The 230,101-nt window shown below is 68.0% G+C and carries 194 protein-coding genes, 3 tRNA genes, 3 rRNA genes, 1 pseudogene and 1 riboswitch (2 of these 202 running past the window's edge); of the genes and pseudogenes, 119 read left to right on the top strand and 82 right to left on the bottom strand.

What is annotated here, in order from left to right:
• The 4 genes from FBF36_RS12745 to FBF36_RS12730 all read right to left on the bottom strand — a co-directional run.
• Nucleotides 1–313: the 5' portion of a DUF4232 domain-containing protein gene (locus tag FBF36_RS12745; RefSeq protein ID WP_009395508.1), read on the bottom strand. The gene continues 107 nt to the left of window position 1, outside the view; the window shows 313 of its 420 coding nt (coding positions 1–313); it begins with the start codon at nt 311–313; its stop codon lies beyond the left edge, outside the window.
• 10 nt (nt 314–323) lie between these two features.
• On the bottom strand, nt 324–602 hold the full coding sequence (locus FBF36_RS12740) for a hypothetical protein (RefSeq protein ID WP_009395510.1): 279 nt from the start codon (nt 600–602) through the stop codon (nt 324–326).
• A gap of 164 nt (nt 603–766) precedes the next feature.
• Complete coding sequence (locus tag FBF36_RS12735) at nt 767–2,293, bottom strand: hypothetical protein (RefSeq protein WP_009395512.1); 1,527 nt, start codon at nt 2,291–2,293, stop codon at nt 767–769.
• Between the two features lie 455 nt (nt 2,294–2,748).
• Nucleotides 2,749–4,095, bottom strand: coding sequence for a DUF4921 family protein (locus FBF36_RS12730; RefSeq protein WP_138137694.1), 1,347 nt, complete (start codon nt 4,093–4,095; stop codon nt 2,749–2,751).
• Nucleotides 4,096–4,266: 171 nt separating this feature from the next.
• Between FBF36_RS12730 and FBF36_RS12725 the strand changes: the two genes are divergently transcribed.
• Complete coding sequence (locus tag FBF36_RS12725) at nt 4,267–5,877, top strand: cation:proton antiporter (RefSeq protein WP_138137692.1); 1,611 nt, start codon at nt 4,267–4,269, stop codon at nt 5,875–5,877.
• Between the two features lie 304 nt (nt 5,878–6,181).
• Here FBF36_RS12725 and FBF36_RS12720 read toward each other — a convergent pair whose 3' ends face one another.
• Nucleotides 6,182–7,294, bottom strand: a complete 1,113-nt coding sequence (locus FBF36_RS12720) for an NAD-dependent epimerase/dehydratase family protein (RefSeq protein WP_009395036.1) — start codon at nt 7,292–7,294, stop codon at nt 6,182–6,184.
• A gap of 67 nt (nt 7,295–7,361) precedes the next feature.
• On the opposite strand from FBF36_RS12720, the gene FBF36_RS12715 reads away from it, so the two are divergent.
• A complete protein-coding gene (locus FBF36_RS12715; RefSeq protein ID WP_081379250.1) occupies nt 7,362–8,018 on the top strand; it encodes a TetR/AcrR family transcriptional regulator in 657 nt (218 codons plus the stop codon).
• Between the two features lie 139 nt (nt 8,019–8,157).
• Here FBF36_RS12715 and FBF36_RS12710 read toward each other — a convergent pair whose 3' ends face one another.
• Entirely contained in the window at nt 8,158–8,820 is a 663-nt protein-coding gene (locus FBF36_RS12710; protein ID WP_034491722.1) for a GOLPH3/VPS74 family protein, read from the bottom strand.
• Between the two features lie 273 nt (nt 8,821–9,093).
• Here FBF36_RS12710 and FBF36_RS12705 point away from each other — a divergent pair, with 273 nt between their 5' ends.
• The 4 genes from FBF36_RS12705 to FBF36_RS12685 all read left to right on the top strand — a co-directional run bounded on the left by FBF36_RS12705 (nt 9,094) and on the right by FBF36_RS12685 (nt 14,138).
• On the top strand, nt 9,094–12,801 hold the full coding sequence (locus FBF36_RS12705) for a DEAD/DEAH box helicase (RefSeq protein ID WP_138137690.1): 3,708 nt from the start codon (nt 9,094–9,096) through the stop codon (nt 12,799–12,801).
• 199 nt (nt 12,802–13,000) lie between these two features.
• Nucleotides 13,001–13,252, top strand: a complete 252-nt coding sequence (locus FBF36_RS12700) for a DUF4244 domain-containing protein (protein WP_034493593.1) — start codon at nt 13,001–13,003, stop codon at nt 13,250–13,252.
• Between the two features lie 200 nt (nt 13,253–13,452).
• Nucleotides 13,453–13,767, top strand: a complete 315-nt coding sequence (locus FBF36_RS12690) for a TadE family type IV pilus minor pilin (protein ID WP_075377247.1) — start codon at nt 13,453–13,455, stop codon at nt 13,765–13,767.
• Nucleotides 13,764–14,138: an Rv3654c family TadE-like protein gene (locus FBF36_RS12685; RefSeq protein ID WP_138137686.1), complete on the top strand. Its 375-nt coding sequence runs from the start codon at nt 13,764–13,766 to the stop codon at nt 14,136–14,138. Before FBF36_RS12690 ends, FBF36_RS12685 begins: the two co-directional genes overlap by 4 nt.
• Nucleotides 14,139–14,151: 13 nt before the next feature.
• On the opposite strand, the gene FBF36_RS12680 is transcribed toward FBF36_RS12685, so the two are convergent.
• Genes FBF36_RS12680 through FBF36_RS12670 form a run of 3 tightly spaced genes read right to left on the bottom strand, consistent with a single transcriptional unit; the run spans nt 14,152 to nt 21,058 of the window.
• Nucleotides 14,152–16,374, bottom strand: a complete 2,223-nt coding sequence (locus tag FBF36_RS12680) for an ABC transporter ATP-binding protein (protein WP_138137684.1) — start codon at nt 16,372–16,374, stop codon at nt 14,152–14,154.
• Entirely contained in the window at nt 16,371–18,104 is a 1,734-nt protein-coding gene (locus FBF36_RS12675; RefSeq protein WP_138137682.1) for an ABC transporter ATP-binding protein, read from the bottom strand. Before FBF36_RS12675 ends, FBF36_RS12680 begins: the two co-directional genes overlap by 4 nt.
• A 56-nt stretch (nt 18,105–18,160) precedes the next feature.
• Nucleotides 18,161–21,058 (bottom strand): DEAD/DEAH box helicase, encoded by a 2,898-nt coding sequence (locus FBF36_RS12670; protein ID WP_225792385.1) that lies wholly within the window; start codon nt 21,056–21,058, stop codon nt 18,161–18,163.
• A 144-nt stretch (nt 21,059–21,202) separates the two neighbouring features.
• Here FBF36_RS12670 and FBF36_RS12665 point away from each other — a divergent pair, with 144 nt between their 5' ends.
• The gene (locus tag FBF36_RS12665) at nt 21,203–24,433 is read left to right on the top strand and encodes a DEAD/DEAH box helicase (protein WP_034491079.1); all 3,231 of its coding nucleotides are present in this window, start codon (nt 21,203–21,205) and stop codon (nt 24,431–24,433) included.
• A gap of 171 nt (nt 24,434–24,604) precedes the next feature.
• Here the strand turns inward: FBF36_RS12665 and FBF36_RS12660 are convergent, their stop codons facing one another.
• The 4 genes from FBF36_RS12660 to FBF36_RS12645 all read right to left on the bottom strand — a co-directional run bounded on the left by FBF36_RS12660 (nt 24,605) and on the right by FBF36_RS12645 (nt 30,106).
• On the bottom strand, nt 24,605–25,477 hold the full coding sequence (locus tag FBF36_RS12660; RefSeq protein ID WP_412784057.1) for a zinc transporter: 873 nt from the start codon (nt 25,475–25,477) through the stop codon (nt 24,605–24,607).
• Nucleotides 25,441–26,298, bottom strand: a complete 858-nt coding sequence (locus tag FBF36_RS12655; protein WP_225792518.1) for a DUF6318 family protein — start codon at nt 26,296–26,298, stop codon at nt 25,441–25,443. Before FBF36_RS12655 ends, FBF36_RS12660 begins: the two co-directional genes overlap by 37 nt.
• 284 nt (nt 26,299–26,582) lie before the next feature.
• Nucleotides 26,583–28,367 carry a M20/M25/M40 family metallo-hydrolase gene (locus FBF36_RS12650; RefSeq protein WP_009393608.1) on the bottom strand — a complete coding sequence of 595 codons (1,785 nt, stop codon included), beginning with the start codon at nt 28,365–28,367 and terminating at the stop codon, nt 26,583–26,585.
• A gap of 146 nt (nt 28,368–28,513) precedes the next feature.
• The gene (locus FBF36_RS12645) at nt 28,514–30,106 is read right to left on the bottom strand and encodes a serine hydrolase domain-containing protein (protein ID WP_138137680.1); all 1,593 of its coding nucleotides are present in this window, start codon (nt 30,104–30,106) and stop codon (nt 28,514–28,516) included.
• Between the two features lie 244 nt (nt 30,107–30,350).
• On the opposite strand from FBF36_RS12645, the gene FBF36_RS12640 reads away from it, so the two are divergent.
• Both FBF36_RS12640 and FBF36_RS12635 read left to right on the top strand, forming a co-directional pair.
• Nucleotides 30,351–31,511: an ImmA/IrrE family metallo-endopeptidase gene (locus FBF36_RS12640; protein WP_034491150.1), complete on the top strand. Its 1,161-nt coding sequence runs from the start codon at nt 30,351–30,353 to the stop codon at nt 31,509–31,511.
• Nucleotides 31,508–32,002, top strand: coding sequence for a DUF4411 family protein (locus FBF36_RS12635; protein ID WP_198282988.1), 495 nt, complete (start codon nt 31,508–31,510; stop codon nt 32,000–32,002). Before FBF36_RS12640 ends, FBF36_RS12635 begins: the two co-directional genes overlap by 4 nt.
• 159 nt (nt 32,003–32,161) lie before the next feature.
• On the opposite strand, the gene FBF36_RS12630 is transcribed toward FBF36_RS12635, so the two are convergent.
• Nucleotides 32,162–32,875 carry a cupin domain-containing protein gene (locus FBF36_RS12630; protein WP_138137678.1) on the bottom strand — a complete coding sequence of 238 codons (714 nt, stop codon included), beginning with the start codon at nt 32,873–32,875 and terminating at the stop codon, nt 32,162–32,164.
• A 503-nt stretch (nt 32,876–33,378) separates the two neighbouring features.
• On the opposite strand from FBF36_RS12630, the gene FBF36_RS12625 reads away from it, so the two are divergent.
• The 5 genes from FBF36_RS12625 (at nt 33,379) to FBF36_RS12605 (ending at nt 37,633) form a co-directional block, all read left to right on the top strand.
• A complete protein-coding gene (locus FBF36_RS12625; protein ID WP_009393769.1) occupies nt 33,379–35,370 on the top strand; it encodes a ribonucleoside triphosphate reductase in 1,992 nt (663 codons plus the stop codon).
• 291 nt (nt 35,371–35,661) lie between these two features.
• Complete coding sequence (locus tag FBF36_RS12620; protein ID WP_138137879.1) at nt 35,662–36,372, top strand: anaerobic ribonucleoside-triphosphate reductase activating protein; 711 nt, start codon at nt 35,662–35,664, stop codon at nt 36,370–36,372.
• A 63-nt stretch (nt 36,373–36,435) separates the two neighbouring features.
• The gene (locus tag FBF36_RS12615; protein ID WP_009393121.1) at nt 36,436–36,825 is read left to right on the top strand and encodes a hypothetical protein; all 390 of its coding nucleotides are present in this window, start codon (nt 36,436–36,438) and stop codon (nt 36,823–36,825) included.
• Between the two features lie 98 nt (nt 36,826–36,923).
• On the top strand, nt 36,924–37,235 hold the full coding sequence (locus FBF36_RS12610; protein WP_009393122.1) for a type II toxin-antitoxin system Phd/YefM family antitoxin: 312 nt from the start codon (nt 36,924–36,926) through the stop codon (nt 37,233–37,235).
• Nucleotides 37,232–37,633 (top strand): PIN domain-containing protein, encoded by a 402-nt coding sequence (locus tag FBF36_RS12605; protein ID WP_009393123.1) that lies wholly within the window; start codon nt 37,232–37,234, stop codon nt 37,631–37,633. Before FBF36_RS12610 ends, FBF36_RS12605 begins: the two co-directional genes overlap by 4 nt.
• Here the strand turns inward: FBF36_RS12605 and FBF36_RS12600 are convergent.
• Both FBF36_RS12600 and FBF36_RS12595 read right to left on the bottom strand, forming a co-directional pair.
• Complete coding sequence (locus FBF36_RS12600) at nt 37,628–38,266, bottom strand: malonic semialdehyde reductase (RefSeq protein WP_009393124.1); 639 nt, start codon at nt 38,264–38,266, stop codon at nt 37,628–37,630. The two genes, FBF36_RS12605 and FBF36_RS12600, sit on opposite strands and share 6 nt — an antisense overlap.
• Nucleotides 38,267–38,799: 533 nt before the next feature.
• On the bottom strand, nt 38,800–39,063 hold the full coding sequence (locus tag FBF36_RS12595; RefSeq protein WP_034490731.1) for a hypothetical protein: 264 nt from the start codon (nt 39,061–39,063) through the stop codon (nt 38,800–38,802).
• On the opposite strand from FBF36_RS12595, the gene FBF36_RS13610 reads away from it, so the two are divergent.
• Nucleotides 38,954–39,409: an excalibur calcium-binding domain-containing protein gene (locus tag FBF36_RS13610; RefSeq protein WP_225792517.1), complete on the top strand. Its 456-nt coding sequence runs from the start codon at nt 38,954–38,956 to the stop codon at nt 39,407–39,409. The two genes, FBF36_RS12595 and FBF36_RS13610, sit on opposite strands and share 110 nt — an antisense overlap.
• A gap of 353 nt (nt 39,410–39,762) precedes the next feature.
• Here the strand turns inward: FBF36_RS13610 and FBF36_RS12585 are convergent, their stop codons facing one another.
• The 4 genes from FBF36_RS12585 to FBF36_RS13715 all read right to left on the bottom strand — a co-directional run bounded on the left by FBF36_RS12585 (nt 39,763) and on the right by FBF36_RS13715 (nt 41,504).
• Nucleotides 39,763–40,203 (bottom strand): hypothetical protein, encoded by a 441-nt coding sequence (locus FBF36_RS12585; RefSeq protein WP_034490735.1) that lies wholly within the window; start codon nt 40,201–40,203, stop codon nt 39,763–39,765.
• Between the two features lie 68 nt (nt 40,204–40,271).
• On the bottom strand, nt 40,272–40,895 hold the full coding sequence (locus tag FBF36_RS12580; protein ID WP_009393129.1) for an HNH endonuclease: 624 nt from the start codon (nt 40,893–40,895) through the stop codon (nt 40,272–40,274).
• 59 nt (nt 40,896–40,954) lie between these two features.
• Entirely contained in the window at nt 40,955–41,230 is a 276-nt protein-coding gene (locus tag FBF36_RS13605) for a hypothetical protein (protein ID WP_009393130.1), read from the bottom strand.
• A gap of 142 nt (nt 41,231–41,372) precedes the next feature.
• Nucleotides 41,373–41,504, bottom strand: a complete 132-nt coding sequence (locus FBF36_RS13715; RefSeq protein ID WP_263970025.1) for a hypothetical protein — start codon at nt 41,502–41,504, stop codon at nt 41,373–41,375.
• 165 nt (nt 41,505–41,669) lie between these two features.
• On the opposite strand from FBF36_RS13715, the gene FBF36_RS12575 reads away from it, so the two are divergent.
• A complete protein-coding gene (locus FBF36_RS12575) occupies nt 41,670–42,341 on the top strand; it encodes a sensor histidine kinase (protein WP_009393132.1) in 672 nt (223 codons plus the stop codon).
• A 356-nt stretch (nt 42,342–42,697) separates the two neighbouring features.
• Here the strand turns inward: FBF36_RS12575 and FBF36_RS12570 are convergent, their stop codons facing one another.
• Together FBF36_RS12570 and FBF36_RS12565 are read right to left on the bottom strand one after the other, a co-directional pair.
• Nucleotides 42,698–43,861: a bifunctional glycosyltransferase family 2/GtrA family protein gene (locus tag FBF36_RS12570; protein WP_138137676.1), complete on the bottom strand. Its 1,164-nt coding sequence runs from the start codon at nt 43,859–43,861 to the stop codon at nt 42,698–42,700.
• 1 nt (nt 43,862) lies between these two features.
• On the bottom strand, nt 43,863–44,891 hold the full coding sequence (locus tag FBF36_RS12565; protein ID WP_009395224.1) for a phosphodiester glycosidase family protein: 1,029 nt from the start codon (nt 44,889–44,891) through the stop codon (nt 43,863–43,865).
• 641 nt (nt 44,892–45,532) lie between these two features.
• Between FBF36_RS12565 and FBF36_RS12555 the strand changes: the two genes are divergently transcribed.
• From FBF36_RS12555 to FBF36_RS12540, 4 genes are all read left to right on the top strand, one after another.
• Nucleotides 45,533–46,699, top strand: coding sequence for an ABC transporter substrate-binding protein (locus FBF36_RS12555; protein ID WP_034491811.1), 1,167 nt, complete (start codon nt 45,533–45,535; stop codon nt 46,697–46,699).
• Nucleotides 46,699–47,874: a FecCD family ABC transporter permease gene (locus FBF36_RS12550; protein WP_138137672.1), complete on the top strand. Its 1,176-nt coding sequence runs from the start codon at nt 46,699–46,701 to the stop codon at nt 47,872–47,874. The genes FBF36_RS12555 and FBF36_RS12550 overlap by 1 nt, the downstream gene beginning before the upstream one ends.
• Nucleotides 47,871–48,629 carry an ABC transporter ATP-binding protein gene (locus tag FBF36_RS12545; protein WP_009395232.1) on the top strand — a complete coding sequence of 253 codons (759 nt, stop codon included), beginning with the start codon at nt 47,871–47,873 and terminating at the stop codon, nt 48,627–48,629. Before FBF36_RS12550 ends, FBF36_RS12545 begins: the two co-directional genes overlap by 4 nt.
• A gap of 168 nt (nt 48,630–48,797) precedes the next feature.
• Nucleotides 48,798–50,105 carry a multidrug effflux MFS transporter gene (locus FBF36_RS12540; RefSeq protein WP_009395233.1) on the top strand — a complete coding sequence of 436 codons (1,308 nt, stop codon included), beginning with the start codon at nt 48,798–48,800 and terminating at the stop codon, nt 50,103–50,105.
• Nucleotides 50,106–50,128: 23 nt separating this feature from the next.
• On the opposite strand, the gene FBF36_RS12535 is transcribed toward FBF36_RS12540, so the two are convergent.
• Nucleotides 50,129–50,542: a hypothetical protein gene (locus tag FBF36_RS12535; RefSeq protein ID WP_009395235.1), complete on the bottom strand. Its 414-nt coding sequence runs from the start codon at nt 50,540–50,542 to the stop codon at nt 50,129–50,131.
• A 661-nt stretch (nt 50,543–51,203) separates the two neighbouring features.
• On the opposite strand from FBF36_RS12535, the gene dnaK reads away from it, so the two are divergent.
• The 7 genes from dnaK to FBF36_RS12500 all read left to right on the top strand — a co-directional run bounded on the left by dnaK (nt 51,204) and on the right by FBF36_RS12500 (nt 59,336).
• Nucleotides 51,204–53,072, top strand: a complete 1,869-nt coding sequence (gene dnaK / locus FBF36_RS12530) for a molecular chaperone DnaK (RefSeq protein WP_009395236.1) — start codon at nt 51,204–51,206, stop codon at nt 53,070–53,072.
• Entirely contained in the window at nt 53,069–53,701 is a 633-nt protein-coding gene (locus FBF36_RS12525; protein ID WP_009395238.1) for a nucleotide exchange factor GrpE, read from the top strand. The genes dnaK and FBF36_RS12525 overlap by 4 nt, the downstream gene beginning before the upstream one ends.
• A 240-nt stretch (nt 53,702–53,941) precedes the next feature.
• A complete protein-coding gene (locus tag FBF36_RS12520; protein ID WP_009395239.1) occupies nt 53,942–54,976 on the top strand; it encodes a DnaJ C-terminal domain-containing protein in 1,035 nt (344 codons plus the stop codon).
• A complete protein-coding gene (locus FBF36_RS12515; RefSeq protein WP_009395241.1) occupies nt 54,973–55,467 on the top strand; it encodes a heat shock protein transcriptional repressor HspR in 495 nt (164 codons plus the stop codon). Before FBF36_RS12520 ends, FBF36_RS12515 begins: the two co-directional genes overlap by 4 nt.
• A gap of 145 nt (nt 55,468–55,612) precedes the next feature.
• Nucleotides 55,613–57,103, top strand: a complete 1,491-nt coding sequence (locus FBF36_RS12510) for a DUF418 domain-containing protein (protein WP_138137670.1) — start codon at nt 55,613–55,615, stop codon at nt 57,101–57,103.
• Between the two features lie 187 nt (nt 57,104–57,290).
• Nucleotides 57,291–58,610: a DUF418 domain-containing protein gene (locus FBF36_RS12505; protein WP_009393766.1), complete on the top strand. Its 1,320-nt coding sequence runs from the start codon at nt 57,291–57,293 to the stop codon at nt 58,608–58,610.
• Nucleotides 58,611–58,886: 276 nt separating this feature from the next.
• Entirely contained in the window at nt 58,887–59,336 is a 450-nt protein-coding gene (locus tag FBF36_RS12500) for a hypothetical protein (protein WP_009393765.1), read from the top strand.
• Between the two features lie 79 nt (nt 59,337–59,415).
• Here the strand turns inward: FBF36_RS12500 and FBF36_RS12495 are convergent, their stop codons facing one another.
• Nucleotides 59,416–60,693 carry a sensor histidine kinase gene (locus FBF36_RS12495; protein ID WP_009393764.1) on the bottom strand — a complete coding sequence of 426 codons (1,278 nt, stop codon included), beginning with the start codon at nt 60,691–60,693 and terminating at the stop codon, nt 59,416–59,418.
• Nucleotides 60,690–61,349: a response regulator transcription factor gene (locus FBF36_RS12490; protein WP_009393763.1), complete on the bottom strand. Its 660-nt coding sequence runs from the start codon at nt 61,347–61,349 to the stop codon at nt 60,690–60,692. The genes FBF36_RS12495 and FBF36_RS12490 overlap by 4 nt, the downstream gene beginning before the upstream one ends.
• Nucleotides 61,350–61,524: 175 nt before the next feature.
• On the opposite strand from FBF36_RS12490, the gene FBF36_RS12485 reads away from it, so the two are divergent.
• The 4 genes from FBF36_RS12485 to FBF36_RS12470 all read left to right on the top strand — a co-directional run bounded on the left by FBF36_RS12485 (nt 61,525) and on the right by FBF36_RS12470 (nt 65,191).
• Nucleotides 61,525–61,995 (top strand): hypothetical protein, encoded by a 471-nt coding sequence (locus FBF36_RS12485; RefSeq protein ID WP_009393762.1) that lies wholly within the window; start codon nt 61,525–61,527, stop codon nt 61,993–61,995.
• An 82-nt stretch (nt 61,996–62,077) separates the two neighbouring features.
• On the top strand, nt 62,078–63,253 hold the full coding sequence (locus FBF36_RS12480; RefSeq protein WP_009393761.1) for a peptidoglycan-binding protein: 1,176 nt from the start codon (nt 62,078–62,080) through the stop codon (nt 63,251–63,253).
• Nucleotides 63,250–63,963 carry an ABC transporter ATP-binding protein gene (locus tag FBF36_RS12475; protein WP_009393760.1) on the top strand — a complete coding sequence of 238 codons (714 nt, stop codon included), beginning with the start codon at nt 63,250–63,252 and terminating at the stop codon, nt 63,961–63,963. Before FBF36_RS12480 ends, FBF36_RS12475 begins: the two co-directional genes overlap by 4 nt.
• Complete coding sequence (locus FBF36_RS12470) at nt 63,938–65,191, top strand: ABC transporter permease (protein ID WP_009393759.1); 1,254 nt, start codon at nt 63,938–63,940, stop codon at nt 65,189–65,191. The genes FBF36_RS12475 and FBF36_RS12470 overlap by 26 nt, the downstream gene beginning before the upstream one ends.
• A gap of 224 nt (nt 65,192–65,415) precedes the next feature.
• On the opposite strand, the gene FBF36_RS12465 is transcribed toward FBF36_RS12470, so the two are convergent.
• From FBF36_RS12465 to FBF36_RS12450, 4 genes are all read right to left on the bottom strand, one after another.
• Nucleotides 65,416–65,598 carry an Rv0909 family putative TA system antitoxin gene (locus FBF36_RS12465; protein WP_009393758.1) on the bottom strand — a complete coding sequence of 61 codons (183 nt, stop codon included), beginning with the start codon at nt 65,596–65,598 and terminating at the stop codon, nt 65,416–65,418.
• 126 nt (nt 65,599–65,724) lie between these two features.
• The gene (locus FBF36_RS12460; RefSeq protein WP_075377274.1) at nt 65,725–66,198 is read right to left on the bottom strand and encodes an MmcQ/YjbR family DNA-binding protein; all 474 of its coding nucleotides are present in this window, start codon (nt 66,196–66,198) and stop codon (nt 65,725–65,727) included.
• Nucleotides 66,199–66,375: 177 nt separating this feature from the next.
• Nucleotides 66,376–67,179 (bottom strand): hypothetical protein, encoded by an 804-nt coding sequence (locus tag FBF36_RS12455; RefSeq protein WP_009393756.1) that lies wholly within the window; start codon nt 67,177–67,179, stop codon nt 66,376–66,378.
• 120 nt (nt 67,180–67,299) lie between these two features.
• The gene (locus FBF36_RS12450) at nt 67,300–67,998 is read right to left on the bottom strand and encodes a hypothetical protein (protein WP_075377276.1); all 699 of its coding nucleotides are present in this window, start codon (nt 67,996–67,998) and stop codon (nt 67,300–67,302) included.
• A gap of 245 nt (nt 67,999–68,243) precedes the next feature.
• Between FBF36_RS12450 and clpB the strand changes: the two genes are divergently transcribed.
• Entirely contained in the window at nt 68,244–70,925 is a 2,682-nt protein-coding gene (clpB, locus tag FBF36_RS12445) for an ATP-dependent chaperone ClpB (RefSeq protein WP_138137668.1), read from the top strand.
• A gap of 141 nt (nt 70,926–71,066) precedes the next feature.
• Here clpB and FBF36_RS12440 read toward each other — a convergent pair whose 3' ends face one another.
• Nucleotides 71,067–72,098: a DUF3152 domain-containing protein gene (locus FBF36_RS12440; protein WP_138137665.1), complete on the bottom strand. Its 1,032-nt coding sequence runs from the start codon at nt 72,096–72,098 to the stop codon at nt 71,067–71,069.
• A 521-nt stretch (nt 72,099–72,619) separates the two neighbouring features.
• Between FBF36_RS12440 and FBF36_RS12435 the strand changes: the two genes are divergently transcribed.
• Nucleotides 72,620–73,423 (top strand): TetR/AcrR family transcriptional regulator, encoded by an 804-nt coding sequence (locus FBF36_RS12435; RefSeq protein WP_225792382.1) that lies wholly within the window; start codon nt 72,620–72,622, stop codon nt 73,421–73,423.
• Between the two features lie 164 nt (nt 73,424–73,587).
• Here the strand turns inward: FBF36_RS12435 and FBF36_RS12430 are convergent, their stop codons facing one another.
• A complete protein-coding gene (locus tag FBF36_RS12430; protein ID WP_009397028.1) occupies nt 73,588–74,268 on the bottom strand; it encodes an HAD family hydrolase in 681 nt (226 codons plus the stop codon).
• Nucleotides 74,269–74,469: 201 nt separating this feature from the next.
• Here FBF36_RS12430 and FBF36_RS12425 point away from each other — a divergent pair, with 201 nt between their 5' ends.
• The gene (locus tag FBF36_RS12425; RefSeq protein ID WP_009397027.1) at nt 74,470–75,480 is read left to right on the top strand and encodes a LacI family DNA-binding transcriptional regulator; all 1,011 of its coding nucleotides are present in this window, start codon (nt 74,470–74,472) and stop codon (nt 75,478–75,480) included.
• A 19-nt stretch (nt 75,481–75,499) separates the two neighbouring features.
• On the opposite strand, the gene FBF36_RS12420 is transcribed toward FBF36_RS12425, so the two are convergent.
• Nucleotides 75,500–78,313 carry a GH32 C-terminal domain-containing protein gene (locus FBF36_RS12420; protein WP_225792381.1) on the bottom strand — a complete coding sequence of 938 codons (2,814 nt, stop codon included), beginning with the start codon at nt 78,311–78,313 and terminating at the stop codon, nt 75,500–75,502.
• 247 nt (nt 78,314–78,560) lie between these two features.
• On the opposite strand from FBF36_RS12420, the gene FBF36_RS12415 reads away from it, so the two are divergent.
• From FBF36_RS12415 to FBF36_RS12370, 10 genes are all read left to right on the top strand, one after another.
• Entirely contained in the window at nt 78,561–78,857 is a 297-nt protein-coding gene (locus FBF36_RS12415) for a PspC domain-containing protein (RefSeq protein ID WP_009397309.1), read from the top strand.
• Nucleotides 78,858–79,037: 180 nt separating this feature from the next.
• A complete protein-coding gene (locus FBF36_RS12410) occupies nt 79,038–81,263 on the top strand; it encodes an NAD(+) synthase (protein ID WP_075377282.1) in 2,226 nt (741 codons plus the stop codon).
• A 301-nt stretch (nt 81,264–81,564) separates the two neighbouring features.
• Nucleotides 81,565–82,005, top strand: a complete 441-nt coding sequence (locus FBF36_RS12405) for a PTS sugar transporter subunit IIA (RefSeq protein ID WP_009397312.1) — start codon at nt 81,565–81,567, stop codon at nt 82,003–82,005.
• Nucleotides 82,005–82,496, top strand: a complete 492-nt coding sequence (locus FBF36_RS12400) for a PTS system mannose/fructose/N-acetylgalactosamine-transporter subunit IIB (RefSeq protein ID WP_009397313.1) — start codon at nt 82,005–82,007, stop codon at nt 82,494–82,496. The genes FBF36_RS12405 and FBF36_RS12400 overlap by 1 nt, the downstream gene beginning before the upstream one ends.
• A 107-nt stretch (nt 82,497–82,603) precedes the next feature.
• Entirely contained in the window at nt 82,604–83,536 is a 933-nt protein-coding gene (locus FBF36_RS12395) for a PTS mannose/fructose/sorbose transporter subunit IIC (protein WP_009397314.1), read from the top strand.
• 21 nt (nt 83,537–83,557) lie between these two features.
• Nucleotides 83,558–84,412, top strand: a complete 855-nt coding sequence (locus FBF36_RS12390; protein WP_009397315.1) for a PTS system mannose/fructose/sorbose family transporter subunit IID — start codon at nt 83,558–83,560, stop codon at nt 84,410–84,412.
• A 206-nt stretch (nt 84,413–84,618) separates the two neighbouring features.
• Nucleotides 84,619–85,398, top strand: a complete 780-nt coding sequence (locus FBF36_RS12385; RefSeq protein WP_009397317.1) for an HAD family hydrolase — start codon at nt 84,619–84,621, stop codon at nt 85,396–85,398.
• Nucleotides 85,395–85,991 carry a hypothetical protein gene (locus tag FBF36_RS12380; RefSeq protein ID WP_009397318.1) on the top strand — a complete coding sequence of 199 codons (597 nt, stop codon included), beginning with the start codon at nt 85,395–85,397 and terminating at the stop codon, nt 85,989–85,991. The genes FBF36_RS12385 and FBF36_RS12380 overlap by 4 nt, the downstream gene beginning before the upstream one ends.
• Nucleotides 85,992–86,073: 82 nt before the next feature.
• A complete protein-coding gene (locus tag FBF36_RS12375; RefSeq protein WP_009397319.1) occupies nt 86,074–86,961 on the top strand; it encodes an HAD hydrolase family protein in 888 nt (295 codons plus the stop codon).
• Between the two features lie 134 nt (nt 86,962–87,095).
• Entirely contained in the window at nt 87,096–87,899 is an 804-nt protein-coding gene (locus FBF36_RS12370) for an HAD family hydrolase (protein WP_225792380.1), read from the top strand.
• Nucleotides 87,900–88,080: 181 nt separating this feature from the next.
• On the opposite strand, the gene FBF36_RS12365 is transcribed toward FBF36_RS12370, so the two are convergent.
• Nucleotides 88,081–88,527, bottom strand: a complete 447-nt coding sequence (locus FBF36_RS12365) for a GNAT family N-acetyltransferase (RefSeq protein WP_009397321.1) — start codon at nt 88,525–88,527, stop codon at nt 88,081–88,083.
• 288 nt (nt 88,528–88,815) lie between these two features.
• Here FBF36_RS12365 and FBF36_RS12360 point away from each other — a divergent pair, with 288 nt between their 5' ends.
• Nucleotides 88,816–90,180, top strand: coding sequence for a PAS domain-containing protein (locus tag FBF36_RS12360; protein ID WP_138137663.1), 1,365 nt, complete (start codon nt 88,816–88,818; stop codon nt 90,178–90,180).
• 5 nt (nt 90,181–90,185) lie between these two features.
• Here the strand turns inward: FBF36_RS12360 and FBF36_RS12355 are convergent, their stop codons facing one another.
• The 3 genes from FBF36_RS12355 to FBF36_RS12345 form a co-directional block, all read right to left on the bottom strand.
• Nucleotides 90,186–91,415: a methyltransferase domain-containing protein gene (locus FBF36_RS12355; RefSeq protein WP_138137661.1), complete on the bottom strand. Its 1,230-nt coding sequence runs from the start codon at nt 91,413–91,415 to the stop codon at nt 90,186–90,188.
• Between the two features lie 88 nt (nt 91,416–91,503).
• Nucleotides 91,504–91,579, bottom strand: a tRNA-Thr gene (locus FBF36_RS12350).
• A gap of 166 nt (nt 91,580–91,745) precedes the next feature.
• Nucleotides 91,746–92,663, bottom strand: coding sequence for a DsbA family protein (locus tag FBF36_RS12345; RefSeq protein WP_034490833.1), 918 nt, complete (start codon nt 92,661–92,663; stop codon nt 91,746–91,748).
• A gap of 241 nt (nt 92,664–92,904) precedes the next feature.
• Here FBF36_RS12345 and FBF36_RS12340 point away from each other — a divergent pair, with 241 nt between their 5' ends.
• The 8 genes from FBF36_RS12340 (at nt 92,905) to FBF36_RS13590 (ending at nt 97,456) form a co-directional block, all read left to right on the top strand.
• Nucleotides 92,905–93,360 carry a hypothetical protein gene (locus tag FBF36_RS12340; RefSeq protein ID WP_138137659.1) on the top strand — a complete coding sequence of 152 codons (456 nt, stop codon included), beginning with the start codon at nt 92,905–92,907 and terminating at the stop codon, nt 93,358–93,360.
• A gap of 90 nt (nt 93,361–93,450) precedes the next feature.
• Nucleotides 93,451–94,005 carry a hypothetical protein gene (locus FBF36_RS13600; RefSeq protein ID WP_225792379.1) on the top strand — a complete coding sequence of 185 codons (555 nt, stop codon included), beginning with the start codon at nt 93,451–93,453 and terminating at the stop codon, nt 94,003–94,005.
• A gap of 246 nt (nt 94,006–94,251) precedes the next feature.
• On the top strand, nt 94,252–94,617 hold the full coding sequence (locus tag FBF36_RS12330) for a hypothetical protein (RefSeq protein ID WP_225792378.1): 366 nt from the start codon (nt 94,252–94,254) through the stop codon (nt 94,615–94,617).
• A gap of 101 nt (nt 94,618–94,718) precedes the next feature.
• Complete coding sequence (locus FBF36_RS12325; protein WP_192574976.1) at nt 94,719–95,246, top strand: DNA/RNA non-specific endonuclease; 528 nt, start codon at nt 94,719–94,721, stop codon at nt 95,244–95,246.
• The gene (locus FBF36_RS13595; protein WP_225792377.1) at nt 95,246–95,755 is read left to right on the top strand and encodes a hypothetical protein; all 510 of its coding nucleotides are present in this window, start codon (nt 95,246–95,248) and stop codon (nt 95,753–95,755) included. Before FBF36_RS12325 ends, FBF36_RS13595 begins: the two co-directional genes overlap by 1 nt.
• A 193-nt stretch (nt 95,756–95,948) precedes the next feature.
• Nucleotides 95,949–96,278: a hypothetical protein gene (locus FBF36_RS12315; protein ID WP_138137655.1), complete on the top strand. Its 330-nt coding sequence runs from the start codon at nt 95,949–95,951 to the stop codon at nt 96,276–96,278.
• A gap of 59 nt (nt 96,279–96,337) precedes the next feature.
• Complete coding sequence (locus tag FBF36_RS12310) at nt 96,338–96,898, top strand: DNA/RNA non-specific endonuclease (RefSeq protein WP_138137653.1); 561 nt, start codon at nt 96,338–96,340, stop codon at nt 96,896–96,898.
• A 6-nt stretch (nt 96,899–96,904) separates the two neighbouring features.
• Nucleotides 96,905–97,456, top strand: a complete 552-nt coding sequence (locus tag FBF36_RS13590) for a hypothetical protein (RefSeq protein ID WP_225792376.1) — start codon at nt 96,905–96,907, stop codon at nt 97,454–97,456.
• A 579-nt stretch (nt 97,457–98,035) separates the two neighbouring features.
• Here FBF36_RS13590 and FBF36_RS12295 read toward each other — a convergent pair.
• The gene (locus tag FBF36_RS12295; RefSeq protein WP_138137649.1) at nt 98,036–100,105 is read right to left on the bottom strand and encodes a serine/threonine protein kinase; all 2,070 of its coding nucleotides are present in this window, start codon (nt 100,103–100,105) and stop codon (nt 98,036–98,038) included.
• A 451-nt stretch (nt 100,106–100,556) separates the two neighbouring features.
• Here FBF36_RS12295 and FBF36_RS12290 point away from each other — a divergent pair, with 451 nt between their 5' ends.
• From FBF36_RS12290 to FBF36_RS12280, 3 genes are all read left to right on the top strand, one after another.
• Nucleotides 100,557–101,684, top strand: coding sequence for an ABC transporter ATP-binding protein (locus FBF36_RS12290; protein WP_009396149.1), 1,128 nt, complete (start codon nt 100,557–100,559; stop codon nt 101,682–101,684).
• A gap of 183 nt (nt 101,685–101,867) precedes the next feature.
• Nucleotides 101,868–103,244 carry a DUF4032 domain-containing protein gene (locus FBF36_RS12285; RefSeq protein WP_009396147.1) on the top strand — a complete coding sequence of 459 codons (1,377 nt, stop codon included), beginning with the start codon at nt 101,868–101,870 and terminating at the stop codon, nt 103,242–103,244.
• Nucleotides 103,245–103,353: 109 nt separating this feature from the next.
• Nucleotides 103,354–103,821 (top strand): hypothetical protein, encoded by a 468-nt coding sequence (locus FBF36_RS12280; protein ID WP_009396145.1) that lies wholly within the window; start codon nt 103,354–103,356, stop codon nt 103,819–103,821.
• 33 nt (nt 103,822–103,854) lie between these two features.
• Here FBF36_RS12280 and FBF36_RS12275 read toward each other — a convergent pair whose 3' ends face one another.
• A complete protein-coding gene (locus FBF36_RS12275; RefSeq protein ID WP_034492170.1) occupies nt 103,855–104,607 on the bottom strand; it encodes an SDR family oxidoreductase in 753 nt (250 codons plus the stop codon).
• A 109-nt stretch (nt 104,608–104,716) separates the two neighbouring features.
• Here FBF36_RS12275 and FBF36_RS12270 point away from each other — a divergent pair, with 109 nt between their 5' ends.
• Nucleotides 104,717–105,286, top strand: a complete 570-nt coding sequence (locus FBF36_RS12270; protein ID WP_009396141.1) for a TetR/AcrR family transcriptional regulator — start codon at nt 104,717–104,719, stop codon at nt 105,284–105,286.
• Between the two features lie 5 nt (nt 105,287–105,291).
• Here FBF36_RS12270 and FBF36_RS12265 read toward each other — a convergent pair whose 3' ends face one another.
• The 5 genes from FBF36_RS12265 to FBF36_RS12245 all read right to left on the bottom strand — a co-directional run bounded on the left by FBF36_RS12265 (nt 105,292) and on the right by FBF36_RS12245 (nt 110,983).
• Nucleotides 105,292–106,533 carry a hypothetical protein gene (locus FBF36_RS12265; protein ID WP_075376093.1) on the bottom strand — a complete coding sequence of 414 codons (1,242 nt, stop codon included), beginning with the start codon at nt 106,531–106,533 and terminating at the stop codon, nt 105,292–105,294.
• A gap of 159 nt (nt 106,534–106,692) precedes the next feature.
• The gene (rlmB, locus tag FBF36_RS12260; RefSeq protein ID WP_138137647.1) at nt 106,693–107,691 is read right to left on the bottom strand and encodes a 23S rRNA (guanosine(2251)-2'-O)-methyltransferase RlmB; all 999 of its coding nucleotides are present in this window, start codon (nt 107,689–107,691) and stop codon (nt 106,693–106,695) included.
• 57 nt (nt 107,692–107,748) lie between these two features.
• The gene (cysS, locus tag FBF36_RS12255; RefSeq protein ID WP_138137645.1) at nt 107,749–109,374 is read right to left on the bottom strand and encodes a cysteine--tRNA ligase; all 1,626 of its coding nucleotides are present in this window, start codon (nt 109,372–109,374) and stop codon (nt 107,749–107,751) included.
• 193 nt (nt 109,375–109,567) lie between these two features.
• Complete coding sequence (ispF, locus tag FBF36_RS12250) at nt 109,568–110,221, bottom strand: 2-C-methyl-D-erythritol 2,4-cyclodiphosphate synthase (protein WP_009396944.1); 654 nt, start codon at nt 110,219–110,221, stop codon at nt 109,568–109,570.
• 84 nt (nt 110,222–110,305) lie between these two features.
• A complete protein-coding gene (locus tag FBF36_RS12245; protein ID WP_075376096.1) occupies nt 110,306–110,983 on the bottom strand; it encodes a uracil-DNA glycosylase in 678 nt (225 codons plus the stop codon).
• Between the two features lie 119 nt (nt 110,984–111,102).
• Between FBF36_RS12245 and FBF36_RS12240 the strand changes: the two genes are divergently transcribed.
• From FBF36_RS12240 to groL, 3 genes are all read left to right on the top strand, one after another.
• Complete coding sequence (locus tag FBF36_RS12240) at nt 111,103–111,735, top strand: LytR C-terminal domain-containing protein (protein ID WP_009396947.1); 633 nt, start codon at nt 111,103–111,105, stop codon at nt 111,733–111,735.
• Between the two features lie 9 nt (nt 111,736–111,744).
• Nucleotides 111,745–113,232 (top strand): glycoside hydrolase family 15, encoded by a 1,488-nt coding sequence (locus FBF36_RS12235; protein WP_138137643.1) that lies wholly within the window; start codon nt 111,745–111,747, stop codon nt 113,230–113,232.
• Between the two features lie 291 nt (nt 113,233–113,523).
• The gene (gene groL, locus FBF36_RS12230) at nt 113,524–115,146 is read left to right on the top strand and encodes a chaperonin GroEL (protein ID WP_009395009.1); all 1,623 of its coding nucleotides are present in this window, start codon (nt 113,524–113,526) and stop codon (nt 115,144–115,146) included.
• A 232-nt stretch (nt 115,147–115,378) separates the two neighbouring features.
• Here groL and FBF36_RS12225 read toward each other — a convergent pair whose 3' ends face one another.
• The 7 genes from FBF36_RS12225 to FBF36_RS12195 form a co-directional block, all read right to left on the bottom strand.
• Nucleotides 115,379–115,726, bottom strand: a complete 348-nt coding sequence (locus FBF36_RS12225) for a WXG100 family type VII secretion target (RefSeq protein WP_009395007.1) — start codon at nt 115,724–115,726, stop codon at nt 115,379–115,381.
• A gap of 207 nt (nt 115,727–115,933) precedes the next feature.
• Nucleotides 115,934–117,376, bottom strand: a complete 1,443-nt coding sequence (locus FBF36_RS12220) for a hypothetical protein (RefSeq protein WP_009395005.1) — start codon at nt 117,374–117,376, stop codon at nt 115,934–115,936.
• Nucleotides 117,377–117,517: 141 nt separating this feature from the next.
• A complete protein-coding gene (locus tag FBF36_RS12215; RefSeq protein WP_009395003.1) occupies nt 117,518–119,113 on the bottom strand; it encodes a sensor histidine kinase in 1,596 nt (531 codons plus the stop codon).
• The gene (locus FBF36_RS12210) at nt 119,113–119,850 is read right to left on the bottom strand and encodes a response regulator transcription factor (protein ID WP_034491699.1); all 738 of its coding nucleotides are present in this window, start codon (nt 119,848–119,850) and stop codon (nt 119,113–119,115) included. Before FBF36_RS12210 ends, FBF36_RS12215 begins: the two co-directional genes overlap by 1 nt.
• A 243-nt stretch (nt 119,851–120,093) precedes the next feature.
• Nucleotides 120,094–120,696 carry an NYN domain-containing protein gene (locus FBF36_RS12205; protein WP_034491705.1) on the bottom strand — a complete coding sequence of 201 codons (603 nt, stop codon included), beginning with the start codon at nt 120,694–120,696 and terminating at the stop codon, nt 120,094–120,096.
• Nucleotides 120,697–120,858: 162 nt separating this feature from the next.
• Nucleotides 120,859–121,707 carry a PspA/IM30 family protein gene (locus FBF36_RS12200; RefSeq protein ID WP_009394992.1) on the bottom strand — a complete coding sequence of 283 codons (849 nt, stop codon included), beginning with the start codon at nt 121,705–121,707 and terminating at the stop codon, nt 120,859–120,861.
• Between the two features lie 231 nt (nt 121,708–121,938).
• On the bottom strand, nt 121,939–124,146 hold the full coding sequence (locus FBF36_RS12195; RefSeq protein WP_138137641.1) for a TPM domain-containing protein: 2,208 nt from the start codon (nt 124,144–124,146) through the stop codon (nt 121,939–121,941).
• Between the two features lie 112 nt (nt 124,147–124,258).
• Here FBF36_RS12195 and FBF36_RS12190 point away from each other — a divergent pair, with 112 nt between their 5' ends.
• Nucleotides 124,259–125,167 carry a type 1 glutamine amidotransferase gene (locus FBF36_RS12190; protein ID WP_138137639.1) on the top strand — a complete coding sequence of 303 codons (909 nt, stop codon included), beginning with the start codon at nt 124,259–124,261 and terminating at the stop codon, nt 125,165–125,167.
• A gap of 25 nt (nt 125,168–125,192) precedes the next feature.
• On the opposite strand, the gene FBF36_RS12185 is transcribed toward FBF36_RS12190, so the two are convergent.
• Nucleotides 125,193–125,462: a hypothetical protein gene (locus FBF36_RS12185; RefSeq protein WP_225792375.1), complete on the bottom strand. Its 270-nt coding sequence runs from the start codon at nt 125,460–125,462 to the stop codon at nt 125,193–125,195.
• 3 nt (nt 125,463–125,465) lie between these two features.
• On the bottom strand, nt 125,466–127,148 hold the full coding sequence (locus FBF36_RS12180; protein WP_009394011.1) for a DNA repair helicase XPB: 1,683 nt from the start codon (nt 127,146–127,148) through the stop codon (nt 125,466–125,468).
• Nucleotides 127,149–127,459: 311 nt separating this feature from the next.
• On the opposite strand from FBF36_RS12180, the gene FBF36_RS12175 reads away from it, so the two are divergent.
• Entirely contained in the window at nt 127,460–127,759 is a 300-nt protein-coding gene (locus FBF36_RS12175) for a hypothetical protein (RefSeq protein WP_009394014.1), read from the top strand.
• A gap of 96 nt (nt 127,760–127,855) precedes the next feature.
• Complete coding sequence (locus FBF36_RS12170; RefSeq protein ID WP_225792374.1) at nt 127,856–130,381, top strand: helicase-associated domain-containing protein; 2,526 nt, start codon at nt 127,856–127,858, stop codon at nt 130,379–130,381.
• A 46-nt stretch (nt 130,382–130,427) separates the two neighbouring features.
• On the opposite strand, the gene FBF36_RS12165 is transcribed toward FBF36_RS12170, so the two are convergent.
• The 5 genes from FBF36_RS12165 to FBF36_RS12145 all read right to left on the bottom strand — a co-directional run bounded on the left by FBF36_RS12165 (nt 130,428) and on the right by FBF36_RS12145 (nt 132,764).
• Nucleotides 130,428–130,814 (bottom strand): DMT family transporter, encoded by a 387-nt coding sequence (locus FBF36_RS12165; protein WP_225792373.1) that lies wholly within the window; start codon nt 130,812–130,814, stop codon nt 130,428–130,430.
• A 34-nt stretch (nt 130,815–130,848) separates the two neighbouring features.
• On the bottom strand, nt 130,849–131,169 hold the full coding sequence (locus FBF36_RS12160; RefSeq protein WP_009393143.1) for a DMT family transporter: 321 nt from the start codon (nt 131,167–131,169) through the stop codon (nt 130,849–130,851).
• A gap of 20 nt (nt 131,170–131,189) precedes the next feature.
• Nucleotides 131,190–131,663, bottom strand: a complete 474-nt coding sequence (locus tag FBF36_RS12155) for a nucleoside deaminase (RefSeq protein WP_009393142.1) — start codon at nt 131,661–131,663, stop codon at nt 131,190–131,192.
• Nucleotides 131,660–132,271, bottom strand: a complete 612-nt coding sequence (locus FBF36_RS12150) for a DsbA family protein (RefSeq protein ID WP_034490751.1) — start codon at nt 132,269–132,271, stop codon at nt 131,660–131,662. Before FBF36_RS12150 ends, FBF36_RS12155 begins: the two co-directional genes overlap by 4 nt.
• Before the next feature lie 91 nt (nt 132,272–132,362).
• A complete protein-coding gene (locus FBF36_RS12145) occupies nt 132,363–132,764 on the bottom strand; it encodes a MarR family winged helix-turn-helix transcriptional regulator (protein WP_225792372.1) in 402 nt (133 codons plus the stop codon).
• Nucleotides 132,765–132,946: 182 nt separating this feature from the next.
• Here FBF36_RS12145 and FBF36_RS12140 point away from each other — a divergent pair, with 182 nt between their 5' ends.
• Complete coding sequence (locus tag FBF36_RS12140; RefSeq protein ID WP_138137633.1) at nt 132,947–134,683, top strand: DUF3027 domain-containing protein; 1,737 nt, start codon at nt 132,947–132,949, stop codon at nt 134,681–134,683.
• 23 nt (nt 134,684–134,706) lie between these two features.
• On the opposite strand, the gene FBF36_RS12135 is transcribed toward FBF36_RS12140, so the two are convergent.
• Together FBF36_RS12135 and FBF36_RS12130 are read right to left on the bottom strand one after the other, a co-directional pair.
• Entirely contained in the window at nt 134,707–135,543 is an 837-nt protein-coding gene (locus FBF36_RS12135; RefSeq protein ID WP_138137631.1) for a uracil-DNA glycosylase, read from the bottom strand.
• Between the two features lie 67 nt (nt 135,544–135,610).
• Nucleotides 135,611–140,602 carry a DEAD/DEAH box helicase gene (locus tag FBF36_RS12130; protein ID WP_192574975.1) on the bottom strand — a complete coding sequence of 1,664 codons (4,992 nt, stop codon included), beginning with the start codon at nt 140,600–140,602 and terminating at the stop codon, nt 135,611–135,613.
• 94 nt (nt 140,603–140,696) lie between these two features.
• Here FBF36_RS12130 and FBF36_RS12125 point away from each other — a divergent pair, with 94 nt between their 5' ends.
• Nucleotides 140,697–142,220: an NCS2 family permease gene (locus tag FBF36_RS12125; RefSeq protein ID WP_009394431.1), complete on the top strand. Its 1,524-nt coding sequence runs from the start codon at nt 140,697–140,699 to the stop codon at nt 142,218–142,220.
• A gap of 338 nt (nt 142,221–142,558) precedes the next feature.
• Here FBF36_RS12125 and FBF36_RS12120 read toward each other — a convergent pair whose 3' ends face one another.
• From FBF36_RS12120 to FBF36_RS12085, 8 genes and pseudogenes are all read right to left on the bottom strand, one after another.
• On the bottom strand, nt 142,559–143,182 hold the full coding sequence (locus FBF36_RS12120) for a hypothetical protein (protein ID WP_009394402.1): 624 nt from the start codon (nt 143,180–143,182) through the stop codon (nt 142,559–142,561).
• A gap of 31 nt (nt 143,183–143,213) precedes the next feature.
• Complete coding sequence (locus FBF36_RS12115) at nt 143,214–143,639, bottom strand: hypothetical protein (protein ID WP_009394399.1); 426 nt, start codon at nt 143,637–143,639, stop codon at nt 143,214–143,216.
• A gap of 413 nt (nt 143,640–144,052) precedes the next feature.
• Complete coding sequence (locus FBF36_RS12110; RefSeq protein ID WP_009394396.1) at nt 144,053–144,589, bottom strand: DUF6301 family protein; 537 nt, start codon at nt 144,587–144,589, stop codon at nt 144,053–144,055.
• Between the two features lie 132 nt (nt 144,590–144,721).
• Nucleotides 144,722–144,976: pseudogene (locus tag FBF36_RS12105) on the bottom strand (hypothetical protein); the annotation flags it as partial.
• Between the two features lie 182 nt (nt 144,977–145,158).
• Nucleotides 145,159–145,716, bottom strand: a complete 558-nt coding sequence (locus FBF36_RS12100) for a DUF6301 family protein (protein WP_138137627.1) — start codon at nt 145,714–145,716, stop codon at nt 145,159–145,161.
• A gap of 19 nt (nt 145,717–145,735) precedes the next feature.
• Complete coding sequence (locus FBF36_RS12095) at nt 145,736–146,185, bottom strand: DUF6301 family protein (protein WP_138137625.1); 450 nt, start codon at nt 146,183–146,185, stop codon at nt 145,736–145,738.
• 196 nt (nt 146,186–146,381) lie between these two features.
• Nucleotides 146,382–146,945: a DUF6301 family protein gene (locus tag FBF36_RS12090; protein ID WP_050792631.1), complete on the bottom strand. Its 564-nt coding sequence runs from the start codon at nt 146,943–146,945 to the stop codon at nt 146,382–146,384.
• An 18-nt stretch (nt 146,946–146,963) separates the two neighbouring features.
• Nucleotides 146,964–149,747 carry a PrsW family glutamic-type intramembrane protease gene (locus FBF36_RS12085; RefSeq protein WP_225792371.1) on the bottom strand — a complete coding sequence of 928 codons (2,784 nt, stop codon included), beginning with the start codon at nt 149,745–149,747 and terminating at the stop codon, nt 146,964–146,966.
• Nucleotides 149,748–150,345: 598 nt separating this feature from the next.
• Between FBF36_RS12085 and FBF36_RS12080 the strand changes: the two genes are divergently transcribed.
• From FBF36_RS12080 to FBF36_RS12050, 7 genes are all read left to right on the top strand, one after another.
• Nucleotides 150,346–151,668: an MFS transporter gene (locus FBF36_RS12080; protein ID WP_009394005.1), complete on the top strand. Its 1,323-nt coding sequence runs from the start codon at nt 150,346–150,348 to the stop codon at nt 151,666–151,668.
• A gap of 294 nt (nt 151,669–151,962) precedes the next feature.
• Nucleotides 151,963–152,634, top strand: a complete 672-nt coding sequence (locus FBF36_RS12075) for a metal-dependent transcriptional regulator (protein WP_009394004.1) — start codon at nt 151,963–151,965, stop codon at nt 152,632–152,634.
• A gap of 457 nt (nt 152,635–153,091) precedes the next feature.
• A riboswitch (cyclic di-AMP (ydaO/yuaA leader) is annotated at nt 153,092–153,247 on the top strand.
• Nucleotides 153,248–153,250: 3 nt separating this feature from the next.
• Nucleotides 153,251–154,081 carry a C40 family peptidase gene (locus FBF36_RS12070; RefSeq protein ID WP_138137623.1) on the top strand — a complete coding sequence of 277 codons (831 nt, stop codon included), beginning with the start codon at nt 153,251–153,253 and terminating at the stop codon, nt 154,079–154,081.
• Nucleotides 154,082–154,291: 210 nt separating this feature from the next.
• Nucleotides 154,292–155,230 (top strand): universal stress protein, encoded by a 939-nt coding sequence (locus FBF36_RS12065; RefSeq protein WP_075376113.1) that lies wholly within the window; start codon nt 154,292–154,294, stop codon nt 155,228–155,230.
• A gap of 101 nt (nt 155,231–155,331) precedes the next feature.
• Nucleotides 155,332–155,404 (top strand) — tRNA-Arg (locus FBF36_RS12060).
• Between the two features lie 159 nt (nt 155,405–155,563).
• Nucleotides 155,564–159,877, top strand: coding sequence for a DNA helicase (locus FBF36_RS12055; RefSeq protein ID WP_138137621.1), 4,314 nt, complete (start codon nt 155,564–155,566; stop codon nt 159,875–159,877).
• A 60-nt stretch (nt 159,878–159,937) separates the two neighbouring features.
• The gene (locus tag FBF36_RS12050) at nt 159,938–160,222 is read left to right on the top strand and encodes a hypothetical protein (RefSeq protein WP_225792370.1); all 285 of its coding nucleotides are present in this window, start codon (nt 159,938–159,940) and stop codon (nt 160,220–160,222) included.
• A 104-nt stretch (nt 160,223–160,326) separates the two neighbouring features.
• Here FBF36_RS12050 and mscL read toward each other — a convergent pair whose 3' ends face one another.
• The 3 genes from mscL to FBF36_RS12035 all read right to left on the bottom strand — a co-directional run bounded on the left by mscL (nt 160,327) and on the right by FBF36_RS12035 (nt 162,568).
• The gene (mscL, locus tag FBF36_RS12045; protein WP_009396082.1) at nt 160,327–160,728 is read right to left on the bottom strand and encodes a large conductance mechanosensitive channel protein MscL; all 402 of its coding nucleotides are present in this window, start codon (nt 160,726–160,728) and stop codon (nt 160,327–160,329) included.
• 106 nt (nt 160,729–160,834) lie between these two features.
• Nucleotides 160,835–161,620: an SAF domain-containing protein gene (locus FBF36_RS12040; RefSeq protein ID WP_075376116.1), complete on the bottom strand. Its 786-nt coding sequence runs from the start codon at nt 161,618–161,620 to the stop codon at nt 160,835–160,837.
• A 285-nt stretch (nt 161,621–161,905) separates the two neighbouring features.
• Entirely contained in the window at nt 161,906–162,568 is a 663-nt protein-coding gene (locus FBF36_RS12035; RefSeq protein WP_009396086.1) for a 5-formyltetrahydrofolate cyclo-ligase, read from the bottom strand.
• A gap of 95 nt (nt 162,569–162,663) precedes the next feature.
• Between FBF36_RS12035 and glp the strand changes: the two genes are divergently transcribed.
• From glp to FBF36_RS13855, 16 genes are all read left to right on the top strand, one after another.
• Nucleotides 162,664–163,875, top strand: a complete 1,212-nt coding sequence (gene glp / locus FBF36_RS12030) for a gephyrin-like molybdotransferase Glp (protein ID WP_009396088.1) — start codon at nt 162,664–162,666, stop codon at nt 163,873–163,875.
• Nucleotides 163,875–164,624 (top strand): GNAT family N-acetyltransferase, encoded by a 750-nt coding sequence (locus tag FBF36_RS12025; RefSeq protein ID WP_225792369.1) that lies wholly within the window; start codon nt 163,875–163,877, stop codon nt 164,622–164,624. The genes glp and FBF36_RS12025 overlap by 1 nt, the downstream gene beginning before the upstream one ends.
• 253 nt (nt 164,625–164,877) lie before the next feature.
• Complete coding sequence (locus FBF36_RS12020) at nt 164,878–166,521, top strand: hypothetical protein (RefSeq protein WP_225792368.1); 1,644 nt, start codon at nt 164,878–164,880, stop codon at nt 166,519–166,521.
• Between the two features lie 110 nt (nt 166,522–166,631).
• Nucleotides 166,632–166,707 (top strand) — tRNA-Ala (locus tag FBF36_RS12015).
• A 602-nt stretch (nt 166,708–167,309) separates the two neighbouring features.
• Nucleotides 167,310–167,546: a hypothetical protein gene (locus tag FBF36_RS13585; protein ID WP_225792367.1), complete on the top strand. Its 237-nt coding sequence runs from the start codon at nt 167,310–167,312 to the stop codon at nt 167,544–167,546.
• Entirely contained in the window at nt 167,540–167,671 is a 132-nt protein-coding gene (locus FBF36_RS13710; RefSeq protein ID WP_009396723.1) for a hypothetical protein, read from the top strand. The genes FBF36_RS13585 and FBF36_RS13710 overlap by 7 nt, the downstream gene beginning before the upstream one ends.
• Nucleotides 167,672–167,826: 155 nt before the next feature.
• Nucleotides 167,827–168,138: a transposase gene (locus FBF36_RS13580; protein WP_225792366.1), complete on the top strand. Its 312-nt coding sequence runs from the start codon at nt 167,827–167,829 to the stop codon at nt 168,136–168,138.
• Between the two features lie 48 nt (nt 168,139–168,186).
• Nucleotides 168,187–168,474, top strand: a complete 288-nt coding sequence (locus tag FBF36_RS12005; RefSeq protein ID WP_009396719.1) for a hypothetical protein — start codon at nt 168,187–168,189, stop codon at nt 168,472–168,474.
• Between the two features lie 356 nt (nt 168,475–168,830).
• Nucleotides 168,831–169,127 carry a helix-turn-helix domain-containing protein gene (locus tag FBF36_RS13860; RefSeq protein ID WP_412784056.1) on the top strand — a complete coding sequence of 99 codons (297 nt, stop codon included), beginning with the start codon at nt 168,831–168,833 and terminating at the stop codon, nt 169,125–169,127.
• Nucleotides 169,127–169,702: a DUF1643 domain-containing protein gene (locus FBF36_RS11995; protein ID WP_087944010.1), complete on the top strand. Its 576-nt coding sequence runs from the start codon at nt 169,127–169,129 to the stop codon at nt 169,700–169,702. Before FBF36_RS13860 ends, FBF36_RS11995 begins: the two co-directional genes overlap by 1 nt.
• Before the next feature lie 158 nt (nt 169,703–169,860).
• Nucleotides 169,861–171,063: a hypothetical protein gene (locus FBF36_RS11990; RefSeq protein ID WP_138137616.1), complete on the top strand. Its 1,203-nt coding sequence runs from the start codon at nt 169,861–169,863 to the stop codon at nt 171,061–171,063.
• A 65-nt stretch (nt 171,064–171,128) separates the two neighbouring features.
• Nucleotides 171,129–173,630, top strand: coding sequence for a sensor histidine kinase (locus FBF36_RS11985; RefSeq protein ID WP_192574974.1), 2,502 nt, complete (start codon nt 171,129–171,131; stop codon nt 173,628–173,630).
• A gap of 1 nt (nt 173,631) precedes the next feature.
• A complete protein-coding gene (locus tag FBF36_RS11980) occupies nt 173,632–175,467 on the top strand; it encodes a hypothetical protein (protein ID WP_009396711.1) in 1,836 nt (611 codons plus the stop codon).
• A gap of 396 nt (nt 175,468–175,863) precedes the next feature.
• A complete protein-coding gene (locus tag FBF36_RS11975) occupies nt 175,864–176,148 on the top strand; it encodes a transposase (RefSeq protein ID WP_157184121.1) in 285 nt (94 codons plus the stop codon).
• The gene (locus FBF36_RS11970) at nt 176,145–176,633 is read left to right on the top strand and encodes an IS3 family transposase (RefSeq protein WP_087944008.1); all 489 of its coding nucleotides are present in this window, start codon (nt 176,145–176,147) and stop codon (nt 176,631–176,633) included. Before FBF36_RS11975 ends, FBF36_RS11970 begins: the two co-directional genes overlap by 4 nt.
• On the top strand, nt 176,521–176,892 hold the full coding sequence (locus FBF36_RS13855; protein ID WP_225792365.1) for a DDE-type integrase/transposase/recombinase: 372 nt from the start codon (nt 176,521–176,523) through the stop codon (nt 176,890–176,892). Before FBF36_RS11970 ends, FBF36_RS13855 begins: the two co-directional genes overlap by 113 nt.
• A 334-nt stretch (nt 176,893–177,226) precedes the next feature.
• Here FBF36_RS13855 and FBF36_RS11955 read toward each other — a convergent pair whose 3' ends face one another.
• Nucleotides 177,227–177,574, bottom strand: coding sequence for an ArsR/SmtB family transcription factor (locus tag FBF36_RS11955; RefSeq protein WP_009396705.1), 348 nt, complete (start codon nt 177,572–177,574; stop codon nt 177,227–177,229).
• Nucleotides 177,575–177,686: 112 nt separating this feature from the next.
• On the opposite strand from FBF36_RS11955, the gene arsD reads away from it, so the two are divergent.
• Both arsD and arsA read left to right on the top strand, forming a co-directional pair.
• Nucleotides 177,687–178,109, top strand: a complete 423-nt coding sequence (gene arsD, locus FBF36_RS11950) for an arsenite efflux transporter metallochaperone ArsD (protein WP_138137612.1) — start codon at nt 177,687–177,689, stop codon at nt 178,107–178,109.
• A 25-nt stretch (nt 178,110–178,134) separates the two neighbouring features.
• Complete coding sequence (gene arsA / locus FBF36_RS11945; protein ID WP_009396702.1) at nt 178,135–179,895, top strand: arsenical pump-driving ATPase; 1,761 nt, start codon at nt 178,135–178,137, stop codon at nt 179,893–179,895.
• Between the two features lie 72 nt (nt 179,896–179,967).
• Here arsA and FBF36_RS13575 read toward each other — a convergent pair whose 3' ends face one another.
• Nucleotides 179,968–180,108, bottom strand: a complete 141-nt coding sequence (locus tag FBF36_RS13575; protein WP_009396701.1) for an ATP-binding protein — start codon at nt 180,106–180,108, stop codon at nt 179,968–179,970.
• Nucleotides 180,109–180,297: 189 nt separating this feature from the next.
• Nucleotides 180,298–180,450 carry a transposase gene (locus tag FBF36_RS13570; protein WP_009396700.1) on the bottom strand — a complete coding sequence of 51 codons (153 nt, stop codon included), beginning with the start codon at nt 180,448–180,450 and terminating at the stop codon, nt 180,298–180,300.
• 354 nt (nt 180,451–180,804) lie between these two features.
• Between FBF36_RS13570 and FBF36_RS11935 the strand changes: the two genes are divergently transcribed.
• Nucleotides 180,805–181,302, top strand: a complete 498-nt coding sequence (locus tag FBF36_RS11935; protein ID WP_009396698.1) for an RrF2 family transcriptional regulator — start codon at nt 180,805–180,807, stop codon at nt 181,300–181,302.
• Complete coding sequence (locus tag FBF36_RS11930; RefSeq protein WP_009396697.1) at nt 181,299–182,048, top strand: SDR family oxidoreductase; 750 nt, start codon at nt 181,299–181,301, stop codon at nt 182,046–182,048. Before FBF36_RS11935 ends, FBF36_RS11930 begins: the two co-directional genes overlap by 4 nt.
• 335 nt (nt 182,049–182,383) lie before the next feature.
• Here FBF36_RS11930 and FBF36_RS11925 read toward each other — a convergent pair whose 3' ends face one another.
• Nucleotides 182,384–183,613 carry an MFS transporter gene (locus FBF36_RS11925; RefSeq protein WP_009396695.1) on the bottom strand — a complete coding sequence of 410 codons (1,230 nt, stop codon included), beginning with the start codon at nt 183,611–183,613 and terminating at the stop codon, nt 182,384–182,386.
• 91 nt (nt 183,614–183,704) lie between these two features.
• Between FBF36_RS11925 and FBF36_RS13850 the strand changes: the two genes are divergently transcribed.
• The 3 genes from FBF36_RS13850 to FBF36_RS11910 all read left to right on the top strand — a co-directional run bounded on the left by FBF36_RS13850 (nt 183,705) and on the right by FBF36_RS11910 (nt 187,572).
• Nucleotides 183,705–184,301, top strand: coding sequence for a CGNR zinc finger domain-containing protein (locus tag FBF36_RS13850; protein ID WP_009396694.1), 597 nt, complete (start codon nt 183,705–183,707; stop codon nt 184,299–184,301).
• Nucleotides 184,302–184,732: 431 nt separating this feature from the next.
• A complete protein-coding gene (locus FBF36_RS11915) occupies nt 184,733–186,004 on the top strand; it encodes a polysaccharide deacetylase family protein (RefSeq protein WP_009396693.1) in 1,272 nt (423 codons plus the stop codon).
• A 53-nt stretch (nt 186,005–186,057) separates the two neighbouring features.
• Nucleotides 186,058–187,572: a glycosyltransferase gene (locus FBF36_RS11910; protein ID WP_009396692.1), complete on the top strand. Its 1,515-nt coding sequence runs from the start codon at nt 186,058–186,060 to the stop codon at nt 187,570–187,572.
• 59 nt (nt 187,573–187,631) lie between these two features.
• Here FBF36_RS11910 and FBF36_RS11905 read toward each other — a convergent pair whose 3' ends face one another.
• Nucleotides 187,632–187,958 carry an ArsR/SmtB family transcription factor gene (locus FBF36_RS11905; RefSeq protein ID WP_034492471.1) on the bottom strand — a complete coding sequence of 109 codons (327 nt, stop codon included), beginning with the start codon at nt 187,956–187,958 and terminating at the stop codon, nt 187,632–187,634.
• Between the two features lie 133 nt (nt 187,959–188,091).
• On the opposite strand from FBF36_RS11905, the gene FBF36_RS11900 reads away from it, so the two are divergent.
• The 10 genes from FBF36_RS11900 (at nt 188,092) to rrf (ending at nt 203,050) form a co-directional block, all read left to right on the top strand.
• Nucleotides 188,092–189,321 carry an MFS transporter gene (locus FBF36_RS11900; protein ID WP_034492469.1) on the top strand — a complete coding sequence of 410 codons (1,230 nt, stop codon included), beginning with the start codon at nt 188,092–188,094 and terminating at the stop codon, nt 189,319–189,321.
• Nucleotides 189,263–190,336: an NAD(P)-dependent oxidoreductase gene (locus FBF36_RS11895; protein WP_225792364.1), complete on the top strand. Its 1,074-nt coding sequence runs from the start codon at nt 189,263–189,265 to the stop codon at nt 190,334–190,336. Before FBF36_RS11900 ends, FBF36_RS11895 begins: the two co-directional genes overlap by 59 nt.
• A gap of 158 nt (nt 190,337–190,494) precedes the next feature.
• The gene (locus FBF36_RS11890) at nt 190,495–192,489 is read left to right on the top strand and encodes an OPT family oligopeptide transporter (RefSeq protein ID WP_009396684.1); all 1,995 of its coding nucleotides are present in this window, start codon (nt 190,495–190,497) and stop codon (nt 192,487–192,489) included.
• A gap of 118 nt (nt 192,490–192,607) precedes the next feature.
• Complete coding sequence (ppgK, locus tag FBF36_RS11885; protein ID WP_034492466.1) at nt 192,608–193,381, top strand: polyphosphate--glucose phosphotransferase; 774 nt, start codon at nt 192,608–192,610, stop codon at nt 193,379–193,381.
• A gap of 132 nt (nt 193,382–193,513) precedes the next feature.
• Nucleotides 193,514–194,791 carry a serine hydrolase domain-containing protein gene (locus FBF36_RS11880; protein WP_263970024.1) on the top strand — a complete coding sequence of 426 codons (1,278 nt, stop codon included), beginning with the start codon at nt 193,514–193,516 and terminating at the stop codon, nt 194,789–194,791.
• The gene (locus FBF36_RS11875; protein WP_009396679.1) at nt 194,791–196,239 is read left to right on the top strand and encodes a histidine kinase; all 1,449 of its coding nucleotides are present in this window, start codon (nt 194,791–194,793) and stop codon (nt 196,237–196,239) included. Before FBF36_RS11880 ends, FBF36_RS11875 begins: the two co-directional genes overlap by 1 nt.
• Nucleotides 196,236–196,976 carry a response regulator transcription factor gene (locus tag FBF36_RS11870; protein ID WP_009396677.1) on the top strand — a complete coding sequence of 247 codons (741 nt, stop codon included), beginning with the start codon at nt 196,236–196,238 and terminating at the stop codon, nt 196,974–196,976. Before FBF36_RS11875 ends, FBF36_RS11870 begins: the two co-directional genes overlap by 4 nt.
• Before the next feature lie 585 nt (nt 196,977–197,561).
• Nucleotides 197,562–199,118 (top strand): 16S ribosomal RNA (locus FBF36_RS11865).
• 411 nt (nt 199,119–199,529) lie between these two features.
• Nucleotides 199,530–202,723: ribosomal RNA gene (locus FBF36_RS11860) — 23S ribosomal RNA — on the top strand.
• 209 nt (nt 202,724–202,932) lie between these two features.
• Nucleotides 202,933–203,050 (top strand): 5S ribosomal RNA (gene rrf / locus FBF36_RS11855).
• The 16S, 23S and 5S rRNA genes sit together here, the layout of an rRNA operon.
• A 111-nt stretch (nt 203,051–203,161) precedes the next feature.
• Here the strand turns inward: rrf and FBF36_RS11850 are convergent.
• Entirely contained in the window at nt 203,162–203,773 is a 612-nt protein-coding gene (locus FBF36_RS11850; RefSeq protein WP_087943945.1) for a TetR/AcrR family transcriptional regulator, read from the bottom strand.
• Nucleotides 203,774–204,211: 438 nt separating this feature from the next.
• Complete coding sequence (locus FBF36_RS11845; RefSeq protein WP_009393448.1) at nt 204,212–205,117, bottom strand: LysR family transcriptional regulator; 906 nt, start codon at nt 205,115–205,117, stop codon at nt 204,212–204,214.
• A gap of 78 nt (nt 205,118–205,195) precedes the next feature.
• Between FBF36_RS11845 and FBF36_RS11840 the strand changes: the two genes are divergently transcribed.
• Both FBF36_RS11840 and FBF36_RS11835 read left to right on the top strand, forming a co-directional pair.
• Complete coding sequence (locus FBF36_RS11840) at nt 205,196–206,158, top strand: EamA family transporter (RefSeq protein ID WP_034491016.1); 963 nt, start codon at nt 205,196–205,198, stop codon at nt 206,156–206,158.
• A complete protein-coding gene (locus tag FBF36_RS11835) occupies nt 206,155–206,844 on the top strand; it encodes an NAD(P)-dependent oxidoreductase (RefSeq protein ID WP_009393443.1) in 690 nt (229 codons plus the stop codon). Before FBF36_RS11840 ends, FBF36_RS11835 begins: the two co-directional genes overlap by 4 nt.
• Here FBF36_RS11835 and FBF36_RS11830 read toward each other — a convergent pair.
• On the bottom strand, nt 206,797–209,136 hold the full coding sequence (locus tag FBF36_RS11830) for a dolichyl-phosphate-mannose--protein mannosyltransferase (protein WP_009393439.1): 2,340 nt from the start codon (nt 209,134–209,136) through the stop codon (nt 206,797–206,799). The genes FBF36_RS11835 and FBF36_RS11830 overlap by 48 nt on opposite strands.
• Nucleotides 209,137–209,190: 54 nt before the next feature.
• On the opposite strand from FBF36_RS11830, the gene rsmI reads away from it, so the two are divergent.
• Complete coding sequence (gene rsmI / locus FBF36_RS11825; RefSeq protein ID WP_138137610.1) at nt 209,191–210,165, top strand: 16S rRNA (cytidine(1402)-2'-O)-methyltransferase; 975 nt, start codon at nt 209,191–209,193, stop codon at nt 210,163–210,165.
• Nucleotides 210,166–210,209: 44 nt separating this feature from the next.
• Complete coding sequence (locus FBF36_RS11820; protein ID WP_009397608.1) at nt 210,210–210,812, top strand: isochorismatase family protein; 603 nt, start codon at nt 210,210–210,212, stop codon at nt 210,810–210,812.
• A 111-nt stretch (nt 210,813–210,923) separates the two neighbouring features.
• Here the strand turns inward: FBF36_RS11820 and FBF36_RS11815 are convergent, their stop codons facing one another.
• Nucleotides 210,924–211,976: a hypothetical protein gene (locus FBF36_RS11815; RefSeq protein WP_138137608.1), complete on the bottom strand. Its 1,053-nt coding sequence runs from the start codon at nt 211,974–211,976 to the stop codon at nt 210,924–210,926.
• A 260-nt stretch (nt 211,977–212,236) separates the two neighbouring features.
• On the opposite strand from FBF36_RS11815, the gene metG reads away from it, so the two are divergent.
• From metG to FBF36_RS11780, 7 genes are all read left to right on the top strand, one after another.
• Complete coding sequence (metG, locus tag FBF36_RS11810) at nt 212,237–214,084, top strand: methionine--tRNA ligase (RefSeq protein ID WP_009397614.1); 1,848 nt, start codon at nt 212,237–212,239, stop codon at nt 214,082–214,084.
• A gap of 6 nt (nt 214,085–214,090) precedes the next feature.
• Complete coding sequence (locus FBF36_RS11805; RefSeq protein ID WP_138137606.1) at nt 214,091–215,017, top strand: TatD family hydrolase; 927 nt, start codon at nt 214,091–214,093, stop codon at nt 215,015–215,017.
• Between the two features lie 310 nt (nt 215,018–215,327).
• Nucleotides 215,328–216,374, top strand: coding sequence for a G5 domain-containing protein (locus FBF36_RS11800; RefSeq protein ID WP_034491834.1), 1,047 nt, complete (start codon nt 215,328–215,330; stop codon nt 216,372–216,374).
• Nucleotides 216,375–216,572: 198 nt separating this feature from the next.
• Complete coding sequence (locus tag FBF36_RS11795) at nt 216,573–217,487, top strand: resuscitation-promoting factor (RefSeq protein WP_009395302.1); 915 nt, start codon at nt 216,573–216,575, stop codon at nt 217,485–217,487.
• Between the two features lie 120 nt (nt 217,488–217,607).
• Nucleotides 217,608–218,702 (top strand): 16S rRNA (adenine(1518)-N(6)/adenine(1519)-N(6))-dimethyltransferase RsmA, encoded by a 1,095-nt coding sequence (rsmA, locus tag FBF36_RS11790; RefSeq protein ID WP_009395301.1) that lies wholly within the window; start codon nt 217,608–217,610, stop codon nt 218,700–218,702.
• A complete protein-coding gene (locus FBF36_RS11785) occupies nt 218,699–219,724 on the top strand; it encodes a 4-(cytidine 5'-diphospho)-2-C-methyl-D-erythritol kinase (protein ID WP_075377520.1) in 1,026 nt (341 codons plus the stop codon). The genes rsmA and FBF36_RS11785 overlap by 4 nt, the downstream gene beginning before the upstream one ends.
• Nucleotides 219,724–221,634: an ABC-F family ATP-binding cassette domain-containing protein gene (locus FBF36_RS11780; RefSeq protein WP_138137604.1), complete on the top strand. Its 1,911-nt coding sequence runs from the start codon at nt 219,724–219,726 to the stop codon at nt 221,632–221,634. Before FBF36_RS11785 ends, FBF36_RS11780 begins: the two co-directional genes overlap by 1 nt.
• A 154-nt stretch (nt 221,635–221,788) precedes the next feature.
• Here the strand turns inward: FBF36_RS11780 and FBF36_RS11775 are convergent, their stop codons facing one another.
• The gene (locus tag FBF36_RS11775; protein WP_034491006.1) at nt 221,789–222,334 is read right to left on the bottom strand and encodes a hypothetical protein; all 546 of its coding nucleotides are present in this window, start codon (nt 222,332–222,334) and stop codon (nt 221,789–221,791) included.
• Between the two features lie 121 nt (nt 222,335–222,455).
• Here FBF36_RS11775 and FBF36_RS11770 point away from each other — a divergent pair, with 121 nt between their 5' ends.
• Genes FBF36_RS11770 through FBF36_RS11760 form a run of 3 tightly spaced genes read left to right on the top strand, consistent with a single transcriptional unit; the run spans nt 222,456 to nt 226,893 of the window.
• Nucleotides 222,456–223,145, top strand: coding sequence for an FHA domain-containing protein (locus FBF36_RS11770; protein WP_009393433.1), 690 nt, complete (start codon nt 222,456–222,458; stop codon nt 223,143–223,145).
• A gap of 8 nt (nt 223,146–223,153) precedes the next feature.
• Entirely contained in the window at nt 223,154–225,415 is a 2,262-nt protein-coding gene (locus FBF36_RS11765) for an FHA domain-containing protein (RefSeq protein WP_034491003.1), read from the top strand.
• Entirely contained in the window at nt 225,415–226,893 is a 1,479-nt protein-coding gene (locus FBF36_RS11760; protein WP_009393427.1) for a serine/threonine-protein kinase, read from the top strand. The genes FBF36_RS11765 and FBF36_RS11760 overlap by 1 nt, the downstream gene beginning before the upstream one ends.
• A gap of 85 nt (nt 226,894–226,978) precedes the next feature.
• Here FBF36_RS11760 and FBF36_RS11755 read toward each other — a convergent pair whose 3' ends face one another.
• Nucleotides 226,979–228,094 (bottom strand): winged helix DNA-binding domain-containing protein, encoded by a 1,116-nt coding sequence (locus FBF36_RS11755; protein WP_034491008.1) that lies wholly within the window; start codon nt 228,092–228,094, stop codon nt 226,979–226,981.
• A gap of 512 nt (nt 228,095–228,606) precedes the next feature.
• Nucleotides 228,607–230,101, bottom strand: partial view of an RDD family protein gene (locus FBF36_RS11750; protein ID WP_138137601.1) — the final stretch only. 1,661 nt of this gene lie beyond the right edge of the window; only the last 1,495 of its 3,156 coding nucleotides appear in the window; the start codon falls outside the window, past its right edge; it ends in the stop codon at nt 228,607–228,609.

Here is a 230,101-nt window from a genome sequence, read left to right as displayed (position 1 = left end):
CGCTCACCGACTCACCTGCAGCCAACTTGGCGGGCACTCGCTTTGAAGCCGAGGGGACCTCATTGGCAGGTGTTCCATCGCCCTCGCCGTAGCTGGCCGAGGTCGTGAAACCGCTCAGAGAGATCTCGGTTCCCGAACTGTTCGTCAGCGTGACTGGAACGACGATCCCGGAACCAGCCACCTCGCCGGGCCCGCCGGTGAGCTCCTCGATCCGGGGCTGTCCCAGGGAGATGGACACGCCATCAACAACATTGACCGTCTCGCCCAAAGAAACCTCACCGTACTGGTCCTTCGAGAGGTCTCCATTCTTCACGGCGTTCGGATCAATGCCCGAGGAGTCCGGTGTCGCGGCTGTTGAGGCGGTATCCTCCGGCGGCTTGGTCTCCGTCGGCTCCGGGGTCTCGGCCGGTGGGCTGCTGGGGGCGGCTGATGAGGGCGAAGGGGTAGGGGTAGGAGTAGGAGTAGGAGTAGACGAGCTGCTCGCACTCGCGCTTGCACTCGCACTCGTGCTCGCGCTCGCACTTGCCCTGGTGGATGCGGATGCAGATGGTGAGGAAGAAGGACTGGCAGCAGTGCTGCCGGTGGACTTTCCGCCGCCGCAAGCGGCCAGTCCCAGTCCCAGTACCAGGGCAGTGGGCAGGATCAGCATCCGAGCGCGTGGCGCATGTCGACGCATGCGACCTGCACCTCGACGGATGATCCGCTCATCGGTACGCGACTCCCGAACCAGGCCCGGCGAAGCGATCTCAGTCGATGTCATTGATCATCACCACCATCCGTGCTGGTTGTTGTTCCAGCCGTCATGGTCACCGTTTCTTTCGTCCCAGCCGTGCTGATCCTCCTCGTCATTCCAGTCGTCTTCAGGATCGCCCCAGTCGTTCTTGTCGTCATTCTTCCCTTTTTCTTCCTCTGGCTTTTTACCCTCGTTCTTGTCCCCCTTCTTCTCTTCCTTTTTGTCCTCCTTTTTGTCCTCCTTCTTGTCCTCCTTCTTGTCGCCTTTCAGTGAGAAGCGAACGAGACCTTGCTGAGAAATTCCGTTGACGGCTACGAACTCACCGCCGTAAATGAGGTAGTCATCATTTCCCTCAACGGTCCAGGTGGCCTGTTTGGAGGCGGTGTACTCGCCATTCGCGAAACCGGGAAGAAACTCGTTGTACTGGGTGGGGGCGGGGTGACCAGCAAAATCGGCGTAGCCGTTGGCGGTGTTGGTTCCTACTGTTCCAGTGGCATCACTGGAGAAGGCGATGGCGTGGTAGTAGACCCCTTCTTGTGCGCGATCGGGGACGCCACCGATATTGGAGCAGTCGTGGGTGTGGCTGGAGACGTAGATGACGTCGTTGGTGGGCAGCACATCGTAGCTGTCTCCGTGGCAGTCGGCCATAAGGTTGATGTCCCCGGTGCTCCAGTCTGCGCGAAACATCCCCTCGAAGAAACCCTCCATGGAGTAGGCGGTGCCATAGAGCCCCTTGGAGTCCGACTTCATGCTCATGATGCCTGACATCGAGCCCGCGTTTCTGATGTCCTTGGCGAGGTTGGTGTGCCGCAACGCCCCGTCCTTCTCCAGGATGGCCATGCCGTAGGCGTCGGAAGATCCCTCGACGGTCTTGAAAGAGCCTCCGATGGCTATTGCCGACCCGTCGGCTGCGACGGTGATGGTCCGAACCTCGGACTCGTCATCGACCCGGGGGGCGAAGCTGGTCACCTGCTGGGTCTTCAGGTCAAGAGCCGCGGCGCGTAGCCGTTCCAGGTCGTTGACCTGCGTGAAGAGTCCAGCCATGTAAAGGGTGGAGCCGTCAGGAGACAGCTCAAGATCCCGCACCGTACCGTTGGGCGATACCGCACCGCCGGGAGTGCCGCCATTCAGCGGCTTGTACTGGCCGGCGGTGTCCACCGCGGCCAGGTGGGAGGCGGGCTGGCCGTTAACCGAGGTGAACTTCCCCCCGATATACAGGGTGGAGCCGTCAGGAGACGCCTCGATCGCATTGGCTGCCGCGTTGAGCTGTGGTGCCCAGTCCAGCATCTCGCCCGTGGTGATGTCGTAGGCCATCGCGTTGGACCGTGGTGACTCGTTCTGCTTATCGGGGGATCCCGCCGGACGGGCCTGATCGAACTCGCCGACGACGTAGACGACATTGCCGACAATCGTTTGATCCCAGACGACGCCGTTGATCTGGGCGGTAGGCAGGGGCTGGGGGGAGGCGAGAGCCGTCTGCCCCTGAGCCGCGATGGCCTGAGGGGTGAGTCCCGGGGTGGCGAGCGCGCCGAGAGCAAGGGGAAGAGTGGCGAGAGCCACTCCTACACTGGAGATAGTACGGGGAAGAAGGCGCAAGAGTTCTCCGTTTCTTATGGTGTGAGGAGATGAGGCTTATTCACACGGTGAGGTGAGTGGCCCATGGCCTGGGTAAGCACAAGCAGCTGCCGTGGCTGGGGGCAGTCCTCGATGTGTGCTGCCGGTGAAACTGCGATACAAGACCTCGCTGCAAGTCGGCTTCAGCCTGCGGTGGAAGCAATATCGATCACGATGTTATTGCAGTGACAACATCTTCGCAACGGGGAAAGCTCCCCAGTTTGCGATCCTCGCAATGGGGTAGGAGCCTCAAGCCCCGCATTTTCATTTAATGCTAATCAGTGTCCGAGAATATGTGAGATTCTATTATTATTTATTGGGGCGACGTTCTTTGTTTAAGAAGGTTTCATGATGGTTGGGAGTCCCCGCGCCCCCGGCTTCCCGTGCTCGGGTGGTGCTCCCTACGGCCGGGCGGTGAGGACCGGGTTGTACAGGAGCCGGTTGGGCGTCATCGGGCACTCCTCGCCCACGGCCATCGGCGCGATGAGCCGGTCGGCCCGCAGGTCCTCCAGGCGCGCCACCACGCGGTCGCGCAGCGTCCACGGGTCGATGGTGTTGAGGTAGATCTTCGTGCCGCCCTCGAAGCCCGCCAGGGTCGACACCCGCCACTTGAGCGTGATGTGCCAGGGCATGGGCTGGTCCACGTCGAGCGGCTTGTGGTGCCACTCCTCGTTGCTGGGCACGTCCGCGCCCGTGGCCGCGTGCAGGGCGTGCACCAGGTCGGCGACGGCGTCGACCTCCTCGCGGCTCATGAGCCACGGCTCAGCAACGGCCGACGTCGAGTACACCTCCAGCGTCGGGTAGCGGTGCCCGAACCCGGCGAAGGCCACCGCGTGCTCGTTGCTCGCCACCAGTAGGCCCTGGTAGGCGGCGTAGTCCACCGCCATCTCGTTGTACAGGTTGGGGTTGGCCCGCACCTTCTGCAGCTCCAGCTGGCTGGTCACGCCGCGCTCGTCGATGCCGACCAGCTGCTTGTGCAGGTGGTCGAAGCTCGCCCCGGCCGGCCGCAACCAGTTCTGGAAGACGGCCACGTAGCGCACCCACCGGTTGGCCTCGTACAGGCTGTGCATCGCGTGGATCGACAGGCGAGTGTAGGCGCGGTGCTCGGCCGCGCTCAGCGTCCCCGAGCCGGCCAGGCCCGCGGTGTCGACGGCGTCGTCGGTGAAGTGGCGCCGACCGATGATGACGTCGTGGCCCCCGGCGAAGAATGCCGCCAGGAAGGTGCGACGGGCCCGTTCGTTCATCGAGTCCCAGGAGTCCGGGTCCGCGCCCGCGGCCGCCAGCTTGGTGCGCGCCACCCGCTCCACGTGCTCGACGCCGGCCGGCTCGGCCAGGTAGGCCTCCATGCGCTCGCGGGCGGCGTCGGGGATCTCGTAGCCGTGGTTGATGTGCCAGTAGTCGAAGGAGAGGATCTCGAAGAGGTTGGGCACCCGCCGGAACTCGGCCACCGTGTCGAACAGGGCGGAGGCGGTCACGGCGTCGAGGCGCTCAAAACCGCCGTCCTCTCGGCGCACGAGGCGCGCCTTCTCCGGGGGCGTCTCCAGGTAGCGCGCCGAGCAGAAGGCGCAGCTGTGGGTGCGGTCGGCCTCCTCCAGCGGTCGGACCTCCGCCACCGGGTGCGAGATGGGCCGGTTGGCACGTCCCGGCACGGTCCACACCTCAGTGCCGGTGAAGGGGCTGATCTGCTTGACCGTCCCGTCGGCCAGGCGCGTGAGTGGTTCGGCGGAGGGGGAGTACGGCATGAGCATGCCCCCATTGTGACGCCTTATGGCGGCCCGTGCGCCCGGCGGCCCCGACGGCGGGCCCGGACGGCCGAGGTCGGGGTAGTCTCACTGGCTCGTGCGGACCCGTGCGCCGGGCCCGGCCCTGCGCTCCGCACCTCCCGCACCCCCGCATCCGACTGGAGACAAGGAGACGATATGGTCGAGGTCTTCACCTCCCTGCTGCTCATCGTCGCGGTGGCCTTCGTGGCACCGCTGATCTCCTGGACCATTCCCAAGCGGCTCGTGCCCGAGGTCGTCCTCCTCATCCTGGGCGGAATGCTCATCGGCCCTCACGGCCTGGGACTGGCCGTCGAGGACTCCTCGATCGAGCTGCTGCGCGAGCTCGGCGTCGCCTTCCTCTTCCTCATGGCCGGCTACGAGATCGACATCAACGAACTGCGCGGGGCCGGCGGGCGCCACGCCGCCGTCGCCTGGCTGCTCTCGCTGGGACTGGCCTTCGGTGCGGTCAGCGTCATCGGGGTGACCGGAGGGGCGGCGTCGGCCAACGGCATCGCCATCGCCACCGCCATGACCTCCACGGCCATCGGCACGATCCTGCCGATCCTGCGCGACCGCGGCCTGCTGCCCACGGCGGTGGGCGCCTCGATCCTCAACCACGGCGCCGTCGGTGAGGTCGGGCCGATCCTCGTCATGGCGCTGCTGCTGGGGTCGCGCTCCACCTGGGCGAGCATGGTGATCCTGGGCGTCTTCCTCATCATCACCCTGCTCATCGTCCGCTTCACCAGCCGCGTCAAGCGCGTGGGGCGCCGCCTGGTCGAGGCCATCCACCTGGGGGCCTCGACGACGGCGCAGACCACCATCCGGGCCACCGTCCTGCTCCTGGTGGGGCTGTGCGCGATCGCCGCCATCTTCGACCTCGACGTCGTCCTGGGGGCCTTCGCCGCCGGCTTCGTCCTGCGTCACGCCCTGCCCGAGGGGGACGCCGAGTTCGAGGAGAAGCTCGACGGGCTGGCCTACGGGTTCTTCGTCCCGATCTTCTTCGTCACCTCCGGCATGGGCATTGAGGCCGGACTCGACGGCGGGGACCTGGTCAACCTGCTGGCCTTCTTCGTGCTGCTGGTGCTCGTGCGGGGAGTGCCGGTGTGGCTGGCCTCCCGGGCGGAGCGGCGCAGGGACGGCTCGTCCGCCTACTCGATGCGCCAGAGCCTCCAGATCGCCGTCTACTCGACGACGGCCCTGCCCATCATCGTGGCCGTCACCCAGGTGGCGGTCAGCGCCGAGGCCATGTCGACCTCCTTCGCCTCCACCCTCGTGCTGGCCGGGGTGCTGTCGGTGCTCGTTCTGCCTGCCGCCGGGCTGGCGCTGGGCCACCGGAGCGACCACGTTCCGGCCAACGAGGTGATGCGCGTCGTCCAGGGGCCGGCCGCCCCCGACGGACGCACCCCCGAGGAGGCCACGGTCCCGGTCGGCGAGCAGGTCTCGGAGCCGCGCCGACCGGCGTCGCCGCCTGGCGGCATCAGGCTGCCGGTGGGGGAGCGCACCCCGGCGACGGGAGTGAGGCGGCCGACGCAGCCCGCCCTGGTGGGTCTGCCCGACCTGCGCGAGCAGGCGACACCGACGATGGCGCGCCTGGCCGAGCTGGGGATGCACGCCCGGGGACTGTCGCTGGAGGAGTCGCACCGCCTGGCCGCCCGCCTGGCCGAGATCGAGCAGGATCACGCCCTGTGGCGCGAGCGCTGGCACCACCTGCGCAGACACGGCGGCACCTCCCGGGCGGCCCGACGACGTCGGCCCCGCGGCGAGTGACGGGCACAGCCCCAGCCCTCATTGACGGTCTCGCGGTGAGTGACGGCCCCAGACTCAGCCCTATTGACGGCCCCGGCCCTCTCACCCGGCCTCCCGTCCAGCCTCCTGCCCGTTCTCCCGTCCGTCCTCCCGCCGACGGTGACATCTCACGCGGTCGGGGACGTTCCGCTCCAGCCGGGGACGTCTCGCGCGTTCGGTGACAGGATTCCGGTCCCCGACGACGTCGAATGCCCCCGCACGGAAGGACACGCACCCGGCGGCGCGGAATGTCCCCGGCCGTTGGAGGGACTGAGCGAGTCGATGACTAACCCTGCCGGGCGAGCATCTGCTCGACCATCTCCTCCATGGATGCCTGGACGGGGCGGTATCGGGTGCCCAGTTCGAGGCGGCTCCGGGAGGCGTCGGAGCGGACCGCGTAACCCACGTTGCGCCGAATATAGGTGCGAGTCTGTCCGAGCCGGGGTGCTATGGCGACGACGACGGGCCGAGGCAGGGCCCGCCGCGGCAACGGGAGCGACCTGCCGAAGCGCGGAATCAGAGTGCTTGTGAGAGCGAAGATGTCGGTGTCCTCCGCGGAGGCGATGTAGCGGCCGTGAGCCTCAGGCAGGAAGGCGGCGGCAATATGCGCCTGTGCCACCTCGCGGACATCGACGACGCTGATTCCTACACGCGGCGCTCCGAGGCGAGCAGTGCCGTCGATCATCATCCGAATCGTGGAGAAGCTGTCGCTGGTGGGGGCGCTGCTCAGTGAGGGGCCGAGGATCATGGACGGGTTGACGGTCACCAGCTTCCACCGATCCTGCCCTGCGGCCAGCCGCCACGCCTCCTTCTCCGCAAGGGTCTTGGAATAGGCGTAGGGCTCGTGGGACAGGGAGGAGGTGGTGTTCCAGCAGGTCTCGGTCAGGATTCTCCCCGGGTAGCCCTCGATATCCGCGGCGTCGCCGTACATGGCGGCGATGGAGCTGGTGAGGACCACTCTCGTGACCGACGGGGTGCGCTCGACGCCGGCCAGAACGTTGCGGGTTCCTTGCAGTGCTGGGGCGACAAGGTCTCGTTGAGGATCTGCGACTGCGCGAATGAACGGCGAGGCTGTGTGGATGACGACGGCGCAGCCTTCCATGGCTTGGTTGTAGGAGCCGGGCTGGAGCAGGTCGCTGGTGAAGAGGCGCAGAGTGCCCGGCGCCTGCTCGGCCATACGGTTCAGGTGGGCGACCTTGCTCGTGTTCTGGGGATCGCGCACGGCGGCGTGGACGGTGACGCCGGCGTCGAGCAGGCCCTTGGTGACCCAGCTACCCAGGTAGCCGGTGGCGCCGGTGACCATGACAGGGCTGCTGTTGTCGATCGGGATACCGCTCAGAACGATGGCGGAGTCGAAGTTGTCAGTGTTGTCACTGGAGTGTGCTGCCGGTGATTGCATGGCCGCATCCTGACACCCCTAGGAAACGAAGTCAATCAGTTTCATTATTAGTCGGTACGATCTCCTCATGAACGCAGTGGGCTCACAAGCACCGAGGAGCAAGCGCGCCCCGGGACGGCCGGTTGATGCCGCTCTGGGGCCGGCGATCATGCTGGCCGTGCGTGACCTCCTGGCCGAGAGCGGTTACGCCGCGCTGACGACGGCAGCCGTGGCCCGGCGCGCCGGCGTCTCCACCGCCACCCTCTACCGCCGATGGCCTACCAAGCGTGAACTCGTCCTGGCTGCGACTAGGCGCATGATCGAGACCGGCGTGGCCGATGAAGCTGATGAGGCAGCGGGTTCCGGCGCTTCCGCGGCCGAGGACTTCGATACTGGTTCGTTGCAAGGTGACCTGCGGGCCTTCATCGCTCACAAGAACCGGTCACTGTCAGGGGCCACAGGTCGGGCGGTGCTGTCTCTTCTGGGCGAGCTGCCCCAGGACCAGGAGCTCAGGGAGCTGTTTCTCGGTCAGCTCCTCGCCGCCACTCGCTCTCATCTGGAGCAGGTTTGGGGCCGGGCTCGGGAACGAGGCGAGAGTGCTCCCGATCTGGATTCTCACTCCGGGGCCCGACTGGTTCTGGGGGCGGTCCTGGCCGGGGTCGCTTTTGCTGCTGGCGCTGACGGGGTCGAGCCGTTGTCCGACGTCGAGCAGGATCTGCTGCTGCGTGCCCTCGGAGACGGATGACGGTACTCGCCGACGGGGACATCCTGCGCGTGCGGGGACGTTCCGCTCCAGCCGGGGACGTCTCGCGCGTTCGGTGACAGGATTCCGGTCCCCGACGGGGTCGGGACGGGGTCGGAGATGCCTGGAGGGCCGGCCCCGATCAGCTGGACGAGGCCAGTGCCCCGGCGCTCGCGGTGCTCACGATGGCCATCGTCACGGCCTCCACGGCCCGCTGCACCGCACGCCCCACGGGGTTCTCGCCCGCGATCTCCTTGATCCGGCGCTTGAGCTCGCCGCGGCTGAGACCGGTCTCCTGCTGCGGCAGGACGACCTGCGCAACACCGAGCGCCTGCAGGATCGACAGCAGGGCGATGTCGGCGCCGGTCGGTGGCTGCACCCCGCGCAGGGCACCGTCGATGCGCGCCCGCAGCTGCCGCTCGGGGACGGGGTCGAGCGTGGGGTAGCTGGGGTTCAGCGAGCCGAACAGCCCGCCGGTGTGGATGCGCACCACCCCGGCCGCCTCCAAGGACTCGGCGATGTGACGGGTGGGGTTGAGCTTGCCCCAGGCCACCAGGGAGGAGAATCGCTTGCCGTCCTTGGTAGGCAGGATCTCCAGGGCCCGGTCCAGCACGGGGTTCCCGGTCGGCTCGGAGCTGACGATGTAGATGCGGGGGCTGCGCTCCTCGGTCAGGCTGATGCGGCCGGCCAGCAGCAGGTCGGTGAGCAGCGCGCCGGTGAGCCCGTAGACCGGGTATGTCATGCGGCTCTCCGGCTTCCCGGAGTCCTTGGTCAGCAGCAGGAACAGCTCTTCACAGATCAGCATCGCATTCATGACTCCAGTACAACCCGCCGTGATCGGAATGTGATCCCTCTGGGGTGCGAGATCCGGGTCCGACCCGGCTCCTCCTCAAGGGGGATGCGTCGGCCCTCCCGACCGTACCGCCGCCCTCCCGGCCGTGCCTCGGTCGGTCCCTCACCGGGTCCCCCACCACACTCCCGCGTGACCGGGTGCGGGACCGGGACCGTTCGCGCTGGGCGTGCGATCGGTGGCCGGATGGCGCCCGAACGTGTCGTACCCCGTGTTTAACCTGGGGCCATGGCTCGCGCGATTCGGCATGACGACTGGCCGGTGGAGCTCACTGATGACCAGATCATCAGCCGGGTCGGCCACCGGGCCTTTCAGCGCGGCCTGGACTACGCGCGCAAGGGGCGGGTGCGCGGCGTCGGCGTCGCCGGGGACGGGGACATCATCAGCGCCCAGTCCAAGGGCTCGGGCGCGCGCACCTACCAGACCATGGTCTTCCGCAAGCAGAGCGCAGGCAGCGCTCCGGCGTCCTGGGCCGGCACCTGCTCGTGCCCGGTGGGCAGCAACTGCAAGCACGTGGCCGCCCTGCTCATCACCGCGCGCACCCTGGCGCAGGCCGAGCCCGACGCCGCCGCCCCCGCCGGCCATCTCGCCCCCTGGGAGGGCCGACTGGCCGACCTGCTGCAGGTGGAGCGCGCCCCGCGCCGTCGGATGGCCCTGGAGATCATCGACGACCCCGGCAGCATGTGGGGCACCCCCGCCGGCCTGTCCATGCTGCCGCTCATCGAGGGCAAGCGCGGCTGGAACCGGCAGGGCGCCGCCTGGAGCCAGATCGCCACCGGTGGCCTCGACGACGACGTCGACCCCGACGTCATGGGCGTCCTGCGTGAGCTGGCAGGCATGGCCGGCGGCCACGGCTTCTACTACGCCGACGACCGCGTCTCCCTGACGACCGCGCCCGCCCGCGTCTGGGACGTGCTGCGCCGCGGGGTGGCGGCCGGCCTGACCCTCACCACCGCCCAGCGCCACGGCATGCCCGTCCACCTCGCCGAGGGGCTGCGCGGCGGCGTCCACCTCACCCGGGAGGAGGACGGAGGCATTGCCATCACCCCCGCCCTGGAGATCGACGACGTCGAGGAGCTGCACCGCCTGCAGGTCCCCGGACTGCGCCTGAGCTTCTCCCTCATGCCGATCGGCGACCCCGTCCACGGCTTCTACACCTGGATGCCCGGGCGCGAGCTGCTCCTCATGCCTCTCGAGCCGCGCCCCACCGAGGCCCTCTCCCGGGTGCTGCTGGGCGACGGCGAGGCCATCACCATCCCGGCAGAGGACGTCGAGCGCTTCGAGACCGAGCACCTCGATGCCCTCACCCGGGCGCTGCCGGTCCTGTCCGCCGACGCCTCCATCCACCTGCCCCGGCCCACGACGCTGCGCGCCGCGCTCGCGGTCCACGTCGATACCACCGAGCACCACCTGACCACCGAGTGGTCCGTCCGCTACGTCGGCGAGGACGGCGAGACCCGGCACAGGCATGTCCTGCCCGACCTGTCCGCGGCGGCCGAGGGCCGAATCGAGGGCGAGACCGCCGGCCGGGACCTCCAGGGGGAGACCCGCCTGGCCCGCGAGGTCCTCAACCGCCTGCTGCCCCTGGCCGGGCAGCACCCGGCCCTCTGGCAGCCCCTGGACCTGCGCGGCATGGCCACGGCCCGCTTCATGACCGAGACGCTTCCGGTCCTGCGCGAGCTGGAGGCCTTCGACGTCGAGGTCGACGACGACGTCCCCGACTACCACGAGGCCGACGCCGCCCCCGTCATCACCACCAGCGTCAGCGACGACGAGGACCGCCCCGACTGGTTCTCCCTGTCCGTGCGCGTCCACGTGGGCCAGGAGGAGATCCCCATCGGTCAGCTCATGGCGGCCGTGGCCACCGGTGAGCCCGAGGTGCTCCTGGAGTCGGGCACGTGGGCGAGCATCGACCGACCGGAGATCGAGGCCCTGGCCCGCCTCATGGAGGAGGGCCGCGAGCTGGCCGACCCGCAGACGCACGGCGAGCTGCGGGTCAGCGCCCTGCACGCCGGCTACTACGAGGTCCTGGAGTCCCTCGGCGTCATCGGGCGAGCCACGGCCCGCTGGAAGGAGCGGGTCGGGCGGCTGCTGGAGCGGGCGCGCGCCGCCGAGGCCGCGGCCGAGCACGCCGATGGGCGGTCCGCCGGAGGCGGCAACGCGGGCGGTGCCGGTGAGGGAGCCGATGGGGTGCCCGTGCCCGAGGGGATGCTGGCGACACTGCGCCCCTACCAGCTCGAGGGCTACCGGTGGCTGGACTTCCTGCGCCGGGCGGGCCTCGGCGGGGTCCTGGCCGACGACATGGGACTGGGCAAGACCGTCCAGGTGCTCGCCGCCGTCCAAGGCCTCATCGAGCAGCGCGGAGAGGCTCAGGGGCGGGGGCCGGCCGACGTCGGAACCGACTCGGGGGACGCCCCGCGGAACGGGGCGGGCGACCCGACCAGTGAGCCGACCGGCTCCAGCGACCCCGATGAGCCGGAGGGGACCGGGCCGGTGCTCGTCATCGCGCCGACCTCCGTCGTCGGCTCCTGGGTGGAGCAGGCCGAGCGCTTCTGCCCGGGGCTGCGGGTGCGGGCCGTGAGGCGGACGGCCGCCAAGCGCGAGGAGACCCTGGCGCAGATCGCGGAGGGCTGCGACGTCGTCGTCACCTCCTACACGATCGCGCGACTGTGCGAGGAGGAGTTCATCGCCCAGGACTGGGCCTGGGTGGTGTGCGACGAGGCCCAGTTCGTCAAGAACCACGCCTCGGCCACCTACAAGGCCGTGCGGCGGCTGCGGTCGCCGTCGACCATCGCGATCACGGGCACACCGCTGGAGAACTCGCTCATGGATTTGTGGGCGCTCATGAGCATCGCGGCGCCGGGGCTGCTGCCCGATCCCGAGCGCTTCGGGCAGGTCTACCGCAAGCCGATCGACCGCGGGGACGCCGAGGCGCTGGGCCGGCTGCGGCGCAGGATGCGGCCCTTCCTGCTGCGGCGCACCAAGGAGCAGGTGGCCGCGGACCTGCCCGCCAAGACCGAGCAGGTCCTGACCGTCGAGCTGGGCGCCAAGCACCGCAAGGCCTACGACCAGCGCCTGGCCCGCGAGCGGCAGAGGATCCTCGGGCTGCTGGAGGAGGACACCGCCCAGTCGCGCTTCATCGCGCTCAAGGCACTCACCACCCTGCGGCAGATGGCGCTCGACCCGGCGCTCGTCGACGGCGGGGACGGGACTGAGCCGGGGGACGCCGAGGGTGCCGCGGGCGCGGGTGCTGCCGGCGGGAAGGCCGCCTCCGGTAGGACACCGGCCCGCGGTGCGAGGGGCACGAAGGGCAAGGCAGTCGCCGCGCCGGCCAAGGGGCAGCGGGGGCCCGGTCGGCGACCGAGCCCGTCGGCCAAGATCCAGGTGCTGCTGGAGCACCTGGACCCCATCATCTCCGAGGGGCACCGCGCCCTCATCTTCTCCCAGTTCACGCGCTACCTCTCCGGCGTGCGCGAGCACCTGGAGGCCGCCGGCGTGCGAACCACCTACCTGGACGGCTCCACCCCTGACCGGCAACGGGTCATCGACGCCTTCCGGGCCGGCCAGGCCGACGTCTTCCTCATCTCCCTCAAGGCCGGCGGCTTCGGGCTCACGCTCACCGAGGCCGACTACGTCTTCCTGCTGGATCCGTGGTGGAACCCGCAGGCCGAGGAGCAGGCCGTCGACCGCACCCACCGGATCGGCCAGGACAAGCCGGTCATGGTCTACCGGCTCGTCTCGGCCGACACCATTGAGGAGAAGGTCATGGCCCTCAAGGAGAAGAAGGCCGAGCTCTTCGCCCGGGTCGTCGAGGGCGACGGTGAGGCCGAGACCGGCGGCGAGGGTGCGGCGGGGGCCGCCGGTGCCGCGGGGCCGGGCGGACTCGGTCCGGCGGCCCTGACCGCCGCCGAGATCCGCGAGCTCATCGAGAACTGAGGCTCTCAATACGGCTGGGCGGATCGGCTGAGGCGCAGGTGGTCCCCGATGCCACAGACCCGGGACTGCAGGTGGTCTCCACAGGGCTGACAAGCCCTTGAGCGCACGGGCTCGGAGCAGCCCGATGCTGGTGGTGCGGGCACGGTGCCCGCTGGGGAGCGGCGGTGCGCTGGTCCCCACCAACCAGAGGAGAACCACCATGAGGAGACCCACCAGGACCACCCTGCGCGCTCTGCGCACCGGTGTGATGCTGGTCCACCAGGGTGACGCGTCAGCGCTGCCGGCTGTCCTGCGGCGCCTGACGTCCAAGGAGGAGGGCATGGCCACCGCCGAGTACGCCATCGGGACCTTGGCGGCCGCGGCCTTCGCCGGCCTGCTGCTGGCGCTCATGCGCTCGGGCAGCCTGAGCGGGGCGTTGCAGTCCATCATCGAGTCGGCGCTCTCGGTGTGATGTGCGGCGTCATCGCAGCAGGTGGGCGCGCTCACCCCCGAGTGGCCCGGGCACCCGGCGGTGGCCGACGTCGCCGCCCGGGTCCCGCTTCCCGCCGGCCTTCCGACCGCGCGGAACCGTATCCCTCACCGTGTCGTCGGCCCCGCCGAGGCCGTGGGGTCGACGACCGGTACGGGTGCATCGGACGAGGAGAGGCAGGGATGGTGACAGCCGAGACGGCACTGTCGCTGCCCGCCGTCGTCCTCGTGCTGCTGATGGTTCTGGCGGCGGTCAGTGCCGGCGTCACCCAGCTGCGGGTGGCCGACGCCGCCCGCACCGCCGCCCGCCAGGCCGCCATCGGCCAGGCCGACTACACCGGGGCCGCCCAGCGCGTGGCCGGTGGGGTGAGCCTCGGCGTCGAGCAGGGCGAGCTCACCTGCGTCACCGCCGCCCGACCCGTCCCCGGTCCGCTGGGTGGGCTGGGCCTGACGGCGCGCGCCCGCGCCTGCGCCTACACCGAACCGAGCAACCCATGAACCGCCCCGGGTGGGACGAGCGCGGCTCGGGGACCGTCTACTCGCTCGGCGTCATCGCCGTGCTGCTGGCCGCGGCCGTCGGCATCGCGGGTCTCATCCAGGCCCAGAGCGCCACCGGTCGGGCCCGGGCCGCCGCCGACCTCGCGGCCATCTCCGGCGCCACGGTCCTGTCCTCGGTCATCGCCCCCGGTGACCCCTGTGCCATGGCGCAGCGCGTCGCCGCCGCCAACGGCGCCTCGGTGAGCGCCTGCTCCGTGGCCGGTGAGGATGTCACCGTCAGCGTCGTCGTCCCGACGACGATCCTCGGCCGGCCCCGTCAGGCCACTGCCCATGCCCGAGCCGGCCCCGTCGACGCCCCGCCCGAGCCGTGAACCGGCTCGGGCCTCAGTCCTCGACGGCGACGGTGGCGCCGCCCGCGAACTGGGCCGCGTGGAGGCGCGCGTAGGCGCCGCTCGCCGCGATGAGCTCATCGTGGCTGCCCTGCTCGACGATGTCTCCGTGCTCCATCACCAGGATGGTGTCGGCGTCACGGATCGTCGACAGTCGGTGGGCGATGATGAAGCTCGTGCGGCCCTCGCGCAGCGCGTTCATCGCCTGCTGGACCAGCAGCTCGGTGCGGGTGTCCACCGAGCTGGTGGCCTCATCGAGGATGAGCACGGCAGGGTTGGCCACGAAGGCCCGCGCGATCGTGAGCAGCTGGCGCTCGCCGGCGGAGATGTTCGCGGCGTCCTCCTCCAGGACCGTGTCGTAGCCCTGCGGCAGGGCCTTGATGATGTGGTCGACGAAGCACGCCCTCGCGGCGGCCTCGACCTCCTCATCACTGGCCCCGGGCCGCCCGTAGCGGATGTTCTCGCGGATCGTGCCGGCGAACAGCCACGGGTCCTGCAGGACCATGCCGGTGCGGCGCCGCACGTCGTGGCGCGTCATGGTGGCGATGTCGCGCCCGTCGATGAGGATGTGTCCCCCGTCGAGCTCGTAGAAGCGCATGAGCAGGTTGACCAGGGTGGTCTTGCCCGCTCCCGTGGGCCCCACGATCGCGACCGTGTGCCCGGGGTCCACCCGCAGCGACAGGTCCCGGATGAGCTCGACCTCCGGGCTGTAGGAGAAGCGCACGTGCTCCATCTCGATGACACCCGGGCCCGCCGGGCTCTTCCGTGAAGCCGCTGAGGCCCCGGCCCTGGCGGCCCGGCCGGCATCCGCGGCCTTCCCGGCATCGGCGGTCGCGGTGCCGGCAGTACCCGCGGTGCCCACGTCGCCCGTGGTACCCGCAGCCGTCGTCGCACCGGCGCCCCCCGGTGCGACGTCGTCAGGACGCTCCTCCTCGGCGTCGAGCAGCTCGAAGATCCGCTCGGCGCTCGCGGTCCCGGACTGCACGGCCGTGGCCATGCCGCCGAGCTGGCCCAGGGGCTGGGAAAACTGCTGGGAGTACTGGATGAAGGCCTGCACGTCACCCAGGCGCAGCGACCCGGAGGCCACCATGGCGCCGCCGACCACCGCGATGGCCACATAGTTGATGTTCCCGATGACCAGCATGATCGGCATCATGATCCCGGAGAGGAACTGGGCGCGCAGCGAGGCCCGGAACAGCTCCTCGTTCTCGGCGGCGAAGGCCTCGCGCACCGAGGCCGTGCGCCCGTAGACCTGCACCAGGGCGTGCCCGGAGAAGGACTCCTCCACCCGGGTGTTGATCTTGCCCGTGCGCGCCCACTGGTGGGTGAAGGCCTTCTGCGAGCGCGGCCCGATCACCCCGAAGACCACACCCATGAGCGGGAACATGATGAGCGCCACCAACGCCAGCTTCCAGGAGATGGAGAACATCATCCCCAGCACCCCCACCACCGTGAGGATCGCCGTCAGGGCGCCGGACAGCGACTGCTGGAGGGTGTTGGTGACGTTGTCGACGTCGTTGGTCAGACGACTGAGCAGCTCACCGCGCTGGACGGTGTCGAAGTAGCTCAGCGGCAGGCGGTGGACCTTGTCCTCCACCTGGGCACGCAGCCGGTAGAGGGCCTTGATGGTGATGCGGTTGATGAGCCAGCCCTCAAGCCAGTTGAGCAGGCTCGAACCCACGTACAGGCCCAGCACCACCATCAGGATCCGCCCCAGGCGGGTGTAGTCGATGCCCGCACCGGGGACGACGTCCATCGCCGAGAGCATCGTGGCGAAGTCATCCATCCCCCGCGCCCGCAGGGCCTCGATGGCCTGGGCCTTGGTGGTGCCGGCCGGCAGCATCGTGGAGACCACGCCCTCGAAGATGACGTTGGTGGCCTGACCCAGCACCTTGGGGGCCGCCACCGCCAGCACCACCGTGCCCACCGCGGCCAGGGCCACGACCACCAGGGAGACCCGGTAGGCGCCCAGCAGTCCGACCATCCGCTTGAAGGAGGGCCAGAAGGCCTCAGCCTTGCCCGGGGGCGGCCCGTCGTGCCAGTCGCCCGAGGCGGCCTGCGCCTCAGCTGCCAGCTTGAGGTCCTCCTCGCTGAGCTCATCGGGGCCGACGACGGCGCTCGCGGCGGTGCGCGTACCGCTCCCGGCCTTCTTGCGGGTGTCTCTGTCGGCGTTCCTGCCGGCCTTCTTGCCCATGTGGCTGCTCGCGTTCCTGCTCATGCTGCGGCCTCCGCCCCGAGCTGGGAGGTGACGATCTCGCGGTAGACGGCGCAGGTGGCCAGCAGCTCGGTGTGCGTGCCGCTGCCGACCAGGTGGCCGCCGTCCAGGACGAGGATCTGGTCGGCCTCGGTGATGGTGGAGACCCGCTGGGCCACGATCACCTTCGTGATGCCGGCCGTGGCCGGCCCCATGGCCTCGCGCAGCCGCGCGTCGGTGGACACATCCAGGGCCGAGAAGGAGTCGTCGAAGATGAGGATGTCGGGCCGGCACACCAGGGCCCGGGCGATGGCCAGGCGCTGACGCTGACCACCCGAGACATTCGTGCCGCCCTGGGCGATGGCCGCCTCCAGGCCCCCGTCCATCTTGGAGACGAAGTCCTTGGCCTGGGCGACCTCCAGGGCATCCCACAGCTCGTCGTCGGTGGCCTCCTCGCGCCCCAGGCGCAGGTTGGAGGCCACGGTCCCGGCGAACAGGAAGGGCTGCTGAGGCACGAGCCCCATCTGCGACCACAGCGCCTCGGGGTCGGCCTGACGCACGTCGGTGCCGCCGATGAGCACCTGCCCGCTGCTGGCCTCCAGCAGCCGGGCCAGCAGCCGCACCACCGTGGACTTGCCCGACGCCGTCGAGCCGACGATCGCCGTCGTCGTCCCGGGCTGGACCGTGAAGCTCACCTCCGCCAGGACGCGGGCGTCGGCGTCGGGGTAGACGAAGGTGACGTCCCGCATCTCGACCGTCCCGGGAGTCGGGAAGGTATCGACGGCGTCGGGGGAGGAGGTGATGGTCGGCGGCGTCGCCAGCACCTCGCTGATGCGCTCGGCGCACACGGCGGCGCGCGGGATCATGATCGTCATGAAGCTCGCCATGACGATGCCCATGAGGATCTGCATGAGATAGGACATGAAGGCGATGAGGGTGCCGACCTCCACGTCGCCGTCGCCGACCTGGTGGCCGCCGAACCAGATGACACCCACGATCGTGACATCCAGCACCAGCATCACCAGCGGGAACAGCAGGACGAAGAGCTGACCCACGCGCTCGCCGACCCGGGCGATATCGGTGTTGGCGCCCTCGAAACGCTCGGTCTCGGCCCCCTCGCGCACGAAGGCGCGGATGACCCGGATACCGGTGAGCTGCTCGCGCATCACCCGGTTGATGGCGTCGAGCCTGTCCTGGTAGGAGCGGAACAGGGGCAGCATGCGGCCCACGATGAGCCCCACCGCCACGAGCAGGATCGGAACCGACACCCCGATCAGCCACGACAGGCCCGGGGCGCGCGTGACCGCCATGAAGATGCCGCCCAGCGCCATGAACGGCGCCGTCACCAGCATCGTGGCGCTCATCATCACCAGCATCTGGACCTGCTGGACATCGTTGGTGTTGCGGGTGATGAGCGAACCCGCCCCGAAGGCGGAGATCTCCCGCTCCGAGAAGCCGCTGACCCGGTCGAAGACCTCGCCGCGCAGGTCCCGGCCCATGCTCATCGCCGCGCGCGCCGCCAGGTAGGTCGCCAGCACCGTGCACACGCCCTGGGCCAGGCTGACCCCCAGCATGAACGCGCCCATTCGCCAGATGTAGCCGGTGTCCCCGGTGGCCACACCCTTGTCGATGATGTCGGCGTTGAGGGTGGGGAGATACAGGGAGGCCATCACCTCAGCGAACTGAAGCACCAGGACGCACACCAGCAGCCCCGTATAGGGGTGCAAGTACGTGCGCAGTAGTCGAGGGAGCATGCCGGGAACATATCAGCCTCACGTAACGTGAGGGCCAGTGCCCGGTGCGGCGATCCTCAGCCGCCGAAGCCCGCCGCGTCGACGGCGTTCGGCTCGCCGGCGGCCCCGGTGCCGGCCTCGACGCCGGAGGGCTCGGGGGACGCCGTCGGCGCCGCCTCGAGCAGGAGCCGCAGCAGGACCGCGGCACCGGCCTTGTCCAGGGGCTCGTTGTTGTTGCCGCACTTGGGCGACTGCACGCACGAGGGGCAGCCGCTCGCACAGCCGCAGCCCTCGATGACGGCCAACGTCGCCTCCAGCCACTCGCGCCCGGCCCGGTAGCCGCGCTCGGCGAAGCCCGCCCCGCCGGCGTGCCCGTCATGGACGAAGACCGTGGGCGCCCCCGTCTGCGGGTGCATCGCCGTTGACAGCCCGCCGATGTCCCAGCGGTCGCAGGTGGCCAGCAGCGGCAGCATTCCGATGCTCGCGTGCTCGGCCGCGTGCAGGGCCCCGGTCAGGTCGGCGGGCTCCAGGCCCGCCGCCTCACAGACCTCCTGCGGGATTGTCCACCACACGGCGGCGGTGGGCAGCACGTGCTCGTCCATCTCCAAAGCGTGCTGGGAGACGACCTCCCCTCCCGGCAGCGCCATCCGCTGGTAGCCGGTCACCTGACTGGTGACCTCCACCGAACCGAAGGACCAGGTGATCGCCGCCGTGCCCGGGGGCTCGTGCCCGTTGCCGGGGGCTGATTCGGCCTGTCCGTCACCGGCCGGATCAGGACCGGCGCCGGAGCCGGCCTGCTCTGCGGGCTCGCGCGCCGACGGCTCATGGCAGTCGTCCGGAACCGTCTGAACCGGCCGGCCCCAGACCTGCTGCTCGCGCTCGGCGATGATGCGCACGCTCGAGCGCGACCGGGCCCGCGTGCGGTAGCCGACCGCCGCCTTCTGCCGCACGAGGGCGACGTCGTCGGCCAGCTCCTCGACCACGTAGACGCGCCCCTGATGGACGTAGACCGCGCCCTCGTGGACGGTGGAGTCGGCGGCCGCGCCGTCGACCGTGCCGATGACGACGCCCGTGTCGGCCTCCACCACCGGCACCTCGGGCGGGCCGTCGCCGCGCAGGGAGGTCAGGTCCTGGGGCCGCCCGGGCAGGTTGACGTTCCAGAACCAGCCCGTGGGCCGACGCCGCAGCGCGCCCCGCCCCTCCAGCTCGCGCAGCAGGGCGTCGTCGGCCAGGCCGAACAGGGCCAGGTCCGAGGCCCGCAAGGGCGCCTCGGAGGCGGCGGCGCACAGGTGGGGCGCGAGCACGTAGGGGTTGGCCGGGTCGAAGACCGTGGCCTCCGGGGCGGCGAAGACCGCCTCGGGGTGGTGCACCAGGTAGGCGTCCAGCGGGTTGTCGGAGGCGATGAGGACGGCGAGGCCGCGGCCACCGGCGCGTCCGGCCCGGCCCGCCTGCTGCCCCAGCGAGACGCGCGTGCCCGGCCAGCCGGCGATGAGGACCGCGTCCAGCCCGGTGACGTCGATGCCCAGCTCCAGGGCGTTGGTGGTGGCCAGGGCCCGCAGCCGGCCCGAACGCAGGTCGGCCTCCAGGGCCCGGCGCTCCTCGGGCAGGTAGCCGCCGCGGTAGGCCGACACTGTGCCGACGAGCTCGGGCAGCGAGAGCCCCAGCGTGTGGCGGGCCCGCTCGGCCACGACCTCCGCCGAACGACGCGAGCGCACGAACACCAGCGCCCGGGCGCCCACGCTCAGCAGGTCCACGAGCAGCTCGGCGGCCTCGACGACGGCGCTGCGCCGCTCCGAGGGATCCTCACCAGGATCGCCCGAGTCCGGTTCGGCGCTGCCGGGTGGGGTGACGCCACTCGTGACCGGAGGCCGGCCATGGGCGGCGGAGGCGATGGCGTCGGTGCTGGCCTTCGGTGGGGCATCTGTTCCCGACACGTGCTGTGGGGTCAACGTGGCGCTGGGGGCTGGGAGGCTGTCGCTGTCGCTGTCGGCGGCGCGTGTGGGCCGGGATACGTCGGGGCTTGGGGAGTCCTCGGGCGCCGGACTGCCCTCGCCGGGGGCCGGTAGCACCCAGGGGTCGCGCAGGGCGGGCTGCCACAGGGCCAGGGTGCGCTCCCCGGCGGGTGCGGCGTCGTCGGTGACGGCCACGACGTCGTCGGGCTCGGCGCCGATGAGGCGGGCCGCGGTGAGGGCGGGCTCGGCGGCCGTCGCCGAGGCGCACAGGACGACCGGCTGCGGGCCGTGCGGGCGCAGGCGTGACACGAGCCGCAGGAGGCGACGCAGCACGAGGGCGACGTGCGCCCCCAGGATCCCGCGGTAGGCGTGGCACTCGTCGATGACGATGTAGCTCAGTCCCCGCAGGAGACGGCTCCAGCGCTCGTGGCCCGGCAGCAGCGAGAAGTGAAGGAAGTCGGGGTTGGTCAGGACGATGTCGGCGTGGGCGCGCACCCAGTCGCGCTCGGGCAGGGGAGTGTCGCCGTCGCAGGTGCCGGCGCGCACCGTGCGCAGGGAGCCCGTGGGAGTGCCGGCCTCGCGCTGAACGGCCTCGAGCTCGCCGATGAGCCGGGCCAGGGCGGCGGCCTGGTCGGCGGCGAGCGCCTTGGTGGGGGAGAGGTAGAGGGTGGTGGGGCGCCGGCCGTGGGCGGAGATGCGCGAGTCGGCGCCGGGGGACTGGGCCGCTAGGACGTCGGAGAGTGCCGGCAGCCAGGCGGCCAGCGATTTGCCCGAGCCGGTGCCGGTGGCCAGGACCGTGTGGTGGCCGGCGTGGGCGGAGCTCGCGGCGGCGACCTGGTGCGTCCAGGGGTGCTCGACGCCGATGCGGCGGTAGGCGGCCACGAGGTCGGGGTCCGCCCACTCGGGCCAGTCGGCGTGGCGGCCAGGGCGGGCCGGGGTGCGCTGGAGGTGGACGAGCCTGCCGTCGCGCCCGCCGATGGACTCCAGAAGCCCGCTGAGGTCGCGTGCGGTCCCGTCTGCCATGGGGCACAGTGTGCACCACTGGTGGGCGCCGGCGTCTGACTGGCCTCCGGCGGTGTCCGGGGCCGAGCAAGGCGATCCCTCTTTGCTAGAAGTATCCCGTGTAAATCATCCGCACGAACCGCCTCGACCTGGCAGAATCCTTCCATGGGATTGAATGCTTCCTCTGAGACTCGTCAACAGACCCTGCAGTACTGGTGGATGCTGGAGCTGTTCAGTCCACAAAAGGTGCCTGAGCTGACCAAGCCATCGACGCGTCCGAAGGACCGCCAGGTTATCGACTGGCAGCCTCAGTTGCCCTTGCCGTGGGAAGCGTTGCGTCCACCAGCGCCGGTGAACGGAACGCCTATGAAATGGCAGCACACCGTCTACCTCGGTGTGTACGACCTCGAGGACATCTATCAGGACCTGCACGATGTCTTCGCAGAGGATCGGGATGCCTACGATGAACGTACGGCTGGACTCAGCGCCTGCGCGGCGGTCATGCTCGACGAACGTGGTGCGCTCATGGTGGACTCTGCAACCCTTTCCTCGGCGTTGTGGGCCGTTGCCCGGATCCGGAGCACCCGTGAAGTGCCAAGTCCGCACTGGGGTGGTGGATTCTCCCAGGCTGCAGAAGAGTTCACGAAAGAGGTGGATTCCTTCGAGGGAGACCGACGTGAGGCGGCTGATGCGGAAAAACCTCCTCCTCAGGATGCGGACTCGCTGCACGAGCTGTTGCGTATCGCCCACAAGGTCTCTAGGGTCGCCGGAGTCCCTAAACTGGCCAGTGAACGCATCATCATCTCGTCAGTTGCCGTCTCCAGCCGTCGTGCCGACGATACGGGCGCGGACATCGACTTTCTCAACAGCTTCTTCCTTGACGATCTCGCAACCGTCACGAGAGGGCTGTCCAATGGGGAATGCCCGCAGGCATTGTCTGAGTACCTGACCGCCGACGCTGATCTTCCTGCGGGGCAGCGGGCGGACGTTATCCGGGACAACGCCGTTGCCGACGCAGGAGTCCGAGTCGACAGGCTGCCGAAAGGTCGCTGGCCTTCCAACCCTGAACACAGCCTGGCACTGCGTCAGCAATTCGCCGTCAACCAGGCCTTGGAAGATCTGGCTGATGCGGGTGGTCTGATGGGGGTCAACGGGCCTCCTGGCACCGGAAAGACGACGATGTTGCGCGACATCCTCGCCGGTAATGTCGTCAAACGTGCGCAGCGCCTCGCCGAATTGGAAAGCCCTGACGACGCCTTCACCGCGACCACGCACTGCTGGCAGTCAGGTGATGGCTATCGACGTGAGGTTCGTCAGCTTCAATCGAAACTCACCGGATTCGAGATGGTCGTCGCTTCAGCGAACAACGCCGCCGTTGAGAACATCAGTGTTGAGATTCCCTCTCTTGGTGCAATCGATGGCAAATGGCGGGAAGACGCCGACTATTTTGCTGACATCGCCTCCGCGACTCTGATGGATTCAGATGTGGGTGGCAAGGAGCACAGGGCCTGGGGGCTGGTAGCGGCCCGACTGGGCAACAAGCGAAATCGGGGGGCCTTTCGCTCGGCCTTCTGGTTTGACGTCACGGGGCGGGACAAAAAACCCATTCCGGGAACGGCTCCGCGCATGCAGACGCGTCTGAATCAGTGGCGTGACGGAAAGATGCCATATAAGAGCTGGCCTCAGGCGCGAGAGGACTTCCGTCGGGCCGAGCGGCGTGTCGACGAGCTCCTCGCTCAGCGGGAGGCGGCTCAGTGTCGAAGAGAACGTCTCAAGGATGCCCTTAGGGAGGAACCGGAGCTCGCTGCGCAGGCTCAGCGCCTCACGATGGAGGCCACCGAGGCTGCGGATGACAGGCAGAGGTATGCGAATGTCGTCGAGCGTGCACAGGCGGAGTACTCCGAGGCCAGCAGCATACGGAACCGGCACGTGGAGGCCAGGCCCGGGGTGCTCGAGACGTTCTTCACCATGGGGCGAGCTGTTCGCGAGTGGAGGGAACGGTTGGAGCCACTCGAGGAGCAGCTGCGGACAGCGGAGCAGAACTTGCAGCAGGTGCGTCAGCATGCACAGTCCCTCGACGAGCGAGCGCGGTACATCTCTGGCGAGCTGGTAAGCGTCGAGAATCGACGTAAGCACCTCTCACAGGAAGTAGCTGATCTACACCGGCAAGTCGCTGAGGACCGCGAGCGCTACGGGCGTGGGTACCCGGAGGAGGAGCGGGGCAGAGAAGACCGCGAGAAGTATGCCCCGTGGCTCGACGCCGAGCTCGATGCAGCTCGGTCCGACCTGTTCCTGGCAGCGCTGCGCCTGCATGAGGATTTTCTGGCCAATGCGGCTGGGGACATGGTGAAGGGGTTACGTGCGGCCATTGAGGTGGTTGCCGGTGCCTACCCGCGTAACCTGGAGCCGGAAAAGATACGTGCAGCGTGGCAGACCTTCTTCCTGGTTGTGCCGATGGTTTCGACCACCTTCGCCTCCTTTGGGCGCATGTTCGCCGGTCTTGGTGCCGATTCTCTCGGATGGCTGCTCATTGACGAGGCCGGACAGGCCTGCCCGCAGTACGCCGTCGGAGGGATCTGGCGCTCCCGGCGGGTTGTTGCCGTTGGTGACCCGTTGCAGTTGCAGCCGGTAGTGACGATGCCGCGCAAAGCCCAGTACGACATCGCTGCTGCGTTCGGTGTCTCACCGGTTTGGATTCCGCCGCTCGCCTCGGTCCAGACTCTCGCTGACCGCGTTTCACGCTATGGGACCACTCTGTATCACGGAGAGAAGCCCATGTGGGTGAGCGCACCACTGACAGTGCATCGCCGATGCGACGATCCGATGTTCAGACTGTGCAATGAGATCGCCTACGGGAGCATGATGGTGAGCGGTGTCCAGCGTCGCCTGGATGATCCCGAGCACCCCGATCTCTTTGACGGGCCTCATGAGCAGAAGATTTTACCGAGCCAGTGGATCGACGTTCCTGCGAGAACCCCTGGTACGCATCTTCAAGACAACCAGATCGAGGAGCTGCGCAATCAGATTGAGCAGCTCCAGGATCAAGGCGTCGCCATGTCGCAGATCATCGCCATTTCGCCGTTCCGGGTGGTGGCCAACGCGCTGGGGTCCCTCAGGGGGAGATATCCCGGGTTGCGCGGCGGCACAATCCATACCGCCCAGGGCCGGGAGGCGGATGTGGTCTTCCTCGTTCTGGGCGGCGATCCGGGTGCTCCTGGAGCAAAGGCCTGGGCCTCGTCGACCGTCAACCTTGTCAATGTCGCTGCAAGCCGAGCGAAGCGCCGTCTTTACGTCATCGGTGACCGCGCTGCGTGGGCGCAGTATCCGTACTTCGCGGACCTCGCCTCTGTACTCGCCTCAGAGCCTCTGCAGGCTGAGGGTAAGGCGACTGAATGAAGGTGCGTCGTTAGGACTGGAAGGTTCAGGGCGTCATTCGAGGTTCGGTGAGATGCCGTTCTCCGATCGCCTGCACCCTGACTTGTGCGTTCGTATCTTGTGCGTGGAGCAGGGGTGCGAATGTGGACAGTCTTGCCCTCCGGCCGCGTGTGTAGTGGGGTGCGTGGGGGTTTAGTGGCCTTGGGCTTGTTCGGCGTCGTCGGTGAGGTAGGTGATGATGCGGACGAGGTCGTAGGGGGTGGAGGTCTCGGTGGTGGTGATGGTGCCGTCGATGGTGCGCCACTGGCTCTCGCCTTGGGGGCGGTAGCGGGTGGTCCAGGTGGTGGTCAATGTGGTGGTGACGCCGGTGGCGGTGTGCTGGTAGTGGTGGGTGACGGTCTGGTTGGGGTAGGGGTGGCCGGGGTCGGTGGTGGTTGTGGTGGTGCCGTCTCCCCAGGTCCAGGTGTAGGAGACGGGGGTGAACTCCACCTCGATGGGGGTGTTCAGGATGGTGGTGGTCTGGTGTCGGGGGGTGGGGTCGGTGTAGACGATGAAGGCCTTGGAGATGACGACCTGTGGTCCTGGGGGCTGGCGGGTGATGCCTGAGCCGGAGGCGATGAGGGTGGCGGCCTGGCGGGTGGTGATCGTGATCGTGCGGGGGGTGCTGCCGCCGGTGGGCTCGGCGGGCTGGGTGGGGCGGTTGGGCGCCAGCAGGCGGCACGCGTAGTCTGGCGACTCATTGCCGTTGTTCTTGGCTGAGCACTCGTGGTGGGGCTGCTGATCCCACATTGACGGGTCCGAGGCCGTCACGGCCGGATGCTCCTGAGACGGAGGCTCACCAGAATCTGGAGACCCCTCCTGAGGAATTGTTTCAGTCACCTCACCGTAGAATTCACTTCCATTTCCCACATTTCTAGAGTCGATTTCTGTCTGTGGTGGAGGCGCAGTGTCCTGGGCTGCCCTCGCAGAGGAGATGAAAAGAAATAAAATCGACGCAACAGCGACTGTAGTAACTCGCCGCCTTGTATTCACTTGTCTTCCACCTCCACGTTGCCGATTAGCCATCGGTTTTCGCTATAGCGGGCCGCGATGTTCACGACTTTTCCCTCAGAAGGTTCGGAGGTACTCGGATTTTGGCCGTCTCCGTAGTATGAAGTCATTTTTCCGTAGTTGACGATGACCTTGATTCTGTTGTAGTCATAACCTTCGAGCTTCTCGTAGAAAGTTATGTCGACAATTTCCTGATCCCACTTGTCTGCCCAGCCTCCTTTGCTGTGGATGTCATTGGCATCGTCGATGGTTGACTGGCAGAATTTGCAGCGGTCTTCGCTCATGGCGGCGAGCTCGGTGGTGTTGCCGGTCATGAAGGCGTAGCGGTAGAGGTCGAGGAAGTAGCCGACGCTGGCGGCTGCGCCTTCGGGGGTGTCCTCGTTCATCTGCTTGGGCTTGGTGGGTGCGGGTTCGGCCAGGGCGGCGTCGCGCTTGGCGCGCAGCTCGGGGGTCAGGGCGGCTTCTCGGGAGGCGGTCGCTGAGGCGTTGGCGTCGGCGATGCCCTTCTCAGCCCGGGCCACAGCAGCCGACGCGCTGGCACTCGCGCTGGCGCTGGCCTCGGCCTTGGTGTCCTTCACCGAGCAGGCCGCCACCCCCAGCGCCAGCACGCACACCGCCACCAGCCCAGCCACACCCCTGCGACGCCCAGGACGAGAACCAGGCCACTCCCAACACCCCGACAGCGCAATCCGCTCCACGCGCTCACTGGAGCCGTTGGGTTCCAGGTGGGCGTGACGGCCTTGCGTTACGGGGCGCTGCTCCAGCGCCGCCTGGCCGGGGTCGGTTGCAGGCTGCCTCGCCCCCGCGGGCGCAGCAGGTCGTAGGGACGCACTCATCACGGAAGCCTCCTCGCCACCGAAACAACTCCTCACACCGCCAGGCCGGGCGACACTGCCCGTCCGAGCGGTGCATTGACATTACCCGCTCACACGCCCCCACCACCAGACCTTGAAGCCACCCTGTGGAAAACCCCTGACGCTCGTGCACCAGCCCCCGTCACTGCCTGCTCCGGTCCACCTCCTCCACAGGCCGGGGCCTCGGGGCCACTCCTGGTGAGCGGTCCTGAGGCCTCGAGGCATCCCGTGCTCGCGGCTGCGCCCGCTTACGCCGTCACGCCGTCCTACGCCGTCGCGGTGGCCGGACCTCCAGCGCCGTCGAGAGTGGCGTCAGAACTGCTGCTGGTCCGCGCCGTAGTGCGCTGGGTGCGCCGGGAACCGGCCTGCAGGAGCACGAGCGCCAGCGGCGCCACCGGCACGATCGCGAAGAACACGGTCACCCACACCGCGCTGAGGCTGAGCATCTCGTGGATGAGCAGGACCGCGGGGGCAAGGATCGCCACGATGACGAAGGCCGCCAGGGCCCCGACCACCGGCCGCACCCGCCTCGGTGCCAGCGTGGTCAGCGCCAGCGCGAGCGTGGGGAGGACCAGGACGTAGGCGGCGCCGGACACCAGCACCATGAGTGGCACGCAGACGGCCGCCAGCAGGAGCAGCACCGCGGCGACGGCCTCCTGCCCGAGCCCCTCCTTCCAGCGCCGCACCACGAAGTGCACTGTGAGCCCAACCCCGATGAGGGTCCCGCCGGCGAACATCCCCACCAGCAGGGGGTTCGGTCCGAGCCCGCTCTCCGGCGCCCACTTCATCGCCATGGCGCCCAGCTGCACCAGCCCCGCCACGGCGGAGGCGAACGCGGCCCGCCACGTCAGACCCCAGACGCTCCCCAGGACCCGCTTCCAGCGCAGGGACCGTGCCCGCACCGCGACGGCGCCGATCGCCGCGATGATGGCCAGGCACCCCAGCCCCGTCCCGACCGCCGCCGGGTAGTGCACTGTCATCCCCCGCCACAGCTGGAAGAAGTGGAGGTCGCCGTCGGCCGTCAGCGTGGGGGCCTGCCCGTCGAAGGCCCAGGCCCGCGTGAGGCCGAGGACCTGGTCGCCGTAGTGCTGGAGGGTCGAGTGGTCGACGTAGCGCGGGGCGTCGGTGGCGTGGTGGTAGTGCTCGGCCTCCCCGATCGCCGCGATGTTGAGCACCGTGAAGCCCTCGGGGATGAGCGCCGCCATGTCGGTGGTGTTAGGCATGCGCGCGTACAGCGAGGGTAAGAGCGAGCCGGTCGCGGGCTGCTCCACGTGGCTGAGGAAGTAGCCGGCGACGGCGCTGTTGTTCGGGGAGGTCTCGAACATGAGCGCCGGACCGCTCGTGCCGCGCGCCTCGAGGTTGAGGACCAGGTCGACGTTCTCGTAGTCGGCGCGGTGGTGGCGCATCTCGTTGCGGGCGCCGATGAGGCCGATCTCCTCGGCGTCGGTGATGACGATCTTCAGCGAGTTCTCCGGCTGGCGCCCCTCGGCCTTGAGGGCCCGGAGTGTCTCGACGATGGCGGCCACGCCGTAGCCGTCGTCGGCTGCACCGAGAGAGGTGCCGTCGGTGATCTGCTGATGGCCGTTCTCGTCCGCCTCGACCGTGGCCGAGTCGTAGTGGGCCATGAGCGCCATGGTGCGCTCGGACTTCCCCGGCACGTCGACGACGATCGTGTCAGTCGGCGCGTCCTTAAGCGTCGCCTGCTGCTCGGCGGACAAGCCGTCGAAGATCCTCTTGTCCGCCGGGTCGCTGAGATCGAACATCGGGTCGGAGTGCACGGTGGGGGTGTAGCCGAGGTCGGTGAACATGCCGATGACGTCGTCGCGCGCCCGGTCGTGCGCCTCGCGGCGCAGGACACTGTGGGGCTCGTCGGCGAGGCGGTTGATGGAGGTCATGGCGCGCTCGGCGGAGAACTCGGTCGGGTCGGCGGTGGTTGGTGCGGGGGAGGGCAGGATGAGGACGCTCAGGCCCGCCACCAGACCCAGCAGGGCGGCGATCGGGGCCAGCAGGCGCCGGGCGAGACCGGGCGCGGGGAAACGGCGATCAGTCATGGTGTCAGCTTTCAGGACGTGAATTGGTGGTCGGTTGGGGTGGGAGGAGTGCCGGCGTCGCCTTCACGCCTTCCGCTCGACGTCGGCGGGGCCAGGACCCCGGGGCGCGGCGTGGGGGAGCGAAGGTGACGCCAGATGTGGGCGGCTCAGGCCTTGGGCCAGGCGACGACCAGGCAGACGGCGACGAAGGCGACAGTCAGCGCCACCTGCGTCCAGCCGAGCCAGGCCCGGCGACGCGGCAGGGTGGGCAGATCCGGCCACAGCGTGATGCCCCGGACGATCCCGTACAGGCCGGGCAGCGACGCCGCCGCCGGGATCCAGGTGGGCACGTGCGCCCAGGGCCCCGAGGCCGCGGCCGCCGCCAAGCAGGCGAGGAGCGCGGACACGCGGCAGACCACCGCCATGCGGCTGGGGGCGCTCGCCGCGCGGGCGGCCGTGTACAGGCCCATGACCAGCGCCAGGATGGTGAAGATGCCGAGGATCATGCCCTGAAGCAGCATCTCGGTCGGCACCGGTAGGCGCGCCGACGAGGCCTTCTGCCCGTCGGTTAGGAGCGCCGCGGCGAGCGCGGCGGCGGTACCGTCCGTGTTCTGGTCGGTGTAGACCATGACGGCCTTGCCCGACTCCTTGTCGATGGCCAGGTGCGTCATGTACTCCATCGTGGTTCCGCCGTGGCCGATGATCGTGTGCCCGTCGACGACGTCGGTGTACCAGGTGTAGCCGACCTTCTCGCCCGGCAGCTGGAAGCCGGCCAAGACTTCCGCGGGCCACCGCGCCTCCTGAGGAGCAGCCCCGCCGGGGACGGTGCCGGTCAGGACCGCCTGGGCGTAGCGGGTCATGTCCTCCGGGGTGCTCCACACCCCGGCGCCGGCCGGGTTGGAGCCCGGGCCGCTGAGCGACTGGCCGCGGCGCCCATTGGCCTGGACCCCGTGGATGGCGCCGTCGGGAATTTCCGACTGGCCGGCGGTGAGGGTCGTGTGCTCCATGCCCAGGGGTGTGAAGAGCCGTTCCGAGGCATAGGACTTCCAGGACTCGGCCCCGGCGGCGCGCCTGAGCGCCTCGCCCAGCAGCGAGATGCCCAGGTTGGAGTAGGCGAACTCGCCGCGCTTGCCCATCTCGGTGGTGCGGGTCTTCTCGATGAGCTGGTCGGTGTTGTCGGTGAAGGGGTTGAGTCCCAGAATGTCGCCTCGCAGCACGAACCGGCTCAGGTCCTGCGAGGGGACACCCGGGATGCCGGAGCGATGCGAGGCGAGCTCCTCCAGGGTGGCCTCGCCGGCCGGGGTGCCGGCGAGCTCGGGAAGGTGTGTGGACAACGGGTCGCTCGCCTTGACCTCGCCGCGCGCGATGGCGTCGGCCAGGAGCTGGCCGTCGAAGGTCTTGGTGATCGAGCCGATCTCCATGGGTGTGGTGGACGTGTACTGCTGGCCGGAGGCGGCGGTGCCGATGCCGGCGTGGCGGGCGCCCTCGGTGGTGATGACGGAGACATGGATGCCTCGGGCCCGGTAGTCATCGGGCAGAAGGCTGATGACCTGCTTGGCCAGGTCCTTGTCTCCTGTGATGGAGGAGGTGTCGGCCTTCGGCGCGTGCGGCCCGACGGCGAGGACCGCCAGGGCCAGGCAGGCCGCCAGGACCGCGCAGGCCCAGCGGGGCAGGAGACCGCGTGGCCGGATGGAGGCTGTGGGTCTGACCTGCTGCGATGGAGGGTGGGAACGGTGGAGGGGAGAGGTATCGGTGCTCATGGGACCAGGCTGTCGGAGCGTGATCGCCCACACGATCCAGCCACCTGGTCGCTCGATGTCGGGCCAACCCGACAAAAGAATGTCGGCCGTTGAGCAGGTGTCATGTATTGGGAGATCGGTGACAGTGTGGGGCGTGGAGGCCACAGGCTGACGGATGCGCCAGAGCGGGGGCTCGAATCGGCTCCTTGTTGGCTTGACGAGGAGCCTTACCATGGTGACTAGTCGGAGAATGAGGAGGGGTGCCATGGCCACGACCGTCGCCGTGAGGCCTCCTGTTCTCGAATGGGCGCAGCGCCGCAGTGGTCGCGGGGATGACGACATGCGAGCTAAGTTCACGAACTGGGATCAGTGGTTGTCCGAGGAACGGCAACCACGGTTCGCTGAGGTCGAGGCTGTCGCTCAATTCACCCATGTCCCTGTTGGGTACCTGTTCTTGTCTGAGCCTCCTCGTGAGGAGCTGCCGATTCCCGATTTTAGGGACGGTCGAGGCGAAACTGGGGTGCCGACGGACGATCTTCTCGAGACGATTTATATCAATCAGCGTCGTCAAAAGTGGTATGAAGACTATCTGGCTGAGCTTGGCGACGATGAGCCGCTAACGTTTGTTGGTTCTGCTCGGCGCGCTTCTGTCGAAGTCGCCGCAGCAGATATTCGCCAGTCTCTGGGTTATGAGGTCGAATCTCGCAAACAAATGCGAACCTTCGATGAAGTGAGGAATCACCTCATCAACTCCTTCGAGGATCTCGGCGGCCTGGTGGTCATCAATTCCATGGTTGAGAATAATAGTCACCGCATGCTAGATCTCGATGAGTTTCGTGGATTCACGCTGCAGTCCCCTGTCGCGCCGCTCGTATTTGTCAATGCTCGGGACACTAAGCGGGGGCAAGTGTTCTCTCTTCTTCATGAGTTCGCGCACGTATGGCGTGGAGAGTTTGGTGTCAGCGCTGGTGGGGTATTGCCGCAAGATCGCCATAACCGTGTTGAACGGTGGTGTGACGCGGTGGCAGCTGAGGTTGCAGTGCCAGCATATGACCTTCGCGTTCAGTTCGATTCCGAGATCGACTTGACTCAAGAGTTGGATCGATTGTCCGGTCGCTACAAATGCTCCACTCTCGTTGTCCTGATCAAACTGCGTGACTTGATGCTTCTGGATCGTAGAGACTTTCAGAAGATCTATGGCGATGAAGTCAAACGGTTGCTGGAGTTTGAGGGGCGAGTGTCGCACGGCAAGGGTGGGGACTTCTATGGCAATCAGTCGTTTCGGGTGGGGAGAACGCTGAGTCGAGCTATTATTCGAGACACTCTTCGTGGTGCTACCTCTATGACCGAGGCGTTGCGTCTGATGTCTTTCAAGAAGGTGGCGGTGTTTGATCGGTATGCCGACCGCCTCGGAGTGGTGGGATGATGTTGTTTCTGTTGGACTCAAACGTCTTCATCAACGCCTCTCGGCTATATTATCATCCAGACGTGGCGCCCACGTTTTGGGAGTGGTTGACCGAGCAGAATCGAATCGGATACATTGCTTCGGTGTCTCGTGTTAAAGATGAAATTAATGATGGTGATAGCGGCTATCTCAAGAAGTGGTCATCGGAACTGCCAAGTACCTTCTGGCTTCAACCGGGTGCAAATGCGATGGCGTCGATGACTCGGCTTGCCGACTGGGCAATGCATCCGGATCGGCCGTACTGGGACTCTGCTGGAGCCGAGTTTCTGGGAGTGGCCGACTACTATCTTGTGGCTCAGGCGCACAGTGCCGGGGCTGCTGTGGTGACCTTTGAGTTACCTTCCCCCAACTCAAGAAGGCGAGTACTCATCCCAGATGCGTGTGACGCTATGGGGGTCACTTATTGTGATCCCTTCAATGTCTATCGGAGACTTGGTCTCCGCTTCTACTAGCCGTCTCCGTGGGGCGTAGGTGATGCCGGAAGGCTGTGCTCGCTATTGGGGCTGGGTGGTGAGCTCTTCTCGGGCGCTATGACAGAGCGTGGGGCGGTTCGACGGTCTCTTCCATGGAGGTGGGTGGACCTGGCGTGCCCCGGTCTCGCGGGGCTTCATTCATGGGCGGCTCCAAAGGGCAGCCTCATCCAGTGGTGCAGATTCCGTGTGCCCCCGGCGTCCGTGCGCGAGATGTGGCTTTGGTGGAAGACCAAATCCGCCTGGCGCGGCCGCGCGCGAGTGAGGTACTTGGAGAAGGTCACGCCCACGTGCTGAGGGGGCTGGGCTGAAGCCCGAGTGCTGGGCGAGCAGTTCGAGCGTGATGCGCTCGCGGAAGCTTTGGTCCACGTAGGCCACTGCGCGGCGCAGGGCCTGGTGGCTCTCGATGGCGGTGGGCAGGTCGGTGGCCGGCTCCCGGGAGGGCTCTGGTGGGAAGTGGTCGAAGAGGGTGGCGACAACGCTCAGCAGCCCGGCCTCCCAGGCGGCCTTACCTCCGGGTCCGGGGTGGTCGCTGGCGAGCATCATTCGTGCCAGCAGCGTACGCAGTCGCGCGAAGCCGGGCTGGTCGCGAGTGCTCCCGGCGGAGCGGCAGCTGAAACGGGGGACGGAGCCGTCCTGCGTGAAGCCGGCCAGGTATCCGGCGCCGATATGCAGCAGTAGCACGGTTGTGTGTGGCTGCGTGGCAAGGGTGGCGTGCCCGTCATTAGAGTTGATGACCATGACGTCGCCGGGCTCGCAGCGCTCCACCCGGCCGTCCGCGCACACCTCCATCCCGCCGGTGACGACGACGAGGATTTCCAGGGTCGGGTGCCAGTTGTAGTGGTAGGAGCCGATCCCGTAGACGTACTGGCGAGCCTGGAGGCCGCGCGCTTCGCCGGTGCTCGTAGTAGAGCTCTCCGTTCACGTGGCGGCTCGCGGTGGCGTCCATGGAAACCATCGTAAAGGCGGCGAGGATCTGACGTGCCGTCGTGAATGGCGTCGTCCCAACACGCCGGGCAGGAGTGATCTGGACCTCATATGTGCTCTCCGGGCGGTCCTGCCGGCTCGCGGTCCAGCTTCGACGGCATCCGCAGGATCGCGCGAGAAGGTGTTGCCTATCGAGACAAAAGTCCCTACCTCTATCGCAATATGTTGTGGTCTAGATACAATCAAGATACAAGATGATGTGGCTCAATGCGGCTCCTGCAGTGCATGCGGGCGTAGGGTCGGCACCGGCGCCGCCGACCGACCCGCTCTCAGCAGGTAGTGCGCAGTCGCTGGCGGCGCCGGGAAGAACCGGCCCCATCCACGCTCGACAGGGCCGCGAACAGGAACGAGAAGGACCATCGGAGAGACCCGTGCTCGAGAACCACCCCGCCCCCACCGACACTGCCACCCCGAGCCCCGTCGACGGCCCGGCCTCGACTCCGGTTGCCGTCCCCGCCTCCGATCCGAGTCTCGTGGCCCGCGGCTCGACCGACTCGGCCGTGGCCCGCGGCGAGCGCCCCACCGTGGACGCCATCGCCACCATCACCGAGTACCTGGACCGCTCCGACTGGCGCGTCAACGCCAACGCCAACCAGGGCTACTCGCTGGGCGGGATGATGCTTAACACCTCCGGCAAGGTCGTCGCCAACTACTGGCTCAGCCAGGTCTACCCGGCCGCCGCCGGCCAGGCCCACCGCAACGCGGACCTCCACATCCACGACCTGGACATGTTCGCCGGCTACTGCGCCGGCTGGTCCCTCAAGGACCTCCTCCAGCAGGGCTTCAACGGCGTCCCCGGCGCCATCGCCGCCGGCCCCGCCAAGCACTTCTCCTCGGCCGTCGGACAGATCGTCAACTTCCTGGGCACTCTCCAGAATGAGTGGGCCGGCGCCCAGGCCTTCTCCTCCTTCGACACCTACATGGCGCCCTTCGTCCGCCTGGACGACATGACCTACGCCCAGGTCAAGCAGTGCATGCAGGAGCTCATCTTCAACCTCAACGTCCCCTCGCGCTGGGGCACCCAGACGCCCTTCACCAACCTCACCTTCGACTGGACCTGCCCCGCGGACCTCGCTGACGAGCACCCCCTCATCGGCGACGAGGTCTGCGACTTCGCCTACGGCGACCTCCAGGCGGAGATGGACCTCATCAACCGCGCCTTCATGGAGGTCATGACCGAGGGCGACGCCGAGGGGCGCGTCTTCACCTTCCCCATCCCCACCTACAACATCACCCGCGACTTCGACTGGGACGCCCCCAACACCGAGCTCCTGTTCACCATGACCGCGAAGTACGGCCTGCCCTACTTCCAGAACTTCATCAACTCCGAGCTCGACCCCGGAATGATCCGCTCCATGTGCTGTCGCCTCCAGCTCGACCTGCGCGAGCTGCTCAAACGCGGCAACGGCCTGTTCGGCTCGGCCGAGCAGACCGGGTCGGTCGGCGTCGTCACCATCAACATGGCCCGGCTCGGCCACCTCTACGCCGACGACGAGGCCGCCCTGATCGCCCGGCTCGACGAGCTGCTCGAGATTGGCCGAGACACCCTGGAGCTCAAGCGCACCGTCATCCAGCACCACATCGACGCCGGCCTGTTCCCCTTCACCAAGCGGTACCTCGGCAGCCTGGACAACCACTTCTCCACCCTGGGCGTCAACGGCATGAACGAGATGGTCCGCAACTTCACCCACGACGCCTACGACCTGACCGACCCGCGCGGCTACGCCATGTGCGTGCGCCTCCTGGACCACGTGCGGGACAAGATGGTCGAGTTCCAGGAGGCCACCGGCCACCTCTACAACCTCGAGGCCACGCCGGCCGAGGGCACTACCTACCGCTTCGCCAAGGAGGACCGCAAGCGCTACCCCGGCATCCTCCAGGCCGGTACGGAGACCAACCCCTACTACACGAACTCCTCCCAGATCCCCGTGGGCTACACCGATGACCCCTTCGAGGCCCAGGAGATGCAGGAGGAGCTCCAGACCAAGTACACCGGAGGCACCGTCCTGCACCTGTACATGAACGAGCGCATCTCCTCGGCCGCGGCCTGCAAGGAGTTCGTGCGCCGTTCCCTGACCGCATTCCGCGCGCCCTACATCACCATCACGCCGACCTTCTCCATCTGCCCCGTCCACGGCTACCTCGTGGGCGAGCACCTCACCTGCGACAAGTGCGCCGAGCTCCACCCGGAGGCCGAGCCGGTCGAGTGCGAGGTGTGGACGCGCGTCATGGGTTACTTCCGCCCGGTGCGCTCCTTCAATATCGGAAAGAAGGGCGAGTACGCCGAGCGGCGGATGTTCACCGAGGTCGCCGCCGGCGGCCACGGCCCGGCCGTCTCGCGCCTGAGCGCGGTCAGCGCCTGAGAGGACCCGCCGGGGCCGCTGGGCGCCGTCGGATGATCCGGCGACGGCGCCCAGCGGGCTCGGTATCGCAACGACGCCGCCCCTCGGGTCGGCCCAGCAGTCCCGGCAGCCCCGACGACGTCCCGAAAGGAGGATGCAGTGACCTCACCGCAGACCCGTCCGCCGACCGGTCCGTACGCCGCCCAGCCGGTCCGGGCCGCTGAGGGTGGTGCGGGCCGGGGCGCCGCCGGACAGCAGGGCAGCGCCGAGCGCCGGGCCGATACCTGCCCCCACCACCGGCCCGCCGACGACCTGGTGATCGCCGGGCTCGTCCCCATGAGCACGGTCGACTGGCCCGACCACCTGACCGCGACCGTCTTCCTGCAGGGCTGCCCCTGGAACTGCTTCTACTGCCACAACCGGGACCTCATCCCCGCCCGCACTCCCGGCCGGGTGGCGTGGGAGGAGGTGCGCACCCTGCTGCGCCGCCGGCGCGGGCTGCTCGACGGCGTCGTCCTCACCGGAGGCGAGGCGCTGCGCCAGGACGCCCTGGCCGACGCCGCCCGCGAGGTCATCGACATGGGCTTCCAGGTGGGGCTGCACACGGCCGGGCCCTACCCGCGGCGGCTGCGCGACATGGTCGGGGCCGGGCTCGTCGACTGGGTGGGCCTGGACATCAAGGCCCTGCCCGAGCACTACGGGCAGGTGGTCGGCCGGGAGGGCGCGGCCGCGAGGGCCTGGGAGAGCCTGGAGGTGCTTGTCGAGACGGCCGGCCGCGGTGGGCCGGACTTCGAGGTTCGCACCACCGTGGTGCCCGGGGACGTGACGGCCGACGACGCCGTCGAGGTCGCTCGGCGGGTGCACGCGGCGGGGGCTCGGGTCTACGCCCTCCAGCAGGCCCGCTCCGAGGGGACGAGCGGCGAGTTCGACGTCGTGGTGCCCGGCTGGGACGGGATGTGCGAGCGCATGGCCGAGCGCATCGAGGCCCTGGGCTGGGACCATTTCACCTACCGCCCGGCGTAGGGCGGCCGCCGTGGGGAGCGGTGTCCATGGTTGGTGGCGGGGCGCGCTTCTAGCCTCGAAGTTATGAGCTATGACATCCTGATCTTTGAACCGGACTCCGCGACCGACGAGGACTTTCCCCGGTGGTGGAAGCAGGTGGTCTCCCAGTGGGACGAGCCGTACGACTTCAGCACCATCGAAGGCTCCACCCCGGCGATCAGGGCCTTCTACCGCGACCTCATCCGCACCTTCCCTCCGTTCAACGGCCCCGACGCGCTGAGTGACGAGGAGCTTGAAGAGCGGGAGGACAAGGGGCTGCCGGTCGCCGACTACACCATTGGCGCCGACTACATCTACATCAGTGTCGGCTGGTCGGACGCGAACGCGCTCGTCAAGATCGTCGGCCAGATGGCCTGGACGCAGCGGCTCGCGGTCGCCTACGTCAGCGAGGACAGCTCGATCTTCCGGCCGTAGGGGAGAGGGGCCCGACGCTGCGCGTCGATCCTTCGATCCGGATCCACGCCCGCAGCCACAACGTAGTACATGTAGAACATTTTTCGTATTCTCGTGTCATGAGTGCAGCGGATGTGCCGGTTTCTCCGGGGAGCAGGACTGTTGGACTGCGGGAGGTCAATCAGCAGGCCGGGCGGGTCTACCGTGAGGTCGAGTCCAGTGGTGTGCCTGTGACGGTCACCGACCGTGGCCGCCCGATCGCCCGGATCGTCCCGATCCGTGATGACGAGTCCTGGTACGAGCGGATGGTCCGTGAGGGCAAGGTCCGTCCGGCGGCAGGCGACTGGGCGCTGCCCGCCAGGCGGTGGGAGGCGCCCGAGGGTTTCGACCTGGAGCAGTTCCTCCTCGGTGATCGCGAGGAGGACAGGTGATCTACCTCGATACCTCGGTGGCGCTGCTCTCCCTCCTCGGCCAGTCCGGAGCCGATGAGGCTGCGCGGCTCATCTTGGATGCCCGCGCGACAGAGGGGCTGGTGTCCTCCTGTCTGCTCCAGGTGGAGATGGCGCGGGCGGCGCATCGCGATCACTTCGATGTCTGCGTGGTCGATGAGTTCATCGTGGGGGTGGAGCTCATTGAGATCGGCCCGGACGTCATTGAGCGCGCCAGTGCCCTGACCGGTGAGTTCAACTCTCTTGGCGCCATTCACTTGGCGACTGCGACGCTGCTGGACGATCCTCGTCACCCTGTCACAGTTCTGACTCATGACGCCCGCCTGGCCGACGCCGCCCGGTCCCGAGGAGTGGGCGTCACCGACCCGCTGGGCTCATAGCACCCGGTAGACCTCCTCGAAGGGCAGGCGCGGGTTGCGCTCCTGGTAGGCGTCCGGCCCCGGGTGGCCGACGTTGATGACCAGGAGCACCTCCACGTCCTGACCGGCGAAGAACTCGGTTGCCAACGCCTCGGCGTCGTCGCCGTTCATGGGGCCGGCTGCCAGCCCGACGGCGCGAATCGCCTGGATGACGTAGGCCGTCTGAATCAGCGCTGAGGTGCGCGCCCACCGTGCCCGCATCTCCGCCCCGCCCTCCTCCAGCAGCCGCTGGTAGCGCTCGCCGCGCGGGTGCAGCCGCGGCAGGGACCCGGCGAAGGACCGATCGGCCGCGCAGACGAGGGTGAGAGGCGCCCCTGCGGCCTGCTCTCGATTGCCGCTGGGAAGACAGGGCAGTAGCCGTTCCCGGGCTGCCGCCGACTGGATGGCTACCACTCTCAACGGCTGGGCGTTGACCGCCGTCGGCGCCCACTTGGCCAGCTCGTGGATCGCCCGCAGCTGGACGTCGGTCACCGGCTCGTCGGTGAAGGTGTAGGCGGTACGTGCCCCGCTGAACAGCAGCGAGGCGTCGGACTCGGTCAGGACGGACTCGCCGGGCACGGGGCCCGGAACCGGAACGGGGGAGACGACTGCCATGCTTCGATTGAAGCACGTGTCGTCTCCCCCGGGGCGGAAGTTGTCCCGGCAAAGAAGCCTTGTTGTCCCTCGCCCTTGCTCGCCTCGACCTCCTGACGTGTGGCCTCGCAGCGCTTCTCCGTCGCGCAGGCGATCCGTGCGGTGGCGGAGAGTGTGTGCTGTGAGGGCCTGAGCCGTGCTGTTCGAGAAGTAGCCGTTCTTCTCGACGGGAGGGTGAGGCTCCGGGCCGAGCGCCGTAGGGAATGAGGCAGGAAGTGATGGATGAGAATGCCGCTCCTGGCGCAAACGCTTGTGCTCCCGCAACGCCTGGATATCCTCCCCCTCGAGATGTGTGGATGGGGCTCGACTGAGGGTGTTGGGTGGGTGCAGATCCCCATTCTCACAGGCGTAAAATTGAGGAACAGTAAGTTAATGACTGTGACGTCATTTCGTTCACGTTGCTGGTGGGAATGTTGTGTATCGATCCGATTGCGTTTTGCGGCGGCGTGAGTTATCGCTGCTTTCGGAGTGCTTCAATTCTCTTGGCTAGCCGTTTACCATCCATTCTCGTAACCCGAGGCTTTCGTGAGCACACCCATTTTGCCCTCTATTTCTTTCAAATTTCCCCGCGCCTTTATGGTGACAGTTTCTTCTTCGACGTCGCGGCGCCAGAGGATGGTGGCGAGGTCGGCGTCCGCGGCTCTGGCCATGGCGGCCTGCGCCGGTCTGGCCGGGTGCGGGGTTCCGTCCGTGGCTGACGATGCGGGCTCACCGGCGCCGTCGCTGACGGTGATTGCTTCGCCGTCGCCGTTACCCACTCCGACTCCATCTCCCTCTCCGTCTCCAACTCCGAGTCCCGCCCCGTCCCCGGCACAGAGTCCTACGTCTGCGCCGTTGCCGATTCCAACGACGCAGGCCCCGACGCCGGAGCCTCCAGCGCCACCTGCCACGCAGGAGCCCGAGTCGACACCGGAGGAGAAGACGGAGGCTGGCGGTGGCGCGGCGGCTCCCGCTCCCGTTCCGGAGCCGAAGCAGGAGATCACTTACTATGACAACTGCACGGCGGCGCGGGCTGCGGGTGCTGCACCGTTGTACCAAGGTGAACCTGGCTATCGGCCTGCGCTGGATCGAGACAAGGATGGCATCGCCTGCGAGATCAAGTAAGGCCCCGTCGACGCCCGCTGTCTAGAACGGTGTCGGCGTAAGAGTCATCCACCTGCTCCATGTGCTTCGTTCGCAACGTTCAGACGTCGCGAACGAAGCACATCGATTTGGAACGGCCGGCGGGGCCACGTTTGAGGCATGTGATGTTTGCTCACATCGCGCAAGGTGAGGTGGCGCGGTGCGAGCGGAGGTCAACTACGTGCAGACGGGATCCTGCGGAGCACTCAAGTTCCTCGTGCCGCGCAGACGAGCCGTTCCCAAAACAACCAAGACTTCACCGATGTCGCATCAGGTGGCTTGGCTTGAATGAACTGATTCAGCGTGACGGGCTGATGTTCAGCTGCTTGAACGTCTCAGGCCGCAGACCGGCCCACATGTGAGACCGCTCGGACAGCGTCTGCTGCGGTCGGTGCCTGAATCTGTGTTGTCCAGGCACCGATGGCCACTTCCAGGTGTCGCCGGCCTGGCAGGACCGCGACAGGCTCTCGCCGACCATCCTTAGTTGTGCCGATGACGGTGAACCAGGCGGGGCGGCCGAGGCGGTGGAGCAGATCGGCGCCTTCCGGCTCGGCGGCGAGATGATCCATAACGACATTGAGTGCGGCTCTCCAGGTCTGCATTTCAATCCCTGTCTCGGCGTGTGCGCGCAAGAGGTCGGCGACAAGCAGCATGACGTCGTCTCGAGTGGCGTCGTTCGTGGGGTGCCAGTGCTTGCCGATGATGGCGGCGAGGCGATCAGCGTGTTCAAGCACCGCCGCCTCGGCTTCAGTCGCGATGTCTCGTGGATGGATCATGATGGACTCCTTCGAGTGGTGAAAGCCCATTCTCTGGAGTGGTGTGTAGCTTGCTGGAAGCTTTGGGTCTACCCGACTGTTTGTTCCTCTGCCCGGAGGAAGTCTTTGAAGTGCTCGGCAAGGCGGTCACCATCAGGGTGCATCTGTTTGGAGGCTGGCACGTGTGTGAGGGAGCGGCCGTCGAATGTCAGTAAACCGGTTTGTAAGTGCGCAGTCTCGATACGCTTTGCTCTTGTTGCCACATGGATGCGGCGGTTGGCGTCGATGCCGAGGAGATGGCGATCGTAGGCGGTGTGGTGGAGTCTGCATAGCGCCAGACCATTGCTGACTTCAGGGACTCCTGCTTCCCTGGAGTCGGCGATGATGTGCGAGGCTTCGAGGAGCTGTGCATGTGGAAGGTCGCAGACTGCGCAGGAGATCTGATAGGCGCTAAGTACGTGCTCCCGGAAGTCGTGCTGATGGATGCGTGCCTTCGTCCATCTGGAAACGTACTTCTTCTCGATCTGCCCAGAGTTTCTGTGATCTGAAGTAGGTGGTGTCGTCTCATCGATGGCGATGATGAACTCTGCGTTGCGAATGTCAATATCGACGATGTAGGCCGGGAATCGAGGGTAATAAAAGAGGGTTGACTTTGTCGGTTTTACCCCCACAAGCCAGGCCAGTGGGTAATTTTGGTCTGCAGCCACTTTCATCGCGTCGTTCGTCCACTGTATTGTGGCTGAAAATTTGTAGCGAAGCAGTCCGCCGTCATCTATCCGATCGGCGTATGGTGCTTTTTTCCGGGGGTGGGAGCTGCGGTCTTGAATGTTAGGGCGGCCTTAAATTCTTGAGGCTTCCAGATTCCCTGGGATTGATGGGTGAGACGGAAATGGTGGCCGTGCCAGGAGAATCCATCCATTAGTTCCTTGTGGGTGAAGAGTTCGTGGCCATTCATTTGCTGTGATTCGAACCACTGCATGGCGGCGAAGTGTGCGTCGCGCTCCTCTTCAGGAGTAAAAATTTCCCGGTCCACAATGGCTTCCCTCATGAAAAGAGCAGGTGAGAGATGGGGTGCGCCTGCCCGCGGTGGCAGAGTCTCTCTGTGAGAGTATAGCGTGTCGGAACGATGCTGAGTGATCCGGGTTTGCTTACCAAGTGATAGGAGAAATTCTTACTTGTTACCCCCCGCTTTAGTCAGCGGCGTCGCCCAGGAGGATGGCCATTGCGGAGCCGGAATCACTAGTGTCATGGTCGCTGGGCCGGTGCTGGGCCGCGGTCTCAGACCCCGGAGCCGTCAGACCGTGGTTCGATGAAGTGCTCAAGCTGCTTTCCTAGACTGGCTGCGTGCCAGTCCCCAACGTCCCACCGCGCACTCGCCGCTTGGACGCGCTATCACGGGACTGACCGTGGTTGTTGTCGGCTTGGGCACTATGGCCGGCTTCTCACCGACTCCATCCAGGCACGCCCAGGTAACGGCATTGCTTGTCATGGCTGGGCTCGTTGCCACCGCCCTGTGGCTGCGGCGGCGCGACCAGCGTGCCCACGAGCAGCGCCTGGCACAGGAGTCGGCTGCGCTCGCCGTCGCAGAGGATCGCCTCGTCATCGCCCGCGAGCTGCACGACGCCGTCTCCGGCAGCCTCGGCGCCATTACCGTGCGCTGCGCCGTGGCCCAGCGCCTCGAGACCACCCCCGACGGGCTATGGGCCGCATTCGACGACGTCAAGATCGCCTCCCGCGAGGCCACCGACGCACTGCGACGCATGCTCACCGTCCTGCGAGACGAGCACACGTCCCCGACGCCCGGGGCAGTGGCGACGGTCCCTGCTGGAGCTCTGGGCGACGTACCGCTTCCCGAAACCACTCTCATCAGCAACCTCGCCGAGAGCCTTCGGGAGCCGATCGGCAAGGCCCGCCGCACCGGCGTCACCGTCGATCTCGACGTCGATGCTATCGGCACAGACGCGGACATCGCCCAAGCCTCCACGATGACCGACGGTCTCCCGGCTCCGACGGCTCAGGCCGCTGTCCGGGTCGTGGCCGAGGCCCTGGCCAACACCGCCCGCCACGCCGGTCCCACGCGCGCCCGTGTCGCCCTCCGTCGGGAGCCGGTACGGCTGCGCATCGCCGCCTACGAATCCGGCCTCATCAACGTCCGCTGAGGCTGCTGCCCGCGACTCTGCTTGAGGCGAGTGGCGTCTTCGGCTGAAAAGTGTCCATATGGGACGACTTTGACGGCTCACTTGCACAAACAGAATTGTGTTTGTGCAGGTCAGGCGTTTTGGGTGGTTGCGTTCCGGCGATTGGGGCATTCAAAGTCGTCCCATACGGACAAAATCTGCTCAAGAGCCGTCGCCGTTGTGCTTAAGTGCGGCTTGTTGACGGTGCTGCTCGGAAACCGTCAGCGGGGTGTGACCGAGAGGGCGGCGATGCCATGCCCTCGGGGACGACGTCGGCACATCGTCTCAAAGGACACGGCTATCCGAGGAGCCTCCCGCCGGGCCCCGTCGGGCTGATCTCACCTCCGCTCCGTGAACACCAGCCGGCGCTGCGCCACATAGCTGGCCACGTAGATGGCCCCATCGCCGAGAATCTTGGCGATCCCCAGGGGGATCCCGACCGTGGTGAGCGCCTTGAGTACCAGGTAGCTGGCTGCCAGCAGGCTCACCGCCAGGACCGTGTACCGCACCGCCGTGCGCACCACGGTGCCGCGCCGCGCCCGGAAGACGCGACGATTCATGAAGAAGTTCGCCGTCCCGGAGACCAACCGCGCCCCCACGACCGCCACCAGCAGGTTGCCGGTCGTTGCGAAGATGACCATGACACTCAGCCAGTCGATCCCGAAGCTCGCCAGCGACGCCCCCATGAACCGCAGCAGCGGAGCATAGATCCGCGCCGAGTCCTGCAGCGGGCGGAAGTGGGAGGAGGTGTTGCCCGGCTCGTAGACCGTGGTGATCTCCACCTGCTCCACCACCATCCCCAGCTCGTGGGCGCGCAGCAGGGCGGAGAGCTCGTACTCGTAGCGGTCCCCGGGAACCTCCTGCAGCCAGGCCAGCTGCCCGGCGGGATAGCCGCGCAGGCCCGTCTGAGTGTCGCCCAGCCTCCAGCCGGTCGCGCCCCGGAACAGCAGGGCGGTCACGTCATTGCCGATCCGACTGCGCAGCGGTACCGGCCCGGAGAAGCGCCGCACCCCCAGGGTCATGTGCCCGGTCTCGCGCACCCTCGCGGCCACGGCCTCAATGTCCGACGGCGTGTGCTGCCCGTCGGCGTCGGCGCACACCACGTCCGCGTCGGGCCAGGAGGCGGCCGCGTGGGCCAGGCCCGTGCGCAGTGCCTGGCCCTTGCCCCGGTTGACCGGGTAGCTGACGACCTGGGCGCCCCGGGCGCGGGCAGCGGCGAAGAAGGGCGCGTACTGCGGTCCCGAGCCGTCGTCGACAACCAGCACCGCGCAGTCCCGGCGCGCCCCGCGCAGGCGGGCCACGAGCGCAGCCAGGCGCTCATCGGGCTTGTAGGCCGGGATGAGAACCACGAGCGTCACCGCCGCCCGGGGGCGAGGCGCGCAACCGACCCGTGGCGCGGTCCGGTTGCCCGCCGTCCGGTTGGCGGCGGTCCGGTTCGCGGGGGCGATGACCCGCGGCAGCACCCGCGGCGAGATCTGAAGGGCTGTGTCGGTGCCGCTCATCTCAGGCTCCGTTCGCGATGTAGAGGATGTCGGAGGTGTCGCGCTCGCCCCCGTTGGAGGGCTGGTTGATGATCGAGCCGTTGAAGTACATGGCCGACGAACCGCCGCCGTCGATGTTGTAGGCGCAGGCGCACCCCAGTTCGGCCATGATCTGGGCGAGCTCGGTCATGGTCACGCCGCGCGAGTAGCCCTCGCTGCGGCCGTCGACGACGACGAGCTTGAGGTGGTTCTTCTCCACCCACCCCACGGCGGTGCGCGGCTGCTGGCCCTGGATGGAGTGGTTGCCGACGTTCGTGTCCACCTCGACCTGGTCGATGCCGGAGAGCACCTTGGAGCCGTTGACCAGCGCCGGCCCGAAGGACAGCGTGTTCCACACGCCCGCGTCCAGAAGCGTCTGGGCCTTGGTGGTGGTCTCGTCGTAGACCTCCACGCGCCCGTCGCTGTAGAAGGCCATGCCGTCGCGCGTTCCGCTGTCGCGGTAGATGACGCCGTTGCGGATGAGGATGCCGTCGCTGCGGAAGCCGTAGTAGTCGCCGTTGATGGCCAGGATCGCGTCGTGCTCGGAGGCCATCGTGCTGGGCTTGGCAACGATGTTGGTGCCGTAGGAGTTGTTGGCGAAGGCGCTGCGCAGGTCGGTGGCGTTGGTGAGCTTGACGTCGGCCACGTAGTAGGTGATGGTGTCGCTGCCCGAGCCGGTGGAGACCTGCTGGATCTCGATGCTTGTGTTGGACGAGGAGTAGGAGCTGTCCCCGACCGTCACGTTCGTGGCCGGGGTCGCCGAGGCGGCGGCGTTCTGCGCCTTGGCCTCCAGAGCGGTGACGTCGCCAACCTCGACATGGTCGATGACGAAGCGGTTGAGCGCCCAGGCGCTGGTGCCGGTGGCGGCCAGCCCCAGGACGGCGGCGCCACCCAGGAGGAAGCGGCGGCGCGGGTGCTTGCTGGACGTCGAGGAGCGGTCGCGCCGGCTGGAGTCGTGGTCCTGGCTGAACTGGGGCGGCTCGGTCGGGCTGAGGGTGTCGGAGCTGTGCATGACTCAACCGTGTCGGCCCCGTGTATGCCAGACGTAGGTTGACCTTGTGGGTCTCCTGTGAAGCCGCAGCTGGTGGAACGACGCTGAGAATGCCGCCGCGTCAGGCGTCAATACCCCTGGAGGGTGAGAGTCCTGCGTAGAGATGGTCCCGGATGTGCTTCAACGAGGCTGGGACTGGGCCTATGGTGAGGGTGGTCGCCGTCCTTGTCATGACGTTCAACAGGAAGATATCAGTATGTTGTCTGCTCGAAACCTCAAAATTCTCCGGCTGGTCGCAGGGCTGCTCGCGATCACCTCTGCAGTCATAAATTTCACCCAGGGGAACAGGACGGTCGCGATCGTCTTCATCGGTGTCGGAGTCATTTTTCTGGCCCAGGTGGCGTCATCGTCATCTGACGGCGGTGGCCGCCGTCCTCCGTCGAACTCATGAGCGCCGTCGGGCCTCACTGCAGCAGTCGCATCCGTTCCGCTCGACCTGCGGGGACTCGGCGCGAGCGGCAACACTGTGCCAACCTCCATGCATCCACCATGATACTTGTATGACCTTACTAAAATTAGATCGTCTAACTTGGCAAATTAACTGAGGTAGCCCTAAGGTCCTGGGTGATTCGTCTCCGCCCTCGCGTCACCGAAGGACTTCTATGCGCCGTCGTACCCTGCTCATGGCCCTCCCACTGACCGCCGTCCTCGCCAGCTGCGGAGTCGCCTCCCGCGCCGGCAAGGGCTCCAGCACCTCCTCGGGGACCTCCAAGGGCGGCTTCGAGGTCACCGACATCGTCGGCCGCAAGGTCACCTTCAGCGCCCAGCCCAAGAGGATCGTCCTGAGCGAGTCCCGCCACATCTACTCCCTGGCATTCCTCAACAAGACCAACCCCATCGACAAGGTGGTCGCCTGGGGCGAGGACCTTCAGAAGGCCGCCCCCGACTTCTACGAGAAGATCCTCTCCGTCGCCCCCAAGGCCGCCGAGCTGCCGAAGATCGGCAACATCACCAAGGACGGCCTGCCCATCGAGACCCTGGTGAGCCACAAGCCCGACGTCTTCATCATGACCCTGGACGCCTACAACTCCGCCAAGGAGAAGGGCTACCTCGAGAAGCTGGACGGCCAGAAGATCACCTATGTCGTCACCGACTTCCGCCGCGACCCGGTCAAGAACACCGTCCCCTCGGTCACCCTCATGGGCGCCGTCTTCGACAAGCGCAAGGAGGCCGAGGCCTTCGTCTCCTTCTACAAGAAGCAGGTCGACCCCATCGTCGCGAAGGTGAAGTCCCTGACCTCCAAGCCCGCCACCTTCCTGTGGCGCAGCCCGGGCGTCAACGAGCCCGGCGCCACCTACTCCACCGCCAACCTCGGCGCGATCATCACCGCCACCGGCGGCACCAACATCGCCGACAGCCTCCTGTCCGGCGAGGAGGGCACGCTCACCCTCGAGAAGATCATTGAGTCCAATCCTAAGAACATCATCGCCACCGGTGGCGAGTGGCAGAAGCAGAAGATCAACGAAAAAGCCCAGACCAGCTACGTCCACCTCGGATACAAGGCCGACGAGGCCTCCGCCAAGGCCAGTCTGGAGCAGCTGAAGAACCAGCCCGGCTTCGATCAGATCCAGGCCTTCACCGACCGGCACGTCCACGGCATCTACCACCAGTTCTACGACGCCCCCTACAACTTCATCGCCTACCTGACCTTCGCCAAGTGGCAGAACCCCGAGGCCTTCTCCGACGTCGACCCCGCCAAGGTCTGGAAGGACTTCCACGAGCAGTACATGCCCTGGAAGGCCGAGGGCGTCTTCTTCACCTCCATCTGATGGGAGCGCCCAAAGTCACGGCCCCTTCCGGCGACGCCGCAGCCCGCCAGTCCGATACCGTCCAGGTCCCGAACGGCGCGGCGTCGGTGACGAAGGCCGGCGGGCGGGCCGACGCCCCCACGGACACGGCGGCGTCGGCCTACGCCTCCTACCGCCGTCGAACCGCGCGGCGCGTCGCGATGCTCATGGGGCTGGCCACCCTGCTCCTGGTCGTTTTCCTCGTGGCCCTCATGGTGGGGCCGCTGGGGTTCAGCCCGGCACAGGTGCTCGGCTCCCTCCTCTACGCCGACTACGACCCGTGGGTCGCCAACATCGTCGTCAACCTGCGCCTGCCTCCGGCGCTGCTGGCGGTCCTGGTGGGTGGGGCGCTGTCCCTGGCCGGCGTGCAGATGCAGACGATCCTGGACAACCCGCTGGCCGAGCCCTTCACACTGGGGATCTCGGCGGCCTCCGCCCTGGGGGCGGCGCTGGCCATCGTTACCGGACTCGTGCTGCCCGTGGCCACCGGCGCCACCCTGCCGATCGTGGCCATGACGGCGGGGCTGGCGGCCTCTCTCACCATCGCGATGGTCTCGAGGCTGCCGTCGGTGACCAAGGAGATGACGATCCTGCTGGGCATCGCCCTGGTCTTCAGCTGTCAGGCGCTCCTGGCGCTCGTGCAGTACCGGGCCTCCACCGAGAGCCTCCAGCAGATCGTCTTCTGGTCGATGGGCTCCCTCATGCGCGCCACCTGGCCGGCCGTGGTCACCGTCTCGGTGGCCCTGCTCGTGGCCACGCCCGTCTTCTGGGTCAACGGCTGGCGGCTGACCGCCATCACCCTGGGGGAGGCGCGCGCCGCGGCCATGGGCATCAACGTGGCGCGCCTGCGCGCGTGGACCCTGGTCGGCGTCTCCCTGCTGGCCGCCCTGTCCGTGGCCTTCGTGGGGATCATCGGATTCGTGGGGCTCGTGGGGCCGCACATGGCCCGCGGCCTGGTGGGGGAGGACCAGCGCTTCCTCGTGCCCGCCTCCATCCTGTGCGGCGCCACCCTGCTGACCGCCGCCCACGCCGCCAGCCAGGTCATCGTGCCGGGTGTCGCCGTGCCCGTCGGCATCCTGACCGCCCTGGTGGGTGTGCCGGTGTTCCTCTCCATCATCTTCGGACGCCAGCGCTCGGCGGTCAGGAGCGGTTCATGAGCCTGACGCTGGACAACCTCACCTTCTCCTACGGCAGGCGGGCCGTCCTCAAGGGCGTCGACGCCACCTGGGAGACGGGCCAGACGGTGGGGCTGCTCGGCCCCAACGGCGCAGGCAAGTCCACCCTGGTCACCTGCGTGGCCCAGCTGCGCCGCTACCTGGGGGAGGTCTCCTTCGAGGGGCGTCGGGGCCACGACCTGCGCGGCTCGATCGGCTACATGCCGCAGGGCCTGCCCGGCGACGCCGCCCTGACCGCCCTGGAGTCGGTGCTCACCGCCTCGCGGCGCGGAATGACCTGGCACACGAGCCGGGCCGACATCGACCTGGCTTGGAACGCCCTGGACGAGCTCGGGGTGGCCGAGCTGGCCGACCGCCCACTGGGCCAGCTCTCAGGCGGGCAGCGCCAGCTCATCGCCCTGGCCCAGACTCTCGTGCGCGAGCCCGGACTCATCCTGCTCGACGAGCCCACCTCCGCCCTCGACCTGCGCCGCCAGGTCTCGGTGCTCTCCCACGTGCGGCGGATCTGCCACCGGGACACCGGGCGCCTCGCCGTCGTCGCCCTGCACGACCTCAACCTGGCGGCCCGTTTCTGCGACCGTCTCGCCATCCTCACCGGCGGGACGATCGTCGCCGAGGGGCCGCCCGCCGAGGTGCTTGAGCCCGACATCCTCGCCGAGGTCTACGGGCTGCGGGTGCGGATCGTGCCCGACGGCGACCACGTCATGGTCGCTCCCGAGGCCGAGCAGGGCGACTGAGCGGGGCCTGCCGCGACACGTTGTCAGGGCATCGATCAGGAGGCGGTCACCCGGCCAGTCGAGGGTCGGGAGGGGAAACAGATGGTGGCGCCAACGTGCGGAACGTCCCGTTAGCGCCATGCACTGGCGCACTGACGCTTCGGTCGGAATTCTCCCTACCCTCAGGCCATGACAGCTTCTCCGGCCGCCCCGTCCGACCACGGGCTGAGGACGGCCTTCCCCGCCACGCTCCTCATCGCCCTGGCCGCGCTCGCGGCCGTCGCGCCTCTGGCCACTGACGCCTACCTGCCGGCATTCGCCCAGATGGCCGATGACCTGGGCGTCTCCGCCTCCAGTGTTCAGCTGACGATGACCACGTTCCTCGTGGGCATCGCGCTCGGCCAGCTGGGCATCGGGGTCCTGTCCGATCGCATCGGCCGGCGTCCCCTTCTGCTGTGGGGCAGCGTGCTCGCCCTGGCCGCCAGTATCGGCGCCGCCTTGGCCCCGAGCCTGCCCGTTCTCCTGATCACCCGCTTCTTTCAGGGGCTTGGGGGAGCGGCCGGCATGGTCCTGGGCCGGGCAGTCATCTCCGATCGTTCTCGCGGGATCACCGCCGCCCGGGCCCTCAGCGTCGTCATGGCGATTCAGGGGATCGTCCCGGTGGTGGCGCCGATCCTCGGGGGCGTGCTCGTCGAGCCCATCGGGTGGCGCGGCATCCTGGGGGTCGTGGCCGCCTTCACCGGGCTGCTCGTGGTCATGGTCGTTCTCTGGGTGCCCGAGTCCCTGCCCGCCGAGCGGCGCCACGACGGCGGCCTACGGATGCTGCTCGATGGCACCCGCGAGCTGGCCCGCGATCACGTCCTCGTGCGTCTCCTGCTCATCAATGCCCTGTCTTTCGGGCTGCTCATGGCCTACCTGTCGGCGGCTCCCTTCGTGCTGCGCAACGTGCTGGGCATGGGAACGGTGGCCTATACGGCGGTCTTCGGGCTGTGCGGGGCGACGGTCACGGTAACGATTGCGGTGGCGGCGTCCCTGGTGCGCCGCTTCTCCCAGGCCCGCCAGGTGAGGGTCGGACTTGTTGCGGGGCTGGTTGTCGACACGGTCTTCGCCGCGGTCTGTCTCACGTGGCTGCGCGATCCGGTGACCGGGCCGGTGCGGATGCCGCTTCTGGTGGCGGTCGTGGCGCTCTTCCTGGCGCACGTGGCCTGTCTGGGGCTGTCGATGGGCAACGCCCCGGCACTCGCGCTCGACCGCACCGGCCGGTGGGCGGGAACCGGCTCTGCGCTGCTTGGTTTTCTGCAGTTCGTCGTCGGCGGGCTCGTCAGCCCGCTGGTGGGGCTGACCGGGGAGGCCAGCGGGGTGGCCTTCGGCGTGGTCATCGTGGCCGTCAGTGTCATTGCGAACATCCTGGCGGTCCTCGGCCTGCGCGAGCGGGGCGAGAAGCAGCGCCTGGCTGCCCAGGAGACCGAGCGCCGACAGCAGTGCCTGGGTCAGTGACGGCTCCGGCCGGCAGCGCGCGCTCAGGAGGCTGAGCGCAGTCGCGTCGTCGGCAGAGGCAGCTCGATGGCGCCGACGAGGTCCACGGACTTGGCGACCCCGGTGGCCGACAGGTCCTCCATCGCCCTGGCGACGATGACGCGGTCCCGGTGGATCTCGCGAATCCTGACCCGGGCCCAGCTCTCCTCGCCCGTCTGCGGATCCTCCTCCTCAAGGAGCCAGTCCTCCGCCAGAAGCCGCAGACCGATCGCGTCCAGGACCGCCTCGGCCTCGTCGAGCTCCATGGCCTCGCCCCGCCGGACCCACAGCCGGTCGTAAGGGATGAACCGGCCGTCCGCACTCATCTCGATATAGCCCATGTGCTCCCCGTCCTCGTGACGCAGATGATCGAAGACGTCCTCGGGATCGGGCAGGCCTTCCGGTGGCGGGGCGCTCATACGTGCCAGGCTACCGGGCTGGTGAATGCTTCCCCATCGGCGCAGGTCCGTCGCTTCTGCTGACTGGTGTCACGATCGGCGACTATTCGGGAGCCATACAGCATTGGCCGGCAACCTCGCAGAGGTGACTTGGGGGCGTCGGTGCTGGTCAGGCCTGGTTGTGGGGAAGTGGGGGCGTGGCGGCTCGAGGCTGGTTGACTCTGAAAAGTCGCCAATCGTGACACTTTCGGCAGTGTGTGGGCCTGGGTGGACTGATCGAGAACGTACTGACGAGGACTGTGTTCTCCCACAGAACTGGTGGGTGGGACCTCAGTCATCTGCAGGAAATCGCAGCCCTCGCCGGGTATCGCAGTCCCCGGTGTGCGGCTGGGGCGCACTGCCCTGACGCAGTCGGAGCCGTCCGCTGCCCTGCCGTGGGTGGCTGCACCCCACGCGAGTCGCGCTGCGTCCGTGTTGCAGGTCCGTGTTGCAGGTCACTGCCAGCTCCGGGAATGGACTGCGGTCAGGTTGGGTTGAGCCAGTCAGACTCAAGGTTGGGTGACGTGGAGTTGACAGAGTTCGACTCAACCACAATCCTGAGTGCATACGACTCAACCTGAAGGCGCCGGAACCCCGGCCCTCACTGCAGACATCAACCAAGCAACCACAAGGAGCACACCACATGGCACGCGCTGTCGGTATCGACCTGGGTACCACCAACTCTGCTATCGCCGTCCTCGAGGGTGGCGAGCCCACCATCATCCCGAACGCCGAGGGCGGCCGCACCACCCCCTCCGTCGTCGCCTTCTCCAAGTCCGGTGAGATCCTCGTCGGCGAGATCGCCAAGCGTCAGGCGGTCACCAACGTCGACCGCACCATCTCCTCGGTCAAGCGCCACATGGGCACCGACTGGTCCGTCGAGATCGACGACAAGAAGTACACCGCCCAGGAGATCAGCGCCCGCATCCTGGCCAAGCTCAAGGCCGACGCCGAGGCCTACCTGGGTGAGCCCGTCACCAACGCGGTCATCACCGTCCCGGCCTACTTCAACGACGCCGAGCGTCAGGCCACCAAGGAGGCCGGCACCATCGCGGGCCTGACCGTGGACCGCATCGTCAACGAGCCCACCGCCGCGGCCCTGGCCTACGGCCTGGACAAGGGCAAGGAGGACGAGCTCATCCTCGTCTTCGACCTGGGTGGCGGTACCTTTGACGTCTCCCTGCTCGAGGTCGGCAAGGACGACGACGGCTTCTCCACCATTCAGGTGCGCGCCACCAACGGTGACAACCGCCTGGGCGGTGACGACTGGGACGCCCGCATCGTCGACTGGCTGGTCAAGCAGGTCAAGAGCAAGGACGGCGTGGACCTGTCCAAGGACAAGATCGCCATGCAGCGACTCAAGGACGCCGCCGAGCAGGCCAAGAAGGAGCTCTCCTCGGCGACCTCCACGAACATCAACCTGCAGTACCTCTCCATGAGCGAGTCCGGCCCCATCCACCTCGATGAGAAGCTCACCCGCTCCAACTTCCAGGAGATGACCGCGGACCTGCTCGAGCGCACCAAGGTCCCCTTCCACAACGTCATCAAGGACGCCGGGGTGAAGGTCTCCGACATCGACCACGTGGTCCTCGTGGGCGGATCCACCCGTATGCCCGCCGTTACCGAGGTGGTGCGCGAGCTGACCGGCAAGGAGCCCAACAAGGGCGTCAACCCCGACGAGGTCGTCGCCGTCGGCGCGGCCCTCCAGGCCGGCGTCATCCAGGGCGACCGCAGTGACGTCCTGCTCATCGACGTCACGCCGCTGTCCCTGGGCATTGAGACCAAGGGCGGGGTCATGACCAAGCTCATCGAGCGCAACACGGCCATCCCGACCAAGCGCTCCGAGGTCTTCTCCACCGCCGAGGACAACCAGCCCTCCGTGCTCATCCAGGTCTACCAGGGCGAGCGCGAGTTCGCCCGGGACAACAAGCCGCTGGGCACCTTCGAGCTGACCGGTATCGCCCCGGCCCCCCGCGGCGTGCCCCAGATTGAGGTCTCCTTCGACATCGACGCCAACGGCATCGTGCACGTCTCGGCCAAGGACCGCGGCACCGGCAAGGAGCAGTCCATGACCATCTCCGGTGGCTCCGCCCTGCCCAAGGAGGACATCGACCGCATGGTCAAGGAGGCCGAGGCCCACGCCGAGGAGGACAAGAAGCGCCGCGAGGACGCCGAGACCCGCAACTCCGCGGAGCAGCAGGCCTACTCCATCGAGAAGCTCCTCAAGGACAACAAGGACAAGCTGCCCGAGGACGTCCACTCCGAGGTCTCCGAGGCCGTCGCCGACGTCAAGAAGGCCCTCGAGGGCGACGACATCGAGCCGGTCAAGACCGCTCAGGAGAAGCTGAGCTCGGTGGCCCAGAAGGTCGGTGAGGCCATCTACCAGGCCGACGCCGCCTCCCAGGCCGCGGGTGACGCCTCCGGCGCCGCCTCCTCCGCCGGCGGCTCCACGTCCTCCGACGACGAGGACATCGTGGACGCCGAGATCGTCGACGAGGAGGACTCCAAGTGACCTCGGCCGGCCCCACCCCCGAGAACGAGGGCATCGACCCCGAGCTCCAGGCGGCCGTCGAGTCGGCCTTCGAGGAGGTGCCCGACGACGTCCGCGACGAGCTCGTCCAGGGCTCGCCCGAGGGCGCGGCCGGCCAGTCCGACGCCGCCTCCGACGAGGAGGCGGCGGGGGAGGACCCCCTGGCCCAGGCTCAGGCCCAGGCCGCTCAGGCTGCCGACGACCTGGCCCGGGCCCGGGCGGACCTCTACAACCTCCAGCAGGAGTACCAGGGGTTCGTGCGCCGCTCCCGCGAGGGCGCGGCCTCCCACCGGGACGCCGGTGCCGCCGGCGTCGTCGAGGCCCTCATCCCGGTCCTCGACGAGATCGAGCTGGCCCGCCAGCACGGCGACCTGACCGGCACCTTCGAGACCACGGCCGGCAAGCTCGAGACGATCCTGGCCGAGAAGTACTCCCTGGAGCGCTTCGGCGCCGCGGGTGAGGCCTTCGACCCCACGCTGCACGAGGCCCTCATGGCCACCGAGTCCAGCGAGGTCACCGAGCCCACCATCGCCGCGGTCCTCCAGCCCGGATACCGCCTGGGTGAGCGCGTCGTGCGCGCCGCCCGTGTCCAGGTCGCCAACCCGGCCTGAGCGGTATCCACTGCATATCACCTGCACCACTCACCCAGGTCCGACGGCGGACCCGGACCCGCCGGAAGCGCCGGCACGGGTCCGCCGTCGAACCAGGGGGTGCCGTCGGGGCGCCCGAGGGCCCAGTCCCGGAGGGCGCCCATTCCATGACCTTCAAGCTTTGTCGCTCGTCAGTGACAGGCGGCTGTCATCAGTAAGGAAAACCCACGATCACCCGGATAAGGAGGCGGTGAGACGACCATGGCCAGTCAGGACTGGATGACGAAGGACTTCTACGCGGTCCTCGGCGTGAGTAAGGACGCCGACGCCGCCGCTATCAAAAAGGCCTACCGTACGCTCGCGAAGAAGTACCACCCCGACCGCAACCCCGACGACGCCGCGGCTGCGGAGAAGTTCAAGGAGATCGGAGAGGCGTACGCCGTCCTGTCCGACGAGGCCGAGCGCAAGCAGTACGACGCGATCCGCTCCATGGCCGGAGGCGGTGCCCGCTTCCAGGCCGGCGGCCCGGGAGGAGCCGGCGGTGCCGGCTTCGAGGACATCTTCTCCTCCATGTTCGGCGGCCAGGGCGGCAGCGTCCGCTTCGAGACCGCAGGCGGTGCCGGTGAGCCCGACCTCGACGACCTGCTGCGCATGTTCGGCGGCACCCCCAGCCCCACCCGCTCCGGTGGCCGCTCCGGCCCCTTCGGGTTCGGCGGCTTCACCCCCCAGCCCCGCCCGCAGAAGGGCGCCGACGTTCTGACCTCGGCGACGCTGGACCTGCGCGACGCCGTCGCCGGCACCACCGTGGAGCTGACCGCGGACGGCCGCACCATGAAGGTCCGCATTCCCGCCGGTGTCCACGACGGCCAGAAGATCCGCCTGCGCGGAAAGGGCCGGGAGGGCGTCAACGGCGGCGAGAACGGCGACATGGTGGTGTCCATCAGCGTCAACAAGCACCCGGTGTACTCCATCGACGCGGCTGACAGCGCCAACCTGCGCATGGATCTGCCGGTCACGCTGCGCGAGGCGGCCCTGGGCGCCACGGTCGAGGTACCGCTGCTCGACGGCGGCACCTCCAAGATCAAGATCAAGCCCGGCACTCCCTCGGGCACCGTCATGCGCCTGCGCGGAAAGGGCGCCACCACCCGCAAGAAGACCGGTGACCTGCTGGCGACCATCCAGGTGGCCGTCCCCAAGAAGCTCTCCAAAGCGGCCAAGAAGGCTCTCGAGGCCTTCGATGAGGCCATGGGCGACACCGACCCGCGGGCCACCCTCATGGAGGAGGCGGCGAAGTGAGCCGGCGTCGTGCGGGGCAGGGGCTGGGCGTCCTGGCCGACGACGCGGCCGAGCGCGCGGTCTACGTGGTCTCGGTGGCGGCCGAGCTCGCCGGGATGCACCCCCAGACCCTGCGCCAGTACGACCGCCTGGGACTGGTCAGCCCCGCCCGGACCCGCGGGCGGGGCCGGCGCTACTCCCACCGCGACGTCGAGCGCCTGCGCCGCATCCAGTCCCTGTCCCAGGAGGGCATCAACCTCGAGGGCATCCGCCGCATCCTCGCCCTGGAGACCCGCGTCGAGGAGCTGGAGGCGGACAACGCCCGCATGCGCAGTCGTGAGGCCGTCATCCAGCGGATCTTCGCCGCCGCCGCCGACGGCGAGGTCCAGGTCGTCGCGCCCGGCCGCCAAGGCCGTGGACCTGCGGGACGCCACCCCGAGGCGGGGCGAGGGCGCACCGCCGGAACTGCGGGCACAGTGAGCACCGATCTCGTGCCCATGCGCCCCCGGTAGCACTGACGGGCACTGACGGGCACCGATGGGCACTGCGCGGGCACAGATGCGGCACTGAGCTCTTCGGCCGGTGCGGCGCACGGCCCCGGCGCATCGTTCTTCAGGCGGATGCAGCCGGTCTCCTACCGGTCGTAGGGTCCTGCGCATGCGGATGACAACCTCCTTCACCGGCCCTCGGGGCTTGCGGTACCCCGCCCCTGACGTGGCCCGCGGCTTCATGCTCCTGCTCATCGCGGTGGCCAACGTTCCGTCATGGAACAAGATGCCGAACGGGGCCGAGCCGCCGGCCTCGTCCGTCGACGCCTGGTGGATGTTCGTCCGCGCGCTGGTGGTGGACCACCGGGCCTACCCGCTGTTCGCGATGCTCTTCGGTTTCGGGCTCATGACCATGATCAACCGGCGCATCGCCTCCGGCACCACCTCTTACCTCAGCTCCCTGCCCGGAGCGCAGACCGGCCGCGAGCCGATGCCGCACGAGGCGGCCTGGGCCCGTGAGATGGCCACCATCGACGCCTATCGCCTGGTGCGACGCCGTGGCTGGTGGATGCTTCTGTTCGGCTTCGTCCACGGCATCGTCTTCCCCGGTGACATCATCGGCGCCTACGGCCTGGTCGCCGTCCTCCTGGCCAACCTGCTGGCACGCAAGAACTACGGGGCGCTCTACCTGACCGCAGGCATCATCTCCGTGGTGGCGCTGGGGATGTACCTGGCCACAGGCACCCTGTCGGCGGGCGCCGCCCCGACGACCTCCGGGGAGCAGGCGATCTCAGTTGGAGCGGCGCTCCTCTGGCTCGGCGGCAACATCGTTCAGTGGCTCGTCGTGCTGGTCGTGCAGGCCCTCTTCGCACTCATCATCCCCGCAGCGGTCCTCGGCGCGCGCCTGGCCGACACCGATCTCATCACCCAGCCGGAGCGGCACCGTCGCCTGCTCGTCTCAGTGGGCCTCGGTGGTCTGGCGCTGGGGGCGTTCGCGGCGCTCCACAGCGCGCTGACGCTCGTGACGCCGATGGAGGCTTGGCCGTGGGACTTCGCCACCAAGGAGTTCTTCGGCCTGGCCGGGGCCTGCGGCTGGCTGGCGCTGCTGGCACTGTATGCTGGCGGTCCCAGACCGGACGGCCGGCTGACCGGGGTGCGACGGCTCGCCTCCGCTGTCGGCCGCCGCTCCATGACCGTCTATCTGAGCCAGACGATCCTGTTCGGCACTATCTTCGGCATCATTCCGCTCCTGGTGACGGGGAGGCGCCTGTGGGTGGGGCAGGCCACGGCCGCCCTCATCGCCCTGGGCGTCTGGCTGGCAGCCGTGGTCCTGTGCGTCCTGCTGGAGCATGGCGGTCACGCCGGTCCCTTCGAGACCCTGCTGCGCACCGCTGTTGCCCGCAGTGAGCGCAGGAGGCCGACGCCCCCGCCCCCGCCCGCCGTTTGGCCGGGGATGCAGCCCGGTGCGTGGCCGATGATGCAGATGGGGGCTCAGCCAGGAATGCCGCCGATGCAGCCGGGCATGGGGCCGGTGGCTCAGCCGGGTGCCCAGCCGGGAGTGCCTGTGCCGATGCAGCCGGGCATGGGGCCGGTGGCTCAGCCGGGTGCCCAGCCGGGAATGGCGCCGGCCACCCAGCCGGGATCGCAGCCGGCGCCCTGATCCGGCGCAGCCCCGCGGGCAGCCGACGAGTGCCGTGGAGCCTGATGCCACCGCAAGGAGGAAGGGCCCTGGTCCTCCGGGAGGAGGAGCGGGGCCCTTCCCGCCCTCTGAGGAGGAGAGGATCAAACCCTCACGTTAGCCCCGGCGGGGGATGTGCCCCTGTCCGCCGCCTTCTAGCGTGGAGGGCATGAAACTCGCGACATCGTTCACCGGTACCCGGGGCGTGCGCTACCCGTCCCCGGATGTGGCCCGTGGCTTCATGCTCCTGTTCATCGCGCTGGCCAATATCCCCTTCTGGACCGGCGTGACGCAGTCCTCCGCTCCCGCCGACGCCGCCGACACGGCGTGGCTGTGGGTGCGCTCCCTCCTGGTCGACTCGCGGGCCTACCCGCTGTTCGCGCTGCTTTTCGGCTTCGGGCTGGTCACCATGGCCAACCGGCGCATCGCCTCCGGCACCACCTCCTACCTCAGTTCCCTGCCCGGCGTGGAGGCCGGCCGTGAGCCGACGTCGCAGGAGGTGGCCTGGGCCTGTGAGCAGGCCACCGTCGACGCCCGCCGTCTGGTGCGGCGTCGAGGGCTGTGGATGATCCTCTTCGGCGCTGCGCACGCCCTGCTCTTCTCCGGTGACATCATCGGCCCCTACGGCCTGGTCGCCGTCATCTTCGCCGGCTGGATCACCCGCAAGCACTGGAAACGGGCCGTGGCCTTCTGCGTCGTCGTTGTCGTTGCCGGCACCGCCACCTTCCTCCACATGGGCAGCTTCCTGGCCTCCCAGGGCTCGGCCTCGGCGACGGCCGCGCAACAGGGGGCCGGCGGCTCGACCGACACGGTCCTGTCCTACGTCTCCCAAGGCCTCCTGGCCTGGGGTGGAAGCCTGGTCTCGGCGCTGTTCTTCTCCATGATCGTTCCGGCGATGTTCCTCGGAGCCCGCCTGGCCGACACCGACCTCATCATCCGCCCCGAGCGTCACCGCCGGCTCCTGGTCGCTGTCGGCCTGGGCGGCCTGGGGATCGGGGCCGCGGGCGGTATCGGCTTCGCAGTGTGGGCCGCGGGTGGAACCCTGGCCACCTGGGGCATGCCCCTTCATGCGGTCACGGGTGTGGCCGGGGCCTGCGGCTGGTTGGCGCTGCTGGCCCTGTACGCCGGCGGACCGAGGTCGGATGGCCGGCTGACGGGGCTGCGCCGGCTGGCCTCCAACGTGGGTCGCCGCTCCATGACGGCCTACCTCAGCCAGACCTTCCTCTTCGCCATTGTCTTCCTGGCTCTTCCCTCCCTGACCGGCATCGAGCTCCACCTGGGTGAGGCCCGGACCGCGGGGATCGCGCTGGCGGTCTGGCTGGTGACGGTCGGTCTGTGCACCGTCCTGGAGCGTGGCGGTCACGCCGGTCCCTTCGAGACCCTGCTGCGCACCGCCGTGGCCCGCAGTGAGCGCCGGCGCCGGCTGCCGGCTCCTCCGGCCCCGGCCTCCCCGGTCGGCGCCTCCGACACCTACGACCTGGTGCGCTGAGACGCTGAGACGCTGAGACACCGCGGCACAGGCTGGTGCCCAGGACGATGGGGAGTGCTTTCCCCACGGCACCGGCGGGTCCGTGTCCCCACGCCCTTCAGGGGTCCCGTACGCTGGATCGGCCCGATGACCGCTTTCATGGCGCCTCATCACCCCACGTCCTGAGGACTGTGAGTCGCCTCGCAGAATGTGAGGGTTGACCTCTTCGTTTCACAGGGCATCGTAGACACGGTAGCCTGCCTGCGTCCCCAACTCTGAAGGAAGCGAACAGTCCTCATGACTCAGCCCCCCAACCCCGGTCAGCCCTTCTATCAGCAGCAGCCCTCAGCCCCTTCGGCTCCGGTCCCGGGGCAGCCCTACCCGCCTCAGCAGCAGCAGTTCCAGGGAGCCCCCGGCGCTCCTGGCGCTCCCGGTCAGCCCTACCCGCAGGCGCCGGCGGGGGACAGCTTCATGGGCAACCTCTTCGACACCGCCAAGCCCTTCGCCGAGAAGTTCGGCAAGGTGTTCTTCTACATCGTTGCCGGCGGTCTGATCGCACTGTGGCTGTACAACGCCTACAACGCCGGTTCTCTGGCCGGTGACCTCGACTACGAGTCGGGCAAGCGGTCCTTCTCCTTCGGAACCTTCGTTCTCGACCTGGTCTTCAACGCGCTGTGGACCTTCGCCCAGATCGGTCTGATCCGCCTCTTCATCGAGCTGGTCATCAACTCCGGCAAGAAGAACTAGCGGCTCCCGGCGGAGTCACGTCTCCGCCGCAACCAGCTACTCGACTCTGACGGTCGCCGGCCCGCGTGGTCTGCGACCGTCAGTCGTTGGCGCCGGCTGTGTCCGAGTCGTCCCCGGTCTGATCGACCGGCAGCTCGAGGACAGCCGTCAGCCCGCCGTCAGGATTGGCGCTCAGACGGAGCTCGCCGCCGTGCGCGGTGGCCACGGCCGTGACGATCGCCAGGCCCAGTCCGTGCCCGGAGCCCCGGGTCCGCCCCCGTCCCTCACCGCGGACGAAGGGCTCGCGCAGGGACTCCACGCTCTCGGCCGCCACTACGGGGCCGTCGTTGCGGATCGTCAGACGCACGCCGTCATCCAGGCGCGCCATGCCCACGGTGATGCGGCCGCCCTCGACGTTGTAGCGGGCCGCATTGCGCAGCAGGTTGGACACGCTCTGGCGCAGCAGCACCGGGTCGCCGGGGACCCGGGCGGGCAGCAGGTGGGTGGAGACGTGAAGATCGTACTCAGCGACCTCCGGCGCGATGAGGCCCAGGGCGTCACGGACCGTGACCTCCATGTCCACGTCCTCGTGAGCCGGCTTCCCGGACTGGGCGTCTGCCAGGTCCAGCAGGGCGTCAATCGTCTCCCGGTTGGCGCGGTTGGTCTCCAGGACCCGGGTCAGTACCCGGCGCAGGTCCTCGGCCGAGGCCTGCGGGTCGGACAGGGCGACGTCGATCATCGTCTGCGTGGTGGCCAGTGGCGTGCGCAGCTCGTGGGAGGCGTTGGCCGCGAACCGGCGGTGGACGGAGAAGGAGCGCTCCAGGGAGGCCAGCATGTTGTCGAAGGTGTCCGCCAGGTCGTGGATCTCGTCGCGAGGGCCGGACAGGTCCAGCCGCTGGCTGAGGTCACCCGAGGCGGCGCGCTTGGCCGCCGCATTCATCGAGGACAGCGGCTGCAGCATCCGCCCCGCCAGGATCCAGCCGACGGTCCCGGAGAGCACCACGAGCAGCGCCAGCGCTCCGACGGCCGAGCGCATGATGCTGCCGAGCAGATCGAACAGGTTCGTGTCCACCTTGGCGGCCTGCGGAGTCGTCGCATCGATGACGGGAGTCTGCTGAGGCGGGTCGAAGGCGATGGAGAGCGTGACGTAGCGCGTGTAGAAGTAGACCAGGGCGATGAGGACCACGCCGGCTGCCGTCACCATCCCGGCGTAGGTCAGGGTCAGGCGTGCCCGGATACTCAGGTGCTGAGCGCGACGCAACCGCTCCGTGCGACCCGGTCGGGCCTCATGGGCATCGCGGGCGTCACAGGGCCCGCTGTCGGCGCCGTGCTGTGCCGCGTCGTCGGCCCGGGTCGCCTGGGCCCCCTGCCCGCTCATGCGCTGAACCTGTAGCCCGCGCCGGGGACCGTCTGGATCACACGCGGCTCACCGAGCTTGCGACGCAGGTGGGAGATCGTCACCCGCGTGGAGTTGGTGAAGGGGTCGGCGTTGGCGTCCCAGGCCTTCTCCAGGAGCGTCTCGGCGCTGAGGACCCCGCCCTCGGCCTCCATGAGGACCTGGAGGACCGCGAACTCCTTGGGGCTGAGGTGAATGAAGTGCCCGTCGCGGTAGACCTCCCGGCGGAAGGGGTCCAGGCGCACTCCGTGGGCCTCGATGACCGGGGTGCGCGCCGGCTGGCTGCGTCGCCCCAGGGCCCGCAGCCGGGCCACCAGCTCGGGGAACTCGAAGGGCTTGGTGAGGTAGTCGTCCGCCCCCAGCTCGAAGCCGCCCACGCGCGCGTCCAGGGTCCGGGACGCGGTGAGCATGAGGACCCGCGTGCTGGGATGGTCGCTGACCACCCGGCGGCAGACCTCGTCGCCGTGGACCACGGGCAGGTCCCGGTCCAGGACGATGATGTCGTAGTCGTTGATCTCCACCTGCTCCAGGGCGCTGGCCCCGTCGCCGACGACGTCAACGGCCATCGCCTCGCGCCGCAGCCCGGTGGCGATGGCCTCGGCCAGATACTCCTCATCCTCCACGACGAGCACGCGCATGGCCCTGTCTCCTTCGCTGTGGTGTGTTCGGCCGGTCCCCCAGCGAACCAGCCCCCGTGTTGCCACAACATAAGCGAAATTGTGAACCCCATGGCAACACCGCTCACGGTTGGCTGTTCCTCGAACGAACGGGTGCCTCCGCGCCCCGACCCACGTGAGCCGAAAGGACCCCTCCATGAACAAGCCCCTCAGCACTCGGATCCTCACCCGCGCCGCCACGGTCCTGACCTGCGCCGTGTGCGCCGTCGGACTCATGGCCGGATGCTCCCAGGGCTCGAAGGCGGACTCGGCCGCGGCCTCCGCCTCCGCCACCAGCGGGGACGACTACCTGCTCAAGATGGCCAAGTGCATGCGCGACAAGGGCATCGACGTCTCCGACCCCGACGCCAACGGCAACGTGCAGTTCCCCGAGACCGAGGCCGCCACCAAGGCCGCCCAGGAGTGCGAGCAGATCGTCGGCCCCGCCCCCGGCACCGAGGACCTCGCCAAGCCCGAGACGCAGCAGGACCTGGTCAAGGCCGCCGAGTGCCTGCGCAAGGAGGGCTACGACGTGCCCGACCCCGAGGCCGGCAAGGGCATCCAGATCAACGGTGACATCCCCCAGGACGTCATGAACAAGTGCTTCTCCCAGATCGGGAACAAGTAACGCGGCGCCCTTCCGGCGCCAACGGACCACAGGCCCGCGCAGCAGGGCTGCCGCGCGGACACACACTCAGACAGGCAGACACATGGATCAGACCACCACCTCCACGCAGGTCGACGACGGCTCGAACGGCACCGCGGACAAGCCGGGTACGGCCCACCGCACCCGACGCCGGGCCTTCCTGGCCATGGGGGCCGCCGCGATCCTGGCCACGGGCGCCGGTGCAGGCGCCTTCGCCTCCAGGTCGGGCCCCTTCGCGGTCAAGGCCAGGCCGACGACGCCGACCTTCAGCGGAGCCACCGACACCATCACCAAGGGGGACCTCCAGGGGCAGACCTCCGTGTCCGGGACCCTGCGCTACTCCGACTCGCGCAAGTTCAAGTCGGGCTTCGAGGGCGTCCTCATCCAGGTGCCGGCCTCCGGGGCCGTCCTGACCCAGGGCGACGTCCTCTACCGCACGGGCAGCGAGATCGCCTACCTCATGCACGGCTCCCTGCCCGCCTGGCGCACCTTCGAGGCCGGGATGGAGAACGGTGAGGACATCCGCCAGCTCGAGACCCTGCTCCAGGGCATGGGCTACTTCGACTACGAGCCCGACAACCACTTCAGCTGGGCCACCACCAGCGCCATCATGAAGTGGCAGAAGGACGTCGGCCTGCCCCAGACCGGCACCATCCCGCTGGGACGGATGGTCTTCACCCCCGGCGACCTGCGCGTGGGGACGGTCACCGCCCGGGTGGGGGACCGGGTCGCCGCCGACGCCGAGCTCTTCGACGTCACCTCCACCACCCAGGTGGTCGACGCCAACATCAAGCTCTCCGACCAGAAGCTCGCCGTCGTCGGCACCGCCGTGACCATCAAGCTGCCCGACGCCAAGACCACTACCGGGAAGATCACCTCCGTGGGCACCCCCACCGAGAAGTCCTCCGGCTCCGGGTCGGGTACCGGTTCCGGCTCCGGTGAGTCCAAGGAACGAGTCATCCCCATCACCGTCACCCTCACCGACGCCTCGGCGACCGCCAACTTCCAGGAGGTCTCCGTCACCGTCGACCTGCCCAGCGAGAAGCGAACCGGCGTCCTGTCGGTGCCGGTCGGGGCCCTACTGGCCCTGAGCGCCGACCAGTACGGCGTCGAGATCGTCGAGTCCGGCGGCACCACCCGCAAGGTGCCGGTCGCCATCGGGCTGTTCGCAGGTGGGCGCGTGGAGGTCTCCGGCGAGGGCCTCTCCGAGGGACAGCGAGTGGTGGTGCCGCAGACATGAGCCGCATCCTGTCCCTGCGTGACGTGCAACGAACCTACGGGGAGCCGCCCGTGGCCGCCTGCGCCGGCGTGAGCCTGGAGATCGACGACGGCGAGTTCGTCGCCATCGTCGGCCCCTCCGGCTCGGGCAAGTCCACGCTCCTCAACCTCATCGGCACCCTGGACCGGCCCAGCGCCGGCACCGTCGAGATCGACGGCGTCGACGTCGGCTCCCTGTCCGACGCCAGGCTCTCGGCCCTGCGGGCCAGCCGCATCGGCTTCGTCTTCCAGCAGTTCCACCTGGCCGACGGGGTCAACGCGGTCGACAACGTCGCCGACGGCCTGCTCTACAGCGGGGTCCCCCGCTCCGAGCGGCGTCGGCGCGCCCGGGCCGCCCTGAAGCGCGTCGGCCTGGCCCACCGGCTCGACCACCGTCCCCACCAGATGAGCGGCGGCGAGCGCCAGCGCGTGGCCATCGCCCGGGCCGTCGTCGGCGAGCCCCCACTGCTGCTGGCCGACGAACCCACCGGGAACCTCGACTCCACCTCCGGTGCCTCGATCGTCGAGCTCCTCCACGAGCTCCACGCCCAAGGCACCACGATCATCGTCATCACCCACGACAACGAGCTGGCCGCCCAGCTCCCGAGGCAGATCGCCATCCGCGACGGCCGCATCGTGGGGGACTCAAGCCAGAAGGAGATCGTCCATGACGACGTCTACGCTCCGGCGTGACCGGTCCGCGGCCGAGCGGGCCGGAAGCGCCCCGGCCCGGCGGCTCCAGCGCTCGCGGCTGCGTCTGAGCGACGTGCTGCGCCTGGGAGGCACCGGCATCAGGGCCCGCCCCACCCGCGCCTTCCTGTCCGCCCTGGGGATCGCCATCGGTATCGCCGCCATGATCTCGGTGGTGGGCATCTCGACCTCCAGCCGCGCCCAGCTCTCCGCCCAGCTCGACTCCCTGGGGACCAACCTGCTGACGGCCACCGCCGGGCAGGACCTCTTCGGCAACTCCTCCTCCCTGCCGCAGGACAGCGTCGGCAAGGTCCGCCTCATCGACAACGTCCAGAGCGCCTCGAGCACCGGCCTGGTCAAGAACTCGCTGGTCTACCGCACCCCGCTCATCGACAAGAACGCCTCGGGCGGCATCACCACCCTGGCCGCGGACAGGTCGCTGCTCGACGTCGTGGCCGGACAGGTGGACAAGGGCACCTGGCTCAACGAGGCCACCAGCAAGTACCCGGCCACGGTCCTGGGGCAGACGGCGGCCCAGCGCCTCGGTGTCGTCTCGCCGGGAACCAAGGTGTGGATCGGCGGCAACTGGTTCACCGTGGTCGGCATCCTCAAGCCGGTGGTGCTGGCTCCCGAGCTCAACAACGCCGCCCTCGTCGGTCAGGGCGCGGCCAGCGACCTGCTGGGGCACGACGCCAAGCCGACGACCGTCTACACGCGCAGCCAGGACACCGCCGTCCCCACGGTGCGCAAGCTGCTGGCGCCGTCGATCTCGCCGCAGGCCCCCAATGAGGTCAAGGTCTCGCGCCCCTCGGACGCCCTGGAGGCCAAGAACGCGGCCGACAAGGCCTTCACCGGCCTGCTGCTGGGAGTGGGCTCGATCGCCCTGCTCGTCGGCGGTATCGGGGTGGCCAACACGATGATCATCTCGGTGCTCGAACGCCGTCGGGAGATCGGGCTGAGGCGGTCCCTGGGCGCGATGCGCGTGCACATCCTCGTGCAGTTCATGACCGAGGCGCTGCTGCTGGCCTCCCTGGGCGGTGCCCTGGGGTGCGTCATCGGGATCGGGGTGACCGCCGGGATGTCGGCCGCCAACGGCTGGCCCTTCACCCTACCGGTGATCGCCGTCGCCGGTGGGCTGGGCATCACCATCGCCATCGGCGCCCTGGCCGGCGTGTACCCGGCTGTTCGGGCCTCCCGCACGCCTCCGACCGCCGCGCTCAACGCGCAGTAGACGAGCGCCGGCAGCCCCAGGGAGGCGGATGAGACATCTCGGTGGGAGACGACCGGGCCCCGCGGTGGTGGTCACCGGACTGTGGCGGCCGGTGACCTCACGAGGTGAGGGGGGAGCCCAGAGGAGCCGGGATCGCGTGAGGGCCCCGCACTGAGCTGTGCGGGGCCCTCACTCCTGCGATCAGAAGACCGCGGTGCCTAAGGGTAGGCGGACTCTCAGCTGGATCACTCCGTGCCGAGCTTGCCGTCGACGGCGTCGCGGGCGGCGTCGATCTTGTCGTCGTACTTGCCGCCGGTCGCCTTCTTGGCAGCACCGGCTGCGGCGTCCAGCGCCTTGTCGCTGATCGCCTCGGCCTTGTCGGAGCTGAGAGTGCCACCGGCCTTCTTCGCCAGGTCATCAAGTCCCATGTGTGTCTCCTTCCGTCGGGTGGCCGGACGTCGGATGACGACGGCCTCGCCTGAATAGTGCCAGGTTTGCGCACCTGCGTCACCTGAGGCCGGCTCGACCTCCGGGCGCATCAGCGGGGCGGCGTCTCACCACTGCCAGGTGGGGCGGGCGGGTGAGCCCGCGGCGTCGGCCAGGAGGACGGCCTCGCGAACGCGTCGGGTCAGGAGGGACAGGACGAGCCGGTAGGAGTCCTCGACCATGTCGGTGGCGTCATCCGCGAGGTAGTCGGGGCTGGTGAGGTCGATGCTCACCCAGTGCCGCTTGGACTGGTGGAAGCCCGGCTCCACCCACGTGTAGGCGGTTCGCACGGCGACGACGTCCTCGGGGTCGAGCTTGACGTTGGCCAGGAGGCGGCCGTCGGTGTGGGGGATGAGCAGCAGGAAGAGGCGAGGGCCCACCGAGGCGACGGGGATGTCCCACTCGGGCTTGTTCCCCGCCCAGGCGCCGGGCAGTGTGGCCGCCTTGGCCAGGAGCTCGTCCCGACGGGCGGCCACAGTGACCTCGTCGACGCACCTGGAGGGCTCGTCGGGGCGAGGGCTGTGGCGAAGCGGCGCGGTCATCGACGTCGAGCCTACGTTCTCCCGGCGGTCGGGCGCATGGCGCGCGGCCGGGTGCAGTCCGCTCCGGGCAGAGGGGCATCCTGCGCGTAGGGTGACAGGATTCCTGTCCCCGACGGCGTCGAACGCCCCCGGCTGCGTGGAGTGCCCCTGCTCGGAGTGACACGCCCCTGGCCGTGCTCAGTGGATCGTGTCGAGGATCGTGTTGCTGATCTGCTTCGCCTCTTCCGCAGAGCCGGCGGACACGTAGATCGACGCGTAGCCGGTGGGGCCGCCCGAGGACTTCGAGGTCGGAACCAGGATGAGGGTTCCATAAGCCTTGTTGCCGGCCGCCTCCAGCGTGTAGGTCCCCACCGCGGCTTCTCCCGTGGCGGTCTGCTTGGTGGAGTACTCCGTGAGGGTTGCGCTCTGCTGGGTGAGGACTGACGTGACCTCACTCTCGGTAGGTGTGGACTTCAGAGGCAGAGGCTGCGAGGCCATGTTGACGTTGTTGTAGAACCCCGCGGGGCTGGCCTCCTTGGCGCGGTAGACGATGTCGAACGCGGCGTTCTGCTGGTCGAGCCTGGCGGCGTTGGTGCCCATCGTCTGGGCGATGCTCTCCTTCTCCGCGGGGTCGAGGTTCTTGAGGTCCTGCCAGTCCTTCGGTACGGCGAAGGTGAGGCTGACGCTGGTGCCGGAGACTTCCTGGCTGTCGGCGGGGATCGGCTTCGCCGACGCGTCGGCCTGGCTGGACGAGGCGCTGCTGGCGGAGGCCTTGTCGTCGTCCTTGTCGTCGTCCTTGTCGTCGTCCCTGTCGCTCTTGTCCGCCTCGGCGTCCTCCTTGCGGTCCTTGGTGTCGCTCTTGTCCGATGCTGATGAGCTGTCGGAGTCGGCCGAGCTGGATGAGTCGGAGCCCGACATGATTTGTGAGCAGGCGGTCAGGGTGGGGGTGGCAACCAGGGCGAGGCCGGCCAGTAGGGTCGCAGCGGTGCGTACGGATTTCATGATGCTCCGAGGTCTGAGGGACAAGGACCTTGGTAGGACATCATGGTCGGCCGGGAATGCTCTATGGAGACAACTCCCCAACGGCGGGGGCCGCTGTGGAGGCCTGGCGTCGAGGGGGTGTCAGCGGACCGTCGTGAGGATGGTGGACACGATGGTGTCGACCTCCTCGGCGCTGCCGGCCGTCACGGCGATGCGTACATAGGTGCCCGACGACGTCGGAACGGCGACGACCGCGCCGGCCGTCTGGACGCCCTGAACCTGTGCGGTCGAGGTGTCGACGGCGGCCTGCCCGTAGGTGGACTGCTTGGTGGAGTAGCCCGTCGGCGTGCCGCCCTGCCGAGTGATGACCTCGTCCAGGCTCTCCTGGGACGGGGGCGTCGACGAGGCCTCGGCCTCCTTGGCGACCGCGGCGCTGCTGAAGGACAGTCCGCCGCTCTGCGAGAACCGGCCGTAGAAGGCGTCGGTGCTGCTCAGGCGCTGGGAGAGGACTGAGGGATCCTGCCCCTGGGCCCGGGCGAGGAGCGCCTTCTGGGCCTCGGGAAGGGCGTTGATGTCCTGCCAGTCCTCGGGAACCGCGAAGGTGAGGCCGGAGGTCGGTGCGGTGATCGCCTGGTGGCCTGCCGGGATGGAGGGGGCGGCGCTGCCGGAGGCGTTCGCGCTGGGCTGCGCGGCTGCGCCGGCCCCGCTCGACGACGTCGCCGCGGCCGCGGGGGACGAGCCGGTCGCTCCGTGCGAGCCCGCTGACGAGAGGCTGCCCTGTGAGCAGCCCGTCAGGATGAGGAAGGTGGCCAGAGCGAGGGCGGCGCGCGTGGTTCTCATGATGTCTCCGGGGCGGGGGCGTGATCGTGACGCGACCATAGCGGCGTCGTCGAACAGTGGTGTGTCAAATGCTCGGCTGGCATGTCGCGGGCGGCCGCGATGACCGGCGGGAATGCGACGAGAGCGACCCCAGGAGTAGCCCACGTCACTGTCGCTCCGAGAAGTTGAGTGGAATAGACTCAACTCTGCGAAGGTTGTGGTGACCAGAAGACGCAAGACGTGACCACCTCTCGAAGGAGATCCGTATGGACACCAACTACACCACCAAGTCGCAGGAGGCGATCTCCGGGGCCATGCAGGCTGCTGCCGCGGCAGGTAACCCCCAGATCGAGCCCGCGCATCTGCTCGTTGAGCTCCTCTCCCAGCCCGACGGCGTCGCCGCAGGACTCCTGGCCGCCGTCTGCCCCGACGCCGCGGCCCGCCAGGCCGTCGGCGCCTCCGCACGCCGCATCCTCACCCAGCTGCCCACCTCCTCGGGCTCCTCCATGACCCAGCCCCAGCCCTCGCGCTCGCTGCTGGCCGCCCTGGAGGCCGCCTCGACGGTCGCCAAGGAGCTGTCCGACGAGTACATCTCCACCGAGCACCTGCTCATCGGTCTGGCCAAGGGTGACACCTCCGGCTCCACCCCCACCGTGGCCCGCATCCTGGCTGACGCCGGCGCCACCCCGGAGGCCCTCATCGAGGCCCTGCCGCAGGTCCGCGGCTCCTCCCGCGTGACCTCCGCCAACCCCGAGGGCACCTACAAGACCCTCGAGAAGTACGGCACCGACCTCACCGAGGCCGCACGTGAGGGCCGTCTCGACCCGGTCATCGGCCGCGACGCCGAGATCCGCCGCGTCGTGCAGGTCCTGTCCCGGCGAACCAAGAACAACCCCGTCCTCATCGGCGAGCCCGGCGTCGGCAAGACCGCCGTCGTCGAGGGCCTGGCCCAGCGCATCGTCGCCGGCGACGTCCCCGAGTCCCTGCGCGACAAGCGCCTCATCTCCCTGGACCTGTCCGGGATGGTGGCCGGCGCCAAGTACCGCGGCGAGTTCGAGGAGCGCCTCAAGGCCGTCCTCAAGGAGATCAAGGACTCCGACGGCGAGGTCATCACCTTCATCGACGAGCTGCACACCGTCGTCGGCGCCGGCGGCGGCTCCGAGGGCGCCATGGACGCCGGCAACATGCTCAAGCCCATGCTGGCCCGCGGCGAGCTGCGCATGGTGGGTGCCACCACCCTGGACGAGTACCGCGAGAACATCGAGAAGGACCCCGCCCTGGAGCGTCGCTTCCAGCAGGTCTTCGTCGGTGAGCCCAGCGTCGAGGACACCGTCGCCATCCTGCGCGGCATCGCGCCCAAGTACGAGGCCCACCACCAGGTGACCATCTCCGACGGCGCCCTCGTGGCGGCCGCGGCCCTCTCCGACCGCTACATCACCGGTCGCCAGCTGCCGGACAAGGCCATCGACCTCGTCGACGAGGCCGCCTCCCGGCTGCGCATGGAGCTCGACTCCAGCCCCGTCGAGATCGACGAGCTGCGCCGCCGCGTGGACCGCATGCGCATGGAGGAGGCCTACCTGGACGAGTCCATCGAGGACGTCTCCAAGGCCGACCCCGCCGACGTCGACCGCCTCGAGCGCCTGCGCGCCGAGCTGGCCGACGCCTCCGAGGAGCTGGCCTCGCTCAACGCCCGATGGGAGGCCGAGAAGGCCGGCCACAACAAGGTCGGTGAGCTGCGCGCCGCCCTGGACGAGATGCGCACCCGCGCCGACCTGGCCGAGCGCGAGGGCAACTTCGAGGAGGCCGGCCGCCTGCGCTACGGCGACATGCCCGCCCTGGAGCGCCAGATCCGCGAGGCCGAGGCCGCCGACGACGCCGCCGAGCAGACCGCCGGCGAGCCGATGATCGCTGAGAAGGTCGGCGCCCCCGAGATCGCCGAGGTCGTGGGCTCCTGGACCGGCATCCCCGTGGGCAAGCTCCTCCAGGGTGAGACCGAGAAGCTCCTGACCATGGAGGACGTCATCGGCGAGCGCCTCATCGGGCAGAAGGCCGCCGTGGCCGCCGTGGCCGACGCGGTGCGCCGCTCGCGGGCCGGCATCTCCGACCCCGACCGCCCCACCGGCTCCTTCCTCTTCCTGGGCCCCACGGGCGTGGGCAAGACCGAGCTGGCCAAGGCGCTGGCCGAGTTCCTCTTCGACGACGAGCGCGCCATCGTGCGCATCGACATGTCCGAGTACTCCGAGAAGCACTCCGTGGCGCGCCTCGTGGGTGCCCCTCCCGGGTACGTCGGCTATGAGGAGGGCGGCCAGCTCACCGAGGCCGTGCGGCGTCGGCCCTACTCCGTGGTCCTGCTCGACGAGGTCGAGAAGGCCCACCCTGAGATCTTCGACATCCTCCTGCAGGTGCTCGACGACGGCCGCCTCACCGACGGTCAGGGGCGCACGGTCGACTTCCGCAACGTCATCCTCGTGCTCACCTCGAACCTGGGCAGCCAGTTCCTCACCGACCCGCTCACCAGCCCCGAGGAGAAGCGCAACGAGGTCATGAGCGTGGTTCAGGCCTCCTTCAAGCCGGAGTTCCTCAACCGCCTCGACGACATCATCATCTTCGAGGCCCTCTCCAAGGAGGAGCTGGGTGAGATCGTCGAGATCCAGCTGGCCCGCATCGCCAGGCGCCTGACGGACCGGCGCCTGAGCCTGGAGGTGACCGACGCCGCCCGCAGCTGGCTGGCCAACGAGGGCTACGACCCCGCCTACGGGGCCCGGCCACTGCGCCGCCTCGTCCAGCGCGAGATCGGCGACCGCCTGGCCCGCATGCTGCTGGCCGGGGAGGTCCTCGACGGGCAGAAGGTCGTCGTCGACAAGGTCGACGGCACCGACGGGCTCACGCTGCGGGCCGAGGGCGAGGCGCACCTGCCGTCCGCGTCCTCGGCGTCCTCGCCGGCCTGAGCCCGAACCCCGACTGAGGCGGCCGAGCGAGGCGGAGGCCGCGACGGGGCACTGACAGGCCAGTGACGGGCCAGTGATGAGGGGGCGGGCCCACCTGAGTGGTGGGCCCGCCCCTTTGCGCTGTCCGCGTCGTCGCGGACCTCAGCCGGGCTGGTTGTCCTCAGTGGGCCAGGCGTTGTACACGCAGCCGCCTGCCAGGTCGTGGCTCTGCTGGGCCATGAGTGGGGCCTTGAGGCCGGCTCCGGCGCAGAACTCGTGCTCGTGCCCGAGGAAGTGACCTACTTCGTGGTTGGTGACGTAGATGCGGTAGGAGTCGACGTCGGGGTAGGTGATGGCGCCCCAGTTCCACCGGTCGGAGTTGATGACCACGTTGTCCCCGTTGCGGCAGCTCCACATGCCGCCGGTGTCCAGCGGTGAGCACAGGGCGTCGGCGCTGGGCGGCGTGGCGATATTGAGGGTGAAGTCCGCGCTCGCGGGGTCGGCCACCGGCTGGAAGGACGTGTTCTGCGCGGTGGGCCAGCCGCGCTCGTCATTGAGGATGCGCTCCACGATGGGGGCCGCTGTCGCGGCGTCGACATGCGTGCCGCCCTCGACCCGCAGCACGTAGCGGTAGACGGTTGCGGCCGCGGGCCGGGAGACGGGCACGGCCGGCGCGATCGTCCAGGTGCCGTTGCCGACGGCGCCGGAGTGCGCGAAGCCCTCGGTGTCCAGTCGTGGGGATGGCAGCGCCGAGCCCGATGGTGTCGATGAGGCGGAGGCGGCGGCCGACGACGACGGTGAGGCCGCACGGCCGGCGGACGCCCGGACGGAGGACGGGGCCTTGGCCTTCGCCGGGGTTGAAGACTGCTGTGCGGAGGAGCCCAGTGGCAGGGCGAAACCGGGGTGGAGCCCCCAGGCTCGCAGTCCGACGACGATCAGGAGCAGCGCTACGACCAGCGTCGTGCCGTAGAGGATCCGGCTGCGCGAGCGTCGGCGCCGCCGCTCGCGGCGGGCGACGGCGAGTGCTCGCCGGCTGGCGGGATCGGGTGCGTCTGACGAATGACGATGAGTGGAGTGCTGGCCGGCTGGGCTGCGGCGATGCCCGGCGGACGTCGGACGGCGTCCCGACGCCGACGACGAGGCGCTGCCGGGGCGGGAGGGGCGCCGCGGCGGCTGCGGGGTCGAGGGGCGCATGCGACCATCGTAGGGGTGCGCATCCAACCGACCCGCCGGGAGCTACTCCTGCGCGCCCAAGGTCACACGCGGCGTCGAGGCGCTGGCGGCCCGGTGGTCAACGTCCGATTGACTTCTCGATGCGTCAGTCGCGTGCAGCCGGGTGCCGGTCATCCGCAGGGTGTGTGGGCCGGGCGTCGTCGACGGGGAGATTCACGGCAGGTATTTGAACCGGAGACAAGAATCCCGTAAGTGTTACACAACTGTGATCAACACTACTATGCCGTGCGAACCTGAGTGAAGTCGCAAAGAGTTCCGAGTGCTGGCGGGAAGGGGTGGTTGCCAGCAATCCCAGCAGCCGCAACAGACCATGTGGTCGGAGATCTCTGCGCTGGTAGGAGCCGGTTAATTGTGTAAAAACCGAGACCAAGTCGTCACTCACGTCACGGCGAGGGCACGTGGAGGTCACACTTGAGCGGATTATTCGGATGAGGGCCTTTCTGCCTTGCAATTCCCTTACTGGAAGGTGCCATGATTCGGCCATGAACACTGTCAGTACCCCGACTTCGCCCCAAGCTGCCCCGGCTAGGCGGCGCGGACCCGGGCGCCCCCGAGCGGGCAGCGAGGACAAGCGAGCACGCATCCTCAATGAAGCCGTGGTTCTCTTCGGAGAGCACGGGTATGCCGGCACCTCCCTGGCCGACATCGCCAACGCAGCGGACATCTCCAAGGCCGGACTGCTGCACCACTTCTCCTCCAAGGACGAGCTCTTCGCCAAGGTGCTGGAGCGTCGTGACCGTGAGGACGCCCTGAGCATTCTCGTGGAGTCCCCGGCTGTCGATGGTGACGCCGTCGAGGTTCCCGTCGACACCGTCGGCAACCTGGACACCCTCGAGGTCGCAGCAGTCTCCGACCTTGACGGCAACCCCTGGGCCCTGCTGGAGCGCTACATCGAGCTGCTCGAGTGCAACGTCGCCCACCGAGACCTCACGGCGATCTACACCGCCACGGCGGTCTCGGTCCTCGACGCCGAGCACCCTGCGCACCGGTGGATGGCCAACCACCTCAACGCCGCCGTCGAGCGGTTCGAGTCCAGCTTCGAGGCCGGCAAGGCCGCCGGGCTCGTGGACCCGCAGATGCCCTCGCGTCTTGTGGCGCGCAGCCTGGTCGCCCTCATCGATGGCCTCCAGCTGCAGTGGCTGTGCTCGACCACGCCCGGGACGGCCGCCGCGGAGGCCCTGTCCACCGACCTGGTGGCGGAGATCCGCCTCTACGCCGACTGCCTGCGCAGCCAGTGGGAGGTCCAGGAGACTCCGGAGACCCCTCAGCGACCCAAGGCCGCCTGACGGTCTGAGGGGTTGCGGGGGTCGCGCCGCATCGCGCTCGGCCCTCACGAGTCCTCATCAGAATCCCTACTCGTCCCATCCGGCTCGGGAACCTCGCGTTCCCGGGCCGGTTCTGTGCGCGGGCGCCGGTCATGAGCGGGTGTCCTGCCTCGCGTCGGCCCGCTTCAGCGCTGTGCCCACAGCAGCAGGTGCGGGGTGATCGACGCCAGGTCTGGGACGACGACGAGGCCGGGATCGGCCGGGAAGTGCTTGGTCGCCCCGATCTGCACGACGTGGATCCCGTTGCCCCGGGCCGAGGCCGCCCCTGTCGGGGAGTCCTCGACGACGACGCAGTCCTCGGGGCGCAGGTCGAGGTGCTCGACCGCTGTGGCGTAGGGCAGTGGATCGGGCTTGGCCCCGACGCCGTCGTCACCGGTGACCAGGACGGCGAAGACGTCGCCGAGCGCGGAGGCCACCTTCTCGACGATCCGGCGCGGTGAGGCCGAGACGATCCCCTGGGCCAGCCCCACCTCCGACAGCGCCGAGGTGATCCGCAGTGCTCCGGGCAGCAGGGGAGGGGCGGCGCTCACGGAGGCCTCGACGTCGTGCGCGATCGCCTCGAAGGCCTCCTGCGTGGCCGGATCGTCCCAGGAACGGGTGGCGCCGGTGGCGGCGATGAGCTCTCGGGCCTGACGGATGGAGGCTCCCGTCATCTGGGCGACGAGCTCGGGACGCGGGTCGCCGCCCAGGGCCTGGCAGTGGTGGATGAAGGCTTCGTCCCAGAAGGGCTGGGAGTCCATGAGAGTGCCGTCCATGTCCCACAGGACGGCGCGCACCGTGAAATCGGGGGTGGATGTCGTGGTCACGGCAATCAGCCTAAGGGGTGTCTCCGTGGATGTGTGACGGGTTCAGGTGTCGTGCGGTGCCTGAGACCCGCTTGCCGGCGTTCAGGGTTATGCGCTGCGCCGTCGTCCTGGCAGACTGCGGACAGGATGCCAGGTGGAGCACGTGCCGGGTCCGGACCGGGCGGGCTGACGGCGGAGTCGGTGAGGCCGGGAGGGGGCTGGGTGAAGGACACCTACAGGACCACCATGGAGGACGTGGCCAGGGAGGCCGGCGTCTCGCGCACCACGGTGTCCTTCGTGCTCAACAACCGCGACGACGCCCGTATCGCCCCGGAGACCCGTGAGCGCGTCCAGCACGTGGCCGCGCAGCTCGGCTACCGCCCGCACGGCGGTGCGCGCGCCCTGGCGTCGCGCCGCTCCGCTCTCATTGGCCTGGTCTCCGAGATCGTCACCAGTCCCTTCGGCGCCGCCACGATCCGCGGTATCCAGGACACGGTCCGACGTGCCGGCTACACCCTGTTCATCGTGCCGTCCTCGACCGAGACGACCACGGACTCCGAAGCCTTCGAGACGCTTCTGAAGTCCCGGGTCGAGGGCATCATCTACGCCACGGGCTGGAACTGCCGGGTCCGTATGCCGGCGCAGGCCCGTGAGATCCCCACCGTCCTGGTCCACTGCATCGACCCGCTCTCCGGTCTTCCCTGCGTGCGTCCCGACGAGGAGCAGATGGGGCGGCTGGCCGCTCAGGCCCTCCTGGAGGGGCATCACCGCGACATCGGCGTCATCGAGCTCGATCCGAAGGACGGTGAGGCCGCCCCGGGCCGGCGTGTCGGTTGCCGGACCTACTTGGAGCAGGCCGGAATCCCCTGGAGCACTGTTCACGTGGCCGTCGGTCACGGCACCACCCGGGGAGGGTACGCCGCCGCCGCCCGTCTCCTGACGGATCATCCCTGGCTGACCGGTCTGGTGTGCGGCAATGACCGCATGGCGCTGGGGGCCTACGACGCGATCCGCGCGCAGGGCCTGCGGGTGCGCGAGGATGTGGCCGTCATCGGGATCGATGACCAGGAGCTCATCGCCGACCAGGTCCATCCGGCCCTGACGACGATCGCCCTGCCCTTCGAGGAGATGGGGCGGGTGGCCGTCTCCCACCTGCTGACCCTCATGCGGGGCGGGGAGGTGCCTGACGAGACGCTCCTGCCCGGGCAGATCATCCGCCGCTGCTCGGCCTGACGGCGCGTCGCGCCGTCTCTCAGGCCCGCCGACGGCGCAGGCGCAGCACGTAGGCGCCGGTTGCGGTGGCGAGCGTGGCCAGGACGCCCAGCGTCACGGAGGCCCCGGTGCGGGCCAGCGGGAACCTGCCCGACGTGCCTGTGCCGGCGGCCGCTGCGGCCGGGCTCGTCGCGGCGGCGGCCTCCGCCTGACCGTGGCCGGCCGGCTTGTACGCGGCCGGCTTGCCGGGGCCGGGGGAGTCGGGGCCCTCGGCGGCCCCGGTGGACTCCTGGGGGGATCCCAGGTGCCACAGGCTCAGCGAGTTCAGGTGCGCCGTACCGCCCTCGGCGTGGAGTGAGACGTTCGTGGCGTTCTCCTTGGGGTAGACGGTCTCGGTGATGACGGGGGTGCCGTCGGCGGCGAAGACCTCTACGGAGTGGGCGTCGACGATGATGCGCAGGTGGACCTGCCCTTTGCTGTCCGGTGACAGCGGGGCAGTGGAACGTCCCGGGAACTTCGGGGAGAAGTCGCTGACCCCGGAGTGGGTGCGGTCCACGACGAGCTGCTCGGCCTTGGCGTCGTAGCCGATGAGCGTGTACTGCTCGCCGTTGTCGAGGACCTTGAGGCCGGCGAAGGATGATTGGCCGGGACTCAGGTCGACGCTGATGTCCAGGGAGGTTCCCTGGGCGGCCTGGCCGAGGGAGGTGTCGCCCGCCGGGATGTCGGTGTCGCTCCGGGTGAGCTCCTGGCCGGTGCGCAGGGACTCCAGGGCCGTCACCGGCTGGGCGGTCAGACGCAGCGTGCCGTCCACCCGGGTCAGCCCCATCTCACGCACCGTGGACATGGCGGTGCGCCAGGTGGTGGTGGGCAGGTCGCGCACGTATGCCCAGTTGCTCATCCAACCCACCTGGTAGCGCTTGCCGCTGGGGACGTTGTCCCAGGTGACGGCCGCGTAGTAGTCCTTGCCGTAGTCCAGGCGCGGGACGACGTCGGCCCCGGAGAAGGCCTTCGTGTCGGACTGGAGGATCTGGTCGACCATGAGGTGACCCCAGTCCTCGGCGTTGCCGTTGTGGTCCTCGATGACCAGGCGGGCCTTGCGGCCCTTGTAGGCGGAGACGTCCATGCTCGTCCACTCCAGGGTCCCGGAGTTGTTGCCGGTGGCGGAGGCGACGACCTTGCCGTCAACGACGAGGTTGACCGAGGTGTTGTCCGCGAAGGGGGAGGCCTTCGTGTCAGAGGCGCGCACCTCGTCCAGGAGGATGTGTCCCCAGGGGCCGGTGGCCGTGTCGGTGACGACGATCTGGGCCGACTTGCCCTTGAGGTCGCTGACGTCCCAGCTCTGCCAGTTGAGCTCCTCCAGGTTGCGGCCGGTGGCCGAGCGCACCACCTTGCCGTCGACGACGAGCTCGACGACGGTCGCCCCGGAGCCCCCGTCAGTGCCGTCCTCGGGGCGCGGGTTGTTGCCGCCGCCCATGAGGAGGTTGAGGTAGGCGGAGTCGATGGTGAAGGTCGGTGAGGTCGCGGTGCCGGTGGTGGCGTCCGAGCCCTGCCCGGTGGAGGCGTCGAAGTAGGTGTTGAGCAGCCCGGCGCTGGAGTGGTTGACCAGCGGCTGCTGGCCGGGGGTGGCGCCCTGAGGGGGCGTGGTGCCGAAGGCGGTGCCCTCCACGGTCCAGCCGTCCCAGGAGCCGTCGAAGCCGGCCAGGAGCTTGCCGCCGCCGTTGTCTCCGGTGGCCTGCGGATTGTAGGGGTGCTTGCCGCCGGCGGTGCGCAGGTTGATGTAGGACGAGGAGACCGTGAACTCATCCGAGGTCAGCGTGCCGGTGTCGGCGTCGCCGCTGCCGAAGGAGTCCACGTAGGCCCTGCCCTGGCGCCCGGGCAGGTCCCCGGTGGCCGGGCCCGATCCGAAGGCGGCGCCCTCGGACTTCCAGCCGGTGTAGCCGTTCTCGAAGTCGGCCAGGGGCGTGCCCTCCTCACCGGTGTAGTGGGGGATCTTCTCGGGGGTGAAGGTGGAGCCGTCCCAGCTGCCCACGAAGTACTGGGCGGAGTCGGCCACCGTGACCACGAGGACCCACTTGGTCTCCTTGGTGTTGCCGTCGACCGGTAGGGGGAAGAAGTCCGGGCACTCCCACACCGCCGAGGTGATGCCCTCCCCGCCGAAGCTGGACTGCTCTGTCCAGTGGATGAGGTCGGGCGAGGAGTAGAAGGAGATGCGGTGCTCGGTGGCGTGGGAGACCACCATGGTCCAGCGGCCGGAGGTCTCGTCCCAGAAGACCTTGGGGTCGCGGAACTCGTTGGAGCCGATGTCCAGGACCGGGTCGCCGTTGTTGTACAGGTTCCAGGTGCGACCCTTGTCCGTGGAGTAGGCCAGTGACTGGGACTGGTTGCCGCCGACGTCGGCCCGCGTCCACACCGCGACCATGGCCGGGTTGTCCGGGCTGCCCAGGCCGGAGGTGTTCTTGGTGTCGATGACCGCCGAGCCGGAGAACACCCCGTACTGGGAGGTGTGCGGGATCGCCACGCCCAGCTCCTCCCAGTGGACCAGGTCCTTGGAGACCGCGTGGCCCCAGGACATGTTGCCCCAGTCCGAGCCCTCGGGGTTGTACTGGTAGAACATGTGGTACTCGCCGTCGTAGTAGACGAGTCCGTTGGGGTCGTTCATCCAGTTCTTCTGGGGTGTGTAGTGGGTCTGTGGACGCCACCGCTCTCCGGCATGGTCGGTGTGCGGAGCGGTTGGAGAAGCGGCGGCCGGTCGGGCCTGGCCAGAGGCGGCGGCGGGCATGGAGGCCAGCGTAGAGCCGGCTGCGAGCAGGCAGAAGGCGGTCAGTGCACTGAGTGGCCGGGTGATCCGACTCATGTCATGTCCTCCGGGGAACGAGCTCGCTGTGAACGGGACTGTGCGCGGACGGGCGCAGGCATCGGTGTGGTGAGGGAATGTTGTGCCACCTCGCGTCGATCCGATAACGCGCGTTAGCACCGGTGATAAATTACGTGGTCCGCCGGTTCTGAGCAAGCACTCAGGGGCGGGCCTTGAGAAACATCGGGGACTTCTCAGGGGGCTCCCCGATAGCGGGTGACAGACCCTGTCGCCCAGACTTGTTGCCATGACGCAGCAGCAGTACCCCGGTCAGTTCAGTCAGTCCACCGGCTCCGAGGGTGAGGGCGCCGCCTCCGGCCGGTTGGGTGAGTTCTCCCGCTTCCGCGCCTCCCTGCCCCGGCGTTCCCGTGAGCACCGCATTCTCAGCGGCGTCTGCGGGGGACTGGCCGAGGCCTGGAACATGCCGGTGACCGCGGTGCGCGTCGGGGCGCTCCTGGCCTGCCTCCTGGCCGGTCCCATGTGCCTGGTCTACGTCGCGGCCTGGTGCCTCATGCTCGACGAGCCCGCCCCCGTCCAGTACTGACTGATCGCGTCTGCGCCCACCGCGTCACCCCCGGTTCCACGGGTGACGCGGTGGGCGCAGTGCACTGCACCGTGCTGCACCGTGCTGCTGGACAGGTGCACCCTAATGCGCCGAGATCCCTGGCCGTGACACGAGGGCGGCGGTCTCGCAGGAAGGCGCCGTCGATGGGAGGATCGAGCCGTGACCGACACCGTGAACGCCGCAGCGACCAATATTGAGTTCCTCTCCGCCTACGACCAGGGCTTCGCCCGCGTCGCCGCCGTCACCCTGCCGGTGGTGCCGGTCGATCCGGCCGCCAACGCCGCCGCCATCATCGAGCAGGCCCGCACCCTGGCTGACGATGGTGTCTGTCTGGCCGCCTTCCCCGAGCTGTGCCTGACCGGCTACGCCATCGACGACCTCCTCCTGTCCGACGTCCTCCTGTCCGACGTGCTCACCGCCATCGAGACCCTGCGCGCCGCCAGCGCCGACCTCCTGCCCGCGCTCGTCGTGGGCGCGCCCCTGCGCCTGGGCGACCGCCTCTACAACTGCGCCCTGGTCATCCAGGGCGGGCGGGTGCGCGGTATCGCCCCCAAGTCCTACCTGCCCACGTACCGGGAGTTCTACGAGAAGCGGCACTTCGCTCCCGGCGACGCCCTGCCCGCCGGGGTGGAGGGCATTGAGCTGCCCGGCGTGCGCGGCGGTGCTGACAGCACCGAGAGCCCCGACGGCGCCGGCGGTACCGAGCCGGTCGCCCGGGTCCCCTTCGGGGTGAACCTTCTGTTCGAGGTCGAGGACGTCCCCGGCCTGACCTTCCACGTCGAGGTCTGCGAGGACATGTGGGTGCCCGTCCCGCCCTCCTCCGTGGCGGCGCTGGCCGGGGCGACGGTCCTGGTCAACCTCTCGGGCTCGCCCATCACGGTGGGGCGAGCCGAGGACCGTGAGCTGCTGGCCCGCTCGTCGTCGGCCCGGGGGCTGGCCGCCTACGTCTACGCCGCCGCCGGGCAGGGCGAGTCCTCCACGGACCTGGCCTGGGACGGGCAGACCCTCGTCTACGAGAACGGCGAGCTGCTCGGCTCCACCGAGCGCTTCCCCGACGGGCCGCGCGCCACCGTCGTCGATGTCGACATCGAGGGCCTGCGCGCCGAGCGCCTGCGCCAGGGGACCTTCGCCGACAACGGCCGCACCCTGAGCTCCCCGGTCGCCGGTGCCCCGGCCGCGGCCACCACCTTCACCGACCCGGCGGCCTTCCGGCGCATCCGGATCGGCGCCGCCGAGCTGACGGCTCCGCGCACGAACATCGGTCTGCGCCGCCGTGTGGACCGCTTCCCCTTCGTGCCCGACGACCCGGCCCGCCTCGCCCAGGACTGCTACGAGGCCTACAACATCCAGGTGGCCGCCCTCGTCCAGCGCCTGGGGGCCATCGGCAACCCCAAGATCGTCATCGGTGTCAGCGGCGGCCTGGACTCCACCCACGCCCTCATCGTCGCCGCCCGCGCCATGGACCGCCTGGGCCGGCCCCGCTCGGACATCCACGCCATCACCATGCCCGGCTTCGCCACGAGCGCCGGCACACGCCGCAACGCCGAGGACCTCGCCGTCGGCCTGGGCTGCACCTTCGAGGAGCTCGACATCCGGGCCACCGCCACCCAGATGCTCACCGAGATGGGCCACCCCTACGGCGAGTACGCCCGCACCGGGGTCCTGCCCGAGGGTGCGAGCGAGCGCGAGCTCTACGACGTCACCTTCGAGAACGTCCAGGCGGGCCTGCGCACCGACTTTCTCTTCCGCATCGCCAACCACCGCGGCGGCATCGTCCTGGGCACCGGGGACCTCTCCGAGCTCGCCCTGGGCTGGTGCACCTTCGGGGTGGGCGACCAGATGGCCCACTACGGCGTCAACGCCGGCATCCCCAAGACCCTCATTCAGCACCTCATCCGCTGGGTGGTTGCCGAGAAGCTGTTCGACGACGCCGTCGGGCGCACGCTGCTGTCCATCCTGGACACCGAGATCAGTCCCGAGCTGGTCCCGGCCGAGGCCGGCGGCGCCATCCAGTCGACCCAGGCCAAGATCGGCCCCTACGCCCTGCAGGACTTCACCCTGTGGCACGTGCTGCGCCGCGGCTCGCGCCCCAGCCGCATCGCCTTCCTGGCGCACAAGGCGTGGGCGGATGCGAAGGCCGGGGACTGGCCCGAGGGGCTGCCGCCGTCTGAGAGGGTCGCCTATGACCTCCCGGAGATCCGTCGCTGGCTCGAGCTGTTCCACCGGCGCTTCTTCACCAACCAGTTCAAGCGCTCCACCCTGCCCAACGGGCCCAAGGTGGTCGCCGGCGGCTCACTGTCCCCCCGGGGCGACTGGCGCATGCCCTCCGACGCCGCCGCGACGGCCTGGCTGGCCGAGCTCGAGCGCAACGTGCCCCGAGGGTGAGGCCCCACGAAGAACTAGGACCATTGTCCTGTAGTGTGGCGCACAACACAATGTAATGCCTGAAGTGCTCCCTGTTCGGGATTGATGAGATTAAAACGCTCACTTCCTGCGTAAACGTCTGGTGGTGGGTTGGTAACGCGCGTTATCTTCGTTGGTTTTGTGCGCTTCTGTGTGAAAGTGGTGGACGCCTGAGTGGTGGCGATCACGCTGATCGTCTTTATCGTCGCCATGTCACACACGTTGCTGTTGCCCAGGCCTCACGAGCCCTTGGCGGCGGCCCGAATGAAAAAGGTTCCCGCCCATGGTTTCCCTGGTTATAGCCGCGCACGGACACCTGGCTGAAGGTCTTGTCGCCTCCTCCGCGATGATCGTCGGTCCCAGTGACGACGTCGTCGCCGTCACCTTCGAGTCCTCCGAGGGCCCCGACGACCTGCTGGCGAAGTATGCCGCCGCAGTCGAAGGCTCCCCCAGTCAGGAGCACCTCATCCTCGTCGACCTCTTCGGCGGTAGCCCCTACAACGCTGCGGCCTGTTTCGCAGCGGGGCGCGACGATGCCGACGTCGTCACCGGCGTCAACCTGCCCATGATCATCGAGGTCCTCTCCCGTCGTCTCACCGGGGCCGGCCTCACCGAGCTCGTGGAGGCCGCGCGGACGTCCGCCACGGACGGCGTCAAGGTCCTCTCCGAGGTTTTCACCCCCGCATCCACCACCACTTCCGACGATGAAGGAGACGAGCTCTGATGGACGTCAAGCTCCTGCGTATCGATTCCCGCCTGGTCCACGGACAGGTCGCCAACAACTGGGCCGGGTCCCTGGGAGCCGAGGCCATCCTCGCCGTCTCCGACGGCGCCGCCAACGACGAGCTGCGCAAGACCCTCATGCTGCAGACCGGCGGTGGCAAGGTGAAGGTCCACGTGCTGGGCGTGGAGAAGGCCGCCCGCGTCTACAAGAACCCCAAGTACGAGACCCTCAAGGCGGTCATCGTCGTCGAGACCCCGGCTGACATCGTGCGCCTGCTCGACCTGGGCGTGGAGGCCAAGGAGGTCAATGTCGGCGGCATGACCTTCAAGCAGGGCACCAGCCAGGTCTCCCAGGCCGTCTACGCCGGCCCTGAGGACGTCGAGGCCTTCAAGGAGATCGACTCCCGCGGCATCAAGCAGTACATCCAGCAGGTGCCCTCCACCGCGAGCTCCGACCTCATGGGGGCCCTCAAGGACAAGGGCCTGCTCTAAGGAAGCAGCTCCCGCCCGACACCTCCCTCAGACACCTCCATCCCGTCGCCATCGGTGGCGGGCTCAGCAGGAGTGTCCTGTCAACCCTCACGTGAGAGAGACGAACCGTGCAAGACATCAACCTGATCCAGATCATTCTGGTCACGCTCGTGGCATTCGTCGCGGGCCTGGCCAGCGTCCTGGACGAGCGGCAGTTCCACCGCCCGCTCGTCGCCTGCACCCTGACCGGTATCGCCATGGGGAACCCCACCGTCGGCATCATGGTCGGTGGATCCCTGGAGCTCATCGCCCTGGGATGGATGAACGTCGGCGCCGCCATGGCGCCCGACTCGGCCCTGGCCTCCACGGTCTCCACGATCATCGCCGTCGCCTCGGTGGGTGACGCCTCCTCCACCAAGGACGCCATCGCCGCCGCCATCGGTGTGGCCGTCCCGCTGGCCGTCGCCGGCCAGGCCCTGACGATCTTCGTGCGAACGATCGCCATCTTCTTCGCCCACCAGGCGGATCGATATGCCGAGCAGGCCAACTATCAGGGCATCGCCATCATGCACTTCACGGCTCTGGGCCTTCAGGGGCTGCGTGTGGCCATCCCGACCGCCGCGGTCGCGGCCCTGGCCTCCGGTGACACGGTGAAGAATGCTCTGGAGATGATCCCGAAGGTCATCACCGACGGGCTCAACATCGCCGGCGGCTTCATCGTCGTGGTCGGATACGCCATGGTCATCAACATGATGAAGGCGCGCAAGCTCATGCCCTTCTTCTTCCTGGGCTTCATCTTCGCCACCTTCGCCACCACCTATGGCGGCAAGGCCACGATCGGTGACCACAGCAAGGGCATTGCGAAGTGGGTCATCGACCTCGCTCCTAACGGTGCCACCCTCGTGGCGCTGGGCATCCTGGGGGCCTGCCTGGCCGTCATCTACGTCCAGCTCAACCCCGAGTTCCATGACTCCGTGCGCCTGCCCGCCGCTGCCTCGCCCGCAGCCAGTGGCGGCTCCAGCAGCGACCTGGATGACGACCTCGACGACGAGCTCGACTGAGCTGGAAGAAGGAAGACTCTCATGACTACTGAAACCGCTCCGGCCACGTCGGAGAAGATGCTGGACAACCGCGATCTCATGCGGATGTACTGGCGTTCCACCTTCCTGCTCGGCTCCTTCAACTTCGAGCGCATGCAGGCCATGGGCTTCTGCTACACGCTCATGCCGGCCATCCGGAAGGTCTACCGCGGTGACAAGGCCGCTGAGGCCGCCGCCCTCAAGCGGCACCTGGAGTTCTACAACACCCAGCCCTGGGTCTCCTCGGTCGTCTTCGGCGTCACCGCCGCCATGGAGGAGCAGAAGGCCAAGGGCGAGGACATCTCCGAGGAGACGATCACCTCGGTCAAGGTCGGCCTCATGGGGCCGCTGGCCGGCGTCGGCGACCCCATCTTCTGGGGGACCGCTCGCCCCGTCCTGGCAGCGCTGGGCGCCTCCCTGGCCCTCAACGGCTCGATCGTCGGCCCGCTGCTGTTCTTCATCGGCATCAACGTCCTGCGCGTCCTCACCCGCTGGTACGGCCTGAAGTTCGGCTATGAGCGCGGCACGGAGATGGTCACCGAGGTCGGCGGCGGCCAGCTCAAGAAGATCACCCAGATGGCCGCCATCATGGGTCTGTTCGTCATGGGTGCTCTGGTCTCCAAGTGGACCACCATCAAGTTCCCGGCGGTGGTCTCCACGGTGAAGAACGACGACGGCATCATGGTCGACACCACCGTTCAGAGCATCCTCGACCAGCTGCTGCCCGGTCTGGCGGCACTGGGCCTGACCTTCCTGTGCATGTGGCTGCTCAACAAGAAGGTCAACGCGCTGTGGATCATCCTGGGCATGTTCGCCATCGGTATCGCGGGGGCCGCCACCGGCTTCCTGGGACTGTGATGGACTAGCGGACCGGCTGTCGGCCGTTCACTACCCTGTCTCGGAGCGGGGAGGGCGCCGGAGGACTTCCCTCCGGTCCCCTCCCTGTTCCGTGTGTTCGGTAGGATGCGCGGGGCTTCTTCCGGACTCCGCCGGCGCCTGTCATCGCCCACCTGTCCCGTTTCGACGTCGTCCCCTGTTCTCCGCCCCAGCAGCAAGGAATCAGCGTGACCCGACTCCTCGTCACCGACCTGGACGCCACCATCGTCTTCGAACGCACCGTCTCCCCGGCCGACCGCGAGGCCATGGCCCGCTGGCGGGCCGCCGGCAACCTCCTGGCCGTGGACACCGGCAAGTCCTCCTTCGCCACCCGCGACGTCCTGGAGCCCCTGGGCGTCGACTTCGACTACGGCGTCGTCTTCACCGGGGCGGTCCTCATCGACAGCGGCTACCAGGTCCTCTCCGCCCGCTACCTGCCCGACGGCGTCGCCCGCGACGTGGCCACCCGCACCGTCGACCTGCCAGGGGTGACCACCTACGCTACCACCATCGAGACCGACTACATCCTGGCCGACAACAACGATGAGATCTCCCCGATCCTGGCGGTCTTCGAGCACATGACCCTGGAGGAGATGGACGCGCACCGCTTCATCGGCGTACCCCTGCGCGTCACCGACGACGCCCTGCGCGACCGCCTCCAACGAGACCTCACCCAGCGCTGGGAGGGCGTCCTGGACTGCCACCGCAACCAGGAGTTCCTCGACCTCGTACCGGCCGGCGCCACCAAGGGCGCCGGGCTGCGGGCCCTCCTGGACGGGCCCCTGGCGGGACGGGACGTCGAGGTCTGGACCATCGGCGACTCCTGGAACGACCTGGACATGCACGCCGTCGCCGACCACGCCGTCGCCCTGCCCTGGTCCCCACCGGAGGTGACGGCCGCATGCGAGACGACCGCGGGCTCCATGGCCGAGCTCATCACCACGATCCTGGAAGGCGACCGAGCATGAGTGAGAACGGCAGGACCGGCGGCGGAAAGTCCCTCGGCACCCGGGTGCGCGACTGGTTCAACGGCGGGGATCCTGACGGGCGCGCCAAGCTCCGTGCCTGGGCCACCGGGGACGACGGCCGCTGGCGCGGATACACGCACTCCATGGGCAAGTACGTCACCTGGCTCATGGTCATCGCCTGCATCCTCTACCCCTTCACCCGGGGGATCGGCTCGATTCTGGCCCTGCTCGCGGCCATCTTCCTCATGGGGGGACGAGTCATGATCGAGCGCCAGGTGCGCCGCGACGTCTCCGACCTGGAGGAGGCCAAGCGCCAGTACGGGCTCACCCGCAACCCCGAGTACCTGCGGTTCATGACCCTGCGCGCCGAGGGGCTGCTCGAGGACAACAAGATCCTCACCCCCGACTCGCGCAGCCTCCTGCAGGACTACGCCCAGTGGGCCCGCGAGCGCCAGGAGCGCGAGGACAGGAAGCAGGCCAAGAAGGCCCGCAAGGCGGAGAAGAAGGCCCGCCGGGAGGCCGATCAGGAGTCGGACGAGTCCGCTGACGCCGCTGCGAGGAATGAGGAGAATAAGGCTGCTGACGGCTCCTAGCGATTCCTCACGACTCCTGGGCGGCTCGCAGGCCGCTCTGAGGCGGTTGGAGACCGGCAGAACCTGAACGGAAAGGACTCCCATGCCACGCAGGCTCATCTCCACCGACCTGGACGGCACCATCGTCTTCAACGGGACGATCTCGCTGCGCGACCGCGAGGCCATGGCCCGGTGGCGGGCGGCCGGCAACCTCCTGGTCATCAACACCGGCAGGTCGGTCTCGGCGCTGGAGCACGTCGTGGTGCCCATGGGCCTGGAGTTCGACAACGCCATCCTCTACACGGGGGCCGCCATCGTGGATGAGGACATCAGGGTGCGTGACTCGACGGCCCTGCCTGCCGGCGTCGTCGAGGACATCCTCGACTTCGTCGAAGGGGCGCCGGGCGTCACCGTCTTCACCACCGGGCTGGACGAGGACCTGCTCGTCTACGACACGATCGGCTCCGGGTCGGACCTGCTGACCCTGTTCCGGCCGGCCACCCGGCGAGAGCTGGACGGGCGCGAGATCATCGGTGTGCCGATGCGCTTCACCGACCCGGAGATGGCCTCGCGCACCGAGACCTACCTGCACCGGCGCTGGGAGGGGCAGGCGGTGGGCTTCCGCAACCAGGACTTCATTGACGTCGTGCCCGCCTCGGCCTCCAAGGGAGCGGGCCTCAGGCAGCTGGTGGCGAGCCTTGCCGAGCCGCCCGCCCTGGAGACGGCCGGGGATGCGGGGGAGGCTCTGACCGGCGAGGCGAGTGAGGCGACGGTCGGCGGCTCGGTGGGTCCCGACGTCGGCTCGCGCTCGCCGGAGTCGGTGGAGACCTGGTCGATCGGGGACTCCTGGAACGACATCTCCATGCACCAGGCCGCCGACCACTCCTACGCCCTGCCCTGGTCGCCGCCGGACGTGGTGGCCCAGTGCGACGGCACGGTCTCCAGCCTCGCCGACCTCATCGACTCCCTCATGGGCCGGCCCACTGCCTAGGTCCCGCACACTTCGACCGAATCTTCACAAACGACGCGGCTCCGGGTCCTTTGTGAAGATTCGGTCGAAGTGTTGCGGCGTCGATGCGCTGGTGCGCGCGGCGGGCTCGCGGAGCGCGAGCTATGCTCGCCGGCATGCGCCTGCTTGCCACGGATCTTGACGGCACCCTCGTCTTCCACCACGCCGTCGGGCAGGCCGACGCCGAGGCCCTCCTGCGCTGGCGCGAGGCCGGCAACCTCCTGGTGCTGGCCACGGGGCGTTCGGTGCGGCTGGTGCAGCACGCCGTCGAGGTGGCCCGGGCCTCGACGTCCATCGGCCTGGACTACGACTACGCCGTGTGCGCCACGGGCACGACCGTCATCGACTCGGCCGGTCGGGTGCACCGCACCCGGATGCTTGAGGCCGACCAGGTGCGGGCGGTCGTCCGGGCGGTTGGCGACATCGCTGCGGTCCCCGTCTCCGTGTTCGCCTCAACCCTCGAGCGCGACTACGTGCTGGATGACCCGATCGGCCTGTCCACGGACCAGCGCACGCCCCCTGACCGATTCACCGCGGCGCCCCTGTCGCAGGTCGCGGGCCTGGGGGTCACCTCGATGCCGCTGCACATCCCCGATGCCCGGGTTGCCGCGGCGCTGGCCCGAGGCCTGGAGGAGAGCGTCGACGGCGTCAGCTGCACCCGCTCGACCGGCTTCGTGGACGTCACCGCCGCGGGGGAGTCCAAGGGGACGGGCCTGGCCCGGCTCGCCGCGCTTCTGGCCGATCAGGGCGTGGAGGTCAGTGAGGTGGCCGCCGTGGGCGACTCCTGGAACGACATCTCGATGTTCGGGCGGGCCGACGTCCCCTGCGCGATGGTCGGCGCCCCTGGCGACGTCATCGAGGCCGCCGGCGGGCGCACCACCCCGAGCGTGGCCGCCTTCATCGACGCCCTCCTGGCCTGAAGACGCGCGGGAGCGCGGCTCAGAGGGCGTGCCCGCACGCCGCCTTCGCGCGCCCACACTTCGACCGAATCTTCAGAAACGACGCGGCTCCGGGTCGTTTCTGAAGATTCGGTCGAAGTGATGGTGACGGTGGCTGGTGCGGAGAGGAGGCGGCCGGTGAGGGGCAGCGGGCGAGTGCGGCTCAGGCCTGGGCGTAGCGGTAGACGTTGGTCTCCCGCAGCTCGAAGCCGGCGCGGCGGTAGAGGCGGTTGGCGGCCTCGCGCGAGGGCCGGGAGGTGAGGTCCACGGTGCGCGCGCCCAGCTTCCCGGCGTGCTCGACGGCGGCCTCCACGAGGGCCTGCCCGGCGCCCTGGCCGCGGGCCTCACCATCGACGACGACGTCCTCCACCCAGGCGCGCAGGCCCGTGGGGATCGTGAAGGTCGCCAGGGTGAGCATGCCCAGGATCGGGGCGCTCTGGCCGGCTTCGGCCTCGGGCCGGAAGACGAAGAGGAAGACCCCCTCCTGAGCGATGAAGGCCTCGCACTGCTCGGCGCTCAGCGCCGGGGCGCTGCGGGAGAGCTGCGGGATGAGGCGCTCCATGGCCTCGACGATCTCCGGGCTGGAGGTGGTGACGAGCTCAACGGTCATGAGGAGTTCTCCTGCTGGTTGAAAAGAGGCGGCGGGCCGAGCGGGCTGCTCCCGCGACGGTTCCCTGTCAGCCCTGGAGCCTACCGCCTGGAGGCGCTCCGGGCGGCGAGGCGTCCCACCGACCGGAAGAATCCGGCGGGGTGCCTCGACCGGTGGGGCGCCCCGGCATGCGATCGGTGACCCGCTCAGGCCGGTCAAGAGTAGGCTTCCAACCAAGGTTCCACGACGTCCCGCAGCCGCCGCAGCCCCAATGCGGTCGCACGCCTGCGCCCCCAAGGAAGGTCACTCATGGTCGAGTCCGCAGCTCCCGTCGAGCACGTCTTCGCCGCTGACGAACTCTTCTTCTCCACCACGGACTCGCACGGACGCATCCGCCGCGCCAACTCCACCTTCATGCGCCTGTCCGGCTACCCGCGCGGCGCCCTGGTGGGGCGGGCCCACAACGTGGTGCGGCACGCGGACATGCCCGCCGGCCTGTTCCGTTCCATCTGGGACGCCATCGAGGAGGGCCGGGCCGCCAGCGCCTACATCACCAACCGCTCCTCCGACGACGGCCACTACCGCGTCTTCGCCACGATCGTTCCCTCCGGCTCCGGCTACCTGTCCGTGCGCACCCTGCCGATGCTCACCGACCTGCGCGACGACATCGAGGCCGCCTACGCCCGGGTCCGCGACGTCGAGGAGGTCTCCGCCGCGGCCGGCTCCACCCGCCGAGAGGTGGCCGCTGCCGGGCAGGCCGCCCTCCAGGCCGAGCTGCAGGCCCTGGGCTACGCCGACGCCATCGACTTCACCCGCCGGGTGCTGGTCGCCGAGGTCGGCGAGCTGCTCGCCCACGGCGTCGGCATCCCCGACAGCCCGCAGGCCGACGGCCCCGTGGCCCGGATCCTGGACGCCATGAGCCGGATCGAGGCCGAGACCGCCGGGCTGGTCGGCATCCTCCAGGAGGGCCGGCGGCTCATTGACCTGCTGGGCAGGAGGGCCGGCGAGATCGAGGCCCTCTCGGCCCGCCTGGGCACCCTGCGCGAGGCCATGCGCGCCGTCGGCGCCGACGTCGAGGTCCTGGGCCACGGCGAGCAGGCCGACGACGTCGCCGCACGCTGCCAGCAGGTCGACGCCCTGGTCCTGGAGTGCTCCGAGCAGCTCCACCCGCTGAGCAGCCAGATCGAGGCGCTGCGCGGCGACCTGGACTCGGTGAGCTTCCGCATCGCCCTGGCACGCCTGCACAACCTGGCCGCCGGGATCTTCGCCCTCCAGATCATCGAGGGCCAGGACGAGGTCGACGCCAACGACGCCGTCGGCAGCCTCACCGAGCTGTGCTCGGCACTGAGCGACGGCGCCGACAACCTGACCCAGCGCGTCGGCCTGCTCGACGCGCGCCGCGAGCTGGTGGGCGGCGAGCTGGATGTCGTGGCCGAGGACCTCGGCGTCATCCAGGGGCCGCTCCTGGAGCTCATCGAGGCGGCCGCGGCCGCCGGCGCCGGGCAGGCCGACTCCGTGACCACCGCCCGCACCCTGGCCGGACAGGGCTTCGCCGAGGCCCGGGACCTGGCCGACCTGGCCGTGCGCGTGCGCGACCTCGAGGTCCCCTTCGAGGCGGAGGCCATCAACAGCGCCCTGGCCGACGTGCGCACCGCCCTGGCCGAGCTCGAGTAGGGCCTTCAGTCCCGCACCAGCTCCACGAGCACCTCGGCGTGCTCGGTGTGCGGGAACATGTCGAACAGGCACGAGCGCACCACCCGCATCGAGGGCAGGTGCGCCAGGTCCGCCGCCAGCGTGCGCGGGTTGCAGGAGGAGTAGAGCACCCGCCCCACGCCGGAGGCCTCGATCCTGCCGGCCAGATGCTCCCCGATCCCGCGCCGGGGCGGGTTGACCACGAGCAGGTCCGGCCGCTGCGCCCCACCGGCGCGCCCCTCAGGGGAGGCCGGGTCCAGGACGCGGGCGTCACCGGCCTCGAAGCGCACCAGGGCGGGGTCCAGTCCCATGAGGTCGGCGGCCGCACGCGCCCCGTCAATGGCCGACGCCGAGACCTCCACCCCCAGCACCCGGCGGCCGGGCGCCGCCAGGGCCAGGGCGAAGCCGCCGACGCCGCAGAACAGGTCCCACACCCGGGCCGGCTGGGCCTCCTGCGCCCAGTCGCGGGCGGTGGCGTAGAGCGCCTCGGCCACGGCCGTGTTGGTCTGGAAGAAGGAACGGGTGGGCAGGTAGAGGGACAGCTCGACGCCGTCGGCGCGCCGACCGGCCCGGCCACCGTGCTCCGGTGACGGCAGGCTCAGGCGCATGAGGAGGCGGTCCTCCTGGGTCAGGACGATCTCCTCGGGTCCCTCGATGACGGCCTGGTGGACGCTCTGGATGTTGACGGCGGCCACCGCCAGCTGGGGCAGGCGCCGGTGCAGGTCCGGCAGGGCGGCGCGCAGCCGCTCCAGGTGGTGCCGGGAGCGCAGGACGAAGCGCACCATGAGGTCGTCGTCGGGCGAGGCGGTCACCAGGACGTACTTGAGCTCGCCGCGGCGCGTGGGTACGTCGTAGGGACGCAGGCCCAGCTCGGTGATGAGGCCGGCCAGCACTGGCAGGGCCGCCTCGATGGCCGGCACGTGCAGCGGGCAGGTGCGCAGGTCGACGCCGCAGCCGGCGCCATCGAGGATCCCCAGGGTGGGGTGGGCGCTGGTTCCGGCGACCGCCATTTTCGCCTTGTTGCGGAAGCCGGTGGGGGCGCTCGCGGCCGGTGCCTGCCACAGGCCGGATGGGATGTGGTCGGCCAGGAGGGCGGCGACACGGGACTGCTTGGCGGCCAGCTGGTCGGGCATCGGCAGGGACAGGTGGGGGCAGGAGCGGCAGGTGCCGGCGTCGTGGAGGGTGCAGGACGCCGCGTGTGCTGCGGTCACCGACATGTCCCCTCCCGGTGGTGCGCTCGTGGCCGGGCCGTGAGGTGGGGCTGAGGCGGGAGCAGCCGGGCCCGGCACGGCTGCGGGCGATGAGTGGAGCCGCTTGTCGGACTCGAACCGACGACCTGCTGTTTACAAGACAGCTGCTCTACCAACTGAGCTAAAGCGGCGCGCGGCCGGTCAGGCGGCCGCAGGTGCGTGGGACAGTCTGACACAGACCTCCCCGGGGCGGGAAACTGTGGGGGACGGTACTGCGCCTGTCGCCGCCCGGGCCCGTGGGTGCTGGGAGGAGGTCCGGGCAGGGCCGCAGCCCTGGGCGGCGGGTCCCGCGCGGGATCAGCCCTGCTGAGTCGGCTGCGGGCTGGGCTGCTGAGATGCCTGCTGGGTGGGCTGCGCCGTCGGGGTGGAGCCGGTGACGAGCTCGGTCAGGGCGGTCCGCGTCTGAAGCTTGTTCAGGTCGACCTTCTCGCCCTTGAAGAAGACGGTGGGGGTGCCCTCCAGATCCCGGGCCTTGAAGGCCTCATCGCCGAGATCCACCCACTTCTTGTACTTGTTGGCGTCGACGGCGGCCTTGAACTTGGCGGAGACCTCCTTGGGGACGTTCACCTTGGTGGCGGCGGCCACCAGGCCCTCCACCGTCATGTTGCTCTGGTTCTTGGTCTGAAGGGCCTGGGAGAAGAGCTCGAAGGCGGCGTTGTGGAAGCTCAGGGACTGGGCCGGTGCCTCGTCGAGCACCACCCCCATGGCGTTCATGACGACGCTGGTCCACTCCTGGCGGAGGAGCTTGCAGGGGTGGAGAGCCAGGGTGATCTTCTTGTCACTCAGGAGCTGGTTGATCTCCTGGGTGTGAACGCCCTCGAACTCGGCGCAGTGAGAGCAGGAGTAGTCGAAGTAGATGTCGAGGACGGGGGTTGAGGCGCCGACGGTGTCGAGTGCGGCGCCCTCGCCGTAGGTCCAGGAAGCGTCGGAGAGGACCTGCTTGGGGATGCCGTTCTGGTTCGCCTTCGCGGATGGCAGGCCCTCGCTCGGTGCGGGGAACTTCGAGCTCTTGGGCTTGTTCTTGGCATCGACGCCGAGATAGACCAGATAACCGAGCCCGCCGGCCACGGCCACGCCCGCGGTCCCGATGAAGCTGCGGCGGGCAATGGTGTTGCGGCGCGCGCGGCGGGCCTCGGCCTCGCGCAGCTCCTTGGCCTTGAGGCGCGCGGCCTCGCGACGCTGGGCCTTGGTCTGGCGGGGCTGGTTAGTGGACACGCGGTGCTCCTTGTGATGCGGTGACGAGCGAACGATCAAGAAGATCAACGATCAACGAGTGATGGCTGTCGTGACGTCATTCTGCCCGAGGATCCTGGAGGAAACCACGCCTGGTGTCTGCCGGTGGCGGATTGTGACGCATCGGTCGTCGGTGCCCCGGTGCCTGCGGCCGGGGTTGGGCAGAATCGGACGGAATCAGACCGAGTGGTCCGGAGTCGGCCGGGCGGAGAGGATTGTGACCATGATGGATGGCCCGATGGGCAGCCAGATGGAGGACCAGATGGTCCTGCTCCAGAACATGTCAACCGACTGGGCAAACTGGATGCAGTCCGTGGACGCCCAGGAGGTCGTGGTGGAGGTTGAGGGGGTGGGGACGCGCGCCGCCGTGACGAGCCGTGTGCTCAGGCCCCGCGGCATTCTGCGTCGCGCCCAGTGGGCAGAGAACGAGATGCCCGTTGAGCTGGTCCGTAAGGCCGTGCGCCTGCGGGCGCTCATGGCCCACCCCCGTGGCGGGACCTGGACCTGGGCGGCCCTGGCCATGAAGAGCAGCGAGGGCTACAAGCTCATCTCCGACTTCGACTACGATCGTGAGCCGGTTCTCGACCCGCCGTACACGGCGGAGGACTGCGCCAAGGAGCTGGAGATCTTCCCTCGCGACCCCGGCGCGATCCCCGACTGGATGAAGGCCGGGGCGTGAAGGCTAAGAAGAGCCGGCCTGGTGGGATGCGGTGGGAGGAAAAGGCGCGGTCGTATCAATGCCGCAGCAAGAGCGTGAGGGAGCACGTTGATGTCAAGTACCCAGGGGAATCAGAGTAATCCGGTGGTCTCGAAGTGTGAGGTGTTGTTGCGTGACTGGCTGGTAGATGAAGGTGGAGCTCGGGTCGACATTGATTATCATGCGATCCACCGGACGGGCCGAGTGAAGGTGTGGCTGATGCGCGGAGAACAGCGAAAGTCTGTTCATCTCCCCCGTGAGGTGAGCTTCGCGATGCATGATCTTCGTGCTGCGCAGGCGGATCCTCGTCGGGGTGCGTGGTTGTGGTCGCATTTTTGGATGGAGGCGTCTGAGGGGGTGCTGCATCAGGAGTGCGACTGGATGCGTGAGCCGGTGATTGATGATGATGAGCCGGTGATGGATGGAGATGCTGCTCTTGAGCTGGATTATTTTCCTCGGGATCCGGAGTGGATTCCGGAGTGGATGGCGACCAAGGCTGCTGCTCATCAGGAGGTGCGGGATGCTCGGGAACGTCGTCGTCAGCGTGACCGTGAGCGGCGGGCTAAGCAGAAGGCTGAGGCTGACCAGGCTGAGGGGGCGTCTGGTTCGGGCCGGTCTGGTGAGTGAGTCACCGGCGTGAGTGAGATGCGGGATCCCGAGGTCGTGGCGTCGTGGGGTGGTTACTACACGCTCCAGGAGTCGGCGCCGGAGGTGGATCCGACGAGGCGGTCGGTGCCGGGGCCAGTGTCGGGTTACGGTGCCTTCCCTGTGCCTGGGACTCCAGGTGTGCCGGCTCCCGGGATGGTGCCTGCACCGATGATGGCTTCGGCACCCGTCAAGGTGCGTGCTCCGTCGGGCGCTGAGGCCTGGAGCATGGGGTTGCTGGCGCTTCTGGTGTTTGTGCCGGGCTTCAATGTGCTGTTCGCCGCGGTGGTGATGATGGTGGTGGGTCTGTGGGACAAGAAGGGCCTGCGTGAGCCGGCTCGGACGAACCGTCGCCTGGCGGCGAGCTGGGGACTGACGCTGCTGCTGGTGGAACTGGCTCTGGTGATGATCCAGATCGTCGTGGTCTCCATTGCGAACGACGTTGATGAATCGCCGTCTTTCATTCCGTGGGGTGCCCCGATCATCATGGCGCTGGTCATGGTCGGGGTCCACGTGCTGGTGTGCTCCGTCCAAGCGGTCCGGGCCTACCGCGGCACGACCCTCCGCTTCGGAGGCCTCCCCTTCTTCCGCTGACCGTTAGGTGGTGGGTGTGTCGTTGAGCGTCTTGCTGTCACGATGGGGTGCGGCATGTGGAGACGAGTTCTCGGGCGATGACGGGTGAGTACAATCCTGATTTGCGTAACCCGTTGCCGAATGCGACGTACACGGTGGATGGGCGGTTCCACTACACGACTGACGGCTGGGCGAGGACGGTGCGCTTGGAGGTCGACAGGTTTGACATCGTTGGTGATGCGTTCCGGTCGAGGGCTGGTCATATCCAGTCCAAGGTGAACAAGTACGGAAGTGATCTGGTGGCTGGTACTAATAAGAAGTACGAAGGCGGTCATATTGTGGGTCACCAGTTCGGTGGGCCACCGGAAGAGATCAACATGGTCGCGATGCTGAAAGAGGTCAACCAGAATCCGCGCCACAACACAATGGAATCTTACAAGAAGTTCGAACAGGAAGTGGCGGACAACCCGGACGGATTCAATAACCTGGTTATTGAATTCCAGTATCCAGACCCCGTTGACCCCACAAAACTCACCAAAACTGAACGGGTTCCAGAGAAGTTCGAGGTAAAATGGACGGATGCGGCTGGAGAGGCGGACTCGAGGCCATTCGAGAATCTGCCTCCGCAGAAACAGGTAGGGGTAAACTGATGTCAGGTGTTCAGGGTGGCCAGGGTAATTCTGTTGTTTTGAAGTTTGAGAGGTTGTTGCGTGACTGGCTGGTAGATGAAGGTGGGGCTCGGGTCGACATTGATTATCATGCGATCCACAGGACGGGCCGCGTGAAGGTGTGGCTGATATGCGGAGAAGAGCGAAAGTCTGTTCATCTCCCCCGTGAGGTGAGTTTCGCGATGCATGATATTCGTGCTGCGCAGGCGGATCCTCGTCGGGGTGCGTGGTTGTACTCCCATTTTTGGATGGAGGCTGCTGAGGGGGTGCTGCATCAGAACGCGGACTGGATGTGTGAGCCGGTCATTAGTGCGAGTCCGATTGTTGGTGCGGATGCGGTTGTTGAGCTGGAGTACTATCCGCGGGATCCGGAGTGGATTCCGGAGTGGATGGCAGCCAAGATAGCGGAGTATCACGAGGAGGAGGCCCGGGAGAGCCAGAAGGCCGACACTGAGGCTGCGCAGACTGAGGGCAACGGAGCTGGCGAGTGAGTAAGAGGGGTTCAGTGTGAGTGGTGGTGTGTCGTTGGGGGCTGGTGGGGCGTCTGGTGGTTGGTCGCCGCTTCAGGTGGGGGCAGGTCTGGATCCGGCGCGTGGGTCGGCTTCTCCCGGCTATGTGGAACGTGGGTCGTCGGGTGCAGGTGCCTGGTTTGCAGGGTTGCTGGTGTTGGTCGCGGTGCCGTGTGTGAACTTGGTGCTGGGGCCGATGGCGATGATCGTTGCTGGTCTACGTGGTGGCAGTGGCCGTGTGGAGCCGGGGAGGGGTAACGGTCGTCGGGCGGCGAGCTGGGGGCTGACCTTCCTGCTGGGTGAGGTGCTGCTGATCGGGGTTCAGCTGTACATCGTGCAGGTGGTGTTCGGGCCGGGAGAGCGTGTGGCGTTGTTTCCGTGGGGTCTGCCAGCAGTGTTCGGTCTGATACTGATGGTGTCGCACTTCGCGATGTGCATCGTCCAGGGAGTCAGGGCATATCGGGGCGGAGTCACCCGTTTTGGAGGGATTCCCTTCTTCCGCTGACCGTTAGGTGGTGGTGGGTGTGTTGTTGAGCGTCTTGCTGTCACGATGGGGTGCGGCATGTGGAGACGAGCTCTCGGGCGATGACAGGTGCGTACAATCCTGATCTGCGTAACCCGTTGCCGAATGCGACCTACACGGTGGATGGGCGGTTCCACTACACGACTGACGGCTGGGCACGGACGGTGCGCCTGGAGGTCGACAGGCTTGACATTGTTGGTGAGGCGTTCCGGTCGAGGTCTAGCTACATCCAGTCCAAGGTGAACAAGTACGGTAGCGAGCTAGCCGCTGACATTGATCAGCGGTATGAGGGTGGTCATATTGTGGGTCACCAGTTCGGTGGGCCACCGGAAGAGATCAATACGGTGGCTATGTTGGAGGAGGTGAACCAGACGCGTGTTGGGAAGGAGTCGAACTCGTACCTGCTACTCGAGCGGAAGTTCGCGGCCAAACCAGAGAACTACAACAATCTCGTGGTGGAATTCAAGTATTCGGATCCTGCAGACCCCGCCAAGATCACCAACAGTGAGAGAGTACCGACTAGATTTGAAGCAAAATGGCATGATGCTGCTGGAGTTCCTGGGTCGCAGGGGTTTCGGAATGTGTCAAATCATAAAGGATGATGTACTATGGCTGATCTAAATGAATCGGCGAGTCAAATATTTGAGAAAGTTGGAGGGCTTCTGCGCAATTGGTTGTTCGAAGAGGGTGCCAAAAAGGTTGACTTCGAGTACGTTGCTGTGGCTCTTACTAGCACGTATGTCTGTTGGCTAGAGTTAGATGGCAACTGGTCTCGCATTCATCTTCCCAGTGAGATTAGTTTTGCTATGCATGATCTTCGTGCTGCGCAGGCGGATCCTCGTCGGGGTGCGTGGTTGTGGTCGCATTTTTGGATGGAGGCGTCTGAGGGGGTGCTGCATCAGGAGTGCGACTGGATGCGTGAGCCGGTGATTGATGATGATGAGCCGGTGATGGATGGAGATGCTGCTCTTGAGCTGGATTATTTTCCTCGGGATCCGGAGTGGATTCCGGAGTGGATGGCGACCAAGGCTGCTGCTCATCAGGAGGTGCGGGATGCTCGGGAACGTCGTCGTCAGCGTGACCGTGAGCGGCGGGCTAAGCAGAAGGCTGAGGCTGACCAGGCTGAGGGGGCGTCTGGTTCGGGCCGGTCTGGTGAGTGAGTCGCCGGCGTGAGTGAGATGCGGGAGCCGGAGGTCGTTGCGTCCTCGGGTGGCTACTACACGATGTTGGAGTCGGCGCTCTTCAACCCGTGGAGCGCCCCGCTCATGGCGGCGCCGGCGATGGTTGTGGACCACGTGCTGGTGTGCTCCGTCCAAGTGGGCCGAAGCCGACGTCGAACCAAGACCTCCGGGCCCCTCAGCGGGAGTCGCACAGGGCCAGGAGGGAGAAGGCGAGGGCGCCGAGCCTCGCGACCATGACCCCGCTGACTCGACCAGGCCTGCGGCTCGGTGTCCACAGCGCTGACATCAACGGGACCATCGTCGATGCGCCCAGCGGGGATCGTTGGAATACTGGGGTTCTTCTTCGGCCTGCAGCGTCAGTGCGGGGTTGATGTCAGCGCCATGGACACCGACGCCCCGTCAGACCTCTTCCCTCGGCCCGTCGCCTCCAGGACAACCAGCCCGCCCCGGGGTCCTTGCCCGAGCCAGTGCCTCAGAAGTGAGGAGACACGACAGGACGCACAACCCCCGGCCAGTAGGCCCCCATCCTCGTCGAGTACGCCGGCCCGAGGCGGTATCTCAGCTCCCGAAGGGAGCCAGGCTCGGAATCGGTAGCGCCCCGGCGAAGGCCAGGATGAAGAACACGGTGCCAATACCCAGTACGGCCATCACCAGGTTCCTTCTGCCGCTGTCGCTGGGGGTGAAGGAGTTGATCATGTGCGCGCCACCGCGTCGCGTCGCCGCCCCCCACGGCGCCAGCCACAGGATGAGAAGGTACGAGGCGACCTCGGTGAAATAGATGATGTAGATGCGACTAGCAGGGGGGAACGATCCGAGGACCACGGAGTCGTCGTTCACCGCACCCGTCCGATAGGCGACCGAGACGATGACGACCGCGCTCCCCAAGGCCAGGAGAAAAGCAAAGCCAACAGACACCAGCGAGCGCACCAGGTACCACGGACTCATCGCCCACATGCGGGAGCTGTCCGACGGCGAGGTGCCGCCGCGCTGGAGCCGGCTCCAACGCCGAGCATCCTGGGCCCGTCCCACAGCACCGGCGACCACGGTCAGAATCGCCGCGACAATCGCCATCCACCCCGGTCTGACGATCCCGATCGAGGACAGCATGAACCACAGGGCCAGCATCACCAGCGGACGACGCGCCGGCTCCTGCGCCCACTCGGGCAGCTCGCCCGGGCGTCTGGGTGTGTTGAACGCGCCGACCTGTGCACCTGAGGCGCCCGTTGCCATCGGTCCTGTCATCGCACCGGCCGGCGGCGCAGCCGTCGGACCGGTGACGGCCTGGGAGTAGCCGGGCTGATACGCCATCGGATGCTGCGTCGGATGCTGCCCCGAGTAGGGGAACATCGGCACCTGCCCGGATGGCGCCGGCCGCGGGTAGGCGCCCGACGAGGCTGCAGGGGCAGGAGCAGGAGCGCTCATGCCGTACTGCGTCGACTGCACCCCCCTCGAGGGCATCGCCGAGCTGCCCTGGTACCAGGAACGCGGCGGGATGGCCGGCGGGGGCTGAGCGGAGGCACCGGAGGCGGCCGGCGGCGTTGCGTAACCGAATCCGCCCTCCGCGCCGGAGGGCGCGGAGACGGGGCTGCCGTATGCGGCCGGGGAGGCCGAGGTCGCGCTGCGAGCATCGCGAGGCGACCCCGGGGCCGAGCCGTAGCCCGGGACGAAGGTGCTGGTGCTCCGCTCCAGCTCACTGAACTCCGGCCCCTCGTCCTCGGGCCCCAGGAGCCGGTCGACCGCCTCCTGCCCGGTCCCGCCCTCGGCGATCTCATCGAGCACCTCCAGCAGGCCGTCCGGGTTCAGCCGGTTCTCCGCCTCAGGGGCCAGTGCCGCCGTGAACGCCCGGGCCAGCGCCGGGTTCTCCTCCTCCAGGTTGCCCAGCTCCGGGGTGCCCGCGTAGACGCGCCGGAAGACCACCTGCCAGGCACCCGAACCGAAGGGCGCCAGCCCGGTGACGGTGAACAGGAGCACGCCCGCGCAGGCGTACCAGTCGACGTCGGCATTCGGCTCCTCGCCGTCGAGCATCTCCGGAGGGATGAATCCCGGCGTGCCCGTGACCTGGCCGGTCTGCGTGAGCCGGACGTCGTCGGCCACCTGTGCGATGCCGAAGTCGATGAGAACCGGCCCCTGGGCACCGAGCATGACGTTGGAGGGCTTGAGGTCACGATGGATGACGCCGGCGGCGTGCACCGCGCGCAGCGAGTCGACCAGCCCGTGGGCCAGGTCGGCCAGGTCGCGGGCGTCAGTGGTCAGGTCGTAGACACCCTCGTGCTCCACCTCGTGCTGCAGGGTGGGGCCCTCGATGAGCTCGGTGATGACGAAGGTGATGCCCTGGGAGCCGTCCCCGGTCTCGATGTCCAGGATGCGCGCCACGCGCGTGTCCCTCACCCGGGCCAGGACACTGGCCTCCCGGTCCAGGCGGCGCCGAGCCGTGGGGTCCGCGGCGATCTGGGGGTGGAGGATCTTCATGGCCACGTGGCGGCCACCCTCATCGGTGGCCTCCCACACGACGCCCATGCCTCCGGCGCCCAGGCGACGCAGAAGCCGGTAACCCCCCACCAGGGTGCCGGCGCGCAGCCTGCTCAGGGTGACCGGCTCGCCCGGGTGCGCGTCGAAGTTCTGCGTCATGCCCCCCACAGTACCGGCCTGAATCTCCTCACGGGTGCCCCGTACCTGTGGGGCTCTTCGCCCGACTGTGGGCCATATCGCGGGAGTAAGGCCAGCCGTGGAGCCACTTCGCCGACAGCGGGGCGGCTCGTTCCCGACGGCGGGGACGGGGAGACCTCCACCGACCGCCTCCTTAGCGGGACGGGGCGAGCCGCCGTCGGCCGTCACCGGCCTGCCGCCGACCCGCCACCGATACGCCACCGGTCCCGACGACGGTCTTTCGCCGCCATCGCCGGAGAAGACCTCCCTGACTATTTGCTGTGAATCGCTGGTCAAAGCGGGAAACCTGTGTCAAGATGAGCCCGTCCGCGGTCGAACGGCTGACCGCGGCACGTGTCAATGCGGACACGCATCGGCACCTTTCACGACGGATCGTCCGGCACGTACCTGCCGGTGAAGGGAAGCACCACTCATGGCAACTGTGACTTTCGAGAACGCCACGCGCGTTTACCCGGGCAATGACCGCCCCAGCGTGGACTCTCTCAACCTCGAGATCGCCGATGGCGAGTTCCTCGTACTCGTTGGCCCCTCCGGCTGCGGTAAGTCCACCTCCCTGCGCATGCTCGCGGGCCTGGAGGACGTCAACGCCGGTCGTATCCTCATCGGTGACCGCGACGTCACCGATGTTCAGCCCAAGGACCGTGACATCGCCATGGTCTTCCAGAACTACGCGCTCTACCCGCACATGACCGTGCACGACAACATGGGCTTCGCCCTGAAGATCGCCGGCACCCCCAAGGCCGAGATCGACAAGCGCGTGCGCGAGGCCGCCAAGATCCTCGGCCTGACCGAGTACCTGGACCGCAAGCCCAAGGCGCTCTCCGGTGGTCAGCGTCAGCGTGTGGCCATGGGGCGTGCCATCGTGCGCAAGCCCAAGGTCTTCCTCATGGACGAGCCGCTGTCCAACCTGGACGCCAAGCTCCGTGTGCAGACCCGTACCCAGATCGCCTCGCTCCAGCGCTCGCTGGGCGTCACCACGGTCTACGTCACCCACGACCAGACCGAGGCCCTCACCATGGGTGACCGCATCGCGGTCCTCAAGGACGGCGTGCTCCAGCAGGTCGGCACCCCGCGCGAGATGTACGACCACCCCGCCAACGAGTTCGTCGCCGGCTTCATCGGCTCGCCGGCCATGAACCTGGGGCAGTTCACGGTCAAGGACGACGTCGCCACCGTCGGCGCCGCCAAGATCCAGCTGTCCAAGGCGACCCTGGACGCCATCACTCCCGAGGACGGCGGCAAGGTGACCATCGGGTTCCGCCCCGAGTCGCTCGACGTCGTCTCCGCCCAGGACGAGCACTCCATCCCGGTGCGCCTGTCCTTCGTCGAGGAGCTGGGCTCCGACGCCTACATCTACGGTGAGCTCGTCGGTGCCGAGGACTCCGAGGCCAAGCTCGGCTCCGGTGAGGACTCCAGTCAGATCATCGTGCGGGTGCCCCCGCGTACCGCCCCCGAGCCGGGCGAGACCGTCTACGTGCGGATCCGCCCCGGCCAGGAGCACATCTTCTCCGCCTCCACCGGCAAGCGCCTGCCTGCCTGAGGATGCTGAGCACGACGGCGCCGTTCCCCTGCCGGGGGCGGCGCCGTCGTCGCGTTCACCGAGGCGGACCGGGGCGGTGACGACCGCGCCCGGTGGGAGCGGCTCCAGCGCCGACGTAAGAAGTGTGGTCGGCGGCTCATGTCTTGATAAGCAAAATGGATTCTGGCCTGAAAGAATGACCTCATGTCCCAGTCCATGAAGATCACGGCGGCAACGATTGATCCGGCGCTGCTCGACCTCCCCTGGGAGACGGCGCTGGAGGAGTGGCCCACCGAGGTCCTCGCCGCGCTGCCTCGTGGTCTGTCCCGCCACATCGTGCGCTTCGTCAACCTCTCCGAGCGCGTCATCGCGGTCAAGGAGATCGGCGAGACCGTGGCTCACCGCGAGTACGAGCTCCTGCGCGACCTGCTGCGGTTGGGGGCGCCCTGCGTGCACCCGACCGCGGTCATCACCGGCCGCAGAAGCGTCACCGGCGAGGAGCTCAACTCGGTGCTCATCACCGAGCACCTGTCCTACTCCCTGCCCTACCGGGCGCTTTTCAGCCAGTACATGCGCCCGGAGACCGCCACCCGACTCATCGACGCGCTCGCGGTGCTGCTGGTGCGCCTGCACCTGCTGGGCTTCTACTGGGGGGACGTGTCCCTGTCCAACACGCTCTTCCGCCGCGACGCCGGGGCCTTCGCCGCCTACCTGGTGGACGCCGAGACCGGCGAGCTCTACCCCGAGGGGCTCACCGACGGCAAGCGCCTCTACGACATCGATATCGCCCGCACCAACATCATCGGCGAGCTCATGGACCTCCAGGCCGGCGCGCTGCTGGAGCCGAGCGTGGACACCATCGAGGTGGGGGACCGGATCGTCAGCCGCTACACCGAGCTGTGGGACGTCCTCACCGCGGAGGAGTCCTTCTCCATGGACGAGCGCTGGCGCCTGCGCCAGCGGGTCCAGAAGCTCAACGAGATGGGCTACGACGTCGCCGAGCTCACCATGGACACGGACTCTCAGGGCAACCACATCACCATTCAGCCCAAGGTCGTCGACGCCGGCCACTACCACCGGCAGGTGATGCGACTGACCGGCCTTGACGTCCAGGAGCGCCAGGGTCAGCGCATGCTCAACGACCTGGAGGCCTACCGGGCCATGTCCGGGCGCAGCGACGACCCCATCGAGCTCGTGGCCCACGCCTGGCTGGCGGAGGTCTTCGAGCCCACCATCCACTCCGTCCCCGTCGAGATGCGCCGCAAGCTCGAGCCCGCGGAGATCTTCCACGAGATCCTCGAGCACCGCTGGTACATGTCCGAGGCCCAGGACCGCTACGTCACCACCCAGGAGGCGGTGGATGACTACGTGGCCACGGTGCTGCCCCAGCACCGTGACGAGCGGGCCTACCTGGGGGTCGGGGACACCCAGGAGATGGAGGCGATCGTCGTCGGCGACGACATCGACGAGCCGGTACCCGATGACGACGCCGAGTTCGCCGCCCGCGACGAGCAGACCCTGGCCGACTACGCCGCCAACCCCTACGGCTTCACCGCCGGCATGAAGTTCAAGGGGGAGTAGGCGCATTCTGCAGGCCGGACGGTGCGACGGCGCCAGCACCGGTGGCGTCCACCCGGTTGATAGTCTGACCCCGATCAGCGGAGGCGATGAGAAGAGCCGTGAAGGGGATATGAGCGAGGACGTGTCCGCATTCCAGGCCCTGCCCGGGGCGACGCCGGAGAGCAGCGCCTTCATCGACCTGTACTTCGACACGTCTGTTCGCCTCTATTTCACAACTCATGTCAATCTTCTTGTCAATGGTTGGCGGGTGCGGCTGCCCTACGAAGGTGCGATAAGGGTCGCTGTCGCCCCGGGGGCGGTGTCGGTAGTGCTTGATATTACGTTGCTCTTCATTTCAAAACCGCGGCTGGATTTCATCGTGCAGCCCGGCCAGGTGGTGCCAGTCTTTTATCGTGCCTCCCATATCAAGGGAGATCCTGGATCGCTGACCTTCACGAAACTTGAAGGGCGTTCCCCCTCAGAGAGCCGGCGGATACGAGCGGTAACGATCTTCTTCGCGGTTCTTGCTGTTTCAACTTTGGTTCCTATGTTATTTGTCTGGCTGTTCATATGGTTAATATATAGTGCGATGAGCTGACGAGGTGTTGGGATGAGTGGGAATAATCTTGGTTTACAGGCTCTGCCCGGGGTGGCGCCGTTCCTGTAGCCACTGCGCATAGGTGGGACCCGCTGCAGGGACGTCGTCGCCGGGAACCAGTGCGCCGCGACGGAAGGCGAGTCCCCACCCGGTGGGGACCACCAGGGGAACCGGCCTCGCCGTGAGGCTCGGCAGCTGTGCGGTCATCTCCCACAGCGTCATGACCTCCGGTCCTGCGACCTGGTAGGTCTGGCCGTCGGTCTCACTCAGGGCTGCTCGGGCCACCGTCTCGGCGACGGAATCGAGGCTGACCGGCCGCATCCTCATCGAGGGAACGAGTGAGACGGGCCCGTAGCGCATGCGCTCCATGTTCTGCTCGGCGAACTCGAACCACTGGGTCGAGCGAACCAGTGACAGGCGCCTGCTCGACTCGAGAGCAAGCCGCTCCTGCGCGCACTTGCCCGCAAAGTAACCGTAGCCCTGCACCTCCGGAAGGTCGCAGTTGACGATCGACAGCAGGACGTGCCTGGCGCCCAGGGTGTTCGCGGCCGCCGATACGGCGCGGGTCGAGCGTGTGAAGAACTCGGTGGCGACCCTCTTGCTGGTGGTGAACCGTCCGGTGGCCTCCACAATGACGTCCGCGCCGGATAGCGCGGCAGCTCCGTCGTCGTGCAGGACGTCGAAGCCGGTACGGCGCGAGTGCAGTGTCACCTGCGCCCCGGCCTCCTGCAGGGCTCGCTTGATGGCTTTTCCTGAGTCATCCGCTCCGACAACTGCCACCTTCACTGCGGTCGCCTCCTCATGGTCCGGTCTGGCCGTCACGTGGATCTCTATGATCATAGAGTGTTCTATGATCATAGAGATCCACGTGGTTGGAAGGCAAGGAGCAGGTACGATGGGGCGCAGGGAGCACATTGGTGACGCTGGGGTCAGGCTCATCGCCCGTGATGGGGTGCATGCCCTCACTCATCTGCAGGTCGACACGGAGGCGGGACTGCCCCGCGGGTCGACCTCCTACTACGCCCGGACTCGCCGTGATCTGCTGGCGCTCGTGGTCAACCGCCTCTCCGATGGCTCACAGGCTGACATCAACGACCTTGAGGTCCCCGCGTCCGTCAGCCGGCAGGAGGCCGCCGAGATCGTCGTCGGCATCCTGAAGCACATGGCGCGGCGTGCGGACGCCCAGGCCGCGCGTGGGGCTTTGCTGTTCGAGCTGCGCGACGACGTCGAGCTCCGGGAGCTGCTCACAGCAGAAGCGCCGGTCAGGCGGCCTCTGACGAGTCTGGCCGAGCGGATACTCGTTGCCGCGGATGTCGACCAGGCCTCTGTTCACGCTTCCGACCTAGTGGGGCTGGTGGACGCCCTGCTCATGTACCAGGCGGCCAAGGCGGCACCCGTGGACGCCCGCAAGGTGCTGAGGGCCTACCTCGAGGGGCTTGGTCGACCGGCCTGCTCCGCGGCGTGACGCTTCTAGGCGCCGAGCTCCTCGGCGACCAGAGCCATCTCCTCGTCGGCACGGCGGCGCAGCTCGCGGTGACGCGTCCAGGAGGCCAGCGAGACCTCGGTGATGGCGTCCACCAGCAGGAAGGCCCCCACGGCCGCCATCCCGCCCGGGATGCTTCCGGTTGAGCGACGACGGCGCACGGCGGCCCCCACGAGCGCCCCGCCCAGGCCCGCCTCGAGCAGCGCGGCGCCCCGCACCGCCCACGGCTTGTCCGTCACCGTGCGCACGTAGCCCTGCCAGAAGGCCGAGCCCGGGGTCGAGGGGTCGGCCAGCAGCAGGCCCACGCTGCGGCCCACCGCGTTGGACAGCCCGCGCGGCTCGTGCACGACGACGCCGGGAACCTCCACCGGCGCCAGGCGGCCGGTGAGGACCTCCAGCACCCAGTCGGGCAGGCCCAGGGCCTGAAGCATCGCGGCGAAACCGTCGATGCCGGGCTGGACGATGGCGGCGGCCGCTGCCTCCAGGTCCGCGCCCGGGACGGCGTCGACGATCCCCGACGCGTCGGTCAGGTCCGCCAGGAGCTCGTCCACCAAGGACCTCAGGGCTGGGCCGGGCTCCTTGACCCCGCCCCACACGTAGCGCGACGTCATGCCCCAGGAGAAGACCGCGTCGTCCTCGGGGTCCCCAGTGGGGATGGCGCGGATGGACATGTCCTCGGAGTCGGAGGTCAGCACCAGGGCCGGCAGGGACTCCTCGTCCCAGCCGAAGGTGCCCAGCTCCGTGCCCTCACCGGAGTACATGACGATGCGGCGGTCCAGGCTCGGCGTCGAGGCCACCGCCAGGGGCCGCTCCAGCAGGGTGGCCTGCAGCGGCACCATGTAGGCGCTCATCGGGGAGATCACGACGGTGCGGGCGCTGGCCGAGCCGTGGTGGGAGATCGTGGGCAGCTCGACGTCATCGGGCAGGGCGTTGAAGGTCGCCGGCCCCACGGCGACGTCGGCCGTGAACTCCCGGGCCAGGGACTCCACGAGCTCACTGACGCGCGGACCGGGCACAACGCCCCCGCGCGAGGGCGGCGTCACCGCGACCCGGCCCTCGACGTCGGTCATGAGGGTCAGGCTGAGCAGGTGGGTGGTGGCCGGGAACCACTCCAGGCGCACGACCACCCCGCGCGAGGCAAAGGCGTCGGCGACCGCCTCCGGCGTCGTGCCCGGCGCGATGAGCACGCCGTCGGTGCGGTTCCAGCGCTGTGAAGCGTCCTGGGCCATGGGGACCTCCTGTGGATCGGATGCGGCCCATTGTGTCAGCAACGGGGCCGTCATGGGGAAGTGTAAACCGGGTGCTTTCGACCGGGGTGGCCGGATCGGCCGGCTCTGCCGGGTCAGCAGGCTCCGCCGGGGCCGGCCGGCCCTGAGCAGAGGTGCGGATCAGCTGCCGCTGGCGGCGGCCCGGCGCCGCAGGCGGTCGACCTCGTAGAGGCTGATGCCCGTGGCCACGGCCGCGTTGAGGGACTCCACGCTGCGGCTGATCGGCACCGAGACCAGCACGTCGCAGGTCTCTCGCACCAGGCGGGACAGGCCCGCGCCCTCCGCGCCGGTGACCAGCACCAGGGGCGAGTCGGCCAGGGTGAGGTCCTCGACGGCGGTGCTGCCCGAGCCGTCCAGGCCGACGACGAAGCAGCCCTCCTTCTTCAGCTGCTCCAGGGCGCGCACGAGGTTCGTCTCCCGGGCCACGCGCACCCGGGCGGCAGCGCCGGCCGACACCTTCCACACGGTGGCGTTGACACCCACCGAGCGGCGCTCGGGGATGATGACGCCGTCGGCCCCGAAGGCCCCGGCGCTGCGCAGGACCGCGCCGAGGTTGTGGGGGTCGGTCACCTGGTCCAGGGCCACGAGCAGCGGTGTGCGGCCCAGGGCTCTGGCGCGCTCCAGCAGGTCGCGGGCGGTGGTGTACTCGTAGGCGGGCACCTCGATGGCCACGCCCTGGTGGGCGGCGGAGTCGGTCAGGGCGTCCAGGTCCAGCCTGGTGGTCTCCAGCACCGGGGCGCCCAGCAGGGCGGCGCGGCGCACCACGGCGCCCAGGCGCTCGTCGGACTGGGCGGAGACCGCCATGAAGACCCGGGTGATGGGCACCGAGGCGTAGGCGGCCTCGGCCACGGCATTGCGCCCGCACAGGATCTCGTGGCCCTCGGGCACGTCGAAGCGGCGCTTGATCTTCTCCAGCTGCTTGGCCCGGGTGGGCTGGGCGGCCCGGGCCTCGGCGCGGGCCTTCGCCCGGGCCTTGGGATGACCGACGCGGTTCTCCGCGCGCGGGGTGGGGCCCTTGCCCTCCAGGCCCTTGCGGCGCTGGCCGCCGGAGCCCTTCGTGGGGCCCTTCTTCGAGCCGGGGCGGCGCTTGGCGCCGGGGTACTGCTCGTTGCCGGGCATCCGGCCTCCTGTTCGTGACGGTGCGAGTTGCTCAGTAGTGGATGGTGGGTGGGCCGCTCAGGCCAGGTGCCAGCGGGCGCCCGAGGGCGAGTCCTCGACGACGACGCCGGCCCCGCTCAGCTTGTCGCGCAGGGCGTCGGCGCGCGACCAGTCCTTGGCGGCGCGGGCCTCGGCCCGCTCATCAAGGTCATGGCGGACGAGCCGGTCGAGGGCCTCCATGGCGGCGCCGCCCTGGGAGGAGCCGACGCCGTCGAGCACCCGGGCGCGCCAGGGCTCGGCCAGCGGGTCCAGGCCCAGGACGTCGAGCTGGGCGCGCAGGTCCAGGACGAGACCGATGACGGTTTCTCCGAGACTCTCGCTGGCAGTCACGTGAGTCTCTCCGAGAGGCTTGACCTCCCCCCTGAGAACCTCTTTGTCGACGGTATCAATGCGGGACAGTGCCACGTTGAGGGCCTTGAGGGTGGCATGGACGACCGCCATGGCGCCGGCCAGGTTGAGGTCCTCATCCATGGCGGCCGTGAACTCGGCAGGCAGGGCACGGGCGCGCACCTGCTCGGCGGGGGCTTCGACGGGGTTGGTGCCTCCGTCGTCGCAGAACTCGTAGGCCCGCAGGATCGCGCCGGACAGGCGCTCCCACAGGGCGGCGGCGTCGGCCAGGGTCTCATCGGAGAACTCCACGGTGGAGCGGTGGTGGACGGTGCCCAGCGCCAGGCGCAGCACGGCGGCGTCGTAGCGCTTGAGCAGCTCGGCCACCACCAGGGAGTTGCCCAGCGACTTGCTCATCTTCTCGCCCTTGATGGTCACCCAGGCGTTGTGGACCCAGTGGCGCGCGAAGCCCCAGCCTGCGCCGTGGGACTGGGCCTGCTCGTTCTCGTGGTGCGGGAAGCGCAGGTCGATGCCGCCGCCGTGGATGTCGAAGGTCTCGCCCAGGTAGCGGCGCGACATGGCCGAGCACTCCAGGTGCCAGCCGGGCCGGCCCCGGCCCCAGGGGGCGCCCCAGGCGGCGTCGGCAGGCTCGGTGGGCTTGGCGGCCTTCCACAGGGCGAAGTCGCGCGGGTCGCGCTTGTCGGCCTCGACGTCGTCATCCAGCTGGGACTCGTCCTCGGTGGTGGCCAGGTCCTCCAGGCGCTGGTTGGTCAGCGAGCCGTAGTCGGGCAGCGAGCGCACGTCGTAGTAGACGTTGCCGGACTCGCCGATGTAGGCGTGGCCGGCGTCCAGCAGGCGCTGGACCAGGTCGATCATCTCGGGGATGTGGCCGGTGGCGCGCGGCTCATAGGTGGGGGCGGCCACGCCCAGGGCGCGGTAGGCGGCGTCGAACTCCCGCTCGAAGCGCTGGGCCCAGGCCCACCAGGGCACCGGAGGCTCGGCGGCGGCCGACTTGCTGAGGATCTTGTCGTCGATGTCCGTGACGTTGCGGATGAGGCGGACCTCCTGACCGCTGCGCTCCAGCCAGCGGCGCAGGACGTCGAAGGCGATGCCGCTGCGCATGTGGCCGATGTGGGGCGAGCCCTGAACGGTGGCACCACACAGGTAGATCGTCACCAGGCCGGGGGTGGCCGTGGGGGCCAGCGGCACGATCGCGCGGGCGGCGGAGTCGTACAGACGCAGGGCCGGCGCGTCCGCGCGGGCGGGGGAGGCGACAGGGCCCGTGGACTCAGGGGGCTCAGTGGGGGTGGTGCTCACGGGCACAGGCTACCCGGCCGCCCGCCACCGGTGTCCACTGGGACCAGGGCTTTTTCCCGAGGCTCACGGACGGGCTCCGGTTCCTGGCCGGCTGCTCGCATGGTGCGCGCAGGACGCCATCCCCTCGTCCGCGTGGCTGACGGCTGGGGCTTACGGCTCCAGAGCCGGCGCGAGTGCGCACGTCAATGACGCGTCAGCCCCGGTTCACGGCGTCGGGCACCGGGTAGACCAGGGCGGTGGCCACGGCGAGCAGGCCCTCGGTGCGGCCCAGGAAGCCCAGGTGGTCGGTGGTGGTGGCGGTGAAGGATACCTGGGCGGAGGCGGCCTCGGACAGTGCCCGGGAGGCCTCGGCGGAGCGTGCGGCCACGCGCGGGCGCTCGCCCACGAGCTGGACGGCGATGTTGCCGATCTCGAAGCCGGCCTCACGCACCCGGCGGGCGGCCTCGCTCAGGAGCGTGGTCCCGGAGGCGCCCTTCCACCGGGGCTCGGCGGTGCCGAAGTTCGAGCCCAGGTCGCCCAGGCCGGCGGCTGAGAACAGGGCGTCGCAGCAGGCGTGGGCGACGACGTCGCCGTCGGAGTGGCCGGCCAGGCCCACCTCGCCGGGCCACTCCAGGCAGGCCAGGTGCATGGGGGTGCCCGAGTCGGGGGCGGCGAAGGCGTGCACGTCGGTGCCGATGCCGGTGCGCGGCAGGAACCGGGCGATCTGGTTCAGGTCGATCGTGGCCGGGCCGGCCGCGTGGCGGGCCCGGGAGCGTGCCTGGGGCTGCGAGCCGGAGGCGGTGTCGCCGAGGGCGGCGTGAGCGGGCTGGGCGGAGTGTTCCGACTGGTCTGGCTGGCGTGCGGACATGGGGCCGTGTCTACCAGATGGGGCCCGGCCGTGTTCCGAGCGGCCCGGCCTGGTCGGCAGGTGCCCGGCGCCGGCCCCCGACGCTTAGGGCAGGCGCCAGTCCACGGGGGCGGCCCCCATCTCAGTGAGGATCGCGTTGGCGCGGCTGAAGGGGCGCGAGCCGAAGAACCCGCGCGAGGCCGACAGCGGCGACGGGTGCGGCGAGGCGATGATGGGCGTCTGCCCCAGCATCGGGGTCAGCGACTGCGCCGGCCGCCCCCACAGGATCGCCACGAGCGGGCCGCCGCGCTCCACCAGGGCCTCGATCGCCCGCTGCGTCACCTTCTCCCAGCCCCAGCCCTTGTGGGAGGCCGGCGCCCCCGGGCGAACGGTGAGCACCCGGTTGAGCAGCATGACGCCCTGCTGGCACCACGGCGTCAGGTCCCCCGACGTCGGCCGGGGCACGTCCAGGTCACTGACCAGCTCACGGAAGATGTTCTCCAGGCTGCGCGGGGGCTTGACTCCGGGCGCCACCGAGAAGCTCAGCCCCATGGGGTGGCCCGGGGTGGGGTAGGGGTCCTGGCCGACGATGAGGACGCGCACGTCGTCCATCGGGTAGGTGAAGGCGCGCAGCACGTCGGTCCCCGCCGGGAGGTACCCGACGCCGGAGGCCACCTCCTGGCGCAGCCGTTCCCCGATCTCATGGACCGTGGGCTCCACGGGGGCCAGGGCGCGCGCCCAGGAGGGATCGATGATCTCGGACAGGGGCTTGGCGGATGTCACGCTGCGAGCCTAACGGCCCACCGGCGGCACCTGCAGGATCTTGCCGGACCAGATATCACGGCCTTGTGAGCCGGACGTGGTGAGCAATACCCGACGAATGACGCGCGGACCGGTATCTTGTGGGCGTGAGCAACTATGACTACCCCGAGGACGAGTTCGACGTCGGCGATGATGACGGCCCGGTTCCCGTGGGCGTGCATCGAGCCCAGGTGCCCCGGTGGCGCAGCTGGGTGCCGCTGCTGGCGATCATCATCATTGTCCCGGCGCTCGCCTGGGGCGCGGTGACGCTGATTATCAACGGGAAGCGGATCTGGGAAACCTTCAGCGGCTCCTCGGACGCGGTCTCCTCCACTCAACCGGCCCAGGGCGGACAGGCCGCCGGCAAGAAGGACGAGGGCAAGAAGGACGCCGCCGCCTCGGCCAAGCCCAGCGCGTCGGCCAGCGCCTCGGGCAACGTGGACTTCAACACCAAGGTCATGGTGTCCAATGGGACGTACACCGACGGCCTGGCCAAGGGGGCCAGTGAAAAGCTCACCAACGGCGGCTTCACCGCGGTGGAGGTCATCGCCGGGGTCTACGAGAACGCGGAGCCGACCACGTCGACGGTCTACTTCAGCTCCCCGGAGGCCCGCCCCGCCGCCGAGGAGGCCGGCAAGCGCCTGGGGATCAGCAACGTGGTGGAGGGCACCCCGGAGAACACCCAGGGTGCCCCGGTCGCGGTCATTCTGCGTGACGACTACAAGCCGCAGTAAAAAAGGGGCATGAGGCCACTGGCGCTTCCCGGGCGTCGTCGGGTCCTGACTCTCGCCGCGGCGGTCCCGCTCACCGCCGCCGCGGCCTTCTGGGGCGGCTCGCACCTGGTGAGCCGTGGCCGCCGCACCCCGACCCTGCTGAGCAACGGTCTCGTCGTGGGCGGGGGAGGGGCCCTGTACCCCCTGGCCCCGGGCGCCACGGTCGCCTACGTCCCGGGCACCCGCCTTCCCGAGGTCCCCGAGCCCCGGGGCCTGACCACCTCACAGCGGGATGCCCTGGTCCGTCAAGCGCTCGCCCGCCGCAAGGCGGCCCGCCTTCCCGAAGGCAGGTGGGCGGACCTGGCCGACGGCGCCCTGACCGATCTGCTGGCCCTGACCGGTCCTGCGCTCATGGCAGGCCCGGTCGGCCCTGCCACCCGGCCGACGACCTCACCGGCTCCCATCCCCGCTCCCGCCACCGGCACCGCTCCCGCGACCACCGGGCCTGCTGACCCTGAGGGCAGTGAGGTCCGCGACCCCCTCCCGCAGGGGGCGGACGTCTTCCCGTCGGGCGCGGTCGTGGCGGCGCCCGTGAGCATCTGGCGCTACGTCTGGCCCCGGGACGCGGCCTTCGCGGCGGCCGCCCTCAGCGCGGTGAACCTGCCCGACGAGGCCCTCGGCGTCCTGGGCAACCTGGCCTCCTGGCAGCGGTCTGACGGCGGCTTCGAGGCCCGCTACACCAGCAGCGGTCAGGTACCGGACAACCGCCCCGCCCAGACCGACGGCGCCGGATGGTTCCTGTGGGCCGCGGGCAGGCTCCTGGCCGACGGCGTGCCCGCCGCCACGCTGCGTGACCGCCTCGGTGCGCCCCTGGCGCGCTCCACCGCCCGGCTCCTGAGGCTCACGGGCACGCCCTCGCGCCTGCCCTCGGCCTCGCCCGACTACTGGGAGGTCGCCGAGACGGTCCTCACCCTGGGCACGGCCGCCCCGGTGCTCCTGGGGCTCGAGGCGGCGACGTCGCTGACCCGGGCCGGAGTCGACCTCGGCGCCCCCGTGGAGGGGCTGGCCGACCGGGTGACGGCAGTGCGCAGCGCCATGGAGCGCAACTTCGCCCCCACCTGGGGCCGGCACCTGCGGCGCGACGACGTCGACGCCGCCATCGCCCTGGTCCTGCCGCCCTTCACCCGACCGCTGGCCGGGGCTCGCGCGGTGCGGCAGACGGCTGCCGCACGCATGCGACGCCCCGCCGGAGGGCTCGCCCCCGGGTCCGGCTGGCGCGATGACGGTGTCTCCTGGACGCCGGAGACCGCCCTCATGGCCTGGTCGGCCCTGTCGCTGGGGATGGAGGAGGAAGGGGCCCGGCTGCTGTCGTGGCTCGAGGCGCACCGCACCGGCGCCGGAGCCCTGCCGGAGAAGGTCGTGGCCGACGGCGCCCCGGCGGGTCCCGCGCCCCTGGCCTGGACCTGCGCGCTCATCCTGCTGGCCACCGCCTCGCGGGCCTCCGACCCGCCCTCATGACCCGGATCGCCGCCTCGGGACGGGACCGCCCGCGGGCCCGGCGCCATTCCCTGCTTCGCCGTCGGAGGATTCAGTGCCGATGAGAACTGAGCTCCTTGCACTCAAGGGCTGAGAGTGCCAGCATTGCGGTTAGCACTCGGGCTCCTCGAGTGACAAAGCATCCTTGAATGCACCAAGTTCATCCAGGCTGGAACGTGAGGACCGGCACCGGGCGTGACGTGAACGCCCGGGACCGATCCGTCCGTCGCGGGCACGAACCGGCCGCCCCTACCACGCAGTGGAGGAAACTCAATGTCCAAGATCATCGCCTTCGACGAGGAGGCCCGCCGCGGCATGGAGCGCGGCCTCAACACCCTCGCCGACACCGTCAAGGTCACCCTGGGCCCCAAGGGCCGTAACGTCGTGCTCGACAAGAAGTGGGGCGCTCCTACGATCACCAACGACGGCGTGACCATCGCCAAGGAGATCGAGCTCGAGGAGCCCTACGAGAAGATCGGTGCCGAGCTCGTCAAGGAGGTCGCCAAGAAGACCGACGACGTCGCGGGTGACGGCACCACCACCGCCACCGTCCTGGCCCAGGCCCTGGTGCGCGAGGGCCTGCGCAACGTCGCCGCCGGCGCCAACCCGATCGCCATTCGCCGTGGCATCGAGAAGGCCGTCACGGCCGTCGTCGAGCGTCTGCTCGCCGACGCCAAGGAGGTCGAGACCCAGGAGGAGATCGCGGCCACCGCCTCCATCTCCGCCGCCGACGAGCAGATCGGTGCCTTCATCGCCGAGGCCCTGGAGAAGGTCGGCCACGAGGGCGTCGTCACCGTCGAGGAGTCCAACACCTTCGGCCTCGAGCTCGAGGTCACCGAGGGGATGCGCTTCGACAAGGGCTTCATCTCCCCCTACTTCGTCACCGACCCCGACCGCCAGGAGGCCGTCCTGGAGGACGCCTACGTCCTGCTGGTCGAGTCCAAGATCTCCAACGTCAAGGACCTGCTCCCGCTGCTGGAGAAGGTCATGCAGACCGGCAAGCCGCTGGCCATCATCGCCGAGGACGTCGAGGCCGAGGCCCTGGCCACCCTCGTCGTCAACCGCATCCGCGGCACCTTCAAGTCCGTGGCCGTCAAGGCCCCCGGCTTCGGTGACCGCCGCAAGGCGATGCTGCAGGACATGGCCATCCTCACCGGCGGTACGGTCATCTCCGAGACCGTCGGCCTCAAGCTCGAGAACGCCACCCTGGAGGACCTGGGCCAGGCCCGCAAGGTCGTCGTCACCAAGGACGAGACCACCCTGGTCGAGGGCGCCGGCGACAAGGAGGCCATTGACGCCCGCGTCGCCCAGATCCGCCTCGAGATCGAGAACTCCGACTCCGACTACGACCGCGAGAAGCTCTCCGAGCGTCTGGCCAAGCTGGCCGGCGGCGTGGCCGTCCTCAAGTCCGGTGCCGCCACCGAGGTGGAGCTCAAGGAGCGCAAGCACCGCATCGAGGACGCCGTGCGCAACGCCAAGGCCGCCGTCGAGGAGGGCATCGTCGCCGGCGGTGGCGTCGCCCTGCTCCAGGCCGCAGAGGCGCTCGACTCCCTCGAGCTCGAGGGCGACGAGGCCACCGGTGCCGCGATCGTCAAGGTCGCCGTGGAGGCCCCGCTCAAGCAGATCGCTGCCAACGCCGGCCTTGAGGGCGGCGTGGTCGTGGACCGCGTGCGCAACCTGCCCACCGGTGAGGGCCTCAACGCCGCCACCGGCGAGTACGTCAACCTGCTGGCCGCCGGCATCGCCGACCCGGTCAAGGTGACCCGCTCCGCCCTGCAGAACGCCGGCTCCATCGCCGGTCTGTTCCTGACCACCGAGGCCGTCGTGGCCGACAAGCCCGAGCCCCCGGCCGCTCCGGCCGAGGGTGGCGCCGGCGACATGGGCGGCATGTACTGATCGACGTGACTCCCTGCGAGCCAGTCATCACCCGGTAGCCCGGCCGCGACGTCGGCCGGCCCCGGGAACCGCGGCGGGCCGTCTCTCACGCACGTGAGGGGCGGCCCGCCGCCGTGTCCGTTCCGTGGCGGGTGCTTGTCCGTGCCTGGTAGGCCCCTGTCGGCAGACCTTGATGTGCGGCCGCTGAGGCCGTGAGGCGGCGGAGTCCTCGCAGGTCCGCAGGCGTCGGCTCCTACCAGGCGCCCAAGGGCGCGGAGCCCGTGGCCGGAGCGGGCGCGGGAGCCGGCGCCGAGGTGGCGAAGCGGCTCCGGTTGGAGGTCTCGGCGTCGTCGTAGCAGACGGCGGCGTTGTCCAGGGCCAGGCTGATCTGGTCGAGGTTGGACTGCACCTGGAGCTGGGTGAGGTGCCAGTCGGCCGCGCAGGCGGCCATGGAGTCCGACGCCGTCCCGGTCCAGCAGGACTGGAGCAGGCCGATGTCGCCCCGCATGCCATCGACCTCGGTCTGGATCGTCGCGATACGGGCACGGGTCCGGGCGGCGGTGTCGGTCACCGCCGCGGTGTCGACGGAGTAGGTGGGCATGAGGGGCGTCCTTTCGTGAGAGGCGGCCGGAGGGCCGTGCGCGGTGCGCTGGTGGTGCGGCGAGGTGCGCGCTGTGCCTCTCACGGTAGGGCGCTGGCCGGGTGGCGTACCGGGCGGGCAGCCGGCCCTGTGGAGCGGGCCCGCGGATCGTGGCCTGTGGCCCCGCAGAACGCGGGCGGTCCCTGGCGGAAGAGCCTCCCGGGTGTCTCAGAGCTCCCCGGCGCCGTCGTCGATGATCTCCTCGGTGATGGGGGTGATCTCGCCGGTACGGGCCTCGCGCAGCTCCTTGGCCTCCTGGGTCTTGGCCCGCAGCCTCTCCGTGAGCTTGTCCCGCTCGGCCTGGACCCGGGCGCGGCGGTCCTCGGCCTCGTCGGAGCGGTTGCGTGAGCACATGAGCAGGTCCAGGTCCGCGATGCACGACTCCATGGAGGCCGTGTGCGTCATCGCTTCCTCCCCGTCCTTGTCCTCGCGCGCCTCGCCCCGCTCGGCAGGCGCCTCGGCAGGGCGGTGCGCTGAGGCCACGGCTGGAACCCCACGGGCGGGAGTGCGCGGCGACGACGTGCTCGACGGGGCGGAGGGTGCTGCTGACGGCGCCGACGACTCTGAGGGCACTGAGGGTATCGGGGATGCCGGAGAGGCGGCCGTCGTCGCGCTCGGCGCCGGTACGGTGGACCTCAGGGCCCTGAGCTCGGTGGGGTCCAGACGCAGGGTGTCGCCGTCCTGGGCGGGGCCGATCATGGGGTGCTTGGTGGGCAGCGCCTGGAAACCCAGCGGAGGGGTTCGGGGGGCGCGTTCGGCGGTCTCGTCCGGCCGCCCGGGAACCCCGGCGACCCCGGGAACGAGGCCTACGGCGGCGGAACCGGCCAACGGGGTTGCCGGGGCGGTGCGCGCCGGCTCCTGAACGGCTCCGGCCTCAGGAGCCGCCTGATCGGCCTGCGGATTCTGCCCACCCTGCTCCTCGGCAAGCTTGGTGAGCTTCTCGTTGAGACGTCGCTGCTCGGCCGCCAGGTTCTCCCGGGCCGGGTGCTCCCAGCGCTCGCCCAGCGGTGAGTGGAAGAGGTGCTCCCTGTCCAGGAGCCGGGAGACGATCGTCAGGCGGCCGCGCAGGTACTCCTCCACGGGGATGTGGGAGTACTCCTCGCGCAGCAGCCGCACGTACTCGGCGTAGGTCTGGGGGTCCACGGCCAGGGTCCCCAGGTCGGCGTCGATGAGGGCCTGGGCGTCGATGTCGTGCTCGTCGAGCATGTGCCGCTTGAGGTTGACAATGAGGCAGCACACCCGCTTGATTGTCTCCATCGGAACGCCCAGGTGACGCAGGTCGGCCTCGGCGAAGGCCGCCGAGGCGGTCTCATCCTCGCCGCCGTTGCCGCGGATGACCTCCTCGACGTCGGAGGAGAAGACGCAGCCGTGGTACCAGCAGGCGACCCGCATGATGTCCGGGTTGTGCGACTCCTCGGCCAGCTCGTCGACGCGCGCGAGCATGTCGATGAGATGGCGAAGGTTGTGGAAGCGACGGTCCGGTGTGGACCAGCGCTCGATGAGGAGCTCGCCGGCGGAGCCGATCGCCTCTGGGGGCTGCGTGGCGCCGATCGCCCTCACCGAGCGGGTGAAGGCCGGTAGGAGCCATTGCGGTGCGTCGATGACACCCATGGGTCAGTCTCCGTGTTGGAAATGGAACGCGTGCCATCGTAGGACTGTCCTCGCCGCGACGTCGACGTGACACAGTGTCTCGCGTGCCACTCTTGTGATTCTCGCGGGTCGCGGGACTCCCATGAGGCGCGATGGCGGGGTCTACCAGGCCGGTGCGGGCGGCAGCTCGATGTGGACGGTGGCGCCGCCTCCGGGGGTCTGGAGCATCTGGACCGTGCCCTTGTGGGCGGCCACGATCCCCAGCACGATCGCCAGCCCCAGGCCGGATCCGCCGGTCTCCCGGTTGCGGGAGGTGTCCGAGCGGTAGAAGCGCTGGAAGACCTTCTCGGCCGCCTCCGGTGGCACGCCGTGGCCGTGGTCGCGGACCTCGACGACGACGACCGGCGGCGTCGTCGGGCTGGTGCGCGGGGGCGCCATGCCGATGGCGATCTCCACCGGCGTCCCGGAGGGCGTGTGGCGCACCACGTTGCCCAGCAGGTTGGTGAGGATCTGAGAGAGGCGGTCGCGGTCGCCGATGACCTGGAGCGAGGGGGCCTCCATGCCGGCGGCCTCGTCGTGGGGGTCGAGGGGGATGAGGGCGCAGTCGCGCTCGGGGGCCAGCACCATCATGTCGCTCAGGGCGCCGGCGGCCAGATCGGTGAGGTTGACCGGCTCCATCGACATCTCCCGGCCCTCGTCGATCCGGGCCAGCTGGAGGAGGTCGTCGACGAGGCGCCCCATCCGGTTGGACTCGGTCTCGATGCGCCCCATGACCTCACCGGTCTTGTACGCGGGCACCCCGCCCATGCGGTAGAGCTCGCCGTAGCCGCGGATCGCGGCCAGGGGGGTGCGCAGTTCGTGGGAGGCGTCGGAGACGAAGCGCGTCATCCGCTCCTGAGCCACGACCTGGGCCGCGAAGGCGCTCTCGTTCTGGGCGAGCATCGTGTTGATCGCCCGCTGCAGCGAGCCGACCTCCGTGGTGCGCGGTTCGGTCACCAGGATGCGGGCGGACAGGTCGCCGTGGGCGATTCGGGCAGCCACTCCCTCGATCTGGCGCAGGGAGCGGAACGAGCGGTGAACCAGGTAGGTGGCGAAGATGGCGCCCACCGAGATGATCAAGACGTCGGCCAGCGCCACCACGAGGCGGGTGCGCTCCACGGTCTCCATGACGTCGCTCAGCGGGAGGGCCAGGCCTATGGCGCCGGTGTACTCCCCGGTATCCGGGTTCTGGATGAGCGCGGTGATCATCCGCCACTGGCGGCCGGGCTTGTCGGAGTTGACCGTGATGATATCGAAGTTGCCTGTGTCAGCGTGTGTCAGGGCCCGCCGGTAGTCCAGTCCCTTGATCTGGGGCCGGCCGTACTTGGCAGCGGTGTCGGCCGAGATCCACTCCCCGTTGCGGCTGGCGTCGAGGAACTCCGCCTTGACGTAGTAGTTCGAGGGGATGTCGCTGGGGATACGGCCCTCGCGGAGCTGAGCCAGGAACTGCCCTCCCACGGGTCGTGCCGTGGAGCGCAGCTGACTGTCGATCTGCCCCATCATGTGGCTGTAGAGCAGTGAGGTCACCACGAAGGAGACGACGATGAGCCCGATGGCGAGCAGGCCGGTGGTCATGAGGGTCAGGCGCGTGCGCAGCGGCATCGCCTGCCAGGGGCGCTGGATCGCGGTGAGCGGGTGCCATCGGCCCCGTTTGATCGGGCGGTGCTGCTTACCGGGCGACTTGGCCGGGCGCGTGCTCCCCCCACGCGCCGCTGCCATCACTCGGCCTTGGGTTCGCGAAGCATGTAGCCGACTCCGCGACGAGTCTGGATGAGCGGAGTGACGGGCTGGCCGTCAGCGCCCTGGATCTGATCCACCTTGCGGCGCAGGTAGGAGATGTAGGACTCCACGATCGCGGCGTCACCGTTCCAGTCGTACTCCCAGACGTGGTCGAGGATCTGCGCCTTGGACACGACGCGCCCGGCGTTGAGCATGAGGTAGCGCAGGAGCTTGAACTCGGTGGGCGACAGGTCCACCTCGACCTCGGCGCGGTACACCTCGTGGGCGTCCTCGTCCAGGATCAGATCGGCTACGCGCACGACGCCGTCGTCCTGGTTCTCAATGGCGTGGGTGCGGCGCAGGATGGCACGAATGCGGGCGATGACCTCCTCCAGCCCGAAGGGCTTGGTGACGTAGTCGTCGCCGCCGACGGTCAGGCCCTGGACCTTGTCCGCCATGTCGTCGCGGGCGGTCAGGAAGAGGATCGGGGTGGTCACGTCACGTTCACGCAGGCGCCGTGCCACGGTGAAGCCGTCCATGTCGGGCAGCATGACATCAAGGACCACCAGATCCGGGGATGTCTTCTCCACCGTCTTCAGGGCGCCGTTGCCGTCGCCTGCGATCGAGACCTCGAAGCCTGCGAAGCGCAGGGACGAGGCCAGCAGGTCGCGGATGTTGGGTTCATCGTCGACGACAAGGAGGTGAGCTTCGGTGCGGGACTGCTGGGAACGCTCCATGAGTCTCACCATTCCTTCAGTTTCTGGTCGTTTCCTGAATGAGTTCCGAATGGTCGCTGTTGATAGGTCAAGTGGTTGGTGTGACCTCGAACCAATTGTAGACCCGGGGAGTCTTGGAAATCCCACAAAACTGGGGAACTGTGTGGTTGTTGCTTGAACAGAGGCAGCAGCCGGCGACTCCTCGGTGAGTCGGCCTGTGACATGAAACGGGGCGGCGACAGGTGCCGCCGCCCCGCCGTCGGGTCAGAGGAAGGCGAGTGGGTCGAAGTCCTCCAGCGGGATGATGCACACGCGCGGCAGCGGGATGGTGAAGGCCTTGACGTCACTCTCCAGGTCGTAGATCGTCAGGCCCTCGCCCTCCAGGCCGGCCAGCTGGGCGTTGAGGAACTCGCGGAAGCACAGGATCCCCACCTTGGCGCCGGCCTGCAGGAGCCGCTCGATGTGGGGGATGTAGTCGCCGTCATGGCTGCCCAGCAGGACGTGGGCCTCCTGGCCCGACTCGACCCGCTCGGCCAGCGCCTCCAGGGTGCGCTGAATACCGATGTCGACGACCTTCTCCTCATTGCTTCCGGACCCGGCCAGCGGCACGGGGCGATAGTCCATGGCCAGCAGGGCCTGGATGAAGCTCATGGGCATATGGCCGCTGGTGGCGTTGAGGAAGAACAGGGCTCGTGCCTCGTCCCCCTCACCCTCGGTGGCGTCAGCGGAGGACAGTTCATCGCAGTATGCGAGGACCCGGTCCCAACGGGGCCGCTCCTCAGGTTCGGGACGCCGCCCCAGCACGCTCATGCCGAGAGTGGCGTCAATGTTCTCGCCATCGACGAGAAGATAAGTCGGTACGCTCATGAGGCTCATGCTACCGGTCATGGAGTCCAGTAGCCTCCGGCGACGCTCGAAGACACCGCACCGATACCGGCCGGCGTCGTGGAGCACGAAGCCGCCCGGCACTCACCAGGACGATGAGGACCGGGCGGCTTGCGGCCGATGCGCCTGCGCGGCGCGGTCGGGTCAGTAGGAGGACTTCTCCTCGCCGACCGGCTGACCCTGGTTCTTCAGGGCCGCGAAGGCGGCGTTGATCGCGTCGTCGTCACCGTCGGTGATCTGGGCGGGGGCCTGCTGCGGAGAGGCCTGCAGCTCCGGGTTCTGCCCGGACTTCAGGGCCGCCAGCCGGGCCTCGGCCTCCAGGCCGGCGCCGGAGGCCTCGAGCTCGGCGAACTGGGACTCCAGGGAGGATCCGGCCAGCTCCATCTGCCCGGCGGCCTGGGCCTCGACCCGACGCACCTGGTCCTCGTAGCGGGACAGGTCGCTGGTGGGGTCCAGGACGTTGATGGAGCGGATGGCGCCCTGCACCTTGACCTGGGCCTCGGCGGTCTTCTGGCGGGCGATGAGCTGGTCGCGCTTGGAGCGCAGCTCGCCGAGCTTGACCTCCATCTGCTGCAGACCGGTCTTGAGCTGCTCGACGACCTGGCGCTGGGAGGTGATCATCGGCTCGGCGGCCTTGGCCTCGTTCTCCGCCGTGATCTGCTTGGTCAGCGCGATCTTGGCCAGCGAGTCCCACTTGTCCGCGCCGGCCGTGTCGCCGCCGCTGCGCAGTTGGTCGGCCTTGCGGGAGGCGGCCAGGGCCTTGTTGCCCCAGTCCTTGGCCTCGGCGACGTCGGCGTCGTGGTCCTTCTCCGCCAGACGCAGGTTGCCGATCGTCTGGGCGACGGCGTCACGGGCCTCGGCAATGGACGCCGTGTAGTCCCGTACCAGCTGGTTGAGCATCTTCTCCGGGTCCTCAGCGCGGTCCAGGAGCGCGTTGACGTTGGCGCGGGTGAGCTGGGCGATGCGTCCCAGGATCGACTGCTTCTCAGCCATGGTTGTTCGTCCTTCCGTCGGGCTGCGACGTCGGTGTGGGCAGATTGTGGGCAGATTGTGGGCAGGTATGGGCAGATACGGACTCGGTGCTTGCCGGGTGCTTGCCGGGTGGGCCGGGCGGATCAGGCGTTATGATCGCAGGTCCCCGCGCCCGGAGTCACGCGGGCGGGGGCCGCATCGCTCAGGGCATGAGTGGCGTGCGACCGGGGCCTGCCACCGGAGGGACGCGGCTCAGAAGTCGCCGCCCCCGTCGAAGAAGTCGCCGACCCCGTCCAGGAAGTCCCCGCCTCCGGAGAAGAAGCCGCCGCCTCCGCCCCAGTCGCTGTCGTGGTGGGAGCCCCAGCCGCCGTAGTTGTGGCCGCCGCCCATCAGCAGCCCTCCCAGCAGCAGCGAGCCCAGGTCGAGCCCGCCTCCCGAGCGGCCGTAACCGCCGGAGTAGGAGTAGCCCTCACCGGAGCGCGGGCCCCACGAGCTCGATGACGAGCCGCGCACGTCGGCCTCGGCCAGGGCCTGGGCCTGGGCGATGAGCGGCTCGGCTGCCGCGACCTCTGCCAGAGCCGCCACCGGGTCGGTGGTCTGGACACTGGTGGCGGCCGTGGCGTGACGTGCGGCCTCGCTCAGCGCTGTGCGCGCCGAAGGGCCCACCGCCCCGCGGTAGGTGGTGATGTAGGAGGTCACGGACTCCACCTGGGAGTTGAGGCGGGCCAGGCGCGAGCCCAGGGAGGCCCGGGCGCGCGAGTCGTTCTCCTCGCGCTCGCGGGCCGGGGCCAGGGCGGCGTCGATGGCGGCCTCGGCCCGGGCCAGGTGGTCCAGGGCGGCCAGGGGATCGCCGGTCGGGTTGGCGCCGCTGGCCTGACGGCCCTGCTCGACGGCGGCCTCGGCGTCGGCCACGAGCGGGGCCAGGGTCGCCGCCGGCACCGAGTCCTCCAGACGCTTGGCGTCCACCAGGTCCGAGGAGATCGAGGCGATGGCCGCCTCCAGATCCTTCGCCGCGCTCTGGAGGCGCTCGCGGGCCCCGGTGACCTGGGCGGCCAGCTGGCCGGCCTGGGCGATGGAGCCCTGGGCGATGCGCACCTGCTCCACGGCCGTCGCGTCCTGGGAGGCCTCAACGCTCGCGCGGGCCTGGTCCAGGGCGGTGCGCCCGGCGGCCAGCAGGCGGCGGGCCTGCTCGGGGGCCTGGGCCACGCTGGTCAGGGAGGAGGCGGGGTAGGCGGCACTGAGCGTCACCAGGATCGTCTCGGCCATGACGATGGCCTGCTCGGTCTCGTCGGCCCGCTGGGCGGTCTCGGCGATCGACGTCGGCAGGTTCGCCTCGATGCCGCGCCGCTTGTTGAAGGCCTCCTCCTGGGCGCGGATCTCACCGACCGCCTCCGAGCAGCGCTGGAGGATCTCGGTGTACATCTGGCGCTGCTGCGGCTCGGTCTCGGGGATGTCGTCGTCGAGGATCTTGCGCAGCTCGAAGCACCGCGACAGGTGCTTACGGGCGCTGTCCAGGGCGGCGGTGAAGGCGTCCGTGGCGGACAGGCCGAACTGCGCCTGCGCGTAGGACAGCTCCTCGGCTGCGGCGCGCACCGTGTCGTCGGCCTGGACCAGGGCGCTGCCGGCCTGGGTGCGCAGCTGCTCCACCGTCATCGCGGCGGGCCCTGATGCCTGGTCCGCCGGCGCGCCGCCCGAGGCGGCCTGCTTCTTGCGCTTGCCGAACAGCATGTCGTCGTTCTCCTTGTTCTTCCTGCGCTTGTACACCGTCCAGGCGGCGGCCCCACCGGCCGCCACCGCGCCCCCTCCCAGCAGCACCGGAAGGGCTGAGGAGCCCGAGCCCCCCGAGTTGTGTGAACTGCCTGAGCCCGAGGAGCCGGATATGTTCTCCGGGATGGCCGCCACGGCGTCGTCGTAGCTGCCCGCGCTCAGCTGCTTCTTGAGGGCCGAGTCGATCCGCCTGTAGTCAGACTCGGAGAACTTCGAGGAGTTGCTGTGCGCCTGCAGCTTGTAGCTCTTCGAGGCCGAGCCGTCGGCGGGGATGTTGATGACCAGGAGCATGTCGTCGCGTCCCAGCTTCGTGTCCTTGAAGGCCTGCTCGGCGATCGCGGAGGCCTTGCGGCTGGAGTCGGAGACGGTCAGCACCCACAGGCCCACGCCGTGCTTGGAGGACATCGTGTCCACGGCCTGCTGGGCCTTGGAGGCGTCCAGGATCCCGAGCTCGTCGGTGACGTGCTGGCTCAGGGTTGTCGATGCTGCCGGGAGGGCTCGGGGCGCGGCCGCCGACACGGCCGACGCCGCCGGGATGGAGGAGGTGAGGGCCAGGGGCGCGGAGCCGGCCGTCGTCGGCGCGGCCGCGGCGCTCGCCGAGAGCCCCAGCAGCCCCAGGACGGCCGTCGTCGCAAGGCCGGAGAGGGCCATCTGGTGCCAAGGACGGGGGTGCGGGGACTGTGGGTGCTTCATCCGGGCCATAGTCCCCGCAGGGCGCCGGTGTGAGCAAGTCGTTTCGCCTCAGGCGGCACGTGTGAGCCTGTCGCCCGTCACGAGCAACCGAACCACCGGCAGAATGTCACCCATGACAGACATGCTCACGATCACCGTCATCGAGCCCGAGGAGCTCGCGCCCGTGGGGCGCCTGGGGGAGTGGCTCTTCGCCGAGGGGGCCGCGCTGCGCATGGTGCGCCCGTGGCAGGGCGAGGCCATCCCGACCCTCGAGGAGGTCGGTGACGGCCTCGTCGTGCTGGGCGGATCCATGAGCGCCCACGACGAGGCCGACCACCCCTGGCTGGCGGATCTGCGTGAGCTGCTGCGCGGCGTTGTCGCCGACAACATCCCCGCCATCGCCATCTGCCTGGGCGCCCAGGTGGCCGCCGAGGCCCTGGGCGGCACCACGGCCGTGCCGGCGCTGGGCAATGACGAGGTCGGCGTCGTCGAGCTGACCATCACGCCGGCCGGCGAGAGCGACCCGGTCTTCGGGCAGGTGGCCGCCGAGGCCGTCCGCGCCGCCCACCGCGCCGGGATCTCCACCTCCGACGGAACCCGCCTACCCGTCATCGTCTCCCACTACGACGCCGTCACTCACCTGCCCGAGGCTGCCACCCTCCTGGCCTCCTCCGACCGCTCCCCGGTGCATACCTGGCGGGCCGGCCGGCTCCTGGCCTTCCAGCACCATCCCGAGTCCGACCCGGCGCGCGTCGCCTACTGGCGCACCCGCGACGCCCTGAACGAGCAGGCCGGCACCATGGACACAGCCTCGCTCAAGGCCGCTCGCGACGCCCTGGAGGTGGCTGCCGGGAAGAACGCCGCACCGGGCGCCGCCGGAACCCACGGGGCGACCGCTGCGGACCTGCCCGAGGCGGCCGCGAGCGCCGGGGCCGCCGCCCGTGAGGAGGCAGAGAGGGTGGATCCCGTCATCCAGGCCTTCGGCCGCACCCTGGCGCGGGTCCTCGTGCGCAACGTGCGCGCCCGCCGCCTGGCGCGTTGAGCCGGCCTGCTCATCGCCGCCGGGCTCACCGAGGCTCGGCGGCCTCCGTGCGGGTCCGGCGCCAGCGGGCGAACAGGACCAGGAAGAAGATGATCTGCAGGCCGAACACCCCCGCGTCGCCGACGATGAGCATGCCCATCCGGAGTGGGGACATGTGGCTGCCCACAAGGTTCATGTGCATGGGGACGAAATAGGCGAGGAGCAGGGCGCTCGTAATGATGAGTACGAGGAACTGCTGACGCAGTGACAAGGGGGACTTGCCCCGGGTGGCGAGTCGGTGACGTTCATGTGACATGGTTCATGCCTCCTCGGCGTCGATGATGGCGTATGCGTATCCCTGCTCGGCCAGGAATCGTTGGCGGTGGGCTGCGTACTCCTGGTCGGCGGTGTCGCGGGCGACGACCGTGTAGAAGTGGGCCTGGCGGCCGTCCTCCTTGGGGCGAACGATCCGACCGAGCCGCTGGGCCTCCTCCTGGCGCGAGCCGAAGGAGCCCGAGACCTGTACGGCCACGCTCGCCCCGGGCAGGTCGATGGAGAAGTTCGCGACCTTGGACACCACCAGTGTACGGATATCTCCGGAGCGGAAGGCGTCGTAGAGGCGCTGACGCTCGCGCACCGTTGTCGAGCCGGTGATGACGGGGGCGCCCAGGTGCTCGGCGATCTCGGTGAGCTGGTCCACGTACTGGCCGATGACGAGGGCCGACTCGCCCTCGTGGCGGGCCAGGAGGGCATCGATGATCGGCAGCTTGCGCGGGGAGGAGGCGGCCAGGCGGTAGCGCTCCTCGGGCTCGGCGGTCGCGTAGGCCATGCGCTCACCGGCGTCGAGGGTCAGGCGCACCTCGGTGCAGATCGCGGGGGCGATCCAGCCCTGGTTCTCCAGGTCCTTCCAGGGGGCGTCGTAGCGCTTGGGACCGATGAGGCTGAAGACCTCGTCTTCACGGCCGTCCTCGCGCACGAGGGTCGCGGTCAGGCCCAGGCGGCGGCGCGCCTGCAGGTCCGCGGTCATCCGGAAGATCGGGGCGGGCAGCAGGTGGACCTCGTCGTAGACGATGAGCCCCCAGTCGTGGGAGTCCAGCAGGTCCAGGTGCGGGTAGACGCCCTTGCGGCGGGTGGTCAGCACCTGGTAGGTGGCGATCGTGACGGGGCGGACCTCCTTGCGCGAGCCGGAGTACTCGCCGATCTCCTCCTCGGTCAGGGTGGTGAAGCGCATGAGCTCCTCCTTCCACTGACGCGCCGAGACCGTGTTGGTGACCAGGATGAGCGTCGTCGTCGAGCTCTTGGCCATGGAGGCGGCGCCCACGAGGGTCTTGCCGGCCCCGCAGGGCAGGACGACCACGCCCGAGCCCCCCGCCCAAAAGCTCTCCACCGCCTCGGTCTGGTAGGGGCGCAGCTGGAAGGTGCCGGGGGAGTCGGTCAGCGTGATGGGGTGGGCCTCGCCGTCGACGTAGCCGGCCAGGTCCTCGGCCGGCCAGCCCAGCTTGATGAGCACCTGCTTGAGGTGGCCGCGCTCCGAGGGGTGGACGATGACGTCGGCCTCTCCGAGCCGGGTCCCCAGCAGGCCCTTGGTGCGCTTGGAGCGCATGACCTCCTCCAGGACCGGCACGTCGGTGGCGTGCAGGACCAGGCCGTGGGCGGGGTCGGTGAGGAGCTGGAGGCGGCCGTAGCGGCTCATCGTCTCGGCGATCTCGGTGAGCAGGGCGTGCGGCACCGGGAAGCGCGAGTAGGTGATGAGGGTGTGGACGACCGTCTCCGCGTCCAGGCCCGCGGCGCGCGCGTTCCACAGGGCCAGCGGCGTGATCCGGTAGGTGTGGATGTGCTCGGGGGCTCGCTCCAGCTCGGCGAAGGCGGCGATGGCGCGGCGGGCCTGCCCGGCCTGGGGGTGGGCGACCTCCAGGAGGACGGACTTGTCGGACTGGACGATGAGAGGGCCGTCGGGTGCCGACGGCGCCGAGGACGCAGGGTCGCTGGGCGTAGCGGACATGGGCGGGAGTATCCCAAGTCGGGGCGCCGCGGCGCCGTGACGGAGGAGACGTTCCTCTTCCAGCGGGAGGCGCTACAAGGGGCCAGAAACGGTGACATCTGCGGGCTCGTGTCCACATCGGTGACAAAGGCGCGAGATGGACTCCATCCTGCGAAAGAGAACCGCATGATTCTGCGGTTTGCGTTGCCGGCATCGGGGGTGGTCGGGTCCCTTTGTCACCGATGTGGACACCGGCGCCCTCTCCGAGGACCGGGCAGGTCTCCTTCCATAGGATGAGGTATCCAATCGAGCGGACTGTTTAGGGTGGCGGCATGAACAACGAGCTCAATCAGACTGGAGGCGACCGAGAGGACTCCGGCGCCGGTCAGCGCGGTCGCAGGGCTGGCTGGTCGGAGGTCATCGAGGAGGCGTTCAAGCCGGCTCAGGGGCCGGCGACGCCGTGGTTCTGGCCCATGGTCTACGGCACCATGCTGGGAGTCGCGATGGGTGTGGCGGCACCAGGGCCCTGGTTCCTGTGGCTGCCGGTGGGGTGGGCGATGGGCCTGTCCCTCGGAGCCGTCTTCAAGACGAGTGAGAAATCGGAGTCCTCCGAGGAGGCCGAGGGAGAGTAACTGGCACTGCTAGTTGGCGCCGATCCCCGCTTGTAGGCCGGCCTTCTCACCCCGCCCACTCTGTCAGCGAGTGGGCGGGGGCGTATTTTGGTGCGGATGAGCCCTTCCGCCTCCACCCAGGACCTCGCCGTGCACCTGACGGCGCTGCCGGACCGCGAGGTCGCCGCCCTGCTGGTGGCGCGCCCCGACCTGGCCGCGCCGCCGTCCTCCTCCTTCCTGGCGCTGGCGACCCGCGCGGGGGGCCCCGGCAGCATCGAGCACGCCCTGGCCGGGCTGGACGCACCGACGCTGGCCGTGGCCGAGGCAGTGGTGGCTCTCAGTCGGCCCAAGGGGGCAGGGGAGGACAACGGAGCCGGGCCGACCGAGACAGCCGAGCACGGGCGGGCCGATGGGACCGGCGGGACCAGTAGAGCCGGCGGCGAGCCGGCTGGCGATCTCCCAGGCGACCCGGCGGACCCGGCCGACCCGGACAGTGCTGACCTGAACGGGCTGGTCGCCGCCCACCTGCCGCTGTCAGCCGAGCAGGTCACGGAGGCGCTGGGGCACCTGCGCCGGCTGGCACTCGTCGTCGGGGGCAGGCCCGTGGCCGCGCTGGAGGCGGCCTTCGGGCCGCACCCCTTCGGCCTGGGGCCCTGGGCCGCCGAGCCCCTGAGCGCCGAGCACCTGCCACCCACCCTGGAGGAGCTGAGCGAGGACGCCGCTGGCGATGGCAGCGAGCCAGTCATCCCGGCGGCCTCCGTGGAGATGCTCCAGGCCCTCACCTGGGGGCCGCCCGCCGGCACGCTGCGCTCGGGCGGCACCGCGCCGGGGGCGGCCCCGCTCGTCGAACGCGGCTGGCTGGAGCGCAGCAGCGACGCCCGGGGGCGCACCCGCTTCATCCTGCCGCGCCAGGTCGCCCTCGCCCTGCGCGGCGGCCGCCTGACCCGCGGGCCCCTCACCGCCCCCGAGGCCGGCGACCTGGAGACGGTGGGCGCCGATGTCGTCGCCTCCGAGTCCTCCTTCCACGCCGAGGAGGCCGTCCGGCTCGTGGCCGATCTCCTGGAGGAGTGGGGCCGCGAGGGCGGGACGATCCGCCGCACCGGCGGAGTGAGCGCGCGCGCCCTGGCCCGCACCGCCGACGCCCTGGGCCTGGAGGTCGACGCGGCCGCCCGCATCATCGAGATCACCGCGGGCGCCGGGCTCCTGGGGCTCGACGACGACGGCGCCACCTGGGTGCCCTCCTCCCTGGCCGCCGGCTGGCTCGCCGACAGCCTCCCCCAGCGCTGGGCGCCGCTCGCCCTGGCCTGGTCGGGCAGCGCCCGCACCCCCTGGCTGGCGGGCACGCGCGACGACGACGGAACCCTGCGCGCCGTCCTCGACCCGGACCTGGAGGCCGGGTGGGCGGCGCGACTGCGCGCCCAGGTGCTCGCCCTCCTGGGCGACCTCCCACCGGGGACCAGCGCCACCCCCGCCTTCGTGCGGGCGGCCCTGACCTGGGAGGGCCCTCGGCGCACCATCCCCGGAGGGGCGATCTCCGCGGTCCTGGTCGAGGCCGAGACCCTCGGGATCACCGGCGGCGGCGCGCTCACCGAGGCCGGCAGGATCCTCGCCCGACGGGCGGCGGCGAGTCTCGACGAGCAGGACGCGGGACTCAGCGGCAGCCTCGGTGGCACCAACCGCGCCGAGGAGGCGGGCGGCGACGCGCTCGCCGAGCCTCTGTCGGATGACGAAGCCCTCACCGCCCTGGAGACGGCGCTCGCCGCGGACCTGCCGGCCGCCGTCGAGACGATCCTCGTCCAGTCCGACCTCACCGCCATCGTCCCCGGCCGGCCCGCCCCCGAGCTGGCCGCGCTGCTGGAGCGCACGAGCGTCGTCGAGTCGCGCGGCGGGGCGCTCACGGTGCGGTTCACGCCCGAGTCGGTGCGCGGCGCACTCGACGTCGGCTACCGGGCCGAGGAGATCACCCAGGCGATCGGCCGCTACAGTCCCACGCCCTTGCCGGACTCCCTGAGCGTGCTCATCCAGGACGCGGCCCGTCACCACGGGGCGGTGCGGGTGCGGGCCGTGTCCGCGCTGCTGCGGGTTGGCGACGAGGCCACGGCCGCCGGGCTCCTGGCCGAGCCTCGCCTGCGGGACCTCGGTCTGGATGAGGTGGCTCCCGGGATCCTCGTGGCCACGGCGAGCGCCGGACAGGTGCTGCGCGAGCTGCGCGCCACCGGGCTGGCGCCGGTGACCGAGGACGCCGACGGCCACCTGGTGGTCGGGCCGGCCACCGCGCAGCAGGCGCGCCGGGCCCCCGAGCCGACGCGTCCCGGCAGCGAGCACTCGGTGCGGCGGCGTCGGCCCGGGAGGCGTGAGCTGACGACCCTGGTGGGGCGGCTGCGTGTGGGGCAGGATGCGCTGCAGGCCGCCGGGGAGACGGCTGTGGCCACCGACCCGGTGCACGCCTTGGCGGTGCTGCGCCAGGCCCAGTCCTCGCGCTCGCGGCTGCGGCTGAGCCTGGCCGGTCCCGACGGCGCCGTGCAGGAGCGGCAGGTGCGGGTCATGGCCGTGGAGCCCGGGCGGGTGCGCCTGCGCGACGTCGTGCGCGAGACCGAGCTGACCGTGGCCGTCCACCGCATCGTGTCGGTCGAGGCCGAGTGACGGCAGACGTTAGTGACCGTCTGAAGGCAGCATCCCGTCGAATGCGCTAGTCGTTGCTGAACCTGGTGCTGTCGGCGAGTTTGAGCCAGACGACCCCGGCGATGATGACGGCGAGCCAGATGGCCTTGGCCGCTGTGAAGGTTTCATCGAAGAAGACGGGGCCGAGCACTGCAGACCCGACAGCGCCGATTCCAGCCCAGACCGCGTATCCAATGCCGACATCGATTCGTTTGAGCGCGACGCTCAGGAAAAACAGGGTGCAGAGGAAGAAGACGAGAGCGACCAGGGACCAGGCGAGGTGAGTGAATCCTTGACTGCCGTTGACGCTCAGGGCGTATCCAACTTCGAAGGCTCCGGCGAGGAGCAGGGCGGACCACGGACCTGCCGCGCTGCGTCCGGTGGTGGGCACGGTGTTGTCATTGGTTGTTGTCATGATCATTCCTTTCGGGTGTGATGTGAATGAAGAGTCAGACGGTTCCGGCAAGGTTCAGTCCGACGACTCCGATAATGACGATGGCGATACCGAGGAGTTTTCTCCATGTCAGTTTCTGCTTGAGGAAGATTGCGCCGAAGATGACGATCCCTACGCCGGCAAGTGAGGTCCACAGGGCGTAGCCGACGCCGACATCAAAGGTGAGGAGGGCGAGACTGAGGAAGAAGGTGGCGATGGCGCCGCTGATCAAGGTTGCGATGGTCCAAGGGATGTTGCGGAAGCCTTGGGCTTTTCCGGCGGCGATACCGACCGTGACCTCGAAGATGACGGCGATCGTGAGGTAGATCCACTGCATGACTGGTCCTTTCTGAGATGTCAGTTTCGGATGTTGTGAAGGGCAAGAAATCGGATGAACGGTTCAGTGTCACCGGAGACGCGGAGTGGTCGCATGAGGGTATTGCGCAGTGAGTCGGTGATGTCGAATGCTGGATAGCTGTACCGGTAGTCAAAGCCGAGTTCAGCGACTTGGTCGCGGTCGACGGCGACTCGGATATCGGCGATTCGGGCATTGACGGCATGTCGGTAGCACATGCCGCACGGTTCGCCTGTTGCCAGGATGGTGGTGCCTCTCAAGTCGGTTCTCCCACTTGATGTAAGGGCATCGCGGATCGCCGTGATCTCTGCGTGAGCGCTTGGGTCGCCCGTTTCCTGGACACGATTGACGCCGAACTCGGAGATCACCTGCTGCCCATCAACGATGACCCCTACGAAAGGGAGTCCTCCGCTCTCCACGTGGGTGATTGATCGCACGACTGCCTGCCTCATTATCTGTTCCAGGTGGTTCGTCATAGCTCGCATCCCCTTGAAGTTGCAAGTGCGTCCACGGTCTCTTTTAGTCGTGTTGCACTGGGGGTGCCTTGAAGTGGGGTGCCGCCGATGATGATTCCGGGAACGGCTGTGATCCTCATGGTTTCGGTGGCATAGGCGAGGTCCGCCTGATGCTGACGTCTGCGTTCGGGGCTCGCTATGGCCTCTCGAACGGAGGTTTCCTCCAGGCCTAAGGAGCTGGCGATATCGACAATGACTTCCTCGTCCCCGATGTTGCGATCGTCCTGAAAGAACGCCTGGAACATCGCATGAGAGTACGCTTCGGCGATATTGCGCTCGTGCGCGAGCTGCAGTACGAGGAATGCTTTCTCAGTGCGAGGCTGAGGTGACACGCTCGGCAGGCGAACGGGGATCCCGACGCGGTCGGCCATCGGATAGACAATGTCATTCCATATGCGCGGTAGATAGTCGTCCTCCGGCCTGAGGGTCGGAACTGGGGTGGGGCGCAGCTCGAGTGGACGAATATTGACTTCCACGTCCCGGTCTCGCCTCAGTTCTTCGAGGGCGGGTTCGACCAGGAAACAGAATGGGCAGACGTAGTCAATGAATACGTCGACAGTGGTGCTCATGATGTCGAGCCTCCTTAGTTGCATGTACATGCATGTAGTGGAGTGTTGGGTGGTGGTTTGTGTGTCGTGTGAGCTGACGGTGCGGTTTCTGCTAGGGGGTCAGGTCTGCGATGGTGTGAAAAGCTCGACCTGCAGTGCCAGGTGCTCTGATGGCGGGTGGGGTTGTCAACAGGCCGGCGAGCTTCTCGCTGTAGGGCGTGGCCAGCTCATGCGCAAGGTCGAGGCCGGCCTTGGTGATGACTGCGTAGACGCCGCGGCCGTCCTCGGGGCACGTGTCGCGAGTGACGAGACCTTTGAGCTCCAGTCTTCCTACGAGCCGTGTCGTTGAGCTCTGATTAAGGCCGACTCGGACGGCTAGGTCCGAGATCCGCAACTCGTGGTCCGACGCCCTGCTGAGGAGTGCCAGTGCTCGATAGTCGGTGAGCCCCAGTCCGTGACGCTGAGACAGCCACAGGTTGAGTGAGGTCTCGATTCGTCCGACTGTTGCGACCACCGTTGCCCATGAATCGCCCGGCTCAGTCAAGGTGGGCACCTCTCTGGGATGGACGACATGTATTCATGTGCATGCAAGTAGATTAGGGTAAGCGGACATCGTCGTCAAGGGCGGCATGAGGTGTGCCCAGGCCAACCCGCGCGGGCCGGGGCAGTTCCAGGAGCCTCCCCTACACTGGCCGGGTGACCGACACGATCGACTCTCACACCAACACCGCAGGCGCGCCCGCGACCGGGACCGACTCGGGTTCTCCGGCGGGCGCCGCCACCGGGGCGCGCACCTCCACGGCGACCCTTGAACGCCCGGCTCCGGGCGCGGCCTCGGCCTCTCCGACGCCGGCCCCCGTGCCTCGCGCCGGCGCCCTGCCGACCCCCAGCCAGCAGGCCCAGGCCGCCAAGGACAAGCCCCTCACGTCCCCGGCCGCCATCGAGCTCGCCCGCCACGCTCTGGAGGAGATCACCGACCCCATCACCGTCGGCGAGTACCTGGCCGCCGCCCCCGAAGCCGAGCGCCTCGTCACTCACCTGTTCGACTGCACCCTGAGCGGCTACCGCGGCTGGCGCTGGGCTGTCACCCTCAGCCGCGTCCCGCGCAGCCGCACCGCCACCGTCTGCGAGATGGCGCTCCTCCCCGGTGAGGAGGCCCTCCTCGCGCCCGCCTGGGTCCCGTGGGCCGACCGCCTCGAGCCCGGCGACATCACCCGCTCAGACCGCCTGCCCCGCAAGGAGACCGACGAGCGCCTCGAGCCCGGGTGGGAGGCCACCGGTGAGGACGCCGACGCCGTCGCCCTGGACCAGCTCGACCTGGGCCGCCCCCGGGTCCTGAGCGCCCAGGGCGTCGCCAGCGCCGCCGAGCGCTGGTACGGCGGCGATCACGGCCCCGACGCCGAGGGCGTCCGAAAGGCCCACGCCACCTGCTCCACCTGCGGCTTCTTCCTACCCATGGCCGGTGCCCTGCGCGCCATCTTCGGCGTGTGCGCCAACGAGTGGGCCGCCGACGACGGCAGCGTCGTCTCCCTGGACCATGGCTGCGGCGCTCACTCCGAGACCGACCTGCCCGACCAGGGCCCGGAGTGGCCCATCAACCCCTCACGGGTCGACGACCACCTCATGGTGCCGCTGAGCACCAACGGGCTCGACCTGCGCGAGGGCCGCAGCATCGCCGAGCTCGCCGCCGAGCAGGCCGACGACGTCGACAGTGAGACCGACGACGCCCCCGCCGAGGACGCGGCAGGCGCTCCCGGTCGGGGAGCCGATGCGGAGTCCTCCGCGCGGGACGCCGACGCCCCGGCCGACGCAGACCGGGCCACCGCTGACTCCGACGGCCCCGTTGACGAAGCCGACAGCGCTGACACCCCGGACGCTCCGGACGCCGAGGAGACTGAGGGCAACGCCTCTGGCGCGGACGCCACCACTTCCGCGGCCGAGGAGCGGCCGGCGGCGGAGTCCAGGAAGAAGCCCGGGAAGAAGTCCGCCTCGTCTGAGCAGAAGCCCGCTGCGAAGCGCTCCCGCCGAGCGGCCACCTCGACGCGCCGCCGTCGCACGGCCGACTCGCCGGAGGAAGCCTCCGCGGAACGCAGTAGCCGCCTGGTGGGGCTCGACCTGGGAGACCTTGAGAGGGCGACCGCCACGGCATCGGCCTCATCGGCCCCCGATGCCGCGAGCGTCGCTGAACCCCTCGCGGCGACCGCGGAGTCGTCCTCACCGGCCCCCGCCGGCGGTGAGCCCAGTGACACGCCCAGCGAACGGGCCGCCTCGGCCCGTGCCGCCGTCGCCGGCCTGTCGCTGGCCCTCGGGGTCGACGCGCCGCAGGACGAGGCGGCCTCCGACGACACCGAGAATGCTGAGGCCGGCGCCTCCGCGGAGCAGGCGCCACGGACCCTTGCCGAGCTCGAGGCCATCCTGCCCAACCGTTCCTGACGCCGCGCAGCCGCAGCGCGTCATCATGCCTCAGCGAGGCGCTTGGCGGCTGCCAGCACCTCATCGAGCATCGCCTCGGTGAGCCGACCGGTGAACGTGTTCTGCTGGCTGGGGTGGTAGCTGCCGAGCAGCGTCACCGGCCTGCCGTCGGGCCTGGTCAGCTCCGCCGTCGCCCCGTGGCCGAAGCGCGGCTGCGGGCGGGGGATGACCCAACCGGCCTCCCGGGTGACCCGCAGCACCGCGCCCCAACCGATCCCGCCCAGCGCCAGTAGCACCTTGACCTCAGGCATGAGGGCGATCTCGCGGGCGAGCCACGGCGCGCAGGTGGCGCGCTCGACGGTCGTCGGCTTGTTGGCGGGCGGGGCACAGCGCACGGCGGCGCCCATGCGCGCCCCGATGAGCCGCTGCCCGTCACCGGCCGCCGTCGAGGTGGGGGACGTCGCCAGGCCTGCCCGGTGGAAGGCCGCCCACAGCCAGTCCCCGGAGCGGTCGCCGGTGAACATGCGGCCGGTGCGGTTCGCCCCATTGGCCGCGGGTGCCAGCCCGACGACGTAGATGCGGGCATCCGCCGACCCGACGCTCGCCACTGGTCGCCCCCAGTACGGCTCATGGGCGAAGGAGGCGCGACGGCCGGTCCGGGCCACCTCCTCACGCCAGGCCACGAGCCGGTCGCAGGCACGGCACACCGTGATCCGGGCGTCGAGCGCGGGCAGATCCGACGATGCACCGGCCAGGTGCGCCACGTCGGAGGCCGATCGGGCCATGGGCGTGGTGGCGGTGGCGGGATCATCGGGCCATCCGGTCCCGGGAGGGACCGGGGAATCGAAGAACGCTCCGGTGATGGGGTGCGGATCGGCCATGTCCTCATTGTGGACGCGTGGAGCGCACCATGGGCCGGCTTCTGTCACCGGCGAGGGGCCGGCCCGCTCATCGCCAAGCGGCCCCGTAGGGGCTGACGGCGAGCCGCATCCCCCTGGGGTCGCGCACGAAACCGGCCTGACGCAAGAGGTCGCTCACGGTGGGCTCCAACGTGGTGACCCCGTTGAGGGACTCCACCACTGTGCGGCGCCTGACCGCCGCGGCCCCTTGGCGCGCAAACATCCGCTGCCTGTCGGCCGCCAGCGCGGTTAGGGCGCGCACCAGATCCTCGCGCTCGGACGTGTAGGAGATGAGGACCTTGAGGTTCTCCGAGGCGTAGAGCACCGGGGTGCCACCCAGCACGACGACGCTCGCCCCCTGGCGCCGGACCGGCGGGCCACTCGTCTCCTCGCTGCGGTCCCCGGTCGGCTCGCCGAGGCCTGTGGGCAGCACCGGTTCGGGCCACGGCACCCCGCGCCCGACGAGACAGGCCGGGTCCTTGAGATCGAGCACGACCGGTGTCGCCGTCGTGCCGACGGGGCCGTGGCTGAGGGACCGCAGCCGGTCAACGCTCTCCCGTTCGGCGAACTGCGCCGGCCCCAGGCCCTCAATGAAACCGCCGCGCAGAACCACCCCGGTCTCCTCCATGCGTCGCAGCACCGGCATGAGCGGCACGAGCCCTCCCGCCCCGCTGAAGGCCAGGGCGAGGTCGCGGCAGACGACCCCGTAGCGGTCCAGCAGTGACTCCACCTCCGTGATCGCCCGCTCCTCATCGCCGGCTGGTGCGCAAGACAGCCTCACCCAGGAGGTGGAGGCCAGAACGGAGGACAGCCGTCCGGCTGCCGTCACCTCCCCGGTGCGCGGCGTCTCCATCATGAGGCGACGGCCCCGGCGGCTGCGCACCCGCCGTGAAGACGGGGAGGTGCGCGTCCCGGCGGCGGGCGCCAGTGCCCGGCGCACCGCCTCGAAGGAGCGGCCCGTGGCGGCCCCTTCGCGAACCAGCTGCCAGAGAGCCTCCTCGGTGACTCCCGTCTCCCGGTCCGCCGGCGCCTCCGGCTCACCCGGCGCGATCGCCTTCCCGGCAACCGGTGTCAGGGCGGAGTCCGTGGGGAAGAAGGCGATCTCTCCCGGTGCGGGGACGTGGCCGGCCCCGGTTCTCACCCGGGTGGGACCGGACCGGGATGCGGCATCGCCGATGGGCCGCGCCTGCCAGACGACCTCCCCGGAGGCGATGAGCTCATCGAGCATGGCCGGCCGGTAGTCGACGACCCTGGCGGGCAGCACCACCGACTCCCACAGGCCGGCCGGCAGCCACACGCCCTCCAGTGCCGCCAGGGCCTCCGCTAGGGCATCAACACCGCCGCCCGGCTCATCCAGCCCCGCCCGCTCCAGCACGAGACGCTGGAGAGCCGCGGGCGGCACCGGCGCGACGGCGGCCCGCGCCCGGGCCAGGGAGCGGTTGCGCACCCGGGCCAGGACCGCCGGCTCCATCCACCCCGCGGCCCCCAGGTCCACGAGCGAGCCGGCCCCGGCCAGCTCGGCCAGGGCCCCCGCCGCCACCGCCGCCCCCAGCCCGAAGGCTCGTGCCACGCGCTGCGGCGTCACGGTCGTATGGGTGCGCGCGTAGCGCAGAAGCAGGTCGTTCAGCGGTGAGCGGGCCGACGCCGTCCGCTCGACCGCACCACCGGCCCCGGCCCGCTCCAGCGCCCAGTCGGGGACCTCCACTCCCAGGGCCAGCCGAAGATCCGGGGCGTCCTCGACCCGGGCCCACAGCTCCCGTCCGCCGACCCGCACCGCGGTGGCTCGGCGGGCCCCGGCCAGCTCGGCAAGCGCCCGTTCGACCGTGCGCTTGTCCCCGCGTTCGACGTCATCGCCGGCCCCGCCCGCGCCGTCGCCTCGCGTATCCTCCCCCGGATCCCGCCCGCTGACGTCGGTGCACCGCTCGGCCAACTCGGCCGCACTCAACGGGCCCAGCTCACGCAGAAGATCGGCGACCCCCTCGGCGTCGGCGCGCACCCGCCGGCCGGGGGCCAGGTGCTGGAGCTCGGCCTCCACCTGGGCCAGGACCTCGTCGTCGAGCAGCTCCGCGACGCCGCCGTCGCCCAGCAGGGCATCGAGCGCCTTGGGGTCCAGGGAGAGCAGCTGGGCCCGGCGCTCGGCGTGGGGCAGGTCCTCCTGGTAGATCAGGGTGCTCGCGTACCCGAACAGCAGCGGGTGGGCGAAGGGCGACGGCTCACTGGTGACGGCCTCGACGACGCGTACCCGGCCGGAGGCGAGACGCTCCATGAGGTCGGTGAGCGCGGGCAGGTCGTAGTACTGCTGGAGGCACTCGCGCGCCGCCTCCACGCTGACGGGGAAGTCCTGGAACTGGCGGGAGGCCTCGAGCAGCTGTCCGGCTTTGACCCGCTGCAGCCACAACGGCGTGCGGTGCCCCGGGCGGGTGGTGGGCATGAGCAGGGCTCGAGCGGCGCACTCGCGGAACCGGGCCGCGAACAGTGCCGTTGTCTCGATCCGGCTGCGCACCAGGGAGGAGATCTCCGCGGCGTCGAAGGTGATGAGCCCGGCCCCCGGGAGGCCGCCCTCAACCGGTGGGATCTGCAGGACGATGCCGTCGTCGGCCACGATGGTCTGCGGGCGCACCCCCAGGAGCTGGTGCACTCGCTCCCGGATCGCCATCGCCCAGGGCTCGTGAACGCACCGACCCAGCGTGCTGTGGATGATGATCCGCCAGCTGCCGGACTCGTCCTCATAGCGCTCCAGGACCAGGGTCTCGTCCGTCGGCAGGGTGCCGGTGGCTCGGTACTGCTCGCGCAGCAGCGCCAGCAGGTTGCTGCGGGCATGATCATCCAGCCCCGCCTCCGTGAGCCGGCTCCGCAGCGCCCGCTCGCCCTCCGACTCCCCGGCTCCCGCCTCCGACGGCAAGGAGGCCTGAGCCTGACGCAGGAAGACGCCCTTGGCGAGCCCGGTGGCCGCAGGTCTCCCCAGCCCCTCGCCCTTCCAGAACGGCAGGCGGGCGCTGCGTCCCTCGGCCGGGTCGACGACGACGCGGTCCCCCGTGATCTGGCGGATCCGCCAGCTCGACGTCCCCAGCGTGATGACATCGCCCGGGCTGGACTCGTGCACCATCTCCTCGTCGAGCTCCCCGACCCGCCGCCGCCCGGGATCCTGCGCCCCCTCGGGCAGGACGACGGGGAACATCCCCCGGTCCGGGATCGTGCCCGAGGATGCCACCGCCAGCCGCTGCGTGCTGGGCCGGGCACTGAGCTCACCGGTGGCGCGGTCCCACACGATCCGTGGCGAGAAGTCCGCCAGGTCCGCCGAGGCGAAGCCACCGGCCAGCAGCTCCAGGACCGACTCGAAGGCCGAGCGCGGCAGCGAGGAGTAGGGGGCCGCCTGCGTGACGGTGGCGAACCAGGCGTCAGCCGTCAGCCCCTCCGCCACACTCACCGCGGCGACCGTCTGCTGGGCCAGCACGTCCAGGGCGTTGGACACCAGCTCCGTGCGCTCGATCGCCCCGGCACGCATCCCCTCGGCGGCGACGACGGCGTCCACCAGGTGAGTGCGCTCCACGGGGTAGATGACGCCGCGCGGCCGCCCACCCACCCGGTGGTCAGCGCGCCCCACCCGCTGCAGGCCCGCCGCGACCGAAGGGGGCGGCGCCACCTGGAGCACGAGGTCGACCGAACCGATGTCGATGCCGAGCTCGAGCGAGGCCGTGGCCACCACGCACCTGAGCTCACCCGCGGCCAGCTCCCGCTCCACGCCCAGACGCTGCTCCTTGGAGACCGACCCGTGGTGGGCCTTGGCGATCACCGGGGCGCCCGCCGCCAGGGGCTCGGTGTGCGAACCGGTTCCCATCTCCCAGGACTCCCGGTGAACCGGCACCTGCGGCGTCGGCGCCGCCGCCCCGAGACGTGCGGCGTAGGCCTCGTTGAGGTGTGCGGTGAGCCGCTCGCAGGCGCCCCGGGAGTTGACGAAGACCAGCGTCGTGCGGTGGGCCAGGATCTGGTCGAGGATCGCCTTCTCCAGGTGCGGCCAGATCGAGGCCGACACCCGGACGGGCACCCCCGCACCGGGCTCGTCAGCCCGCCCCGCCGCCATGGCTCGGCCCAGCGCTTTATCGGAGCGCCATGCCTGCGAGGACCCCGCCCGCCCGAGCCCGGAGGGCCGGGAGCCGCGGCCGCCGCCCGCGCTCGTGGGGGCTGCCAGGGCCCGTTCCATCCGGGTGCGGCGGTCCGAGATCGCCGGGATGCGGGCTATGTTCTCCACCGGCACGGACACTGTGACCTGCGGCGTCGCCCGGCCGTCGTCGGAGATGATCGTCACCGGGTGCGGCCCTCCGAGGAAGCGGGCGACCTCCTCAGGGGGCGAGACGGTGGCGGACAGGCCGATTCGCTGCGCCGGGCGCCCCAGGAGGTCATCGAGGCGTTCCAGGGACACGGCCAGGTGCGTGCCGCGCTTGGAACCGGCGAAGGAGTGGATCTCGTCGACGATGACCGTCTCCACCGTCCGCAGTGTTTCTCGCGCGGCACTGGTGAGCATGAGGTAGAGCGACTCCGGCGTCGTGATGAGGATGCTGGGCGGATGGCTGCGCAGCCGACGACGCTCCCGCGCGGGCGTGTCCCCCGAGCGCACGCCCACCGAGATCGGACGGGTGGGGCCGACGGCGGAGATTCCCGCCAGCGGCCGGCGCAGGTTGCGTTCGACGTCAGCTCCCAGCGCCTTGAGCGGAGAGACGTAGAGGACCCGCACGCCGTCGGCCTCGGCCGGCGCTCGCCCTGACGCCGCCTCGGTCCCCTGCTCCTCCGCGGCCGGCTCCCGTCCCAGGCGGTCGATGGCGGACAGGAAGGATGCGAGCGTCTTGCCAGAGCCGGTGGGGGCGATGACCAGGGCGTTCTCACCCCGACCGATCGCGGCCCAGGCCCGCTCCTGCACAGGGGTGGGGCCGGTGGGGAAGGCGTCGAGGAACCAGGTGCGGGTGGCCGAGGAGAATCCCGCCCAGCCCGGCTCATGCGGTCCCGCAGCGGCAGCCGGGTCCCTTGCTGTCTCGGTCACTGCCATCACCTCCTCCCGTCCGGTCTCACCGACCATCCTTCCACGAGGGTGTGACGGTCATTCCGGGGCTTGAGCGACGGGGCGAGCGCTGGCGGGAACGATGACGGCATCGCTCAGTTTCGCTCAGCGCGTGATGATCTGGAAGAATGCCGCCGTGAGCACACGTACCCCGACGAAGACCTCATCTTCGTCCACTCCCAGCAGCGCATCCCGGCTGGATCGGTTCTTCCACATCACTGAACGCGGTTCGACCATTTCCCGGGAGATCCGTGGCGGCATCGTCACCTTCTTCTCGATGAGCTACATCCTCGTCCTCAACCCCGCGATCCTGTCCAAGGCGAGCCCTCCGGGATCCGAGGCCCAGCTCGCCGCCGGCACCGCCTTCGTCGCCGCGGTCATGACGATCCTCATGGGGATCGTCGCCAACTACCCGATGGCCCTGGCCGCGGGCCTGGGGATCAACGCGATGGTCGCCTACACCCTCGTGGGCACTCAGGGCATGACGTACGCCGACGCCATGGGCCTTATCGTCATCGAGGGTGTCATCATCCTCGTCCTGGTGCTGACCGGCTTCCGGGAGGCCGTCTTCAAGGCCGTCCCGGACCAGCTCAAGACCGCGATCTCGGTGGGTATCGGCCTGTTCATCGCGCTCATCGGCCTGGTGGACGCCAAGATGGTGCGCCGCGGCGGCACCCCTCTGGAGCTGGGGCTGGGAGGGTCCCTTCAGGGCTGGCCGGTCCTCGTCTTCCTCTTCGGGCTCTTCCTCATGGTGGTGCTCCACGTGCGCAAGGTCCGTGGCGCCATCCTCATCGGCATCGCCTCGGCCACGCTCCTGGCCATTGTCATCGACGCCGTCGCCCACCTGGGCCCCTACAACGACGAGACGATGCCCGGCCCCGACAACCTCACCGGGTGGTCCCTGTCCGAGCCGCGTCTGGACGGCCTTCCGGTGGACCTGCCGAGCCTGTCGACGCTGGGCCACTTCAGCCTGCTGGGCAGTGTTCACAAGGTCGGTATCGTCTCGGTGATCCTCCTGGTCTTCTCCCTGCTGCTGGCCGACTTCTTTGACACGATGGGCACCATGGTCGCCATCGGTGCCGAGGGTGACCTGCTCGACGAGCACGGCAACCCGCCCAAGACGCGCGAGATCCTCGTCGTCGACTCCCTGGCCGCCATCGCCGGTGGTGTCGGGGGCGTCTCCTCCAACACCTCCTACGTGGAGTCCGCCGCGGGTGTGGGGGAGGGGGCCCGCACGGGTCTGGCCTCCGTGGTCACCGGCTGCATGTTCGCCCTGTCCATGTTCTTCGCCCCGGTGGTCAAGATGGTCCCCTACGAGGCGGCCACCCCGGCGCTCGTGGTGGTCGGTTTCCTCATGATGATGCAGGTGACCGACATCGACTGGAAGTCCCCGGAGATCGCCCTGCCGGCCTTCCTGACCATCATCATGATGCCCTTCTCCTACTCGATCACCAACGGGATCGGGGCCGGCTTCGTGGCCTACCTGGTCATTGAGGTGGCTCAGGGACGGGCGCGGAGGATCCACCCGCTCATGTGGGTGGCCTGCGCGATGTTCGTCGTCTACTTCACCCTCGCCCCGATCAAGGCGATCCTCGGCGTCTCCTGACGAGGGCCGACTGCCTCCGGCGGGAGCGCCGGAGGCGGCTCCTCATTGGGCGCTGATGGTGTAAGTGTCCATATCTGCAGCAAAGGCTGCGAACGGCCTCGCTCCTTCGCAAGAAAACCGCATGATTCCGCGGTTCCTGCTGGTGAGGTGAGTGGCGTTGAGTCCCCTTTGCTGCAGATGTGGACACTCCTGTTTCTGCGGACGACTTTCCGCTCCTCTTCACCTGTGCCTCGCGCCCCGGTACCGGGGCGTCTTCGCGTACCTCGGGGCGCCGACGAAGGGCGGAGACAGTGGTTCTGCTCAATAACTGAGCCGGGCCGCGCGCGGTGGTTGGGTGTTCACCATTGGTTGAGGATGGTGGGGTAGGTGTCGGGGGTGCCGAAGGTGAAGATGGCGCCGTTGGCCACGGGAACGGTTCGGGTGGCCAGCTGGGTGGCGCGTTGGTAGTGGGGTGAGTCGGAGGCGAAGAACATCTTCCAGCCCGGAACGTAGAAAAAGGGGTACGGCTTATCTCTGTTGAGGTTCTTGATGGGGTGGTCGCTTCTCGACAGGCCTCCAATGATGTTGGGGGTGAATACACTTGCGGTGGTGTGCATGAGGGTGTCGGCCAGGTCCTCACTGGCGTCCAGTGCAGACCCGAGCGCCTCTCCGGTCATCAGACCGATGCCGGCGTTGCCGGGGCTGGGTTTATTGAAGCTCAGTTCGAGCTTGTTGCCCTGGTTGATCTGTCCGGAGAAGGCTGGGGCGAGGCTGAAGTGTGGGTAGCGGGAGGTGGTTTGAGCGTCGTGGATGTACTGGAGGAGGTAGTCCTGGGTGATGGGTGGGCCCTGTTCGGCCTCTTGGGGGCTGTCGGCGGTGGGGCGCCACAGGCCTAGGGAGGGGTGTAGGGGCCTGATCTGTTGGATCCACTCCCAGACCCGGCGTCCCTCTGATACTGGGGCATCGAGCGCTCGTCGTCTCATGTGTAGGTGCCACCCCATGGTTGTCGCTCCTTTAGTGGAAGTACTGGGGGTACTCGATGTAGGGGTCGTGCTCTGTGTGGTCGACCCACTGGTCGATGACCTGTTGAGGTGTGATGCCGGGGGTGAGGATGGTGTGTCCGTCGAAGACGCTGGTAGTGAACCACAGCACCAGATTCGGGTTGGGGTTCAGTGAGCGAACCCAGGCAGCGATATCGGTAGCCTCCTCAAAATCTAATGCGCCATCAGCGGAGATAAGCTTATTGTCGCGAAAATGACTGACGGTGACTGCCATGTCCTCGGGGTTGATGATGATGTCGACGTCAGTATCGCGCTCATACTCTCTCCATCTCAGGACCCTGCTCCCAGGCCATCTTTTGTTGGACTCGAGAAGGAAATTATTTCCGTCTATTATCGTCCCCGTTGCGCTAAGTTCTGGAAATAAGAAGCTAACACTCATGGTTTTTCTCGTGTCAAGATGTCATAGAATTGTGTAAACAGTCAAGGTGATATTTGGGATGAGGGCTTTTCTTGCTCTGTTTCCTAGGTATGTCGCAGTTTCGGGAGTGTTGGTCGCTGAGGCTTATTCATAGGGCTAGTCGGCGCTGGCAACTGTGCAGTTCGCATCACCTTCGATGGGTGCTGTGCATAAGCCCCGTATCCACATGCATCCCTTGAGTAATCCTCAAGGAGTAAAGGTGTCCAACCCTGCTGGTGGACTATAGTCGCTCGGTCCGGGTTCTCATGGTAGTGATCATCTGCTCGGTGGTGTATGCGTAGAAAGGAGTGTCGGCATATCGGCTGTAGTCCAGAATGCTTGTCAGGGTGTTCGTGATTCTCCTGCCATGTGGGCGGGTGCTCTGGGGAAGGTCGTTACATCTCTCCGCCTTCATCGAAGTAGCGCTGCTGTGCTTCGGCAAGGTCCGTCGTAGCAGGGGATTCGATGGTTGTGGACAGAAATCGCCTGGTGGCTGCGATGGCTACGCTTGCTCGAGAGGGCAGGTACCACTGCGTGATTGCCACGTCCTGGTCGGACTCTGAGTCCCCGGCTCCGTACATCGAGTTGAATGCACTGATGTAAGAGGCGTAGGTATTCTGAATCGTAGCCTGTATCTCGGGTGGAGCATCTTGTGGGAGTCGAGAACTCAATCTGAATCTAACTTTAGCGACTAGGTTTTTGTTTTCGACATCTATGCCGATGAAGCCGTCTTCGTCGCCGCTGCTGACTGGGGTGGTGAAGATGGTTCCGTCGTCGGGCGCAGGCCTCCATCCGAACTGGTCTCGCAGGGAGAAGGCCTCGGTGAGATGCATGGGCCACCTGTGCTCGGCGATGGCTCGGATGATCGCCACTCCTTGTTCCACTGGGTAGATTCGGAATTCGGGGTCACTGTTGGTCCGGGGGTCCTTCATGGCTTCGTACCTGTTGGAGGTGATGTGTCCGGATGGCCTTAGACTGGCGACCAAGGCCAGGCCGGGTGTCTGTTCCGTTTGGGAGTATTACTAACTGGCCGTACCTCGGGGCCTCGCATGCTGCTTGGGGGTTCACCATTGGTTGAGGATGGTGGGGTAGGTGTCGGGGGTGCCGAAGGTGAAGATGGCGCCGTTGCCCACAGTGGCGATGTTGGTGGCCAGCTGGGTGGCGCACTGGTAGTGGGGTGAGTCGGAGGCGAAGAACATCTTCCAACCTGGGATGTAGGTGTAGGGCTCTGGGGTGCGGTTGAGCGGGTGTTCCTTACGGGGCAGGGCCCCGATGATGTTGGGTGTGAACATGGTAGCGGTGGTGTGCATGTGGGTGTCGGGAACACTGTTTGGTGATGAGTTAAATTTCATAGTTCAAGCACCCACTGTTGGTCGTCGAGTGTGGGATGCATGGGTTTGTTAAATTTCACAATATGTCTCGCTATAGGACTTGGTTGCAGTGAATGAGGTGCATTGTCGCCGAATCAGATAATCAAGTGCATGAATTGCGCGGACTGCTTTCAGTTGCGCCGATGGTCTGCGAGGCAATGAATGGCCTGCAAGATTCTTTCTGTCTGCTCGGGAGAGTGGATGCGCATCTTGAGGTATGTTTGATTGAGGATGAGGGCTAGCGAAGCATGATGTGGAAGTGTCCAAGTGCAACACTGGCCGGCTTCATTGTTGAAGATGTCGGGCTTTCCGTACAGTTTTGATATGGCGTTCAGATAGTCAGTGTAGATTCTATTGACGACAGGAGTCGTGCTTGATATTAGTTCATCGGGAACACGGGGGGTGAGTTCCACATCGACGCCAGATATTATGGTTGGATTCAGTGAATCGAATCGGATGGTCCCGTTGTCGGTACTCCCGTAAGGGAGAGGGGTGCCGAACACCTCATCTTGCCCCAGCATGACCACCCAGTCGCATTGACTACAAAGAGTGAGGGCTTTCTCCCTGCTGATGGGCCAGGGTTGTGCGGCCCAGACCTTCACCAAAGCGGTTAAGTCGTCGGTGGAGTACGCGGAGACTTCGAGATCCATAAAACTTCTGTTGCTGCTCGTTGCGGAGAGGTTGTCCATACAGGCCTCCTATCGGCCATCAGTTAAGTATTGCGTCCACGGTTGCTTCTGGTGATCGGACGTACACCTCGATGAAAGTACTTCCCGGTGAAAGAAAGACGGAGGAGCCGTTCTGAAGAATCCAGTCCACATACAGGCCAGTTTCCTCGTATTCCTCCTTAGGGCGCCCGTAAAGTGATAAGAATGCACTCAGGTACTCTCTGTAGATTGAGCCCGTTATCGCTGTTGTTCTCTCCTCGAATCTAAGCTGGGCACGTGTGGTGACCATGACGTCAACACCTGAAGTAAGGCTTTGGTCGCCATAGTTAACGAGGATATGACCGTCGGGCTCTCCGTCGCTGACTGGAGTGCAGAAAGAGGAGTAGCAGCCGGGAGAGGCGGTCCATCCGCACTGGTCCCGTAATGTGAAAGCCTCCTGCATGGTCAAAGGCCAAGGGGCCTCCGTCCACGCTTTGATGATAGCTGCCATCTGATCTGGATGGTAAGCATAAAACGTAGTGCCAACCGATCTACTGTAGTCTCGAATTGCTATCGCACTGTTCACCGTAGTCTCCTCAGTGTGGCATTATGACATGGTGCTGTCACCTCACAGAGGTGTTGCACTAAAACCAGTCAGCGTGAGTTGGTCATGAGGGTTGGGGTCATATGCGTGTGTCCGGTGATGATTAGGGGATGTCGGGGCCGTACTCGTTCTCGTAGTATTTCCATAACGCTTCACTTTCTGTTTCGACGGGAGAGCAGATTTTAATTTTAATAAAAGTCGCGACAGAGTAGAGGGTTATCGACGCATTACTATGCAGCGTCCATGTAGAATATGGCCCGGTGCTGTAGGTGTCGTCTTCGGGCGGGCCGTATAGCGCCGATAGTGAGCTTCGATAGTTTGTGTATATGGACTGTGTGATGGTGGATATCTGTGACGACTTTAGCTCGATAGGGGCTCTGGTGGTCATTCTGGAGTTGATGGTGCCTACTAGGTTGCCGTTCTTAATATCTTTCGTGATAGCTCCGTCCAACTCCCCATTGCTCACCTGGGTGCTGAATAAGGTGCCGTCGCCAGGGGCGGGGATCCAACCGCACTGGTCGCGGATTGCGAAGGCCTCAGCGAGGGTGATGGGCCAGGCGTGCTCGGCCCAGGTTCTCACGATGGTGACCATCTGCTCGGTGGTGTATGCGTAGAAAGGGGTGCCGGCATACCGGCTGTAGTCCAGAATACTCGGTGGGGTGCTCATGCTTCTCCTGTCATCAGACTAGAACTTATCGATGTTTTGCTGCAGGTGTCGGATCACCTCGGGTGTCAAGGTGAAGGGCTGCTCAGTGATCCTAGTCAGCTCTGGGGTCTTGGTTCTCATGACCTTGATTGTCAACCTGGTTTGGCCGCTCTTGACTCCCTCCCACACGTCAGGATGATCATGGAAGTACTGCGCGAAACGAGGATCGCTCAGCATGCGATCCCTAGTATAAGCAGGGGTGCCCTGCCTGGCTGTGCCTTCATAGATTGTCTGCCGCAGAGTTGAGCTGAGGCGACTCGTCCCGCCCTTGTACTCGCTGATGACAACTTCATCACCGTTCGAGCTGATCGCCATTCCGTCTAGCCATCCGCTGGGAGCGGTGCCGTTGTTCACTGGAACGTTCGTCGAGAGGAACTCGTCAGGTATGCGGTAACCCTGCGACTTAAGATATTCTTCACCTCCGATCTCCCCGGCGCGCGTCGTTGCGGCATACCAGTCTCTTCGAGCGTCAAGACGTTCTTTGGCGATTTGTCGTAGTTTTTCAGTGGTTTCCAGGTCGTAACCTTGCTGCTCTAATTCGAGGATTGTACCTTCGTAGGTGTCTGATTGGTATTGCTTTATGGTGTGACCCTCGGGGAGTTGGCGTCTTAACGCCCTGGTAGCCGCGTAGTGGTCTGCTTTTCGTCGTGCCCGATAGTCGAACAGGTACTGAATCTCGGAAGCTCGGGGGCTGCTCAGCGGGTTCCACTTCGGGAGCTTGCGCACGGCGGCTTCTTCTCGGGCGAGAGTGCGTGCGGTTTTGGCGGCGTAGCCGGCGCCGCGCAGGGCTTTGCCTCCGGGGAAGACGGCCATGGCGGCCATGCCGGTGTCGGTGATGACTTGGAGGTCGTTATGGGTGTCCAGGTAGTGGCCGGTGGTGCCCTGGGGGTCGCGCATGAGCTGGGCGGAGGGGCGGGCGGCGTCCAGGGCAGAGGCGATCCCGAGTCCCACGCTGAAGGCCAGGCCAAGGCTACCCCCGGACAGGAAGACGGCGATGGCGCCGATGAGGACCAGGGCGGCCTTCTCAATGGGGCTCATGGACTCCCAGACCTGTCCGAGCATATCCAGGATGCCGGCGAACCAGAGGGTGGGCAGCCCGTTCAGACGCTGGTCGAGCTCGCTCACCGCAGGCGGCACGACGGTGTAGATGATCCAGGCTCCTGCCAGGGCCGCCGCTGCGGCCAGGGCCGAGGTGGCCCAGCGGTGGGGGCCGGCGTCGAGTGCTCGTCGTGCGGCCAGGTCGCGGGCGATGCGATGCTCGGCCCAGGCCTGCAGGAACAGGCGGGGTCGGCGGGCGGTGGCCGCCTGAGTCAGGGCGAGCCTGAGCCTGTGGGCCCTGGCCCTGGCGGCGGCTGCCGCCTCGACGACGTCGGCGCCCCACCTGCCCACAACGCCACCAGGCGTGCCCTGGGGCGCGCCCGGCCCGCCACCCGGCTCGGCGAGCGTGCGCGCGTAGCCGCCCAGGCGCATCACCCGGGCATCCAGGAGGACCGCGACGACGAGCATCACCAGGAGCAGCCAGCCCCGGCCCTGACCAGAACCAGCCATGCTGCTCGTGGTCCCGATGATCGGCCAGGGAGGCTCACCCTTGGTAGCGCCCCAAGCCTTAATGACAGGCTCGTCCGAGGTCCAGCTGATGTTGAAGGATCTGGAGTTTGTCGCCATGTGGTCGACGATCGCCACCCACAGCACGCCCAGCGGCAGGCCCAGGGCTGCGCAGCGCAGGGCGACCCCGAAGGCGGGGTAATGGTGCCTGGCGCGCCACCACAGGTGCCGCGCCAAGCCGATGCTCACGGCCACCAGGCCGGTGACAATGGCGTGCCCCGCATAGGTCACTGGGCCGGGGAACGCGTCGGAGAACGGCCAAAGGCTGAAGGTATGAGCGTGTATGCACTCGATGATTCCCTCTGGGTCCTCGGGACATATCGCCTTGGACAGCTGCAACCCCGGGGTGTTTCCGAGGACGTACGTCAGGCGCCGGGCGACCTCCTCGACCGCCATGAAGCCCGCCCCGCAGGCGACCCCCAGGACGAGCCAGTCCTGAATGAGCAGCCGGCGCACCCGCCCTGGGGCGATGACCGCCACCAGACAGATGGGGGCGAGCTTGGCCAGCTCCTCGACGACGCCGGCGATCACGACCTGCGAGGCCGCATGGTCCACCGGTACTCCCGCCGCGGCGGCGACCTGGAAGGAGAGCCACCCAACAGCCCCGGCCCACGGCATGGACAGGGCGAAGAAACCCGAGCTCATGCCCCAGGAGACGGTCTTGCCCCGCGCCAGCCAGAAGCAGACCGCCACGATCCAGAAGCAGCCGATCCAGGCGCCCAGCACCGTCCGGGCCACTGGCGATACGGCCAGCGTCGCCGCCACGATCAGCAGGCTCACCCAGGTCAGCACCATCCGGACCCGCATCAGGATGCGGAAGGCCCGGAACTGCAGAAGGAAGCCGCCCAGGCGTTCCCACCACTCCAGGCGCACCGGTGCCCCGTTCAGGTTCAACGAGGACGCGGCCGAACGATCAGTGGAAGAAGACGCCGGCGCGGCAACCGGCACGGGCCCTGCCCCCGCCACCGACTGCTCAGGTCTCGTCGCCGTCACTGGTGCGGGCATCAGCCCGTACTGCCCCGATGACGCCGGGGCCGCCGCAGGGGCGGGAGGTACGGCGTCGGCCGGAACACCTCCCGACGGCGCCACCCGACCGTAGCCGGGCGCTGTCGCCGGCCCGGACGGGTGGCCCGTATAGGTGCCGCTGGAGCTCGGCATGATCCCGTACGACGCATCCGACGCATGGCCATGGCCACCAGGACCCTGCTCCCCAGGCGCTGGGGCGGCGGACCGGCCGGCCTCCGCGGCTCCCACCGGAGGTTCTGCCGTGAGTCCACCCGGAACAGACGGGTACGGGGAGGTGCCGCCCGGTGCGGCCGGCGGGACCGGCCTTGGCGCCCCAAGAGCGGCAGGTCCCTCCTCGGCGGGGACGCTCCCGCTGGGCGGCGCCGGTGCCGCATGCCGTCCCTGTCGTGGCCACTCCGGAGCCGCATGCTGTCCCCGGGGCCATCGCTCCTGCTCTGGCCCCTGGCCGCGCGAGACCGGCACGTATCCCTGGCCGTTATCGTTCAACGCCGACCCCTCTCTCACGCGACGGTCAGTGGTGTGACCAGTTTGTTATCAACCGGTTGGAAGAGGGGCGGTTTTCCCGCAATCCCGTTTCCTTCGCCGTCGTCAGGGGTAGTGCCCACCACAGGGAATCGTTGACGCCCCTAGGGCTACCCTTCTCAGACGGGGCGTTCGTCGCCTGGGCGGCACCGTCCGGCACCACCCCTGACACTCGTCAACCCGCCCCACGTCTTCACCACTTCAGGACATGACTCGCACGACCTCACTGCGCCGCCCCGGTGGTGGCCTCTTCGCCTCCTTGAGATTCCACAACTACCGGATCTGGTTCCTGTCCGCCCTCGTGGCCAACACCGGAACCTGGATGCAGCGCGTGGCTCAGGACTGGCTGGTGCTGCGCGTCCTCACCGACGACTCCGCCTCCGCCACCGGTCTGACCACGGCTCTGCAGTTCCTCCCCATGCTGCTGCTGTCCGCGCACGCCGGCCTCGTCGCCGACCGGGTCGACCAGCGCAAGTTCCTCATCCTCACCCAGAGCGCCATGGGGCTGGTCTCCGCCGTCCTCGCCGTCGACGTCCTGGCCGGTACCGCCCGCCTGTGGCACGTCTACCTGGCCGCCTTCCTCACGGGTGTCGCCGCCGCCTACGACGCCCCCGCCCGCCAGACCTTCGTGGCCCGGATGGTGCCCGCCGAGCACCTGTCCAACGCGGTGGGCCTCAACTCCGCCTCCTTCAACGCCGCCCGCCTTCTGGGGCCGGCCCTCGCCGGCGTCGTCATCACCTGGGTCGGCGCGGGCTGGGTCTTCGCCGTCAACGCCGCCACCTTCGTCTTCCCGGCCGCGGCGCTGGCCGCCATGCGCGTGAGCGAGCTCGTGGACATGCCCCGCGCCCGCCGCGGCGCCGGCCAGCTCCGCGAGGGCCTGGCCTACCTGCGCGGCCGTACGGACCTCGTCGTCATCATCGCGGTGGTCGCCGTTGTCTCCATGCTCACCCTCAACTTCCAGGTCACCATGGCCGCGATGGTGCGCACCGTCTTCCACCTGGAGTCCGACGCCTACGGCACCGTCTCCTCAGTCTTTGCCGTCGGCTCCCTCTCCGGGGCCCTGTGGGCGGCCAGGCGCCGCAACCCCCGCCCCCGAACCGTCGTGGTGGCGGCCCTCGCCCTGGGAGTGTTCACCCTCCTGCTGGCCGTCATGCCCACCTACCCGACCTTCATGGTCATGACCATCCCGGTGGGCCTGTGCGTGCTCACCCTCCTGACCAGCGCCAACCAGACCGTTCAGATGACCACCGAGCCGTCCATGCGTGGGCGGGTCCTCAGCATCTACATGATGTTCTTCCTGGGGTCGACGCCGGTCGGCGCCCCGCTCATCGGCTGGGTGGCCGACGCCTGGGGGCCGCGTATCGCGATCGCGGTCGGCGGCCTGAGCGCTGTCCTCACTGCGCTGGTGGCCGCCGCCTGGAGCTACAGGCACTGGAACCTGTCCCTGCACTACTCCTCCACCCGCCCCTACCTCAGGTCTGCACCGAAGCCGCCGCAGACCCGGCAACCGGGGACCCGTGGCGACGGCTGACGCTGACTGACGCTGACTGATGTCGACTAGCACCGACCGACGCCGGCTCATGTCACTCAACTACCGCTTGACCGGGCCGCACATGCCGCCGAGCGAGTAATACGTACGCTACCCGTGGCGCATCTCCGAGACACTGGGGAGGACTCCCCAGCCGAGGATCGGCGCGCTTTCAGGTGGTGCTGGCCCACATCACAGGATGCCGCCTATCCTGTCAAGGAACGCGGTTCGGTGAGCGAGCCCTTCCGAAGGCATCGAATAGCCGCGGTAACCCACCTCAAGCAGGAGCCCACCCCCATGACCGAGCTGATCGACACCACCGAGATGTACCTCAAGACCGTCTATGAGCTTGAGGAGGACGGCGTTCCGCCGCTGCGCGCCCGCATCGTCGAGCGTCTCGACCACTCGGGCCCCACGGTCTCCCAGACGGTGGCGCGCATGGAGCGTGACGGCCTCATCAAGGTCGCCGATGACCGCTCCCTCGAGCTCACTGATGAGGGACGCAGACGCGCCACCGACGTGATCCGCAAGCACCGGCTCGCTGAAAGGCTGCTGCTGGACGTCATCGGCATCGAGCGCCGATTCGTCCACGAGGAGGCCTGCCGCTGGGAGCACGTCATGAGCGAGCAGGTCGAGGAGCGCCTCGCCGTCATCCTCGACGACGTCTCCACCGACCCCTTCGGCAACCCTGTCCCGCCGCGGACCGCGGAGCACCCGCGACCCTCTGCCGATGAGGTCAGCGCGGACCGCTTCGCCGGCCGTGAGACCGTCACGGCTGTCATCAGCCGCATCGGGGAGCCGATCCAGGCCGATGCGGAGATCATCGCCGGCCTCGAGGACGCGGAGATCGTCGCCGGAGCCGAGGTGGAGCTGCGTGTCAGCGCCGGCGGGGTGCGGCTCGTCGGGTCCTCCGGTGACCCCGTCGTCCTGGGCGACGACGTCGCCCGACACCTCTTCGTCCGGCGCTGAGCGACGGCGCTCAGCCTCCCTGCCAGAACTCTCAAGAAAACCTGAAAATACTCTGTGCAGGCAGGGGATTGGGGGAGGTGACCCTCGTTTCAGAATGCGAGACGTGAGGTGCTGCCTCGCAGTCCGGGCGATGGTCGTGCAGTCGTCCTCCCTGAGGTGTCTCACAGGTGTCGAGACGGAGGGCCTGTGTTGGGGCCCTGTCGAGGTGTGTGTGATTTTTCCGCAGAATGCTGAGCATTTTCGGTTTCAGTTGCGGGGGCTCAGATGGACCGACGTCCCTGGAGCAATATGGAGAAAAGCGAGAAGCGCTCCAAAGTGCTTCGGCTCACAACAGTGTGCGACACCTGGCCGTGACGAAGTGAGGGTCTGTCATGTAGCGTTCAGGTCGTTGCCGCAGACAACCGTCTCGGTGACGTCTCGGATCGGGGCTTAGTCCTGCCACTCGATCTGAGGCACGTGGAACCAACAACTCAAGTGGCAGGAACGGGGGAACCAACTACCGGCCGCTGAGGCGAACAGCCGAGGCGGCCTTGGGGTGAAGCCCGCGTCTGCGGGCCGGACGTCTCCAGTCCGAACCCGACAGCTCACCTCGTCGGCTCAACAGGAGAAAGCATTCATGTCCTCACGCACCACCGCACGTCACCGCAAAGCCACCCGCGCCCTTACCCCACTGGATGACTTTGCTCCCACCGCGCGCCGCGGTCTGGCTGTTGCCGCTTCGTCCGGCCTCGCCCTGACCATGATCGCTTCGGGAGCCAACGCCGCCGGTCACAGCGAGGTCACCTCCTCCGGCACCATTGAGGCTTCCGGTGTGACCCCCGGAGTGGGCATCCTCGCCGCCAACGCCCGCGAGGCCCTGGCCGCCCGCCAGCAGATCACCATCGCCCAGGCCAACTGGGTCACCGAGGCCGCCCCGCAGGTGGAGGCTGTCGCCCCCGCCGCTCCTGCCGCCCCGGAGACGCCCGCCGCTCCCGAGGCCCCTGCTGAGCAGGCCGCTCCGGCCGAGCAGCAGGCCCCCGAGGCTGCCGCCCCGGCTGCTGCCGACCAGGGTGCTGACACCGCTGCCGCCGACGCGCAGGCCGCTCAGACCGCCCAGGCCTCCGCGCCCGCCAGCACCTCCAACTCCTCTGTCGTGGCCATCGCCATGCAGTACGTGGGCTCCCCCTATGTGTGGGGCGCCTCCGGCCCGAGCGCCTTCGACTGCTCCGGCTTCACCTCCTACGTGTACGCCCAGGTCGGCATCAACCTGCCCCGCACCTCCGGCGAGCAGGCCGTGGCCGGCACCCAGGTGTCCGCCGCTGAGGCCCAGCCCGGCGACCTCGTCACCTGGCCCGGTCACGTCGGCATCTACGCCGGTGACGGCAAGGTCATCGACGCCGGTGACGAGTCCACCGGTGTGGTCTACCGTGACATCTGGGGCTCCCCGAGCTTCGTCCGCGTCGGCTGATCCCAGACGCTGAAGTCCTGACCGTGAGGGGTGGGCGCCATGAGGCGCCCACCCCTCACGGCGTGTCAGGAGGAGGGGTGGAGTTGGTCGTCGGGGCGTGTCATGGGAGCAAAACGAGGACAACCTCGTCATGTGGTGGTCCCCACACCCCTTTTCGGGGCAGAATGTTCCTTGGGTCGTAGACCGTGATCTCGAGAAAGGGCAGATCCCATGACTGATGACAACGTCGTCCTCGTCGGAGTCGATGGTTCACCCGAGTCCCTGGCGGCAGTGGACTGGGCTGTGGCGCGCGCTGAGTGCCAGGGCTGGCGCGTCCACATCCTGTGCGCCTACTCCCTGCCCTCCTTCACCACCGCCTCCCTTGACGGCGGCTACGCGGCGCTTGACGACTCGGCCATCAGGTCCGGGGCCCAGGCCGTCATCGACGAGGCCGTTGAGCGCGTCAAGAAGTCCGGCGTCACCGTCACCTCCTCCCTGGAGACCGGGGACCCGGCCGGGGTCCTCGTCGACCTCTCCGAGGAGGCGACGCTGGCCGTCGTCGGCACTCGGGGAGGCGGCGGCTTCGCCGACCGGCTCCTGGGCACTGTCTCCTCCGCCCTGCCCGCGCACAGCCACTGCCCGGCCGTCGTCGTACCCCAGCACCATGAGGGCGCCGACTACACGCCGGTACGCCGCATCGTCGTCGGCGTCGACGGATCCTCCTCGGCCCGCAGGGCCCTCAAGTGGGCCGTGGCCGAGGCGGAGGCGTGGGGCGCCGAGCTCACCGCCATCGCCGCCGTGCCGATGGCCTCCGGGGCCGGGGCGCTCGCCTGGCTGCCGGCCGCCGTCGACCGCGAGCAGGTCCTGGTCGACGTCCGCTCCGGGCTGGACCGCGCCATCAACGAGGCCCTCGAGGGCCACGAGGGCGTCACAGTGCGCCGTCACGCCCTGGACGGCAACCCGGCCGAGCTCCTGGCCGAGTTCTCCACCGCCGTGGACCTCATCGTCGTCGGCTCGCGTGGACGCGGGGGCTTCTCCGGACTGCTGCTGGGCTCCACCAGCCAGGCCGTCCTGTCTCACGCCTCGTGCCCCGTGCTGGTCGCACCCACGCACCACGCCAAGGGGGAGCGGCGCACCTCGCGCACCTCCACGCCGTGGGGTCGGGCCTGAGGCTCCACCCGCCGCGGCGAGCCCGCCTTCACTCGCCACGGCGCCACCCCGAAGCCCGAGTGGTCATGGGCGGGGCGATCCGCTGGTAGTCTTCCGCCCAGGCCCTCGTAGCTCAGGGGATAGAGCACCGCTCTCCTAAAGCGGGTGTCGTTGGTTCGAATCCAATCGAGGGCACTGACACCAGCGGGTCCGGTCGGCGTTCCTGCACGGTGGCCGGAGACGCATCGAGCGCCGGCCGATGCCGATCAGCACGTGCCGGCGTGGGCCCATGGGGCGTGCCACGCCGCGGTGCGTCTCCACGCTCAAGAGTCGATCGGCCTATATCTTGAGCATATGACGCCTTCGTTCTTCTCCTTCGGCCGCAGACGGCGCGATGCTGCCCTCCGGGAGGATGAGCGTAAGGGTGCCAGAACTTCGGCCGGATCAGATCAAACCGCGAGCCGGCGGCGTTTTGCCGCGGACCTGGGAGCCTTGGCCGCGGCGCCGAGCAAGCCCGAGCCCGCCACCGAGCCTGCACCTCCCAGCCCCGTGCGCCCCGCTCCCGCACCGCCGCTGAGCGCGACCGACGTCGAGCGGCGCGAGCGCATTGACGCGGCCCTGTCCGCCTGGCGCGGCCAGCTCGTGGACCTGGGGGGTGTGGCGAGCCTGGATGACATCACCATGCTCGACGGCGTCGTCGACCTCACCGCCGCGCACCCCTCCGGCCTGGCTCAGCTCTACGCCGGCCGCCCCACCAACCTGTCCAGCATCGTGCGCGAGCGCAACGCGCTGGGCGAGGCCCGCCAGTCCCTGCGCGAGGTCTCGGCGCGAACCGACGTCCTGGCCCGCCAGTTCGGCGTCGCACCGGTCTACCTCGCCATCGGGGTGGCCACCTGGAACGAGACGATTCCCGAGGACGGTGAGGAGGACAGTCTTCACCTGGTCGACGGCGTCTCACCGGAGGCGGACCTGACCGCCCAGATCCCGCACGTCGAGCGCATCGCCGCCGAGCACGCCGCCCGCAACGCCCTGGCCGCCGCCGGCCTGACCGTCCCCGAGGTCCCCTCAGGGCCACGCGTGCGCACCGTCAACGCGCCCGTCCTGCTGCGGCCCGTGCGCCTGGTCAGCGCCACCGCGGACGCCACCCTCACCCTCGACCCCACCATCGAGGTCAACCCGGTCCTCACCCGGGCCCTGCGCCGCTACCAGTGCAGCACCGACATCGGGGACATCGCCCGCGCCGCCCTGTCCTCAGCGGGCTTCACCCCGCGCTCGGCCCTGGCCCGCATCGGTGCCCTGGGGCGCCAGTACCTGCCCGGCTTCGAGATCCACGAGCGCCTCGTCGTCGGGGCGTTCGTCCACCCCGGACAGGCTCTGGTGGAGGACTTCGACGCCGTCCTGGAGCGCTCGCGCACCTCCGCCCTGGTCGCCGCCATCGCCGGGGACGAGGGCGCCCGCGAGGCCCTCAGCGTCGAGCTTCCCCCGGCCGTCCCCACCGACCGGGTCCCCGGCGCCGAGCGCGGCGTGGGCGACCTGGAGCCCGCCCAGCTCGACGTCATCGAGGCGGTGGGCACTGGCGCGAGCTTCCTCGTCGATGCGCCCCCCGGCTCCGACGTCGCCGGCACCCTGGCCGCCGTCTTCGCCGACGCCGCCGCCTCCGGACGCACCGTGCTGCACGTGCCCGCCACCAGCGCCGACGGGCACGCCGTCGCGGCCGCCCTACGCGAGGAGGGGCTGGGCTCCATGGTCCTGGACCTCACCGAGGACGCCGCCTGGCGCCAGCACGCCTCCGAGGGCATCCGCGAGAGCCTGGGCGTCCAGCCGCCCCAGCTCGACGTCGCCGGGATCATCGCCTCGCGGGACCGCCTCACCTCCGTCCGCTCCCGCCTGGACCGCTACGTGCGCGCCCTGCACAGGCCCCGCGAGCCCTGGTCGGTCTCCGCCTACGAGGCACTGCAGAAGCTCGCCGAGCTCACCAGCCGTCGCGACCGGGCGACCACCCGGGCCCGCATCGACGCCGAGCACCTGGGCCGCCTCGACGAGGAGCGCCGGGAGCGCGCTCTGGCCCTCCTGCGCCGCGGGCACGCCCTGGGGCTGTTCGCCCCGGAGGTCTCCTCCAGCGCCTGGAACGGGATCCCGGTGGAGGACATGGACGAGGCCACCGACGCGCTCGTCCACCTGCGCGCCCTGGCCAACGACCTGCTGCCCACCATCCAGGAGCACACGGCCGTGGTCACCCGCACCACCGGCCTGAGTCGGGCCCGCAACCTGGGCCAGTGGATCGAGCAGCTCGACATGTTCGACGGCGTGCGCGAGTCCCTGGACGTCTTCCTGCCCGAGGTCTTCGAGCGCTCCGCCGCCGACATGGTCATCGCCACCGCCTCCAAGCGCTGGCGCGACGAGCGGGGCATTCACATGGACGGCTCGCGGCGCCGGCGCTTCACGCGGCAGGCGGGCGACCTGGTGCGGCCGGGCCGCGTCGTCGACGACCTGCACGGCGAGCTGGTCAAGGTCCAGCGCCGTCGCGAGGTGTGGCGCCGCCACGACCCCGATGGCGGCTGGCCCCGTCTGCCTCAGGGCCTGGACGAGATGCGGCGCACCGCCGGGCGGGCGCGCGGCGCCGTGACCGAGGTTCAGCCGCTGCTGGGGCGCGCCCAGGACTCCCCGGTGCTCATGGAGATGCCCCTGGAGGATCTCCTGGAGCTGGCCCGCTCTCTGGCAGCCGACGACCTCACCGCACAGAGGCTCCCCGAGGTCAACCGCATCCGCACCGATCTCGAGGCCCTGGGGCTGAGCGACTTCGTGGCCGACATGGCCGCCCGCAGCGTCGAGGACGACCAGCTCGAGCCCGAGCTCACCTACTGCTGGTGGTCCTCCCTGCTGGCGCAGACCCTCGCCGCCGACCCCGATCTTGGCGGTCTCGACGCGCGCGCCCTGTCCCAGATGGCCGTCTCGCTGCGCGAGCTCGACGCCGCCCACACGCGCTCCCTGTCCGGTCCCGTGGCCCAGGCCTGCGCCCGGCGGGTGCGGGCCGCCGTCGAGGAGGACAAGGCCGATGCCCGCGCCCTGTACATCGCACTGGCCCGTGAGGACGGCGTCCCGCTGCGGGAGATCATCGACGCCCACCCCATGGCCCTGCTGGCCCGGCCGATCTGGATCGTCCCGCCCACGCTCGTGCCCCAGATCTTCTCACCCACCGCGGTGGTGGACCTGGCCGTCCTGGACGCCTCCACGCCCATGCCGGTCCCGCAGGTGCTGCCCGCCTTCGTGCGCGCCGAGCAGGTGCTCGTCGTCGGCGACTCCCGGCGCGCGACGACGGGGCTGGCCGCCGAGCTCGGCCCGCTCCTGCCCTCGCGCACCCTGCCGACGGCCCGCAACAGCCTCGACGCCGGCATCGCCTCCTTCCTCGCGGCCAATGGTTACGAGGGGGTCGTCGAGGCCGTGCCCTCCCCGCCGGGGGACACCTCCCTGACCCTGGAGCTCGTGGACGGGCGAGGCATGCCTGCGCCCGGGCAGACCGCGGTCGAGACGGTGGAGGCCGAGGTCTCCCACGTCGTCGACATGGTCATCGACAGGGCACTGACCCGACCCGAGGAGTCCCTGGCCGTCATCGCCCTCAACCGCCTGCACGCCGACGCCCTGCGCTCGGCCATCACCCGGGCGGCCGCCGGGGCCCCGGCGCTGGAGGAGTTCTTCGCCCCTGGGGCGGTCGAGCCCTTCACCGTCGTCGAGCTGGCCGAGGCCCGTGCCCTCCAACGCGACCACATCATCATCTCGGTGGGTTACGCCAAGACCCCGCACGGGCGCACCATCCACAACTTCGGGCCCGTCTCGGACCACAGCGGCATGGTGGGGCTCGTCGAGGCCCTGTGCGCCTCGCGGGGCAGCACTCAGGTGGTCTCCTGCCTGGCCGCCGGGGACATCGACCGCGACCGTCTGCGCGCCCCGGGTGCCCGCCTGCTGCGCGAGGTCCTGGCGCGGGCCGAGGACTCCTCCCAGTCCGGTAACTCCGCCGGCAAGGTGCCCGACCGACTCCTGGTGGACCTGGCTGAGCACCTGTGGCGCAAGGGCCTGTCGGTCGTCCCCCGCTACGGGACCGACGGCGGTGTGCGCATCCCGCTGGCCATCGGCCACCCCGACTACCCCGACGAGCTGCTCGTGGCGGTCCTGACCGACGACGTCGACTACATCTCCGAGCCCAGCCTGCGTCGGCGTGACCGGCACCGTGTCGAACGCCTGGAGCGACGCGGGTGGCGCGTCCACATGGCCTTCTCCGCCGGGGTCTTCGTGGACCCGGAGGCCGAGGCGAGGGCCGTGGAGGAGCTCGTCCTGGCCGTCCTGATGGAGCGCCAGGGCGAGGCCGCACCGACGGCCATGGAGGCCGTGCCCGACCGTGTTGACGACTCGGTGCGCGCCGTCCCCGAGACGCCCGAACCCGAGGGCGATGAGGCCCATGAGCGCACCGAGCGCCCCCGTATCGCCCAGGGGCTGCCGCTGCAGGCCTACTCCGACGACCAGCTCGATGACCTCATGACCTGGATCCGCTCCGACGGCGTGGGCCGCTCCGAGGCCGGGGAGGTCGAGGAGCTGAGGAGTGCGCTGGCTCTGCGTCGCCGCGGCTCGGGGATCGACGCCGTCCTGGCCAACGCCGTGCGGCGCACCCGCTGAGTCGCACGAGCGGTGCTGAAGGACATAGAGAACGACCGTGATGCCGTGAATGACGCCGCTGTGACAGACGGATCGGACCGGGGACGGGGCTCAGAGGCGGAGTCCGCAGACAGTGCCGTGACGCCTGAGCGCGGGATCACGAGGCGTCGCCGTCGGGTCGTCGCCCTGTCATCCCGGGACCAGGAGCGTGTGGCGCGCGGCGAGAGCCCCGAGGATCTGGCAAGGGCGGACTACGAGCACGACGCCCTCAGCGGCCCCGCAGAGGGGCTCGACGCCCCGGCTCCCGGTGGTGCCGGCTCCAATGACGCCCGCCTCCGACGCGACGTGCCCCCGCACTGGGGCTGATAGCGAGCCGCCGCGAGGGAAAAGCGCGGGAAAGCGGAGGGCCTCGCCGATCCTCATGATCGGCGGGGCCCTCCGCTGACGCGATGATGAGATCGCTGCGGGACTCAGCGCCTGGCGGCGTTGGCCGAGAGCAGGTCGCGGATCTCGGTGAGCAGCTCGACGTCGGTGACCTCGTTGGCCTCCTCCTCGGCCTTCTCCTTGGCCAGGCGCGCCTTGAGCTTGTTCATCGGCAAGACAATGGCGAAGTAGACGGCGGCGGCCACGAGCAGGAAGTTCACCACGGCAGTAATGATCGTGCCGGGCTGGACGTACTCGGTGGCACTCGCGGTGATCTTGAACTGACCGACGGAGTCGAAGTTCGGCTGACCGATGAGCTGACCGATGATGGTCATGATGACGTCCGTGATGGCGTCAACGATCGGCTTGAACGCGGCACCGATAATGACGGCGACGGCGAGCTCGAGGGCGTTGCCCTGCGCAATGAACTCCTTGAATCCCTTGAACATGGCGATCCTTTCTAGCGGCGCGGGCAGACGTCTGCCGGGGTTGCGCCATCGGGGGGGGGCTGGAAGTGATAGCGTCTTATCATTCGCGTAAGACGCCGCAGCGGCATTACGGGCTCAGCGCAATGCCGAGCGTGCTATTCGTAGCCGCGCCGACTACCAGAGTAGCGCTACTCGCAGGAATAGCCAGTGTGATAAGTGTTACTTTCTTGTTTCCTGTCCATCGGCCGTCCTCTCCGGCCTGTTGAATCATCATCACTCTTGCTCCGGAACAGAGAACTGCGCTGTGCGTTCCAAAAGGTCCAACAGGCATTCCTTGGGAAACACTTTGAGAAGGCTCCTGAATTCCTGGTGATTCCTGGTTGGAAGATGAAGAAGACGTGTCGGGGCCGGCTGAGGGGCTCATTGTTGAGCTGTTCTCCGGGCTGTTCTGCGTGGTCGGGGTCTCTGTCGGCTCGGCGGGATTCTGTGCCGGTGCGCCCTGAGAGGCCTCGTCCTGCGCCTGTGGGCTCCATCCCTCGGGGGCCTGCCCGATGACGTCCACCCGTGCGCCGGGGCGGGCCAGCTCGGCTCCGACGTCGACGGGTACCTGAACCAGCCGCTCATCGGCTCCCAGCTCCTGGGCCATGCCGCCGCTGGTCATCGAGGCGGTCAGCACCGTGCCCTTCTCCAGGGAGATGGCCGCACGGCTCCCCACCGCCTGCCCCGTGGAGGTCAATGGGGACTGGGGGAGCGACCCGGCTGGAAGCGTGCTGGTCGAGACGTCCTGATCGGTGAGGAGCGCCCCGGCGCTGATCGCGCGTGATGCGACGAGAACCTGCTGTCCCCGTTCAGGACCGGGACGCAGCACGCTGAGGGCCACCAGGACCGCGGTTCCCAGACAGACGGCCACCACCAGGTGGCGATGCCGCCACAGCAGGAGCGAAGGACGCCGCACGCCCCACCGGCCCGGACGGGGTGGGTGGGAGCCGGACCTCGAGGAGCGTGGCGACTCGGTGCGGGGATCCTGAGGCTCCTGGTGGGACGTGCTGAGAGAGGGGCGGCGGGGCAGTCCATGACGACGACTCATGCCAACAGGGTCGGCTGCCGGCTGCGGCCTGGCACGCGCACTTCTCAGCGCTGTGGACAGAAGCCGCCTCCGGGAGCCTGTGGCCCCCGGGAGCCGGCGGCAGCAGTGATCTCAGGACTCCGGGGACATGGTGTGCGCCGGCGACCCGGTGGCCAGCAGGAACCACTCCTGGGCCGTGATGACGGCGTCCACGTGCTCGTCGTGCTCCTCCATCGGCAACGGCCCGGGCACCAGCTCCTCGGGGTGGAGGATGGCGAAGGTGTGGACGTCGGGGGAGCGCAGAGGCAGCATCCGGTCGTACCAGCCGCCACCCTGCCCCAGGCGGCGCCCAGCGCTGTCCACGGCGAGCGCCGGAATGAGGAGGGCGTCGACCTGGCGCACGGCCTCGGCCGGCAGGGTGGGGCCGCTGGGCTCCGGAGGACGCCTCGGTGCCCGCTCCGCCAGGTCCTCACCGCCCTGGAACAGTCCCCAGCAGCGCGCCAGGCGAGGTCCGAGCACCGGCAGCAGGACCTTGACACCGGCCTCGTGAAGCCGTTCCAGCAGCAGCCGGGTACAGGGCTCGGCCCCCACCGACACGAAGGCCGCCACCTTCTCCGCACCGGCCACCGCCTCCAGAGCGTGCTCGGTCAGCGCATCGCAGGCCGCCGTGTGACCCTGCGCCGGGTGGTGGTGATGGGCGCGGCGGTGCGCCCGCAGCACCTTGCGCAACTCGTCCTTGGCGTCGTCAACCTCGAGTCGGCTCGTATCGGGAAGGTCCAGCGCGCCGGTCTTCATGGGCCCATCCTCGCAGGTGATGACACATCGCGCCTGAATCGTTCGTCCCGGCGGGGCACGGTGCGCGTCGTCAACCTGACGGTAACCTGAGTGCCATGAGAACAGTGGCCGAGCACCTGGCCGCCTGCCTGGAGATCGCCCAGGCGGCAGCGCCCCTCGACGTGGTCCTTCCCGACGCCGTTGGATGCGTCCTGGCCCAGGACGTCGTCGCCGGAATCGACCTGCCCGCCGTGGACCTGGCCGGACAGGACGGCTATGCCGTCATCGCCAAGGACGTCGCCGAGGCGGACCGGAACAACCCGCTTGTGCTCGACGTCGTCGATGCGGTACGCGCCGGTGACATGCGCCCCTGCCACCTCGTCTCCGGGGCCGCCGTCCTTATCGACTCCGGAGCCCCCATGCCACTGGGCGCCGATGCCGTCGTCCCCTGGGCCGACACCGACCGCGGTGAGTCCCGGGTGAGCATCCACCGCTCCATCGCATCGGGCGACAACGTCCGTCGCCGTGCCGAGGACGTGAAGTCCGGAACCACCGTTCTCAAACGGGGATCGCGCGTCAGCGCCCGTCAGGTGGCCCTCCTGGCGGGCCTCGGGCTGCACCGGGTGCGCGTGCGTCCCGCCCCACGCGTCGTCGTGGTCTCCATCGGGGACGAGCTGGTCGAGCCCGGCCAGTTCCGCGAGGCCGGGGACGTCTTCGACGCCAACGGTCACGCCCTGGCCTGCGCGGTCACCGACGCCGGCGGTCAGGCCTTCCGCGTGGCCGCCGTCCCCGACGAGCTGCGCGCCCTGGCGGACACCATCGAGGACCAGCTCGTGCGCGCCGACGTCCTCATCACCACCGGGGGCCTGAGCGTCGGGCAGGGGGACACGGTCAAGGAGGTCCTGGCGCCCCTGGGCTCGGTGCGTTTCGACGCCGTCGCCATGTCCCCGGGCAGGCAGCTCGGCGTGGGGACGGTCGAGGGCACCCCGATCTTCTGCCTGCCCGGCGACCCGGTCAGCGCCCAGATCGCCTTCGAGACCTTTGTGCGCCCGGTCCTGCGCCAGATCGCCGGACGCACCTCCCTGCACCGCTCCAGCCTGCCGGCCACCATCTCCGAGGGCTGGCACTCCCCGGCCGGCAAGCGCGAGTTCGTCCCCGTGCACGTCAGCGGCTCACCCTCCCGCGGATACCGCGCCGAGCCGACGACGCCGCCGGGCACCGTCCGGCTGCACGGCCTGTCGGAGGCCAACGCCATCGCCGTCGTGCCCGAGGACACGAGCACCGTGGTGTCCGGAGACACCCTCCACTGCCTCCTGCTGGACGCCTGATGCCCACCCCGCGCTCGACGCCTCGTGACGGCTCCCTCGGTGGCGGAGCCCGGCGAGCCCTCGCCGGCCTGCTGCTCGGGGCCGGCTCACCGGCACGCTTCACGTGGCCGGTGAGTCTCGAGCCCGCACCGGCGGCCCACGAGGAGCGGGCATCCGGTGCCACGCAGGCGCCCGGGCGCCCCTCGGTCGTCGTGCGCGAGCTGCGAGCCGACGATGAGGCGCCCTGGAAGGCGCTGCGGCTGGCGGAGAACGACCGGCTCGTCCCCTGGGAGGCCACCCTGCCGGCCGGCGGCGGGGAGGCGTTGAGCACCTTCCCCGTCTTCCTGCGCCGCCAGACGCGCCGGGCCAGGCTCGCCGAGGCGATGCCCTTCGTCGTCGAGGTCGATGGTGCCTTCGCTGGGCAGATCGCCGTCGACCCGATCATCTGGGGCGCCACGCGCAGCGCCCAGGTGGGCTACTGGATCGGCTCGGCCTGGCAGGGGCGCGGGATCATGCGCCTGTCGGTGGCTCTCGTCCTCGACCACCTGCTGGGGCCGGTGGGGCTGCACCGGGTGGAGATCAACGTGCGCCCCGAGAACGAGCGGAGCCTGGCGCTGTGCCGTGGTCTTGGTCTGCGCGATGAGGGGCTGCGCCGCGGCTACATGCACATCAACGGCGCCTGGGCCGACCACGTCTCCTTCGCGGCCCTCGCTGAGGAGGTCCACGGGCCGGATGGTGCCGGTTTCGAGCAGCGACTCACGCGCGGGTGACCCTTTTTCGCAGCATGCGCGCAGACGTAGGCGAGGATGCTCCCGGGGTGCGGCGGGTGCGCCGAGGGTGCGTTTGGGGTGGCTGTCGGCAGATCAGTCACGACGTGCTCAACGAGGCGGAAGAAACGTGTGTGACTCATGTGGCGACGGAGATGCAAGGCTGACAGTGTGACGTCGTGAATCCCAGGTATTTCGAAGGAAAGCCGGAGTGTTCCTGCGCGGGGAGGAGGGCGGGCGCGCTTACGGTTGCTGTGTGGGAATCGAGATCTGGGCAGTCATCGCCCTCATCACGGTTCTCTCCGTGTACCTCCTTCCGCTTTTAGTGGGGCGCCGCGAGATGGCTCGCCGCTCCAACGTCCAGGACCGCTACTCGGCTGAGCTGCGGGTCCTGGCCACAGGTGCGGCCGCCGTCGAGCGTGACGACACCTGTGCGAGCAGTGGGCATGCGGAGCTCTTTCGACGTCGACCGGAGGTGAGGGTGATGAACAGGCCCGCCGTGAGGAATGTGCGCGCCCTGCGCACCGAGCGCGAGCTCGACCGTGCCCGCCAGGCTCACGCTCAGGGGCGTGAGCGCCGTCGGGTCGCCGCCTCGCACCGCGGGATCGTCGCCAGCGTCCTGCTCGGAGTCTCGCTCGGCGCCTGGGTGCTGGGCCTCGTCACGGCGCTACCGTGGTGGCCCGCCCTGCTGCCCACTGCACTGCTGGGAACCTCGATGGTGGCCGGACGTCGAGCCGCGCTGGCCTCGGCCGCGGCCGACCGCCGTGAGCGCCGCCGCATCGCCGAGCTCGAGCAGACCCTGGTGACCCTGACCGGCCGGCGCTCATCGGCCTCGGTCGTTGCCGCGCCCCGTTCCGTCGTCGACGGCGCGCGCAGCGGCGCCAGTGCCTCCAGCGGCCCCAGCAGCTCCGCCGACGCTGTCAGTGACAGTGCGGCCTCGCCCTCCGTGTCGGTTGAGTCCGTCGAGTCTGTTGGGTCCGCGGGTGACTCCGGCGCGCAGGACCCCTTCATGGAGCGCCTCGCCCGCGAGGGCGCCCAGCGGCCGGCCGTGCGCTCGACGTCGTCGCCCCGGGAGGCCGCCGGCGCGGTGCCGGCTGAGTCCGCTGAGTCCGCCGCGTCTCCTGAAGCCGTCGCTGACAGTCCCGCCGAGGCGACCGGCACTGCTGCTGTCCGCCCCTCCCGGACCATCGACTCCGAGGAGGAGCGTCTGGCCAGGCTCGACGCCGACCTGGATGCCGAGACCGCCGCAGCCGTGGTCGCCGAGCGCGAGGCGACCCGCCGCGCCTCGGTCCACGTGCCCTCCCGCCACGCCGGCCGGGTCTCCCGGAACATGGGCGTGCGCGAGGCGGTCTCCCGCGACGGCGACGAGGAGAGCTCGCCGCGCACCAAGGACTTCGTCGCCTCCCTGTCGACCCCGACCTCCCACAGCCTGCCCGGTTGGGGCAGGCTCTTCGCCGAGGCGACCGCCATTGAGCAGGAGGCGCGGGAACGGGATGCTGCGGCATCGTCGTCCCCTGAGGCGGTTGCGCCGGCCCGGCAGGCCGCTGCGGCCTCCCCTCAGCCCGCCCCTGAGGAGGCCCGGCCGGTCGCCCGTCCGCAGGCCCCTGCTGCTGCACCGGCTGAGGCTGAGGAAGTCGTCAAGGAGGAGGTGACGACGTCGACCCCGCCCCAGGGCTGGCGTCCGGTCCACGTGCCCGCCCCGACCTACACGCTGGCGGCCCGGGCGCCCCGCCGCTCCTACGCCGACCCGGTGGTCGACCCGGGCACCTCCGCGCCGGTGCCCGCGCGTCCGCAGTCGGCCCGTGCCTACATCCCCGCTCCGGTGGAGGACGAGGAGGAGCTCTTCCACCCCATCGACCTCGATGCCATCCTCGAGGGGCGGCGCGCGGCCGGAGAGTAGTGCGGAGACTCCCACGGCACGTCGTCGGGCGGCTCCGGTGCGGTGGGCGGGCTCACCGCCACTGAACTTGCCAGAACTGCCGGCGGCGATGCTAGGATCGGTCCGCACTTGGGGCTATGGCGCAGTTGGTAGCGCGTCTCGTTCGCAATGAGAAGGTCGGGGGTTCGAATCCCCCTAGCTCCACCACCTCGAAGGTCTGCCCCGCCAGGATCCTGGCGGGATAGTTTTGTTTCTATCATGACTTTCGCTGGAACATCGATGTTGACTGCTTGACTGCGCGAGGATGATGGCTGTAGGCAATTTGGGGTGTAGGCGGCGTTCTCTTCGTCGTCGACGGTGATGCGGGCGGCCCAGGGGGTCGGCAAAGTCGGTGGGTGGGGGGCTGAGCTGCTTTGACGGGGTGGTGTGTCGTTGAGGCGGGGACGCGGGCCCCGTGGGGACGATGAGTGGTGTCTAGTCATCCCCTCGTCCTGGGAGCCCGCGCTGATGCCATCCTCTACCACGACCGCTTTGTCGCGCCAGCCCTTGATCCAGGTTCTCAGGAACATCACCGGCCCCCGGGACAGGTGGGGTGCGCGCTTGAGGCCTGCCCGCGGTCCTGTCCCTGGCCGTGGCGGGGGTGCTGGCCGGATGCCGGAGCCTGACGGCGATATGGGAGCACGCCACCGACCTGACCGCTGCCGACCTGGAGGCCCCGGGGCCTACCAGAGGGGCAGGCTTTACCGTCGGAGTCAACGATCCGACGGGTCCTGCACGACCTGGACCCCGCAGACCTCGATGCCCACCTGATGGCCTGGTTCTACACGCGTACCGGCACCATCAACGGCCGCAGGGTGATCGCGGTGGACGGCAAGACCATGTGCGGAGCGCGCAGGGGCGAGGATCCGGCGCCGCACCTCCTGGCCGCCTTGGACCACGCCACGGGCGCCGTACTGTCCCAGCAGCGGGTGGCCGGCAAGTCCAACCAGAGGTCCCCGCACTCAGGGTCCTGCTTGAGCCCCTCGACCCAGGCGGGGTCGTGGTGACCACCGACGCGATGCACACCCAGGTGGACACCGCCCAGTGGATCCGCGGGCGTGGTGGCCACTACGTGCTGACGTCTCTGGACAACCAGAAGACCCTTCGTCGTACATTGAAGGCTCTGCCCTGACAAGGACGTCCCATCCATCTCCTCGGTCGAGCGCTCCCACGGTCGGCGGGTGCGGCGCACCGTCAAGGCCGTCGAGGCCCCTAAGTGGGTGGACTTCCCGGGGTCTGCTCAGGTGGTCCAGGTCCGCCGCACCCGAACCATCAAAGGCCGCAAGTGTGTCGAAGTGGTCTACCCGGGCGTGCTCCCTGCCCGTGACCGACGCCCAGCCCGAGGCCGTCGCGGCCTGGGGCCGCGGGCACTGGGGGATAGAGAACCGTCTCCACTGGATCCGGGACGTGGTCTTCGATGAGGACCGCCACCAGCTGAGCACCTGCAACGGACCCGAGACCATGGCCGCCCTGCGTAACCTGGCCATCAGCCTCATCCGCCTCTTCCTCGGGCCCGGAGTCTCCATCGCCTCAACCACCAGATCCCTATCCAGACGCCCCACACAAGCCATCAACCTACTGACCCAACCAACCCCCTAAAACCGCCTTTGCCGACCCCCTGGCCTGACCACCGACCAAGCGCAAGCCGTGATTGAATCCGATGCCTTCGGTGCGTTGATTGCGGAACTGCGCAGGGTCGAAGCCAGCCACCACAGCGTCGACACCTCCCTGCAACGCCTCAATCGGGCGCGCGGTTTCGCCGATGCCGATGACAGCGCCTCCGCCATCCACCACCGCCTCGCCAACGCCACCGTCCGACCCGCTGGATCAGGCCGCATCCGCTACGCTCCGCGTCTCATCGCCGGTTTGATCTCGCGCGTCAATGGGGTTCTCGACGCCAAGATGCGAGCCCGCTCGGGGAACGAGAGGCCCTGATTGAAACCCGGGCTGACGCCATGATCGACGTTGCACTGACCGAAGGTGCACCGTGGACAAAGGATCTTGAAACGTCGCCCACCGACCGCCGCCGAGCCGCGACATGTCGCAAGGCTGACCGAGTTGTTGCGGCATACCGAGGCCTCCTCCGGATCACTGACGACACACCCCAGATTGCGCGCCAGAGGCCGACGCGCAGAAGATAGACGCCGCAGCCGCGCGAGCAGCAGCCGCTCGTGCCCGCGACCTGACGGGTGGCAGCGTGAGACCCGCTCAGGACCGGGTGCTCTCCGTGGCGCGACAGTCCCCTCGTTTGTACAGACGTGCATCATCGTCCGGAGTGTGGACTCATATACATGTATCATTCTACCATGTATCATGAGTTGATGGATGAGTCGTCACCGACGAAGCGGGGAGCGCATTTCACCACCCCGAGCCTTGGCGAATTGTTTCGTGAGGCGCGTAGGTCTGCTGGCCTGTCTGCTCAGTCTGTGGCGGAAGCAAGCGGGCTGAGCATTGACACGGTTCGAAGCATCGAATCTGGTCGAACGGTGTCGCCCGCGTTCACTACGGTCGCTCGACTGGCGAGTGTTCTAGAAATGAGTCTAGATCGTATGAGCGAAGCAGCCCAAGTGGACGAGCGAGACTCTTGATGGAGACTCAGCATGCGAACCGAAGCCGTGTCGGAGCAATCCTCCTGAATCCATCCAGGGAAGAGAACGGGGCATCCAGGACTCACCTGGTCCTGGAGGACGTGCGGATCGCAAAGACTTGGGAAACTTTAGAGATCGCCAACCTTGTCAAGACTCCGACTCGAAACTCCAAGGAGCTCGAACAGGTGGCGACGTCTTTTCAACTGTTTCTTGATGCACGAAGCCGGCTGGAAACGGTCCTCGAAAGCAGCAACACCCTGGTTTTCGCTTGGGGTGTTGCGCCGCTTCGCGGCTTGGCTGGGAAGTATGTACGTAACCAAGTGAGTTGGGTGATCTCACGGGCGTTGCATCACGGCCACACTCACGCTTGGCTCATGGGTGGACACCCCCGCCATCCGTCCAGATGGCGCCAGTACGTTGGTCCGCAACGGGGCCTGTTCGACGGCGCGACGACAGTTGATCGACTCTTGCAAGGACTTGAGCATTGCACCGTCGAGACCGCTCAGCCACGCGGCAATGAAACGTCGGAGACTCTTGGCAATCTTCTTGGCAAGATAGGAAAAAAATCAGCGTGAGCCCACAACTGACATTCCGTCGTCAAAAGGCAGACATCGAGGTCACGGACGCGCTCCGGCGTAGGCTCGATGCGCGCACGTCTCTGGATCCCGACTTTTGGTCGTTCAGCCACCTCAGAAGCCGATCAGGAAATCACGCGCTCTTCCAGTACCCCGCAATGATGGTGCCCGAGCTTCAGGGCGCTCTGCTAGACGACCTACGGGCGGTGTCGCCTGGATCAGGACTGGTTTATGACCCGTTCGCGGGTTCCGGAACCGTGATGCTCGAGAGTCTCTATCGAGGTATGGATTTCCATGGCAGTGACATCAACCCTCTCGCGATCCTGCTTTGCCAGGTCAAAGCCAACCCACCCTCGGTCGCTGCCGGCGAGTCTGCTGTCGCCAGAGTTGCCGCTAGAGCAGCAACGATCAAAAGTCCAACCATGCCTGTGTTCGCGGGCGTGGATAAGTGGTTCAAACCAGAAATCAAACTGGGACTAGCTCAGCTACGCCTAGCGATTTTAGATGAAGAACAGTTAGTTGATCGTCAGTTTCTGTGGGTGTGCCTTGCTGAGACCATTCGACTGGTCTCAAACTCACGGATCTCAACATTCAAACTCCACACCTACACCTCGGAAGAGATTGCGCGGCGCGAAACGGACGCAATCAAAGCCTTCAAGTCGGTCGGGTCCCAGAACGTGGCCCATCTCAAGCAACACTGGGAGCGGCTTGATCTCCTGCCCGCATCCGGAAAAAAACCGCACGTTCTCCTTTTACCTGGATCGGTCAGTGATTCTTGGATAGCTCCTCGGCAAGCGGACGTACTAATGACATCTCCGCCATATGGGGACAATAAGACCACCGTTCCGTACGGCCAACACAGTTATCTTCCTTTGCAGTGGATCTTCCACGCCGATATACCGGGGGTGTTCGATGAGTCTCTGTTGGAATCAACGCATCGGATCGACCTTATGAGCCTCGGTGGCTCTTTCAAACAGGCCGACGCATCGCGAGATGAACTATGTAAAAAGTCTGCAACCCTAAGAGAGTGGTTGCCGAGGATTGACGAGAGGCCAGCACTAAGAAAAAAAGTCCTCTCGTTTGTTCGCGATTACCAACGTGCGCTCAGTAACCTTAGTCCACGCCTGAAGAATGGCGCTTTTTGTTTCTTCACTTTGGGTGAGAGGCGCGTAGGAAAGCAGACTTTCCCGTTTGTCGACATCACTCGCGAGCTTCTCATCGCGGATGGCCACGAAGAGGTTATGACGATTGAGCGGGTACTTCCAGGATCACGCAAACGCATGGCGGCTAAGAACAGTCAGGGCGCAACGATGGCACAGGAACGGGTATTGGTGACCAGGGCATGGGGGGCGGGGGAATGAGCGAGTCCGCTTCAATTAGTCCGACGGTCGTAGAGACGCTCCAGCTGGACGTACATCCATCGGTCGTGTTCAAGCTTGGAGCCGACCTCATTACGGATGATATGCAAGCTCTCATGGAGCTCATCAAGAACTCCTATGACGCCGACGCGACTCGCGTGCGTGTTTCCATCGACACCCACGCACGGTTCGACCGAAAGACCGGAGAGCGTCTTGGCGCGGAGACCAGTTCGTCGAACGATGCAGTCAACCCGGACGACCTTGTCGGCGAGATTGTCATTGTCGATGACGGCACTGGTATGGACCTTTCAACAATTAGACGCGGCTGGCTTACGGTGTCACTCAGCCACAAACTGGAAATGAAGGAGGCAGGACGTGTGACCGCGAAGAAGCGCACGCCCCTCGGCGACAAGGGCCTGGGACGCCTTGGTGCGCAACGCCTCGGCGACCAGCTATACCTGTCGACCACATACCGGAGTGAGAATCAGGAATCGGTTGCCCCGCTCAACGTGGTGATGAACTGGAGCGACTTTGCCGGCGCAGAATCGCTCAGCAGCGTTCCCATCGACGTGCGTCAACTTGCCATTGGCAGCATGAAACCGGGAACTCGGCTGGAGATACGCGGCTTACGTGATCCGGGGTTGTGGCGTCAGCACGAGACAAACGACCTCCAGCGAGAACTCGCATCCATGATTTCCCCGTATGAAGGGGTGTCTGGATTCGATATCACGCTAACCATTGACGCAGTAGCAATCAATCTCCGAGAAAAAGCCCAAGAGGTGCTGAAAGCCGCACCCGTGGCGTATGCCTTCGAGTTTGACGGCGAAAAACTCGTAATCGCGGGAAACTATTCCACATTGTTTCTGCGACAGCAGGGCGCCGAGGAGATTGCCGCCTACGATGAACTCATTGGCCGCGACAACGGATATGCGTTTTCGGAGTGGCTTCTCGCAAAGTCTGACTCGACTCGAGCTCGCCCGCTCGGCATCGCCGCTGGTGATGACCACTACTTTCTACGGAGTGAATCCGTCATTGACCTGTCGTCGCTAAAAAACGTGGAGCTTGCGGACGAAAAAGTTGTGTCGCCTGGGCCGTTTCATGGTGAAGTAAGTGCCATCTCGCTGGCGCGAGACACAAGCAGTATCTTCGATCGAGCGTCAGACTATAAGGAGTTCGTCCGCGCCCTAGTCGGCATCAAAGTGTATCGGGACGGATTCGGTGTTCGCGTAGATGAAGACTGGCTCGGTCTGGGCGAGCAGTGGACCTCAGGTGGTTCTTACTACAGTTTGCGCCCGGGCAACGTCTCAGGATACGTCAGTATCTCGGCCGAACAGAATGCCGCGTTGGAAGAAACTACCAATCGTGAAGCGTTCCGAGATACTCCTGCGTACCGCAACTTCCTCCTGATTATGAAAGCTTGGGCCGCGTATGCCGCCCGAGTTCAAGAGCACTTACGGCGAGGATATAACGAGTACAAGCGCGAAAAACTTGCGCAGTCGATCGATGTCTCACCCCGTATCACGCCCCGCGATTTGATCAAAGAAGTGAATCGTAGAATTTCAGAAGGTTCGGAACTGGCTGCTCACGCGGCGGAAACCAAGCAAGTACTCAATCAAATCGAGGCGGTCACCTACACTCTGAAAAAGCAGAAGGAATCTGCTGACCAGACCGTGTTCCATGATCCTGCTCTCTCGGCAGTGCTAGATGAAACGGTAGCGAAACTCAAGACATCGGTCGTCGAGGCTAGAGTGCTCATAGCCCATCTCGATCACCTCACCGAGGCGCACGATCGGATGAGCCTCGGTGTTGACCTGCTCGAAGAGCAACTGCGGCTTGCTCAGGACCAAATTAGCGATGCGTGGGAGTCAGTGGCCCTGGGTCTGGGAGCAGAATCTCTAGCTCATGAGGTTCAGCACATCAGTGATGGACTTCGCGGTCGGAGTGCGCAAATCATTCAGTATTTGAAGGCTTCCAAGAGCACCGATCAGCGGGTGTGGACATTTGTTGAGCATGTACGATCATCAGCCAGTGGTCTGAGTAAGCAGGTCGCGAGAATATTGCCAGGGCTCCGCTACATGCGAGAGAGTCGCGACGACCTGCGCATGTCAACGATTGCCCAGAATCTTGAGCAGTACTTCAGCTCGAAGTGGGGCGCGAACGGGCTTCGGCTCGAGATCGACGTGGTAAATGACTTTAGTATTCGAGTCAATGAGGGAAAGCTGACACAAGTCTTTGATAATCTCATCCTCAATAGCGAATACTGGCTTCTTCAGCAGATTTTTGCCAAGAAGGCCAATGAAGGGATCGTCCGGATAACTATCGATGCCCCGTTCATTACGGTTGAGGATGATGGAATTGGTGTGGATGAGTCAATCGAAGAGCTGGCGTTTGAGCCTTTCATTACGATGAAGCCATCCCAGTCCGGCCGCGGTCTTGGTCTTTTTGTGGTTCGGCAGCTCCTGGACTCGATGGGCGCGTCGATACGGCTTTCTCCGGACCGTAATAGTCGGGGGCGCCGCTACAAGTTTCGCATTCACTTTAGTAATGCGAAAATCGTAAAGGGGATCTAACATGAAGAGTAAGTTCGGTGACGGACCGCATACTCAGAAGGAACAAATTCAGGAACTTCTGAACGCACTGGGTATCGCCAGGGTTGTCAACGTGGACGACGATCACGCAGAGGGGGCGTCCCAGAGCAAAGAGGATGTACTCGGCGCTATCCGGGCGCAGTCTATAGACATGGTGCTGGTTGCGAGACGCATTCTTTCTAACGGCGAGCACGGGCAAGCTGAAGAACTTAGCCAGGATGAGATGCTCGACATGGTCAGCACGTCTTGGGATAGCCTTACCGATCGTCAGCGGAACGAGCTCACCCAAGCCGCGTTTCGTGCCCAAGCATCCGGCGGTGACCCGGTTGGCGAGCAACCCCAAAACGTTGCTGGTAACAACGCTGCACTGCTTGCGCTTCCAGAGCTTTTCGAGGGGATCGTGGACTTCCGGCGGATGAGTCTTGCGGAATGGCGGGTAGCGGGGGAAGCTCTGCTCGATGACCAAGTACCAACTTTGCTCCTGTTTGATCGTAGCTTCGAGCGTGAGGGAGGTTCCGCTAAGGGGGGTGACGACCTTGTGCGGGGTGTGCTTGCGCGCGACGACCGTGACCACGTTCACGTGGGGTTGCTAACCCACACAGCTGCCGACGAGGGGCACGAGAAGGATATCGCTGCTGAGATCAGTGAAGGTTTGGATACCATCCGACCGGTCATCGTGATCGCCAAACACCGTCTTCAGGACCAGCAGTTTCCTCATGCTTTACGGCTTGTTTTGTTCGCAACGGAGATTGAGGCTTTCCGTTCGCATGCGGTCGAAAGTCTCAAGCAAGCGAACAGCAAAGCGATCGAGGCACTGGAAAGTGTGGATCGGTACTTGCTCCTCGCAGCATTCGAAGCGGCTCGCGAAGAAGGCCTGTATGAGACGGACTATGCGATGAGGATCGCTGCGACTTTCGCACGTAAGTCGCTCGCAGCGTCGCTAAGGAAAGTCGACTTCGTTGAGAATGTGCTCAACAAGCTACGCAACGCCGGAGCGGTCAAGCTGTATCTCGATGGTATCCCACGGCCGGCTCAATATGACCAAGTTCAGTGGGACGAACAGTTCGAGGATGGAAGTTCCCTCGCCTCTCTGGCCAGCCCTCTCGACATCGGCGACATCTTCAAGTTCCACGATCTGTTTGGCGAAGAAGGTAGCCAAGTTAAAGCCCGTTATTTTATTCTCCTCACACAGGCGTGCGATCTTAGCGTCAGGGCGAATGGCCGCAGGAGTAACGATTTGACGAGGGTTGTTCTCACGGAACTGAAGCCGGCTGCAAGGGATGACGAAGGTGCCTATCGTCCGCTGAAGTCCAACCAAGCCAATTTAGGTCCACTTATGGGGTTTGAAAGTGGTCCGTGGCGGGTTCAGTTCGCGAGCCAGATTTGGGTTCCCGTTCTGGCGCTCGACGCGTGCGTCACTAGTGGAAACGGCCACGCCGTGATCAGCAGCACCGACGTGGCAAACAAAGCCTTGCCGGGTTCATGGATTCGAAGGCATAAGAAGATGCAAGCCGAAGTCAGAAAGCTCGTAAATGAATTTCGGGGCATGGACTCGGTTCTCGGTGCCATTGAGGGAGAGGAAGCTAATGTTCGTCAAGCGCGTCGCCACGTTACTGCTGCGCTCCTCGGTACAGCCGCTCAAAGCAAAGGGCTGACGGCGAAGATTGATGCGAAAAAAGTAAAGATTGAGTTTGGCGTGGAGCGCTTCGCAAGGGTTTCAGATACGACGGCTCGTGGATTACTGTCCCTGCTTCTCCAGCACCAGTCGCGACCGGCGTTCGACGGGAAGCCGCTCTACGACTCTGAGAACGTGTCGTGAGACTCTGCTGTTGGCGTCAGTGCTTCGTCGATTTCAGCTTTATGCACTCCGTGGCGGCACTGCAGCGTAACTCAAGGATTGCCCGACGCGGGTATTGCGTGTTAGAGTTGCATACGTCACTCATTCTGATAGGCATCTCGCTCGTGCCCCTTTGCGGGGAGCCGGTGCGGACCGACGCTGGTTTCGACACTCTCACTGCACCGGGAAACAGCCCCGACAGCGCCGCTCAGTTTGTGCGCAAGCAGTGCGAGAAGCGGTCGCGTGGGGCAGAGCACCAGGCGAAACCTCGCTGGCCGTGCAGCAGACCTGACTCATGACGCTCAAGTTGTACTGGGGTGCGTGGTGTTTCTCGGACTGGGGGAGTTTTTCTTCCCGTGAGTCGATAGGATGGATACCATGCCAGCAGCGAAATACTCAGAAGAGTTCAAGGCACAGGTTGTGCGTGAAGTCATCGAGAAGGAACGCACGATAGCGTCAGTGGCCGACTCATATGACCTTGTTGCTCAAACAGTAGGTAACTGGGTCGCAAGATACAAGAAGGAACACGCCACAGACCAGGACCGCAAGAAAGCTTCCGAGTCAGCCGAGATCGCAAAGTTAAAGGCAGAGGTTCGTGAGCTGCGTGGGGAGAACGAGTTCCTGAAAAAAGCAGCTGCCTTCTTCGCCAAGGAACGACCGTGACTGATCGCTACGAGCTCATTAACCGCGAAGAAGGCCATTATCCCATCTCCTCAATGTGTCGATGGTCCAGGGTATCAAAATCAGGGTACTACTCCTGGCGCGACCGGCCCCAGTCGCAGACGGCAATTCGGAGGGAGGAGCTGGCCATTATTATTAAGGACGTTTTTGAGGACTCTGATGGCACCTACGGGTACCGGCGAATCCAGGTGATTCTGGAGCGGCGCGGTGTGCGGGCCGACGGGGCCACGATCCGCGCCATCATGCGTGACCTGGGGCTACAGGCCGCCGGGCCACGGGCAAAGGTCCGCACCACCGTGCCGGCTGAGGACCTGGATGAGCGGTCGGACCTGCTCAGGCAGGACTTCACCGCCAATGAGCCCGGCAAGAAGCTGTGCGGGGACATTCCCCCGCAAGCGGGAGGTGCCCCCTCCTACGTCAGGACGTGGGCTGGATTTATCTATCTTGCGACCGTTCTGGACTGCTGATGCCTTGAAGGTCGTGGGTTATGCGATGGGCGACCACATGCACACGTCCCTGGTGTGCCAGGCCATTGACATGGCGGTACGCAGGTGTCCGATTGAGGAGGGTGTGACGATCTTTCACTCGGACCGAGGTAGTCAGTACATGTCTCAAAGATTTCTGGACCATCTCAGGTCCTATGGTATTCGTCCCTCTGTGGGGCGTGCGGGGGTTTGCTGGGACAATGCGTGGGCTTCAGTCGTTCAATGCCACGCTCAAGAATGAGAGAGTCCACCGGATGGTGTATGCCACGAAGGATAAGGCGGCCAAGGATATTGCCTCACGGTTCGAGCTGAGATGCAATCATGTTCGCCTTCACTCAGCCCTAGGGTATCGCACCCCGAACGAGGTCGAACGCGAGCTCCTGGACTTAACGAAGGCAGCCTGAAGTAAGAAAACAAGCACTGTCCGAAAAACACCCGGAAGTCCAAATCAACCCCTACCTGTAAACCGCTTACACAGAAAACTGGACAGGTCTACGCAGCCCCGCGGAGATGCCGGCATCGCTGCCGCCGACGCACACAACGTGCATGGGGATGTCCTTTCGGGTCGCGGGGCCTCAGCCCAGCATGGCGAGGTACTCGTGCAACGCGGCCAGCCCTTCGGGTCGCGGGGTGAAGTGCGCCCACTTGCCGCGCATTTCCTTGTCCACCAGCCCGGCCTCGACCAGCTTCTTCAGGTGGTGTGACAGCGTCGGCTGGGTCACGCCGAACACCTCGGGCATGTGGCACGCGCACACGCTGGAGCACCGGCTGGCCGCGATGTGGTGCAGGATCCGCAGCCGCACCGGGTCAGCGAGCGCCTTCACGACGAGCGCAACCCGTTCCGCCTGCTCCATCGAGATCGTGCCACCATCCGGCGCGCAGGCCTCGGCGGCGGCCATCGGGGCTTCCAGCAGTTCGGTCATGCAGACATGCTACCCGCTCATATTGACATCTGTCGATACGTGTGCCACACTCACTCATATCGACGGTCATCAATCCGTGATGGTCGTCCTCCACCCGAGCCGGAGGTTTCCCATGCCCGTCATCCGTGTCTTCGAACCTGCACTGTGTTGCAACACCGGGGTCTGCGGCCCCGACCTCGACCAGGAGCTGGTCGACTTCACCGCCGCGGTCAACGCCCTCAAGGCGCAGGGGGTGGACGTCCACCGCGCCAACCTGGCCAGCGAGCCGGCGCAGTTCGCGGAGCACCCCGTGGTCGTCAAGTTCCTGCAGGCCGCCGGCTCCGAGGGGCTGCCCCTGACGCTGGTCGACGACGTCACCGTGCTGGCCGGCCGCCACCCGCGCCGCGACGAGCTGGAGCGCTACGTCGGCCTGAACCCGACGAAGGACGCCCAGCCCCAGGGCGGATGCTGCGGCCCGCAGCAGGAAGCCCCCGCCGCGTCCACTGGCTGCTGTGGGCAGCCCGCCACTACCAGCACCGTGTCCGGCTGTTGCTGACCCCGACTCGAACTTTCAGGAGACTGTGCTGACCCAGTTTCTCGACAACCCGCCCCGGCACTTTTTCTTCACTGGCAAGGGCGGTGTCGGCAAGACCAGCATCGCGTGCGCCACGGCCGTGCACCTCGCCCACCAGGGCAAGCGGGTGCTGCTGGTCAGCACCGACCCGGCGAGCAACATCGCCCAGGTGTTCGGTGCCACCATCGGCAACAAGATCACCCCGATTCCGCAGGTGCCCGGCCTCGACGCGCTGGAGATCGACCCCGACGAGGCAGCTGAGGCCTACCGCAACAAGATCCTGGAACCGGTGCGCGCGGTCCTGCCCATCAAGGAGATCGAGGCCATCACCGAGCAGCTGTCGGGCTCCTGCACCACCGAGATCGCCTCGTTCAACGAGTTCACCGACCTGCTCGCCGACACCCAGGCCACCGCCGGCTACGACCACGTCATCTTCGACACCGCCCCCACCGGCCACACCATCCGCCTGCTGCAGCTGCCCGGCAGCTGGACCAGCTACCTTGACAACGGCAAGGGCGACGCGTCCTGCCTGGGGCCCATGAGCGGGCTCGAGAAGAACCGCGCCACCTACCGCGCCGCCGTCGAGGCCCTCACCGACCCCACCAGCACCCGCCTGGTGCTCGTCGCCCGGGCCCAGCAGTCCACGCTGCGCGAGGTCGCCCGCACCCTGGACGAGCTCGCCGAGCTCGACATCCACGCCACCAACCTGGTCGTCAACGGCGTCTTGCCCGCCGCGGCCGCCACCGACGACCTGTCCCGCGCCATCCACGACCGCGAACAGGCCGCGCTCGCTGCCATGCCCGCCGCCCTGGCAGCCCTGCCCCGCGACACGGTGAGCCTCAAGAGCGTCAACATGGTCGGCCTGGAGGCACTCGCCACCCTGTTCCACTACGAGGACGCCCCGCAGGCCGACGCGCAGGACACCGGCGGGCAGGGCATCGGCCAGCAGCCGCACCTCGCCGGCCTGGTCGACCAGCTCGCCGAGGCCGACCATGGGCTCGTGATGACGATGGGCAAGGGCGGTGTCGGCAAGACCACCGTCGCAGCCGCCATCGCCATCGCCCTGGTTCAGCGCGGCAAGAAGGTCCTGCTCACCACCACCGACCCCGCCGCGCACCTGTCGTCCACCCTCGGCAACGACGTCGATGGGCTCGAGGTCAGCGCCATCGACCCCGAGAAAGCCATCCAGGAGTACCGCGACCACGTCATGGCCTCCAAGGGCGCCAAGCTCGACGACGCCGGCCGCGCCGCCCTCGCCGAGGACCTCATGAGCCCCTGCACCGAGGAGATCGCCGTCTTCCAGCAGTTCAGCCGCGCCGTGAACAAGGCCCGTGACCAGTTCGTCGTCATGGACACCGCCCCCACCGGCCACACCCTGCTCCTGATGGACGCCACCGGTTCCTACCACCGCGACATCACCCGCCACCTCGACGACGGCCAGCGCGGCCACGTCACCACCCCGCTGATGCGGCTCCAGGATCCGGACCACACCAAGATCATCGTGGTCACCTTGCCTGAGACGACCCCCGTCACCGAGGCGCAGGCTCTGGCCAGTGACCTGGAACGCGCCAGCATCCACCCGTGGGCGTGGGTGGTGAACAACTCCCTCGCGGCAGCCCACCCCACCAGCCCACTGCTCGCCACCCGGGCACGCTCCGAGCAGCAGCAGCTGGACGCGGTGGCCGCCACCACCAGCCGCATGGCAGTAATCCCCACCCAGACCCGCGAACCCGTCGGCACGCAACAGCTCACCGCTCTCAGCAACTGACCCCATGAATGACGCCTACCGCCGGATCCACCAGTTGGGTCCGGCGGTAGGCGACTGCCTATTCGCAGGGTGTCACCCGGCCTGTCGGGCCCGAGTGTGGGCGAGGCGGTAGGAGTTGGTGCCGGTTTCGATGATGGTGGCGTTGTGGGTGAGGCGGTCGACGATCGCGGCGCAGAGCCTTGGGTCAGTCCAGTGACGTGTGCGGTCTCGCACGGATCGACCGGTGCGCTCGCACCATCTGAATCAGCGGTGGGGCAAGTTTCGACAAGCCTCCCCCTAGCTCCACCACCTCGAAGGTCTGCCCCGCCAGAAAACTGGCGGGGCAGACCTCTTTCAACGTGCCGGTTGCCTTGCGCAGGTTATCGGCGGGTTATCGGCGTGAACGTGGTGCTTTAGGGCCTGTTATGTATGTCCTTTGAGCCAGTGGTCGATCCTGGCGATGTGGATGGTGGCCTGGTAGCGCACGGCGAGCTTGTCGTAGCGGATGGCCAGGGCTCGGTGGTGCTTGAGGTGACTGAAGCCGCGTTCCACGGTGCTGCAGTTCTTGTGCGTCACGGAGTCGAAGGCCGGCGGGCGTCCACCGCGTGAGCCTCTGGCTCGACGGTGGGCCACCTGGTCGGCCGTGACCGGGATCGTGGTGCGGATGCGGTGGGCGCGCAGTCAGGCCCGGTCGGCCTGCGAGGAGTAGGCCTTGTCAATCAGCACCCGCCTCGGGCGCTGCGGGGCCGGCCCCGGCCGCGGTGTGCGACGCGGATCGCCTCCGTGTTCGAGTGAGGGTTCACCTATACCAGGGGCTGTCTTGCCAGCTGGGCGGATTGAGTGCGTGATCGACGATCAGCCCGCGTACGGCGCACCCGATCAAGGTGGCCAAATCTAGACATCTAGTATATGGATAGTTAGTATCCTGATATGCAATTGCCGAAGGGAGTGGAGTGGGCTGCGCACGCGCTGGTCGTGCTGGATGTGGCTGGAGGTCGGGTTGTTTCGAGTGCGGGCTTGGCGGGAGTGTTCGATCTGTCGCCGACCTATCTGAACAAGCACCTGCAGAAGCTTGCGGCGGCGGGCATCGTTGCCTCAGTGGCCGGTGCCTCGGGCGGGTTCCGCTTGTCCCAGCCAGCCGCAAGGGTGAGCCTGGATGACGTGGTTTCTGCATTAGGTAGCGCGGCACCTTTGTTCCAGTGCAACGAGATCCGATGCCAGGGTGCATTCATCGACCAGAAATCGCAGATCCTCGCGTCAGGTCTGTGCTCGATCAACCGAGCTATGTCCCGTGCCGAGGATGCTTGGCGTGCCTCGTTGGCTGGCACCTCTATCGCCGACCTAGCAGCCGGCCTCGACAACGCCACCCGAACCCGCATGCTCCAGGCCACCGGTCTGGATCCCGACCCCGTTAAGGACCCCTTGTGAAGATCGCCATCATCGGCGCCACCGGTACCGCTGGCCGCGCCACCACCCGGACCGCTCGCCAGGCTGGATATGACGTCATTACTCTGTCTCGTGCCACCGGTATAGATCTGCACACCGGTGAAGGCCTTACCAGCGCCCTAGACGGTGCCGACGTAGCCATCGATACCTCCAACCCCTTCCCGGTCAGCGCCAACGCCGACCTCGTCGCTACTTTCCGCGACGCCACGGCTCGCGTTGTTCGGGCCTGCCAGCACGCCGGCGTTGACCGACTAGTGCACTTGTCGATCTGCAACATCGACGACCCCGCCTTCGACGAATTCGACTACTACCTCGCCAAGCGCGCCCAGGAGCAGGTACTGGCCGATTGCGCACTCGAGCACGTGGTGGTGCGCTCGACGCAGTGGATGGAGTTTGCCCTCAACCCGGGCGCGGTCACCCAATCTGACGATCAGGTGCGCGTCGAGGACTGGCTTGTCCAGCCTGTCGCCGTCGACGAAGTTGCCCGGGTTTTGGTCGAAGCGTCCAGCGGCTCCGTCCGTGACCGACAGATCGCCGGCCCTGAACGGGTACATTTGCCTGACCTGACCCGACAGTTACTGCAGGCCAAGGGGGATGTGCGGCCTGTCGTTGTCACAGCCCCAGGTCTGCCAGAGCTCGCTCAGGGGGTGCTGCTCGCGCCGCGCGGTGCAGAGCTTCTAGGACCTGACGTTGCCAGATGGGTGAGTACCCAAGGGTCAGCAGCCTGACTGTCAATACGTCACCCGGGGCTGGCGTGAGCCAGCCCTTCTTCGCGTAGCCCAGTAGAGTTCCATGTCTTACCCCAATGCGGTTCTTACGTTGCGCCACCGCCTCAATGCCACCCAGCTCGTCGTCGAGGAGGATTTGTTGATCGGCGATGTCACCGCCCGTTTTCAAGTGGTTTACCCTCCCGTTAGCTCCACCACCTCAGGGGTCTGCCCCGCCAGGAGACTGGCGGGGCAGACCTTTTCGCGCCTTGTGTGACTTCTGGGTGCCGAGTCGGCTTCCGTAGATCTGAAGCCCTGTGCTCGGGTGTTTCTGTCGAGGTGTCGGACGAGTCTCGCTACGCGGCAGTCGGGCTCGGGCGGAGTTGGAATCGTCCCTCCGAAATAAGCCAGGTGAGCACAGTGGATGCAATGAGCACAGCGGCTCCGCTGGCGAAGGATGCGCTGTAGCTGCCGGTGGCGTCACGCAGAAGCCCGCCCAGCAAGACGCCTAGGGCGGCGAATATCTGGTGGATGAGCCAGGATGATCCCAAGATCCCTCCCATCGCTGTGCCGCCGAAGCGGTCGGCCACCAGTCCGGTGGTCAAAGGAATCACCGGGAAGGATGAGAGGCCGAACATCACCACGCCGAGGATGAAGGCGGGGAGGCTTGGTGCAAGTGCGAGAACCGTGAAAGACACTGCCCTGGCGGTGTGAAGCACGATGAGCGTAACTCGCTTGCCCCATCGCTTGGCCGCCCACTGTCCGGTCAACCACATAGAGGCCGCACTGCACAGGGCGACCAGTGCCATGAGCCATCCGCCCGTACTGGGGCTGCCGCTGAGCTCCAGGGCAAGCTTCGGCATGTGCGTGGTGAACAGGTAGAGCGAGTACCCGCAGCCGGCGAAACTGAGGCTGATCGTCCAGAACTGACGGTCACTCAGTGCGTCGCGCAATGTGGTGGGCGCTCCTGCCGGCTCGAGCGTGCCGTCGGATCGGATACCGACGTCGCTGGGGCTGTTGCGCGCCCCGAACCACAGCACCGGCACAACAAGGGCGAGCATGATCGCCCCAAGAGCAAGGAACGCGGCCCGCCAACCGAGCATGGTGACAAGTACTCCGGCTAGTGGGAGAAGTAGCAGCTGGCCGGCATTGATACCCATCGAACTCACAGCGAGCGCTCGAGGACGGCTCTTGGTGTGCCATCGAGCTACCAGGACTGAGGAAGGCATTGAACTGCACCCGGCGAATCCTGCAGCAACTACAACCCCGAATAGGATTAAGAACTGCCAGTACTCGGTCACGGTCGCAAGCGTGACGTAGGACAGTCCCATCAGCGATGCACTCCCCGCCATCACCTGACGAGGGCCGATCCGGTCAATCAGTCGACCGGCAAGTGGCTGAAACAGTCCCCAAGCCAGCGTGTTCACTGCAACCACAGTGCTCGTTGCCGCTAAGGACCAGGCAAGGCTGTCCATGAGCGGCGCAATGAACTGTCCGATCGCCAGATTCAATCCGAACGCTCCGGTCAGGGAGGTGAAGGCTACGGCCGTGATTCGACCCTGCCAGTGTTGCAAGGTGGTGGTCATCCCACACTCCTAACGGTTTTGGTGAACCTCAAGCATTAGTAGGATGGAAGCACCATTTCTAATGGTTGTCAAGACCTGTTACCGTTAGTCCATGGTCCGAGATGCACCCCTGGTTCCTCCGTTGGATGGCGAACCCTTACCGATCGAGCTGGTGAACACAACCTTCGTGGATGGGGGGTTGCGCGGGCGTGTTGTGGACACCCTCACCACGCCGTCGGAGCTGGATGCTTGGCTGGCTCGTCATCGGGAGCAGTTCAGTGCCGACCTGCGCCCAGTTCTTGCTGGCGTCTCCAGTGACGTTCGGGATTTGGGGGATTGGCTGGACCTAAGGGAAGCGATCCGTGGTTACCTGACAGCGCTCGCTGGTGGCGCCAATCCGGCTCAGCAGGATCTCGTGCGCATGAACGATGCGGCGGTCGGGGCTGCTCACTACATAGAGCTGCAGCAGGCTGACAGCCTCGTCGCTCGTCGTCGATGGCATGTCGCCGACCCGCTTGCGATTGCGCTGGGTGAGGTCGCCTCTGCTGCGGCAGAGTATGCACGTCCGGAACGATGCTCTCGATTACGTGCTTGCCAGGCTCCGGGGTGCATTCTGTTTTTCGAGAAGACCCATCCTCGGCGCGAGTGGTGCTCGCCGGCTTGTGGGAATCGTGTCCGAGTGGCTAGGCATGCCCGGTCTGCAAGGTGACTCCTGTGGGTGGGGTCGGGTGGTGTTCGCGCCGGTGACGATGTTGACGGAGGGGCTGCGGAGCCTGACTGGTCTCAGCTCGCTGCCCTAGGTGCTTGCTCCATGGGGTCTGGGTGGGGTGTTGGTGTGCTCCGCGAGGGTCTGAGTCTTGTGCGGTTTGGATGAACTCTGGCTAATACGACCCGGCCGTGTACGGTCCAAGTGGCCGCTACGAGGGCGATCGTGACATCTCTCACGCTCGGTCAGTGCTGGTTGGCGGCGCTGCGCGGAATTGCGGGGTCCTGGCGGGCTGCTAGCACGATGTAGCAGGCCGTTGAGGATGGGTGTCCGCGACTTTTGTCTGCGGTGGCAGCGATCTCGTGCGTATCCTGAAGAGGAAACCAACCGAGTGGACTGTTAACTGGAGAAGTACCTTGCCGCAGCATGACCGGATGAGGCGCCGCAACTTCCTGATGGGTGGTCTCGCCCTGGCCGCCTCGAGCACTCTTCTACCTGAGCTGCAGTCGACGGCTCACGCCTCCCCGGCCCCGGTCGCCGGCCCTCCCGCGGCGCCGTCGCAGGTGCTGTCGGACATGCAGGATCCGCGCGCTTGGACCCTCTCCTCCAGGGACGGCTCCATACGGCCCGACACCTCCACCCACTCCCACGGGACCCAGTCGCTGGAGATCACCACCACCGGCGACCCCGCCCGCCCCACCAGTGCCGACCTGGCACTCTCGGGCGTCGACATGACCGACTGCCAGTGGGACATGTGGCTGCGCGCCGAGGACTACCGGCAGATCGACAGCATCCAGCTCGAGCTCGGCGGGGAAGGGGAGGACTGCCTGCGCCTGGACGTCGCACCCGACATGCGCACGCTGCGCACCGGGAGCTGGTGCCGGGTGACCGTCAACCGCGCCGCCGAGCGCGCCGTCGTCGGCCATCCCAGGCTGGACCGGGTGACGCGGGTGCGCCTGAAGACGGTCCCCGCCTCCGACTCGGCACCGAGCCGCCTGTGGCTCGGCTACCTGGCCACCCTGCCCTCGGCGGACAGCGGCATCGTCTCCATCTCCTTCGACGACGGCTACGACAGCGACTACAAGACGGCCCGGGAGATCATGCAGGACTGCGGCATCCGCGCGGCAACCTCCTACGTCATCGCCGACAAGGTCGGACTGCCGGGGCGCATGAGCACCGACCAGCTCGCTGAGATGCGAGAGGTCCACGGCTGGGACATCGCCGCCCATGCCTCCACCGACCTCACCACGCTCGACGAGGCGGGGGTGCGCCAGGAGTTCGAGACGATCAGGTCCTTCCTCCTCGAGCACGGTTACCCCGAGGGCGCCGCCCACTTCGCCCTGCCCATGGGGCGGTACAACGACCTCGTGCTGCGCACCTCCCAGAGCTACTTCTCCTCGCTGCGCACCATCGAGAACGCCCCGGAGACGCTCGCGCCGGGGGATCCGTTCCGGCTCCGCGTCTTCTACTGCGGCTCCTACACCACCGAGTCCCAGGTCGAGCGGGCCCTGGCCCGCTGCCAGGAGTACCGGTGCTGGACCCACATGGTCTTCCATCGCGTCGATGAGGAGCCCGACGGTGCCCCCGAGTCGGTGAAGGTGGACACCTTCGAGCGCTTCATGAAGCAGGTCGCGGACTCCGGCCTGCCCGTCAAGACGGTTCCGGAGGTCATGCGCAGCCAGTCACCAGTACCGGCCCCGGAGTGACACGGCGCAGTACTCCGCCCCGAGCCGGCTCTTCGACACGGAAAGGCTGACGCATGCACTGGTCATTCGGATTCGTCGTCATGCTCGTCTGCCTTCTCATCCTGCTGGCCTGCTTCGCGGTCAAGCTCCTGTTCAAGCGCGGGATGCGGCTCAGGGCGGTCCGGGCCCGCGGCAAGGATCGCGGCGCCGTGGCCACTGTGCGCACCCCGCTGACGACGACGGATGAGGCTCAGCGATCAGCCGAGGTCACCGGGCTGCCCCGGGCGCTGATGCGAACCAGTGGGCCCCTGCCCGCCATCCTGGTGGTCCTCGGCGTGGTGGGGTGGTTGTGCTGGCGCGTCCTGGTCAGTCGGCACCACGTCCTGGATACGTGGATCGTATGGGCCTTCGATGTCCTCTTCGTGGTAGTGGCCGTGCAGCTCGTGCTGGCCGGCTTCGAGGGACGAGTGATCGGCCGCGGTGAGGTGTACCGGGTCGCCGTGCTCGTTCCGCTCTACAACGAGGATCCCGACGTCGTGGTGCGGATGCTCTCCGCCCTGCTGAACCAGAGCTCTCCACCGACCGAGATTCACGTCGTCGACGACGGCTCCACCCAGTGCGCCTATGTGGCGCAGCGGGACTGGTTCATCCGCCAGGCGGCGGTGGCCCGCATCTACGCCACCTGGCAGCGCACCGCCAATGAGGGCAAGCGCCATGCTCAGATCCATGGTTTCAGGAAGATTCGTGACGCCGACCTGTTCGTGACCGTCGACTCCGACTCCATGCTCGACTCCGAGGCGCTTCATGAGATCGTCCAGCCCTTCAGCGATCCGCGGGTGATGTCAGTCGCAGGTGTCATCCTGGCGATCAACAACCGGGAGAACCTGCTGGCACGTGTGACCGACGTGATCTTCGTCGGACAGCAGCTCATCGACCGCTCCTTCATGTCACGGCTCGGGTCGGTCATGGTCAACTCGGGTGGTCTGGCCGCCTACCGGTGCTCCATCCTGGCTGAGAACATCGAGACCTACATGAATGAGAGCTACCTGGGGCGGCACGTGGAGTTCTCCGACGACTCCTTGCTGACCCTCTTCGCCCTGCTGCACGGCAGAACCGTCCAGCAGCCCTCGGCCTTCGCCTTCGCGTGGATGCCTGACCGCTGGAGCCACCACTACCGCCAGCAGGAGCGGTGGTTCCGCGGCTCCTTCATCCGCGGGCTCTGGCGCATCCGCTTCCTGCCGGTTCTCTCATGGGGGTGGTGGCGGCAGGTCACCGGGTGGATGCAGGTCTGGCTGGTGATCTCGCTCTTCGTCTACCTCGTGCTCTGGCGTCCGCTCGTCGTTGGCGATGGGATTCCTCTCGCGGCTCTGCTGGTGCCTCTTGCCATCGGGCTGGCGCAGGGCTCGCGGTACATCGCTGTGTGGCGCTCTGACACCACTGGCTCCGAGAGATGCGTCAGTCTCATCCTGTCCCCGGCGGCGACGCTGTGGTCCGCACTGATCCTGCGTCCCCTGCGGGTCTGGGGGATGGTTACCAGCGGCAAGATGGGGTGGAACACCCGCCAGCGGGTCGAGGTCACCTCGCAGTGAGCGGCGGGCGATGGCGGCGGCTTGTCCTGTCGCCGTCAGAGTGCTCGCTCGGGTGGTCGTCAGTCCGGCCATCGGCCCTTGCCAGGAGGCAGGCCGACGGCGGCCAGCAGCCCCGGAAAGCGCTGCTCGATGACGTCGTCGCGCCGGGTTATGCGCCGGTGCTTGCCCTCGCGCTCGGTATGCATGAGCCCCGACTCGCGCAGCACCCGGAAGTGGTGCGACATCGTGGACTTGACGACGTCGTAGCTCAGGTCCCCGCAGTACAGGGCGCCCTCATCGGCGATCCGACGCAGGACGTCGCGGCGGATGGGGTCGGACAAGGCGCCCAGGATCGCGTCCAGGGAGATGTCCCCTGCCTCGGGGTGGAAGAGCTCCCTGTCCTTCACGGTTCGTCCCCGTCTCTCTGTCTCGCGCTTCGCCATCTCAAACTTCGCCCCGGCGCGCACCGGGGCGGGGTTGACAACGATAGCGTCTCGAATAATTCTTAGTACGTCAAACATCGAACTAAGGAGATTTGAGATGACTGAAAAGACTCGTGGCTCATCGCCCGTGTCCGTGGATGGCGAGAGGACGTCGCCGACGGGTGTCCGCGTCTCGACCATGGGGTGGCTGTCCTTCCTCACCATGTTCGCCATCGGGACCGACACCTTCCTCGTCGCGCCCCTGCTGCCCCTGCTCCGGCGCGAGCTCGACGTCCCCCTGTCCCGGGCAGGCTGGCTGGTCTCGGCCTACGCCCTGGGGTACGCGCTGTTCGCCCTCGTGGCCGGCCCCGTCTCGGACCGCCACGATCGACGTCGAGTCATCCTCTCCGGCCTGGCGGCCTTCGTTGTCTTCACCTGCGCGTGCGGCCTGGCCTGGAGCTTCTGGAGTATGGTTGCCGCCCGCTTCCTGGCCGGCGTGAGTGCCGCATTCGTCAGCTCCCAGATCTGGGCTTCCATCCCGGTGACGGTGCCCCGGCCGTCCGTCATCAAGGTCATGGGCTATGCGACCGCGGGACTCGCGGTTGCGCAGGTTGCCGGCGTGCCGATCGGCTCCTACCTGTCGATCAGAGGCTGGCAGCTGCCGTTCCTCGTGGTCGCGGCGGTCAGCGTCATCCTGTGGGGACTCCTCTTCCTCTCGTTCCCCCATGTGCGGCCGGTGGGGGAGCCTGCTGACGTCGTTGGCTCCTACTACAGGGTCCTCGGCTCGCGGGTGCTGAGGTGGTCCCTCCTCGCCTACCTCGTGTTCCAGACCGGCAACTACGCCTCGTTCTCCTTCATCGGCTCCTGGCTGGCCAAGGACTTCGGTGCCTCGCAGACCGCTATCGGGAAGGCCATGATGATGATCGGTCTGGGAACGGCGCTGGGCTCGCTCCTCGGTCCACGGGTCGTTGCAAGGATCGGTGAGTGGCGGTCGCTGTGGGGCGGCATCCTCATCCAGGGCGCCTTCTACCTCCTGGCCGCTGCGATGCCGCTCATCGTGACCACCATGTGGGGCGCCGTTGTCGCCTTCGCCGCGGCCCTGGTCGTGGCCGGCTTCCTCCTGCCTGTCCTCATGGGGCAGCTGCAGGCCCACGCCGGCCAAGCCCGAGGAACCGTCTCCTCGCTATCCAACACGGCGATGTACCTCGGTGCCACGATCGCCGGCGCCATCGGCGGCGACCTTCTCACCCGGCTCTCCGGTTTCTGGGGCCCCAGTCTCATGACTGCTTTTGCCTTCCTCCTGGCCGTCGCCCTGTACAGGATCGCCGGCGCCCTGGCTTCCGAGTGACTCGGGTGCCTGTCGTGTACAAAGGACGGCAACACTCCCGATCCTGGGCGCCGTAGGGGGTCCAGGCGGGTGGCCGACCACGGACAGGTCGACAAGCTCGATCAGAGAGAATCAAGGGAGAAGCATGTCTCAGCTGACCGTAGCCGTACTCGGTACCGGAATTATGGGCTCGGCGATGGCTCGCAACATCGCCGGCGCCGGCCACGCCGTGCGCGCCTGGAACCGCACGATCTCGCGTGCCCAGCCCCTGGCCGACGACGGCATCGAGATCGCCCCCACCGCCACCGCCGCCGTCGAGGGGGCCGACGTCGTCATCACCATGCTCTTCGACGGCGCCGCCGTCGCCGAGGTCATGCGCGAGACCGCTCCCGCCATGCGCCCCGGCGCCGCCTGGCTGCAGATGACCACTGTCGGCCCGGATGATGTGGCCGGCCTGGCCGCCATCGCGCAGTCCGCCGGGGTCCTCTTCTACGACTCGCCCGTCTCCGGGACCCGCCAGCCCGCTGAGTCCGGCACCCTTGTCATCATGACCGCCGGTCCTGTCTCCGGCCGTGAGCTGGTCACTCCGGTCCTGGACGCCGTCGGGTCGCGCACTGTGTGGACCGGCGAGGACGGTGCCGCCGCCACCTCGACCCGCCTCAAGCTGGTCGTCAACTCCTGGGTCATCGCCGTGTCCAACGCCGCTGGCGAGATCGTCACCCTGGCGAAGGCGATCAGTGTGCCCCCGGCCCAGTTCTTCGAGGTGCTCGACGGCGGCGGCCTGGACCTGCCCTTCCTGCGCATCAAGGCCGACCTCGTTGAACGGGGCGCCCTGAGCCCGGCCAACTTCGCCGTCGACACCTCCGGCAAGGACGCCCACCTCATCCTCGAGCTCGCCCGCGAAGCCGGCTTGAGGCTCGATGGCATGGAGGCATTCTCCGCCCGGCTTGACCGTGTCGCCGAGGCCGGCCACGCCCACGAGGACATGGCCGCCTCCTACCTGGCTGGGTTCTCGACCTCAACCAGAACCTCATAAGGGACGCGGCCCCGGGTCTTCTATGAAGAATCGGTCGACGTGTCACGGGCGATGAGGGCATAGCTGATCTGTCGTGCGTCGAATGGGGAGTGAACAATCGTTTTCGGACACAGTGCTAGTCTCGCTCCGGAATCATCCCGACATCGAGAGATATCACCATGTCCACAACAACCTCAAGCGGCTCCGCTGCGGCGAAACCGTCCAGTGCCGGCTCCGGCCCGGTCAAGGAGCTGACGATCCGCGGCGTCCTCATCGGCGGCGTCATCACGCTCGTCTTCACTGCGGCGAATGTCTACCTCGGCCTCAAGGTGGGACTCACCTTCGCCACCTCGATCCCGGCCGCCGTCATCTCCATGGCTGTCCTGCGCCGCTTCTCCGATCACACGATCCAGGAGAACAACATCGTCCAGACGATCGCCTCGGCTGCCGGGACGCTGTCCGCCATCATCTTCGTGCTGCCCGGACTCATCATCGTGGGCTGGTGGACCGGATTCCCCTACCTCCAGACGGTCCTGGTCATCATCCTGGGCGGCATCCTCGGCGTCACCTACTCGATCCCGTTGCGGCGCGCGCTCGTGACCAGCTCCGACCTGCCCTACCCCGAGGGTGTGGCCGGCGCCGAGGTCCTGCGCGTGGGCGACACCAGCGAGGGCAGCGAGGAGTCCAGCCGTGGACTGGGCGTCATCGTGCGGGGCTCCATCGCCTCGGCGGCCCTGTACTTCCTCAACGCCCTCAAGGCCATCAGCGTCGATATCTCCGGGGTCTTCCGGGTCGGTGCCGGCGCCACGATGGTGGGCACCTCCCTGTCTCTGGCGCTGGTCGGCGTGGGCCACCTGGTCGGAGTCGGCGTCGGCATCGCCATGATCGTCGGCCTGCTCATCTCCTACGGCGTGCTGCTCCCGATGCGTACCTGGGGCGGGACGGCCGCCGCCAAGGACCTCGCGGACTTCGTGAGCACCACCTTCGCCAGCGAGGTGCGGATCGTCGGTGCCGGCGCCATCGCCATCGCCGCCATCTGGACCTTCCTGAAGATCCTCGGTCCCATCGCCACCGGCATCCGCGAGTCCCTGGCCACCAGCGCCAAGCGCGACGCCGGCGAGGAGATCCCCCTGACTGAGCGCGACCTGTCGATGAAGACGGTCATCGGCGTCACCGTCGGCTCGATGCTGCCCATCGGTGTGCTCCTGTGGCTGTTCCTGCACGGGACCTCCATGGCCCACCACACGGCGGGCCTCATCATCGCCTCCATCCTCTTCATTCTGCTGACCGGACTGGTCGTGGCCTCGGTCTGCGGTTACATGGCCGGTCTCATCGGCTCGTCCAACTCGCCGATCTCCGGCGTCGGCATCCTCGTGGCGGTGACGGCTGCCGCGCTCGTGCGCACCATTGCCACCACCTCCTCGCCCGACGACGTCCGCACCCTGGTGGCCTACACCCTGTTCGTCACCGCGGTCGTCTTCGGCGTGGCTACCATCTCGAACGACAACCTTCAGGACCTCAAGACCGGGCAGCTTGTCGACTCCACTCCGTGGAAGCAGCAGGTTGCCCTCGTCATCGGCGTCGTCTTCGGTGCCATCGTCATCCCGCCGGTGCTCAGCCTCATGCAGGGCGCCTTCGGCTTCGCCGGCGCCCCCGGTGCCGGTGCCGACGCTCTGGCCGCGCCCCAGGCGAACCTCATCAAGCACCTGGTTCAGGGCGTCCTCGGTGGCGACCTCAACTGGAGTCTGCTGGGTCTGGGCGCCCTCATCGGCGCCGTTGTCATCGCCATCGATGAGATCCTGCGCCGCAACAGCAAGTACTCCCTGCCTCCGCTCGCCGTCGGCATGGGCATGTACCTGCCGATGGCCGTGACGGTCATGATCCCGATCGGCGCCGCCCTCGGCCACGTCTACGACCGCTGGGCCCAGCGCACCGCCAACCCGGAGCGGGCCAAGCGCATGGGCACGCTCATGGCGACCGGCCTCATCGTCGGCGAGAGTCTTGCCGGTGTTGTCTACGCCGGGATCGTCGTGGCCTTCGGCGGCAAGGAGGACCCGCTGGCCATCATGCCCGAGGGCTTCGCCGGCATCGCCCCCTGGGTGGGCCTGGTGCTGTTCGTCGGCACCCTGTGGTACCTCTACCGGGGCGCCCGCCAGGAGAGCACCCGCGACTGAGTGCCGCTGCTCCGGTCTCCGGAGGTTATCGGCTCCTCGTACCGATCGTCCTCGCGGTCGCCGTCCCTGCACTAGGCTGGGCGGCGGCCGCGAGGACGCGTAGTACCAGGAGGACCTCATGACTTCGACAGCACCGGCAGCATCAGTGGCATGCGGTATCGACATCGGCGGATCGGGCGTCAAGAGCGCCCTGGTCGACCTGGCCACGGGCACGTTCATCGGTGAGCGCGTCCGCATCGACACTCCCGAGGAGTCCACTCCCGCGGCCGTTGCCGAGGTGTGCCGCGAGCTCCTCGAACAGCTCGAGGTGGGCGACGACGTCCCGGTCGGCGTGGCCCTGCCCGCTCCGATCGTCCACGGCACCGTCCCGTTCATCGCAAACCTCGACAAGTCCTGGACGGGCGTCAACCTCACCGAGCTCATGCGCGAGCACCTGGGCCGGCCGGTGACCAGCCTCAACGACGCCGACGCCGCCGGCCTGGCGGAGGTAGCCTTCGGCGCCGCCAAGGACGTGCCAGGGACCATCATCGTCACCACCCTGGGCACCGGGATCGGCTCCGCCGTCATTGTTGACGGAACCCTGGTCCCCAACACCGAGCTCGGGCACCTGGAGATCGACGGCTACGACGCCGAGAGCCGGGCCTCCGCCGGGCAGCGCACCGCACAGGAGCTGTCCTGGAAGAAGTGGGCCAAGCGTCTCCAGCGCTACTACTCCCACGTGGAGATGCTCTTCTCCCCGGACTTGTTCGTCGTCGGTGGTGGAGTCTCCCGCAAGCACGAGAAGTACCTGCCGCTGCTCGATCTCAAGACCACGATCGTTCCGGCCCAGCTGCTCAACACCGCCGGCATCGTGGGCGCCGCCTACCAGGCTTCCCGAACGCGCACCTCCTGAAGAGGCCGCAAGCGGCGCCAGCATGGGTTGGCGCCGAGCGGCGGTCCACCTCATCCGGGACTGTCCATATGGACGGGGAGCGCTGTGCTGTAGGTGGGGGTGGTCGGTCCGCGGAGTCGTGACACTGGAGGCATGGGTAAAGCAGAGAAGTTCAGTCCTGTCCGTTCCAACGTAGTCACTCCTGAATGCCCCGAAGCAGTAGGGGCCGCCGGTGCCCGAGCCGGCCGTCGTCGTTCGGTGGTGTGGCGGGTGTTGGCGGTGCCTGTGGCGGCGGCGATCGCGTTGGGTGCTGCTGGTGGTGGTGCGGCGTCGGCGGCGCCGTCGAAGGGGGAGGCTGAGAGCCTGAAGTCCCGGGCGCAGGGGCTGGTGGACGCCGGTTACCCGGCGGCTCTGGCGGCGGTGAGCGACAGCAAGGGTGAGTCCGCGGGTGCGGCTGTGGGTAAGGGCAGCCTGGAGACGGGGCAGGCTCCGCCGATGGACGGTGAGGTGCGGGTCGGGTCGAACACGAAGACCTTTGTGGCCGTGGTGGTCATGCAGATGGTTCAGGAGGGCAAGGTGGGGCTCGATGAGCCGATCGAGACCTATCTGCCGGGCCTGATCAAGGGCGAGGGCGTCGACGGATCGAGGATCACGGTGCGTCAGCTCCTCCAGCACACCAGTGGTCTGCCTGAGTACACCGACACCACCCCTGGAAGGAGCGATATCTTCCAGATCAAGGATCACTACGCGCAACCGCGTGACCTGCTGGACACGGCTCTGAGTAAGCCGGCGGCCTTCGAGCCCGGCACTCAGTGGAAGTACACCAACACGAACTATGTGGTGTTGGGGATGCTTGTTGAGCGGGTGTCTCAGCGGCCGGTGGGTGAGCAGATCGATGAGCGTATCGTCAAGAAGCTGGGTCTATCGCATACCTACTTCCCGGCCCCGGGGGAGGAGAAGATTCGTGGTACTCATCCTCAGGGGTACCACCTCAGTGCTGGGGGCAAGTTGGAGGATATTACCGAGATGGATCCGGCTTGGGGGTGGGCGGCTGGTGCGATGGTCTCGACCCCGAGCGAGCTCAACACCTTCTTCCAGGCCGTCTTCGACGGCAGGCTGCTGACCCAGTCCAGCATCGACGAGATGAAGAACGGAGCGGTTGACGCCAGCTCGTACCTTGGACCGGGGACGGTGTACGGGCTGGGCCTCATCGGCAGGTCGTTGACCTGTGGAGGCACCTCCTGGGGCCACGGCGGGTCGATCCACGGGTACCAGACCGACAACGCCGTCGGACCTGACGGCACCGCCGTCACCGTCGCCGTGACCGCTCTGCCCACAGCCATCGCCGACCAGAACAACCTGGAGAGCTCCGCCAAGGAGAAGTACCAGCGGAACAAGGACGCCGTCGACGCCACACTGTGCCACAAGTGATGGGCTCGGAGACGGACTCAGGCACCTCGTGGCTGCGCATGTGCTTGACTCGGAGCGTGCCCAGCCGCGTGCCCGATTCCGCAGTCCGGGTGCAGTCGCCACCGAGGCTCCCACGAGCCGCGGTGGCGCTGTGCCTGCTCAGTGTGCTGCCTTATGTCGGCATGGTGATAGCAGAACCAGAGTATGTCGCCAGGCAGGGGGCAGAAACCGTTTCCAGGGCGGTCGTCCTGAGCGCGCTCGCTACCCTCCAGATAGCTGCTGTCATGATGACGGCGCGGTTCCCGTACTGGGTGCTCGGGATCGTGGCCTCTGCCGATCTCATCATCCTCATCGCCAGTGATCGATCGGGGCTCGGATCCGTTGCGGTCATGGTCGTCATCTGGTACCTCGTGCGTTACCGCGTCCCGGGCTGGCAGATCGCGCTGTTCGCCAACGTCATCGCTTTTATCCTGGTCTTCCTCATGGGCGAGGTGCACTCCGGTCACCGTGGGATGATCGCCATGATCATCTTGCTCTCGGTGCACCTGCTCCAGCGTTATCTCCTACCGGTGGCGGTGGCGGAGTACATGCTGGGGCGCGAGCGGCTCCACCAGGCGCTGCGTGACAAGGCCGAGCTCCTTGAACGGGAGAAGCAGTTATTCGAGCGCGAGGAGCGCGAGCGGGTCGAGCGCGAGTTGCGAACCAGCCGCAATGCCCTGGCCCGCGATCTCCACGACATCGCCGGCCACCACCTCTCCGGCGTCATCGTCAGCGCCCAGGCGGCTGTGGCCCTGCGGCACAAGGATCCGGAGCGTTCCGACCAGATGCTCCAGACGGTGCAGGACAGTGCCCGAACCGCTCTGGCCGATCTACGTCAGGTCGTCGGTCTCCTGCGCAGCGAAGACAGCAATGTCTCCGGACGTGAGGATCAGGGTGAGGATGGTCGGCGCAATGAGCCGACGTTGTCGAGCACCGAGTCGGCGGCCGTGACGGGTTCTCAGATGACAAGGGAGCCGGTGCTCCTGCCCTCGCTGGAGGCAGTGCCTCACCTCGTTGAGGAGTCACGTCGTCGTCAACAGCGGGTCGGATACGCAGTCAACGGCCGGCCATGTCCCCTGAGCCCGCTGGCGGATACCGCTGCCTACCGCATGGTTCAGGAGTCGCTTGCCAACTGCGCGCGGCACGCGCCAGGAGCCCCTTGCCAGGTGCGGATCACCTATCAGCAGGGGTGCGTGGAGATCGTGGTGAGCAACCGACGTCCGCCGAATGCGGAGGCACGTCAGGCAGGTGCAGGTAGCAAGGGCGGTGGCTACGGCCTGTCCGGCATGGCAGAGCGCGCTGCCCTGGTGGGCGCTGAACTGGTCACCGGACCCGACCCCGACGGCGGCTGGCGCAACCGCCTCGTCATCCCCGTTCCGCCGGGCAGCGTCGACGGGTCCCGTACCGAGGAGGAAGTGGATATCCCATGATTCGACTCGTCATCGCTGACGATCAGGCCGTGGTCCGTGCCGGCTTGAGCGTCATCCTCGGAGCCGAAGAGGACATTGAGGTCGTGGGTGAGGCGGCAGACGGCGCCGAGGCGATAGCGCTGGCTCGTGAACTGCGCCCCGACGTCGTATGCATGGACATCCGCATGCCCGGGACCGACGGCATCGCGGCAACGCGGGCGATCGTCTCCGACCCCGATCTGGACGTGGACGTGCTTATTCTGACCACCTTCGATGTCGACGACGACGTCCTGGCCTCCCTCGAGGCCGGTGCCGCGGGGTTTCTCCTCAAGGGTGCCGATGAGGACACTCTTCTGGGGGCGGTCCGCTCCGTCGCAGCAGGGGAGGGAACCTTGGACCAACGTGTCACCCGCAGGATCCTGCGTGAGCTCTCCAGGCGAGGCTCCCGAGGTGTGCTCGCCCGACCTGACACCGGGGCCCAGCATCAGTACACCGACAGAGCTGCGGATGCTGGCGGTGCATCCGGGCATGCGTCGTTCGCCGGAGCCGCTTCCGTGGACGTCGCCTTGACCTCTCGGGAGCTGGAAGTGCTCAGACTGTTGGCTCAGGGAATGTCCAACGGTGAGATGGCAAGACACCTATATGTGGAGCCGACGACAATCAAGTACCACTTGACGGGACTCATGCAGAAAACCGGGTCTCGAGACCGCCTGCAAACGGTGCTCTGGGGGATTCGCGCTGGCCTGGTACAGCCCTGAGAAGCCGCGATGGGGGACCTACGACAGGAGACACCGGCGTAGGGAAGAGCGCGCCTGTCCTTCAGGGACCAGGAGTATGATGCGAGTCACAGAAAAGTCGTTTGACAGCTGGCGGCCTGGTCTGGCTATAGTACTCCTCGCTGCCGGAGCGACCTTACGGTTTGACGACAGCCCCGGACGGCGGGAACGCCGAGTCGGAAGGAGTGATCCTACCGACGCGGAAAAAGCAGAATAGTTCAGAGATCAGGGTCACGCGATCCGAATTTGATTCCCGAACGACAACCTGCTTATGCTAGTCCGGTCGCCTTCGAGAGGCAAGCAAGGAATTCTTCCTGGTCTCAAATCTCGGTGGGTGTGTTGTTTGAGAACTCGATAGTGTGTCATGTTTTTTATGCCATGGCCCTGGGGGCTGCGCATGGTTGTGTGTGGTTTTTTGGGGCTTGTTTTGTTTTGGTTTGCCTGGTCCTGCTTTTTTGTTGTGGGGTTGGGTTGGGCCTGGTCTGGTTTTCTGGACTGTTGTTCTGACTGTTGCTCTGGCTTGGCTTCATGCTTTGTTGTGTGGGGTTGGTTGGGGTTTGTTGGTTTTGTTTGGAGAGTTTGATCCTGGCTCAGGACGAACGCTGGCGGCGTGCTTAACACATGCAAGTCGAACGGTGAAGGGGCCTGCTTTTGTGGGTCCTGGATGAGTGGCGAACGGGTGAGTAACACGTGAGTAACCTGCCCCCTTCTTCTGGATAACCGCATGAAAGTGTGGCTAATACGGGATATTCTGTGCCTGCTGCATGGTGGGTGTGGGAAAGATTGTGCCTTTGGGTGTTTTCGGTGGGGGATGGGCTCGCGGCCTATCAGCTTGTTGGTGGGGTGATGGCCTACCAAGGCGGTGACGGGTAGCCGGCCTGAGAGGGTGGACGGTCACACTGGGACTGAGACACGGCCCAGACTCCTACGGGAGGCAGCAGTGGGGAATATTGCACAATGGGCGCAAGCCTGATGCAGCGACGCCGCGTGAGGGATGGAGGCCTTCGGGTTGTGAACCTCTTTCGCCAGTGAAGCAGGCCTGTCCCTTTTGTGGGTGGGTTGACGGTAGCTGGATAAGAAGCGCCGGCTAACTACGTGCCAGCAGCCGCGGTAATACGTAGGGCGCGAGCGTTGTCCGGAATTATTGGGCGTAAAGAGCTCGTAGGCGGCTGGTCGCGTCTGTCGTGAAATCCTCTGGCTTAACTGGGGGCTTGCGGTGGGTACGGGCCGGCTTGAGTGCGGTAGGGGAGACTGGAACTCCTGGTGTAGCGGTGGAATGCGCAGATATCAGGAAGAACACCGGTGGCGAAGGCGGGTCTCTGGGCCGTTACTGACGCTGAGGAGCGAAAGCGTGGGGAGCGAACAGGATTAGATACCCTGGTAGTCCACGCCGTAAACGTTGGGCACTAGGTGTGGGGGGCCTTTTCCGGGTCTTCCGCGCCGTAGCTAACGCATTAAGTGCCCCGCCTGGGGAGTACGGCCGCAAGGCTAAAACTCAAAGGAATTGACGGGGGCCCGCACAAGCGGCGGAGCATGCGGATTAATTCGATGCAACGCGAAGAACCTTACCAAGGCTTGACATGTGCCGGTCGGCTCCGGAGACGGGGTTTCCTCCTTGTGGGGCCGGTTCACAGGTGGTGCATGGTTGTCGTCAGCTCGTGTCGTGAGATGTTGGGTTAAGTCCCGCAACGAGCGCAACCCTTGTCCCGTGTTGCCAGCACGTTGTGGTGGGGACTCGCGGGAGACTGCCGGGGTCAACTCGGAGGAAGGTGGGGATGACGTCAAATCATCATGCCCCTTATGTCTTGGGCTTCACGCATGCTACAATGGCCGGTACAGAGGGCTGCGATACCGTGAGGTGGAGCGAATCCCTTAAAGCCGGTCTCAGTTCGGATCGGTGTCTGCAACTCGACACCGTGAAGTTGGAGTCGCTAGTAATCGCAGATCAGCAACGCTGCGGTGAATACGTTCTCGGGCCTTGTACACACCGCCCGTCACGTCATGAAAGTCGGCAACACCCGAAGCCCGTGGCCCTACGGGGAGCGGTCGAAGGTGGGGCTGGTGATTGGGACGAAGTCGTAACAAGGTAGCCGTACCGGAAGGTGCGGCTGGATCACCTCCTTTCTAAGGATAGGTTATGTGTGGGGGTGGCTTCCTGGCCGTTTGATCTTGCTCAGGCTGTTGAATGGGTCTGGGCCGGCTGGAGGGGCTGCTTCTGCGGAAGGGCGGCTGGTCGTGTCTCGTGGGTTGGTTCTCGCGGGTGTGGCTGGCTTGTCCGTGTTGGTATAGGAGACACACTCTCTGCTGCCTGTGTTTGGTGGTGGTGGGTGCCCCCCTTTTGCGTGCTTGGTGCGTGTGGGGGTGGCATGCTGTCGGGGTTCTGGGGCAGTGCGCCCTGGGTTGCCCGGCCCGTCCAGGGTTCCATTTCTTGGGGTTTTGGGTGGGTGTGGGTGGGTTGGTTGTGAACTGTATAGTGGACGCGAGCATCTTACTGTAAGATTTCTGCGACAAGTTTCTTGATTTTGTCGTGTGTTTTGTTGTTTGTTTTTTTGAGCGTTCGGTGGATGCCTTGGCATCAGGGGCCGATGAAGGACGTGGTGGCCTGCGATATTCCTCGGGGAGCCGGCTGGCGGGCTGTGATCCGAGGGTTTCCGAATGGGGGGACCCGGCACGAGTTATGTCGTGTCACCTGCATCTGAATTGTATAGGGTGTGGGGGGTGACGCGGGGAAGTGAAACATCTCAGTACCCGTAGGAGAAGATATTCCGTGAGTAGTGGCGAGCGAAAGCGGATGATGGTTAAACCGTGTGCGTGTGATACTCGGCAGGGGTTGCGTGTGCGGGGTTGTGGGGCTGTCCTGTCCTCTTCTGCCGGAGAGGGGGCGCGTGTGCTGGCTGGTAGCTGAATCGTCTGGGAAGGCGTGGCGTAGTGGGTGATACCCCCGTAGGCGGAACTGGTTGGTGCGTGTCTGGGATGGTGTTGCCCGAGTAGCACGGGGCTCGTGGAATCCTGTGTGAATCTGCCAAGACCACTTGGCTGCCTGAATACCTCCTGATGACCGATAGTGGATAGTACCGTGAGGGAATGGTGAAAAGTACCCCGGGAGGGGAGTGAAATAGTACCTGAAACCGGGCGCTTACAAGCCGTCAGAGCCTCCCGCATGTTTTTTGTGTGTGGGGGTGGTGGCGTGCCTTTTGAAGAATGAGCCTGCGAGTCAGTGGCGTGTCGCGAGGTTAACCCGTGTGGGGTAGCCGTAGCGAGAGCGAGTCCGAATAGGGCGAGTGTAGTGGCGCGTTCTGGACCCGAAGCGGGGTGATCTACCCATGGCCAGGTTGAAGCACGTGTAAGAGCGTGTGGAGGACCGAACCCACCTAGGTTGAAAACTGGGGGGATGAGCTGTGGGTAGGGGTGAAAGGCCAATCAAACTCCGTGATAGCTGGTTCTCCCCGAAATGCATTTAGGTGCAGCGTCGCGTGTTGCCCGGCGGAGGTAGAGCTACTGGGTGGCTGATGGGCCCCACAGGGTTACTGACGTCAACCAAACTCCGAATGCCGTTCGGGTTGTAGCGTGGCAGTGAGACTGCGGGGGATAAGCTCCGTGGTCGAGAGGGAAACAGCCCAGATCGCCGGCTAAGGCCCCTAAGCGTGTGCTAAGTGGGAAAGGATGTGCGGTCGCGCAGACAACCAGGAGGTTGGCTTAGAAGCAGCCATCCTTGAAAGAGTGCGTAATAGCTCACTGGTCAAGTGATCGTGCGCCGACAATGTAGCGGGGCTCAAGCACACCGCCGAAGCCGCGGACCCATGACAGTGTTCCTTTCACCGTCCGGCTTGCCCGGGTGGTGGCAGGGGTTGTGGGTGGTAGGGGAGCGTCCTGCACCGGGGGAAGCCTGTGGGTGACTGCTGGTGGACGGTGCGGGAGTGAGAATGCAGGCATGAGTAGCGATACTAGGGTGAGAAGCCCTAGCGCCGAATGACCAAGGGTTCCAGGGCCAGGCTAGTCCGCCCTGGGTGAGTCGGGACCTAAGGCGAGGCCGACAGGCGTAGTCGATGGATGACGGGTTGATATTCCCGTACCGGCGAAGCACCGCCCATGCTGACGCGCGGGTGCTAACCCACGCCCGGCCGCCATAATGGCCGCGCCTACTCCTTTCGGGGGGTGGTGTGGTTGTGGTGGTGGGGTCTGGGGACCCTCCGTGCAGGTAGGCAAGCGTGTTAACAGGGGTGACGCACAGTGGTAGCCCGGCGGACCTGATGGCTTGGTCCGTTCAAGCGCGCAGCCCGTCCTCCAGGTAAATCCGGAGTGGCTGTCTTTGATGACGGGGGTGAGGCGTGATGGTGACCCCACGCTGGTGGGGGATAACAGGGTGATCCTGGGGTGCCGAGAAAAGCCTCGACGCGATGGTGCCAGCCGCCCGTACCCTAAACCGACACAGGTGGTCGGGCAGAGTATGCCTAGGCGCACGAGTGAATCATGGTTAAGGAACTCGGCAAAATGCCCCCGTAACTTCGGGAGAAGGGGGGCCCGAACCCTGAAGCCCCTTTTGCGGGCTAGGGGGGAGGGTCGCAGAGGCCAGGGGGAAGCGACTGTTTACTAAAAACACAGGTCCGTGCGAAGCCGTAAGGCGATGTATACGGACTGACGCCTGCCCGGTGCTGGAAGGTTAAGAGGAACCATCAGCCCCCTCTTGGGGGTGAAGTGGTGAATTTAAGCCCCAGTAAACGGCGGTGGTAACTATAACCATCCTAAGGTAGCGAAATTCCTTGTCGGGTAAGTTCCGACCTGCACGAATGGCGTAACGACTTCCCCGCTGTCTCAACCATGAGCTCGGCGAAATTGCAGTACGAGTAAAGATGCTCGTTTCGCGCAGAAGGACGGAAAGACCCCGGGACCTTTACTACAGCTTGGTATTGGCGCCCGCTATAGCTTGTGCAGGATAGGTGGGAGACTGTGAAGCCGCCACGCCAGTGGTGGTGGAGTCGTCCTTGAAATACCACTCTGGTTATGGCGTGCGCCTGAACCTGGGCCCGTGATCCGGGTTAGGGACAGTGCCTGGTGGGTAGTTTAACTGGGGCGGTTGCCTCCTAAAGTGTAACGGAGGCGCTCAAAGGTTCCCTCAGCCTGGTCGGCAACCAGGTGTTGAGTGCAAGTGCACAAGGGAGCTTGACTGTGAGACCGACGGGTCGAGCAGGTACGAAAGTAGGAACTAGTGATCCGGCGATCCCGTGTGGGTGGGTCGTCGCTCAACGGATAAAAGGTACCCCGGGGATAACAGGCTGATCCTGCCCAAGAGTCCATATCGACGGCATGGTTTGGCACCTCGATGTCGGCTCGTCGCATCCTGGGGCTGGAGCAGGTCCCAAGGGTTGGGCTGTTCGCCCATTAAAGCGGTACGCGAGCTGGGTTTAGAACGTCGTGAGACAGTTCGGTCCCTATCCTCTGCGCGCGCAGGAGACTTGAGAAGGCCTGTCCCTAGTACGAGAGGACCGGGACGGACGAACCTCTGGTGTGCCAGTTGTCCCGCCCGGGGCACGGCTGGTTGGCTACGTTCGGGAAGGGTAACCGCTGAAAGCATCTAAGCGGGAAACCATCTTCAAGATAAGGTCTCCACAAGAAGGACTTGTCCTTCTTGGTAGGCCCCCAGCAGACTACTGGGTTGATAGGCCAGGAGTGGAAGACCGGCAACGGTTGACTGAGCTGACTGGTACTAATAGGCCAACACAAACAACAACACCCCTCAACACCACACACCTAGCGTGCGTGAGAATGCCGGGGGTGAGCGATACAGCATGCGCAAGGCGTCCACTATACGGTCCACACCCAACCCAACCACACACAAGCACACACACGCAGCGTGTGGTCAGCGGGCAGCCCAGGCAACCAGATAATCGAATAACCGTCACCACAATCAAGACGGCCCACGCACTGCCCGTACAGTCGTCTCGGTGGTCACAGCGACAGGGAAACGCCCGGCACCCATCCCGAACCCGGAAGCTAAGCCTGACAGCGCCGATGGTACTGCACCCGCCAGGGTGCGGGAGAGTAGGACACCACCGAGCACACACCACACAGCTGGCCCGGGAACCGCCAACAACAGCGGCCCCGGGCCAACTGCTTGTCTGGGTGTTGATGAGGGTCCTCGACATCACCCTGTGCTGCAGGTGGTGACATCACGAAGGCTCGGCTCCCTCATGGATCTGTTGCTCGAGGGCTTCGATGATGCAGGTGATGGCTTCGTCGGCGGCCTTCCAGTCGTCGGTGGCGAGTGCCAGCAGAAGGGCCCCCCGATACCCGGCAAGCGCCGTCGATATGACTGCCTCCACCTTCTGCGGGGGAACGCCTCCGGATGTTAGTTGGCCGCTCATTGCATGAACCCAGTCGTCGTCAAGGGTGCGGACAAGGGGGCGGTAGGTCGCCGGTTCGCGAACTGACAATGCGGCCAGTTCGAAGTAGAGCGCAAGAAAAGACTGTGACTGCGGTTGCTTGGCCTCCTCCCACAGCCGGCCTATCGCCTCGGAGATGGCTTCGCCTGCGGTGGCAGACGCGGTTGGTGGGTCTTCCAGCAGCTCCTTGATCGCAGGCCGGCGTCGGCGTAGATGCCGGATCGCTTCCACAATCAGATTCTCTTTGCTGTCGAAGTGATAGAGCAGAGTGCGAGGGGAGACCCCCAGATCGGACGCCAAGGGTCTCAGGGTGAGTCCGTGGAGTCCTCGATTCAGAAGCGAGTCTGCTGCGCGATCGAGAAGTCTGGCAGTGATCTGGGGGTCCTGAGGTCTGGCCACCCCCTATTCTTACCACGGTCGTTTCAGTAATGTAGAGGCATGTGCTCGCAACATTTTGAACCTACTCGCGACGACCTGCGCTCCGCGCTCGCCTATGGTGTGGGGATCTGGGCGCTGGCGACGACGGTCATCGTGATAGCCGGCCCGATTCTCGTACCTGCTGCGGGATCTGCCATTGCCGTAGGAGTGACTGTTCTGTACGCCCTGGGGGCGCTGCTGGTGTCCCACCTCGCCTACAGCGTCTACCGGCTGAGGCGCCCAGATACCTTGATGCTTCGCCTTGTTTTCGGGACGACAGCCGCTGCGTCGGGTCTCATTCTTGACGCAGTGACCTATGCCGTGTGTGCTGGACGCTATCCTGCCTTGTCCGGCTCTCAGCAAGGATCGATAGCGTTCTTCTTGGTGGCCGCCTACGGTGCCATGCTTCTTGCTCCGCATCTACGTCGTCGTCGCGGTTAGCGACGGTGACCTTGGCTGGGGTACGGGGACGGAATCAACGAAGGCCTGTGCCGCCGGGCTGGGGTTGAAGGAGTCCCAAGCGAGGTACTCCACCCGGACGGGGCCATCGCTGACTGGGATGCACGCGCAGCCGGGCACCTCGCGGGCCACGCTGGGAGCAACAAGCGCCGCCCCCAGCCCCTGACGCACGAGGCCCGTGAGCAGCTCAGCCGTATTCACCTCGAAGCTCACCTCGCGGCGGAGCCCCGCCCTGTCAAAGGCCAGGTCGGACTGCTCGCGTCCCGACGACCCTGCCGGAAAGTCCACGAAAGGCTCATCGGCCAGGTCCTCAAGACGGAGCCGGCGCCGGCCTGCCAGTCGGTGATCCACCGGCAGCACCGCCACCAGGTGCTCCCGCGAGAGCTCTCGCGTCCGCACGCCCTGCGGCGTGACGGCCTCCGCCAGGCCGAGGAAGCCCACGTCCAGCGTCCCCGCGGCGATACGACGGAGGAAGTCATCGCTGCCGCCAGTGCGCACGTGCACGCTGACCTCGGGATAGCTGCGACGGAATGCACCCAGGACGGCCGCAACGTCCACCGCAGTGACGGTGGGGATCACTCCGATGGTCAACGAGCCCCTGATCTCCCCGTGGGCGGCCGCTGCCGCGACCTTCGCGCGCTCCGCCGCCTGCAGGCATAACCGCGCCTGCTTCACGAACGCTTCCCCGGCGGGTGTCACCTCCACCTTGCGGCTCGTGCGCGCGAACAGCGTCACCCCCAGCTCGCTCTCCAGTGACTTGATCTGACGACTCAGGGCCGACTGCACCACGAAGCACCGCTCGGCCGCGCGAGTGAAGCTCTGCTCCTCAGCAATGGCCACGGCGTATCTCATCTGCTGCAGCTCCACCCATCAATCTTAGAAGAGCATCGCTGTCATCTCATCTATGTCATCGACGAATCGATGTGCGCGCTTCAGGCTGGAGGCATGACGACTCATGCCGCCCCCTCCAGCGCCACGCGCGATTCCAGGTCGGCCGCGCCCGGCGGCGCCCTGTCAGACGGCCGGATGAGAATCGCCTGGATCGCCCTGACGGCCCTAGCGCCGGCCGTCTGGGGGACGACGTACATCGTCACCACCCGAGCCCTTCCACCTGGGCATCCGGTCTTCGCCGCGCTGATGCGCACACTTCCTGCGGGTGCCCTCGCCCTCCTGGCCGCCCGGCAGCTGCCGCGCGGAACCTGGTGGTGGAAGAGTCTCGTCCTCGGGGCTCTCAACATGACGTGCTTCTTCCCCCTGCTCTTCGTCGCCGCGCAGCGCCTGCCCGGGGGCGTTGCCGCGACACTCGGGGCCGCGCAACCGATCATCGTCGCGGGCCTCGCCGTCACTGTGCTCGGTGAGCGCCTGTCGGCATGGAGACTGATATGGGGCGTGAGCGGCGTCGTCGGTATCGCACTCGTCGTCCTGGGACCACAGGCACAGCTCGACGCCCTCGGAGTGGCGGCCGGCCTGGGCGGTGCCGTCTCCATGGGCCTGGGAGTCGTCCTCACTAAACGCTGGGGCAGGCCCGACGGCATCAGCGCCCTCGGCCTGGCCGGCTGGCAGCTCACCGGCGCCGGCCTGCTGCTGATCGTGCCCGCCCTCGTCCTCGACGGCATCCCAGCCGGAATCGGTACCAGAGCCGTAGCGGGATACGCCTGGCTCGGGCTCGTGGGAGGACTGGCCGCCTACGTCCTCTGGTTCGAGGGCATACGCCGACTGCCGGTCACGCCGACGACGCTGCTGGGCCTGCTCTCACCCCTGACCGCGGCACTCCTCGGGCACATCATCGCCGGTGAGGCGCTCACGCCTCTCCAGCTCCTGGGATTCGCGCTCGCTCTGACCGCGATGAGCGCGGGCCAGCTCGCCCCGCCCTCTTCCCGATCCTCCTCTCGAAAGGACCCGTCATGAGAATCATCGTCCTGGGTGCCACCGGCATGGCCGGAACAGCCGTCGTCAATGAGGCGCTGAGCCGCGGTCACGAGGTGACCGCCGTCTCCCGGCGACGCCATCGGGCCGGCGCCGGCGTCACCTCATGCCTGCTGGACGTCACCGACGTCGGGAGCGTGGCCGGCCTCCTGAAAGACAGTGATGCCGCCGTCGTCGCACTCCGCCCGCCTGCGGGTCACGAGAGCGACCTGGTCCGACTGACGGAGGCTGTCCTGGACGCCGCCTCCCTGAGCCGAACGCCTCTGCTCATCATCGGGGGCGCAGCCCCACTGAGCTCGCCCAGCGATCCCGGCACCCTCGCCATTGACGACCCCACCATTGTGCCGCCGGCCTGGAAAGACGTGGCCCAGGCGAGTCTCGATCAGTTCCGTGCCTGCCAGGCGCACGGCTACGAGGGCTGGGTCTATCTCAGCCCGCCGGCGATCTTCGGCCCGGGAGACGTCACCGGCTCCTACCGCCGCGGAACCACCACGCTTCTGCGGGACGCTCACGGAGAATCCCGCATCAGCCCCGAGGACCTTGCTCTCGCCGTCGTCGATGAGTTGGAGCACCCCGGTGGCGAGCAGCATGTCACCGTCATCGCCTCGCCCCGAGGGGACTCAGACCCAGGACGACAGAAGCATGTGATGGATCCAGAAGGAACGTGAGACTGTCTGTCCGGTCCAGATCGGCCACCAGAAGGCCGCCGCCGCGCAGGCCAGGAGCGTGACCGCGATGATGAGGCAGATGCCCTCGGTGCGGATCTGCCACGTGGGTGCCATCGTCCAGTTCGATAGGAAGGCCCACGCCCGGCGCCGGCCGGCCGGCTGCGGAGCGCCGTCGTCGGACGATGCCGGCGTGGCGGTGCCCGACGGCGGCGACAGGTCCGGGTAGCCGGTCAGCTCCTTGTAGGTCTGCTGCTGCGTCGCATCGGCCCGAGGGTCGGTGACGGAGGCGTCGCTGCCGGACTCGAGGTCGTCGTCGGCATCGGTCGAGGTCGTGCTGATGCGGTACATGCCGGGATCGGTCTCCACCACCGGGGGTGTCCACACGGGCGTGCGCCCGAACTGCGGACCGAAACCCAGGAATCTGGCCCCCACACCTCGCCATGGCCGAATGTCCGGGCCGATCTGTCCCCTCCTGATGGCCTCCATCTGCGCCTTGGCGCTCGTCGAGCCCGGCAGTGGTGGCAGCAGCCCGGAAGCCATGCCCAGCGCCAGCACGAGAACGAGTACGACGCAGGGTACGAAGGCCACCGTGTAGAAGGTGAAGATGGTGCGGTCCCGGTACTGGAACCACGGCACGTACAGGCCCAGGTAGCCGATAAGAGGCACCCAGGCCCGCCAGTCGCGGTTCTTCACCCCGATGATGATCACGGCCACCAGCGCCACCACGGCTGACCACCAGATGACGATGTTCCCGATCGAGGTGATCGCCTGAATGCACTCCCCGTCCCAACAGGTCTGCGGTACCTGCGCCTTCTCCTGCCAGAAGAAGGAGGTCGGCCGGGTCTGCAGCAGCCAGCCGGAGGGCTTCGACTGGTACGGGTGCGCAGCGGCCAGACCCACGTGGAACTCGTAGGTCCTCTGGTGGTAGGCGATGAAGTCGTTGATGTTGTAGAGCACCGAGTCGTTGACGTGCCCGGGCAGCCAAGGGACAGGAACTGACCCGCCATGCTTGAGCTGGCTCTCCGCCCAGCCGTGCATGTAGGCGCCGGGGTGGGTGAACCAGGACCACCAGCAGGTGACGTAGACCGCGACGGCCGCCGGCACCATGTGGAGGAAGTCGCTCACACCCTGGGCGACGGTCCCCTCCAGGAACCAGGCCCGCGCCCCGACCCGCCGCAGTGCGAGCGTGTCCCAGGTGACGACGACGATGCCGGAGGCCGCCACCAGGTAGAGCCCCGACCACTTGATGGAGCAGGTCAGCCCCAGTGCGATGCCGGCCGCCAGCAGCCAGAAGCGGAAGGTGGCGTGCGGGGCCCGCGCCCCCGGTCTCGTCCCCGCCATCTTGCGGGCCAACCTCGCCCGCGACCACTCCCGGTCCCGGACCAGGCAGTACAGGGTCACGGTGGCGAAGAAGCCGATGAACACGTCCAGCAGCCCGATGCGCGACTCGGTCAGGGCCACGCCGTCGATCGCCAGGAACAGCCCGGCCAGGCCCGCCAGCAGGGGCGAGCGGGTCAGGCGCATCGTCAGACGCGCCAGCAGCATCACCGTGAGGATCCCGGCGATGGCCGGCATGATCCGCCAGCCGAAGGGCGAGGCCGGCCCGAAGACCTCCATGCCGGCGCCGATGAGCCACTTGCCCAGCTGGGGGTGGACGACGTAGGCGGCGTTATCAGTCAGTTTGGAGAAGTCCCCGATGGCGAAGGCCGCATCGGCGTTGTCCTTCCAGCTCCCCTCATAACCCAGGCGCCACAGGGAGTAGGCGTCCTTGACGTAGTAGATCTCATCGAACATGAGCGTCTTGGGATGGTTCAGCCCGATGAGGCGCAGCAGCGCTGCGATGACTCCGACGACGCCGGTGACGATCCAGCCGCGGACCCTCACGGCGCGGGGCATGTCCCAGAACAGTCCCGGTAGGCGCATCAGCTCGGCGATGATCCATGTGACGACGGAGGTGAACCACCGGCGGAGTCTCGGTGCCCGAGGGGGGCCCTTCTTCAGTCCGACAAGGCGCAGCAGTGCTCCGATGACTTGGACGAGACCGTCCACGAAGGAGTTGCCGAGTCGCGTGGCGACGACCATCTCATGGTCCACCGGCCCCAGCCCGAGCAGGGTGCGCAGCTCGGCCTCGGTGCGCTCCTCGATGGCGGGCTCGGCCGGTGCGGGGCCTGTGGCCTCATCCCGCCCCGGGGCGGGTTCCTGTGCTCGTTCCTGCTCCACGTCCGGGCCGGAGGAACCGTCACGGGACTGCTCGGGGGACTGTTCAGGGGACAGCGCGCTCGGAGTCGTCACACCCCGAGTCTAGGCGGCAGCCTCTTCGAGAGCGCACCGACATACTGTGTCCCTATGATTGAGAGCAGCCCGTCCGCAGAAGCCGCGATTGTTGGAGACGGCCACGATGACAGACCCGGCCCGGGCGACCAGGACGAATCCACTGCCGACCACGGCCTCGCTGCTCCCGCCGCCCACAGCCCCGACCTGCGGGGCGGGACGATCACCCTGGCCGCCACCCCGATAGGCAACGTCTCCGACGCGTCCCTGCGCCTGCGCTGCGCCCTGGAGCAGGCCGACCTCATTGCCGCCGAGGACACCCGCCGGCTGCGGGCCCTGGCCCAGCGCCTCGACGTCGAGTCCTGTGGGCGCGTCATCGCCTTCCACGAGCACAATGAGCGTGAGCGCGCCCCCGAGCTGCTCGAGGCCGCCCGCAGCGGCCTGCGAGTCCTGGTCGTCTCCGACGCCGGGATGCCATCGGTCTCCGACCCCGGGTACCGACTCGTCCAGGCCGCGGTCCGGGAGCAGGTACCCGTCACCGTCGCACCGGGCCCCTCGGCGGTGCTGACCGCTCTGGCCCTGTCCGGGCTGGCCTCCGACCGGTTCTGCTTCGAGGGATTCCTGCCGCGCAAGCCGGGGGAGCGGCGTCGCGCCCTGGAGTCCCTGGCCACCCAGGAGCGCACCATGATCTTCCTGGAGTCGCCCCGCCGCGTCCACGACTCCCTGGCGGCCATGGCCGGGGTTCTCGGTGCTGATCGCCCCGCGGCACTGTGCCGGGAGCTGACCAAGACCCATGAGCAGGTGCTGCGGGCCACGCTGGCCGAGCTGGCCCGGGCCACGGCCGACGGCGTCCTGGGGGAGGTGGTTCTCGTCGTCGCCGGAGCCGAGCCCGCCGCCGCCAGCCCCCAGGACGTCGCGCGCCGGGCCCTGGCGCTGGCCGAGAGCGGCATGCGCCTCAAGGCGGCTGCGGCCCAGGCGGCCGCCGAGGGCGGCCTGCGCCCCAACGAGGTCTACCGCGCGGCCCTGGAGATGCGTAATACCGCAGACTGACCCGACCGGGTCCCCGGCGCGGCCGATCCCGCTATGGTCGGGTCATGAACACTGAGCACCGCACCGGTTCCCAGGCCCGCGCTCGCCGGGCCCTCATCGTCGTCGACGTCCAGCCCACCTTCTGCGAGGGAGGCGCTCTGGCGGTGGCCGGCGGCAACGCCGTCGCCGAGCGCATCGCCACCCACCTGTCCTCCCACCGGGGGGACTACGACCTGGTGGTCACCACCCAGGACTGGCACATCGATCCCGGTGAGCACTTCTCCAGCGAGCCCGACTTCGTCGACACCTGGCCCGTTCACGGCGTGGCCGACTCCGCCGAGGCCCAGCTCCATCCCGCCCTGAGCGGCCTGGACGCCGACGCCGCCGTGAAGAAGGGCCAGTACGCCGCCGCCTACTCCGGTTTCGAAGGCGTTGACGAGGACGGCCGCACCCTGGCCGACATCCTGGGCGCCGCCGGCATCGAGGCCGTCGACGTCGTCGGCCTGGCCGAGTCCCACTGCGTCAAGGACACCGCCCTGGACGCGGCCCGGCAGGGCTACCGGGTGCGGGTCCTGACCGACCTGACCGAGCCGGTCAGCCCCGAGCTGGGACGTGTCGCCCGCGCCGACATGAGCGCCGCCGGCATCGAGCTGGCGCCCTCCTACTGAAGCGCTGTCGACACCGGCCACCAACCTGTTCACCAGGCTGTGGCCCCGAGCAACAGGGGTGCCCTCGCCGAATTCTCTCGGCGAGGGCACCCCTGCGTCGGCTGAGACGGGCTACTGGGCCGGCCAGCCACCGGGCTGCTGGTACGGGCCCGGCTGTCCGGGGTGCCCCTGCTGGTTGTACGGCCCCTGCTGCACAGGCTGGGTGAACACCGACGGCTGCTCGGGCTGAGCCTGCTGCTGAGCCGGTTGCTGCCCCGTCCAACCGAACTGGGCGGTCGGCGCTATTTGCGAGTACTGAGGCGCAGCTCCTGCCCCGGCCGCCGAGGGCGCGTAAGGGGCCTGCTGGGGCGCCGGCTCCGGCTGCTGGTACTGGGGCTGCTGGGCGTACTGCGGCGGCTGCTCGGACTGCCAGGCGCCCTGCGTGTAGACGGTCGGGGTACCGGGGGCCGCCCCGGTCATCGTGCTGAACGCCTCACCCGTCGCGGTCGGGGCCGTACCGGCGGCTGCCAGCTTGGAGCGCCAGGCCATGCCGCCGGCGCCCATCGCCAGGCCCACGACCCCCATGATGATCGCCCCGACAAGCCCGAACAGTGACAGCAAGGTGGCCTTCGCTGACGAGGGGGCGACGATCTCGCCCACGGAGACTCCCGCGGTGTTGTTGCAGTCAACGGTGTAGGCGCCCGACTTCTGGGAGGAGAAGGTCGAGAAGAGCTGGCCGCCCTTGACCTTCGTGGACGACGAGCTGGATTTCGTGGCGACGTCGTCGCCATCGGGCGAGGTCACCGAGCACTCCGGCGCGTCATCGCCGTCGCTGTAGAACAGCCCGTAGGTGCTGCCCTTGTCCAGCTCCACCGTGGCGGCCTGGTCCTCCGGCAGGCTGGCGACGGTGGCGTTGAACTGGCTGCGGGTGACCGCCGAGCCGATCCCGCCGATGACGGCGATGAGGAGGATGGCCAGCCCGGCCACCGCCAACGCCGTTGGCACGGCCAGGCTCCTGGACGTCGTCGACTGGCTCGCGGCACCCGGGTAGCCGGCCTGGGGCGTCTGGAGCGGTGCGGCCGGCGGGTACTGCGGAGGCTGGCCGCCTGCCAGGGCGGGGTCGTAGCCGTTCGCCGACCAGCCTGCTGGGTTCGCTGAGTACTGGGAGCCGGGGTACTGGGACATAACTGGCCTTTCTGGTCCATCGTGTCCGTGTGTGAGGCGCGTGGGAACACATCATGACGGCGCGCACGGCAGCATCGCGATGCTGAGACCTCACGGCACCCCCGAAATCCATCGGGAGCTGCCGAAACGTGCCGGAACATTCACCGAGCGGGAGCCGCACGACTCGGACAGACTACCGGGTGCCGGTGCGGTCCCGCAGGCCGTGGACCAGATCCGCGGCCGTGGACTGAAGCGGCCGGGAACCCGATAGGCTGACCTCCATGACCCACATCCTGTCCGCAGTCGCCTGGCCGTACGCCAACGGCCCGCGTCACATCGGCCACGTCGCCGGCTTCGGTGTCCCCTCTGACGTCTTCTCGCGCTACATGCGCATGGCCGGTCATGACGTCCTCATGGTCTCGGGCACCGATGAGCACGGCACCCCGATCCTCGTCGCCGCCGACGAGGAGGGCCTCAGCGCCCGTGAGCTCGCCGACCGCAACAACCGGCTCATCGTCGAGGACCTCGTGGCCCTGGGCCTGTCCTACGACCTGTTCACCCGCACCACCGCCGGCAACCACTACCACGTGGTCCAGGACATGTTCACCACCGTGCGGGACAACGGCTACATGGTCCAGCAGGTGACCCGCTCAGCGATCTCGCCCTCCACCGGGCGCACCCTGCCCGACCGCTACATCGAGGGCACCTGCCCGATCTGCGGCGCCGAGGGCGCCCGCGGGGACCAGTGCGACACCTGCGGCAACCAGCTCGACCCCACCGACCTCATCAGCCCGCGCTCGCGGATCAACGGCGAGACCCCCGAGTTCGTGGAGACCACCCACTGGTTCCTGGACCTGCCCGCCCTGGCTCAGGCCCTGGGTGCCTGGCTCGACGAGCGCGAGGCCTCCGGCACCTGGCGGCCCAACGTCATCAAGTTCTCCCAGAACCTCCTGGACGACATCCGCCCGCGCGCCATGACCCGGGACATCGACTGGGGCATCCCGGTGCCCGGCTGGGAGGACCAGCCCACCAAGCGCCTCTACGTCTGGTTCGACGCCGTCATCGGCTACCTGTCCGCCTCCGTGGAGTGGGCGCGCCGCAGCGGCGACCCCGAGGCGTGGCGCGCCTGGTGGAACGATCCGCAGGCCCTGTCCTACTACTTCATGGGCAAGGACAACATCGTCTTCCACTCCCAGATCTGGCCGGCTGAGCTCCTGGGCTACAACGGCCAGGGCGAGAGCGGCGGCGAGCCCGGGCGCCTGGGCGTGCTCAACCTGCCCACCGAGGTCGTCTCCAGCGAGTTCCTCACCATGGAGGGCAAGAAGTTCTCTTCATCCCACGGCATCGTCATCTACGTGCGCGACTTCCTCCAGCGCTACCAGGCCGACGCCCTGCGCTACTTCATCTGCGCGGCCGGCCCGGAGACCGCGGACGCGGACTTCACCTGGGCGGAGTTCGTGCGGCGCACCAACGGCGAGCTCGTGGCCGGCTGGGGCAACCTCGTCAACCGCACCGCCTCCATGATCCACAAGCGCTTCGGACAGATCCCCGAGCCCGCCGAGCTCCAGGCCATCGACCGGGTCCTGCTCGACGCCGTCGAGGCCGGCTTCGCCTCCGTGGGCGACCTCATCGCCCAGCACCGTCAGAAGGCGGCCCTGGGAGAGGCGATGCGTCTGGTCGGCGAGGCCAACAAGTATGTGGCCGACACCCAGCCCTTCAAGCTCAAGGGCGAGGACCCCGCCACCCAGGCCCGCCTGGCCACGGTCCTGCACACGCTGGCCCAGGCGGTCGCCGACCTCAACCTCATGCTCTCGCCCTTCCTGCCGCACGCCGCCAACGACGTCGACCGGGTCCTGGGCGGACGCGGCCGGATCGCTCCGATGCCCCGTATCGAGGAGGTCGACGAGCTCGACCCCGAGCACCTGCCCGAGGCCTTCGACGGCCGCACCGGCTACCCGGTCATCACCGGCGACTACCGGGACGCTCCCACCTGGGGGCGCCACCCGGTCGCCGTCGGCACCCCCGTGGACAAGCCGGCCCCGGTGTTCACCAAGCTGGACGAGTCGATCGTCGAGGTCGAGCTGGCCCGTTACGCCGGCTCCGTGCCCGACGACGTCACCGGCTCCTGAGGGCGCATGGGCTCGAGGAAGCGCGACCGCTCCTGGCCGCCGGCCGACGCCGTCGCCCCCCTGGCGGCCCCGGTCACCGACAACCACACGCACCTGCCGGTTCCCGCGGACCCCGGCGGCCCCGGCTCGGAGGCGCCGCTGAGCGCCGCCGAGCTGGTCGGGCGCGCCGCCGCCGTCGGCGTCACCCGCGTGGTGACCTCCGCCTGCGAGGTCACCACCTGGGAGGAGAGCCTGGCCCTGGCCCGAGAGCTGCCAGGGGTGCGCGTGGCTCTGGCCGTGCACCCCAACGAGGCCGTCCTCCACGCCGGGGTGCGCGAGACCGGGCCCGACGGGCTCGCCCCGCGCGCCCGGGCGCACCACGCCGAGCCGCTCGAGGAGGTCATGGTCCGCCTGGAGGGGACGCTCAGGGCGAACGCCGACGTCGTCGTCGCCGTCGGAGAGAGTGGCCTGGATTTCTTCCGCACCGGTGAAAAGGGGGCCGCCGCTCAGCGCGAGGCCTTCCGGGCGCACATCGCCCTGGCCAAGGACCTCGACCTGCCCCTGCAGATCCACGACCGTGACGCGCACGCCGCCTGCGTGGAGGTGCTCAAGGCCGACGGCGCCCCGGGACGCACCGTCTTCCACTGCTTCTCAGGCGGTCCGCACCTGGCCGCCGCCTGCGCCGAGCACGGCTGGTACGCCTCCGTCGCCGGCCCGCTCACCTATCCGGCCAACGACTCCCTGCGCGAGGCGGTCGCCGCCCTGCCCGGCGAGCTCCTCCTGGTGGAGACCGACGCCCCCTACCTTCCTCCCAGGCGCTGGCGCGGCCGCCCCAACGCCTCCTACCTCCTGGGCGACACGGTCCGCTTCCTGGCCGAGCAGCGGGGCCTGAGTGAGGAAGACCTCTGCCGCCGTCTGCAGGCCACCACTGAGGCGGTCTACGGGGCCTGGTGATCGCCTCGGCCATCCGGGGCCGCCCTCGGTGCTCCGACCTACGGCTGCTGACGTCCTGCGGGGAGGGTGCCCGGAATCCGGGGAAGAGGGAAAGAGGCGACGGCGGATCCCGGGCGGCCGATTTTGTCCGGACGGCGGTTCCCAGGTTGCCATCGTTCACTCAGGACTGTCCCAGGTAGATAGCAGGTGGGGATCAGGGCCTCTCTGCACGGTTCCATCACAAGCCCACAGGGTGTGAGCAGGTGCATTGGCACGCCCCTGGGTCATCGGTTACGGTGACATGCAGTCGTCAAACGAAGGAAGTTCTATCGTGGGTCGTCACTCCCAGACCAGCTCCCTGAGTACCACACTCACCGGCCTCGGCTCCTTGGCCTCCAAGAGGCGGGCCGCATCCGGTCTCCATGGCCGTCGTCGTGCCGACGGGCCTGCCAAGACCTCCCTGACCCCCATGCTCTTCAAGGCGGGGGGCGCCGCTGCGGCCTTCTCCCTGGCGGTCTCCGGTGCCGCGTACGCCGCCATCTCCGCGGGGGATGACGAGGGACGCTCCTCCTCGGGCGGTTCCTTCGGGCTGATCGGTGGTGAGTCCGAAGGGCAGGCCAAGGCGTCCGCCACCCAGAAGGCGGGCTCCGGCAAGATCGCCAGCGCTCAGACCTCCACCACCACCGTCGACGAGCCGCAGGTTCACGGCACGGTGAAGAAGGAGACCGACGCGCTGCCCAAGGGTGAGACCAAGGTCGAGACCGCCGGTGTCGACGGACTCGTGCGCACCACCTACGAGGTCACCACCCAGGACGGTAAGGAGATCTCCCGCACCCCGGTCGCCCAGGTCGTCGTCACCCAGAAGGTGGATGAGGTCGTCCTGGTGGGTACCGGGGCTCAGCAGGAGGCCGCTGCCCAGGCCGAGCAGGAGGCCGCCGCTCAGGCTCAGGCTCAGCAGGAGGCTGCTGCTCAGGCTCAGGCTCAGCAGGAGGCCGCCGCCCAGGCCGACGGTGGCGGTGAGGGCTCGGGCAACAGCGCTCCGGCACCCGCGGCCAACCCCGGCGCGGGGACCGACCCCGACAGCGCCAAGGCCATCGCCCGGTCCATGATGGCCGGCCACGGCTGGGGAGACTCCGAGTTCTCCTGCCTGGAGAACCTGTGGACCCGTGAGTCCAGCTGGAACTACCAGGCCGAGAACGCCTCCTCGGGCGCCTACGGCATCCCCCAGGCGCTGCCCGGCAGCAAGATGAGCGAGGTCGCCGACGACTGGGCCACCAACCCCACCACCCAGATCACCTGGGGTCTGAACTACATCTCCGGCCGTTACGGCACCCCCTGCTCGGCCTGGGCCCACTCCGAGTCCGTCGGCTGGTACTGAGTCGAATCGGTCGCCCGGGACGTCCCCTCGTTCCGCGGTGCCCGGTACGTCATCGACGGTGCTCGCCTCCCCGCGTGGGGCGAGCACCGTCGCCATCGTTATGGGACGCGTGTCACAAAAGAGTGAGGTGGTTTATTGTCCTCACCATGACGCTTCCACTACCGTGGCACTCGCCGTCGATTGGAAGGACGTCTCCCCATGACTCCCCTCGCCCGTCCCCACGCTCATGCTCTGACTGAGGATCCGCAGGAACCGGTCTCGCAGGAGGCTCCCCAAGAGCAGCGGGGCATGCGCACCATCGCGCTGCGCGCCGGTCTGGCGGCCCTGGCCCTGTCGGTTGCGGTCTCCGGGGCCGCCTACGCCGCAGTGCGAGCGGGGGAGCCCTCTCGGGCCTCCGGCGTCGAGGCTGCCGGGCGGCGCTCCGACAGTCTGGGTGCTGAGGGCGGTCACAGCAGGGTCTCGGTCACGCCGAACGCGCAGAAGGTGACCACCGAGACGGTTGACGCCACCGACCCCCACGGTTCCGTCCAGCAGGAGAGCAGCGACCTGCCCGAAGGTGAGACCAAGGTGGTCACTCCCGGTGTCGACGGCGTCGTGCGCACCACCTACGAGGTCACCACCGTTGGCGGCAAGGAGGTCTCCCGCACTCCGGTCGCGCAGGTCGTCGTCACCCAGAAGGTGGATGAGGTCGTCCTTGTCGGCACCGGCGCGGCCAAGAAGCAGGAGAGCAAGCAGGACCAGTCTCAGGCGCAGGGCCAGGGCCAGGAGCAGGCTCAGCCTCAGCCCCAGGCCCAGACGCAGGGACAGGCCTCGACGCCCTCGGAGTCCTCCGGCGGGTCCGGCGGGAGCACGGGCACGACCAGGAGTGAGGTCGGGGACGACGTCTGGGGCAAGCTCGCCCAGTGCGAGTCCGGTGGCAACCCGCAGACCAACACCGGTAACGGCTTCTACGGCATGTACCAGTTCACCCTGGAGACCTGGCAGTCCCTGGGTGGAACCGGCTATCCTCACGAGGCTGACGCCGCCACCCAGACCGCCATGGCCAAGAAGCTCCAGGCCCAGGCCGGCTGGGGGCAGTGGCCCGGCTGCGCCGACAAGCTCGGCCTGCGCTGAGCGGCCGGAGCCGCCGCGGGGACGTCACGCACGCTCCGGGACGCGATCATGCGGAGAGCACGCGGCATGTTCCCAGATATCTCACAGTGACAAAAGGTGGGCGCCGGTTACTGTGTCCCCATGACGTTGCCGGCCCCCGATTCACAGGTGCCTCCGGCAGGAGCCGCCCGCGCCGACGGGCACACCCCTGCGGGAGCCTGTGAGGCCACCTCCGAGCCCCCCGCCGATGCCGCCCGCACGGACCGCACCTGCCAGGACCCTCGCGATCCCCGGGATCACAACGCCTTCCCGGGATCCCGGGCCGCCGGCCTGCTGGGCCCCACCGAGGTCCGCGGCCTGTCTCAGGCGCTGGGCATCCGTCCCACCAAGACGCTGGGGCAGAACTTCGTCCACGACGCCGGCACGGTGCGCCGCATCGTGAAGAGTGCGGGCGTGCGCCCCGACGACACGGTCCTGGAGATCGGGCCGGGGCTGGGCTCCCTGACCCTGGCCCTCCTGGAGGCCGGGGCGCGAGTGATCGCCGTCGAGATCGACCCCGCCCTGGCCCGGGCACTGCCCGTCACCGTCGCCGATCGCATGCCTCAGGCCGCCGGTCGCCTCAGCCTCATCGAGGCCGATGCGCTGAGCATCACCGGTCCGCAGTCGCTGGACGAGACCGGGAACCCTCCCACCCGCCTCGTGGCGAACCTGCCGTACAACGTGGCCGTCCCCGTCCTGCTCACCGCGCTGGAGGCCCTGCCCAGCCTGGAGAGCGTCACCGTCATGGTCCAGTCCGAGGTCGCCGACCGCCTCGCCGCCGAACCCGGCTCGCGGACCTACGGGGTCCCCAGCCTCAAGGCCGCCTGGTACGCCGCGGCCCGTCGCACCCTGACCATCTCACGACACGTCTTCTGGCCCGTGCCCAACGTCGACTCAGCCCTCGTCGAGCTCGTGCGCCGCCGGCCCCCTGCCACGCGCGCCACCCGTGAGCAGGTCTTCGCCGTGGTCGACGCCGCCTTCGCCCAGCGCCGCAAGACCCTGCGCAAGGCCCTGGCGAAGCTCGCCGGAGGGGCCGACGCCGCCGAGAGCGCCCTGCGCGCCGCCGGAATCGACCCGGCGCGGCGCGGCGAGACCCTCGACATCACCGCCTTCGCCGCCCTGGCCGAGGTGCTGCAGCCCGTCGCCGCCGACGAGACCGCTGCGCCAACGCCTCCCACCTCACAGGAGCAGTCATGAGCCATCTGCGTGCCGTTCCCGACGGCCCCACCGGTCCGCGCGAGTCCTCCACGCCGCCGCCCCGCAGCGGCTCGGCCAGCTCGGTGCGCGTCGAGGCCCCGGGCAAGGTCAACCTCTTCCTGTCCGTCGGCGCCCCCGGCACCGACGGCTACCACCCGCTCACCACGGTCTTCCAGGCGGTCCGCCTCATCGAGACCGTCACCGCCCGCCGACAGTCCGCTCAGGACCACGGCACCGTCACGCTCACCCTCGAGGAGCCCGATGCCGACGTCCCCGTCGATGACTCCAACCTGGCCGTGCGGGCCGCCACGCTCCTGGCGCAGACCGCCGGCGTCGGCGAGGGAGTCGACCTCCTGCTGCGCAAGCGCGTTCCCGTCGCCGGCGGAATGGCCGGAGGGTCCGCCGACGCCGCCGCCGCCCTCGTGGCGTGCAACGCCCTATGGGGCACGGGCCTGTCCCTGCCCGAGCTCTCCGCCCTGGCCGCCCGCCTCGGGGCCGACGTCCCCTTCCCCCTGACCGGGGCCACCGCCGTCGGGAGCGGCCGCGGCGACCGCGTCACCCCGATCATGACCCGGGGCGCCTACCACTGGGTCTTCGCCCTGGCCGATGATGGCCTGTCCACGCCGGCGGTCTTCCGGCGCTTCGACGAGCTGGCCGGCATCGTCCCGGCCGGCGCAGGCCGGGGCGCAGGATTCACCGGCGGTCCCGTGGCGCGGGACGTGCCCGAGGCCCTCACCGCCGCCCTGCGCGCCGGGGATGCCCGTGCCCTGGCGGGCTCCCTCCACAACGACCTCCAGGCCGCCGCCCTCGACCTGCGCCCCGAGCTGGCCCGGGTCATCGCCGTGGCCGAGGAGGCCGGGGCCCTGCGCGCCATCGTCTCCGGCTCCGGCCCCACCATCGCCGCCCTCGTCGAGGACCCCGGCAGCGCCCAGCGGGTCTCGCGCGCGCTGAAGGCCTCGGGCCTGGTGGCCGACGTCCTGCGCGCCGACGCCCCCGTGGCCGGCGCCCGGGTGGTGGGCTGATGGCGCACCTGCTCGGCGTGGAGAACCTGCGTCTGACGGTCGGCTCCCGCCTGCTCCTGGACGAGGTCACCCTGGGGCTGGAGGACGGCACGCGCGTCGGTGTCCTGGGCCCCAACGGTGCCGGCAAGTCCACCTTCCTGGCGGCCCTGGCCGGTCGGCGCGAGCCCGACGGCGGCCGCGTCACCCGCACCGGCGGCGTGAGCGTGGCCGTCCTCAGCCAGACCGACGACCTGCCGCCGGGCGCCACCGTGCGCACCGCCATCCACGGCCAGGCACCCGAGCACGAGTGGGCCTCCGATCCGGCCGTGCGGGACATCCACGCCGGGCTCATCGCCGACCTCGACCTGTCCGCCGACGTCGCCACCCTCTCCGGTGGGCAGCGCCGTCGCGTCGCCCTGGCCGCCGTCCTCACCCGCCGCGCCGACGTCGTCATCCTCGACGAGCCCACCAACCACCTCGACGTCGAGGGCGTGGACTGGCTCGCCCGCCACCTGCGGGCCCGCTTCAACGGCCCGGGCGGCCGCGGTTCCGGCGCCCTGGTCACCGTCACCCACGACCGCTGGTTCCTGGACGCCATCTGCACCAATGTCTGGGAGGTCGTCCCCGGCGTCGACCCCGGCGGCGGGCGCCCCCAGGCGGCCGGCCGCATCGAGACCTACGACGGCGGGTACGCCGCCTACGTCCTGGCCCGGGCCGAGCGCGCCCGCCAGGCCGCCGTGGCCGCCGTCAAGCGCGAGAACCTCCTGCGCAAGGAGCTGGCCTGGCTGCGCCGCGGCGCCCCCGCCCGCACCTCCAAGCCCCGCTTCCGCATCGATGCCGCCGAGGCCCTCATCGCCGACGTGCCGCCCCCTCGCGACACCGTGACGCTGACCGCCATGGCCACCGCCCGCCTGGGCAAGAAGGTCCTCGACCTCGAGGACGTCACCGTGCGCTACCCCGGTCCGCCCACCGACACCGGCGAGGCGACCCAGCGGGAGGTCCTGCGCCGAGTCACCTGGCGGCTCGCACCCGGCGAGCGGGTCGGCGTCGTCGGCGTCAACGGTGCTGGTAAGACCACCCTGCTGCGTCTGCTCGAAGGTACCCAGGAACCCACTGGCGGCCGCGTCGTCTGCGGCAAGACCGTCCAGGTGGCCACCCTGTCCCAGTCCACTCACGAGCTCGACGCGCTCGCGGACCTGCGCGTCGTCGAGGCCGTGGCCATGGTGGGGGAGAGGGTCGTCGTCGGGGACAAGGAGATGACTGCGGCCCAGCTCGTCGAGCGTCTGGGCTTCACCCGCCAGCGCGCCTGGACCCGGGTGGGCGAGGTCAGCGGCGGGGAGCGCCGCCGCCTCCAGCTCCTGCGCCTGCTCATGACCGAGCCCAACGTGCTCCTGCTCGACGAGCCCACCAACGACCTCGACACCGACACCCTGGCCGCCGTCGAGGACATCCTCGACTCCTTCCCCGGCACCCTCGTGGTCGTCTCCCACGACCGCTACCTTCTGGAACGGGTGACCGACCACCAGGTCGCGCTGCTGGGGGACGGCAGCGTGCGCGATCTGCCCGGCGGGGTCGAGCAGTACCTCCAGATGCGCCGCGAGGCCATGGGAGCCCCCGGCAGCCCGAGAGCCTCAGCGGGGGCCGCGCCATCCGCGGCGACGCGGGCGGCAGCTGAGCCCTCGTCTGAGCGCAGCGCCTCGAGCGGGGCCTGCCGCCACGAGGCCAGGAAGGCGCTGGGGCGCATCGAGCGGAAGATGGAGCGCGCGGCTCAGTCGCTCGCCGCGCTGCACGCGCGCATGGAGGAGGTCTCCGCCGACCCGAACCGGGTGGGGGAGCTGGCCGAGCTCGGCCGTGAGCTCGTGGCCGCTGAGGCGACCCATGCCGATCTGGAGGAGCAGTGGCTCGAGGCGGCGGAGGCGCTGGAGGCCTGAGGGGCGGCGCTGCCGCCGCGCCCTGGCGGGGGCCTCGTCGGGAATCGGTGGGGAGGAAGCGGGACGTCGGGGAGAGGGATGAGGGGCAGGGGGCAGGGACTTAAGCGGCGTCGTCGTTGCTCGTGACCGCGGGGGGGGGGGGCGTCCGTGCCGTTCAGACGACGGGGGCGACCTGGCGGGCCAGCTCGATGAGATGATCCAGGTTGGGAGCGATGTCCTCGGCGGCGGCGCCCCACAGACGCATGACCAGGTCCACCGGGACTGTCGGCAGCCCTGCCAGCCTCAGGACGACGACACCCTGGGTGGGGCCGTTGGACTCGTAGAAGGCGGAGAACCCCACCATGTCCGGGCCCGGCCGCAGGCGCACCAGCTCGGCCTCGGGCAGGAGCGCGGCGACGAGCTGACGCTGGGTGGCACGGCGCCCCTCCTTGGAGCCGTCATCCTTGGCGATCTCCAGGCTGAGGTCGATGACGAAGGGCGGGTGGGCGACGTCGTCGATGTGCATGAGCCGGGCGAAGCGCCCCTGACGCTCCATGGCCTGCAGCTCATTGAGCAGGGACTCCAGCTCGGAGCGCCACTGCGGTCCGGTCACTCCCAGGTGGGCACTGCGGTGCCTGGCCTCCTCCCGCGCCCACCCCGGAGGTGGGAAGGGCGGGATGATCACCCATCGCTGGGGATCAGGAGTGACCGCGATCTGCACTGTGTGTTCCTTCCGAGACCTCGTCCGACTGCGAGGAAGTGGGCTGGGCGCCTACCATGTCTGTCCTATGAGGACCCGAGAGCGACATACGACGATTATGCCTGCATCCGTACACCGCCGTGTGGTCCGCGTGCTGGTGGATGCGGGGCTCATCGTCGCACTCTGTGTCGTCTCGGAGCGTTGCTGTGGAATCTTATTCGCTGTCGGGGCGGTTGTGCTGCTTATTGCTGTGATGACCGCCATGATGGCGATGACAGGCGCCACACCCGGCGGGCTGGTGACCGGGGTCCGTCTCCGGAAGGTGATGGACACGAACAGCCCCCCTGGACGCTCTGCGGTGATTTACCTCGCATTTCTGGGTCTCTCTTTGGCGGCAACCGCAGGACTGGCACCCCTGGTGTTGTGGATCCTCTCACTATGGCGTGCCGAACAGCGCACCTGGTTCGATCGGTTGGCCGGGACGGTTCTCCTCAGCGCCAGACCGACCTCTGTGGCGACCTGCTCCCTGGTGGTTGAGGGGTCAGTAATCCCAGTTCTGGGGCCGATTGTTCTCGGGCGTCGGCCGGCCCCCATCGAGTCCCACCCGGATGCGCAGCTCGTCGCGGTGCTCCGTTCGGAGGACTCCGTGTCCAAGACGCACGCCCTATTCGTGCCCGCTTCGGATGGGGTGCTTATCACAGATCTGGGTTCAACGAACGGCACCCACGTCGAGGATGAGGAGGGCGTCCATCGACTCTCGCCCGGCCGACCGGAGTACGTGCACCGGGGACGGCAGGCATACTTGGGTGACGGTGTCTGTATCGTCCGTTGAGGAGAAAAATGATGACAAACAGCCCGAACAGCAGCGCGAACAACGAGGTCTGGTGGACCGAGGGTTCGTGGACAGGCGTGGTCACGCCACGTGCTGTGATGATCCTGCCCCCGTCGGTGCCGCAGGACCTCACCGAGCGCCTGTGGCGGCTGCTGCGCAGTGAGGAGGCCTCGCTGACGCGGGCCCTGGATGAGCTGGTGATGGGGATGGGCGGACGTCTGGGTGCGATCCCGGACTTCGTGCTCGCCGTCTCGGCTCCCGAGGACGTCTTCCACGTGGCGCTGCGCGGCGCCCCCCAGATGGAGGTCGACGGCAAGGCACTGGACGCCTCCGCGGTCACCACCTGGTTCGAGACGACGGTGACCGCCCCCAACTCGCTCATCGTCAGCGCGCCCGACGGCGCCGGCCAGGTGCGCCGCCCGGCGGTCGACGCCGTTGTGAGCACCGGCCACCTGGTGCTGCGCGGCTCGGAGAAGTCGAGCGGGACCCCGTCCCCCAGTCGTGCATCGTCGAAGGGGTCCGGCGACTCCGACGACGATGACCCTGATCCGGCTGGTCCTGACTACTCCACCACTTCTGCCGGTTCCGCCGGATCTCCCGCTGCTGCGGTGAGGACCTCTCGGTCCTCCCGCCGGGCATCGCGTCGTGCCTCGCGCCGTCAGTCCGCCTCGTCGGACCGTTCGGAGCAGGACGACTCGTCTGAAGGGGCGCCTGCTGAGACCGCTGCTTCCCCCGACGTCGTCGACGACCTCATCGAGATCGCGCAGGACAACGCCGAGCAGCAGGCCCGCGATGGTGCCGAGCTCGCCGCGTCCCTTGAGACCGCCGAGGCCGCTGAGGCCGCCGAGTCCACCACCGGTCGGTCGGCGGATTCCGCCGTGGACTCCGATGCCTCTGAGGAGCCGGCCCTGATCACCGCCTCCGAGGGACCCGCTGACCTGCTGGCCGTCGTGGCCGGCATCTCCGAGGCTGCTGAGGCGACGTCGTCGCCCGAGCCGGTCGAGGCTCCTGCAGAGCTGAGCACCCCAGTGGTCGAGGTTGTCGAGGCGGACGCTCCGTCCGCAGAGGCTGAGTCCTTCGAGTCCTTCGAGTCCTTCGAGTCCGTTGAGTCCGTTGAGGCTCCTGCCGTGGCCCTGGACGCCCAGGCCCCTGAGGCTGCCGAGGTCGCCACCCAGTCCTCGCCGGAGGCTTCCGATGAGGACCCGCTGATCGCCCCCGTCTTCGATATCCCGGCCCTGCCGATCCCCTCCGCTCAGGAGGCAGAGGCCATGATCCCGCCCCCTCCGCCCCCGTCGAGCGAGGATCTTGAGGCTACTGGTATCAAGGACGCTGCCGCTGAGGTCACCGAGGTCGCCCAGACCCCGGCCGACTTCGTGCCTGTTGAGGCCGCCGTGGTCGCGGAGGCCACTGCTGTTGCCGAGGCCGCCGCGCAGGCGCACGCCGAGGAAGAGCCCGTACGCTCCGGGGACCATGACGGACAGACCATCAACGGCCTGCCCGAGGACCTCTCCCAGGAGCTGCGCGCCGAGCTGCTCAACCAGGGGCTCGGTCCCCTGGAGCCGGGCCAGTCGGCGGAGGCCGCCGAGTCGGCCGGATCCGCAGCCGCGGCAGCGACGGTGGTGGAGCTCGTGCATCCCTCCGCCGATGAGCCCTCGAGCGCGGACCTCGGTCGCGGTGACCATGACGGGCAGACCATCAACGGCCTGCCCGAGGACCTGGTCGGCGAGCTCGTCTCCCTCGTGGGAGCCGGACCCTCCAGCCCGACGTCCCCGGTCTCGGCGAGCTCTCCCAGTGAACCCGACGCCATACGGATCGTGCTGTCGGCGGTGTGCCCCCAGGGTCACCCCAACCCCACGAACTACACCGTGTGCCGCGTCTGCGGAGCTGAGCTCAACCGCCCGGCCAAGTCGGTGGCCTGCCCCCCTCTGGGGCGCGTGGTCATCTCCGGCGGCGAGAGCATCGAGCTCAACCGTCCCCTCCTGGTGGGTCGCAACCCTGTGGCCGACGACATCACCAGCGTTGCGGAGGTACCCCTCCGTCCGCTGATCGTCGCCAGTCCCAACCAGCTCGTCTCCCGCAACCACATCCTCATCGACCTGGATGCGTGGAGTGTTCTGGCCCAGGACCTGGGCAACTGCAACGGCACTGTTCTCAACCGCCAGAACGAGGCGCCCGTGCGCCTGTCCTCGGCGAATCCGGTGCTCCTGCGCAGCGGAGACGTCCTCGACCTCGGCGATGGTCAGACCCTCGCCTTTGAGAACCTCCCCTGATGCTGGATCATAAGGGGCCGCCTCCGGTCATCTCCGGGTTCACGTACCTGGAGAGGCTCGGAGCGGGAGGCTACTCCACGGTCTACCTCTTCGAGCAGCACATGCCCCGCCGCGAGGTCGCGGTCAAGGTCATGAACGCTGACGTTGAGGACAAGACCGCCTCCCGCTTCGAGTCGGAGGCGAACCTCATGGCGCGGGTCTCCTCCCACCCGGCCATCCTGTCCATCTACGGAGCGGGAGTCTCCGCCGACGGCCACCCCTTCCTGGTCATGGAGTACTGCCCGCCGCCGCAGCTGGGCGCCATCTTGCGTCAGGGTCCCCTCAATGTCGCTGAGACCCTGTCGACGGCGATCCAGATCGCCGGGGCGGTGGAGACCGCTCACCGGGCCGGCATCGTCCACCGAGACATCAAGCCCGCCAACATCCTGTTCACCACCTATCGTCGTCCAGTGCTCTCGGACTTCGGCATCTCCGCCATGAGTGGTCCGGAAGGGACCGAGGAGCTGCGGGGGATGAGCGTGCCCTGGGCTCCCCCCGAGCAGCTGGTCGGGATGCGCTCGGCCAATCCCGCCTCCGATATCTACTCCCTGGGTGCGACCACCTTCGCGATGCTCACGGGGCGCAGCCCCTTCGAGACCGACGGCATCCCGGATGTCTACGAGCTCTCCCGCCGTATCGTCAAGGACCCCCTGCCCCCGCTGGGTCGTCAGGACGCCCCGCCGTCGTTGCACCGCGTGCTGTCGGTGGCGATGGACAAGAACCCGGACTCCCGCTACCCGACGGCACTGGCCTTCGCCCGGGCGCTCCAGCAGGTCCAGGCCGAGCTCGACCTGCCGATCACGACCGTCGACCTGTTCCAGGAGCCGGACAAGGCCGCGAAGTCCGTAAGGCGCCCCAACCCCGACGAGGCCGACACCGCCACGAAGATGGGGGTCTTCAACCAGGTCGACGTCACCAGTGAGCACATCGCCATGCGGGTGGATCCCGACGGCGAGGACAAGGGCTCGACGTCGGACTCGGAGACCGGCGAGCCGAGCCGTCCGAACCGCATGCGGGCCGTGCTGACCGGTTTGCTGGTCATGGCCATGGTTGCCGCCGTCATCGCCGCGATCATCGTCTCCCAGAACCAGGACAAGCGGAAGAAGCCCGACAACCCGATCGCCACGATCGCCCCGCAGACCGGAGCCGATCCCCTGCAGGCCTCGGTGCCCATGGTGGGCGATATCGTGGGTGAGGCGCAGGGCGATGGCACGGTGAAGTTCACCTGGGGCGAGCCGGAGACGGATTGGACCGGCAGCTACCTCTACCGGGTCAAGTTGCCCAATGAGGAGACCGAGGTGGACTCCACCCGCACCAATGAGGTCGTCGTCGTCGCCCAGCCGCCGCTCACCTGCCTGGAGGTCACCGCGGTGCGCTCGGACGGTAAGGCGTCTCAGGCCAAGACCGCCTGCGTCAACACCCCTGAGGACGCCTCCTGAGCCCGGTCGCTCGCAGTCGGGATGGTGCCCGGCACGTCCTGCACGAGGTACGGGAGAGGCGGGAGCTACTGGGAAAGGTCCGGGATCAATCCACCCGCGGTGCCACCTTCACCGAACCATGCACCGCTGCAAGCCGCGCAGCAGCATCCTCCAACACCTTTGACGGCGGCGCCTGCTCACCTGGAAATGGGGTGACGACAAGATTCCCGTCATCCATGTCCCAGACACCGGTGATCCGCCCTCCCCGGGTCAGGACGGGAGCGATCCAGCCCGCAGCCTTGCTCACCAGTGAGCGATGCTCACTCGCCAGCATGTGAGTGTCCTTCGTCCCGGGACCAAGAACGAACTGGTCGAATGCTCCTAGGAGGTGGGTTGCGCGGCTGGGTCGGGTGGCCGCGAGCTCGTCCTCATGCTCGGCGAGCAGATACCGTGTCTCGCCCTCCACCCTCACCTCGACGACTTGCTCGCCAAGACTGGCGAACCAGCCCCTGAGCGTTGACTTCCTGTTGCTGTTACGCGAAAGCCACGCATCAAAGGTCTCAGGGGTCGCCGGGCCGTAGGCGGACAGGTATCGCGTAATGACCGCTGGTGCTGCCTCCGCAGGATCCGGCAGCCCATTCCAGTTCGTCAGAAAACTGGCGGGGTGAGTGAATGTCGCCTTCGAAGACGAGCTCGGGCAGTAGCACAGGGCACCCTGCCATGCGAGAGGCTTGAGCAGAGCCCCCCACCCGGAGCGCAGTTGTTCTTCCATCCCCTTGAACCGTTTGTCCTGAACCAGTTCGCTCACGAGCTCATCGCGAGACAGCACCTGACCGTGGAGAAGGTCGGCGACAGACTCCGTCAGCTGCCTAACCTCCTCCGGCGTCGCGCCGAAGTGCCGTGACCAGGAGGGCTTGGTCCACGTACGGGCGCCGGCCAGTAGCGACAGGTACTCCGCTACCTCCGAGGACCGCATCGCGTGCAGCGTTCCGCGCATCGCCCACGTCTTGACGAGCGAGCGGTCGGAGTAGGCGCGCTTGACCCCTTCAGGTTGCGGGTTGCGTTGCCGTAAGGCGACAGCGGTCTCAGCTGCGGACGCCACCTGCGCCTGTGCGCCGCAGAGCCGTCCGACGATCTCAACAGGGCCGGCGTCCGTCAATGGCTCCAGATATTGCCTGTGCAGCCGCCATGCGAGCACCTGTTCGGCGGAAACCTCGATCAACATCGTCCCCTCTCGTCGTTGCCGTCAGATTCTAGGCCTCTCAGGCGCTCGCTCGGGCAGGAGCTCGTCGATGGGGTCGGTTGTCCTAGAGACGCCGGAGTGCCGATGGGGGAGGTTTGGCGAGACGCCGGTATCCACCATGCTGACATCAACGCTGCACCGGCGTCGCGCGCTGAGGAGAACCCGCAGAATTCCAAGGATTCTTGAGTGATGCTTTGACGGCGGACTCGGTGATGTCAGCGCTGTGGACACTGGATCGCTGCGGGATCGACGTCGGCTGAGATCGCCTCCCGAGAGCAGTCGCTCGCAGTCGGGATGGTGCCCGGCACGTCCTGCACGAGGTACGGGAGAGGCGGGAGCTACTGGGAAAGGTCCGGGATCAATCCACCCGCGGTGCCACCTTCACCGAACCATGCACCGCTGAGCCCCATAGACACCGCCCCATAGACACCGGGGCCCGCACTCCTTGAAGGGAGTGCGGGCCCCAGCGCTTGAGGGAACCGGTGCGGAACTCAGACGACCTCCACCTTGAAGGCGACGCGGCCGAAGAAGATCGTACTGCCCTCCAGAGCCGACAGCGCCTTGTCCGGCACGGCCTCGACGGTGCGCCCATCGCGGTACTCCACCCGAGTCCCGTTGGTGGAGTGAAGGTCGGTGACCCACACCCCGTCCAGCAGCGGGAAGATCGCCGCGTGCGTCTTGGATACCGAGCGCGTGGGGTCATCAAGAGCGACGCGCTCCGCCCCGGGATAGGCCGAGATGTTGTCGGGGTCGCGGCCCACCACCGTGGGCTCGTGGATAAGGATCGGGTTGCCGCCCAGCAGCGGGACGAGACGCACCGACAGCGCCGGAGCAGCTGACGAGGCCGACGGGAGCGGCGGCGTGGCGGCCTGAGGGCTCGCAGCAGGAACCGGGGTGGCAGGAGGCAGGGAGACGCCTGCAGAGGCGGAGGCCGGTGTGGCTGCCTCCGGCATACCGCTGCTGGCACTGCGCCTGGACGTGCCGGTCCGGGACTGCGCCTGGGCGGGGGCTCGGTGCTCGTGACGAGTGTCGCCGGCCTCAGTGGCCTGGGCGTCACTGCGGGGCTCATCGGGTGCTGCCTGTTCGTCCGCGGGCGAGGGGAATCCCGGCCCCTGGAAGCGGTGCGAGGCGTGGGACCGGCGCGGAGAGCTCCCCTCCGGGGCGGCCGTGCTCGTCGCACTGTCGGCGGAGGCCCGAGCATGGCTGCGGTGACTGCGCACAGTCGGGTGCGCGTCGCCCTCCGAGGACGCCGGCACTCCACCGGGCACCGTGGCGGGGTTGGTCAGGTCCATCGGGGACGTACGCTGCGGTGGCGTCGAAGCCTCCTCGGGCTGCTGGGACAAGCCGTCATCGGAGATGATGACCCCATCGGGCAGGGAGTCCACCGTGGCGGCATCGACCGAGGTGGGAACCGAGGACCAGGGCACCGAGTCGATGAGGGCCTGCGTGTTGCGGTCCGCCGAGGGCAGGATGCTGGACGTGTCAAAGGTGTGCGCCACCTCCGGGGCTGGGCCCGCTCCGGCGGCGAAGCGCTGCCGCTCGGTGGTGAAGAGGCTCTCGCGACGAGGAACGCCGGGCTGTGACACCGGCTCTCGCTGATCCCCGGCGGGTGCAGCGGATGAGCCGGAGGCCTTCTTGCCGGTGTGACCGGACTGATTCCTCCAGCGTTGGGTGTGGGCGTGTCGTGGTTCCATCGTCTGTGATGTTACGGGTTTTGTGGCTTTCGAGCGCGGGACTTGTGGTGTGGAAGTCGCATCTCGCGACGTGGAGGACTGGGGTGCCTCGGAATCGGCCGCAGTTTTGGAGGATTCCGCTGAGGGCGTCGTCGTGTCGGACGGCCGCTGAGATGAGGGTGGCGCGTGGGTCTGGGGCGAAGGCCGCTCGGCCCCGTCCGTGGACTCCGACGAGTCGTCCTCCACGGCGTGGAGCGTAGCGGTTTCGGCATCCATCTGCGAGGCGGAGCCCGATGGTGCGGGTACCGACCGC

This window comes from Actinomyces sp. oral taxon 171 str. F0337 (assembly GCF_005696555.1).
GTDB lineage: Bacteria > Actinomycetota > Actinomycetes > Actinomycetales > Actinomycetaceae > Actinomyces > Actinomyces oris_E.
The sequence above is the reverse complement of the archived record's forward strand: the minus strand, read 5'-3'. Positions and strand labels throughout refer to the sequence as shown.

Excerpts from the sequence above, each read along its gene's own strand:
- FBF36_RS12730 (WP_138137694.1), bottom strand. The coding sequence starts at position 4,095 with ATGCTCATGCCGTACTCCCCCTCCGCCGAACCACTCACGCGCCTGGCC.
- FBF36_RS12725 (WP_138137692.1), top strand. The coding sequence starts at position 4,267 with ATGGTCGAGGTCTTCACCTCCCTGCTGCTCATCGTCGCGGTGGCCTTC.
- FBF36_RS12720 (WP_009395036.1), bottom strand. The coding sequence starts at position 7,294 with ATGCAATCACCGGCAGCACACTCCAGTGACAACACTGACAACTTCGAC.
- FBF36_RS12715 (WP_081379250.1), top strand. The coding sequence starts at position 7,362 with ATGAACGCAGTGGGCTCACAAGCACCGAGGAGCAAGCGCGCCCCGGGA.
- FBF36_RS12710 (WP_034491722.1), bottom strand. The coding sequence starts at position 8,820 with ATGCTGATCTGTGAAGAGCTGTTCCTGCTGCTGACCAAGGACTCCGGG.
- FBF36_RS12705 (WP_138137690.1), top strand. The coding sequence starts at position 9,094 with ATGGCTCGCGCGATTCGGCATGACGACTGGCCGGTGGAGCTCACTGAT.
- FBF36_RS12700 (WP_034493593.1), top strand. The coding sequence starts at position 13,001 with ATGAGGAGACCCACCAGGACCACCCTGCGCGCTCTGCGCACCGGTGTG.
- FBF36_RS12690 (WP_075377247.1), top strand. The coding sequence starts at position 13,453 with ATGGTGACAGCCGAGACGGCACTGTCGCTGCCCGCCGTCGTCCTCGTG.
- FBF36_RS12685 (WP_138137686.1), top strand. The coding sequence starts at position 13,764 with ATGAACCGCCCCGGGTGGGACGAGCGCGGCTCGGGGACCGTCTACTCG.
- FBF36_RS12680 (WP_138137684.1), bottom strand. The coding sequence starts at position 16,374 with ATGAGCAGGAACGCGAGCAGCCACATGGGCAAGAAGGCCGGCAGGAAC.
- FBF36_RS12675 (WP_138137682.1), bottom strand. The coding sequence starts at position 18,104 with ATGCTCCCTCGACTACTGCGCACGTACTTGCACCCCTATACGGGGCTG.
- FBF36_RS12670 (WP_225792385.1), bottom strand. The coding sequence starts at position 21,058 with ATGGCAGACGGGACCGCACGCGACCTCAGCGGGCTTCTGGAGTCCATC.
- FBF36_RS12665 (WP_034491079.1), top strand. The coding sequence starts at position 21,203 with ATGGGATTGAATGCTTCCTCTGAGACTCGTCAACAGACCCTGCAGTAC.
- FBF36_RS12660 (WP_412784057.1), bottom strand. The coding sequence starts at position 25,477 with ATGGCTAATCGGCAACGTGGAGGTGGAAGACAAGTGAATACAAGGCGG.
- FBF36_RS12655 (WP_225792518.1), bottom strand. The coding sequence starts at position 26,298 with ATGAGTGCGTCCCTACGACCTGCTGCGCCCGCGGGGGCGAGGCAGCCT.
- FBF36_RS12650 (WP_009393608.1), bottom strand. The coding sequence starts at position 28,367 with ATGACTGATCGCCGTTTCCCCGCGCCCGGTCTCGCCCGGCGCCTGCTG.
- FBF36_RS12645 (WP_138137680.1), bottom strand. The coding sequence starts at position 30,106 with ATGAGCACCGATACCTCTCCCCTCCACCGTTCCCACCCTCCATCGCAG.
- FBF36_RS12640 (WP_034491150.1), top strand. The coding sequence starts at position 30,351 with ATGGCCACGACCGTCGCCGTGAGGCCTCCTGTTCTCGAATGGGCGCAG.
- FBF36_RS12635 (WP_198282988.1), top strand. The coding sequence starts at position 31,508 with ATGATGTTGTTTCTGTTGGACTCAAACGTCTTCATCAACGCCTCTCGG.
- FBF36_RS12615 (WP_009393121.1), top strand. The coding sequence starts at position 36,436 with ATGAGCTATGACATCCTGATCTTTGAACCGGACTCCGCGACCGACGAG.
- FBF36_RS12610 (WP_009393122.1), top strand. The coding sequence starts at position 36,924 with ATGAGTGCAGCGGATGTGCCGGTTTCTCCGGGGAGCAGGACTGTTGGA.
- FBF36_RS12600 (WP_009393124.1), bottom strand. The coding sequence starts at position 38,266 with ATGGCAGTCGTCTCCCCCGTTCCGGTTCCGGGCCCCGTGCCCGGCGAG.
- FBF36_RS13610 (WP_225792517.1), top strand. The coding sequence starts at position 38,954 with ATGGCGGCCTGCGCCGGTCTGGCCGGGTGCGGGGTTCCGTCCGTGGCT.
- FBF36_RS12585 (WP_034490735.1), bottom strand. The coding sequence starts at position 40,203 with ATGATCCATCCACGAGACATCGCGACTGAAGCCGAGGCGGCGGTGCTT.
- FBF36_RS12580 (WP_009393129.1), bottom strand. The coding sequence starts at position 40,895 with ATGAAAGTGGCTGCAGACCAAAATTACCCACTGGCCTGGCTTGTGGGG.
- FBF36_RS13605 (WP_009393130.1), bottom strand. The coding sequence starts at position 41,230 with ATGAGGGAAGCCATTGTGGACCGGGAAATTTTTACTCCTGAAGAGGAG.
- FBF36_RS12575 (WP_009393132.1), top strand. The coding sequence starts at position 41,670 with ATGGCTGGGCTCGTTGCCACCGCCCTGTGGCTGCGGCGGCGCGACCAG.
- FBF36_RS12570 (WP_138137676.1), bottom strand. The coding sequence starts at position 43,861 with ATGAGCGGCACCGACACAGCCCTTCAGATCTCGCCGCGGGTGCTGCCG.
- FBF36_RS12565 (WP_009395224.1), bottom strand. The coding sequence starts at position 44,891 with ATGCACAGCTCCGACACCCTCAGCCCGACCGAGCCGCCCCAGTTCAGC.
- FBF36_RS12555 (WP_034491811.1), top strand. The coding sequence starts at position 45,533 with ATGCGCCGTCGTACCCTGCTCATGGCCCTCCCACTGACCGCCGTCCTC.
- FBF36_RS12550 (WP_138137672.1), top strand. The coding sequence starts at position 46,699 with ATGGGAGCGCCCAAAGTCACGGCCCCTTCCGGCGACGCCGCAGCCCGC.
- FBF36_RS12545 (WP_009395232.1), top strand. The coding sequence starts at position 47,871 with ATGAGCCTGACGCTGGACAACCTCACCTTCTCCTACGGCAGGCGGGCC.
- FBF36_RS12540 (WP_009395233.1), top strand. The coding sequence starts at position 48,798 with ATGACAGCTTCTCCGGCCGCCCCGTCCGACCACGGGCTGAGGACGGCC.
- FBF36_RS12535 (WP_009395235.1), bottom strand. The coding sequence starts at position 50,542 with ATGAGCGCCCCGCCACCGGAAGGCCTGCCCGATCCCGAGGACGTCTTC.
- dnaK (WP_009395236.1), top strand. The coding sequence starts at position 51,204 with ATGGCACGCGCTGTCGGTATCGACCTGGGTACCACCAACTCTGCTATC.
- FBF36_RS12520 (WP_009395239.1), top strand. The coding sequence starts at position 53,942 with ATGGCCAGTCAGGACTGGATGACGAAGGACTTCTACGCGGTCCTCGGC.
- FBF36_RS12510 (WP_138137670.1), top strand. The coding sequence starts at position 55,613 with ATGCGGATGACAACCTCCTTCACCGGCCCTCGGGGCTTGCGGTACCCC.
- FBF36_RS12505 (WP_009393766.1), top strand. The coding sequence starts at position 57,291 with ATGAAACTCGCGACATCGTTCACCGGTACCCGGGGCGTGCGCTACCCG.
- FBF36_RS12500 (WP_009393765.1), top strand. The coding sequence starts at position 58,887 with ATGACTCAGCCCCCCAACCCCGGTCAGCCCTTCTATCAGCAGCAGCCC.
- FBF36_RS12495 (WP_009393764.1), bottom strand. The coding sequence starts at position 60,693 with ATGAGCGGGCAGGGGGCCCAGGCGACCCGGGCCGACGACGCGGCACAG.
- FBF36_RS12490 (WP_009393763.1), bottom strand. The coding sequence starts at position 61,349 with ATGCGCGTGCTCGTCGTGGAGGATGAGGAGTATCTGGCCGAGGCCATC.
- FBF36_RS12485 (WP_009393762.1), top strand. The coding sequence starts at position 61,525 with ATGAACAAGCCCCTCAGCACTCGGATCCTCACCCGCGCCGCCACGGTC.
- FBF36_RS12480 (WP_009393761.1), top strand. The coding sequence starts at position 62,078 with ATGGATCAGACCACCACCTCCACGCAGGTCGACGACGGCTCGAACGGC.
- FBF36_RS12475 (WP_009393760.1), top strand. The coding sequence starts at position 63,250 with ATGAGCCGCATCCTGTCCCTGCGTGACGTGCAACGAACCTACGGGGAG.
- FBF36_RS12470 (WP_009393759.1), top strand. The coding sequence starts at position 63,938 with ATGACGACGTCTACGCTCCGGCGTGACCGGTCCGCGGCCGAGCGGGCC.
- FBF36_RS12465 (WP_009393758.1), bottom strand. The coding sequence starts at position 65,598 with ATGGGACTTGATGACCTGGCGAAGAAGGCCGGTGGCACTCTCAGCTCC.
- FBF36_RS12460 (WP_075377274.1), bottom strand. The coding sequence starts at position 66,198 with ATGACCGCGCCGCTTCGCCACAGCCCTCGCCCCGACGAGCCCTCCAGG.
- FBF36_RS12455 (WP_009393756.1), bottom strand. The coding sequence starts at position 67,179 with ATGAAATCCGTACGCACCGCTGCGACCCTACTGGCCGGCCTCGCCCTG.
- FBF36_RS12450 (WP_075377276.1), bottom strand. The coding sequence starts at position 67,998 with ATGAGAACCACGCGCGCCGCCCTCGCTCTGGCCACCTTCCTCATCCTG.
- clpB (WP_138137668.1), top strand. The coding sequence starts at position 68,244 with ATGGACACCAACTACACCACCAAGTCGCAGGAGGCGATCTCCGGGGCC.
- FBF36_RS12440 (WP_138137665.1), bottom strand. The coding sequence starts at position 72,098 with ATGCGCCCCTCGACCCCGCAGCCGCCGCGGCGCCCCTCCCGCCCCGGC.
- FBF36_RS12435 (WP_225792382.1), top strand. The coding sequence starts at position 72,620 with ATGAACACTGTCAGTACCCCGACTTCGCCCCAAGCTGCCCCGGCTAGG.
- FBF36_RS12420 (WP_225792381.1), bottom strand. The coding sequence starts at position 78,313 with ATGAGTCGGATCACCCGGCCACTCAGTGCACTGACCGCCTTCTGCCTG.
- FBF36_RS12415 (WP_009397309.1), top strand. The coding sequence starts at position 78,561 with ATGACGCAGCAGCAGTACCCCGGTCAGTTCAGTCAGTCCACCGGCTCC.
- FBF36_RS12405 (WP_009397312.1), top strand. The coding sequence starts at position 81,565 with ATGGTTTCCCTGGTTATAGCCGCGCACGGACACCTGGCTGAAGGTCTT.
- FBF36_RS12400 (WP_009397313.1), top strand. The coding sequence starts at position 82,005 with ATGGACGTCAAGCTCCTGCGTATCGATTCCCGCCTGGTCCACGGACAG.
- FBF36_RS12390 (WP_009397315.1), top strand. The coding sequence starts at position 83,558 with ATGACTACTGAAACCGCTCCGGCCACGTCGGAGAAGATGCTGGACAAC.
- FBF36_RS12380 (WP_009397318.1), top strand. The coding sequence starts at position 85,395 with ATGAGTGAGAACGGCAGGACCGGCGGCGGAAAGTCCCTCGGCACCCGG.
- FBF36_RS12375 (WP_009397319.1), top strand. The coding sequence starts at position 86,074 with ATGCCACGCAGGCTCATCTCCACCGACCTGGACGGCACCATCGTCTTC.
- FBF36_RS12370 (WP_225792380.1), top strand. The coding sequence starts at position 87,096 with ATGCGCCTGCTTGCCACGGATCTTGACGGCACCCTCGTCTTCCACCAC.
- FBF36_RS12365 (WP_009397321.1), bottom strand. The coding sequence starts at position 88,527 with ATGACCGTTGAGCTCGTCACCACCTCCAGCCCGGAGATCGTCGAGGCC.
- FBF36_RS12360 (WP_138137663.1), top strand. The coding sequence starts at position 88,816 with ATGGTCGAGTCCGCAGCTCCCGTCGAGCACGTCTTCGCCGCTGACGAA.
- FBF36_RS12355 (WP_138137661.1), bottom strand. The coding sequence starts at position 91,415 with ATGTCGGTGACCGCAGCACACGCGGCGTCCTGCACCCTCCACGACGCC.
- FBF36_RS12340 (WP_138137659.1), top strand. The coding sequence starts at position 92,905 with ATGATGGATGGCCCGATGGGCAGCCAGATGGAGGACCAGATGGTCCTG.
- FBF36_RS13600 (WP_225792379.1), top strand. The coding sequence starts at position 93,451 with ATGTCAAGTACCCAGGGGAATCAGAGTAATCCGGTGGTCTCGAAGTGT.
- FBF36_RS12330 (WP_225792378.1), top strand. The coding sequence starts at position 94,252 with ATGGGGTTGCTGGCGCTTCTGGTGTTTGTGCCGGGCTTCAATGTGCTG.
- FBF36_RS13595 (WP_225792377.1), top strand. The coding sequence starts at position 95,246 with ATGTCAGGTGTTCAGGGTGGCCAGGGTAATTCTGTTGTTTTGAAGTTT.
- FBF36_RS13590 (WP_225792376.1), top strand. The coding sequence starts at position 96,905 with ATGGCTGATCTAAATGAATCGGCGAGTCAAATATTTGAGAAAGTTGGA.
- FBF36_RS12295 (WP_138137649.1), bottom strand. The coding sequence starts at position 100,105 with ATGACGCAGAACTTCGACGCGCACCCGGGCGAGCCGGTCACCCTGAGC.
- FBF36_RS12290 (WP_009396149.1), top strand. The coding sequence starts at position 100,557 with ATGGCAACTGTGACTTTCGAGAACGCCACGCGCGTTTACCCGGGCAAT.
- FBF36_RS12285 (WP_009396147.1), top strand. The coding sequence starts at position 101,868 with ATGTCCCAGTCCATGAAGATCACGGCGGCAACGATTGATCCGGCGCTG.
- FBF36_RS12280 (WP_009396145.1), top strand. The coding sequence starts at position 103,354 with ATGAGCGAGGACGTGTCCGCATTCCAGGCCCTGCCCGGGGCGACGCCG.
- FBF36_RS12270 (WP_009396141.1), top strand. The coding sequence starts at position 104,717 with ATGGGGCGCAGGGAGCACATTGGTGACGCTGGGGTCAGGCTCATCGCC.
- FBF36_RS12265 (WP_075376093.1), bottom strand. The coding sequence starts at position 106,533 with ATGGCCCAGGACGCTTCACAGCGCTGGAACCGCACCGACGGCGTGCTC.
- rlmB (WP_138137647.1), bottom strand. The coding sequence starts at position 107,691 with ATGCCCGGCAACGAGCAGTACCCCGGCGCCAAGCGCCGCCCCGGCTCG.
- ispF (WP_009396944.1), bottom strand. The coding sequence starts at position 110,221 with ATGTCCGCACGCCAGCCAGACCAGTCGGAACACTCCGCCCAGCCCGCT.
- FBF36_RS12235 (WP_138137643.1), top strand. The coding sequence starts at position 111,745 with ATGAGGCCACTGGCGCTTCCCGGGCGTCGTCGGGTCCTGACTCTCGCC.
- groL (WP_009395009.1), top strand. The coding sequence starts at position 113,524 with ATGTCCAAGATCATCGCCTTCGACGAGGAGGCCCGCCGCGGCATGGAG.
- FBF36_RS12225 (WP_009395007.1), bottom strand. The coding sequence starts at position 115,726 with ATGCCCACCTACTCCGTCGACACCGCGGCGGTGACCGACACCGCCGCC.
- FBF36_RS12220 (WP_009395005.1), bottom strand. The coding sequence starts at position 117,376 with ATGGGTGTCATCGACGCACCGCAATGGCTCCTACCGGCCTTCACCCGC.
- FBF36_RS12215 (WP_009395003.1), bottom strand. The coding sequence starts at position 119,113 with ATGGCAGCGGCGCGTGGGGGGAGCACGCGCCCGGCCAAGTCGCCCGGT.
- FBF36_RS12210 (WP_034491699.1), bottom strand. The coding sequence starts at position 119,850 with ATGGAGCGTTCCCAGCAGTCCCGCACCGAAGCTCACCTCCTTGTCGTC.
- FBF36_RS12205 (WP_034491705.1), bottom strand. The coding sequence starts at position 120,696 with ATGAGCGTACCGACTTATCTTCTCGTCGATGGCGAGAACATTGACGCC.
- FBF36_RS12200 (WP_009394992.1), bottom strand. The coding sequence starts at position 121,707 with ATGGCTGAGAAGCAGTCGATCCTGGGACGCATCGCCCAGCTCACCCGC.
- FBF36_RS12195 (WP_138137641.1), bottom strand. The coding sequence starts at position 124,146 with ATGAAGCACCCACAGTCCCCGCACCCCCGTCCTTGGCACCAGATGGCC.
- FBF36_RS12190 (WP_138137639.1), top strand. The coding sequence starts at position 124,259 with ATGACAGACATGCTCACGATCACCGTCATCGAGCCCGAGGAGCTCGCG.
- FBF36_RS12185 (WP_225792375.1), bottom strand. The coding sequence starts at position 125,462 with ATGTCACATGAACGTCACCGACTCGCCACCCGGGGCAAGTCCCCCTTG.
- FBF36_RS12180 (WP_009394011.1), bottom strand. The coding sequence starts at position 127,148 with ATGTCCGCTACGCCCAGCGACCCTGCGTCCTCGGCGCCGTCGGCACCC.
- FBF36_RS12175 (WP_009394014.1), top strand. The coding sequence starts at position 127,460 with ATGAACAACGAGCTCAATCAGACTGGAGGCGACCGAGAGGACTCCGGC.
- FBF36_RS12170 (WP_225792374.1), top strand. The coding sequence starts at position 127,856 with ATGAGCCCTTCCGCCTCCACCCAGGACCTCGCCGTGCACCTGACGGCG.
- FBF36_RS12165 (WP_225792373.1), bottom strand. The coding sequence starts at position 130,814 with ATGACAACAACCAATGACAACACCGTGCCCACCACCGGACGCAGCGCG.
- FBF36_RS12160 (WP_009393143.1), bottom strand. The coding sequence starts at position 131,169 with ATGCAGTGGATCTACCTCACGATCGCCGTCATCTTCGAGGTCACGGTC.
- FBF36_RS12155 (WP_009393142.1), bottom strand. The coding sequence starts at position 131,663 with ATGACGAACCACCTGGAACAGATAATGAGGCAGGCAGTCGTGCGATCA.
- FBF36_RS12150 (WP_034490751.1), bottom strand. The coding sequence starts at position 132,271 with ATGAGCACCACTGTCGACGTATTCATTGACTACGTCTGCCCATTCTGT.
- FBF36_RS12135 (WP_138137631.1), bottom strand. The coding sequence starts at position 135,543 with ATGGCCGATCCGCACCCCATCACCGGAGCGTTCTTCGATTCCCCGGTC.
- FBF36_RS12130 (WP_192574975.1), bottom strand. The coding sequence starts at position 140,602 with ATGGCAGTGACCGAGACAGCAAGGGACCCGGCTGCCGCTGCGGGACCG.
- FBF36_RS12125 (WP_009394431.1), top strand. The coding sequence starts at position 140,697 with ATGACGGCATCGCTCAGTTTCGCTCAGCGCGTGATGATCTGGAAGAAT.
- FBF36_RS12120 (WP_009394402.1), bottom strand. The coding sequence starts at position 143,182 with ATGAGACGACGAGCGCTCGATGCCCCAGTATCAGAGGGACGCCGGGTC.
- FBF36_RS12115 (WP_009394399.1), bottom strand. The coding sequence starts at position 143,639 with ATGAGTGTTAGCTTCTTATTTCCAGAACTTAGCGCAACGGGGACGATA.
- FBF36_RS12110 (WP_009394396.1), bottom strand. The coding sequence starts at position 144,589 with ATGAAGGACCCCCGGACCAACAGTGACCCCGAATTCCGAATCTACCCA.
- FBF36_RS12100 (WP_138137627.1), bottom strand. The coding sequence starts at position 145,716 with ATGGACAACCTCTCCGCAACGAGCAGCAACAGAAGTTTTATGGATCTC.
- FBF36_RS12095 (WP_138137625.1), bottom strand. The coding sequence starts at position 146,185 with ATGGCAGCTATCATCAAAGCGTGGACGGAGGCCCCTTGGCCTTTGACC.
- FBF36_RS12090 (WP_050792631.1), bottom strand. The coding sequence starts at position 146,945 with ATGAGCACCCCACCGAGTATTCTGGACTACAGCCGGTATGCCGGCACC.
- FBF36_RS12085 (WP_225792371.1), bottom strand. The coding sequence starts at position 149,747 with ATGCCGAGCTCCAGCGGCACCTATACGGGCCACCCGTCCGGGCCGGCG.
- FBF36_RS12080 (WP_009394005.1), top strand. The coding sequence starts at position 150,346 with ATGACTCGCACGACCTCACTGCGCCGCCCCGGTGGTGGCCTCTTCGCC.
- FBF36_RS12075 (WP_009394004.1), top strand. The coding sequence starts at position 151,963 with ATGACCGAGCTGATCGACACCACCGAGATGTACCTCAAGACCGTCTAT.
- FBF36_RS12070 (WP_138137623.1), top strand. The coding sequence starts at position 153,251 with ATGTCCTCACGCACCACCGCACGTCACCGCAAAGCCACCCGCGCCCTT.
- FBF36_RS12065 (WP_075376113.1), top strand. The coding sequence starts at position 154,292 with ATGACTGATGACAACGTCGTCCTCGTCGGAGTCGATGGTTCACCCGAG.
- FBF36_RS12055 (WP_138137621.1), top strand. The coding sequence starts at position 155,564 with ATGACGCCTTCGTTCTTCTCCTTCGGCCGCAGACGGCGCGATGCTGCC.
- mscL (WP_009396082.1), bottom strand. The coding sequence starts at position 160,728 with ATGTTCAAGGGATTCAAGGAGTTCATTGCGCAGGGCAACGCCCTCGAG.
- FBF36_RS12035 (WP_009396086.1), bottom strand. The coding sequence starts at position 162,568 with ATGAAGACCGGCGCGCTGGACCTTCCCGATACGAGCCGACTCGAGGTT.
- glp (WP_009396088.1), top strand. The coding sequence starts at position 162,664 with ATGAGAACAGTGGCCGAGCACCTGGCCGCCTGCCTGGAGATCGCCCAG.
- FBF36_RS12025 (WP_225792369.1), top strand. The coding sequence starts at position 163,875 with ATGCCCACCCCGCGCTCGACGCCTCGTGACGGCTCCCTCGGTGGCGGA.
- FBF36_RS13585 (WP_225792367.1), top strand. The coding sequence starts at position 167,310 with ATGGCCTGGTTCTACACGCGTACCGGCACCATCAACGGCCGCAGGGTG.
- FBF36_RS13860 (WP_412784056.1), top strand. The coding sequence starts at position 168,831 with ATGTATCATTCTACCATGTATCATGAGTTGATGGATGAGTCGTCACCG.
- FBF36_RS11995 (WP_087944010.1), top strand. The coding sequence starts at position 169,127 with ATGGAGACTCAGCATGCGAACCGAAGCCGTGTCGGAGCAATCCTCCTG.
- FBF36_RS11990 (WP_138137616.1), top strand. The coding sequence starts at position 169,861 with ATGATGGTGCCCGAGCTTCAGGGCGCTCTGCTAGACGACCTACGGGCG.
- FBF36_RS11980 (WP_009396711.1), top strand. The coding sequence starts at position 173,632 with ATGAAGAGTAAGTTCGGTGACGGACCGCATACTCAGAAGGAACAAATT.
- FBF36_RS11975 (WP_157184121.1), top strand. The coding sequence starts at position 175,864 with ATGCCAGCAGCGAAATACTCAGAAGAGTTCAAGGCACAGGTTGTGCGT.
- FBF36_RS13855 (WP_225792365.1), top strand. The coding sequence starts at position 176,521 with ATGAGCCCGGCAAGAAGCTGTGCGGGGACATTCCCCCGCAAGCGGGAG.
- FBF36_RS11955 (WP_009396705.1), bottom strand. The coding sequence starts at position 177,574 with ATGACCGAACTGCTGGAAGCCCCGATGGCCGCCGCCGAGGCCTGCGCG.
- arsD (WP_138137612.1), top strand. The coding sequence starts at position 177,687 with ATGCCCGTCATCCGTGTCTTCGAACCTGCACTGTGTTGCAACACCGGG.
- FBF36_RS11935 (WP_009396698.1), top strand. The coding sequence starts at position 180,805 with ATGCAATTGCCGAAGGGAGTGGAGTGGGCTGCGCACGCGCTGGTCGTG.
- FBF36_RS11925 (WP_009396695.1), bottom strand. The coding sequence starts at position 183,613 with ATGACCACCACCTTGCAACACTGGCAGGGTCGAATCACGGCCGTAGCC.
- FBF36_RS13850 (WP_009396694.1), top strand. The coding sequence starts at position 183,705 with ATGGTCCGAGATGCACCCCTGGTTCCTCCGTTGGATGGCGAACCCTTA.
- FBF36_RS11915 (WP_009396693.1), top strand. The coding sequence starts at position 184,733 with ATGAGGCGCCGCAACTTCCTGATGGGTGGTCTCGCCCTGGCCGCCTCG.
- FBF36_RS11910 (WP_009396692.1), top strand. The coding sequence starts at position 186,058 with ATGCACTGGTCATTCGGATTCGTCGTCATGCTCGTCTGCCTTCTCATC.
- FBF36_RS11900 (WP_034492469.1), top strand. The coding sequence starts at position 188,092 with ATGACTGAAAAGACTCGTGGCTCATCGCCCGTGTCCGTGGATGGCGAG.
- FBF36_RS11890 (WP_009396684.1), top strand. The coding sequence starts at position 190,495 with ATGTCCACAACAACCTCAAGCGGCTCCGCTGCGGCGAAACCGTCCAGT.
- ppgK (WP_034492466.1), top strand. The coding sequence starts at position 192,608 with ATGACTTCGACAGCACCGGCAGCATCAGTGGCATGCGGTATCGACATC.
- FBF36_RS11880 (WP_263970024.1), top strand. The coding sequence starts at position 193,514 with ATGGGTAAAGCAGAGAAGTTCAGTCCTGTCCGTTCCAACGTAGTCACT.
- FBF36_RS11875 (WP_009396679.1), top strand. The coding sequence starts at position 194,791 with ATGGGCTCGGAGACGGACTCAGGCACCTCGTGGCTGCGCATGTGCTTG.
- FBF36_RS11870 (WP_009396677.1), top strand. The coding sequence starts at position 196,236 with ATGATTCGACTCGTCATCGCTGACGATCAGGCCGTGGTCCGTGCCGGC.
- FBF36_RS11840 (WP_034491016.1), top strand. The coding sequence starts at position 205,196 with ATGACGACTCATGCCGCCCCCTCCAGCGCCACGCGCGATTCCAGGTCG.
- FBF36_RS11835 (WP_009393443.1), top strand. The coding sequence starts at position 206,155 with ATGAGAATCATCGTCCTGGGTGCCACCGGCATGGCCGGAACAGCCGTC.
- rsmI (WP_138137610.1), top strand. The coding sequence starts at position 209,191 with ATGATTGAGAGCAGCCCGTCCGCAGAAGCCGCGATTGTTGGAGACGGC.
- FBF36_RS11820 (WP_009397608.1), top strand. The coding sequence starts at position 210,210 with ATGAACACTGAGCACCGCACCGGTTCCCAGGCCCGCGCTCGCCGGGCC.
- FBF36_RS11815 (WP_138137608.1), bottom strand. The coding sequence starts at position 211,976 with ATGTCCCAGTACCCCGGCTCCCAGTACTCAGCGAACCCAGCAGGCTGG.
- metG (WP_009397614.1), top strand. The coding sequence starts at position 212,237 with ATGACCCACATCCTGTCCGCAGTCGCCTGGCCGTACGCCAACGGCCCG.
- FBF36_RS11805 (WP_138137606.1), top strand. The coding sequence starts at position 214,091 with ATGGGCTCGAGGAAGCGCGACCGCTCCTGGCCGCCGGCCGACGCCGTC.
- FBF36_RS11795 (WP_009395302.1), top strand. The coding sequence starts at position 216,573 with ATGACTCCCCTCGCCCGTCCCCACGCTCATGCTCTGACTGAGGATCCG.
- rsmA (WP_009395301.1), top strand. The coding sequence starts at position 217,608 with ATGACGTTGCCGGCCCCCGATTCACAGGTGCCTCCGGCAGGAGCCGCC.
- FBF36_RS11785 (WP_075377520.1), top strand. The coding sequence starts at position 218,699 with ATGAGCCATCTGCGTGCCGTTCCCGACGGCCCCACCGGTCCGCGCGAG.
- FBF36_RS11780 (WP_138137604.1), top strand. The coding sequence starts at position 219,724 with ATGGCGCACCTGCTCGGCGTGGAGAACCTGCGTCTGACGGTCGGCTCC.
- FBF36_RS11765 (WP_034491003.1), top strand. The coding sequence starts at position 223,154 with ATGATGACAAACAGCCCGAACAGCAGCGCGAACAACGAGGTCTGGTGG.
- FBF36_RS11760 (WP_009393427.1), top strand. The coding sequence starts at position 225,415 with ATGCTGGATCATAAGGGGCCGCCTCCGGTCATCTCCGGGTTCACGTAC.